Here is a 230686-nt window from a genome sequence, read left to right as displayed (position 1 = left end):
ACTGCTTTTTTCTCATTTGCATTATCCGTTACTGCGCGGTAACCGTAATTCGGTTGCAATAACAATATCTTTCTTCCAACCTTTGTAAATTTTACAATCTTCGTATCCCCAAGCAATCCCCTGTCAAGCCCGATATCATTGGAACCTAAACCTGCAGGCAATGATACCTGGTATAAAATTTCACTATCAAGCTTATTAACCTCAAGGAATATCTTTCCATTATTTTCATCCCAGTAAAAATTAAACAAGCCTTCATACTTTTTCATTCCTTTTGTTTTCTCTGCAATGGTGGATATATCCTGTGCAATTGTGACTGCAGGTAACAGCAGCAGTACAAAAAAAAATTTTTTCATAAACGATTGGTGTGTTTGCACAAATTACAATTTGATCGTTATAAACTAAATGTCTAAAAAAGATTTATTTACGTTGTTGCGTTTAATTCCGATTGTACAAGAGTGCGACGCAACAGACGATGCCATAAAAGATGTTGCCGGTATCACAAAAAAAAATTCGAAGCCATTTATAACATGTCCGTTTCTTGAATTTCTTAATTATTGTTACTAACTTAAGAGGGGATTTTTACTTGTTCATTTAAAACTTTTTTTATGTTAACACACCACATTGCACTGGTTAGTAAAACGCGCCATATTAAAACCAGTGATCTTTCGAAAGTTGCTGCTGCATTACAAAAACAGGCCACAAGAGATCTTGGGCCAATATGGGATATACAAGCCACCGTAGATGCATTTGAATTGTTGAAAGATGTTCCTGGTGGTTACTGGCCAATCATCATTAAAGACAATATTCATGAATCGGGGGCCGCGGGTTATCACACAGATAAATACAAGCAACCATTTGCGCTTGTGCAGTTTGATGAAGGCTGGGCGTTGACCAGCAGTCATGAGATGTGTGAAATGCTGGTTGATCCGTTTGGCAGCAGGATGGTTTCATCGGGCTCCATAAAACAGGGACAAGGGCGTGTAAATTATCTTGTGGAGGTTGCGGACCCATGCGAAGATGATAAGTTTGCCTACTCTGTTAATGGCATTATGCTTAGTGATTTTTATACGCCTAACTATTTTGATCCTGTAAGTTCCCCTGCTGTTCGTTACAGTTATACCGGAGCTGTAACAGCACCCAAACAGATTCTGAGAAATGGCTACCTAAGCTGGCTTGACCCTGCTACGGGTAAGTGGTGGCAGGCAACTTATTTTGGTACAAAGCAGGTAATCAACGATATTTCAGACAAGATGGAAATGTTGCAGGGCAGCTTACGTGCACGTATTGACAGAATTACGCCAACTCCAAGGCTCACAGAAGGCGTAAGTAAACAATTTGTCAAGATGAATAAGTCGCATGCAGATAACCAGGAAAAATCCGGCACGAGTACAACCAATCACTGGGAGCAGGAAATAAACCGGTTAATAAAACCGAGAAAGGTAATCTCTGCTAAATAGGTATCGTATAATTTAAAAAACAAAGCCGGTAATCTTGTACCCGGCTTTTTTATTTCGAACATTTTTTATTCAATTGCAAAGCCAACTACAATGTAAATAAGTACCCTGATAATTCTTTCTTTTATTTTTTGCTGATGTGATTGTTGTAGTACAAGTGTGCGACGCAACGGAAGCCTAATAACGGTCCTTCTGCACGGTTCAAAAAAACATTCTGAATTATTTATAAAACGGATGCTTTAATTTTAAACAAATACTGCTTTATGAACAGAAGGAATTTTTTGCGCAATAGCTCGCTTGCCGGTTTTACTATTTCAACATTGCCTGCACTTGCTTTTGATGGAAAAGAAAAAACAGCGCCTGAAGATTTTTTTGAAGATAATTTTCAACTGAGCGAAACAACCGTTGATGCATTGCAGCAGCAAATGCAAAGCGGAAAACTCACGGCCGTTGCAATTACACGCATGTACCTTCAACGCATTGAAGCGATTGATAAGAATGGACCAAAGTTAAATGCAGTAATTGAAATAAACCCTGACGCAATTGCAATAGCACAGCAAATGGACAATGAAAGAAAAGCAGGCAAGCTGCGTGGTCAGCTACATGGTATTCCTGTATTGATAAAAGATAACATCAACACCGGTGATAAGATGATGACAACTGCAGGTGTGCTTGCGTTAAAAGGAAACATTGCAAAAGAAGATGCGTTTATCGTGGCACGTTTAAGAGAGGCAGGCGCGGTATTACTGGGCAAAACAAATTTGAGTGAATGGGCTAATTTCAGGTCAACAAGATCAACGAGTGGCTGGAGCAGCAGAGGCGGACAAACAAAATGCCCTTATATACTCGACCGCAATCCATCTGGCTCGAGTGCAGGTTCAGGAAGTGCAGCAGCCGCAAACCTTTGCTGCATAAGCATTGGTACAGAAACAGACGGATCTGTTGTTTCGCCATCTTCTGTAAACGGATTGGTTGGCATAAAACCAACAGTAGGTTTATGGAGCCGTTCAGGTATTATTCCAATTTCTGCAACACAGGATACCGCAGGGCCAATGTGCAGAACAGTAAAAGATGCTGCGATATTATTGGGCGCATTAACGGGTATTGACAATAATGATGCAGTAACACAAAACAGCAATGGGAAATCTTATAAGGATTATACGCAGTTCTTACAAAAAGATGGATTGAAAGGGAAAAAGATCGGTATAGAAAAATCTCACCTGGAAGGCAATGAAAATATTGTTGCGTTATATAAGCAGGCAATTGAGCTGATGAAAAAAGCAGGGGCGGAAATTACAGAAGTAGAAATAATTAAACCACTTAATGATGCAACGGGTAATGCTGAATTTCTTGTATTGCTTTATGAATTTAAAGATGGCGTAAATAAATATCTTGCTGCAGCGAATGCACCCATGAAAAACCTGGACGATGTTATCAGTTTCAACAAGGCCAATGAGGCAGCTGCGATGCCTTTTTTTAAACAGGAAACATTAATATTTGCCAACAGTAAAGGTGATCTTAACAGCACAGAATATATTGAAGCACTTGCTAAAACATTAGCATCCAGGAAAATGCTTGGTGACCTGATGCAGCAAAATAATCTTGATGCATTATGTGGTGTAACAAATGGTTTGGCTTGTTGCATTGATCTTATTAACGGGGATTATGATACCGGATTCTCTTTATCAACACCAGCAGCTATTTCAGGGTTTCCGCATATTACAGTGCCAATGGGATTTGTACATGATTTACCAATCGGTATTTCATTTTTTGCTACTGCTTATACAGAGCCGAAATTGCTATCCATTGCTTATGCTTATGAGCAGCTATCTAAAGTACGCAAGGCGCCGATGTTTAAAAAAGATTTGTTGAAGTAATTCTTTAATATCTGCCTTTTATTTGAAGAAATATTTAGTATTTTTCTATCTCAAACTTAAAACATACCCAGATATGGAGACAATTACCTGGCCACAGAAAACACGTGAATTACATAATCATCATTTTGATTCAACTGTATGGAACGATTTTATTTTCCGCGACGATGATATCGTGATTGCCACTTACGCAAAATCAGGTACAACGTGGTTGCAGCAAATCGCTTCACAGCTTATTTTTAATGGTATAGAAGACATGGAAGTAGCAGAAATGTCTCCATGGATTGATCTAAGGGTTCCACCAAAAGAAATCAAACTTCCTGCTGTAGAGCAACAGCAGCACAGGCGATTTTTAAAAACACATCTTCCTGTGGATGCGCTTGTATTTTCGCCAAAAGCCAAATACATATATATTGGAAGAGATGGCCGTGATGTTGTCTGGAGCATGTACAACCATCACGCAAATGCCAATGAACATTGGTATCATGCACTAAATGATACACCTGGCCGTGTTGGTCCGCCAATAGAAAAACCACCAGCCGATATTGTTGAATATTACCGAGATTGGCTCGACAAAGATGGTCATCCTTTCTGGCCGTTCTGGGAAAATGTTCGTTCATGGTGGGCCATAAAAGATCTGCCAAATGTGCACCTGATACATTTTGCAAAACTGAAAGAAGACATGCCCGGCGAAATAAAAAAGGTTGCAGATTTTCTTAATATAGAAATTGATCCGGCTAAATGGGATGCCATTCTGGAACACTGTAGTTTTGATTACATGAAAAAACATTCTGTAAAAAGTGTTCCACTTGGTGGCGCTTTTTGGGATGGTGGTTCGGATACTTTTATAAACAAGGGCGTTAATGGAAGATGGAAAGATATACTTACAAAAGAAGACAGTGAACGCTATGAAAAAATGTGCATCGAAAATCTTGGTGAAGCATGCGCAAACTGGCTAAACACCGGTGAGCTTTAATCTTATTTTTTTATTTAAATATTTGCCGGGCTTATAAAAAATAATGAGCCCGGCTTTTTATTGTTATGGCATCACCTGTTGCGTCGCACTCTTGTGCTAAAGAATAGGCGTGAGCTTTTAGCTGCGAGCCCCGAGCTGTATGTTTTGCTCGTAGCTCATAGCTCGTGGCTCGTAGCTGAATAAAGTTTTGAATGTACAAGTGAGTGACACAACGAAGATGCCATAAAAACTGTAGCTCACTCAAAAAAATTATTCTGCAAACTGTACAGAATATACCATCGGTAAATAATTATTAATAACCTGCCAGTTCTCGCCCCTGTCATTTGAAATAAATAAATTTCCGGTTGTGGTGCCAAATACAACAGCATCGCCGGATGTAGCAAGTGCATGGCGATACACAATATCAAAACAATTTTCCTGCGGTAAACCATTACGTTGCTGTTTCCATGTTTTACCACCATCATCTGTACGGCAAATACATAACGAGCCTTTAATGGAAACCCTTATTGCATCACTATCTGCAGGGGCAACCCATGCCTGGTCAGGATTATCTTCGGCAACTGCCATGGCAAAACCAAAACGTGCAGGGCCTTCCTTTTCGCTCACTTCTTCCCAGTTCTTTGCACCATCAACCGTACGAAAAATACCGCAATGATTTTGTTGCCAGATTGCATCAGGGTTTGTTGGTGCTGCAACTAATATATGCGGATCATGCCCCATATCTGCAGCGGGGTCTGGTAAAAAATCTGCACGCAAACCTTTATTGCGTACTTCCCATGTTTTACCTGCATCATGTGTTTCGAAAACGCCTGCACAACTGATACCAATATGTATATGATCTTCATTGCGCGGATCAACAACGATGGAATGAATGCCCGGCAAATCGCGGCCGCCACCAAACCAACCAGTCTTACGACTGGGGTGCTGCCACAACGATTGCACCAATTGAAAACTATTCCCTTCATCTTCACTCATGAACAACCCGCCGGGATCTGTACCCAGCCACAATCTTGAAGTATGATTATTGCCGCCATGACTCATGGCCCATATATAACGTGTTGCGGCAGGAACACCATCTTTCACTTCTTCGCCTTCCGGATAAGCAGGCGCAGCAACTTCTTCCCAGGTTGCGCCACGATCATTTGATCGATGCAGTTTTACGCCCCAATGACCATGATCAAGGGCAGCCCACCATTTACCATTGCGTGGATCCGCATACGCAATGGAAACAGGCACACCTTCAAATGAAAGATTTTCGACTTTCCAGTTGCCATTAGTATAACGGTAAGCAATGAGCCCTTTTCTTGTGCCCAGCAAAAGTGTAGGTTTCATAAAAATATATTAGTTGGTTGTTGTGTATTTTATCCGCCCGATAACGCCTGTATAATATAGATCTCACTGCCTGTAGTAAACGTATCGTTTAGTTTATTGCGGTCGTTGATCATGTTACCATCAATAAAAATATTTACATGTTTGCGCAGTTGTCCATGCTCATCCAACAGGTAACTTTTTACACCGGGGTAATGCGTATCCATCTCACCAAGTACGTCAAGCAATGATTTTCCATTTGCAGGTGTATCCTGCAGGTTTGGAAAAAATCTTTTTAATGCTTTCGTAAATTTTACAACTGGCATGCAAACAATTTTAAAATAAGCAACTACTAAGTTATATCAATGTTGTAAAAAATTACCCTGGTTTTTTTACCCAGCTTCATAATTTCAATTTCACATCGTTGCGTCGCACTCTTCTGCTGCAGTGCTGATTTGTACATTTTATGCTGCTGGTTTATTTAATTCCAATATCCAGCTTTTACCAAATTTATCTACCAGTGTACCTATCAACCCAAAAAACATTGGGCTAAGTGGTTGTTTCACTTTGCCACCTGCCGAAAGCTTTGCAAACAATGAATTAATTTCTACATCACTTTTACAAATAAGGCAGAGGTGCATATCGTTGCCTTGCACCAAAGCTTCAGGTGTCATATCCGTTGCCATTATTTCAAAGTCGCCGACCTTAAGTACAGAGTGTAAAATAGCATCTTTCATATGCGGTGGCATTTGACTGGCAACAGGTGTTTCACCTACAGGCATTAATTCCAGCTCACCACCCAAACATTCTTTATAAAAATTCATTGCCTCCCTGCAGTTGCCGCTAAATGTCAAATACGGATTGAGACTTGCCATGTTATTATTTTTTATCGTTGTTGAATATAACATAAAAGTATTTGCATTTTGCATAACTGGTGGGGTGTGATAATGACATTAACTATGGCTGATTGCGACATTCTTTCTTATTATACTTCAGATTATCTTTAAATACAATTAGCTTTAAACATATGAAAAGGTTTTTCTTATTCTTTATAACTGTAATACTTACGGGCAATATAAAAGCAGAAAATGGTTATGAATTATGGCTGCGTTATTACAAGATAGATGATGCCGCAATATTGCAGCAATACAGGAATAATATTTCATCTATACAATTTACAAGCTCAACACCTACCCTACTTGCAGCCAAAGAAGAATTGTTGAATGGTTTGCAGGGTTTGCTTGACAAAAAAATTACAGAACAAAATTTAATCACAAACGGCTGCATACTAGTTGGCACTTCGTCTGATCCCGTTATTCATTCAATTATCTCAAGTAATTTTTTTAGCAAGGCAGGCAAAGAAGGATATGTAATACAAACAGTAACAACCAATCAAAAAAAAGTTATTGTTATTGCAGGCAATACAGAGGTTGGAGCACTCTACGGGTGTTTCGCCTTTCTTCGTTTATTACAAACACATCAAAATATTCAGAACCTCTCAATAGTAAGTGCACCGCGCATTCAATTGCGGATGCTCGATCACTGGGATAATGTAAACAGAACTATTGAACGCGGTTATGCAGGTATGTCCATCTGGAACTGGCACAAATTACCCGACTATATTGACAAACGTTATAAAGATTATGCAAGAGCAAACGCATCTATTGGCATCAACGCAGTTGCACTAAACAACGTAAATGCAAATGCAATAATGCTTACAAAAGATTATTTAATAAAAGTTGCAGCACTTGCAGAAGTGTTCAGACCTTATGGAATAAAAGTTTATTTATCTGCAAAATTCAGTGCACCTGTAGAGATCGGTGGTTTAAAAACTGCTGACCCCCTTGATGCACAAGTGCAAAACTGGTGGAAGCAAAAAGCAGATGAGATCTATACATACATACCAAACTTCGGCGGTTTTTTAGTAAAAGCAAATTCAGAAGAGCAACCCGGGCCTCAAACTTATAACAGAACACACGCTGATGGCGCCAATATGCTGGCCGATGCATTAGCACCACACGGCGGCATTGTAATATGGCGTGCATTTGTGTATAGTAATGAAAACACTGATGACCGTTTTAAACAAGCTTATAATGAGTTTAAACCGTTTGATGGAAAATTCAGGAACAATGTTTTGATACAGGTGAAGAACGGCCCGATAGATTTTCAGCCACGCGAACCTTTTCATCCTTTGTTTGGCGCCATGCCGCATACACCGCTGGTGATGGAGTTTCAGCTAACACAGGAATATCTTGGCTTTTCAACACATCTTGTTTATTTAGCACCACTCTTCAAAGAATGCCTTGATGCTGATACTTACGAGCAAGGCAAAAATTCAACAGTATCAAAAGTAATCGATGGTTCGTCAGAAGATCATAAACTTACCGGCATGGCTGCTGTTGCAAACATTGGCAGCGATATTGACTGGACCGGTCACCCGTTTGCACAAGCCAACTGGTACGCGTTCGGCAGGCTGGCCTGGGATCATGAGCTTAGCGCCGCGCAAATTGCTGATGAATGGATACGCCAAACTTTTACAAACATTCAACACGCTGTTGATACCATAAAAAATATAATGCTTGCATCAAGGGAAATTACTGTTGATTATATGACACCACTGGGCCTGCATCATATCATGGGTTACAGTCATCACTACGGCCCTGCTCCCTGGTATAATGCTGCGCAACGTGCAGATTGGAATCCTGTTTATTATCACAAGGCAGATTCGCTTGGCATAGGCTTCGACAGAACCGCAACAGGCAGCAATGCGCTGGCACAATATGCACCTGAGGCGCGCAAACAATTTCAAGACTTACATACATGCGATGAAAAATACCTGCTTTGGTTTCATCATGTTGAATGGAATTATAAAATGCATTCAGGAAGAAGTTTATGGGATGAGTTATGTTATAAATACTACGCTGGTGCAGATTCCGTAAAATGGATGCAGCAGCAGTGGAACAGCCTGAAAGGTTTTATAGATGATGAACGTTTTGAACAGGTGCAAATGTTGTTAACCATTCAACAAAAAGAAGCTGTGTGGTGGCGCAATGCATGCGTGCTATATTTTCAAACATTTTCCCGGATGCCATTGCCAAAAGGGTTTGAACAGCCTGCTAAAAATTTAGAATATTATGAAAGTCTTCAATTCCCTTATGCGCCAGGTATAAGTGGAAATCAATAGCAAGTCATTTAATATTTAGAAACTTTTGTTACCAGCTTATTTGCCATGTGGCATCGCCTTTATTTTTTGGATGATACCAACCGTGGATTTTTATGGCATCGATCCTTGCGTCGCAAGCACTTCATCAGCATATCTTTTTACCAGCTAAAAAGCCCAATTCATAATCAGAACGATGAAAGGATTGCGACGCAACGAAGATCATTCAGGGTACAAAAGCTGGTAGCATAATTATTGTTACACCTATCCAGGGCTATCGTTTAATACATGGGGGATCAGGATTGCATAAAACACACAAATACACGGCATCTGCAATTTATCCAATCTGTCAACTAATGGATTACAAGGACGCTGTATTTAAACCATTTCTTTCTGTTCAAAAAAGCGCCGTTTCCTCGAGGCGAAGACACGGCGGTGAAAAAAAAGCTTACAATTACCCAACAGATTTGAGTTGACCTGCAAAAGTCTGCTGTTGGATTTTATCATTTTTTATGATAAACGTATCTGTTGCAAAGGGAACGTCAAGGCTTGGTGTCTTCCCATGCCAGATAATATATACCAAATCACCATTTATTACTGTTTCATCTATTTCAAAGCTTGACTTTTGCTTTGGAAAATGAGGCATGAGTTTGGCAAAAAAACCTTTTATTTCTTCAGGGCCAGTATAGATGGTATCATGGGCAATTAAAACTGATTCGTTCGTGTAGTCAGTTATCAATGCTTTGAGATTATTATCCAGAAAATAGCCTAAGTGACGTTGTAAGAGTTCTTTGGACTTATCGTTGCGGGTAGTTTCTGTAATCTTACCCAGGCTTTGCATATTTTTCATGATTTTGTTTTTGTAATGTTTGTATATTTTTCACTTAATGATAGTTATAGGAATATCATTATGGCCGGCACTGTTGCCACTTTTCGGCCATAATGATAAATCCTTTTTTGTCAGGCTAACAATACATCATTTAATACGATCGACATTTCGTATTGTTCGACACGGAGCGTATCCGCTATTACCCCATACCTGGCCGGGATATTTTTAGCTAATTCCGAATTCCAGAATGTGGCTCTTGCGTTTTTGTTCTCAAAAATATAAAAGCCGCTGATAGCTCCTGTAGATTCTTCAGAGATATAGTATTTCTGAAGAAGTCCCGGCACGTTTTTGAAATCTTCCAGATCTTCCATACAGGTCTCTAATAGGTTATCCGGGCTAAGAGATGAATTGAATTTTACTGATAAAATCGCTTCTGCATTTTTCATTTTTAAATTATTTATGTTAATGAATATGCAGCAAAAGTAGATGGGATAAGAGCGAAGGAGTCGCCTAAAGAGCCAGATAAATCGACTTTGCGGGTTAAATTCCAATGTTACTCATTTTCGACTGCTTTAGCCTGAATTGAAGCGGAGTGAGATGATGTTTTTGCTTAAACACCCTGATAAAATGTGAGGTATCTTCAAACCCACATTCGAGTGAGATCCGGTTGATATTTAAATTTGTGTGGAGTACTTTGTGATATGCAAGCTCCAGTTTCTTTTGCTGAAGCCAGGCTGCCGGTGTGGTAAGGTAATATCGCTTGAATGATTTTTTGAAAGCAGACAGGCTCATATGACATAGCTGGGCGTAATCTTCAAGTTTAAGATTATAGGCAAAATTTTCTTCCATTATCCTGCTCATATGATATTCCTGATCCTGGCACAGCGAAATGAAATAATCAGATAAGGCCTTGTGATTCTTATTTGAGAAAATGCTTAAAAGCAGTTCTTCGAATTTTAGTAGCAAGAGCTGTTCATTCGGCTTTTGAGACAAGGATAAGTAGGATTGAATGGAATGATAATAAGTTTCCAATAATTCATCTTTTTCTATACGTAAAACAGCATCCTGGCCGGAAAGATCTTTTTGCGAAGTTTCAAGCAACGCACTATTTTTTTTCAGAAATGACTTAATGAAATCATCAGGGATGAAAACGAAGACAGCACAAAATTTATCTTCAAAAAATTGGTGGGTTAAATTGGCACCCTTTTTTACAAAGATGATATCACCATCGCTTACTTCATAGGAATGATAAATGGTTCTCCACATCTTCTTACCAGAAGATATAAATGCAAAATAATTATTGTTTGACCAGAGGCCCAATTTGGTTTCTTCCTGCATGCAGGTGTATTCAACAAATAAAAGTTCACTTACTTCTATTTTGGAAAATAAGTTGCTGTTTTTTACTGTGGAATAAAGATTTATCATTCCCTATTATCCCGTCTGGTTTACAAGTTATTGTCAAAAAGGGATCAAAGGTAGTAAGTTTAAAATAGAATAACATCTCACTAAAAGAATCTTATAAATACAAAATTCCTTTAAGCAGTTGTGATCATTATTAACAATGATAAAATGGGTAAACAAATATAATGTTTGATTTTACGTGTCTTTAAGTTGAGCTCAATGTCACTATATTGTTTGCAGGTAACAATAGAAATATGCAAAAGCTCTTTGCCTTTTTCGTTTTTGCCTTGTTGCCTTTCTTCTTTCGGTACAAGAGTGCGACGCAACAGGTGATGCCATCATTCGTGTTGCTGGTATCAAAAAACATATCGTTAAAGAATAAGCACTACATATCCTTTCATTTCAGTAGCCACGCCTGATCTTTTAAATTTACAATACCATATAAAATCAGATCCTGAAGATTGAAGCTTTCCATTAAAAGTACCATCCCAACCTTTCGACGCATCCTTTGTTTCAAAAACTTTCTGGCCCCAGCGGTTATATACTACAAGATCATATTCGTCAAAAGTATAGTGGGTTAACACTTTAAAATAATCATTCTTACCATCTTTATTAGGCGTGAACGCACTTGGGAAAACGATCTGGCAGGCTTTTGAAGAAACGGTTGTTGACTTTGTGGTGGTACCGCATGCATTGGCAACCGTAACACTATATAAGCCAGGCGTTTTAACTGTATAATAATTCTCAGTTGAGCCATCCTGCCACAGGTAAGAAAGAAAATTACCTGGCAAAAGAATAAGCGAATCTCCTTCACAGTAAGTTGCAGTCATTTCAATTTGAGGATCCGGCTTTGAAACAACTGACAAATGCAAAGTGCGTATACTATCACAACCATTTGCGGCAGCAAATGTATCTGTGTAGGTTCCTGCAACAGAATGACCAAGATAACTCTGCCCCTCGCATATTGATTGATCAACAGAAGAAATTGCTTTTGGTTTTAAAGAGAGATTCAAAACAATAGTTGAATCGCAGCCGCCGGATGTTTTTATTGTTCTGAAAGTATAGCCTTTTTGCGTGATGTTTTCATTACCCAACCTAAATGAATGTCCTTCGCAAATACTATCTGTTATATAATTAGAAACATTATCGGGGAGCACAGATGAGGCTTGTATAAGAATGCCTGTTTCCGGTGCACTTGATGCTACTGCAACTACAATAGAATTGTTACCCGCTTTCCAGTTATGGCATAATGAAACAGAAACTTTGCCCTTTATATCTTCACTCACTGCATGGTAAGGATCATTAACAGGAATGATTCCTCCAAGGTTGCCGCTTTGTGCAATACCATTTACATAAATTTCGTAAATAGAATTATCAGCTAACAGATCAAGGCTTAAACAAAAAGTACCTTCTTCATTATAACTTTTACCACAAGGTGTAAAACAGGGAAGATCAAAATTCATCTTATAAAAATAGAGATGATCATGGCTATGTGCTCCTGATTGATTAATAGAGATCCATGTACAATCATGCCATATGCTAATATAATAATCAGGCGGTAAGTTACCCATTACGATTGCTGGGGCGTACACGCCGTTTATTGAATCAGTTGTTACATGCCAGTTGTGATCTTCAGTGTTTGCAGCAAGCCTTCCCCCTAAACCATTAGAAGCAGTATTAAAAATCTGATTAGAAGGTGGCAGACCAGTTTGCACTGAACATTGAGTGTATGCATTGCAATACACAAACAGGTTTAAAAGGATTATCGAAAGGTGCTTTACAAAGCTATATGGCAAATGCATGAATAAATAAAGTTATGGCCATAACAAATACAAAGTGCTCATGCAGTTTATATTTTTCAGGAATACAGTATTTACCCATCATTGACGATTCATTTTTACAGGCAAAAATATTTAACAGCATTTTCGTTGCCTCGCTTTTCCAATAGAAGAAGGTTTTTGCTTGTGCAGTTCTCTTGTGGTTGCAGCAAGAATATTTTTTCCTACACCTAATTGTGTAGCAAAAAAGGCATTTTTCGCCAAATGAACTATTACAGGAATACTTATCCTTGTATCGTTATTTTAAAAAACATAACATGCAGTAATAAAAAATCAAATTATGCCGTCATTAAAAAAGAGCTTATTTATTTTTTGTACAATGCTTTTACAATGTTGCTTGGTTGATTACAGCTTTGCACAAATGCCTGGCAGTAATCATATTGCTCCAACAGGAACATTAGCTGATGCAGGCGGTCATAAACTTCATTTAAACATACAGGGCAACGGTTCTCCATGTGTAATATTTGAAAACGGCAGCGGCGATTTTTCTTTTATCTGGAGCCTTGTGCAACCGGCTATTGCGGAGATCACAAAAACAGTTTCTTATGACAGGGCAGGCTATGCATGGAGTGAGCCCGGACCAACACCAAGAACAAGCAAACAAATTTGTTTCGAACTGCATACAGCATTAATAAACGCAGGCATACATCCACCATATATTTTGGTAGGACAATCATTCGGAGGTTTCCTTGTTCGCAATTTTGCAAGATATTATCCCAAAGAAGTAGCGGGAATGGTTTTAGTAGAAGCCATCCAGGAAGATCAAAAAATTTTTATGGGTAGCGATAAGCCCATGCGTATTCGTGATTTTGCAAAAGGCAGAGTTGCTCCTGCAACGCAAACTTTTTTTACCGCTCCTCCTGATACATCAACTGCAACAGTAACGCTGAATACCGAAATCGATCCGCTGTTTAATAAATTTCCTGACAGTATTCAGAAGATGCAGGTATGGGCTCAATCGCAGCCGCATTTTATACCAACTGTACAGGCTGAAATGGATTGGTCGCCGGAAGATGTTGCAGATATGTACACGCACACAGGCCAGCCTGATTATATGCTTGGTAATATGCCATTGATCGTGCTTACACGCGGCAAAGGTGGATTTGATGGAAGAGCAGATTCTTTACAACTTGAAAAAGAAAGATTAGAATCGCAGGAAGCTTTAACGCATTTGTCTGCAAACAGTAAACATATAATTGATATGAACAGCGGACATAACATACATGTTGAAGATCCCGCCGCAGTTATTGCTGCTATCCAGGAAGTTTTTATGGCTGTTACAAAACATACAGCACTTAACTAATTTTCATCAGCACTCTCATCGCGGAAATTATCCTTGTAATTTTCTATAATAATAACTTTTGTTACCAGCTACACCAATCCGCAGCATCTTTCTTGCGTCGCACTCTTGTACAGTTTGTTGGTGTATCATCAAATTAAAGACTGTAAGGCAAGGAGGAACTGACCGGAATCAGTTATATTCTTGAATTTAAATAATAAATTGGAACCATTTGAAAATAGGTTAATGGATAATTTTTTCTAATGGCAAAGAACCCGGAAAATTCACAGATCAATTTTAACAGATACGGAATTTTGGTGGCAGACCATGTTTCCGCAATGTTGGCATACTGGGATAAAAACCTGGTTTGCCGGTTTGCCAACGCAGCTTATATGGATTGGTTTGGAAAAACCAGGGATGAAATGGTTGATAAAATGACCCTTAGCGAATTGCTTGGTCCACTTTACGAAAAGAATCTACCATACATTTTAGGGGCACTGGAAGGTAATATTCAAACATTCGAACGTGAAATACCGGTTCCAGCAGGGGGAACAAGGCATGCTATTGCAAATTATTTTCCTGATATACTGAATGGTGAAGTGAAGGGCTTTGTTGTGCATGTTGTAGATATTACTTCACTGAAATTGCTGGAAAAAGAGTTACTACAATCAAACAAAATAATAAGTGAACAAAATAAACGGCTTTTGAATTTTGCCAATATCGTTTCTCATAACCTTAGGTCTTACGCATATAATCTGGAATCAATATTATACCTGTTTACAAATGCCCAATCAATTGAGGAGAAAAATGAAGCATTTGATTATTTGAAGAATATTTCAAAAAGATTTAGCTCTACTATCGATCATTTAAATGAACTTGTAGATCTACGGCATTTGAGTGATCTGAAGTTAGAACGCATCAATTTACATGAGTATATAGAAAAGGCCATTGTAATACTCGCCATTCAAATCAAATCTACTAATGCAACTATCTTAAATAATGTAAGTGCCGATATAATGCTATCAGCAAATCCTGCTTACATCGAAAGTATTCTTTTAAATTTTTTAAGTAACGCAATAAAATACAGGTCTCCTTACAGAGACCCGGTCATTGAATTTTCCAGTGCAATCAAAGGAGATGAATTATTATTAAAGATAAAAGATAACGGGCTGGGTATTAATTTAGAAAAATACAGTAATGACCTCTTTTGTATTTATAAAACATTTCACGGAAATCCTGATGCAAAAGGTGTTGGGTTATTTATTACAAAATTCCAGGTAGAATCTATGGGTGGACGAATTGAAGTAGAAAGCAAAGAAACAAAGGGCACAACGTTTACTATCTATTTAAAGCTATAAGCCTTATATAATTAATATCTTCCAATAAATAAATTATATGGCAGCAGCATAGTATTCAAAATGTGCAAGAGTGCGACGCAACGAAAGCTTAATGGCAGCACATTCGCCGGGTCCATTTCCGCTTTCATTTGCTGATGATTTTCCCATCTTCCATTTCAATGATACGGTGGGTATGTGCAGCAAAATCCTGATCATGTGTTACAATAAATAATGTTTGATTGAACTCTTCTGCCAGTTGCTTAAAAATATTAAAAACGATCTCACCATTTTTTTTATCGAGGTTGCCGGTAGGTTCGTCTCCCATAATAATAAGTGGATCGTTGATAAGGGCACGTGCTATGGCAACACGCTGTTTTTCGCCGCCGGATAATTTGTTTGCATGTTTTAAGGCAAGATGCTCAATACCTAATATTTTCAGGTGCTGCATTGCTTTTTCCTCTACCTGCTGCTCAGAAAACCTATTTAAGTTTAATGCTGGTAACATTACGTTTTTGAGCACTGTAAATTCTTTCAGCAAATAATGAAACTGGAAAACAAATCCGATTTTTTCATTTCTGATACGGGCAAGCTGCGCTTCTTTTTTATTGGTCATAATTTCATTATCAATAAGCAGCTCTCCTTCGTAATCTGTGTCCATGGTAGAGAGAATATAAAGCAGCGTAGACTTACCACAACCAGATTTTCCTGTGACTGAAACAAATTCACCTTTATTAATAGAGAAAGTTATGTCGCTTAGCACCTTTATGGTTACTGGGTCATGAAAGTATTTATTGATATGCCTTGCTTCAAGTATTATTTCGCTCATATTATTTTCCTCTTATGATGATTACAGGATCTACTTTACTCGCTTTTCTTGCAGGGAAATAACCTGCGAGATAAGTAGTGATCAAAGAAAATGAAGTGGCAATAAGGTAATATACAGGGCTGTAATTAACGGGGAATGTTGTGATGATAGGTAGCGCAGGTGTTTCGAACGGAACCTGGTCAATAACGGATGACAAAAGAAAGCCGAAAACAAGGCCAGCAAGCCCGCCAAAAAAACCAATACTTAATGCAATAAAAATGAATATGCGGTTAACAGACCTGCCTGAAAAACCAGTTGCTTTTAATATAGCAATGGAATCCATTTTTTCATAGATCATCATGTTTAGAATATTGTAGATTCCGAAGCCTGCCACAATGAGTAATGTAATACCAACTGCATAAGAAATCATTGTTCTGACGGAGCTGCCTGTTTCAAATTGTGCATTGGCTGTTTGTATATCTTCTGCATCGCATTGAAACAATTGCTCATATTCTTTTGAAATGGAAGGCGCTTTTGTAATATCATTTAACCTGATCTGAATATCGGTAACGTAGGTGCCTGGCCTGCCAAGCAGTTTCTGTGTTGTACTTATAGAGGCATAACTCTGTACTTTATCAAAGTCACCAATACCTGACTGATAAAGACCCACCACTTTTAAAGAGAAACTTTCGCCGTTAGAAGTAGTAATCCGGATTACATCACCAATATTTGCCAGCAATTTATCAGCAAGCCCTTTGCCGAGGATAATACTGTTGGAAACATTTTTCAAATCAATGGAAGCACCTTCAATTATATAATCATTGAAAGAAAATAATTTAGTTTCAGCCTGCACATCAATACCATTAATAACACCGGTGATATCAATAGTTCCATCGTTGAAAAATACCTGTGCAGTTATTTTAGGTGCAAATCCCACTACCCTGCTATCTTTCTGTAATGTTTGCATTATGGAACCACTGTTATAGATCTCCTGCCTGCTGCTGCTTGATTTTATTGACTGAATAAAGTTGTAACTGTTTTTAAATTCTGCAGCCATGTTTACGGGCTGGTTTTTATTGGGCTTAATTTCATTGTATAACCTTACATGCGGTGTACGGTTTAAAATAAGGCCATCCAGCAGATCATTAAGACCGTTCATGAAACCTAACAATGTTACAAACATGGTAATGCTGAAAGTAACACCGATAGCAGCAACAAGAGTCTGTCTCCACCTTGCCAGCAGAAGAGATTTAGCAATGCTGATGATCAGTTTGTAATTCATTGGGCTGGCTTAAGAATATAATCGGTTGCAGAAAGGCCACTCAGTATTTCCACTTTTTGATAATCTTTAAGACCGGTAACAACTTTTCTTTTTTCATTGTTACCTGTTAGTACCAGCGAATCATCAATGAGGTAATTACGCGGAATAGTTAATGCTTTTTGTTTTGTTTGTATAACAATATTTGCTTCTGTTGTAAGAAAGGGATATAATACAGCAGGCTTTGTAACAAAAGTTGCTTCAACAGTAAAAGACCTTGAGCGCTCATTCATGATCGGGTTTATTTTTGAAATAGCTGCCTCAAAAATATGGCCTTTATAACTGTCGAAACTTAGCAATACTTTTTGGCCCATTCTTATTTTGGCAATATCGTATTCATCCACCTGGAGTTCTGTAATAAATTCATCAGCAGAACCTATTACCGCAACCGGGTTTTGTGCAGTAACCATTTCGCCATTCTCTTTTAAAACACTGTACACTTTACCATCGATATCACTTTTTATGATATAATCATCTTCAAGGCTTTTACTGATCTCCACGTTTTTCTGAGATTGTGAAGCGGCGAATTGTAGTTGCTTTTTCAAATCATTGTACCGGTAGGTGGCTGCTTCATATGCAGTCTTTGAATTTTTATAAGCCAGTTCTTTTTGCTCAAGGTCTATCCTTGTGCCGATCTGCTGAGACCAAAGGCTTTGCTGTCTTACCATCAATAGTGAATCGTTTGCCACTTTTGATTTTGCAAGATCCAGGTTTACTCTTAATTCATTGAGTTTATCCATATTGGCGTTTAGTGCTGAATAATCTGCTGCAAGCCTTGCGTTATCTGCATTAAGCCTGGTGGATTCATTAAGTATAATAACCAATGGGTTTCCCTTCTTTACAACATCACCTTCGGTAACCAATATTTTTTTTATGATGCCGTTTACTGATGCAAAAACCTGGTACTGGTTTTTACTCTTTACAATACCGGAAGCATATACAGACTCTGAAATATTTTCTACTGTCGGTTGTATTTTTTCTTTTTTGCTGTTACAGGACGTTATAAAAAAAATAACAAAAAATAATTGAAGTATTAGCCTATTGATGTTCATGCTGATCGTGCACTGTTTAATTAGTTACAAAATTATTCCCTGTGCTGAAATTACAGTATTTACTTCATCCATCTTTTTAGAGGTCTTAACAATATAGCCGAAAAAATAGCTGTTTAATAAATTTCAGAACGTACAAGTGAGTGACACAACAACCGACGCCATAATAAGTTGCTGCTGGTAACAAAATAAGTCGATGTTCGCAATTATCACTTTTCATCATTGCACCGATTTCTTTAAGAAGAAGGCGGTGGTTCATGGCAAGAAGTTGATTTTTTAAAGATAGTAATCTAAGGAAAATAGGGAGAAGGTTCTTTTCAACAGATTTTACCGCATAGCGATATACAGTACAAGTGTGCGACGCAACAAAAGCTTAATAGATATACCGAAGCTGGTTACATAAAATCTCCCGCTGTTAAACACCACATAAAAAATGCGTACTTATACGCTTGACAGTACCATCCTTTAAAAAGTAATTTTGTCTTACAAAAAAATCTTTATCCTATTGCTGATTTATTTTAAAACGCTAACAATTTCCGCTAAGATTTAGAATTATACTCACCAGGAACATATTTATAAGCTTTATTGATTACAACGGAGTACGCCGAAAATCCGCAATTAAAGAGTAGGCAACAAAATTTAAATAAAATGGCTGACCAAATGGAAACACAAACTAATGATTGCTGCCCAAGTCTCGACAAAAAACAATTGTGTGAAATCATGCACTTCAACTATCGCCTTAACTACAGGCCCGAATCAGTTGATTTCCTGGAAAGATTTGCAAACTTCCCCGTAGGCATTGAATTGAAATTCAGTTTTACCTATAAACGTTGCCCCGGAGATTTGGTGCAGGGAGACCTTGTTTACACAAACACTCTATTACCCGGGGAAAGTGTAAAACTATTTACATCAGACAGGCGCTCGAAATTTACCTATGATTCTTCAAGTGCTTCTGCAAACCGCAATGTGCAATCGAGTGAAGAAAGTATGCAGGCACAACAAATGAGCGATACCATGTTTGATTTTGGAAGCAAAGACAGTGGTAACTCAAGCTATCAAAATAGCGCCCATGTAGACGGTCATGGTGATGCAGGTGTTGATATCCTTGGTTTTGGTGGCGAGGCAAACATGAGCGGCAACTTTAATTCATCAGGCAGTTCACAATTTGCAAGAGAGCTTACGCAGCACGCAGAATCAAAGCACAATGAAAGTGCAATGAGCACCCGTAAGGCAAATAGTATTTCTATTGGTGAATCAATTTCAAGGTCACATGCAGAAGGATCTTCTGAAGACCAGTATGAATCATCCTCACGTGAATTTAAAAATCCTAACCAGTGCCACGCATTAACCTTCCTGTTTTACCAGATAGATAAGACTTACAATATAGATTTTGAATTGGATAGTATTAGTATTCGTGTGTACAACAGGCAATCCGATAACACACGTATCTCTGCAAACCCTTATACACGCAGCAATGGCGTTGGTGTTCTATCAACACAGGTGCTTGCAACAAAAACAGATGCTGCGGTTGCAAACAGTAACATAAGTACCGGGCTTTTTACAAATCGCCTTGGTTTTAATCCTTCATTCACTTCTGCTGAAACCACTTTACCAAAATCAGTCATCACCGCAATAACTGATCTTGTACAGAAGGAATTAGCTGAAGAGGGTCTGTTAAACCCGGATGGTACCGTTTCTGATACTGCAAAAAAAGAGTACGGATTCCATACCCATATGGCTTTGCCAACACCTGGTGTTATGGTTAAAGGCTGTATGGATGATTGTGATATTTGCGAACCTGAAGTAAGAAAAGCAAGAGAGCTTGATTTGCAATACAAACATCTTCAAAATGAATTACTGAAGAAACAAATAGCATTGCTGGAAAAATCCCAGGAGTACCGTTGCTGCCCGGCCGCTTCTGTTGACGAAAATTAATTTAAAAAAATACAAGCAGTTTGTTTAAACCGGCGCCCTTATTCAAGGGTGCTTTTTTTGTTACAAGCATAAGTTTTCCATGGCATCAGTTGTTGCGTCGCACTCTTCAACTGTTTGTACTTATATCAATAAAACAACAAATTTATTTCTTCATTTTTTTCTTTACCCAGTTATGTGTTTCTTTTACCAATATTGACATAACATCTTTCTTACCTGCTTTAAAAGAATGATCTGCTCCCTCGATCTTCACCAACGTTGCACGTTTAAGCGAATTACAAAGGGGTTCAATCAAATTCCAGGTTGCCAGTTCATCTTTTGTGCCTTGCAAAAAAAGCATCGGTTGTTTTACATATTTCAAATGCTCTGCACGATCTATAGAAGGCTTGCCGGCCGGATGCAATGGAAAGCCATAAAAAATAATTCCCTTCACATCAACGTCACTATGCTCAGCCAAATATTGAGAACTCATTCTTCCACCAAAAGATTTACCTGCTGCAAAAAGCGGCAATGTTGGAAACAATTCTTTCGCTTTGGTAATTGCAGCATCAATTGTTTTATGCGCAACAGGAGGTCTATCTGCCGGACCTTTTTTCTTTTCCATAAAAGGAAAATTAAAGCGCAATGTTGCAATGCCTGTTTCCGCCAGTGCGTTTGCCAGTTCCAACATAAAAGAATGATTCATGCCTGCGCCGGCACCATGTGCCAGTGTTATGATGCAAACAGCATTTTCCGGAAGAATATATTCAGCAGAGACATTTCCAATTTCAGGTGAAACCTGCAGTACTAATGATTGTGTATTCATACGGCCGTATTAGATTTTAAAAATACTGTCTTTATTCATATTGCTGGATTTTAAACAGATCATATGTTCAACAAATTTTAAAACGTACAAGTGTGCGACGCAACAACTGATGCCATAAAATACTTTCAGCCCGGCTCATAATAATTCTACTCTTCGTCATACATCTGACAAATGATTTTTTGCCTTTATCGTCTATTTGCACTTATCACTTAATACTTACAACTATTATATGAACAATCATTACGACATAATCTTCATTGGCACAGGCAGCGGTGGCAGCACCATGGCTTATAAACTTGCACCAAGTGGAAAAAGAATATTGATACTGGAGCGTGGCGGATTTATTCCGAAAGAAAAACAGAATTGGGATGCACACGAAGTGGTTACCGTGGGTCGCTATCGTCCGCATGAAGAATGGCTGGATGAAAATGATAAACCATTTAAACCTTTTATTCATTACAATGTAGGCGGCAACAGCAAAATGTATGGCGCTGCACTGTTCCGTTTTCGTGAAAGTGATTTTGAACAGGTGCAGCATTATGGTGGCACATCGCCGGAGTGGCCAATAAAGTATGATGCGTATGAACCATACTACAGTATTGCGGAACAGTTGTACAGCGCGCATGGCAAACGCGGTGTTGACCCAACTGAGCCTTGGGCAACAAGTGAGTACCCGTTGCCGCCTCTTTCTTATGAACCATTAATAAAGGAGTTGAATGAAAAGCTTGAGCTGCTTGGGTTGCAGCCATTCCCGTTGCCAATGGGAATAAAATTGCCGCAGGATTTTACACAAACAGAATCTCCGGTAATGTTAGAAAATTTTGATGGCTTTCCTGATCCGACGGATAGTAAAGCTGATGGTCACACGATGGCATTAAGACCTGCACTTCAACATAAAAATGTTACACTTATTACACATGCATACGTTGAAAAATTAGATACAGATGCAAGCGGTAAACGTGTAAATAAAGTACATGCAAATATTCATGGAGAGAAAATAATTTTTGATGCAGACATTGTTATTGTTGCATGTGGCGCTGTTAATTCTGCAGCATTAATGTTGCGCAGTGCAAACGAAAAACATCCGGATGGTTTGGCAAATTCAAGTGGACAGGTTGGAAGAAATTTAATGCTGCATCACAATGGTTGTTTGGTTGCATTTCTTAAAGACAAAATAAATGATTGTGTGTTCCAGAAAAGTTTAGGCATTGCAGATTTTTATCATGGTGCAGAAGATAGTGATTTTCCGTTGGGAGAAATTCAATTGATGGGAAGAAATGATGAAGACACGATACTGTGGCTAGCAGAAAAAATTTATCCGGCTAAATCTTATGACGAATTAAAACAAATGACATTGGATTTCTGGTTAACATCAGAAGATCTTCCAAGCCCTGAAAACCGCGTGCAGCTTACAAAAGAAGGGCAAATAAAAGTCTATTACAAAAGGAACAACTACACAGCATACGAAAGGTTGAAAGATAAATTGAAAGAAGTACTTGCAAAAGTTGGAAAGCTTGATGATCGTTTTGCAGACATTCGGTGGGCAGGATATGATTTGGATGTAAGTGGCATGAGTCATCAGAATGGAACAATGCGTTTTGGGACTGATCCGCAAACTTCAGTGCTTGATTTGAATTGTCGTGCGCATGATGTAGAAAATCTATATGTTGTTGATGCAAGCTTTTTTGTTAGCTGCGGCGCATTCAATCCTTCGCTTACTATTGCGGCAAATGCATTGCGTGTTGGAGATCATATTCTGAATGATGTATTGAAAATAAATATAGCTATGGAAATGGAAACAATAAATAGGTAAAAAAAATTCTCATAGGCATAGTTGGAACGGTGATTTGGAGATTGTCCCGTAAGGTTAACGGGACTTTCTTATAAAATAAAGTTCATGGAAGAAATTGCAAAAGAAATAACGATCAATGTAAGTCACGCTGTAGAAATTCTTGCAGCGGTAATTATTGGTATAGCTGTTATAAAAACATTACTCAATTATTTTTCGTTATTAAAATCTTCAAAGATCTCCAAAGAAGAAATTCGCGTGCAGTTTGGAAGCTCAGTGGCTGTATCTCTAGAATTGTTGCTTGGTGCAGACGTGCTTGCAACTGCGGTTGCGCCAAGCTGGGATGACATTGGCAAACTAGCTGCTATAGCGGTTTTGAGAACAGCATTAAATTATTTTTTAGAAAAGGAATTGAAACATATGCATGTAAAGATGTAGTCCATTTTGAACCAGACAATGATATTTCAATTAAACTTTTGTTGCGTCGCACACTTGTACTTTTTGTTCATTTTCATCAAAGAACAAAGCGTTGAAGTGTGCGACGCAAGGATGTTTAATAGCAGTACATAAGTTGAGTACATAAATATCTTCATTCAATAAATAAGAATGGTTATTTTTATTTCATGAAGCAAGCAATCATTCTGTTCTTAATACTCCCCTCTTTTGCACATGCGCAAACAAATGAAGCAGCATTAAATGAAAATGTAAAAGCTATTATGCCAAAAGTGGTGGAATGGCGCAGATATTTTCACCAGAATCCAGAACTCTCTAACCGTGAATATAAGACAGGTGCATTTGTTGCAGATTATTTAAAATCATTAGGGCTTGAAGTAAAATATCCTGTTGCAAAAACAGGTGTTGTAGCTATATTAAAAGGTGGCAAACCCGGACCGGTCATAGCTTTGCGGGCAGACATGGACGCATTGCCTGTTACAGAAAGAAATAATCTTCCTTTTAAATCCGTTGTTACAGATACGTTCAATAATCAAACAGTGGGCGTAATGCATGCATGTGGTCATGACTCTCACATGGCAATGTTAATGGGGACTGCAACGGTGTTGAGCAAGATGAAAAAAGATATACAAGGCACTGTAGTGTTTTTATTTCAACCTGCAGAAGAAGGCGCACCTGCAGGTGAAGAAGCAGGCGCACCATTGATGGTGAAGGAAGGAGTATTAGACAATCCGAAAGTTGAAGCAGTATTCGGTTTGCATATCATGACCTTTGTTGAAGCGGGAACGGTTGCGTATAAACAAGGTTCAATAATGGCATCCTCAGATTGGTTCACGATTACGGTAAATGGAAAAGGAAGTCATGGTTCGCAGCCATGGAAAGCAATTGACCCAATTGTAACTGCCTCGCAAATAATACAAGGTTTGCAAACTATTGTAAGCAGGCAGGAAGATATTACCAAAGCGCCGGTTGTAATTAGCGTGGGCAGCATTAACAGCGGCAACCGGCCAAATATTATTCCTGAAAAAGCTGTGCTGACAGGCACCATTCGTACACTTGATAATGAAACAAGAAAAGATGTTTTTGAAAGAATAAAAAGAACAGCGCAATCAATTGCTGCAAGCCAGGGAGCAACTGCAGATGTGAGCGTTGATGAAAAAACATTGGTAACGTTTAATGATTCATTGCTTGTAACCCGCACGCTGCCTGCATTACAGGCTGCTGCAGGAAAAGATAACGTTAAAGCAATAAACTGGATAACAGGTTCTGAAGATTTTTCTTATTTCAGCACAAAAGCGCCTGCCTTCTTTTTCTTCATTGGTGGTTCACCAAAAGGAACTGATCTTACAAAAGCACCTGCGCATCACACAGCAGATTTTTTTATAGATGAAAGTGGTTTCGATGTTGGCGTAAAAGCTTTCTGCGAAATTGTTTTTAATTATGCAAATAGTAAAAAGCAGTAAGGAAATTTTTATATACTAAACTGTAGAATATTATTAAGCTTTTGTTGTGTCACTCACTTGTACGCTTAGTTCATTACTCAGTTATTTAACACGAACATACTTTTCAATATTTATCCTGTTCACACCAATACTGTCGATCTTTTCAATGCCTTGCTGAACAAGTGTATCGTTGTTTATAGTAACAGTGAAATGAAAATCATTTCCCTCCCACTGCCTGTCGTTGCAGTATTCGAGATGTTCTGTGTAAGTGCTATCATTCAATTCATATTTTCCACCGCCTGATGAATAAAACGCTGCTGAATCTTTTCCTTTCGTAAGATCATGACCCATAAAAGCAAAGTGTGAATCATTAATCACTTTTATAAAAGATTTTCCAGCTGTATAATCGGTAACAGTAGAATCATTTTTTTCTATCGTGATTCCTGTAATTAATTTCCAGGTGCCCTGAATAGGAATATCTTTTTCAGGTATATTTTCTTTTTGTGTAGCAGTACTGCAAGAGACTATAGTTGCGCTTATTATTATAGCTGTGATTTTTGCTTTCATTTTTAATTTTTGGAAGTTGATATAAAAATTTTTATACAATATATGCATTGAGATTTATACTTTAACAACTATATATAAAGACATAAAAGAGTAGGTAGCTGGCATAATAATAAAGGGTTTCAGTTTATAAAACTAAAACCCTTTACTATACCATTTTCTATCCTTTTAGAATTGCGTAATTGAAAAATTATTCCACCATAAAGCTGCTACTGAAATTAACCGTTTCACCAATTACTTTTACAACATACACACCAGCTTTAATATTAGCCGGTAAAATCATATTTTGTGCTGCTGATCCGCCGTCATGCCGGATGAGTTTATCAGATACCTGTTGTCCCAGGTAATTATAAATAGCCAGCTGGTATTTTCCGGCAGGAACATTGTTGAGCTTAACATTTAGCTGGTGATTGCGCACAGGATTCGGGTAAATCATTACAAAAGTATTTCCACCGGCTACATTTACAGAAAGTACACCAGAATAAATTACTCTGCCGTCTTTATCAATTGCTTTTATGCGATAGAAGTTGTTACCCTTAACCGGGTTATTATCAATAACACTGTAATTATTAATAACCTTGCCATTATTAAGTGCATTAACAGACGTAATTTTTGTAAAACTGAATGCATCAACAGAACGTTCAATTTCATAACGATTAATATTAGTCTCATTCAATGCTGACCAATCAATTGAAATACCGCTCTCTTTTTGATATGCTTTTATATTGGTAAGGGAAACAGGCAGAATAATATTACCAAGATTTACCACCGAAAATCTTGAAAAAGTATCAATACCATTTGTTACTCCTTTAGGGTCTGCACTAACCCCTCTCGTATACAATCCAAAAATTTCGGATCCATCAGCAGTACCAGTATAGTCTGGTACATCTGAAGAAGGAGCAGTTGCTACATTAATGAAATCATTATTGTAGTCTTCCTGCACAAAACGGGGATCGGACCAAAGGAAGCCATCTTCTATTTCGTCATTTTGTGCAGACCCAAATGGATAAGCACCATAGTTCCTTTTAGTAAAATACAATTTCATGGTGGCTTCGGTGCCACCCTTGGTTCCTTCACGAACATACCAGATACGATTAACCCTTGGCCCTGTAGTATTGCCAATATCCCCTTTGCCAACAACTACAGTAAAATCATCTGTTGTGCTGTTGTTCATATTTAATGCCATCCTGTTAGCAGAATTAAAATCAGTACCAATGGGAAACATCATGTCTGTATTTCCACTAACATTATTTATACGGAACCCATTGCTACCTGTTGGTGTAATTTCCACTCCACTTGAGTTACAGGTACAGATATAACTATTACTATAGGATGCTGGATATGTAATCGTACTACCTGCACCTGTGTTTAACCATGTAACTAAATTATTATCGGATGCCATGACACCTCTTATCAGCACAAAACTTTTTGTATTTAATGCACTTGCCATTGTTAAGCTGCCACCTGTTCCGGAAGTGCCACGGTTTATAGTAAATGTATTAATGTAGTTGGCGCCGGTTGTTAATTTCAAAGCACCAGCACTTGTATTAGCAGTACCGCCAACTGAAACAAGTGTTGTTGAAGTTGAGCTTGCACCTGCCTGGAATGAACCTGTAGAAGCTGGATCAAGATACCCGTTTATATAAAGGTTGCCAGAAAAAATTTCTACAGGAACTGTTCCATTATGAAGTAAGGCACCATTGATTACCATATTAGAGCCTGGCGCGTTTGTACCAATTCTAATAAGCGGTGCACCGGAAATTGTAACAGATGCTCCAGTGGCTATTTCCAGGTCATTGGTTACAGAAGTTGCATCGTCAATATTGAAAGTAAAGTTTCCATCGATTGTTGCAGAAGAACCTGTAATTATAAAAGCTCCACAACCTGTGGTGTTGGTTATTTTACCGGAAAATCCGCTTGGGCTTCCCAACCCATCCCTGAAATATTTTGTTCCAAGATTTACAAAGCGAATATTAGTAGCATTACCCGTAGTTACTTCTACCTTTCCGTTAAAAGTTACGTTATTATTTCCACCGATATCACCAGGATTTGCAGTAATTCTAAAGATTGGTTTATCTGTTGCGGCGCTGCTTGGGAAATATGTTACAGCCCCTGCTGCACTTCCGCCTGCTTCAAAAGCACTTGCCCCCTTATTCCATTGAAATATGGCACCTGTTTTAAAAAGAACATTTGTTTGTCTTGCAAAGTCATCACTTTGACTGGGAGCGGCATTGTCATCTACTCTAACAATACCGCCATTATTTATTACAACTGATGCACTTGCATTTACTGCAGGCCTGGTTCCGTTAAGTACATATGTGCCATTAATTGTGAATGTGGCTGTAGCATTCGCTATTGTAAGAGACTTTCCATTTGTATGCGATAAAACAGCTCCCGATTCTATTACCAAAACTCTAGCTGTTATAGTACTATCTATTGTAACTGTAGTGCCAGTTTTAATTGTTATACCTTTTGTAGTACCATTAGTGGGGAAGAGTGTTGCTGTATGCCAGGTTGTATTATCGGTTGACGATTCCCAGGTAGAAGTTGTAGTCCAGTTACCATTTACTTTTGCACTTCTAAAATAATCACTAGCAAGACTATTGAATACTGTATTTACAATTGTTTGAGCATTGCCGCTGTACGGTGCCGCAGAAATAATCTGATTACTTAAACTTATGTTTGCATTGCTGCTTATAGAAAGTGTAATGAACCTACCAAAAGTAGGTATAGCCACTACATCTCCAACTAAAAGATATCTTGTAGCAGCAGTAATACCTGTTTCACCTGAGATGCTGAAGGTCATTGTAGCGCTGTATGGGACACTGCCTGAAACAACAACATCACCACCTGAATAATCACCACTGGCATCCACATCTTTTACAATTTTAAAATTGTACATATCAGCTCCTGTAACAGTGCCTGATGCATCAATTGTAACGCTCGTAAAGCCCGTTAGAGAAGTGCTGCCTGCAGGTGTTACTTCAAAACCGAAAAGGGCATTATCAGTAGTGCTTTGCCCTATATTGGAAGCTGCAGGTGTACCTGTATTTGAAAGAGAAACGCCTGCAATAATTGTTTGATCATTTGACGCACTAACAGGATCGGTACCTACTTTGACAGGCACAGTTGAAAAATAAATGTTTGAAAAAGCTGTGCTGGTTATATTGATCGTACTGCCTATGGTTGCTGAACCTGAAAGATCTGCAGTTACAATAATATATTTAGCTGAACCTGTTGCTATTGATGTATTTAAACTTGTAAAACTAACTACACCACCGCTGGCAACAGCTGCCTGTGCCGTTCCTATTTGTGTTGCGCCACTTAAAGAGTTTGAACTGTTGATATATAGTTTGAAAGGTGTTGTTGCCAGATCACCGGTAGTATAAGTGCCTCCTGTATTTACGGTAAGACTAGATAATGTTACAGCAGAAAACAAAGGCTGAACACTAAAACTCTGGAGTATATTATTTGTTGTTGCCGGATAAATATTTCCCGCCGCAGGACCCGCAGCTGCAATATTTACTTGTGGAATAACTGGTGTAAAAGTTACATCATCCCAACCTAAATTATCACTGTTTTTACCTCCTGCATGTATAAACCTAATGTATATATAATAGCCATTCGGTATATTAATTGATGATATAGTTTGGGAAAGGCTTGCCCCTGTTGGTGATGAAATATTTGCAGTAGCATCACTAAAAGTCAACGAGCCAAATTGAGTAAATCCAGTTGTACCAGCAACAGGAAAAGTTGCGGATGAGCTTATTTCATAATACACTTGCACATTTGGGGACGCAGATCCTGATTTAAACATTTTTGCAATAAATGCAAGTGTAAATGTCGTAATACTGTAATTGGTATTATTCTGTAATTTCCAAGTTGCATTTACATTAGTTACTCCATTAATTCCTAAAAAAGACAGGTTATCAGATCCATACCATCCACCCGTTGAACCTGTTGTTTGGTTTGTACCATTAAAAACCGTACTTCCTAATAAATCCCAATTGGAATTTGGACCCGGTGAAGTTCCCAAGTAGCCTGTAAAAGATTCTGTAACAGGAGCAGTGCTTGTTATACTTACTTGTGCGCTAATCTGCACATTATTAAAAAGCATTCCTACAAAAAACAGGGAGAAAACAATTTTTTGAATTCTTAGTTTAGGTACAATTTTTATCATGGTCGGGCCATTTTATTTTTTAAAAGGATACAGTTATGGCTCAACACAGAATTTTGGAATTGAAAAACTATTATAAGCGGGAAATGTTATAACGAAGGAGTGGCATTAGGGTACTTCAACACATTGTCAATTTAATGCTAACCTTTTGTTATTGACTTTCACTTGTAGTTTATGACCAAGGGTACAAACTTTTACCGCGTAAAGTTATATTTTTTTACTATACGTGACTACTCTTTTGGCATCTTAAGCTTAATTTATTTTCATTAGCTTTTTGATGTTTAACTGATTGCTTTTAATAGTAGCACACGCATAAAAAGAGTTTATGTAGAATAAAGTTATAGTGTAAAAGTGTGCGACGCAACCGGGCTAAATAGTATTGGCACAGCCGGGTACATAAAAATCAAAAAATAGCACCTGCATCAACGTTCCTGAGAGGGTTAATAAAACTATTTTTTCAAAAAACGCATCACCCCAAGGTATAGCAGGAAAAGGGCTCCGGCATAAGTAACCATGACCAGAATATTCCCATACCTAAATGTTATAGCAAACTTATATAACGCAAGAAGAGAGTCTGATAAAATAAAAAGAACCGCGCCAGGAATAAAAAAATACCTGGAAAGTTTTTGAATGCTTTTATTATTTATAGTATGAACAGCCGCGATAAGCATAAGGCCAAGAATAAACGCATATACTACTACCGGTATCTGAAGATTCTGAAGGGTTACATCCTTCCAGATAAGAAATAAAAGCACCCCAACATAACTAAATACCAGTGCGCTGATACCAGAAAGGAAAAGCCTGTATTTATTTGAAATTTTTTTCAGTCGCAAAAAGAAAACAATAAAAAACAAATGCGCCAGGAGAAATGAACTTAACCCTAATATAAAATAACTCTTATCATCGTCGCTCAGCAGGAAGAAATCTCCGAGAAAACAAAAGAAAAATGCAAGTGTAGTAATGACTTTTGATTTACGGTGCTTTGTTTCCTGTGACGTAGTATATATACCAATAAGCAATATAGGAACGAGTAAGGTTTTTGTATAAATCCTGTATTCATGCAGCCCTTCAGTCATCAGTATGCAATCTGCAACAAGGAAAGTCCAGAATAATATGGCTAATATAAGTTCCGAATTTTTCATGCATTATTTTTATGACCGGCATTTATTAAAGAGGCCTTATTCTTATTTTTCTGCTTAATAATTTCTGGAGAGAATCCTTCATTATTGCAGTATCTGCAGCACTGAGCCTGTATTTGAAATAAAGCGTATATACTGTTACAGAGTCCCTTTTTATGCTATCAACTGCGGAAGGATGTCCAAATGATCTTAAGGTATTCACACGATCATATGCTCTTGCAGAAGATGTTGTTGTTTCGTAAATAAATTTATAAGATGCAGAGTCATTTACTGCAACTGCAATGCTGTCTTTTGTTTGCAGGCTGTCTGTTTTTATTGCAGTGCTGTCTTGTAAAGGCTTTAGTGGAGGAGCAGTCTGCGTTGCAGTGTCTGCAATAGTTTGTGTTTGTGCGGATGTGTTATTTTTGTTCACAAATAATTTATAAGTTCCCCAACCTATTACACCCAGTACACCCAATATAATTATAAGTGCAAAAAACATTAATAAGTTTTTATTGGAAGAATTCTTTACGGCAAGCGGCGAATCAATTCCTGACTTTTGTTTTTTACTGCTTTTTGTTTCTTCTCTTTTGTACGTATATGTCTCATCAAAAGCAGCAAACTCATATTCGCCTGATTTACCCAATTTAAAAATACCAACACCCTCCATTTCGTAGGGCTTCCCAATATTTATAAACTGCCGCATCAACTCCACGAATGATTCAAGGTCTGAATTGATCAATACTTTGCTTTTACCGGTTTTACCAGCTATAAAAGTTGCAAGCTCTGGTGTGGTAACGGCTCTTTTACTAACTGTAAAGTGTATAGAAGTTTTTGAAATCGGTTGGTCGGGAGATACAGTACTGTCAAGAACAAGTTCGCCTATCTTTTCAAAAGATACAGACTTGTATTCGTAGAGATAATCCCTTATAAGCGCGTCGTAATGGTTCACTTTTTTGACCTGAAAATACAGCTTTTAAAATCACAAATCATAAATTTCAAAGAAATGAATTTTTATACCTGTGTAAACTTAATTTTGTGGCATGTTATCCACGCAGGATGAAGCCTTTATTCAATACTGGGAAAAGAACCGCGACAGAGAAAAAAAATTGTTACGCCAGCTTTTTATTGGCCTGCCACTTGGCCTTTTGATATCAGGCGGTATTTTGCTTTCCCTTGATCTTGGCTGGTATACACGGGCCAATATGGTAGCAAACAGCCAAATGAATCCTTATGTATTAATAATTGCAGTTGCAGCCATAGCTATATTTACCGCAATCTTTTACAAAAAATACAAGTGGGATATGAATGAACAGCATTACCGCGAATTACTTTATAAAAAGCAGCAACAGCAAAAAGCAGAATCTGCAGATGCAGCCAAACAACCTTAAAGACTGTCTTTTACAAAAACAAACAACATGAAGAAATTGCCTGTGATCGTTCTGCTTATGATTTTATTTTATAGTTGTGGAAAATCTAATACCAACAGCATGTGTACCAATGTTGCCCCCTCTTCGGAAGCATCTACTATGGCCGCATTTTGTGTAAGCAATTCTATAACCTACCAGACAGATGATAATGGGATCTTTTACCAGATAATTGAACCCGGAACAGGCGCACCACCGGATCTTAATGATACTGTGTATGTGCTATATACCGGAACTTATCTTAATGGAACAGTGCTTGATGAGCAACAGACAACTCCTTATGCAAGTATATTAAATGGTTTTATTGACGGCTGGAAATTAGGTCTGCAAAAAATAGCGAAAGGCGGAGAGATAAAAATGGTTATCCCCTCTTCATTGTGTTATGCATGTACAGGTATTCCCGGTGCTGTACCACCCAATACCATTTTATATTTTGATGTAAAACTTACCGATATAAAACCTGCACCATAATTTTTTTTGAGCCCGGCTGTATATCTTTTACTGATCGTTCCTTGCGTCGCACACTTGTACTTTGTACTGCTGTGCATCATATACGAACAATGTATTTACCTGTTGATTAACGATAAAAGCGCCGCAGTGTGCGACGCAAGTAAAGCTAAATAGCAAAAAAAAGACGAGCCCAAAAAACATTCTTTTATCTGAATATTTTTTCAATAAAAAGATTGATAACTTCCACAAAGATCAGGATGATAATGATCCATTCCAGCACAATGCTATTGCGGTATTGAAGCAGGTCTTTAAACAGTTCGAGGTTCTCTTTTACAATACCAAGCCCCTCTTGTATGGTACGGAAACGCGATTGCAGATCGAATGTTTTTTTGAGGCCGATATCAAGCCTGTTAAGGTTTTCATCTTCCCATGTTTCTTCGGGTGAATCAAAAATATAAAGGTTCTCAGCTATCCTGTTTTTGAGGTTGAGTGTGCGGCCAATATATTTTTTTAAGTTAATACCACTCAGGTCGAGCTTGCCTTTCTTCTCCAGTATCTGTGTATGATAATTTGTTTCTTCGAGTAGGATATTTGTTTGCTGGCTGTAATGGTCCAGTGCAACAGACTGCGATACATTAAGCATGATGAGCCGGAAAGATTCTACATCTGCGCTTTCCAGTTCAATTTTATTGTAACCGAGTTTATACCTGTTTGCATTGGTTTCTATATCAAATTCATCATTCAATCTTTCTTCCTGCATGTTTCTGCAATATGGTGTTATAACCTGTATAAAAGCTGTAGACTCTACTTCGTTGTAACCAAGAAAACATACAATACCATACTTAAAAACGTAAATAAATTTTTGTGTGGCCATACGATAAAACAATTCATCAGAATCTTCATGATAAATTTCTGCCGTAAATGCAGTTTTAAATTGTTTTATATCTATACTATCTGCTATCTGGAAGGATACTACTTTTAACATGCAGGTTAGTTATGTGTCTAAGTTAAGGCTTTATAATAAAGAGAAGAATTCTGTTATAAGTAAAGTGTTACAGACACTTTATTTCACATTTTAGTTATTGCTTTTTTTGACCTTTTTCTTCGATTGCTTTGCAACAGGATTATAATCGAGTGCCAGTTTTACCCAATATTCTAATTGTTTTTTTGATTGTAATTCAGCGGAGCTGACGAAAACAAAGCCTCTCATTACTTTACCGTTGTGCACCATTGGCTCGCAACCATTTTTCGAAATTACATCATCATTTTTTTCCGGATCTATTCGAACCATTATTCTTTCCGGCTTAACAGCCACACACATTTTATCATTAACCATAAAACATATTCCACCGAATGCTTTCTTCTCTCCCACATTATCATGCGTTACTTCAATGATCTCTCTTACGCGGTTCAGTAAAGTCTCCTCTGCTAACATGTATAAGAATTTATGCAAACTCAAATTACAAAAAAGGAATAAAAAAAGAGAACGATGGTTCTCTTTAAAATTAAACTGTTGCAAACTGATCAGAACGCTGAAGTGCTTGCGACGCAACAGGCGATGCCATTTATTCTATAGCATAGTATTATAAAATCACTTCTCCTTCCAAATCATAATCATACGCTTTAGTGATCTTTACATTTACAAACTCACCAACAGGCAATTTTTTTGTGGAGTGAATTACCACTTCATTATCTACTTCAACACTATCGAACTCAGTGCGGCCAAGATAGCGGCCAGCTTCCTTTTTGTCGATAATTACTTTAAATACCTTACCTACCTTTTCTACATTCTTTTCATAACTTATTTCCTGCTGCAGTTCCATGATCTCCTGTGCACGTGCCTGCTTTTCTTCCGCAGGCACATCATCAATTAAAGCATAACCACTCGTTCCTTCTTCATGACTGTAAGTGAAAATGCCGACACGATCAAAACGCATACGTGTAAGAAAATCTTTGAGCTCTTCCACATCTTCTCTTGTCTCGCCAGGGAAACCTGCTATTAAAGTTGTGCGCAAACAAATGCCCGGATTCTTTTCACGAATAGCTGCAATCAATTCTTCCATTTCCTGTCTTGTGCTTTGGCGCTTCATTGCTTTCAGCATGTTATTGCTTGCATGCTGCAAAGGCATATCAAGATAGTTACAGATATTGCTGCGCTCACGCATAACATCCAACACTTCAAGCGGAAACTTATTGGGGTAAGCATAATGTAAACGAATCCATTCAATTCCTTTTACATCAGCCAGTTTATTCAATAATTCTGCAAGCATTCTTTTCTTGTAAAGATCGAGACCATAATAAGTAAGTTCCTGCGCAATAAGCATGATCTCTTTAACGCCACGCCGGACAAGGCTCTCGGCTTCTTTAACCAAATCTTCCATCGACCTGCTGACATGCGCACCACGCATTAAAGGAATTGCACAGAATGCACAGGTTCTGTTACAACCTTCACTGATCTTTAAATAAGCATAATGTTTTGGTGTGCCAAGCATGCGTTCACCAAGCAACTCACTTTTATAATCAGCATCAAATTGTTTTAAAATGAGTGGTAATTCAAGAGTGCCAAACCACGCATCAACTTCTGGAATTTCCGCTTCAAGATCGCTACGGTAACGTTCACTTAAACAACCGGTAACATAAACTTTGTCAAGTTTACCTTTCTTTTTTAATTCAACCTGGTCGAGAATAGTATTTACGCTTTCTTCTTTTGCCTTGTCAATAAAACCGCAAGTATTTACCACAACTATGTTATGATCAAGTTTACTGTTCTCATGCACCACATCAATTTCATTTGCTTTCAGCTGGCCACTCAGCACTTCACTATCCACCAGGTTTTTACTGCAACCAAGTGTTATAATGTTCACCTTATCTTTTTGTAATGTTCTTGATTTCATAATAAGGTTGCAAAGTTATGTTTTTACAGGAAGAGTTTATTGGCACCTATGCCTTTAATTGGCGCAGTTATTGAATTCTTTTGAATGAAACAGATCTTTTAAACTTAAAAGTATTCATATGAAACAGTTAATTAAAGGTTCAGGCTTTAAAGCTCTTTTTACGAGCATTATGATATTAATATATCAGTTCACACAGGCACAGGAATCACCAAAAGTAGAAGTAAACAATACAGATGTGGGCACCTGGATTGGCCAGAACTGGATTTGGGTTGTTGGAATCATTGCTTTACTGATTATTATACTTATAGCAAGTGGGGGAAAGCGCAGCTCTAAAACCACGACCATCCGCAGAGATGATGGAAAAACAACAACAATCACTACGGAAAAAGTAGATTAAATAAATCACAAGGCATGTGGAAAATGGGTAAATCATACCACATAATAAAAGGACGCCAAAAGCGTCCTTTATATTTTATTGTAATAATTATTTAGTAAAGTATCCTCACCTTAATCGTTTCTTTCACATCTCTCAATAATTCTAAAGCCTGTTTGGAAAGTTTCTTATCTACATCTAAAACCACGTACCCAATTTCATTATTTGTTTGTAAATACTGACCAACAATATTGATGTGATGACTTGCCAGTTCTGTATTAATTGCACTCAATACACCCGGTACATTTTTGTGAATATGTAATATTCTATGTGCACCTTCTACCGGTGGCAGGCTGATTGCAGGCACAGTATGCGAGCCATAAGTGATTCCTTTCTCGAGATAATTGAAAAGTTTTGCACTTACATCATCACCAATATTTTGCTGTGCTTCTTCAGTTGATCCACCAATATGTGGGGTAAGAATCACATTGCTTAATCCTTGTAATGGTGTTTCAAATTTATCTCCATTTTTTTCAGGTTCCCATGGAAATACATCTATTGCTGCACCTCCAAGTTCGCCTTCCTTCAATGCTTTTGCCAATATAGCAAGATCAACAACTTCTCCCCTGGCATAATTAATAAGAATTGCGCCTTTCTTAAAATGTTTGATATTGCCCTTATTAATAAGATTCTTTGTTTGTGCTGTTTCAGGTACATGCAGTGAAACAATATCCGCAGCATTTAAAAGCTCTTTCAGGCTCCTGCAGGAAGCTGCATTACCCAAAGGCAGTTTGGTTTCCACATCATAAAATAAAACTTTCATACCAAGCGCTTCTGCAAGTACACTTACCTGGCTGCCAATATTTCCGTAACCTACCAAACCTAACGTTTTACCGCGCAATTCAAAACTGCCTTTTGCTTCTTTATTCCAAAGACCTTCATGCGCAGCTTTGTTCTTATCCGGTATGCGGCGTATCAACATTATAGAGAGCCCAATCACCAGTTCTGCAACACTTCTGGTATTACTATAAGGAGCATTAAAAACTACAATTCCTTTTTTGGTTGCTGCTTTTAAATTCACCTGGTTTACACCAATACAGAAACAGCCTATTGCCTGCAGTTTGGTTGCTGCTTCCAAAACTTTCTCTGTTATCTGTGTTTTGGAACGAATACCCAGCAAATGCACATCTTTCACTTCCTTTATCAATTCTTCTTCGCTTAGTGCACCGCCGATCTTTTTTACATTGGTATAACCGTTTTGCTTAAAGTGCTGCACAGCTTTGTCGCTGATATTCTCCAAAAACAGGATCTTAATTTTTTCTTTGGGGTAACTTGTAAGTTGGCTCATCGTTGTTGTTGCTTGCTAAAGGATTATATAAAGCAAAATCCCCCCGTTTTTTACTGCGGAGGGATTTTAATATCAGAAGGTTATTTTTTCTTTTCGTAACGCTTCTTGAATTTGTCGATACGTCCCGCAGTATCTACCAGTACATTCTTACCGGTATAAAATGGATGCGATGTATTCGAAATTTCCAGCTTTATCAGCGGGTATTCATTACCATCTTCCCATTTAATTTTTTCTTTGGAACCGCCTGTAGAACGACCAAGAAATGCATGACCGTTGCTCATGTCTTTGAAAACAACAAATTTGTAACTTTCCGGATGGAGACCTTTTTTCATTTTTATGATTTTAGGCTGCACGGATTTTGCCGTACAATTTAAAAATTGGAGCGCAAAGATAAGTTCGGGAAGGTTTTAAACCAAATTGAATTTAAAGTAAAGCAATTATGCGCCCAACATCCTGTTTCCTATGGCATCTTTGGTTGCGTCGCACACTTCAGGTTTTTGGAACTTATGGCAACAATTGCCCCCGTTTATTTACGATTTCATATTGGTAAACTGAAGCGGGAAGGCAAGGTTAGCTCCTCTCAGCATGGCAATAACTTCCTGCAGATCATCTATTTTTTTGGCAGTTACGCGTACTATCTCATCCATTATTTGTGCCTGCACTTTTAGACCTGAATCTTTTATAAGCTTTACGATCTTCTTTGCATCATCCTGTTTTAAACCATTGGTTACGGATACTTCTTTCTTTACCACTTTACCACTGGGGTAAGCATCTTTTTCAAAGTTGAAGGCATTACCATCGATGCCCTGTTTTATAGCACGGCTGATAATAACATCAATGACCTGTTTCATTTTCATATCGCTTTCTACTTCTATGTTTACGATATAGTCTTTTTTATTGAGCTCTATGGAAACATGCGAGTCTTTAAAATCGAAACGATTACTGATCTCTTTCTTTACAGTGTTGATTGCGTTATCTAAAGTTTGAAGATCAACTTTACTGGCAATATCAAATGATGGCATGGCAAAAAGTTTATAATTGATAATTGATAGCCGGCAAAAATACAAATGTGCATTGACTGATGTAACAGTAAGACGCTAAATTGTTGAATAGAATTACTGAATGTACAAGTGAGTGACACAACAAAACCTTAATAGCAGCACCGCAGCTAAGTGCATAAAATAAAAAGCCCCGGTAGAAACCGGGGCCGGAATTATAATGCACATGAGAAAAATTTTACTGCTGACCACCAGTATTTACGCGGCTCTTTTCGTCATCGGCACCTGTATTATGACGACGTGGAGCCGGATTATTTACTTTGCCAAAACGATACGTAAACGAGATGATAGCCCTGCGGTTATCCCAATAACTATGTATTTGTGTGTAACCTTTGTTAAGATCGGTGCTTCCCCTGAAACTCATAAGATAAAAGGGATCGCGGAGATTGAGACGGATGGAACCTTTGTCTTTCAAAATTTTTTTGCCGCCGCCTACTGAAAACATTCCCATCGGTAATGAAAGAATGGCGCTGCTTTCTAAATTTTTGCCACGGTAAAAACCACTAGCCTCTGCAGACCATCCTTTATTAAACGTAAACTGACTGCTCATATTGGCTGTGTAAGAAGTAAGGCCAAGATCAATCTGCTCACCGTCAATAGTTCCTTTGTAATGGTTATTGAATACATTAGCGAAAACGTTTATTGACCACCACTTCGCCAGTTTTGTATTATAACTAACGGCTAAACCAATGTTTTTATTGGACGCTATATTTTGCTTGGTTTGATAAGTAGTGTAGTTAGAATCGCCGGGTTCACGTTTTGTTATCAATACATCATTAATGATATCTGAAACAGTTGTATAGTTTGCTGATATATTTAAGGCGCCTTTATAATTATAACTTAGTTCAAAGTTATGACTGAATTGTGGCTGAAGATCCGGGTTTCCCTGGCGATACGTATATCGATCAAGCTGGTACTGGAACGGGTTCAGATCCTGGTAGCCCGGCCTTTCTATTCTTCTGCCATATGACAAACCAAAAGTGTTGTTATCATTCAGATTATAACTGAAATATGTGGTAGGAAAGAGTTTGGTATAATTCTTTTTAAAAGCAATCTCTTTTGAAACCTGATTGCCTTCTGCTATGGTTTGTTCTGCACGTAAACCGAGCTGTATACCAAATTTCTTTATTTGTTTTTGTAAATTGATATAAGCTGCATTGATGTTTTCTTTATAAATAAAATGATTGCTTCTTGTTTCATCATTTTCCCATTTACCGGTACCAGCGTCATAAATGGTGTATTGTGCATCATTATCAGTTTTTACATAACTGAATTTTACGCCAGCTTCGAGTGTTGCATTTTTCTTTAAAGGTTGCTTATAATCTGCTTTGAAGCTGTAGATATCGATGTTTGCAGGGAGGTAACCATTTAATAAAAAGGGGTCTTCTGATAAGTCTCCGTCAGAGTTGTACAAATAGTTATTGGAATATTGTTTGCCTTTTGTTCTGTATAAAATATAATCTGCATCTACTGATAATTCTTTTCCAGAGGTATCTAATTTCTGCTGCAGGTTAACATTAAACCCAACATTCGTCCATGGATCGTGTGTTTCTGAGTTTGCATCATTGTATTGTACAAAACGATGCAGGCTATCATAAATATTCGCAGTGCCTGTAGAAGTAAAACGATCATTATCAAGATAACTCGTCATTGCCACGCCAACAGTTGTATTCTTGCCGGCAAAATAATCTGCACCAAGTTTAAAGTTATGGGGCAAGCCTTTATACTTTCCATAAGTATGCTGCTCACTATATCTGTTAAATGCAGAATCCCTGCCTTCTCTTAAACTCCTGTTTATATAAATATCATTAAACCCCAACCAGTACGAATTTCCATACATACCATAAATATTAGTCTTCCCTTTGCGCCAGTTGAAATTGATATTATTAGTATTCTTAAAATATTTTGCAATAATAGCGCTGGTAGAAAAGCTGCCATTTAATCCATTGTTTACATTCTTTTTTGTCTTGATATTAATGATGCCTGTGTTACCTGCTGCATCATATTTTGCAGAAGGCTGCGTCATTATTTCTATCTGGTCAAGCTGATTGGAAGAAAGATTTTTCAGATAATTTGTCAGATCCTGCCCGGATAGATAAGATGGTTTACCATCAATAAATATTTTCACGCCCTGCTTTCCTTTCAAGCTTATCTCACCATCATTATTAACTGTAATGCCCGGAGATTTTTCTAAAACCTCTAATGCGGATAAACCAGTATTGGTTGGCGATGCTTCGACATTTACAATCGTTTTATCAATTTTATTTTCAATCAATGGCCTTGTTGATTTTACACTCACACCTGCTAAAGAAGCTGATGCATTGCTCATTACAAAATCTGCGTTTACTAATTTTTTGTCATCACTTACAACTATTGATGTGTAAGACTTTTGATACCCCACTGCATCAGCGCTCAATAAATAGTTACCATTGTTTACGTGTTCAAATTCAAATAACCCATTCTTATCTGTAACCTCCATTTTTATTAAAGAAGAGTCTTTTGCTTTCAGCAATGATATAGTCGCGGCCTCGATTACTTTCTTATCAGAAGAGATAATACTACCGGAAATTTTTCCAATAGTTTGCGCAAATGAAGTTGTAGCAATAAAAGCAGGGACAATGAACAGGTATATTTTTTTCATAACAGTATTTGGTGATTAATTCTACGTCCGATTTCGTAGAGCTAAGATGAACATTAGCACTTAAGCTAAAAATGCAAAATTGGACAAACGGAAGTTTTAAAATATTATCGGAAACCGTTCATCAAGCATCTATGATAAACGGAAAATAGATAGTGATGAATGAACGGTTTAAATAAATAATTCCTGATACTTTTATTACTAAATTTTTTTTGAACCGGACTAATAAATAAGCTTAACCTTTTGTTGCGTCGCACACTTATACGTCCTGTTCTTTATTCAACAAACAAAAACACTCTTACTCATGAGATCAAAATTTACTTTCACAACTATTATACTTTTTTGTTGCAACATTCTTTTAAAGGCACAACAGGTAACATATCCAGGCAAAGAATTGCCCGCAGATACAGCTAAGATTTTTGCAAAAGGAATTTTATCTGATGGTTTAAGCAACCGCGATTTCACCATCTCCCCTTCCGGTGATGAAATATTTTTCACTTTACAGGGGCAAAAATTTTCGAGCAGTACCATATTGTATATGCACAAAGAAAATGGCAAATGGTCTGCACCCGAAGTTGCTCCATTCTCTGGAATGTATCGTGATCTTGAAGCAACCTTTACAACAGATGGAAAAACAATTTTCTTTTCTTCAGACAGGCCAACAAGTGAGCAGGATTCTACAAACGATTTTGATATCTGGAAAGTAATTAAAACAAATAATAGTTGGGATGCTCCTGAACATTTGGGTTCTATAGTTAATTCTGATAAAGATGAATTCTATCCTTCATTAACAAAAAACGGCGATCTCTATTTTACTGTAGAAGCTGAATACGGAAAAGGCAAAGAAGACATTGTAATGTGTACATACAAAAATAGTATGTATGAAAAGCCTGTTAGCTTACCTGAAGCAATCAATAGTGCGGGTTATGAATTCAATGCATTTGTAGATCCGGATGGAAAATATATTTTATTTACAGGTTATGGCAGAAAAGATGATATGGGCAGAGGCGATCTGTACATTTCAAGAAAAGATTCAAATGGAAACTGGTTACCTGCGGAACATCTACCAAAAGGAATAAATTCCGCAGATCTGGATTATTGTCCTTTTATAAGCTGGGATAAAAAAATATTATTTTTTACTTCGAACAGGTCAGCTAAAGAATTATCTCTTCATGGTAAACAGGATTATGCAACATTGAAAACTTTATTAGGCTCCACAGGTAATGGTTTGGATGATATTTATTGGATAAAATTGGATCTTAATAAATAAGCGAAAAATCAGCACCACTTTATTTCAACTATCTACTATTTTGCTATTTGAGGAAAATAGATATAAATCTAATTTAATGAACGCGACTATAGTAAAAACAGATGATGAACTAAAACAGATCGTGGAGCTTTCACACGAAAATCATAGAATGAATGTTCCCGAAATTGAAAAGCGAAAAGAAGGTTTTATTTCCTGGGAATATTCTTATGAATTACTTAAGCAAATGCACAAACTGCATCCCAGCATTATAGCTAAAGATGACGATAAACTTGCGGGGTATGCCCTTGTGGCATTAAAAGAAGCAAAGGCTTTTCATAAAGATCTTGCAACGATGATCAATAACCTGGAGGCCATAATATATAATAATAAAAAACTGTCTGATTACCGCTATTACGTAATGGGACAGGTTTGTGTAGATAAAGATTACCGAGGAAAAGGTGTTTTTGATATGCTCTATCAACACCACAAAACTGTTTTTAAAAACATGTTTGATTTTGTGGTTACAGAAATTTCTGTCAGTAACTACCGATCTATAAGGGCGCACGAAAAAGTTGGTTTTAAAACCATTTATTCTTACAAAGACGCAATGGACGAATGGAATGTAGTATTGTGGGACTGGCAATGAGCATTTATTTCTCCATCCACCTGGGCTTTTGCTTAGCAGCTTTTCTATAAACAGGGCAGGTTTCAACATGTGCGCCTGGCAGATACCCCGTACTCATTAGGAATTCATTTACAATTTCGCCGCCTGTAAATTTGAAATGCTTTTTAAAAAGTTTTACCCAATCTTCTTTTATCAACGGATGATGATGTTCTATCCATTTTTTGAAGGAACCAAACTCTTTTTGCAGTTGCAATATCCTTTTGGCATTTTCAATAGCAGCATGCACTTTTAAGCGATTGCGTATAATACCTGCATCATTTAAAAGTCTTTCTATATGTTTATCACTGTATTTGGCAACTTTCTTTATTTCAAAATTATCGTAGGCTTTAAAAAAGTTTTCTTTCTTTTTCAAAATTGTATCCCAGCTTAAGCCCGCCTGGTTTATTTCCAATACCAGCCTTGCAAAAAGTTCATCATCGCTTTGCAGTGGGAAACCATATTCATTATCGTGGTAAAGTTTATGAACATTATCGCTACCGAGTGTTTTTACGTAGTCGCAATAAGTCTTTATAACAGGTATATCCATACAATAATTTGATCAAACTTAATAAAGGAAATTGTTACTGAAAAAGTAATTGTATAAAATGTTGAATACCGGATGGAAGTAAAAAGAGTGCGACGCAACAGGTGATGCCAGTAGTACTAATGCCCGGCTCATAATTGTGCTATTGATTCTACCACACATTTCTAGGGCACCAATCACCATATTTATTGCCGAGTAAAAAGCCTACCACAATTTCGTGTGTGCCTTTACTTACTGTATTAAGCAAAGATGTTGTATAATCGTATGAGTAGCCAACGTTAATACTGCTATTGATATTTACACCAAACATTGCAGCAAACCCATCATCAGGCCGGGCAGACACCCCCACCCACATAAGGTCGCGGTATTGAAGTTTTAAATTAATATCAAAGCTTAAAGGCACAGGATTTACATATTTCGCAGTTATTGAAGGAAGCAAACTTAGATCCTCACCCAATAACAACCTGTAACCTGCTTGTAAAAACATATGTGGCACAAGCTTGCCATTTATGATTGTTACACTATCGCCACCAAGTTTGCCATCATTGAAACCAATCTTTGAAGCAATGATCTGGTGAACACCAAGCCCTGCAAACCATTCTGCGCTGTAGGCCATAATTCCAATACTGATATCTGGCTTTACATTATTAATATATGCACTGCCTGCCACAACCGGGTCTACAGGGTAAGCGGTGCCAAAATCAAGTTCATCTGTTTTAAGGCTAACATTTTGAATGCCGAGCGAAGCACCCGCACTCATACTTACACGGTCATTTAATGGCAAATGGTAAGCATAACTTCCGTAAAGAGAAAAACGATTGATAGGACCCGTTTTGTCGTTTAAGACTGTAAATCCTAAACCATGATGCGGATCGGTAGATTTATATTCTTCCATAAAAATATGGCCACGCGGATTTTCTCCGGGAGGGTGAAAAGTTGTTGGGTTTGCCCTTCCCGACGAATTTTTGGTCAACGGCCCCTGGATGGTAAAGTAGGTAGTTACAGGTGCACCGTTTAGACCAACCCATTGGTGGCGGTGACTTGCTTTTACATCCCAGTAATTTTCTATGCCTGCTACAGCTGGGTTAATAATATAATTATTAAGTATGTATTGAGTATAATATGGCCGTTGCTGTGCGCAAAGGATAACATAATAAAAAATAAGCAACACAGTTAGAATGGTTCGAATTTTCATGCGCAATAAAATTACAGTTTTAGTGCTTTGAAATAATTGAAAAGCATTTTTGGTTTGAAAATCAATTTTTTAAAATTCGAGAATTAAGCTTTTTGAGCCCGGCAAAAAATAGTTTTTGGGCATTGGTTGCGTCGCACTCTTCAACGCTTTGACCTTTACTGAGGCAAAAACATCAATACTTTAAAAGATCCATAGCAGATGGCCCCATATTAAAAAGCATATCCAAGATACTCAGGTTTGGCTGAAAACCAATTCTGTCTTGAAAAACCTGGGGGTATTGAATAAAAATATCTTCCTGCTGAAAATTATTAGGTCGCCATTTATCTGAGATATCATCTGCAACACTATTATAATCAGCAGCATTATCGAAGTCAACAACAATAATTTCCGCTGGAAAATGAAGCACTGTTTTTAGCCATTCTACTGCAGCCAGGTTTAGATCAAATAAGTAAATATGCTTCTCGTAAAGAAGCTTTTCTACCTCGTGGCTATAATAATCGAAAAACGGCGATTTACCATAACACGAAAAAATAGTGCGCCAGTGATTTGTCATCCACTTTTCCCTGTAAGAAATCCGGACGTCCTTAAAAGGGGCTTTTTGCCGCCTTCCTGACTCGATAGGAACAGACAATGAAATCAGTCCGTTGCTTCCGCAAACGACCATCCTGTTGCGAAAGCTCATTTTTTTATACGCCTCACATCCATCTAAAATGATATATTTTTCCTGAAACGAATATTTAAACCAATTAATAATTGGAAAATATTGATTTTCAATTATTAAACCATTTTTCATTAATTATTTAAATTAATTTTAAAAAATCGTTATTCAATATCAAAACAAGCATTTTTTCATATTATTTATATTTATTTAAATACTCAATAAAATATTTAAGTGTATGATTTTAAATATATTAAATATTTTATTTAAAAACTAAAATATGTAGTCTACAAATATTATCACTCAAAACTCAAAAACCTAAATTTAATAGCAGATAAAAGTACGTTAATAAGAAATACTTTTTCGGCTCAATTGATCTTTCTGATTATTTTGCATGCAAATAATTTCATGAAAATTCTTGCCCCCATCCTGCTCCTGTTATTGGTCTTTGATAGTTGCAAAAAGCCTGAAAGTTTTGAATATCGCGATTTGAGAAATTTTAAAGTAGACAGCCTGGGGTTCGAGCAGTCGGCTATAAGTATGGACCTTGTTTATTTTAATCCCAACAATTTTGGGGTAGACCTGAAGAATATTGACTGCGATGTTTATGTGGAACACAATTACCTTGGCAAGTACAAACTAGACACTACCATGCATATTGCCAAAAAATCGGAATTTGTTGTGCCCTCCAAAATGGATGTGAATATGAAGAACCTTTTTAAGAATACCCTCACTTCAATTTTTACCAAGGAACTGCTTTTGGAAGTAAAGGGTACCACTAGGGTTGGTAAGGCCGGTATTTACATCACGGTTCCTTTTAGTTATTCGGGAAGGCACGAATTCAGCATGTTTTAAAATTGCTTATCTATGTTCAAAAAATGATATATAAGCTGACGAGTGCGACGCAAGAAAAGTTCAATTTATTTTCTAAAGCCGGGGACAAAACAAAAATAATATCAGGAACAGAATTGATATTTTAACCAACCTGATCCAACATTCAAACAAACCAAATGAAGCGCCTGATATTTTTATGTTTGCTTTTTTGCGCGGTAAATGCTTTTTCTCAAAAGACTAAAACAGACTCTACAGATGAGGCTATACAGATAACTTTCAGTGACAATGAATTTCAGGAAAGAGAGTTAGCCGATTCATCTTCCAGCAGTTTTTTCCTCGTAAAAGTTCGAACAGAAACCAGTTCTACATTTAAAAAAAGGTTCAATAGGTCTATTAAAAGGCAAATATCAGGAGAGTGGTTTATTGTAAGCGGCAAAGAAAAACATAACCTTTATACCTCTGAATTAGTAGAAAAAGCATTTGCTGCAAACTCAAACTGGAAACTCTCTCCCGCCCTGTTGCAACAGCAAAACAAACTCGCAGATAAAGAATATATCTTTCTGGTAGAAACTACAGACACCACATCCTTTCGCAAGCTTATAACTCAATATGCTTTAAAAGCAACAATCATAAAAAGTCAGCCATTGTACCATCTTTTCAGGATTAGAACAAATATTGCTTTTGTAAAAGAGGTATTGTTGCCTTCAGAAATAGTAAATGCAGTTGATTTACGCTCAACCATAGCAAAAGAAGAAACAGTTATCAATGATTATGATAACAGTAGCAATAATATCAACTTATTCTTTGCTCAATATCCGAACATTGCTGGCAATGGATTAACCGCATCCATCAAAGAAAACATGTTTGATACGACAGACATAGATTTTAAAAACAGGTACAAAGAAACCAGTCTTGGCAGTTCAACAAATACTTCTCATGCCACTACAATGGCAACATTAGTTGCGGGAGGCGGCAATTCATTCTTTACGGGAAAAGGTGTCGCACCTGCTGCAACACTTGCTTCTTCGGATTTTATTACTTTATTACCTGATGGCAACAGTTATAGTCAATATAATATTTCATTACAAAATCATTCTTATGGTGTGGGTATAGAAAATTTTTACGGCAGTGATGCAGCCGCTTATGATGCAAGTATGATAGCTAATCCAACCCTGTTACATATTTTTTCTGCCGGTAATTCCGGAACTTCTGCTGACACAACTGCCGGAAGCCCATACAAAAACATTACAGGCTTTGCTAATATTACCGGCAGTTTTAAAATGGCTAAGAATATTCTTACAGTAGGTTCTGTTGATTCTTTTTTTGCAGTCCCGGCATTAAGTTCAAAAGGACCTGCTTATGATGGGCGTATAAAACCAGAATTGGTTGCATATGGGAATGACGGCAGTTCAGGAGCTGCAGCTATAACTTCAGGAACAGTATTAGCAGTACAGTCGGCTTATGCGCAAACGCATGCATCTGTATTACCAAAAAATGCTCTTACCAAAGCGATTATTATAAACAGTGCAGACGATATCAATAAACCCGGACCTGATTATTATTCAGGATATGGAAATGTAAATACTTACCAGGCAGTAAAAGATGTTTTGTCCGGCAACTACTTTTCCGGCTCTATAGCAGATGCTGAAACAAAAGATTTTACGATCAACGTTCCATCAAATGCAAAAAATCTGAAGGTAACATTGGTATGGACCGATCCTGCCGCTCAGTCTAATGCATTTACAGCTATAATTAATGATCTTGACCTGCAATTACAAAAACAAAGTACTACATGGTTACCATGGGTATTAAACAGTGCTGCAGATAAAGATTCTCTTAACCAAAATGCTAAAAGAAAAAGAGATAGCCTGAATGTTGTTGAGCAAATAACAATTGATAACCCGGCCAATGGCAATTATACCATCCACGTAAACGGTTATAATATTCTTTCAGGCAGCTCACAGGAATTTTATATTGCTTACAGGTGGGACGCTGCGGATACCTTTTATTTTATATCCCCAGCTGCAAAAGATCATTTTACTTCTGCTGGCAATAGTATCTTTCGCTGGAAAAATACCTACGCAAATAATACAACAGGCAAACTGGAATACAGTATTGATAAAGGTGCAAACTGGCAGTTGATAAATACTACAGTTGATCTTGATAAAAACTATTTGAAATGGATAACTCCTGATACATTTACTACAGCTATTGCCCGGATGACCATCGGAAGCAATGTATATACTTCAGATACCTTTAATTTTTCCAAACAATTATTTCCCCGGGTAGGATTCAAATGCGATGATTCTACGCTTATCTTTTGGAACAAAGCACCCGGTGTAACCAAATATCTTGTTTATACGCTCGGCGATAAATATTTACAACCCCTTACAACAACAACAGATACCAGCATCATTATCTCTAATAATGTTTCGCCATACTTAGCAGTCACTGCAATTTTACAAAATGGATACACTGGCGTAAACAGCTATACTTTTAATTACAATAACCAGGGCGCCGGTTGCTATATCAGTAATTTTTTGGCTGATATTACCGCAAACAAAACGGCACAATTACAATTAAGTCTCGGAACTATCTTCAATGTAAAAAATATACAGTTTCAACAACTCACTGCCAATGGATGGCAAACGATACAAACTATCGAACCGGTTACCAGTGAACAAAATAACTATGAAGCAAATACACTGCATGCAGGCATTAATACATTCAGGGTAGTAATTACACTTAACAATGGTACAACTATCAATAGCACGGAAGCTGAGGTATACTTTACAGCCTCTAATGATTATGTGCTGTTGCCCAACCCGGTTCCGCAAGGGCAAAACCTAACTATTCTGTCAAATAATTTTTCCACTAATGTTGTAAATATATATGATATCGCAGGTCACAAAATCTTGCAGCAAAGCCTTAACGGAACACGAACAGATATTAATGTAAGCTATTTTGCAAAAGGAATGTATTTTGTAGTCATCTACTCTGAGGGCATAAAAGTTTTTATGGGCAAAATATTAATACAATAATTTTTTTGTTTTCGAACAGTGGTATTTCATAGCACCTTCGTTGTGTCACTCACTTGTACGTTTGGAATTTTATGGAGCGAGTCAAAAGTAAAAGTTTAAAACGCAAATCGAAAATTAATTTCACTTCTCACTTTTGGCTTTTCACCGTTGACATATATTCATTAGCACAAGAGTGCGACGCAACTAAAGCTTCATCTATGTTATATAGCCTGATTCATAAAAATATTATGCTGTTATGCAATAGCGATCTTGTATGATCCAATGAGATTGCCGTTCTTATCTTTCGTAACATTCATTAATAGTGTATCGTGACGTTTAGTGTCTTTATCAACCCTTAATTCATAATCCTGTGCAAGTGTTGTGGGGTTAGGGCCTTTACTATAAATAGGGTCTTTGTACACTTCATTCTCAATTGCCTTTGTAAAAAAGAAATTGGTTATAAGTACATCCTGGTTGTTTATATGAACCTTTGCATGTACATGTGTAATCCTGTTGGTGTACCAGCCAGGGAAAACAGATTTGAACCTGCATTCACCATTTTTGTTTGTCACCTGGTAACCACGCAACCATGTTTGATTGATGGTATGCTCATTTTCAAAGTCGGAATAATGACCATCATTATCACACTGCCATATATCTATGATTGCACCTTCTATAGGCTTGCAATCTTTATCTTCCACTTTAAACAGGTAATCTATTGGTGTACCCTTTTTATCCTCGATAATATTAATGCGGTTTAGTTTTTCATCTTTATAATAAGGTCCTACAGGAACAGGTGGTGTAATGGGATCGTTACAAGCCGTTAGCAAATCGGCTACTTCCTTTTTTCTTGATGAAAAGAAGAGAGACCCTATAAAAGAAAGTCCTGTAAGTGAAAGAAATTTATTTCTGTTCATATTGATGTGGCTTTATAATTTTTAGATATGACATGTAATTATTAAATGTAATTATATTTCTGCAAACTATTTTATAAAGCCATGATCAAATAAAGATGGTTCGGAAACCAGATTTAACAGGCTGCCATTGTAATACAAAGAAAGAATTACTTCATTTGGTAATTAATAGCGTACTTTTGTGAAGTGAATAAAAGCAGTTTCAACATTCAGTCCTGATCGGTCTCAATTCTTACACATCTTCATTCGTAACAATTAAACTTCTCTCTACTTTTTGCTGCAATTCTTTATCACAGGTATTTCTATTGTTTTATTTTAAACTTTTTGTTTTATGAACATGTATGTTGCAAACCTGAGTTTTCATACACAGGATGAGGACTTAAAAAAATTATTCGCTGAATACGGAAGCGTTTCGTCTGCCAAGGTTATAACTGACAGGGAAACCAATAAGAGCCGTGGTTTTGGATTTGTAGAAATGGAATCTGATGCAGAAGCCAAAGAAGCTATCAAAGGCCTTAATAACAAGGAAATTGAAGGTAGGGCACTTTCTGTATCAATAGCAAAGGAAAGACCTGCAAGAACGAGCAATAAGAGATGGTAAATAAATTGAAAAGAGCCTGATTACAGGCTCTTTTTTTATTTATGAAGGTTATTGCACTTATATATCAAGAGTATGCAAAACACATATTGCGCTAACTCTTTTTGCAGGTAATTCTGCGTTAAAAAAACTTTTTAAAGCATGTCAACCATTTTACAATTAGCAAATGCAGACAGAAATCTAAGCACTTTAATCAAAGGCCTGAAAGCTTCTAACCTGGAAGAAACATTAAATGGCATTGGTCCGTTTACTATTCTTGCGCCGGTTAATCTTGCTTTTGGCAATCTTACTCTGCCAGATACTTTTGACAACATGATAAAGCAGAGTACTAACAACAGCAAACTTTCAGATATACTCACTTATCATGTAATAACCGGAAAAAAATTATTGAAAGATTTTAAAGACGGTCAGAAATTACAAACAGTGAACGGCAAAGAATTAGCTGTAACAGTAAAAGACGGCGTAGTACGAATAAATGGCGCTAAGATCTTATCCCGTGACAGGCAAGGTTCTAATGGAGTCGTTCATTCAATAGATGCGGTGAACTTACCTACACCATAGTATTCTGATACTGTATAATTAGTTTTCTTATTAACTATATGAGCATTCGTTCAAAATAGTACAGGCGTACAAGAGTGCGACGCAACCAAAGCTTAACTTATTTTCTCTTCTGCCCGGCTCAAAAAAATTCTTCTTTAGTTTTACACTTACACATTTGTATACTTGCTACTTATTATTCTGTTCGTAAACTTTTAACGGGGTTTGCAATAGCTGCTTTAATAGCACGATATCCTACAGTGATCCATGCAATAACAACAGAAGCAAGAATAGCCGATAAAAATATGCCAATACCCGGTGTAATTCTGTATGTATAATCCTGCAGCCATTGATGCATGAAATACCAAGCAAGCGGCGCTGCTACTGCAAATGCAATCAGGATCAATATGGTAAACTCTTTAGATAAAAGAAAAATAATATTACTTACAGATGCGCCAAGCACTTTGCGGATACCTACTTCTTTGGTACGTTGTACAACCATGAAAGAGATCAATCCATATAAACCAAGACAGGAAATAAATATGGCAATACCCGCAAAGAGTTGATACAATTCTGCCAACTGGTTTTCCTGTTTGTAAAATCCTGCAATCTTTTCGTCGAGGAATTGATAAGAGTACACATAACTGGGATAAATCTCATTCCATATTTTTTCAACTGCAGCAAGTGTTTCTTTTTCTTTACCGGGCTTTATTTTTATACTGGCCATTTGATACACATCTTTCCAGGTACTCAACACTACAGGTGCCATTGGTTCTTTTAAAGAATAAGCATTAAAATCTTTTACTACACCAACTATATTGGCAACATGCCCGCCATCCCAGAAATCTATTTGCTTACCAATAGCATCTTTGGGGTTTGTAATACCAAGCTTTCTTAAAAGGGTTTCATTTACCACAAATTCTCTTACTGTATCGCTTGGATAATAAGGCCTGCCCGCAACAAATTCAAGGCCATACAGCTTGAAATAATTTTCATCGGCCCATTTAAGGTTGGCGCTGAAATCCGTGCTCCTTGCAGCATGATCATACTTAAAATCGCTTTGCCAGTTACTATTATCTGAAGGGCTTGCAAAACTGAACGAAACAGATTCTACATTGCTATTTTTAGATAGCTGGTTGTTTAGGTAATCAATTTTTGAACGGCTCAAACTATCCCCGGGAATGTACACATTAATGATCGCAGCTTTATCAAAGCCCAATGAGGCGTTGCGGAAATAATCTGCCTGGCTTACTACTATCAATGTGCCTATGATCAAAACATGGGCAATAGTAAATTGTAATATCACTAATCCTCTCCTTAGAGAAATACCACCTGCCATCTTAGAAGTGATCTTGCTTTTCAAAGCCGTGATTGGATTAAAACCTGACAATATCATCGCAGGATATAAACCTGATAAAACAATGACAAGAATAGCCACAACGAACAAAAACAATAACAGCACAGGATCATCTGCAAAACTTAAAATCATTTTTGTTTCAAGCAACTTGTTTAGAAAAGGCAAAGTTGCCGCTGCAACTGCAATAGCAGCCAATAATGCAAAGATTGTGATAATAGCCGTCTCACTTAAGAACTGGAAAGCAAGTTGTTTGCGGCTGCTGCCCAACACTTTTCGTACACCTACTTCTTTAGACCGATTAACAGCCTGTGCAGTTGCAAGATTTATAAAGTTCACACAGGCAACTACGATCAGGAAAATACCAATAAGCAGTAAAGCAGTTATCAGTTCTTTGCTAAAAGTTTGCCCCCTGTAATTACCAAAACGATCATCAAAATGTATTTCTGTTAAGGGTTGTGCGATATAACCATCTTTTGAATATTCATCAGGCTTATGCTTCTTTGTAAACGCTGGTAATGCCGCATTTAATTTTGCTGCAGTAAATTCCTGAGGTAATTCTACAAAAGTTGAATGCTGGCCATAAGTACTTACCCAATCTGTAAGCCTTTCTTTATTTGCATTCGTATAAGTTATATAAGAGATCACAACTTCGAGTGGGAAGTCTGTATTAGCCGGTGCATTTTTTATAACGCCTGTTACTTTAAAAATATCTTTGTTCTGGTACTTAATTGTTTTACCCACCGCAGTCTTCCAGTCACCAAAATATTTTTCAGCTATAGCCTGAGATAACACAACAGTATTGGGTTCACTCAAAGATTTTGCACTGCCTGCAAGAAAAGGAAAATTAAACATGGAGAAAAAAGAGGGCTCTGCAAAATAAAGTTCAGGCTCGCTGAATTTCTTCAACGTTTTGCCTGTTGCATCTTCAATAGTAACCTGGTCGCCACCCGATTTCAAAATCGATGCTACTTGTTTTATCTGTGGAAAATCAACACGCAATGCAGCGCCTACAGGAAATGCAACGCCTGAGGAATAAGAAACACCATCCTGGTTATGAAACTCAGAGCCTATACGGTAAATATTTTCTTTGTTGTTATGAAAATTATCAAAACTTGTTTCATACTGTATCACTAAAAATACCAGCAGGCATGCACCAATACCAACTGTAAGCCCAAGTACATTCAGCAAAGCATAAGTCTTATTTCGCTTAAGATTACGCAAGGCTATTTTTAGATAATTCTGAAACATATTTTGTATTTAATACATTGTATAAAAATTATTTGTCGGCTATTATATCTCTCCTCATCGCCTGTTGTGTCACTCACTTGTACTTTCTGAACTAAATTTATCAGATGAAAAGCGAAAGGTAAAAAGTCAAAACATAATATTTACTCTTCACTTGTTGCTCAATGCAATCCAGTACAAGTGTGCGACGCAACAAAAGCTTAATGTATGTTCACAAGTCCGGCTCATAAAAATCTTCCTCATTTTCACATCCGCACATTTTTTATTCTGTCCTCAAGCTTTTAACCGGGTTCATAAGTGCTGCTCTTATTGCCTGGAAGCTTATTGTAATTAATGCAATCAATAACGCTGCGACCGTTGTTATCAAAAACACTGTCCAGCTAATGTTGGTGCGATAAGCAAAATCCTGCAGCCATTTATTCATAACAAACCATGCAATAGGCGACGCAATAACTATAGCTACTGCTACAAGCTTTAAAAAATCTTTTGAGAGTAATGTTACAATGCCTGCAGTGCTTGCTCCTAATACTTTTCGTACACCAATTTCTTTGATGCGTTGTTCTGCACTGAATGTGGCCAGGCCAAACAAACCAAGACATGAAATAAAAATAGCAATGCAGGTAAAGTAGGTAACAATACCAGAGAGCCTGTTTTCTGCAGAATAATTTTTTTGAAAATCATCATCAAGAAAACTATACTCAAATGGCTCTGACGGATTAAGTTTATGCCAGCTATTTTGAATAGAAGAAATTGCTTTACTTATATCTCCGGCCTTTGCGTGCACGATTATGTAATTATACCGTGATTCATTATTAAGCTGAAACCCATAAGGTGTTATCGGCAAATGCAGGTCTTCAAAATGAAAATCTTTTACCACACCAATTATTTCAAAACCATAGTTCCTGTCTTTATAATCAAAATATACTTTCTTACCAATAGATTGCTGTGGGGAAGCAAAACCAATTTCTTTGATGGCGCTTTCATTTAATATCATCCGGTAATTTGTATCAGCAGCAGCAAATTGTTCTGAGAATAATCTGCCTGCAACCGGTTTTACATTGAGTGTTTGAAGATATCCAACATCTACCCAGTTCATACGTGTGCGTTTTGCATCATTCATGGTTTGCCCTTCTCTGTATAAAAGATTATCTGCTGGATTAAATATGCCTGGATAATATTGCGATGCGCCTACTGATTGCACCTGTGGCTGCTTGTTTATTTCTGCCTTAAATGCAGTATAAATATTCTTTGCATTTTCACTGCGCAATGGAATAATGATCTGCCTGTCTTTATCAAAACCAAGATCAGCAGAACGCAGGTATTGCATCTGGCTGGCAATAACAACTGAAGCAATAATAAGCACTACAGAAATAATAAACTGAAATACAACAAGGCCCTTTCTTAATGAAACTGCCGCCAGTGAATTAGAAAATCTTCCTTTCAATACTTTAATAGGCTTGAAAGAAGATAAATAAAATGCAGGGTAACTACCAGCCAGCAAACCTGTGATCAATGACAAAGCAAAGAAGGCAAGTATTACAGTGAGATCAGCAGGCAAAGACAATGAAAGATGTTTATCTGCAATTGTATTAAATGCAGGCAACAATAATTCTGTAATACCAAAGGCAAACACAAAAGCAAGCACACTCATAAATACAGACTCACCAAGAAACTGACGTATCAATGAATTTTTCTCTGCACCTAAAACTTTTCTTATCCCAACTTCTGCTGATCGTTTTGAAGAACGTGCTGTAGAAAGATTCATAAAGTTGATACATGCAATGAGTAGTGTAAACAATGCAATGGAAGCAAGTATATATAAATAAGTAACGCTGCCTGATGCCGTTACATTCTGATCCATACCAGAATAAAGATGAATGTCTTTTAACCTTACAAGAAATTGTTTTTTATCAAAGCCCATTGCCTTCAGGTCTTTACCCGCATACTTATCAATAAAGGCCGGAAATTTTGCCGCTAATTTTTTTGCATCTGTGCCTGGTTTTAATTGCAGGTAAGTAAAGAACATGTTATTCGTTGCAAAACTGGTACCCGACTCTTTTATATATTGCTCAATAGATCCACCGGTCATCGACATAAAAAATCTGCCATCAATATGCGAAGGTCTATCTGAAGGTCTGTACACACCTGTGATCGCAAAATCATGGTCTCCGTTAGTGCTGCTGCTGATATGTATTACTTTATTTAATGCAGGTTGGTTGCCAAATAGTTTATGAGCGATCTCTTCAGATAACACAACTGTATTTGGTTTGCTCAATGCAGATGCCGGGCTGCCTTCAATAAAATTGTAACTGAACATCCTGAAGAAAGTAGAATCTGTAAGAAAGCCTTTTGTTTCATAAAATGATTTTGTATTTCCACCGGTTTCGTTATACTGCAGCAGGGTTTTATCTTCTGCAAAAAGTCCCATTAACCTTGTTGTCTGCTGCACTTCAGGAAATTCAAGCTGCATAGCCTGCGCCATTGGTGCAGGCGTGTTGGGCATTTTGTGTTCCTGGCCCTGCTGTACAAAAATGGTTGCCAGTTGATATATATTATCAGCGTTTGGCTGCTGCTTGTCATAGCTTGTTTCATTGATAATATAAAGTGTTATCATCATGCAACAAGCCAGCCCAACAGATAATCCAATGATGTTGATAAAAGAGAAAATCTTGTTGTTCTTAAAATTTCTCCAGGCGATTTTAAAATAACTGCTGATCATGAAAAGTGTTTTATGTAATGAGCATTTGTAATGCTGTTGGGCTATGTTGTGTCACTCACTTGTACGTTCTTATCATTATTCATCAACGAAGCACAACGCTCCTACCGTACACAAATTCCCAACGGCTGTGCCAATATGCAACTAATTGTTTTTCAGTACTGCGCATTACAAAAAACAAAAACAGGTGTACGATAACGAACACCTGTTGTACGCTGATGAACAAAGAAAAACAATACATGGCCAGGGTTAAAATAAGTATACCGCTATGCAAATAATATTTCCATAAGCCGATCTATTTCTTCCTCACCGGATTGTGGTAGAGGAAACTCAGTAAGGCTCTATACATATAAAAAAGTATAGGTAAGCCTGCAGAAAAGTGGACAAGATTTTATGCCGATGGATAAATAAAAATGGATACTGGAAAGCAATTTCATCACAGGGTAAAACACTAAACGAAAAGAATTGATAAGTATAAGTTTCGTTCACAGTAATTCTTCAAGGCTCAATATATTACAAAGCGTATAATTGTGCGACGCAACAGAAGTCTGATTAAAAAACAAATGTTGGGTTCATCTATTTTTTAAGAAAGAAAATATATAATAAAATTGCCCTGCTATAAAGCAGGGCAATTAAATATCTTAAAGGTATCCACATTGGCATCTCTTATGGCTTTCTGTTTAGGGAAGAACCATCTTTATGTGTACTATTTAAAATATTTTATAAGTCCTATGTTTATGCCAGTGCTTGTTACAGGTAAATTACTTCTTCCAATTCCATTCAACGGTATGCGATAATAGGGCTCTATACGTATGGTACCTATAGCACCAATTTTTTTCTCATAGCCTGCACTCAACTGTATATTTGAAAAAAGATTTTCTACAGATTTGTTATACTTTTTAAATCCATCTCTTTCTTCACCGTTTTTTTTATATTCATAGTTGTATCGTTCTCTATGCACAATGTTAGAAACAGTGCCCGCAGATGCAAAAAATTTGGAATTGCCATTATCATTGAACGTATAATGAACAGTAACCGGTATTTCTGTTACACTACAAAACACGTTAATGCCGGTGATCTGAGATTCATCGTGCCTTATACTATTTGGCTCTGCATACTTGCCATCGGTGTGATAATATTTGCGGGCCTTTATAACGGCAACTTCAGCCTGCAGTCTGCTACTAAAATTATACCCCATAAGAAATCCAAAATTTAGACCAGGCTTTTCAAATGCTTGTTGTTTTACATTTGATAATTCTGGCGATACCATAAAACCTGCATACAAATTTTTGGGCTTTGAAAGTGTAATATTGAACATTCTTTTTTTGTTGCTGCTTTCAATAACCGCCTGTTTTTTGGTATTGATCATTTCATCAGACGTGTTTATAATATCCATAGTGCTTTTTGCATTTAACTCCATCTGTGGCATTATCGTTGAAGTTATGTTTACCGGACTATTTATAAAAACCAGAGACAAGTCTTTTTGTGTATTGGCCTTTGTAATAATGTTCTGCCCGACACTGCCGGCCTGGTAAACAACATGCCTGCCATTGAATATATTCTTTACAGAAAACCGTTGTTCATCTTGCTGCAGGTTGTTTACAACACGTTCAGATGACGTCGCAGATAATAAAGCTTCCTTTCCATGGTTTGAATCATGCTCACTATTATTGTTAATAATGATTTCGTTTTGTTTAAAACTATAATTGGCAATGACAAATGGAACAAGCAAAAATAAAATTACTGCTACAGATTGCTGAAGTAACTGTAAACGAAAACTGTTACCGGCTGCTGCATTTTTTGATGACAGCTTTTTGCGCATATCTTCCCAATCAGGTACGCCTGTTTTTAAAGGATAGTCTTCCGCTGCTTTACGGAACAGTTCGTCAATATTTTCATTTATTTGCGGCATAGGCTGCCTGGGCTGAATTTTTTTGTAAGATTTTTTGTAACTGCGCCCTTGCTTTTGAAAGGCTTGATTTTGAGGTGCCCGTAGATATACCCAAAACAGCAGCAATTTCCTGGTGACTTAATCCATCTATCACAAACATGTTAAATACGGCACGATATGAAGGAGGCAGTTTCTTAATTTCATTTACCAGTTCTTTATAAAGCAACAACTGGTCTGCTGCTGTACTTTTATCAGGTTCATCCCATATATGATCAGGCATCCCACCTATTTCCGGCATCATATTATTTCTTCTTAATTCATCTATTGCTGTATTCACCATTATACGCCTTATCCACCCAAACAATATCTTCTCAAAATCTTTGTCATTATTACATTCAAAAGTTCCTATGTTCTTAAATATTTTTACAAAACCATCATTCACTGTATCTATAGAACGGTCGTATCTGTAGATGTACCTAAAAACAACTTTTAAGGCAAACCCATAAAATTTTTCGTAAAAAGCTTTCTGGCTCCGCTGATCAAAACGCTTACAACCCCGGATGATCTGCTTCAATACTTCAGGTTCGTAATGTTCAATTTTTGTATTTATAGGTATAATACGCATGATGCCTGCGGCGGTTGCCTAAGCTATATATTTTACCGAAGTTAATATTTACCAAAATAAAATCAGTTTTTTATTCCCTTGTAATAGAAATACACGGAACTGGCCGGAAACATGTTTTCAGTCTTTAAATTTTTTATTAGCAGGCTGTAGTGCTGCTATCGTCTTTGCTTGTGTCACTCACTTGTACGCCTTTATCTTTATGCAGCTTTCAGGTTCCGAACCAGTTATTGACCGTTAAATTCCATAAATTTTTCTCAATATAATCTGTAAAGAACCCAAATCATGAAAATGGCATTACTTTGGATTTTATAATAAAAAAACTTTGAAACAACTTTACATTATAAGCCTCTTATTCATTACATCAGCAGTTCGCTCCCAACAGGTAGACAGTATTGCTTTTCACTTATATACAGACAGCCTGAAAAAAGGTACCTTCAATTATATTAACGTAGACGGCAAACTCAGCAACGGCCATTACATCCCGCTTACTGATAAGCAAATTAAATTCGAAAGTAATGCAGGTCACTGGGAAGGTAACAGCCTCATAATTGATTCCGGTTATACAAAAGATTCAGTCATAATCACTGCAACATTAAAAGAAAGACCCCAACTGTTTAAAATAATAACTGTTTACATTAAGAAAAGCAGTTACGAAGGAAAGGTTTATACAGAAAAAGAGCTCTCCGAAAAAGACAATAAAAAAAAGAAAAAAAATCAATGAAACGTAAACAAAAACAGCCCGGCAAAAATTTACCGGGCTGTTTTTTGCCTATTGCTGCAAAAATTATTTTTTCAAACTGGCAATATCAATTACAAAACGATACTTTACATCATTCTTTATCATTCTTTCGTAAGCTTCATTGATGTAATCGATGTTGATCATTTCAACATCAGCAACAATATTATGTTCCGCGCAATAGTCAAGCATTTCCTGTGTTTCTTTCATACCACCGATCATAGAACCAATAATGCTTCTGCGATTGTTCAACAATTTAAATGCAGAAAGTTTCGAAGCTTCAGGTGGCAGACCAACAACGATCAGCTTTCCGTTTAGTGCAAGCAGATCAAGATAAGTTTCATATTCATGATTAGCAGAAACAGTATCCAGAATTACATCAAAGTAATTAGCATATTGTTTCATTTGTTCGGGATCTTTTGTAAGAATAAAATTATGAGCACCCAATCTTTTTGCATCAGCTTCTTTAGATTTCGAGGTGCTAAGCAAACTAACTTCGGCACCAAAAGATGCCGCGAATTTTAAACCCATATGCCCTAAACCACCCAAACCAATAACACCTACTTTCATTCCTTTCGTAACGCCTGTATAACGAAGGGGCGAATACGTTGTAATACCTGCGCAAAGCAATGGCGCCACAGCCTTCAGGTCAAGTTTATCTGAAACATGCAATACATATCTCTCATCAACTACTATCTGGGTTGAGTACCCCCCCTGTGCAAGTGTTTTGCCATCACGTTCTTTACCATTGTAAGTCGGCGTCATACCTTCTACACAATAATTTTCCAGGTCCTGCATACAATGCTTACAAACACGGCATGAATCAACCAATACACCAACACCTGCTGTATCCCCTACTTTAAATTTCTTTACATGATTACCAACGGCTACAACTTTACCAACAATCTCGTGACCGGGAACCATCGGGTAGAGTGACCCTCCCCATTCATCTTTTACCTGGTGTATATCTGAATGACAAACGCCACAGTATAATATTTCCACCTGTACATCATGAGGACCAACATCTCTTCTATCGAAATTAAATGGTGCAAGGGGTGTTGTTGAACTTTGCGCTGCATAAGCATTTACAGGAATCATAAACTTTAATTTTTTAGAAGAACAAATTTATGAAAGCATAGTTCAATGAAACAGCCATTTATTATCGTTATAAGAAATTTTTTTATGACGAACAAGGTTACTTTCTGCTGAATAGAATATAAAGAGTACAAGTGTGCGACGCAACGATGCTCAATTGCAGCGTAAATGCCGGGTTCAAAAAACTCATCCTATACTATTACCGGAAATAAAATAATCAGGCTCTTAATTTTTGCTTTCATATAATTTCGCAATCATTTTATGCTTGCATCTACCGTTCAACTATATAAAAATGCGTACACGGGTTTATCGCGTAAAACATGGTACCTCTCGGTTGTAATGCTCATCAACCGCAGCGGTACGATGGTAGTGCCGTTCATGACTATTTATGCCACGCAAAAATTACATTTTAGTATTACACAGGCTGGATTTGTAATGGGGCTTTTTGGTGTGGGTGCTATTGTTGGTGCATTCATCGGCGGAAGAATCACTGATAAGTTTGGGTTTTATCCCATGCAGATTTCATCGTTGTTACTTGGCGGAACAATGTTTATTGTTACGGGTTACATGCACACTTACACATCACTATGTATAAGCGCATTTGCATTAAGTGTGTGTAATGAATCTTTCAGGCCGGCAAATGCAACAGCCATTGCCTTTTACAGCAAAGAAGAAAACAGAACAAGATCATACTCGCTGAATCGTTTGGCAATAAACCTGGGATGGGCCGTGGGCGGGGCTTTGGGAGGATTTCTTGCATCAGTAAATTACGATCTGCTGTTTTGGGTTGATGGCTGTACCAACATTGCCGCAGCTATTTTGTTACTGAAATTATTGCCTTATGTAAAGAGTGGCAGCAAACATATAGAGCACAAAGAAACCACTATAACAAAACCAGCATACAGAGATACAATCTATGTTTTATTTTTGGTATTAACGATCATGTTTGCAACATGCTTCTTTCATTTGTTTACAATACTTCCTGTTTTTTACAAAACATCCTGGTTATTAAATGAACAATTTATCGGTATGCTTATGGCGCTTAATGGTCTTATCATTGTATTAATAGAAATGGTGCTCATCTTTAAATTAGAAGGTTCAAGACCGCTTACCGGTTTTATACAACGCGGTGTAATGCTTGTGGGCATTGGTTATGCGTTGATCAACATTTTACCTGTTGCTGCATGGTCTGCAATAATCTCCATGATCATCATCACCGTTGGAGAAATATTTTCTATGCCTTTCATGAATTCATTCTGGATAACAAGAACAACAGTTAACAACCGCGGTCAGTATGCAGCCATGTACACCATTGCATGGAGCATAGCACAAATAGCCGCACCAACATTGGGCAGCCAGGTTGCAGCCAACATAAATTACAATGCATTATGGTGGATCATTGCAGCCATTTGTTTAATTACCAGTATTGGGTTCATGTTGCTTGGCAGAAAAATAAAAAAACAAACTGAAGCATTGTAGTTTTTATTTTGTTCCAATCTTTTACTCTTTATTCAACGTTCCTTGCGTCGCACTCTTGTACTGCATAACTTTACGCTGCAATAATCATTTACTATATGGCATTACGAAAAAAACATAATCCTTTTTTGAAGAGCAATGACGATACGGGTTTCAGCAGTAATAGCGGTAACTACGGTGGCAGATTTGTAAATAAAGACGGCACATTTAATGTAAAAAAAGAAGGTATTCCTTTCTGGGAAAGATTCAGCATGTTTCATACCATGCTAACATTGCCAACATGGAAATTCATAAGCATCATCGTTATCTTTTTCATATTCATAAACCTCATATTTACCTTTATTTTCTGGATAGTAGGCGCATCAGAGTTCACCGGAATGATAACAAAAAGCACCTGGGATATCTTCCGCGAAATGTTTTTCTTTAGCACGGAGACATTCAGTACTGTTGGTTACGGAAGAGTAAATCCTGTTGGTGGCATGGCTAACTTTTTCGCTGCTGCAGATGCATTGACAGGTTCTTTATTCTTTGCATTAGTAACAGGTTTATTGTATGGACGTTTTTCAAAACCAAAGGCATATATACAATTTACAAAGCATGCGTTAATTAGTCCTTATAAAGATATAAGGGGTTTAATGTTCCGGTTTGTTTCGTTTAAAGACAATCATACGCTTACAGATGTTGAAGTAAAAGTGAGCCTTAGTATACTGGAAGAAGAAAACGGAAAAAGTGTTTACAAATTTTACAGCCTGCCACTTGAAAGAACAAGAGTGGATAGTCTGCCCATGAACTTTACTGTTGTGCATCCTATTAATGATGAAAGCCCCATACAGGGCTTAACCCTGGAAGATATGCGAAATGCAGATCTTGAGCTCTATGTTTTATTGAGAGGCTATGATGATGGTTACTCAAGCACTGTTCTTCAACGCACTTCTTATACTTACGATGAAATTATTTTCAATGCAAAATTTGCACAGATGTATAAGGAGAGCGGTGATGGCGATACTACGATAGTTAACCTGAATAAATTAAATACTTATGATTTACTGGATATATAAACAAATATGAGAAAGTACAAAGTTAATACTCATAAATTTTTAGATTTTTTTCAAAAGCAAACCGGGCAGTATTATTACTGCCCGGTTGCATGAGATATCTAATGTGAGTGATCTACAATAATTTTTTTCGATTGTATGCCACCTGTATCACTGACTATTACAAGTAAATAAACACCATTTGCAAAACCGGAAACGTCTATTTGTTGTTGGGCAAGTTTTGTGAAAGGTTTTACTTTTCCCTGTTTTAATACTCTTCCCTGTATATCCTGTAGTTGCAGGCTTACCTCGCCATTTGATACGCCAACCAATTGCACGGTTAGAAGATCACGAACCGGGTTTGGCCAGATCTTTACTGTATAATTTGGCTTCACCGGCTTATTATCCCCTGTTGTTATTTCGGGGCTTGTGGTTAATGAACTGAAATCATCGTTCAGTATAGTACCGGTTGCTGTACCGTCTGCAATAGCTGCATTCTTTGGATTGCTAAGCTCTACCGTAAATGTTTCATCGGGCTCAACCTGCCTGTCGCCGCTTATAATAATTTTGATTACTTTCTGCGTCAGGCCTTTTTTGAATGATACTGATCCCAATGTTAAAGCATAATCACTACCGGCAAGAGCGGTGCCATTCTGTGTTCTAAAATTAACCGTGACTTTTTGAGTTGCTGCTTTACTCAGGCTCACAATGAATTTCATAGCCTTCAGGCCATTATTACCTTCAACAATGGACGCATCGGCAATAGAAATTGTAACAGGCGTATTGCATCCTTCATCAATATGTCCATCACAATTATCGTCTATTCCATTACCACATATCTCTGCTGCGCCAGGATGAACAGTTCCGTCTGCATCATTGCAGTCTGTGTTATTATCTACACCACATGCAACTGATGAGCCTGCACCATAGCCATCGCCATCATTGTCTGCATACAAGAGTTTGCTGTCATCGCAATCTGTGTTATCTGTTACATAACCGGATGGCGGAGTTGATGAACATTCGCTGATGCTGTTGTTGGCATCTCCAAAACCATCACCGTCATTGTCTGCATAATAGGTTTGTGGTGAATGAACTGTTCCGTCTGCATCATTGCAGTCTGTGTTATTATCTACGCCACAGGCAACAGGTGAGCCTGCACCGTAGCCGTCTCCATCATTGTCTGCGTACAACAGTTTTGTATCGTCACAGTCTGTGTTGTCTGTTACATAGCCGGAAGGTGCTGTTGATGCGCATACGCTGATACTATTGTTGGCATCACCAAATCCATCACCATCATTATCTGCATAATAGGTTTGTGGTGCGTGGACAGTTATGTCGGCATCATTGCAATCTGTGTTATTATCTACACCGCATGCAACGGATGAACCTGCACCATAACCATCGCCATCATTGTCTGCATACAAGAGTTTGCTGTCATCGCAATCTGTGTTGTCTGTTACGTAGCCGGAAGGTGGTGTGGATGTGCATTCGCTGATGCTGTTGTTGACATCTCCAAAACCATCACCGTCATTGTCTGCATAGTATGTTTGTGGTGTGTGAACAGTTCCGTCTGCATCATTGCAGTCTGTGTTATTATCTACACCGCATGCAACGGATGAACCTGCACCATAACTATCGCCATCATTGTCTGCATACAAGAGTTTGCTGTCATCGCAATCTGTGTTGTCTGTTACGTAGCCGGAAGGTGGTGTGGATGAACATTCGCTGATGCTGTTGTTGACATCTCCAAAACCATCACCGTCATTGTCTGCATAGTATGTTTGTGGTGTGTGAACTGTTCCGTCTGCATCATTGCAGTCTGTGCTATTATCTACACCACAAGCGACTTGTGGGCCTGCACCATAACCATCACCATCATTGTCTGCATACAAGAGTTGTGTATCATCACAATCTGTATTATCCGCTACATAACCGGATGGTGCTGTTGATGAACATGCGATGGTACTGTTATTCGCATCGCCGAAACCATCACCATCATTATCTGCATAGTATGTTTGTGGTGTATGAACAGTTCCATCTGCATCGTTACAATCTGTGTTATTATCTACACCACAGGCAACAGGTGAACCTGAGCCATAACCATCACCATCACTGTCTGCATACAATAGTTGTGTATCATCGCAATCTGTGTTGTCTGTTACATAACCGGATGGTGCTGTTGAGGTACATTCATTGATGCTGTTGTTGGCATCGCCAAAACCATCACCATCATTGTCTGCATAATAGGTTTGTGGTGCGTGAACTGTTCCGTCTGCATCATTGCAGTCTGAATTATTATCTACACCACAGGCAACAGGTGAACCTGCGCCGTAGCCATCACCATCACTGTCTGCATACAACAACTTTGTATCATCGCAATCTGTGTTGTCTGTTACATAACCGGATGGTGCTGTTGATGTGCATTCGCTGATGCTGTTGTTGGCATCTCCAAATCCATCACCATCATTGTCTGCATAATATGTTTGTGGTGTGTGAACAGTTCCATCGTTGTCGTTGCAATCTGTTCCATTCGTTGTAAGCGAGTAGCCTTCAGGTAACGATGCACCATAGCATATCGTTTCAGAACCTGCATCATAACCATCGCCATCTATATCAATATAGGCGCTTGCTGATTGCCATTTGGTATTATCAAGTGGAGCGCAATCAAGCTCGTCATTTACACCATCATTATCATCATCCACATCACAGGCATCACCCACACCATCACCATCCGTATCTTTCTGATCAGGGTTTGACACTGTACTACAATTATCTGTTGTATTGCAGACACCGTCGAAATCAGGATCTACACAAGCATCACATGCATCGCCGACTCCATCAAAATCAAGGTCTGCCTGGTCCGGATTATAAGTATTTGGGCAATTATCACCAAGTATCACTGCATAACCGGCAGGTGCTGTGTTTGCATCTACTGCACAAAGAAATACATGGGAGCCTGTACCATGACCATCGCCATCTACATCGAGATAAAAAGGAAATGATCGATACACATTTGCATTGTTATCATCGCAATCGAAATTATTAATACTGTAACCAGAAGGCGGAGTATTTGAATCAACTGCGCAAAGCATTACCGGATTTCCTGATCCATAATTATCGCCATCTGCATCAAGGTAGAATGCGAATGATTGATGTACGCTAGAATTGTTATCATCGCAATCTGTATAGTTGCTTACATATCCTGAAGGCTGTGAACAATCCAGTATATAATTACTAATGTCACCATAGCCATCATTATCTGCATCTTTATAGTAAGTGGTTTTAGCATTTACAGTTATCGGAAGTTGATTACTGCTAACAGTCTGCGGGTTTGCGCATGCCGCACTACTTGTTAATTCAGTTGTATAGATATCTCCGTTTGAAGTATTAGCAAATGTAGTAGATGAACTTCCTCCTGTCTCAAATAAAATTCCATTTTTATACCATTTAAAATATGGGGCAGTGCCTCCGTTTGTAATGTCTGCATTAATCGTAATATCCTGCCCTGAACAAATGGTTGTTGAGGCAGCGCTTATACTAATCGTTGGCGTTACTGATTGATGTACGCTGCTATTATTGTCATCGCAATCTGTATTATTGGTTACATAACCGGAAGGAATTGTTCCTGTATAATTTGTAATTACCGTATTGATGTCGCCATAACCATCATTATCATTATCCTTATAGAAAGTGTACAATGTACAGCCTTCATCAATCTGACCATCACAGTTATCATCGATACCATTGCCACATATTTCTTGCGCTGGGTTTACAATAACATTAAAGGAACAGGATACTGGCAGACCATCTCCATCTGTTATTGTATAAGTAACGTTGGTTGTTCCTTTATTAAAAGTTAAACCACTTACAGAACCGCTTCCGTTACCTGTTGTGGCGCCGCTTAATGAATAAGAAAGCGTACCATTATAATCTGATGGTGAAATAACCGGATCAAGACCATTCACAAGTTTTGTACAAATACCCGGTTCACCGGTTACAGTTGTAGTGCCGGGACAAGTAATTGTAACTGGTTGCGCAGCGGTAATGAAATTATTATATAGACTAGTGATTTCAGACGCTGATAAAGCCCTGTTGTAAAAACGTACTTCATCCAGCTTTCCATTTAAAGGATTATAATACGGAGGAGAGTATGCATTATATCCCATTTGACCTAATACAGGCGCTAAAGTGGAGTAATTTGGCGTTGTAGTACCTTCTGCAGCAGAAGCTTTGAAGCTTCCGTCAATATAGATGGACAGCATTCCTGCACTTCTTTCTGCTGTTACATAGTGCCATGTATTTGCTGTAAAAGAAGTAGCAGCAGAACCCACAGAACTATTTTTAAAATTAAATTGAATATTCCAGGGCCCATAGGCATTCCATAGCCAAACACCATAACCACCGTAATTTAGATTATTATCAATAAGACCACCTTTAGAATTGCCATTAAAATAAAGCCCAAAGGATACAGAAAAATCACCGGTAAAATCCAGGTTACCATTATCTGTTATCACCACATTGGAGGCTGTTGAACCTGCAAATTGAATGGCACTATTGGCAACGTTCAAATTGTCTGTTGTGTAGGTTGTTGCGTTTGCTACCGCAGAAACATTGGCTGAACCGCTATTATTAAGGTTTCCATTCATCTTAAAATACGCAACCAACCCATTCGATAAATCCTGCGCATACAGAAAGTTGAAAGCAAATAGTGTGAAAATAATGAGCGTAATTAATCGTTTCATAAGGTTTGATTTTTGTTTTGGTAGTTGTTTATTTTTTTATTTATGTCGTCCGGATCAGTTTTCATATTCGTTGCCTCGCACTCTTCAACTGCATCACTTCATTGATCAATAAAGAACAGAACGTACAAGAGTGCGACGCAAGAAAAGTTTCATTCAATTGGTTAGCCTGGTTAATTATATTTATTTCGAAAAGATCAGAAGGCACGGATTGCTCTTACAGATGCAGGAATACTTTTATCTAATGCAAAAATGTATGGACCTACGGAAACACAATAGGCAGTATTTGCATCCACTTCTGTCGAAGTAAAATAACCGTTAGAACTTAAGGTAAGACCAGCTGCTCCGCCATTTTTTCGAAGTAACACAGTCTCTCTTTTGCTTGGCAAATACCAGTCTGTATAACCACCGCCATTATATGCCCTGCAATCTGCGGCGGCATAATCTCCGTTGCCCTGGAAATAAATAATTTTATCTGTATTTAATGAGCCTTTATACACGCCGATTGCAGTTGCATGTGTTACAATACCGGAACCGTTGCTCCATGTTTTATATACCGGGAAGGTGCCACCGATGTCCTGTGTAGCTGCTATTAAACCATGTTGACCTGTGCTATCAATAAAATAAATGATACCACCACCATAAGCCTGACCGATACTAAAAGCAGCTATTGCGCTTTCAGCATTTTCTTTTGCAGCAATTGGCTGGGTAATGTTTTCTTTGGTGCATGCAGTTACAAATACTGTTGCCATTAAGAGTAAGCAGATTAGATTTGTTTTCATATTTTTTGGTTTTTGTATAAACTTTTTATATGTCAGCTTCAGGTGATTATTAGTGCTGAATATGGGTGCATAGATTTTTGAACGGGCTGTATATTTTTTAATTAAGCTTCGTTGTGTCACTCACTTCAACTGCATCGCTTTATTGATCATTAAAGAACCGAACGTACAAGTGTGCGACACAAGAAAACATCAATGCTGTTTTGCTGCGGTGTTCATAATATTTCAGAATCATAGTGTAGCAACGGCTTAAAAAGGGTTTCGAGCTGTTGATTTTTTTAGTAACCCTTACATCGGAAAAAACAAGGCACGCCAAGGCTTTAGTTCTGCTTTACTTTATAATCTTATAAGTTGATTGACAACAATCTTAGTTTTACATTAATTTGTAAAATTACCTTGTGTGCAAGGGACACCAATAGCCATAAATGGCTATATTTGATGCACTTTGGTTCATTTTAAAAAATTGAGCCGTTTTGTTGAAATAACCCTTGAAGACTTATGGGAAAATTGAACAACAATAATACCTGGCTGGGATTTATGAAAAAAATGTCCTCAGAATATGTAAATCCCCAGCACATTCAGATTGAAGGCATAGAGAAAATTCTCTCACTTAATCAGCAATTCAACAATTTCTTTTATCACAGTATTCCTGCTATTTATTTGCTTGATTATACTACAGGCAAATATCTGATCATGTCTAATTCCTCCCAGATACATTTGGGATATAAACCAAATGTCTTTATGGAGAATGGAATTGGATTTACTATTGACTCGTACCACAAGGATGACCTGCAACTATATAATGAAAAAATGTTTCCTGACAGGCTGGAGACACTTAAAGCCATACCACCTGAAGAACAGCAGAATTATGTTTTCTCTTATAGTTTTCGGCTAAAAAATTCAAAGGGAGCATATGTAAACCTGCTGCAACGTAACTGTTTTGTAAAATCAGACAGTAATGGCATGCCATTGTTAAGTTTAGGAATGGTTATAAATGTGGAGCATTTCAAAAAAGAAAATCCTGTGGTGCAGTTGGTAGAAAAAATAAATCCTGAAGACAATTCCTGTGAACCTGTTTATAAGAAGACCTATTATTTAAAAGAAGAAGAACAGCTTATCTCTAAAAGAGAAAAAGAAATTTTGCTTTGGATGGCCGAAGGTTTGACCAGCAATGATATTGCCAATAAACTTTTTATAAGCGAGCACACAGTAATTAATCACCGCAAAAATATGCTGCTTAAATATGGGGTTAACAATGTTGCAGCATTAATAGCTTACGCACTTAGAAATAACATTATTTAAAAATATCTGTTGCAAATTCTTCCAATAATTTATTAAATGCTTCAGGCTGATCTATGTTTACCAAATGGCTGGCACCTTCAATTTTATATATCTTATCATTCCATCCAGGTAATACTGCGGTGTCTAAATAATCAGGGTCGATCACTATTTCATCTTTTCCAAAAATTATCAGCGAAGGAATGTTATGCTGCTGCAATAATGCTATCTCATCATTGTAAACAGCAGTTGTAATAGATTGTGCAAGTGAGGAACGAAAAGGATTTTTTACAGCCTTAAAATCTTCCATGAAAATATTTATATCATCTTCATCTTTTGATAAACAGGTTTCCCTTCCATAATTATGAACATCAACTTCGGCAGGCTCATCAGTAAAAACAACGCCCACATGTGTATTGGGTTTTACAAACTTTTCAATGGTAAAATCTTTGCCCACGATACATGGTCCTGCTAATACAAGGCCTTTTGGCGCTACATCATAGGCAAGCATTTCTGCAATAATATTGGTGCTTAATGAAATACCGGCAAGTATATAAGGTTTATTGTCTGATAATTGCTTCACTGCTTCACACATCAATTTAGCAAGACCGGGTAACGTATAGTTCTTAGTATCGAAGGCATCCGAATCACCATGTGCAGGTAAATCAATAGCCACCATGCGATAAGCCGATAAGATGTCGCTGTTGTACTGTTTACGCCAGCTTCGTTTGCTTACTGAATTACCATGAATAAAAAAAATGGTCTGTGCAGCTTCCTTATTATTTTCTATGTATGCAATCTTTGAATTTTCAAGGTTGAGGTATTGTATGTCCATGCCGAAATATTTATTCAATATATTGTATAAATTTCTTTGCACCAAACAGAAAATCATTTTTCAGCTTCTGTTGCGTCGCACACTTCAACTGCATCTCTTCACAGATCAATAAAGAACAGAATGTACAAGAGTGCGACGCAGGAAAAGCCGGACAGCATTACTGTTGCCGGGCTCATGAAAAAATGATCTTTATTGTTTAACGAGTTTTACAATGCTTGTTTCATTGCCATTTATAACTTTTATAAGGTAGATACCTGCTGCAAAATGCTGGATAGGTAAATCCAGTTGTGCTGTATTTACATTGTTTTGTTTCCATAATGTTTTGCCTACAAAATCTGTAATAGAAATACTGGCATCTTTGATGTTTCCATGCAGTCTAAGTATTGCACTGGTGGTTGCAGGATTAGGTTGTACCATTACCTGCAATGCAGTATTCGTTTTGATGTCATTGATATCTGCAAACGATAAGGTAGCTGCAGTTGTAAATTGCCTGGGCTTTGTAACCGCAGAAAAACTAAAAGTGCCATTGTTCCTGCATCTTGTGGCAAGACGCCATTGATAACTGGTGTTTGCAGTTAGTCCTGTAAGATTATAGGTTGGGGTATTGGTAGTTAATGTTGCAGCCGTAGTCCATGCCTTTGTTCCTTTTATACGGTACTGAACGCGATAGCCTGATGCACAACCAACCGCCGTCCAGTTAAGGGTTGCAGATGTGCCTGTAATATTTGTGACTGCAAAACCGGATGATGGTGCAGGGCAAACCAGCGATAATGCATAACCTGTATCTGCATAAGCATAATAATTATATCCGGTGTTCAATGTATCTGATGAGCGTATACGTACACGGAAGCCACTGCCATAAGTAAGGCTTGCAGGAATTGTTCCAGTAATACTGCCCGTACCGGTTGAAGTAGTGTTACCAATAGCCGTTGCATTGGTAAAGTCTCCGTTAGCATTACTAAGCTCGGCAGTAAAAGTATTGTTTGCAGAGAAGGTTAAACCTGTTGAAGTAAAAGGAACGGCAATAGTGCAACCCGGAATTAATGCTCTTGGTGTAACTGTGCCCACACGTATGTATTGATCTTTTAGTTTTCCAAAGAAGATACTGTAGGCAGTAGTGGGATAATGGCTGTTAAGATTACCAAGTGTTGTTATGTCATAGTTATAATGTCCGCAGGTATAAATATTATCCTGGTAAGTTTTTATACCCCAACCCCAAACGTTATCATTTCCACCAACTGAAGTTACCCATTGGAAATTGCCATTAATGTCTGCTTTTGCAACAAAAGACTGAAAATATCCATAAGGGTAAATAGAATAAAACTGTGCATATAAATCAGAAAATAAATATGATGAAATGTTAGAAGAACGTATGGAACCATTTATATACAAATTGTTATTGTAGCAGCAAATGCTGCTGCAATAAGGCTCTGTTGGTAAGCCAAAAAATTTATCCCACACAAGACTTCCGCTATTCGTCATTTTTACAAGAAAGTTTCCGCCATGTTCGACTGCATCCCCAAGAATAACAGTACCTCCTGCATTTACCAATGCATATACATTGTTACTACCGTCAACAGCAAGCAGATCAGGTGTACCTGTTACATAACCAATGTTGCCACGAAGAGTATTCGACGAGCCATTGTAAAGTTCCTTTACAAACTGCCATACGCCGGCAGAAGAAAGTTTGGCAATAAACGTGGAAGAGAGATAGTCACCGTCTTTAGGTAAACTTGTGCGGAATAATTGTGAGCCAAAATAAGTGCTGTCCATCGCGGTGCCATAAAAGAAGATATTGCCATTGTTATCCACTGCGCTGCTGTTACAATCCCTGACAAAGCCAGTGCCGCCGCCGCCGGTATTTAAGAAACCACCTGCATAAGTTGACCATTTCAAAGTGCCCGTTGCACTATATTTTACTACAACTAATTGACCGACTGTATAGCCCGATTGTATAGGAATACTATCTCCGCCGACAGATATAGAAGACAAATCATTGCTGCCCATAATAAAGTTGGCGGTAATGTTACCATTCTTGTCGCTTGTAATATTCGGTTTGCTGTCAAAGGAACCTGCGCCTGCTGAACCCGCACAAAGATTATATGCTCCCAGTTTATTCCATACCACCGTGCCATTGGTATTAAACCTGGTAAGAAAAAAGCCGAGTTCATTATAGCTGGAAGTGAAATTGAAATCTCCAATCTGGTAATGTAAATATGTTCCGCTGAAAATATGGGTATTACAATCAAAGTTGGTGTAACTGGTAGGAACATATCTTCCTGTTATAAATATCCCGCTTGCATTTACTACCATATCAGAGGCAAAAATATCCGGATATGTACCGGCAGTAGAAGGGTTAGCAGTAATTAATTTATACCAGAGCAAAGTGCCTGCAGAATTATATTTAGCGAGATAACTACCATAACCTTTTGCAATAAAGTTGCCGCCTAAATACAAAGAATCCCAATAGCTGCCCAATACATAAGCATTTCCTGAAGAATCTACTTCCACATCATGTGCATAGTTATATGAATTAGCATCAGTAGTAGATTCCGGATGTGTCCACTGCCAGGTTTGTGCGTTGGATTGTAAACAAACAAATAATAGCGAGGCAATCAATAAGTAAATAGTTTTCATAATGCTGGTTTTATATAAAAGTTTTGGTCTCAAACAGTAGTATTTTAATTAAGCTTCGTTGTGTCACTCACTTCAACTGCAGTGCTTTATTGATCATTAAAGAACCGAACGTACAAGAGTGCGACGCAACGATGTTTTAATTATTATTATAAAGCCTGGCAATAAAAATTATCCAGGCAAAAGTTTAGGATTGAAAAACCTATCTTATCTTAATCACACACTTATTTTGTTATATAAAAGTATTTCTGTGCGAAAGTTTAAACAATACCAAGTTGTTTGTATTTTTCAGGAAGGAACCAACAATTAATTTAGTACTCTTCATATACTGATAATTTTTTGCTAATGGCGAGACCCTGCTATAAACTACTTACAAGCTTTCTTGTTTTACTGTCATTTTCTTGCTCCATACCAGGAGCAAATGCACAGGCGATAAGGGACACTTTAAAAATCAATACAGGTGGTGAATATGCATTAAACAAACATTTATACTACTATAAAGACAAAGTATTAAGAACTCCTGATTATATCTTTGATTCTTTAACTGAAAAAAAATTTGAAGCACTTTTTCCGCGAAAAGCATTTACAGCAGGCGTTACAGATGATTACTACTGGTTTGTATTTACAGTAAAAAATAATTTGCCTAATGACATTAGTTTATTTTTTGAGTTGAATAACCCGGGTTTAAACGTTGCAAAGGTTTATAAACGATCTGCAAATGGATTTCAGTTAACGGGAGAAGCAGGTGATCATTTACCTTTCGAAACAAGACCGTTGAAATATTATGATCTTGTATTTCCGCTTCAATTAAATGCCGGAGAGACTTCAACAATCATCGCACTGCTGGATAATACAGGTGATAATTTAGATTGCCTTCCCCAGTTGTATGATGCAAACACTTTCAATGCAAAGGCAGAGCGGTATTATATTGTAATTGGTTCTATTACAGGTATTATGCTTACCGCGTTTGTACTGAATTTATTTTTGGGTATTTCTTTAAAAGACAAACTTCATTTGTTGTATGCCCTGTATATCATTTCCATGCTTTTTGAAATGTATCTTTTGCAGGGCATAGATGTACAATATATTTACCCGGGTTACCCGGTTCTTTCTGATATTTTCAAATACTTATCGCCGGCAATCGGGTTAACATTGATGGCGTATGTAATGCAATTGTTCCTGAATCAAACAAGACAAAACAGTCGCCTTAGAATTGTGGTTGATATTTTTAAATACTTTATTATTCTGCTTATTCCCACTTTTCTGATTATTTATTTTTATTTCCCCGAAGCAAGAACGGCAAGGGGATTTTATCAGCAGGTATTTGCACTTACACTGGCACTGCAACTACTTCTTTTCTTCTTCTCTGCTTTGGAAAAAGCCTTTCAAAAATATAAACCGGCATATTTCTATCTGGTGGCAATTGCTTATTTATGGTATGGTGCTATACAATATGTAATCACTATTTTAGGCGGTGGTACAAAAGAAATGATAGAAAAACAACCCAATGATCTGCAGATAGGTATTGTTGCAGAAACAATTATTGTATTTTTTGGTATTATTTACCGCTATAATCTATTTAAAAGAGAAAACCAGGCATTAACGCTTGCTTTAAAAAATGAAAAACTGCAGTTTACTGAGCAAATCATTTCTACCCAGGAAAATGAACGCAAACGCATAGCAGAAGATCTGCATGATGAGCTGGGAAGTAATCTTGCCGCCATAAAACTAAGTGTGCAAAAATTGCCTGTTGAAAAAAATATCTACGCTCCTATTATTTCTATGCTCGACGAAGCATCTGCCGATGTAAGAAATATTTCCCACAATCTTATGCCACCTGAATTTGGTAAAACAAAGCTGGAAGACATTCTTACCTATTACTATAAGCAATTGAGTAATGAAGGGGATATCAGATTCACGTTTCATTGTATAGGATATAATCAACAGTTCAGGAAAAATGACGAGTTAATGATCTACCGCATCATTATGGAACTTACCAATAACATTGTTAAGCATTCCAATGCGACAGAAAGCACTATTCAATTATTGCATAATGATACACATCTTGAAATAATTGCAGAAGATAATGGCAAAGGTTTTACAGAAAAAGAAACCAAAGGAATTGGCTTAAAAAATATTCGTTCAAGAATTGACTATCTCGGTGGAAATATAAATATAGATTCGGGTAATTCAGGTACCACTACCATCATTCATATACCCTACAAACAATGACGTATGAAGACGCCAATCACGATCCTCATTGCAGATGATCATCCTCTTTTTGCAGATGGCCTCACCAAATTACTCAATGATGAAAGCGATATGGAGGTTTGGAATATAGTCTCAAATGGCAGGGCACTTATTGATATGGTAAGAGATAACCAACCCAACCTTATCCTGCTCGATATTAATATGCCATTATTAAATGGTCTTGATGCAGTAAAAAATATAAAACACGATTATCCCAAAATAAAAATCCTGATGCTTTCAACTTACGGCGAGGAACATCTTATTGAGAAAGCAAAATCTTATGGTGCCAATGGATACCTTTTGAAGAACGCTAACAAAGAAGAGTTATTACAGACAATAAGATTGATAGCCGCCGGGCAATCATCATTTCCATACAGGATAAATACATCACAAAATAATTTTGATGAGGCTGATAATTTTCTAAAAAAATTCAATCTTACCAAAAGAGAGTTACAAATAATTGAGCTAATAAAGAAAGGGTTAACCAATACACAAATAGCTAGTACAATTCAACTAAGTATTTATACGGTGGAAACACACAGAAAAAATATTATGCATAAACTAAAGCTCAATTCACCTGCCGCACTCATAAAGTTTATTATTGAAAATAATTTATAGATTTTTTTTCCTGTCTTTGATGCTTCTATTAAGCTTTTGCCCTCCGGCAGCGGGCTATTGTACGTTCTGTTTATTGCTCACCAAAATTTTATTGTACAAGAGTGCGACGCAACAGGCGATGCTATAAAATACAAAAGCCGGGCTCAAAAAAATTATTGCATCGTATCCAATATCTCCTGCAATTCTGTTTCTGAATGAACCAATACATCTCTTGCCTTGCTGCCAAGATTTTTTCCTACGATACCTGCCTGTTCTAACTGATCCATTAAACGACCGGCACGATTATAACCAAGCTTCATGCGGCGTTGTATAAGCGAAGTGCTGCCCATTTGATTTTGCACAATGAGTCTTGCAGCATCTTCAAATAAAGGATCGCGATCACTGAGATCAAAATCTTTTCCTTCCATTTCTTTTTCATCAACATACTCCGGCAACATGAATGCCTGCGGATAACCACGTTGTTCACCTATAAAATCAACGACCCTGTCAACTTCAGGTGTGTCAACGAATGCACATTGCAAACGTGTTATCTCACCGTTATAACTTACCAGCATATCACCTTTACCAATAAGTTGTTCTGCGCCACCTGCATCAAGAATAGTACGGCTATCGATTTTTGAGGAAACCTTGAAAGCGATACGCGCCGGGAAGTTTGCTTTGATAGTACCCGTGATAATATTCACAGAAGGTCTTTGCGTAGCTATGATCAAATGAATACCAACAGCACGTGCAAGCTGCGCCAGGCGTGCAATAGGCATTTCCACTTCTTTTCCTGCAGTCATGATAAGATCTGCAAACTCATCAACAACCAAAACAATAAATGGCAAGTATTGATGACCCTTTTGTGGATTGAGTTTGCGTTTTACAAATTTTTCGTTGTACTCTTTTATGTTGCGGCAACCGGCTTCTTTCAAAAGATCATAACGGTTATCCATCTCAATGCAAAGTGCATTAAGCGTATGTACCACTTTCTTTGTATCAGTAATAATCGGTTCTTCTTCACCAGGAAGCATTGCCAGAAAATGTTTTTCAATTGCACGATAAATACTCAACTCAACTTTTTTAGGATCCACCAACACAAACTTCAATTGTGATGGATGCTTCTTATACAATAACGAAACAAGCAGCGCATTGATACCAACAGATTTTCCTTGCCCTGTTGCACCTGCCATTAACAAGTGCGGCATGCTGGCAAGGTCAACAATAAAATTTTCGTTATCTATTTTTTTACCAATAGCAATGGGCAGTGCGAAGTTGTTGTTCTGGAATTTATCTGAAGCAAGCAAGGTCTTCATGCTTACCACAGATTTGCGAACATTGGGCACTTCTATACCAATTGTTCCTCTTCCGGGTATTGGCGCAATAATGCGAATACCAAGTGCAGCAAGGCTTAGCGCAATATCGTCTTCAAGGTTTTTTATGCGGCTTATGCGCACACCTGGCGCAGGAACTATCTCATATAATGTAACTGTAGGGCCAACCGTTGCAGCAATACGCTGAATAGCTATATCATAATTCTTTAGCGTTGCAATGATCTGGTTCTTGTTGGCTTCCAGTTCTGTAGGATCATGTACGATTTTTTCACTGCCATGCGCTTCTAACAAATCAAGCGAAGGGAATTTATAATCTCTTAGCTCTTTTGTTGGCTCATAATCACCATCAGGAATTCTAAAGTTGGTAGAGGGATACACTTCATCTTCTTCATCATTTGTTTCATCACCGGTTTCCTCAATATCATCATGAACTGTCACATGATTTCCCTGTGCTTCTTCCGTATCATTAACCGTATCTTTTATTTCCAGTTCCATTTCTGCCGGTATTGTATTGTTTTTCTTAGAAGATTTTGCTTTCGCAGGCTCTTCACCAGAAACCTCGTTCATTAAACCTTCAGCATACAGGTCATTAATTTCTTTTGGCGGTATAGCAGTAATAGTGCCGGTATCTTCTGCAATCTCTTTTTCATTTATTTCAAATGCATGAATCGGATCATTCGAAGTCTCATCATGCTTTGGCATTATCACCGAAACATTTTTTCCATCATTTTTTAACCTGTTATTATTTTCAACTCCGGTTTCTTTATCCATTATCCCGGAGTCGCCTTTTACAAATGGATAATTGGTTACAACATTTTCAGTTTCGTCATTCTCAACAAAAGGTACTACTTCTTTAGGTTTGCGTTGCGGCATTTTAAAAACAGGGTTGAAACGCCAGATCACATAACTCAATACTGCAAGAGCAAGTATCAAAGTCGTTCCTACATTCCCAACCACTTTCACTAACCAATCACTCATCATTTCCCCTGTTGCTCCACCCCAGGAAAATTCACTGCCCTTTGTTGGAAAGGCAAGTGCTACGCTTATCACAAGCAAGCCAACAATTAAGTAACGAAGATTGCGTGCAAGACTGAATATTTTTTTACCAAACAAAAGATTTACCCCAAGCACAAAAAAGAAAGTGCAGAAAAGATAGCTGGCCAATCCAAAACCATTGGCAATAAAAGTATGCGAAACATAAGCACCAAGTGCGCCAAACAGATTATCAACCTTTAAATTATCAGCAGCAAAAATATGCACACCCATTCTTGCCTTATCCTGGTCTTCCTGCCAGGTAAAAAGGTAAGACGTAAAGGCAATAAAAAGAAATATTGCCAGCAGCAAACAAACTGCGCCAGCAATTTTGGTAGTCCGTTCATCCTTCACCACGTCTTTCACCGACACCTGCGCTTCCTTGTCCTCCTTCAGCTTGGCAGGGTCTGGTGGTGGCGGGGTTTTCTTTTTTAATTTATTGGCCATAATATATAACCTACAAACCTACATGAATCGGCCAAATACGCAAAACCACGTGTATAACTGGCGCGATTGATAAAAGAAATACACATTTGCAATAATTCATACGAAATTTTTTGAGCCCGGCTTGCATGACTGCTATTAGGCTTTCGTTGCGCCGCACACTTGTACTTCCAATGCGGAAGTCAGCAAGGCCAAAAGTCCGGAAGAAACCTGCATAAAGTTATAGTCTTTCTGACTCTGCTGACATGTATTCAACAGTACAAGTGAGTGACACAACCGGCGATGCCATGAGAACGAAAGCTGGTAAAACAATTCTTCACCAAGATCTTCAAAGGTCTTTGTATTCTGCGCTATTGCAAAAACGAACCACAACGATTATATTTATACAAACACGCTTTATGAACATATCCTCTCCCCTGCTGTTTGAACCAAAAGGTTTTTTGCAACAACTCTCCTACGTTCTTAAAACAATTTTCCTGTTGTTTCCTTCAGCGGTTTTTATTGTAATTACATGGCAGGTTTTCTGGGTGCTTACACAGGGAAAAGACATTTTAATAACTGCTCTTGAAAAAGATTGGGTAGCTGGATTCTTCTTACTGGCACTTTTATTTTACGTGCTTGTAACATGGTATTCCGGCAGAATTCTTATCTACCGGAAAACAGAGATCATTTACATACTTGCAAAAAATGTTTCGCAGAATAATAAACAAAAAGAATTTCCTGTTTACCTGCAACTGATATTCAATATGCCACGCTTTTTCGGCTATATTATTTTCGCGCTTATATGGATAGGTTTATTAAAACTGGTTTACTGGCCGGGTGCAGCATCGTCGCCAAATATAAGTGGCACCATATCTTACCTGTTGCTATTACTTGTTTCTGTACTCTATGTAGTTCAATACAGTATGACAAAAAAACTTCGTGAAAAACTTTTTGAAACAAATGATGAAAATAAGAAACCTCTAAGGATAAAACTTCTGGGCGCAGCAGGCATTGTTGTTTTAGCATTAATAATAATCAACTTTCTTATATGCAATGTGTGGCTGTTGATCATTTCTTTAATAGTTATCCAGGCTATTTTCCTTTTTGTAGTTATTATAAGGCGAAACATAAGAGATATGACAGAACTGCCAAGGCTTAATAACAATAATAAACAAGGAAATGCGGGCTTTGAACAATGGAAACAAAACTGCGGCATTACAACCGGCAATAACCTTCTCTTAAAGTTCATGTACTTTGCCAATATTCCTTACAAAGAAAAAGCGCTACTGATAACCTTTATGTTTATAGGTATTGCTGCACTAACTATCTACAGTTTTGCGATAGGCTCCCTGCAATGGTCTCTGCTTATTGGCAGCCTTACATTTGTAATGCTTGCTTTTGGTGTGCTGGTATTGGTTTTTTCCGGCGTATCAGTTTTATCTGTAGCCAAAAAAATAAATTTTCATTTTCTTTTTCTTGTTATTGCAATAATAGAAGGGATGTTTAATTTCCTGGAGCCGCATAAGGTTATGCTTACTGACAATGCAAAATCTCAGGAAGTTTTTACAAACCGGCCTGATATAAAAACATATTTCACACACTGGATGGCAAGCCATGCGAATGCCATAGATAGCAGCGCTGCGTATCCCGTTGTTTTTATACTGGCAGATGGAGGTGCTTCACGAAGCGGTTACTGGACGGCTTCTATACTTTCATCTCTTGATGAAAAAAGTAAGCTGAAATTTTCTCAACATCTTTTTTGTCTTTCCGTTGCATCGGGTGGCAGTGTTGGTAACGCCGCCTATTATGCATTACTAAAAAAACGCTACAATAACCAGGCACCACCTGCTGATAGTTTGTTACAAACAGTGCGTGATTACCTGAGTGCTGATTTTCTTACTTACACGCTTGCACGTATGCTGGGCCCTGATGTATTACGTTTTTTGTTGCCTGTGTTTGGAACGGATCGTGCCGATGCATTGCGTGTTGCCATGAATGAAGGTGGTATCGGAGAATTAAAGGGCGCTATGGCGGATGATCTTATTGATTATATAGGTGACACCGCACTAATATATGCATTACCCATTTTGTGCATCAACACTACACATATGCAGGATGCAACGCCTGCAGTTATCTCCACTGTTAAAATTAATGATTCGATTTACGGCAGAAAAATGGATGTGCTTTCACTCCTTCCATCCGGTAAGAGTATGCAGTTAAGTACGGCTACTATTCTTGGTGCAAGGTTTCCATATATAAGTCCTGCAGGACGTATTGCTGAAAACGATTCTATCTTTCATTATTTTGTTGATGGTGGCTATTTTGATAACTCAGGCGCTGGTTTTGTACACGAAACTATATTGTATTTACATGATTTAATAAGTGATACAGCTTTGCTTGATACAAAAACTAAAGAACGTTACAGTAAACTAAAATTTTATGTAATACATGCTATGAACTCGCCTGTTTCAACAGGCAAAACAAACAATGTTCCCCCATTACAAAACGATCTGATGGCACCCATTCTTACACTTATGGGATCTTATGAATCGCAGACATCTGTAAATAACATCCGCTTAAAGAATTACCTGAAAGAGATCAATAAGGATACGGTAAGTTATATTGATGTTGGGCTGTACGATTCATTAGATGTAAAAAATGAAGCAGACCGCATACCAATGAACTGGAGTATATCACAACATTTTGTGGGAAAAATAAATGAACAACTTAATAAGCAATTTTTGCCGGGAAGAATGTTGCCTGCCTTTCTTGAAAAAATTAAATAAGGCGCAACTCAAAAATGTTTAAAAAAATTATTTGATTTTAATATTTATTTCAGGAAAATTTCTTTTGTTGAAAGAAAAAGTTATAGCAAAATCTATATTTTTAACGCTTTCAGATATGCTTTTAAAACATAACTTTAATTTTCAACTTTAAATCTCTTTCATGAAAAAGCAGGTACTCGTTATATTTTCATTTTTACTCTGTTCCGTTTTACATGCCCAGTTTACTACCATTGCAGAAACCTCCGTATTTAAAGAAGCAGAAGATGGCTTAGCCAAATTAATGCAGTTAAAAAATGGCAATACATTTTTTATGCTCATTGATGATAAAAAAGAAATTGAGCTGCATATTTATGATGCTGCCCATAAAGAAAAGGTTTCAACAACAGTCAAACCAGATATAGGCAAAGCAAAAAGAGCCACAATCAATGATATTTTTGAAATGAATGGCGATGTGGTAATATTTATTATGAGCGTGGACGACAGAGAGCCTTCGCTGATACGCATCATCATGGATGGCAATACAGGAACCATTAAAAAACAGGAAGAACTGTTTAATATAGGCAGGGTTTCACTTGGGAAAGCTTATGGAATGGCACTGGCTAATCTTGAAGAGCCCGGTTTTGATGTAATTAAAGACCCGACATATGACGTTTACACCGTTGTAATATTTAATACTCTCGAATCTGACAGGAACAAGCGCATTCAGCTTGTAATGTATGGATCAGACCACAAAGAACTCAGCAGGGCCTATGTAAAATCTCCCGGTGAAAAATATAAATACATGACTTACGGTAGTGTGATGATGAGAGACGGGAAACTTATTATGCTGGCACGTGGTTATAATACAAAAGCAAGCGGAGACCCAAATGAAACTGCTGTGTTGCTTACTACTCTAAATAAGGGAGATACAACCGTAACACAAAAACAATTACAGTTTGCAAAAAATGTTAATCTTGGCAGAACCCTGATGAACTACAACCCGATAACGAAAGATATAATGGTAATTGGTGTTGAGCGGGAAAACAAATCAGGATACACAGCGTACCTGTATTTCTTAGACCCGGAAACAGGCAAGGTAAAAAAGTCACAGGACCTATTTCCGAAAGAAGTATATGCAACATCAGCTGAATTATTTGGTAACAAAAACGCATTCAGTGGAATGCCTGTTATGTTTTCGGCTTATGATGATGGCAGTTTTTCCGTTGTATTTGAAGAGCAGACAACAATCACAAGAAGTGGAAGTAATTACGTTTCCACCTCCTATCAATATGGCAATTTAGCTGTTTCTCTGTTTGATAAAGATGGTAAAGAAACCAGCAGCTATCTTATACCCAAAGATCATTACAATAATAATTTTTATGGCGGCAGCGAAGGCGGTGCTACCATTCTAAAAGCAGGTAACCAGTATAAAGAATTTTTATACATCACAATGAATGGTAAACCATACGTGTTTATGAATGATTTGCAGGAAAATGAAGAACGCATACAAAAAGGAAAAGTATCGAGGGTTATTGGTGTTGGTGAATGTGATGCTTACACTTTTGAACTACAGGGAAAAGATGTTGTATTGCACCGAAAATATTTTTTTGGAGAGCCTGAAAAAGGACACACCCTCTGTCTTTTCAGTGAATGTGACTATAATAAGGAAAAGAATATCCTTGCAACAATAAAACTTCAGCTTGGTGGAAAAAATAAAGGCATGAGCCTGGTTTGGATGCAGCCAAAATAATTTTTTTGTTCCCGACCCCAATACTGCTATTAAACATCGTTGCGTCGCACATTTATACTGTTTCATCTTTACTCAGCGGTATGAAGCCTCAGGTCTTATTTGATCTTTGTACCGCTGTTCTATTTACTTCTCTTGCCTTACCTTTGCGGAAATTTTTGAAAGAGCGAGATGGTTTACCTTACAAGATTAGAACATTTTAATGCAGCCCATAAGTTATACAACCCGGACTGGAGCAAGGAAAAGAACGAAGAAATGTTCGGGGCCTGTGCCAATGAAAACTGGCATGGACATAATTTTGATTTGTATGTAACTATTAAAGGCGACCCCAACCAGGAAACCGGATTTTTGATGGATGTAAAGAAACTGAAACTGATCATCAAAGAACATGTGATCGTAAAAGTGGATCACAAAAATCTAAACCTTGATGTTGAATTCCTGAAGGGTAAAATGTGCAGTACAGAAAATCTTGCTATCGGTATCTGGAATCAACTGACACCAAATCTTCCACAAAATGTGCAATTGCATTGCGTTAAACTTTACGAAACACCACGCATTTATGTAGAATATTTTGGCGATTAAAACATTTTACCAATATTACTGTTGTTATACTCCATATTTATGAAATAAGAAATTTCTGGTTTCGCTAACTCAGAACTTTCTTAATTTGAATCTTCTATGAGTAAGAAAGTAGCTGTATACAGGAAAGAACATTTCAATGCCGCACACCGCTTGCATAACCCGGATTGGACAGATGAAATGAACGATAAGGTTTTTGGCAAATGCAACAATCCAAATTATCATGGCCATAATTATGAACTGGAAGTAAAACTTGTTGGCGAACCTGATGAGCGCACCGGTTATGTTATGGACATGAAAGAACTCAGCAACATCATCAACGCAACTGTGCTGGAACGCTTTGATCATAAAAATTTAAACCTTGATACCGAAGAATTCAAATACCTCAACCCTACTGCAGAAAACATTGTTGTGGTAATCTATGAATTACTGCGTGCAAAGATTGATTCAAGGTTTGACCTGCAGGTTCGTTTATATGAAACACCAAGAAATTTTGTAGAGTACCCGGTCTGACTAATAAAAAATAAGCAGCCTCAATTGCCGAAATATTTACAGAACGTACAAGAGTGCGACGCAACGGAAGCTTAAATTATTTATGTAAAAGTCTGTTTCAAAAAAAATACTAAAATATAAAACGATGGCTTATAAAAAAACTGAACAATACGACGAAAAGACGACGGCACAATTAATAGACAATTATAAAAACGTTTTGGGATTGTTGGGAGAAGATTCCGAAAGAGAAGGCTTGCAAAAAACACCTGAGCGCATTGCAAAAGCCATGCAGTATTTAACGCAGGGCTACCAGATGAATGCGATTGATATCATTAATTCTGCAAAGTTTCATGAAACGGTAAGTGAGATGGTGATCGTAAAAGATATTGAGCTATACAGTATGTGCGAACATCACATGTTGCCTTTCATTGGAAAGGCACATATTGCCTACATTCCAAACGGATGGATAACCGGTCTTAGTAAAATTGCAAGAGTAGTAGATGTGTTTTCCCGCAGGCTGCAGGTGCAGGAACGTTTAACCGTACAAATCATGGATGCAATTCGCGAAAGTCTTAACCCGCTTGGCGTTGCGGTGGTAATTGAAGCCAAACATTTATGTATGATGATGCGCGGTGTACAAAAACAAAATTCTGTTACCACTACTTCTGCTTTTTATGGTGAGTTTGAAAAAGATACCACACGCAGCGAGTTTGTAAAATTGATTAGTGCAGATCTTAGTTAGTTTTTTTTGACAAGCTGCTTTATTGCTATAAAGCTTTGGTTGTGTCACTCACTTGTGCGTTTATAACTTTATTCAACATGCATAGCAGTTATAAAAAGGTTTGATTGTTTATACAGTCAAACCTTTTATTTTTGACGCTTCAAATATTTTTTATGAGTAAACATGCATATATATTTCCGGGCCAGGGCGCACAATTTAGTGGCATGGGAAAAAACCTCTACGGGTCAAATGAAACGGCAAAGCAATTATTTGAAAATGCAAACGATATACTGGGTTTCCGTATCAGCGATATTATGTTTGGCGGAACAGATGAAGCATTGAAACAGACAAACGTAACTCAGCCTGCGGTTTTTTTACATTCGGTAGTTGCTTATAAAACGCTGGATACTCCAACACCGGATATGGTAGCTGGCCACTCGCTTGGAGAATTCTCTGCATTGGTAGCTAACAACACCCTGGGTTTTGAGGACGCATTAAAACTGGTAAGCATTCGTGCTGGCGCTATGCAAAAAGCATGTGATGTAACTCCTTCTGCCATGGCTGCAGTACTTGCATTGGACGATGCTAAAGTAGAAGAAATATGTGCAGCCGTTCAGGCAGAAACGGGTGAAGTAGTTGTTGCAGCCAATTATAATTGTCCGGGACAACTGGTAATAAGTGGTTCTGTAAAAGGAATAGAAATAGCCTGCGAAAGAATGAAAGCTGCCGGTGCAAAACGAGCATTGGTATTGCCTGTTGGTGGCGCCTTTCATTCACCCTTAATGGCACCTGCAAGAGAAGAATTAGCTGCTGCTATTCAGCATACACATTTTAATGCACCTTCCTGCCCGGTTTACCAAAACGTAGTAGCGCAAGCTGTTACTGATCCTGGTATGATTAAGCAAAATCTTATAGACCAGTTAACAGGTGCGGTGCGGTGGACCCAAAGTGTACAGGCCATGATTGCAGATGGTGCTGGTGAATTTACAGAAGCAGGTCCCGGAAAAGTATTACAAGGCCTTGTTACCAAAATTGATAAAACAGTACAGACAAACGGCGTTAGCTGAGCGTAAAATATATCTTGCAATTATTCAAGGCCCTAATGGGTCTTTTTTATTTTTTAGCATTCTTTTCTTGCATGCTCATTGCTTTTTTAAACCAAGAAAAATATTTACTAAACAAACCCCTGATTTATTTGAATATTTCTATGAATTATTGAAATATTTTAAATTTCCTCCTAGCCCAAAACCTATAAATTGCGATACATACGTACCTAATTGCTTATGTTTTTCAGCTATTTTAAAAAACAAAAAAAATCAAATGAAAAAACTTTTACTCCTGTCATTGGTATGTGGAGGATTTATGATGTCCGTACATGCTCAGAATGATAAGGCTTTATGGAAACCAACCGCTGAATCCGCTCTAAGCCAAAAGGCTAAAGATGAGTTTGGCAAGCATTTTAAACCTGCCGCTTACAAATTTTTCAGCTTAAAAGAAGATGACTTAAGGAATGATCTGATTACTGCCCCTGCTGAAAAATCAATAGTAATCTCAAAGTCTGGTAAGTTTATAGCTGTTCCTGATGCAGAAGGCAACATGCAAAGATTTCGTATTGCAGAAGTACCTGTAATGGCTCCACAACTGGCAGCAAAATATCCCGGCGTCAAAACTTATATCGGCCAGGGTGTTGAGGATAAAACTGCAACTATTCATTTTGATGTTACACCTGCCGGTTTTCATGCAGTAGTTATGTCTGCTTCAAAACCTACCTATTACATCAATCCCGTTGACAACGCTAATAAAGTATATATTGTAAATGCAAGAAACCCCGGTGATAAATCTGCTGGTTTTAAATGCGATATAGACAAATCATTATTAATTACCAGCAATGGCAGTACAGACAAATCATCCACCGTAACCGGTAATGCAGATGATGGTAAACTTCGCACGTATGATCTTGCCCTTTGCGTAAACGGAGAATTCTCTCAAACCTTTCTTGATGGCTCAGAAACGAACGATGCACAAAGAATAGCTAAAGTAATGAATGTATTAATCACATGTATCGTAAGAGCAAATGCAGTGTATGAAAGAGATTTTGGTATCAGGTTGCAGTATGTAGCCAATGAAGACACGTTAATATTCCTTGATCCTGCAACGGATCCATGGCCCACCAAACCACCATTATTTGGTACTTCATGGAATTCTAAAACACAACAAACGATAGATGCACGCATTGGTTCAGCCAATTATGACGTTGGACACCTTCTTGGTAAAGTGCCAACCTTTGGTGATAACAATGGTAATGCAGGTTGCATTGGTTGTGTTTGTACAAGTGGTGCAAAAGGAAGTGGGTTTTCTGCTTATTATGACCCAACGCTTATAGATTACATGGTTATTGATTACTGGACACACGAAATGGGTCACCAGTTTGGCGCCAACCACACATTCGATTTTAGCAGCGAAGGCACACAGGCGCAAATAGAACCCGGCAGTGGATCTACTATTATGGGTTATGCTGGTATTACCGGCAGCACAGATATACAACCACATTCTGATGACCTGTTTAGTGTTGTAAGTATCGCACAGGTTGCAAACAATATCAAATCTGGTTCAAGCAGCACTTGCCCTGCAATAACCAATACAGGCAATACTGCACCATTGGCCAATGCAGGTGCTGATTACACTATTCCTAAATCAACTCCTTTTATTTTAACAGGTACCGGATCTGATATTGATGGAGCAGATGCACTTACTTATATCTGGGAGCAGGCAGATGTTTTTGAAAAGACCACTTCAAATACTTTCCCTTCTGCTACTTCAACAACAGGTCCTGTATTCCGCGTTTATAATGACAGTACACTGCCAGTGAGAGTATTTCCTGCGCTATCAACAATCCTGGCAGGTCAAACATCTTCTACGTGGGAAGCCTTGCCTTCGGTAGCACGTGACCTCAGTTTCCGTTTTACGGTAAGAGACAATCATGTTGGAGGCGGAAATAATATGACTGATGAAATGAAAGTAACGGTTGCATCAACAGCTGGGCCGTTTGTAGTTACACAACCCAATACAAATGTTTCCTGGGTTGGTGGGTCTCAGCAAACAATTACCTGGGATGTTGCTGCTACTAATAATGCACCTGTTAGCTGTGCTAATGTCAAGATCAGTCTTTCAACTGATGGTGGAAATACATTCAATACAGTTCTTGCAGCAAGCACACCAAACGATGGCAGCCAGGTAGTAACACTTCCTTCTGTAAACAGCACACAGTGCCGTATAAAAGTTGAAGCTGTTGGAAATATTTTCTTTGATATTTCAAACGCCAATTTTACCATCAGCGGTGGCGGCCCTGCCTGCCCGGGCCAGTATGATACCAACAATAATAACAAGCCTCAAACGGCTTCTGTTATTCCTTTGAATACTGATGTTTATGGAACCATTGGTGTTTCGGGTGATAAAGATTTCTACAGGTTTACCATCACAACGGATGGAACTATTAATATTACACTTACAAATGTTCCGGCAGATTATGACATTACACTTATCAATAGTTCTAACACAATTATAGGACAATCAAGAAAAAAAGGAACAACCGATGAAAGCATTAGTACTACTGTAATTGCAGGCGATTATGCAGTACGTGTAACAGCAAAGAATGGAGTTTTTGATGCTGCTAATTGCTACACGCTAAAAGTGGCAACAGGCACCGCTTCACTTGGCATTGCAGCTGCATCTGCAGATGCAGTTTCTTCTAAAGTGTTATTTAAGATTTATCCAAATCCTGTTACGTCTACATTATATATAAACCTGCCTTCATCTTCTTTACAACATGAAATAAAAGTTTATGATGTAAATGGAAAAGTAGTCGCCATGCAGAAAGCAACGCAACAACTGGTGCAGATTAATTTAAGCAGAATTGTTGCAGGTGTATACTATGTAAAAGTTATAAACAGTAATGGCAAAGAAGTGTATGCTTCCAGCTTTATAAAACAATAAAACACACATGAGAACCATAAAAAAGGCTATCCATTATTGGGTGGCCTTTTTGTTTTGAAAATATTTTTATTTTGAGCCAGGCTGTATAACTGCTATGAAGCTTTTGTTGCGTCGCACTCTTGTACTGCATTGCATTTACCAACAAGTGAAAAGACAAAATTGAAAAGTGAATATATGTGTTGACTTTTTACCTTTCACTTCTCACCTGATGAATTTAGTTCGGGACGTACAAGTGAGTGACACAAGAAGCGATGCCATTTGCACATCAGTTTGTTCCACAAAACAAACATTAATAATTCTGTCAGCTTCATTCCTGAAACAGATATTACCAAAACTGCAAGATATGTAAGCGGTTATATAGAAACGCTTGCACCTGAGGGTAAAGAAAAGCTAGCAGGAGTTGATGCATCGCATGCTTGATTCTCTATTTTTATTCCAAATACCGGCTGGATAGATTTTGATCCTACCAATAATATCATTCCGGCAGAGCAACATATTACAATTGGCTGGGGCAGAGATTATACAGATGTCACACCACTCAAAGGCGTAATACTTAGCAGCGGTCCTCATCAATTACAGGTCTCAGTTAATGTAAGAAGAGTGAGTTAATTTTTGGGGCCAGGCAATACAATATGCGTGATGCTTTACTTGCGTCGCACTCTTGTACACCTGTATCAATATTCCGCATGCAATATCTTCCTACAAAATACACAAAGCCCAGCAATAAAATATTACCGGGCTTTATATAAGATCAAGATAAAATATCTTTTTCTTTATTGATTATTGGTTAGCTGTTTTCTTTTCAACTGCTTTTTTGTCTTTTTGATTGTCTTTTTTTATTTCTTTTTTATCCTGGCTCACTGCTTTCTTATCTTTCACCACATTCTTTGTATCTTTTTTCATAGTCTTTGCTGAAGCGTTGGCTTTCTTATCTGTCTTAAGCTGAGACTTATCATTTTTAAGCTCTTTAGTGTCCTTATGTTTATCCTTGTGGTCTGCCACCTGTTCTTTTGTTTGTTTCTTTACTCCCTGTTTGTGAAGGGGGGATGCGAAAGTTGCAGAAGTGCCAAATAAGACAGCGCATGCTAAAATTAAGATTGACTTTTTCATTGTTTTAAATTTTATACATCTACTGATATATTTTAATCGTGCCGGTTTATTCAATAAAAAAAAGAAAACAGTCTTTAACTTTTTAATAGCATTACTATTCATTTAGTAAAAGCAATTATAAGTACTGTTATATTTATGCATTCAAATATTAGTTTCTGTTCAATGCCGCTTCGATCACCTGATAAATACGCACCAATGAATGAAAGAATAAAAATTAAAAAGACAGAAATACTTTCAGACAATTGGTACACATTACGAAAAATAACTTACGACTATTTTAAAAATAATGGTACCTGGCAAACACAAAGCCGGGAGGCCTATGATAGAGGAAACGGTGCTACAATACTTCTGTATAATAAAGAGCATAAAAAAGTTATTCTTACGAGACAATTCCGTTTACCAAGTTTTATAAATGGGAACGAAACAGGAATGCTGATTGAAGCCTGTGCAGGCCTGCTGGATAAAGACAATCCCGAAGATTGCATTCGCCGGGAGACTGAAGAAGAAACAGGTTATAAAATATCTCAGGTAAGAAAAATATTTGAAGCTTATATGTCGCCAGGTTCTGTTACAGAAATACTTTATTTTTTTGTTGCAGAATATGAAGATTCTATGAAAATGCATGGAGGTGGAGGCATAGACCATGAACAGGAAGATATAGAAGTATTGGAACTATCACTTGACAAGGCAATGCAAATGATAGAAGAAGGCGAAATAAAAGACGGCAAGACTATAATGTTATTACAATATGCAAAACTTAATAACCTGGTTTAAAGTTGATGCATATTCAGGAAGTACAAGAGTGCGACGCAACGATGCTTAATAGTATAACTACAGTTAGGAAAAAAATATTTACGATTTAATAAAGTGCTTCCATCCATGCTTTCATACCTCCTTCCAAAGAATATACTTCGGTTGAAGGATGAATTTTCCTAAACATTTTTACAGCTTCTGCACTTCGCTTACCAGATGCACAGTAAAAAATAATTGGCTTAGTTGTATCGAGTGAATGAAGTTGATTTTCCAAAGAAGTAACTGGAATATGTGTGCCGCCAATGTTGAAATTATTTCTTTCTTCAATTGTGCGTACATCTATCAATTCATAGATATTTTTTTCAAGCGTTTCTTTAAGATCATTGATCGAGATAATTGGAACAGTTACTGTTTTATTAATTTGCTGAATGTTTACTTTACTAACATTGCCAATTTTTATAACACGGCTTTGCATTGTTTGCGCATCAAACATTATAATTTTTCCCGCCAATATTTCACCAATACCTGTAATAAATTTGATTGCTTCATTCGCCTGCATACAGCCTATAATGCCCGCCAGCGTCGGAATTACCCCACCTTCTGCGCAATTTGGAATTTGTGCCGCATCAACTTCTGGAAACACATCACGGTAATGCGGTGTTCGTGTTCCGTCGTTATTTAATGCATTCCAAACTGCTACTTGTCCTTCATACTGATAGATAGCACCATACACTAATGGTTTATTCAACATCACGCATGCATCATTCAATAAATAACGTGTATCGAAATTATCAGTGCCGTCAAGAATTATATCAAAGTCGCGAAGTATATCGAATGCATTTTCTGAATTGATCCTTTTATCAAGTGCGGTGATCTTTATTTGTGGATTTTGCTGTTGTAATTTTTGTGTTGCAAGCACAGCTTTTTTTAAACCAACTTCCTGTGGTGTATATAAAATTTGTCTGTGAAGATTGCCGATTGAAACAACGTCATCATCTGCTATAGTAAGATTACCAATGCCGGCAGCAGCAAGGTATTGCGCAGACGGACAACCCAAACCACCGGCGCCTACAACCAACACTCTTGCATCTTTTAATTTTTGTTGAGCAGCTTCGTCAAAACCTGGCAGGTTTATTTGGCAACTATATCTTAAAAGTTCTGCGTTCATTATGCAAGTGCAGTTTTATTTCCCAATAAAGTCTTTGCTTCAACAAGTTCTGCTTCTGTGTTTACATTCATCAATTTCTCAGGATGTAAAGCTTTAATAATGTGCACATCATTATTACGCAACACTTTTCTTGGGCATGAATAACCTTGTGCTAAAAAAGAAAGTAAGATAGGATATGCTTTTGGTTCCCATATGGTAATCAGCGGTTCAGGAAAACCATCATGTGGACTTTCAAAAGTTGTTGCAACCTTTGAATTATCTCTGTGCTGAATTAAATAAACCAATGTTTCATTATCAATCAAAGGAAGATCGCTTGCTGCTACAAACCAGGCTGCATCAGGGTTTTCGCGGAATGCAGAAAGTATTGCACCGTAAGGTCCAAGGCCTGTAAATGTATCAGGAATGGTTTTGTAATTTTTTATTTCATCCCGCTGCTCGCTTCTGCAGGATATAAAAACATCGTCGCAAATTTCTTTCAATGTATCAGCCATATAACTGCGTTGATCTTTTCCATGCCATTCAATCACCGTTTTATCAAAACCCATTCTTACACTTTTGCCACCGGCTAATACCAAGCCATTTAAGACAGGAATACTTTTTCCTAATTGTTTTTCAAGAAACTCAACAATGTTATTTTCTTCACGTAATGCAAGAATTGGTAATTGTTGCCAGTTTGGAACAGCTTCTTTTATAAAATCAAAAATCCCATCTGCATTATCATGTAATAGAATCAGCTGTACATTGCTTAACTGCGAAGCTCTTTTTAATAACGAAGCTTCTTTTACTTTATCAATAACAATAATTTGTTTTGAAGCTTCATTGTGATTGCCATTCACAAGAATCAAATCAATTTCATTAAAAAATTGATGATACTGAAATTTATCTGCATCTTTTGTATAGCGAAATTCTTTGTAAGAAATTTTATCTGTGAATTCAATAAACGCTTCCTGTGTTTGCACAGTTGCATTTTTATCTTTATGATCCGCATCTATATAAGCACATTTATATTTTGAAGACAATGCCTTGATAACCGCTGCAGATAAGGCTTTCACATTATCGCATGTTGTTCCAACAATGGCAAACTCATTGCGACCAAAATTCCCCAATGATGGTCTTGCAATGTCGCTGTGTTTTTTATGATCTTTTGAAATCATTTTTACCTCCTGTTTTTTCCATCAACTTCGTTTCTTTTATCACAATCTCGTGACTCAATGCTTTACACATATCATACACCGTTAATGCTGCAACTGATGCACCCATTAGCGCTTCCATTTCAACGCCGGTCTTCGCAGTAATACTTGTTGTACAATCAATCACCAACTCATTTTCATCATTCAGTTGAATCGTTATATCACAATTTTCCAAACCCAACGGATGACATAACGGAATCAATTCTCCCGTTTTCTTCGCAGCCATGATACCTGCAATGATCGCTGTTTGAAACACCGAGCCTTTCTTTGTTTGAATATCACCATCGCTAATCTTCGCAAGTACAGCATCAGGCAAATGCACAATGCTTCTTGCTTTGGCAACGCGGTAAGAAATTTTCTTTTCGCTAACATCAACCATCTTCACTTTTCCCTGGTCATCTATATGCGTAAAATCGTTCATGATTATTTTGTACTTAGTTGTATTGCTACTATTAAGCTTTTGTTGCGTCACTCACTTGTGCGTTCAATTCTATATTCAGCAATTACCATTTACTTGCCAATGAAAATTGCCATATTCTATACACTTCTCCTTTTGTAAATTTATTCTGTTCTAACGGAAGTTCCATAAATGCATCTGTCCCCAGCAAATTTGCAAAATCTCCTGAGCCATTTCCTTCAACAGGTGTTGCAAGTAATGTTCCGTTATTGTTTATAGTTAACTGCACCTGCAAAAAATATTGAAGTGCGGGATTGAAAACAAAATCTTTATTCAATTGGGCATACATTGGCTCTTTTACAATATTCAAGGATTGTTCTAACCAAAGTAAAAAGTAACGATGCAGGCACATGAATGTAGAAACAGGATTTCCCGGAAATGCATAAACCAATACGCCATTATTATGTTTACCAAACCAAAAAGGCTTTCCTGGTCTTTGTTGCACTTTATGAAATAGTTTCTCAACGCCACATGTTTCCAACGCCTTTGGTATGTAATCAAACTTACCTTCTGAGACGCCGCCACTTAATATGATCACATCATATTGCTGTAAACATTTTTCTATTTCTTTTCTTGTTATCTCTGCATCATCAGGAATATGGATCATTTCTGCATTGATCCTGTATTGTTGCAATGCAGCTTTTATAGTATAGTTGTTTGATTTTCTTATTTGATACGGCGTTGGTGTTTCATTTACCTTAATCAACTCATCACCGGAAGAAATGATAACGACTTTTGGTAACTTTTTTACAAGCAATTTATCTTTACCAACAGCCGCTGTCATTTGAATAATTACAGGAGAAACAACCTGGTTTGCTTTTACAACAACTTCATTCTGCTTTTTATCTCTACCTCTAAAATGTATGCTTTGATTTTTTGTAACTGTATTTATGGTTACCGTTGCTATGCCATCTTTTATATTAAGGTCTTCATATCTGATTACGGTATCTGTCGTTGACGGCAAAGCAGCGCCAGTCATTATTTCAACGCATTCATCAAAGTTTGTTATTTCAATAGGTGTATCGCCAGCGGCTTGTGTTCCGATTATTTTAAATGAATAATTTCCTTTTTCAAATGATTCGAATTGTATAGCGATGCCATCCATAGTTACGCGATCATAAGGTGGCAGATCACGATCTGCTTTTACATCTTCTGCCAGCACACGACCTAATGCGTTCTCAAAATACATTTGCTCAGTTCCGTAGTCTTTAATTTGTGCCAGAACGATTTTTTCTGCCTGTTCAACTGTTACCATCTTCAAATATTATTAAGGTAAAGTTGATGATATTTTTTAATAGTTAGTATGAACAGAAGTATCATAAATAAAAACCACACTTGTATTCTGCGGTACAAGTGTGCGACGCAAGTAAAGCTTAATGCATATTCTGCAGCTAAGTACATAAATAAAAAAACCTCACCGTAAACGATGAGGCTTTTTATGATAAGTAGTGTGTAATTATTTTACTTCTACTTCAGCACCAGCTTCTTTCAGCTTAGCTTCAAGATCAGCAGCTTCTGCTTTAGAAACGCCTTCTTTAACTGGTTTTGGAGCACCATCAACTAAGTCTTTAGCTTCTTTCAAGCCTAAGCCAGTTAATTCTTTAACAATCTTAACAACGTTCAGTTTGTTAGGACCAGCAGCTTTCAATACTACGTCGAAAGCAGTTTTTTCTTCTGCAGCAGCAGGACCAGCAGCAGCAGGACCAGCAGCAACAGCTACAGCTGCAGCAGCAGGTTCAATACCGTATTCTTCTTTCAAAATTTTAGCTAACTCGTTAACTTCTTTAACAGTTAAGCCTACCAGTTGTTCAGCAAATGCTTTTAAGTCTGCCATTATTGTAAATTTTTTCCGCCTTCATTGTTTTAAGGACTCCGGCGGAGGTTTAAAAAAATTTTGTCTTAACAAAGCCTAAGACATGACTACCTGTTTGTGTCGCAGGCTGACAATGATATTGATTAAGCTTGCGCTCTTTCTTCCAATGCTTTTACTAAGCTTGCAAGTTTGCCACCAGCATTTAAGCCGCTGATAACATTCTTTGCAGGGGACTGTAATAAACCAATGATTTCGCCGATAAGATCGTTCTTGCTCTTAAGTGTTTTAAGCGATTCAAGTTCTTTATCGCCAACGAAAATTGAACTGTCTATATAAGCTGCTTTCAATACAGGTTTTTCGCCTTTTGATTCTGCACGGAAGCTGCTGATGATCAAAGCAGGCTCTTTCGCATTCTCGCTGAAAAGCAATGCAGTTACACCATTCAGGCTTTCGTAAACACCTGTGAATTTTGTGCTGTCAATTGATTCAAGTGCTTTTTTTATCAAAGTGTTTTTAGCCACTTTCATTTCTACATTTTTATCGAAACATATGCGGCGCAGTTTGGTAACCTGTGCAACTGTTAATGATTCAGTATTGGTAACGTAGAAGTTATTGTATTGATTGAATTTCTCTTTGAGCGCTTCAATCACTTCATTTTTTTGATCTTTATTCATAACGCTTTATTTGTGTAACCTATATGGTTCGTGTGATACGAACCACGCGGTTTAGTTATGGAATGCTTTTGTGTCAATAGTAATACCCGGGCTCATTGAGCTTGCCATGCTTACGCCTTTTACATAAATACCTTTAGCTGCAGAAGGTTTCAGTTTGATAATTGCATTGATGAACTCATTGCTGTTATCAGCGATCTTTTCAGGAGCAAATGATATACGGCCGATAGAAGCATGAACGATACCAGCTTTATCAACTTTGAAAGCGATCTTACCGCCTTTAACTTCATTAACAGCAGCAGCAACATCATTAGTTACTGTACCAGTCTTTGGGTTTGGCATTAAGTTACGTGGACCAAGTATTTTACCCAGTTTACCAATCTTAGGCATCACAGACGGTGTAGCAACGATTACGTCTACATCTGTCCAGCCACCTTCAATTTTAGTAATGAATTCATCAAGACCAACATAATCAGCGCCTGCATTTCTTGCATCAGCTTCTTTATCAGGTGTGCACAAAACCAATACACGTTTTGTTTTACCGGTACCATGCGGAAGTGTTACGGTACCACGTACCTGCTGGTCTGCTTTTTTAGGATCAACACCCAAACGGATATGCAGATCCACAGAAGCATCAAATTTTGCAGTTGTAATATCTTTTACAAGTGTAGAAGCTTCTTTTAAAGAGTACACTTTTGTTTTATCGATTTTCGCTTCCGCTACTTTTCTTTTTTTGGAAATCTTTGCCATTTGTAGAAAGTTTTAAGGAGTTAATTAATTTGCCCACGGAGCATTGCCTTCTACTGTTAAACCCATACTGCGTGCAGTACCGGCCACCATTTTCATGGCACTTTCAACAGTAAAACAGTTAAGGTCGCTCATTTTGTCTTTAGCGATAGCCTCAACCTGTGCCCAGTTTACTTTACCAACTTTAGCACGATTGCTTTCCTTAGAACCTTTCTGAATTTTTGCAGCTTCCATTAACTGAACAGCAGCAGGAGCAGTTTTAATGATGAAGTCGAAAGACTTATCAGCATAAACGGTGATGAGAACGGGAACAACTTTTCCCATTTTGTCCTGGGTTCTTGCATTGAATTGTTTGCAGAACTCCATGATATTTACGCCTTTAGAACCAAGCGCAGGACCCACCGGAGGTGCAGGGTTGGCTTGACCGCCTTTAACCTGCAGCTTTACGAAACCTGTGATTTCTTTAGCCATTTGTTTACATTTTATTGGTTCAAACGTTCCGCATCGAAAGCTATCGGGCAGAACTCCCAAGATCAATTATTCTTATACAAAAGAACTTTTTGGGGCGGCGAAGGTAGGGAATGATTTCGGAAAATTTGCTCTTTAAGGAGAGATTTTTTGGACCCGGGCAAAAAATAAGCATTGGGCTGTGGTTGCGTCGCACTCTTGTACAGCTTGATACGCTGTTCAACAAAAGGATATATTGTTGAATTAACTTAAAAAGTACAAGTGTGCGACGCAAGGGACGATGCCATAGGTACAAATGCCTGGCTCAAAAAAAATTACTGATTCTCTCCTTTTACCGTAGCACTCAACCCTGTAAACAGCGTTTTCCAGATAAGATTGAAAAACGATTTTTCCGGATCGCGTTTATAGCTAACCTTCTTCGGGTCTTTGTTTTTATCATCCCCGGTGTTTGATTGTGCAATTACAAAGTTGTTGGCAATAAAACTTATTAAACCTCGCTTCTTTAGTTTGTTATTCTCTTCTTCATCCTGCTTCAATACTGCCACTTCCAGATACTTATAAAAGAAACTTACTGTTCCATTTGATTTGTAATTATTGGCATCTATATGTGCTGATATTTTATTAATATCTGCATTTTTTATTTCAAATAAACCAAGTGTTTTTGTTGCGGTGTTTAAAAGTTTGCCATCCATGCTGCCTACCTCAAGATCAAGAGAGAAATTTCCTTTATCAACATTTGCCAGATCAAATTTGAATAAGGCATGCAACGCACCCGCACTCATTAATTTTGCATGTGCATCCAGGGTAAAAAAATTATTTTTTGCAATTACTTCTTTTCGGTTGGTTACATTAGTAAAAGTTCCGCTTATATCATCAAAGACAACACTGCCTTTCTTTTTTGTTTTATTGTTCAATTCTGTAAAAGTTACTTTGAAATCCTTTACTTTGATCGTATCGATCATTACAGGCAGGTTCAAACGCATCAATAACTGGTGCGGATAATTACCTACTTTATTTTTGTGCGGATCGGGCAATGTTCTATCCGCAAACACTTCAACATCCCCATTACTCAGCTTTACCTGGCTTGCTGTAAAGCCATCTTCTGAAACCAGTTGCCACCAATCAATATTTTTTACAGAAGCATTTGCAATGTTTATATCATAGAGGTCTTTGTAATAAGAAAGCTTTTGACTGAAATTTTCTTTTTTGCCGCGTGGTTTTAAAGACAATCCTGTTGCATCAAGAAAATGAGAGCTGGCATTCAGCGAAAAAGAATCTATATGAAAGTTATACAAACTATCACTGGTGATAACTTCATAATCTTTTAAAATAATGTTTGCATTTTTTGCATAAAGGAATCTTGTCGAATCGATTTGTGTAGTGGAATCTATAAGTATCTCATTTAAATTAACAGTAACATTTTTTAAATGCGTAAGCTTATTTTCTTTTGAAATATTATGGTATTTGAAATCTACATTTTGAACAAGCAGTTGCTTTACACTAAAATGGCCAATCTGGTTAGCTATTTTTTTATATAGCGTAGTTGTATCAGGAGGAACATAGTTGTAATCTCTTTTCTGGTGAAAAATTTCCACAACGGGGTCTTTAATGTAGAATGTATTGAGGTCAATATTTTTCTTTTTTAGCAGATCATCGGGGCCAATCCCTTCTATAACAAGATTTTTAAAAGCAATTTTATATATATCATTAGGTGCCTGTTGTTGTTTATCAAGCTGAATTAACCTGGCTGAATCTATATTTAAACTTGCGTTCAAAACAACGATCTGTTGATCCAGTACTTCAACGTTTATCCGCTCCACATCAAGTCTGTAGAGACCATTGGAGCCATCTTTTACCAGTTGCTGCAGCTTTGCCTTTATTAAAGGTTCAAAGTCTGTACTGCTTCTGAATTTTAAATAAAGTAATGCGCCGGAGATGACTATTATGACAGAAATGAGTATGATCCATTTTGGTTTCATATCACATTAGAGATAGAAAAGAATGCCAGGAAATTTTTTAAATAGAATTATCGGGAAAGATAATAATACAATATCGCCGCAACACCCACAACCGCCAGTACAATTGCACCTATCCACCACCTGTCTTTAACAACTTCTTTGTTGAGCATTTCATGCATTTCTACAGAAGTTTTTTCATCCTCTCCCACTCTTACAGAATGTTGCGCATTCTGACGAATAACTCTTTCTGCTGTTATGCCGGGAAAATACTGTTGGAGATTCTCTGGATTAAATGAGTAACCATTTTCATTATTGGTGAGTATACCAAGCCCGGGTATTTTCAAAGCAACCCCTGATTGTAGTTTTTCTTTTAAACCTGTAATAAACTGGCTAAACTTATTGATCGTTTCATAATGATTAAGCCCGGTTTCTTTTATGAGAAAGGAAATGAAGTTATTGTCAGCCACATTTTCGTCCTGCCAAAAATTAATAGTATGTACAGGAGCATGCAATGTTTTTTCTACAAACTCAAGTTGAGCAGGTTGAGTTGATGTATTGAAAAATCCAATACCCGGCAATACTAATTTTCTGTGCAATGCAAAATATTTAGCGAGGTATTGAGTCATAAACATAACTGATTTAGCTGTTGCGTAAAGATAACCAGTACAAGCGTGCGACGCAACGGAAGTCGAAAATAGTTATGAAGCCAGGTACATAAAATTATTTAGCCATTGCTGCTTTTATATCTCCGAAAGACCAGGTTACACCTGCCATAACATTAAAACCAAGCACAGGATATTGTTTCCAGCGCTCGTATTGATTATTGAGGAGATTGTTTACCTGCACCCATGCATTTAACTTTGGCATTACTTTAAACTCCACGCCTGCATTGATGTCCAGCGCAGGATCGAGTTTACCGCTGCTCATATCTTTAAACCGGTATTGCGGACCATCCCAAAAGAAAAGATCACTCTTCACTGTAAAATCTCTCATTACCTGCCAACGCAACGATGCATTTATTTCAATGGGCAATAAACCCCATGCTTTTATATTTTCCTTCAAGCCGCTGTACTGATTAAATGTTGCACCAGCAAGAAAAGAAAATTTTTCCTGCACTGTATAACCAAGTTCTCCGTGAATACGAATAGCTTTCATTTGTGGCTCATTAACCACTTCAAAAGAACGGCCGGTGACAGTATCATTTACAAACAACGGCTGGTTATTGAATTGCAGATAAGAAACTTTTGCATCGTATGTTACGTGCGAACCTGCAGAGCCTTTAAAGCCTGCATACAATTCTTTTATTCTTGTATTGAGTAAAAATGTTGGTTGCCGCAACCACGGATTAACAGATGCCAGGTATTGATAATTTGTTTTATTAAAATAGCCGATCCAGCCAGCCTGTAAAATAAATTTTTCCTCATTAACTTTTGCTTCTGCGGTAAAGTTGGGCAGCATCGCGAAAATATTATTGTCCCATGATGGAATAATTCCTGCTGTTAATTTTACATTAGGTGTTCTAAACACAACAGCTGGTGTAAGATAATACAGGTTGTTATCTATACTTGAAGTATCACTTTTGTAAGAAGTAATGTCTGCAGTTAATCCCACATTGAATGCGAAAATTTTTCCAAACTGTTTTGAGATAGGCGCCTTGATGATAAAGTTGCTTTCGTTTGCATTATGATTATCCCTGAAAAGATTTAATGATACATTTGGGTTATAACTTACACCTGCAGCATTTTCCGTTTTATTTCTTAATGCAACTACACCACCAACTGTTGTAAAACTTTGTCTCAGATCATCTTTTGAAAATTTCAAAGTGTCTGGCTGAAAACCGTATTGGTACTGAGTATTATTGTCGTAAAATACTCTGCCACTCCATTCATTTTTATTCGTTGGTGTATTAAAAATACCAATTGCTTCAAGACCTGTCTTACTGAATTTCTGGAATTCTCTTGTTGCACTTTTTGATGAAGTGTAATAACCGCGTAGGTTTACCACAGACTTTACGCCATCACCCAATGATACACCAGCTTGCAACAACGGTGATGTAAAATTTCCATAACCCGCTTTTAGAAAACCTGTATTCTCCCAATGAATTGCTGTATCTATATTTTGAGCCAACGGTTTTAGTGCCGGTGACTGATAAGAAAAGATCAGGTTTTGTGCAGGCACATTGTATTGCAACACGGGTTTTACAGTATCCGGCAAAGGAGATACTGCTATGAAATTTATTTTAGATGTTGTTTTCAAAGATGGCTGAAATGCAGACGTAACAATAACTGTACGCGATGGTAATGAGGTATCTGCTTTTGTTTTTGTTTCTGTTTTTGGCGGCATATTTTTTTTCTTACGTGCCTGCGCAAAAACATTTGTAGCCAAAAAAACAAGTAATATTATATAGATCGTTTTTTTCATTGTCTGCTTTTTCTATGAAACTTTATTTAATACAAGCTTTTGTATTTCTATTAAACGTCTGTTGTGTCACTCACTTGTGCGTTCCGAACTTTTATCGTCAAGAGTTACAGAATGTCTTATAAGACCTCACTTTTGACTTTTCACTTCTCACTTTTCTTATCCCTGCTCTACTTTACTCTTACTGTTCTTTTCAGCAACCACTGCATCTAATTTCTTTTGCGCCTCTTCCTGCAATTCAGGAATAGTTGAATTTTCCACTACACTTTTCAATGTTGCTTCTGCATTAAAATAGTCTTCTTCTTTAAAATAAACATCTCCTAATAATATATAGGATTTAGTGATCCAGTAATTATAAGAACCAGCTTTATTGATCGCATCAAAACCTGCTTTTTCAGCTTCGGGTAATTTGTTTTGAAGGAATAATATTTCTGCAACACGATAACGCGCTTCTGCGGCATATTCAGATTTGCCAAGATCTATCACAGCTTTGTACGCAGCAGACGCTTCAAACAACTGGTTATTGTTTTGGTAATTTTTTGCAACGATCATATTCGCCATCATTTTATCATCAGTAGCAGCACCCTTTTGTTGCAACAATTCCTGCGCATTTGGAACTGCTTCTGTGAATTGAGAAAGTTTATACTGACAGCGTAATAAACCACGCATGCTCTCCAGTTTATTTTCGTCAGTCACCGCAATGTCTTTCAACTGCTGAAAATATTGTTCTGCTTTTGCATAATCCTTCAGTTCAAAATAAGTAATACGTGCCGCCTGCAACACACTTATCTCTGCATATTTATTAGGCGCTTTTGCAGCAACGGCGTTATAATAATTCAAAGCATTTTTAAAATCTTTACGGTCATTATAAATACCAGCCACTTTGTAGTTGACGTCTATGGCATATTGTCCATCAGGAAACTGCCGCAGATAATTGGTAAAGCCACTTAAAGCATTATCATAGTTTTTGGTTTCATACACATTGTTGGCAGAAATGTAAGTAAGAGAATCCTGCTCCGTGTAACTTACATCTTTACCATTCTGTTTCATGAAAGCGACAAAATCTGCAGGCCGCTGGTTATCTACAAATATGTTTCTTACATAATCAACAGCATCATTACTTTCTTCTGAATTAGGATAACCTGAAATAAGTTTCTTGAAATTATTCAGTGCTTCATTGTTATTACCCTGGTTGAAATATGCAATACCCAGTTTTAAATATGCCTGTGGTTTTAATGGTTCCGCATTTCTATTTTTAAGAATATCATTCAGCGGCGGAATAGCTGCATCATATTTTTCAGTGGCAAGGTAAGTATTGGCAACCTCCATATTAGCATCAGGTGCTAATGTAGAAGAAGGGAAACGCATGGGTATGGATTGCAGCAAAGATACTTTTTGCGCATATTGACCGGAAGCGCCTGTAATTATGGCTTTCTGGTACAATGCATAATCAGATCCTTTCAAATTTTTGCTGAGAATATTATCAAACATCTGCATTGACTTGCCGTAGTTCTTCTTCATAAAATAGCAATCGGCGCTGCGTGCATAAGCATCCTGCTCTAATGGAGTAGAGGAAGCAGATAAAGTAGTAGTGATCTGCTCAAAATATTTCAATGCATTTGTATAATCTTCCTGCCTCATGGCGCTGTAACCAAGCGTGTACCGTGCGTTTGTTGGATTTACTTCGCCATTAGTTACAGGATTACTTATGTAATCAGTCAAATAATAAACAGCAGAATCGTATTGATTGGTGCGAAATGCGATTTCTCCTTTCCAGAAGTTGGCATAAGGTAGTTGAGCAGTGTTGTAATCCACAACATATATAGCATTGAGTAAATTATCTGCCTGCACAATCTGTTGGTCATTTACGAGTTCCACTGCACGGCCATATAATATTTTAGGATAAACTTTTTTAACAGTCTCTGTTTGTGTTTTCAGGCTGCTTACAAGATCAAGCGCTTCTTTATAATTGTTAGTATTCGCCAAAACATTTACCAGCAATTCTTTTGCTTCTGTGCTGTAATCTGATTTTGGATAAGCGGTAACAAATTCCTTCAGTTCATTTAAAGCAACATCTGTGTATCCCAATTCAAAAGAGAGTTTGCCGTAGTTAAATTTTGAAATTTCTTTTTGGGTAAGATTGCTGCTGTTCAAAGCACAAAAAAGAAAAGCGCTTCTTGCACTGGGCTTCTGTCCTATTTTTAAATAAGAATCTGCCAATAAATACATAGCGTTTTGTGCCAGAGAGTCCTGTTTGCCGCCAATTTCTTTAAAACCGGCAACCGCTTTTTTATATTGCTTTGCCTGGTAATAACAATAAGAAAGCTCATACAGATCTTCCCTGCTTACTTTCTGTGTTTTACTAACATACTGTTCAAGATAAGTAAGTGCTTTTGCAAAATTTTTCTTCTCAAAATAAATGTGACCTACAATCTGGCGCATCTGTAGGTCATAGTATTGTCCGCCCTGCTGTAAAGCTTTTTCACCATATTCCAAAGCTTTGTCTTTCTCACCTTTATAGTAATATATTTCCGTAATGTAGTAAGGAACAATGCCTTTGTAATTCTCCTTGCCTTCTGTTATTTTAAAAGAACCCAAAGCCTGGTCATAATGTTTTTTACTAAAAGCTATAAACCCATAATAATAGTTGGCATCCACATAATTTGGGTCATTAGGTATTTGTCTTATCGCATCAAATAAAGGCTCAGCATCATTAAAACGTTGCATCGTAAAATATGCATAGGCCTGGTGAAACTTCATGTTTGCTATCTCATCATTGCTGAGATTATCTGTAGAAGTCCTTTCATAATAGCGGGCAGCTTTATCAAAATTCTTTTCCCTGTAATAATACTCTGCAAGATGATAACTCATCATCTCGGCACGCGGCTCATTGTGATCAAGTTCAATAAAATCAATTGCTTTTGTTTCGGCAGTTTCATCTTTTAATTCCAATCCGCATACAATTGAGTAATATTTTGCCTCTGCCTGAACAGATACAGGTATGCTGCTGTTTATTTTATCTTCTGTGTAAAGTGTTTTGAATAAAGGATACGCTAAACTAAACTGGTTATTCTGATAAAGTTCTTTTGCTTGTTTAAAATCTGCATCAGGATCATTATTCACTTTTGTAAACTGCGCATTGGCAGATGCGGAGAGTGTAACTGCCAAAAGAAATATGCTGAGCTGCTTTGAATATAGATTCATACGATTGTGTGAACGGGATAATTTTATCAAATATTTTAATTCCTTTCTTAATAAAACGCAAAAACAGTTTAAAGGTAACAACTGACCTACCAAAGCAAACAGCGTTCCAGTATTTGTGGATAAAGTCTCTCAAACTTTTTTTTTTGCTAACATAGTGGGTATAGCTACGCTTCTTTAACAATGCAGATTTATATTGCCCGTTATATTTAATCACATATTATTCAATACATCCTTTTATGAAAAAACTACTTTCTACGCAATACAGCGCTGGTGCATTTAATTTCGCTATCTTATTAGCCAGGCTTTCTTTTGGCATTCTAATGATCATGAAACATGGTATTCCACATCTTATGGAATTCTCTTCTTTGCAGTATAAATTCTATAATTTTTTAGGCATAGGTTCACGCTTCTCTTTAGTGCTGGTACTTTTTGCAGAGTTGTTTTGCAGTATGTTCCTTATACTTGGTTTATTTACAAGATTTGCTGTAATTCCACTTGTCATCGTTATGATGGTAGTTATTTTTTCAGTAAATGCAGGCAAGCCATTTATCAATTCAGAATTAGCCGTTCTATATGCAACAGTGTTCATTGCAATTCTTTTTGTAGGCCCCGGAAGAATCAGTATCGATGGCATGATGAGAGGATAATTATTTTTGTTACAAGCCTCGGTATTTCATAGCATCGCCTGTTGTGTCACTCACTTATACGTTCGGAAAAATTAAAAACAAGCTTTGAGCCTTGAGCTATGAGCTCTGAGCAAAACATAAGAGCTCAAAGCTCGCAGCTATCAGCTCATAGCTGCTTCACTAGTACAAGAGTGCGACGCAACGAAAGCTCAATGCCTGATTAAAAAGTCCGGCTCATAAAAATAAATTAACCCGCTACAACTGATTTTGCCCGTTTATGGAACTTCTCAACATGCTGTCTGTAAAGATTTTTTAACTTTCCACTATAAAACAAACAACATGAGAAAATTATATTTCGCAATTCCATTAATAGCATTAACACTGGGTTCCTGTGATAACATGTTTAATAAAACCATTAATGGTAATGGCAACATGACAAGTGAAGACCGAAATGTTGGCAGCACCAACAAAATAAAATCTTACGGTAGTTTTGATATTGTGATTGTGCAGGGAAATTCAACTGCAGTAAAAGTTGAAGCCGATGAAAATCTGATGCAATACATTGTTACAGAAAACAGGGATGGTGCGCTTGTTATAAAGGCAAGAGATAATTACAATCTTCGTTCTGATGATCATATAAAAATAACTGTAACAACAAAGGAACTCGAAGAGCTTGAAGTGGCGGGAAGCGGTAATGTAAAAGGTGAAGGTAAATTTACCGGTCGCGATCATTTAAAAATTTCTGTTGCAGGTACTGGAAATGTTGATCTGAATGTAAACAGCCCGGAAATTGAATCGCATATTGCAGGCACCGGAAATATTACGCTGGCCGGAGAATCAAGAGATTCAAAAATTGAGATCGCCGGCATGGGAGATTACAACGCAGAAAACCTGATGAGTGAAAATGTAGAGATACATATTGCGGGCAGTGGCAATACGCATGTGTATGCAGAAAATAAATTAGAAGTGCATATTGCAGGCAGTGGAGATGTTTTTTATAAAGGCAATGCAAGTGTATCGCAGGACATAGCAGGCAGTGGCAAGATCAGCAAAATAGAATAAGATTTTTTGTAACAGGCAATTGAAATGCTATTGACCATCGTTGTGTCACTCACTTTTACGTTTATAACAATATTGAATAAATAAAAATATCCTGCAGTATTTTATTGCAGGATATTTCTTATAAGAATAATGATTGCTGTTTATTATTTATACGCTAATGTATCAAGCTTAGTTCCCATAGTACCCTGTAACCTTTCCCAAAAACTTTCACGCTTTGTAAGCGCAACAAAATCTTTGTTATATGCTTTCTGGTAATCAATTGGCGGATCTGTCATTTGTGGTTCCATTGCTTTTAATGTATCAAAAACGATGGGAAGAAATGCCACATCCGGACTCACTTTGGTAGCAGTGAATTGTGTAAGCATCTTTGTTTGAAAAGGATCAGATGCTAATGCAATTCTTTTAAATCCAAGCTTCCTTGCTTTCTGATACGAGTAATAAATATTCTCCGTGCTGTGCTCTGCTTTTGTTTCAGTGTAAATATGCTCTTTGGGAATACCAATAGCTTCAGCATACATCGCCATTATTTCTCCTTCGTAATAAGGTGTATAAACGGACGAGCCTGAATACATAACATTTTTAGTAATGCCTTTATCATAAAGGTATTTTGACCAGTAAACTCTTGCTTTCATTGTTCTGCTCCACTTACCTTCGGCCGTATCAAAAGGCACACCCGGAACAACGATAATATCATATTTCGCTTCCTGCGATTCCTGCAAAATTCTTTTTGTTGACTTTGAAGAATAAGCACAGGCACTTAAAATAATAAATAGAGAGAGTACCATTAATCGCGCTCTTGTAAATATTTTATTCCTTTTGGTTTGCATGACTGTATAATATTAAAGGCGTAAAACAAAAAAATTATAAAATTGTTTAGGGAAGTTAATGCATTTTGCATGCCATCTTTAAACTACAAATAAAGTTATGTACGAATCAATAACACAAATGCGTGTACGCTATGCGGAGACAGACCAGATGAATGTTGTCTACTATGGTAACTATGCACAATATTTTGAAGTAGGCAGGGTAGAAAGTATCCGCCAATTAGGTTATACTTATAAAGACATGGAGCACTCCGGTGTTATAATGCCCGTTGTTGAAATGCATGTGCGTTATTTGCGCCCTGCAACATATGATGATCTTTTGACTGTGAAAACAACATTAAGAGAAATACCAACAGATCATCGCATAGAATTCTTCCAGGAAGTATTTAATGAACAGGGGAAATTACTTTGTGCCGGCACTGTAAAACTTTATTTCTTAAATGCTTCAGACCGAAGTAAAACTAATATTCCTGAAGCATTGAAAGAAAAGTTATTGCCTTATTTTCAATGATCATTTTAATTCATCAAGCACTTTATACATTTTGGGAACTATATTGCCACCTGCCTCATCAAAGTTATTAATCATAATAGCAAATGTATACCCAACCCCACTTTTAGAAGTATGATAACCTGCATAAGCTTTTGCACCACCAATAGTACCACTCTTCATGTGCATGCCATTATACATAGGTAACGCATTATAAAAACTACTGTACCAATTCTTATCTTTTGCATATTGCAATGCAGTTACCAAAGCTTTGGTAGTAACACGGTTTTGAGGAGAGAGCCCACTGCCATCAACAATATTGAGAGCTGATTTTTCTATACCATTTTTGCTCCAGAAATCTTTAAGTAATTCAACTCCTTTATCAGTTGATGCAATACTATTATTTTGATACGCCATTGTTTTGATCAATGCTTCCCCGTATAGATTTATACTTTTTTGCAAGAACCAATAAGTAATAGAATCTAATGCAGGAGAATATAAAGTAGTTAATTGCTTAGCGTAAACAGTCATATTATTTATTGCAAAATCATGGGATGTCTTTACATGACTGGTTGTGTTTATTTTTTGAGTCGTAAGAAATGACAATAGCTCTTTGCCAAACTGCAAAGCAGGATATGATAATGCACCCGACAAAGTAAAACTCTTTTCGCCTGCAGGAACAGACCCTGATACAAAACCTTCGGTAGAGTAAGGTGCCATATAAATATATCCGTTATCACCACTTCCAGGCTTGCCACTTTTTAATAAATTACTCATACTTATATCTGCAAGCAAAGGTTGCGTTCCAATTATCGTTACATCATCACCTGCTTTATTACCTGGTTTTAACAAAAGATCATATTGATTTTCGTTCCAGTTAATTGCCCATGTTCCGGCACCATAATAATTACCAATATCATCCCATATCCAGCCACCGGGTAAAGGCTGGTAACTAAATTTTGAGTCATCCATTATAACGTCGCCATCAATTTTTTTTATGCCTGCTTTGTTTAATGCAATCAAAATTTTATTTAATACAGAATCTCTTTTCGTCTGCGCATAACGCCAGCTTCCTAATGTAGGATCGCCATAACCCGTAATATATAAATTTCCTTTTAGCGCTCCATTCTCTATTATGCTGTCATAACCCACTTCTGTTTTATACCTGAAATCCTTCCCAAGCAATTCAAATGCAGCAACACTTGTAAATAATTTTTGTGTGCTTGCAGGTGCAAGACCAACCTGCTCATTCAGTGCATACACAGGTTTTCCTGTTTTTGTTTCTACCACATACAAACTCATTATAGCATGTTTCATTTGCGTATCCTGCTGCAAAAGTTTCACTACCTTTTCAATTTTCTGTGTAATAGTTTGTGCATTACAACAAACCGAAAAAAAAACTAAAACTATTGAGATGCTGTATGTTTTCATGTTCATCATTTACCTTGCGCTAAAATAAGATTTGTTTAAAGGTTTTGTTACCGGCTGTTGAATAAGCATTGAACATCGTTGTGTCACTCACTTGTACGGTTTGATACTTTATTCAACAAAAGAAAACATAATGCATGTTAACAATAACTATTGAATGTAAGAAAGTACAAATGTTAGATTATGCAAAAAGTTACGGCTTCTATTATTACAATTGGCGATGAATTATTGATCGGACAAGTGGTTGATACCAACAGCGCATGGATGTCTCAACAGCTAAATAATATCGGTGTTTGGGTTCAGCATCGTGTTGCAGTTGGTGATGTAAGAGATGACATCTGGAATGCTTTGGATGAAGAATCAAAACGGTCAGATATTATTTTAATAACAGGCGGACTCGGACCAACTGCAGATGATATTACAAAGCCCTTACTCTGTGAATATTTTGGCGGCAAACTTATCATGCATCAACCAACCCTTGATCATGTAACTTATTTATTCGAGCATGTTTTTAAAAGACTAATGCCTTTACTTGACCGTAACCGCAAGCAAGCTGAAGTTCCTGATGTATGCACTGTTTTAAAAAATGAAAGAGGAACAGCACCAGGGATGCTTTTTGAAAAAGATGGTAAAATATTTATCAGTATGCCCGGTGTGCCACATGAGATGCAAGGCATTATGAAAGATCATGTTTTTGGTTTGATAAAACAGCGATATGAAATGCCACATATCGGGCACAGAACTTTACTAACTGCAGGGCAGGGAGAATCTATGCTGGCAGAAATGATTCAGAACTGGGAAGAAGCATTACCAGGTTTTATTAAACTGGCATACCTACCGAACTATGGAATGGTTCGTTTGCGTTTAACGGGTTCAGGCGAAATAGATTTGGTTGAGCATGAACTTGACAGGCAATTTGCTTTATTAAAAGAACAGGTAAAAGACTATCTCGTTGTTGATGAAGATATTCCTATGCATGAAGTAGTCGGCAGAATGTTGAAGGCCGCAGGCAAAACTGCAACAACTGCTGAAAGCTGTACCGGCGGTTATATTTCGCATCTTATCACTTCTGTTCCGGGTTCATCAAATTATTTTTATGGAAGTATTGTAAGCTATGATAATCGTATAAAAGAAAATATTCTGCATGTTAAAAAAGAAACATTGCAAACGTTTGGCGCAGTAAGCGAAGAAACGGTGATAGAAATGGCGCAAGGTGTCTTACAACTTATGCAAACAGATTATGCCATTGCTGTTTCAGGCATTATGGGACCAGATGGTGGCAGCGAAGAAAAACCCGTAGGAACAGTTTGGATAGCTGTTGGAAATAACCAAAGGATCGAAACAAAAAAACTGTGGTTTCGTTTTGACCGAAAGAGAAATATTGAATTAACATCAATAAATGCGTTGAACCTTTTGCGCATTTTCATTCTTAAAACCAGTTAAATCCGAATCATTACCTTTGACCCCGGATGAAATGATTGCGCTGCCTCTCAAATAAAATGTGCGTAAACTGTTCTTTATTACCTGGTTTGTTATATAATTTGTGTGTATTGTTGCAAATTGTTATACAGCACAAGAGTGCGACGCAAGGGACGATGAGTTGAGCAATGCAGCCGGGTTCATAAAAATCATTAACCTGAAATTTTTTAATTATTATGGCTACTGTTGATCTTATAATGCCAAAACTAGGTGAAAGCATAATGGAGGCTACTATTTTGAAGTGGCACAAAAAAACCGGTGATGCAGTAAAGATGGATGAAACCGTGCTTGAAATTGCTACGGATAAAGTTGACAGCGAAGTGCCTTCTACCGCTGCCGGAACTATTACTGAAATTTTATTTAATGTAAATGACGTGGTGCCTGTGGGCGTAGCTATTGCACGCGTTGAAACAGAAGTTGCAGCATCTTCGGCGGCAAATGTACCGGCTCCTTCACCAATTGAAAAGAAACCTGAGCCTGTGATGGCTGAGGCAGACGAAGTTCCTTATACACCTGCGCATACAGCATCTGCCAATGGTAATGGTGGCGCTAATCGTTTCTATTCTCCACTTGTTTTGAATATTGCAAGCAGTGAAGGAATTGGCCTTGGCGAGCTTGAAACCATTGCTGGTACAGGAAATGAAGGCCGCGTAACCAAAAAAGATATCCTGCAATATGTAGAAGACCGCAAGAGTGGTGTTGTAACTGCTCAGCCAAAAGTAATTCCATTTGCACCGCAGGTTGTGTATGAGAAAAAGGAAACGCCAAAAGTTGAAATACCTGCTATAAAAGAAACAGCAACAACTACTACAGATTACAGCGGCGCTAATGTAGAGGTAATAGAAATGGACCGTATGCGCAAACTGATCGCTAAACATATGGTGGACAGTAAGCATATCAGTCCGCATGTAACAAGTTTTGCAGAGGCTGATGTTACGAATATGGTTTTGTGGAGAGAGAAAGCAAAAAAGGAATTTGAAAAAAGAGAAAATACAAAACTCACTTTCACACCAATGTTTATTGATTGTATTGTACGTGTGATGAAAAAATATCCCATCATCAACAGTTCTGTTGATGGAGACAGGATAATTCTTAAAAAAGATTTCAATATTGGGATGGCCACAGCTTTGCCAAATGGTAATCTTATTGTACCTGTAATTCGTAATGCAGATTACCTGAATCTTGTAGGTCTTAGCAAACAGGTAAACACGCTAGCAGATAATGCCCGGAATAACAAACTCCGTCCCGATGATACGCAAGGTGGAACATTCACACTTACCAATGTTGGCACATTTGGAAGCCTAATGGGAACACCAATCATCAATCAACCGCAGGTTGCCGTTCTGGCAGTCGGAGCCATAAAAAAGCGCCCCGTTGTTATTGAAACAGAGCAGGGAGACACAATTGGAATAAGACATATGATGTATCTTTCTTTAAGTTATGATCATAGAATTGTTGATGGCAGTGCAGGTGCCTCTTTCTTAACGGCTGTGGCTAAAGAGTTTGAGGCCTGGGATATGGAAAGAACATGGTAAAAGAAAATTATTTCCATAAAAAAAATCCTGCTTTGTCTGCAGGATTTTTTATTTATGGACCAGCCAATGGAATAAGTATTAGGCCTTACTTGCGTCGCACACTTGTACTTTGGATAAGTTTCATCAAAAACACTTCCGAATAATAAGTGAACTGCATGAGATAGAAATATTAAATCTATTTCTTTTTTGGCTTTTGCTTTGAGTATTTTGTTTTAGCCACTTTCTTCTTCAAAGCCATAATATCATCTCCGTCTTCAGAGGTATTTGTTACCGGTTTTACTGAAGTAACAATAAGACTTGAGTTGCTTTCAGATTTTATATTCTGTTGTTGCGGAGGTATTGCTTTTTCTTTTATACATGCACAAAAGATTGCGATTGCCGATAGTGTAGTTAATATTTTTTTCATGGTTGTGGGTTTGTAGCAACGCAGTGATCTGTATCATCTGCTGGTTACTTATTAAAGTAATAAACGATATAATGGAACTAAAATTATCAGTTTGCCGGTTGTAGGTATTTAAAATGAATTAAAATGATAATTAGTTATTCGGAAACAAAGAAAATTTGTCAAAAAGTCTTCAAACAATTGTTTTGATAATAGCCCTGAGGTTTATTTATCCAAATATGGGAATGAATTTTCCGTATACAGGAAAATCGAAACCATCGAAGATAAAATACTTTTGAAAATCAGTGTATTATAAATTGAATATCTGTTGGCACATGGTTTGGCTCATATATAGCACGTCCGTTTTTAATCAACCCGTAACCCAGGAAAGAACTAAGTACCTTAAACCCAAAAAGACCCTAAACGTACCCTCCAAACCCTTTTACAAACAATGCGCCTCACAAATTATTAAAGCCTCCCAAAAGGGAGGCTTCTTTTTTATAATAATGGCAATCCTGAAGAAGGCTATTAATATTCCTGCTGAATATATAACAAACTGTACAAGAGTGCGACGCAAGTAATGCCAAATACTTTTCTTTAGCCTGGCTCATTACATAAATGCATACCTCACAAGAATGGGGGCGGAACAATTGGCTATGTTTTTGGTTATTACATTTCACTTTGTAAAATAATACACAGGAAAAAATGAAGCTTATAGAATTTACAGATAAAGGCCTTTATTGCGCAGCAGGTGATTTTTATATAGATCCATGGAAGCCAGTGAAAAAAGCCATCATTACACATGCACACAGCGATCATGCCAGGCCCGGCAACAAACATTATCTCTGTCATTATCTTACAAAACCGTTATTGCAAGCCAGGCTTGGAGATAATGATTATCAAAGTATAGAATGGAATGAATTTTTATTAATAAATGGAGTAAAAATTTCTTTACATCCCGCTGGCCATATTATTGGCTCCTCTCAAATACGTGTTGAGCATAATAATGAAATATGGGTTGTAAGTGGTGATTACAAAACTGAGAATGATGGTATCAGTGGCAGGTTTGAACCGGTGCCTTGTAATGTATTTATAACTGAGTCAACTTTTGGTTTGCCGATCTATAACTGGGCTGCACAGGAAAATATCTATACGCATATACGCAACTGGATTCTTAACAATAAAGAAAATGGTAAAACATCAGTTCTTATTGCTTATAGTTTGGGAAAAGCGCAACGGCTTTTAAAAGCGATCGGGCCATTGCAGGAAAAAATTTATGTACATGGTGCTATCTGGAATATGCACCAGGCATTGTCTTCTGCCGGAATACTTTTACCCGAGGTTGAAAGAATTACACCTGATACATCAAAAGAAACACTTAAAAAAAGTATTGTTATTGCGCCACCGGGGGCAGATGGCTCTTCATGGATGAAACGAATGGAACCTTATGCAACAGGTGTCTGCAGCGGTTGGATGCAGGTTCGCGGAAATGTGCGAAGGCGCAATGCAGATGCTGGTTTTGTATTAAGTGATCATGCTGACTGGAAAGGATTATTAAGTGCGGTAAAAGCAACAGGCGCCGAAAAAGTTTTTGTAACACATGGCTTTCAATCAACCTTCAGCAGGTATTTAAATGAAAATGGTATCGCAAGTGCTGAAGTTAAAACAGAATATGGTAACGATGATGAGGAACCAGCTAATGATGCAGGTTTTGTAGAGTCTGTACCTGATATTGATGAACAAAATACACAGGAAAAATTATGAAACAATTTTCAGCACTGGTACAAATATTAGGAACGTCTACAAAAACAAATGATAAACTAAATGCATTATCACAATATTTTCTTGAAGCAACCAATAGCGATAAAGTTTGGGTGATCGCTTTATTTAGTGGCCGCAGACCAAAGCGGATTATAAATGCTACCCGCCTTTCAGAATGGTGCTGTGAAATTACAGGATTGCCTTTTTGGCTATTTGAAGAAAGTTATCACACGGTAGGAGACCTTGCAGAGACAATCGCATTATTATTGCCTGAAACAGATAAGGAAAAGGTATTACAGGAAAATAGTCTTACTTATTATCTTCAGCAATTAGTAATACTTGAAAAAGCAGATGAGGAAATAAAGAAGCAATTTATTACGGAATGCTGGATGCAGATGACAATAGAAGAAAAATTTGTGTTCAATAAATTACTGACAGGGGGCTTTCGTATTGGTGTCTCACAAAAGACTATAGTAAATGCTTTGGCAAAAACGGTTAACGCTGACCCTGCAGTTATTGCACACCGAATTAGCGGAAAATGGAATCCTTCAACGACAGATTTGAATGAATTGCTAAGTGAAGAACAGGGAAGCCTTGACAATTCAAAACCGTACCCATTCTATCTTGCGTACGCACTTGAAACAGCACCGGATGCATTGGGAGAGCCGCATGAGTGGCAGGCTGAATGGAAATGGGACGGCATTCGGGGGCAGATCATTAAACGTAAAAATGAATTATTTGTGTGGAGCCGCGGTGAAGAGCTGATGACAGAAAAATTCCCGGAATATTTTATTTTAAAAGAAACGCTTCCCAACGGTATTGTATTAGATGGAGAAATAATGCCTTTTAGAAAAGAAGATGCACAGCAATCATTACTTCATTCGAATATAAGCATCTTGCCATTTGCTGTTTTGCAAACACGCATCGGCAGAAAAAATGTTACAAAAAAACAATTACAAGAGGCTCCGGTTGCATTCTTTGCTTATGATATACTGGAATATGAAGGCATTGATATTCGGTATAAAACAATGGCAGAAAGAAGGACTTTGCTTGAACAGATCGTTCTGCAAATCAATAATGCCACACTTCAATTATCACCTGTTATTGATTTTGAAAATTGGGATGCATTAACAAAGCAACGGGAGCAATCCAGGAGTATTAATGCAGAAGGCATAATGCTGAAAAGAAAATCTTCTGCCTACCAGGTGGGGCGCAAAGTTGGTGATTGGTGGAAATGGAAGATTGACGCACTTACGATTGATGCGGTAATGATCTATGCGCAGAAAGGTCACGGCCGCAGAAGCAATCTTTACACAGATTATACTTTTGCCGTAAAAGATGGCGATAAACTGGTAAGCTTTACCAAAGCTTACTCGGGTCTTACCGATAAAGAGTTTGCACAGGTAGATGCATTTGTAAAAAGAAATGCCATAGAAAAATTTGGTCCCGTAAGAACGGTAAAACCAGCGCTTGTCTTTGAAATTGCCTTTGAGGGCATTGCTGCAAGCAACCGTCATAAAAGTGGCGTAGCGCTAAGGTTTCCACGTATACACCGCTGGAGAAAAGATAAAAAGGCAGATGAAATTAATACGTTAGGTGATCTTAAAAAATTACTGGAATTATATGGTAAATAATTGCTCAGTATTCTTCAACTGTATAAGTGTGCGACGCAACGAAGTTCAACAAGCATTACTGCTGCCGGGCCCAAAATTCTTACAGGGATAATTTCCCCTGGTAGAAATCCAGGATCTTTGTGCGCAAAATATAATCATATTTGGCAGCGATGAGATTAATATTAGAATTGTCTGCTTTATTCTTGATCAACAAATAATCAACTGAAGTTAACACACCTGCGTTGAATTTTACCTCTGCTGCTTTAAAAGAAACTGTAAGATCTTCTACCTGCGAAGTAAGTGTTTGGTAACGTTCATAAGCTGAATTCATATCAATATAAGCTTGCTCAACTGCCTGCTGCAACTGTGTTTTAGCTGTTTTGGCATTAATATCAGAACGCTTCTCCTGTATAACAGCCTGTTTAACCTTACTTCTTGCCTGCAGTCCATTTAAAATAGGGATCTGGATACCAATGCTTACAGATGAATTAAAATTATTCTTCCATTGATCTCCATAAGATATCTTTTTAGAATCGTATATATTTTGTGGCGAATAGAGAAAATATTTTTCATCATTAACATTTACATAATTGTCAGTCTGTACATCGCTGGTACCTTTTAAAACTGCTACAGATGCAGCGTTTGAATAATTTGTACCAAGACCACCATTTAAAATAAGTGAAGGATATAACTGGCCTTTTGCAGCTTTTAAAGATTTGGCAGCGCTTTCTTTTCTAAGATCAACAGCTTTGATCATTGCAAGATTTTTAATTGCCTGGTCATATACCTGCTGCGAAGTGCCATCATAAATTGCAAGAGCAGAAGAAATATCTATTTTTTCCAGTGCCATATCTTTTGAATAATTCACATTCATCAGTTTCGCAAGATCAAGCTTTGAAGTTTCTACTGCATTCTTTAATGATACAATTGAAAGTTCATCGGAAGCAAGCTGGCCTTTTGTGTCGTAATAAGTAGAAGGTGCTATAGCGCCGTCTTTATCCAGTACGGCAAGCCTTTCTACCTGGCTGCGTGTTACAGAAGCCTGTTGTACTGCGGCATTCAACTGTTCCTGGTTATTTAAAACCTGCAGGTATGCAAGTATGACTTGTATGGTTACATTATCTTTTTGTTGTTGCCAGTCCATTTTACTCGCTTCAAAATTCAATGAGCTTGCACGAACATTATTATTGATGCTTCCGGCATTCCACAAATAAAGATTAGCGCCTAAATTATAATTAGCATAACTGAGATTCTGATTGATATATGAATTGGTAAAAGGGTCTATCGCACGGCCCTGGCTTAACCCATGATTGATAGTACCGCTAATATAAGGCAGCCTGTTTCCCTGCGCCTGCGTCAGATATACCTTGCTATCCTGCATATCCAGCTCGCTGCGGTTAATATCAATGTTATTTTTTAAAGCTATATCCACACATTGTTTCAGTGTAAGTGTGCCACTTATATTTGTTGTATCCTGTGCAAAATTCTTTTGCAGGATTACCAATAAAACAATTCCTAAAAAAATACTTTTCTTTTTCATAATCCTATATTATTCCAATTCAATTTTATTTTTCTTTTAGCCGTGCTGTTACAGCTTTGCGATACTTCTGTTGCGTCGCACTCTTGTGCTGCATCATTATATGCAGCAGCGCACAATAAATTTTTTACATAATACTAAGATGCGGTTCTTCTCTTTCTATTCTTCCATCCAGCAAATGAATAATGCGTGAACCGTAGCCTGCATTTTTTTCCGAGTGTGTAACCTGTATAATAGTTACACCATCCTCTTCATTTAATTTTTTAAATAATTCCATAATTTCTTCACCCTGTTTTGAATTAAGGTTACCGGTTGGTTCATCGGCAAGTATTAGTTTTGGTTTTGCTACCAATGCTCTTGCAATACCTACCAATTGTTGTTGCCCCCCTGATAATTGTGTGGGAAATAGATCTTTCTTGCCAACGATCTGGAACCTGTCAAGTATATCTGCTACAATAGCTTTGCGCTCACTGGATTTCATGTCCTGGTAAATCAATGGTGTTTCGATGTTTTCATACACCGTTAATTCATCGATTAAATGATACGCCTGAAAAACAAAACCTATGTATTGCTTGTACAATTGCGAGCGGTGTTTTTCTTTTAGTTTATGCACGGCCTCATCAAAGAAAAAATATTCACCTTCATCCTGGTTATCAAGCATACCAATAACATTTAATAAAGAAGATTTACCAGAGCCGGATGGCCCCATAATAGAAACAAATTCTCCTTCTGCAATGCTGAGGTTAACATCCTTTAAAATGAAATTTCTTACTCCCCCAACATTTACCCATTTTGATATGTGCTTTAATTCGATCATGGTGCATGTATTTTAGCGCTAAAGTTATAACCATCCCCTTTGTTTACAAATACATGCCAAGATAAATTTCTATTGAAAAACAATTAGTTGTAATTAGATGACAGATGGGAGTGTACGGTTATGATACACTTGTTGTTCTGTTTTGATGCAGCGAACAGTTACCTAATATTTGAAAGGAAAAGCTTGGACTAAAAGCTGCTGAATTATGCTGAATAAAATATCACCGGTACAAGAGTGCGACGCAACGAAAGCATCATTATTGCACCATTGCCAGGTACATAAAAATGGGTCAATTTAACTGCCAGATAGAAAAATTAAGCACGGTAGCAAAACTTACCCATAATAAATATGGATACAAAAGCCATGCTGCTATTTTTGATAATTGTGTAAACAAGTACATTGTAATAATGATCATAACCCAGAGAATAGAAATATCAACAAGTGCCCACCCAATCTGATGCTGGTTAAAAAATATAAGGCTCCATATACCATTAACTGCGAGTTGCAATACAAAAACAAACAATGCAATATTTCTTTGGGTTGTTTCCGGAAGTTTCCAAACGAAATAAAAAGCAACACCCATCAATATATAAAGGATGGTCCACACCGGCGCAAACAACCAGTTTGGTGGATTGAAAAATGGTTTATCCAGCGTGGAGTACCATGAATTAATAGAAGTGGCTGTAGCAAATCCTGCCCCAAAACCAACAAGTAATGTAAGTATTAATGATACAATTAATTTCACAGTAGGATTAACAGTTCTTGTATAAGATTGGTTCATAGGTTATAAATTTACAATTGAATTTTAACTGATGAAAGATAATTTCTCGAAGCAGTCGAAAGCATACGCACACTTCAGGCCTCATTATCCTGCAACCTTATACGATTTTTTTTACACCCACATAAATTCATTTGACAAGGCACTTGATATTGCAACAGGCAATGGACAGGTTGCTGCTGAACTTTCAAAGAAATTTAATCAGGTGCATGCTACAGATATAAGTGCAAAACAACTTGCAGAAGCACCTGCGTTGACAAATGTATTTTATAAAATAGAAGCAGCGGAAGAATCTTCTTTTCCCGATAAATATTTTGATCTTATTACGATTGCACAGGCAATTCATTGGTTTGATTTTGATAAATTTTATACCAACGCAAAAAGAATGTTGAAGCCGCATGGAGTTATTGCTGTAATTGGTTATGGACTTCTGTCTGTTAACAGTTTGGTTGATCCATGGCTCTTGCACTTTTATAAAAACATCACCGGTCCGTATTGGGATAAAGAAAGAAGATACATTGATGAATTGTATATAACTATTCCTTTTCCTTTTACAGAGATAACTCCGCCGGCACTAAAGATGGAATACGAATGGACTAAGGAACAATTTATTGGTTACTTAAACACATGGAGCGCGGTGCAACATTTTATAAAGGCAAATAACAGTCATCCATTATCTGCCGGATTGTTGCAACAGCTGGATCAATTGTGGCCTGATAATAGGTTGTGTAAAATTTCTTTTCCTTTATTACTTCGTGCAGGACATCAATAAATTTGCATTTTAAAAACAAACCTATGATCAGTTTCATAAAACAGGTAGAAGTAAGATGGAGCGATATGGATCCCAATTTTCACCTGCGTCATTCCGTTTATTATGATTGGGGCGCATACCTGCGTTTATCTTTTTTAAGCGAACATGCATTAACGCCAGCCGTAATGCAGCAATTACATTTTGGGCCTATTCTTTTCAGAGAAGAATGTGTATTCAAACGCGAAATTGTTTTTGGAGATATTGTTACTGTAGATGTTGCTGTAAGTAAAAGCCGCCGCGATATGAGCCGCTGGTCTATGGTGCACCAGGTATGGAAAAACAAGGATACACTGAGTGCTGTAATAACTGTTGACGGCGCTTGGCTTGACACCAGGATAAGAAAGCTTGCGGTGCCCCCTCCAAACATTCAATCCGTTTTTGAAATAATACCCAAAACAGAAAATTTTGAATGGACCGATTGACTGTAAAATTTTATTAAACCAACCGCAGTGCTGCTATAAAGCTTTGGTTGTGTCACTCACTTGTGCGTTCTTCTCTTTATGGAGCATTTGCCGGTCAACACTTTAAACACAACTTTACTATACACTTTTTTGGAACAATGTTTGTCTTTACCTAAAACAGATAATGTATGAAAAGTAAGATCAACTTAATAGCATCAACGCTTGCAGCATTTTTAATTATTAATGCATGCCAGACGCCCGAAGAAAGAGCAGCAGAAAATAATGCAGCAGCTACTACTGTGCAGGCAACAGATAGTTCAGCGGCAAGTATGTCAGCACCCGATACAGCAAGTAGCAAAACTATGACCGATACAACAACTTCCGCAAATAGTGTAAAAGCAAAAAGAGGAAGAGCAACTGTTGTAATGGTGGGCGCACATGATGTAAAAGCTAAAATGGAAGCAGACAAAGAAGGAGTTTATGCAAGGGCTGAAATAATGCCGTCATATCCCGGCGGGCAAACAGCGCTGCAAAAATTTGTAGAAGATAATCTACAATATCCAGAGCAGGCAATTGATAATGGTACTGAAGGAAGAGTGGTTGTAAGTTTTGATGTTGATGAAAAGGGAAAAATATACAATCCTGTGGTGGTATCACAAAAATTAGGTAGCGGGCTGGAGGAAGAAGCTATGAGGATCGTAAAAGCTATGCCACAGTGGAATCCGGGGAGAATGAAAGGTAAGAATGTAAAAACAAAATTTAGTTTACCAATCGTATATCAGCTAGAACAGTAATTAACACCCACTCTTTCTAAAGCCATTGCGCAACTTTTGTTGCGCAATTTTTTTTGTTTAAAAAGTCTGGAACAATGTTTGATTTATCATGCCTCAAAATAACGTTATGAAAAACAGAATTTTATTCACCATTGCTTTATGCTTTGGGTTGACAAGTTTTTTTGCTGCATGTGGCAGTGGAGAATCAAAAGACGATATGAATGATACAGTCATTCAGGAAAATGTTTCACCAGCGCCTATGGACACAACTAATTCAATGACCGATACATCTATGATTGATACCACAAAAAAAATGCCTTAGTAAATTAAACACCTATGGCCGTTGCTAATCAATTTTGATCCGTTTCTATATTAAACAATAATAAAACTGCCCTTATAAAGGCAGTTTTTATTTTATAATGATATTTACGCCCATCAAAGTTCTGAACGATAAAGTGCTTGCGACGCAACAGCCGACACTATGGAAAACTAAAGCTGGTATCACAAATAATTTCTTCTCATCTGCACATTCCTATATTTCCACATTCGCACATACCCATCCCCTATCTTTGTTAAACTAACTATTGCAAACATGGATATTGAATTTAACCGCAACGAAGACTGGATGAAGCTTTTACTGCGAGACACCGCTCAAAAATTTTATGTAATAAAGCAAGGCGGCGGAAAAAAAGTGGCAGCAAAACAGCACGAGAAAAAAAAGCTTACTGCACGGGAACGTGTAGAATATCTCTGCGATAAAAATAAATCCATCATCGAAATAGGCGCATTTGCGGGATATGATATGTATGGAGAACAAGGCGGCTGCCCTTCTGCAGGAACTGTTGCGGTTGTAGCATATATCAGCGGTAAACAATGCGTAGTGGTTGCCAATGACCAAACGGTAAAAGCAGGCGCATGGTTTCCTATTGCATGCAAGAAAAATTTACGCATGCAGGAGATAGCAATGGAGAATCACCTGCCCATCATTTATCTTGTAGATAGTGCCGGTGTTTTTCTTCCGATGCAGGATGAAATATTTCCGGACAAAGAACATTTTGGACGCATCTTTCGCAACAATGCACGCATGAGTGCAATGGGCATTACACAGATTGCAGCAGTGATGGGTGCATGCGTTGCAGGTGGGGCTTACCTTCCTATCATGAGTGATGAAACGTTAATGGTGCAAGGCAATGGAAGTATTTTTCTTGCGGGCCCGTTTCTCGTTAAAGCTGCCATTGGTGAAGACATAGATATTGAAACACTTGGCGGCGCTATAACACATACAGAGATCAGTGGTATTGCTGATTATAAATTTTCTACAGAACAGGAATGCCTTGATGAGATAAAAAAACTTATTGGTAAACTTGGAGATAAACCCAAAGCGGGCTTTAACCGCGCCAATCCTGCTCCACCGGCAAAAGATGCCAATGAAATTTATGGCATTATGAAAGTGAATAATGCAAAGCCATACGATATGGTTGAAATAATTGAACGCATTGTTGACGCTTCAGATTTTGATCAATTCAAAAAAGATTATGGCAAAACGATCTTGTGTGGTTATGCACGCATAGATGGTTGGGCTGTTGGTATTGTTGCCAATCAAAGACTCATTGTAAAAAACAGAAAGGGTGAAATGCAACTCGGCGGTGTTATCTATAACGACAGCGCTGATAAAGCCGCACGTTTCATTCTCAATTGCAACCAGAAAAAAATTCCCTTGGTTTTTTTGCAGGATGTAACAGGCTTTATGGTAGGCAGCCGCAGTGAACATGCAGGCATTATAAAAGATGGTGCCAAGTTGGTGAATGCTGTTGCAAATTCTGTTGTGCCAAAGATCACCATCATTATTGGTAATAGTTTTGGTGCAGGCAATTATGCTATGTGTGGTAAGGCTTATGATCCGCGTTTTATTTATGCGTGGCCCTCTGCAAAAATTGCGGTGATGGGTGGTGAGCAGGCTGCCAAAACATTAATGCAGATACAGCTTGCCGGCAAAACAGTTAGCGAAAGCGAGCAAACTACTTTACTCCACGATATAAAACTAAAATACGAAAAGCAAACTGCCGTAACCTACGCTGCCGCAAGGTTGTGGGTTGATGATATTATAGATCCGCTGGAAACACGGAGGCATATTTCAGAAGCAATTGCTGCTGCCAATCATAATCCTCATATAGAAGAATTTAAAACCGGTGTGTTCCAGGTGTAGTTTTTTTATGAACCAAACTGCACTGCGGCTATAATGCTTTTGTTGCGTCGCACTCTTGTACTGTTGAATATAATTCGACATAGGAATAAAAATTCAAACAAATGGGCTGCCGCGTTTTGACTTTTTATTTTTGAATTTTTACTTACACTATTTCACTCCTTTATCCTCATCCCACCAGCCTTTCATTTTTCTTATGTAAATGATCTGCCCGGTATGATAGGCGTTGTGCGTACCTATATGTGCAATAGTAGAATACCATTCTTTCAGTTTCGTTTCATCAGCAGCCTCTACAACTTTTTCCCATTCTGTTAGAACATCGTCTAATTTTTTTACAGTTGCATCCCAGGTATTTTTATCAACCGGAGAAAATGTTTCCTTATTGTCACCATTAAATGCGGCAGCCTTTTCTCCTTTAAATTTGGCGAGTGACTGTTGGTTCCAAAAAATAATATGTGTGACCAGTTGCGCAATTGAATGATTTCCGCTGCTATCTTTCCAGTTTGCCTGCTCTGCTGTAAGCCCTTCTACAGCAATGTTTGCAGGCACAAACCAATCTTTCACATTATGCGTGGTACGTAATTGTTCCAGTAAAATTGATTTTAATGTAGGCACAGTATTATTTGATTGTGTGTATCCCGCAGATATGGTCATTGACAGAAAGGCCATAAATAAATATTTCATAGTTCAGTTTTTAAATTGAAACAATAAGTTTTGAATTGGCGTGCATGTTCATTTTATAACAAGCCTGATCGATATGTAAAACCGCTATTAAATTAAAACTACTTTTGTTTAAAGTATAAAGTTTTACATGAACGTTAGAAAACCAATAAAACTGTTGCTCCCGGTTTTTTGTTTTATGGCCTGTACCGGCAAAAAGCCGACAACAGATACAGGCAATATTGATACAGTAAATACAATAGTTCCTGCAACTACTATTGTTCATGACACATTTGCCCCTGGAAAAGTTATAGCACAGGTATTTTGCAAAAATGATGCTGCGCAATCTTATTCATTATATATTCCCGTCAAAGGCAACAACGAAGCATTGCCTGTCATTTATTTTTTTGATCCACATGCAGATGGTGCACTGCCATTAAATAAATACAAAGCGTTAGCCGACAAGTATAACTTTATTTTGGTCGGTAGCAACAATTCAAAGAATGGTAATGATTGGCCGACCGCCGAAAATATATGGCGCAGTTTATTTGACGATACACAAAAACGTTTAGAGATCAATAGCAACAGGATCTACGCCTGTGGGTTTTCCGGTGGCGCAAAAGTTGCCGGGCATATTGCACTCAATTACTCTGAAGTAAAAGCCGTTATTGCAAATGGCGCTGGCCTTCCTGATGAAACACCACCCGGTAATTTCAATTTTACTTTCACAGCAATCGCAGGTGAAGGTGATATGAACATGACCGATCTTGTTGCCTTCAGTAGTGAGTTGGATAAAACAAAAACAAAACATCGTATTCTTCTTTTTGATGGCAAACATGAATGGGCTCCTGAAAGCACAATGAACATTGCTTTTGCAGGCTTACAGCTCGATGCGATGCGCGGAAAAATCATTCCTGCAGACAATATATTTATCAATGACTTTATTGCAAAAAGTAAACAGCAAATAAATGCATACACTGCAGCAAATAAATTGGTGAAAGCAGAACAGGAATGCAAATTATCATTAAGCATGCTTGATGGTTTAACCACTGAAAGGACCTGGTTCAAAGAAAAAGATGCTTCTGTTACTAACAACCCTGCCTATAAAAAGCAATGGCAGACAGAACGAAATTTATTTACTACCGAGCAAAATATAAAGGCTGGTTATATGCAGCAATTTCAGGGTGGTGGTATGAGCTACTGGAGCAAAACCATCAACGACCTGCAAACCAAAGCTAAGGGCACCAGTGCAGAAGCCGCCATGTACCAGCGTTTGCTTGCCTATTTATCGCTGGCGTTTTATTCTATCAGCAACAGGCTTATCGCATCCAATCAAAATAACGATGCACAACATTTTGTTGAACTGTATAAAATGGCCGATGCAACCAATAGTGAAGCATGGTACTTCTCCGCTATATTAAATGCACGCAGCAATAATGTAAAAGCAACGAAAGATGATTTGCTGAAAGCAGTTGATCTTGGTTTTAATGACAAAAACCGGATGATTCAACAACCGGAATTTATGAACCTTGCCGCACAAATAAATTTTGCGATGCTTGAAAGCAAAATGAAAAAATAAAAAATTGAGGATAGATTTTTTTTGAAATACTTCCTGCTGTACAAGTGTGCGACGCAAGAAAAGTTTCATAGCAGTACTTCAGCCGGGCAAATAGAAAAATACTTTAACTTTCCTCAAAGTTCATTATATGAATATCATTGCAGACACCGGCAGAAAAACTTTCGCAATAACACATCAACCTCCGGCTGCGGGTTCTGAAGAAGAAAGAAAAGCATTCAATGAAATTCAGCAAAGTTTTGCCAGGCAGTTTGAAGAAGTGTTTCCTGATAAACTTGCGCCACGCACTGTAGTTATTCTCCCGTCGCTTTCGCTTGACCAGGAAATACTTTCCAAAATAAAAGGCATTGTGCATTATGAAGAAAGAATGCTTTGCCTGCTGATGCTTTTGCGTATGCCACTTACAAAAATTATTTACTTAAGCAGTGTTCCACTGGCAGAAAGTATTATTGATTATTACCTGCATTTATTACCGGGCATCACCGGTTATCATGCAAGAAAGCGGCTTACCATGCTCAGTTGTTATGACTCGTCTGTAAAACCACTCACCCAAAAAATACTGGAACGGCCGAGACTTATTGAACGCATAAAACAATTGATCACAGATCCTGGTTCTACACATCTTACCTGTTACAATATTACCAGCCTTGAAAAAACGCTGGTTGTGCATTTAGGTATTCCATTGTTTGGCACTGATCCTGATAAATTTTATGAAGGTTCCAAATCCGGTGGCAGAAAGACTTTTAGAGAAAGTGGTGTAAATCTGCCGGATGGTTTTGAAGATCTTTCGACCAAAGAAGATATAGTAAAAGCACTTGCTGCGCTTAAAAAGAAATACCCCGGATTACGCAAGGCTGTGGTAAAAATGAATGATGGATTTAGTGGTGATGGTAACGCTATTTATACTTATCCATCTCTTACAAAAGATGATGCTTCGGAAAAAAATATTGAAGAAAGTTTATCACAGCATTTTAAACCTGTAGCGAAAGATGTGAGCGAAAAATTATTCTTTGATAAGTTCAAAGAGATGGGTGGCATTGTTGAAGTGTTTCTTGATGGCGATATAAAAATGTCTCCTTCTGTACAGTGTGTAATAAGCCCCGCAAAAGAAGTTGAAATTGTGAGCACACACGACCAGTTGCTTGGTGGTGATGATGGACAAATATTTATCGGCGCTATTTTTCCTGCAGATGAAATGTATAGTATTTCACTTGCTGCTGAAGGAAAAAAAATTGCAGAGACTCTTGCAAAAAAAGGTGCACTCGGCCGCTTTGCCATTGATTTTATTTCTGTAAAGCAGGATGATAATTCATGGAGGCATTACGCTATTGAAATTAATTTGCGCAAGGGTGGCACCACGCACCCATTCCTGATGTTGCAGTTTTTAACCGGTGGAAAATATAATGCTGATACGGGCGAATACCTAACCGCAAGTGGTAACAAAAGATTTTATTTTGCTTCAGACAATGTAAGCAGTGAAAAATATAAAGGACTTACTCCTGATGACCTGATCGATATATCTATGTATCATGAGTTGATGTATGATGGCGCAGCGCAGGAAGGTGTTATGTTTCATTTGGTAGGCGCATTATCTGAATATGGTAAACTCGGTTTGGTATGCGTAGGCAGTACACCTGGAAGAGCAAAAGAGTATTATGACAAAACGATCCGGATATTAGATCATGAATGCAGTTAACCAGGTTTGGTAAAACCCTGAGAATGCTTTTTTGGATTCCGTTGTAGCACCTATTTGTTTGGTATCTTTAAAAGTAAATTGATTACAGCGAAACCAAAACGAATCAAATATTGTTGTGTAACACTTTCTACATTCATTATGGCCCGTCAGCTCCTTTATATAATCTATACATTCTTTTTTTTGTCCGTTCAAGTGGCGGGCTTATCAGGCTGTGCAAAAGAATATAGTTACGAAGGAGGGCCTGTACAAGACACTACTAATGACTCAATACCTTCAGATACTATACCAAAACAAGTTATTACCTTCCCCGTTTGTTCACAATGCAAATATTGGGATAATACATTACCCTCTACATGGAGTTTCAACTATGATACTTCTCTTTTGTGCGGAAATATGACCAACGGAATAATTGCGCCGGACAGAAGCGGGTTTACTTTTTTTGGACCTTCTGCCTGTTCACCTGACACAGGAATTGTAATAACAGCTTACTTAAGTTCCGCTCTTTTAACTAGTGACAGGTCGAACATAACTACCAATCAGGTTATTTTTGAATATTACGACAATGTAACACTTACAGATATTTTTGCCACAGGTAAGTTAGGAACGTTTTCTTTAACTATTGATACATATGAGTATTCTACCGGAATGGCAAAGGGAAGATTCAGTGGCTATGTGCCGACAAAAACCGGCGACACTGTATTAATAAAGAACGGAAAGTTCCAGGTAAAGTTTAACTAATAAATATATCTTCTTCGAAAAAAAAGATTTGGTTACAGATTGTAGTTTTTTATGGCATCGCCTGTTGTGTCACTCACTTGTACGTTTAGTTATTATGGCAGCAAATTGCGTAACTACTATTAACCGTATTACTTGCAAATCCGCAACATCCCTGGCTCTGCACATAGCTATGGAGGAGATGTTGCGAAGAAAGAAGAGGGGGACAGCAATAAAATCCAATTAGTATCCTTAATCAAATTTGAACATCTTCTTGTTCAAATAACCCGGGCGCTAAATAATATTTTTTATAATCGACTCTGACTATCAATATATCTTTATTATAACTTCTTATTGTACCCATCTTTGGGCTAAATAAGGTGTTTATAAAATAGTCAGCTTTTTCCTTTTTTAAAGGAATGAATGATTTATCAAGCTTAAGAATTGATCCATTATAAATTTGTAATAAAACATTTTTTTCTTCAATAACTATCTCACATATTAATCTGTCTTTTATTTTTTTTGAAATCCAAAGTTTAATGATAGGCACCAGTATCCATATACCTAAAAATAAATTTTTCTCCCAATATTGATAAAAAGGGTCATCTAAATTATTCAATAAAGAAATAAAAATAAGGGCAATGGGAATTAACACAACAATCCAATCGTAAAGAAAATAGAGATGAATTTTTTTCATATATACTTCTGCAATCTTATTTTCAAAATTTGGCATTAAAATATTTCTTTATTTTATTTAAATATGTCATTATAATCCTTTGTCAGAGTGCGTGTTTTACGCACCACTATATGCTTTAATAAAAGCTGCATTTTATTCCGAACGATGAACGGATTGCTCACTTATTTGTTATTTTATTTTAGTGTTTGCGAATCTCCTTCGTCGATTTGCGACGCAACGATGATGCTATAAAAACCACTGCCGGTATTACAATCATTCATTTCTAAATAGCTTTTTATATACAGTTACTGCTGCCATTTTAAGATGCGGTTTGCGCCAGATAATAAAACGCCAGATAATTTCTCCTGTAAGTAAAATAGCCAATGCAAAAAGTACTGGCCATATGGTACTCCCTGATTCTGAGAAAGCACCCATCAATGCAATGGAATAAACGGCAACAGGAAATGCGATCATGATACAAAGACCAGTTATGTTTAGTGGGATTTTAAACGGCCTGTGTTCGTCAGGTGCTTTTATACGAAATATAATAAGTGTTACAAATTCCAGGAATAATGCAGCACCGTATAAAATAACATCGATGATAAGCAGGTCAGCAAAAGTCCACATAACCATTAAGCTTACTACAGTCGAGCAACTGATAATAGAAACATATGGTGTTTGAAATTTTGGATGCAGTGCATGCAGCTTTGCAGGTAACAATTCATCGTCTGACATTACTTTAGGAACTCGTGATACAGAAAGCAAAACAGCAGAATACAAACCAATACCGCTGGCCATACCGCCGCAGGCAATAAGTGTCCCGAGCCATTGACCACCTACCAATGTACCCAATGCAGGAAAACCTTCTTCACTTAATACCGTATAATCAATACCAGATTGCAGGGCAACCATTACAGCCATAAAATATACCACGAATATGAGTAAGAATGCTATAGCTACTGACTTAAGGTAACTACGTATAGGATGAGCTACTTCTTCTGCATAAGTGGTTACATTATCCCAGCCGAGAAAATTCCACATCACTGTATAAAGCCCAAGACCAAGCATTGGAAATTTTACACCTGACAGTGAAGGTGAAGGCAATGCAAAAGAACCTGTATGATGCGTAACAAAATATACAAAGAGTATCACGAAAGGGGCAAGCACTGCCGCACCAAGAAATACTGAAGCTTTACCAACAGGAACGATGCCTCTTATATTAAGCCATGCAGAGCCCCAGATGATAACAAGACAAACAGGTATCTTGTAGGCTTCCACACCGGGAACAAAAAAAGAAAGGTATTCTACAAACAGTACTGGATAGATAGCAAGATCAACAAAAGTATAAAGCCATGTCCACCAACCTTCATACCATGCAAAACGCAATCCCATAGCACGTTTTACCCATTGATAATAACCGCCGGTAACCGGCATCATACTATTAAGTTCAAGCACTGTAAAAATAGTAGGTATGTCCCACAAGATTGGTGTTATAAATAACAATACAAGTGTTCCGTGACTGCCTGCATAAGTAAGTAATGATTCAAGTCCGTAAGGACCTCCGGAGATGGTCAAAAAAATAATAGCGGCTAGTTGTAAAGGCCGCAATTTTTTTACGGTTGCAGAACGGTTTTCTTTCATCAGCTCATAAAAAAATAAATATAAAATATTCTGCGGTTTTTGAGCTTAAAGTTTTTGGGCAAGCTTATAAAGCAGTCTTTTATGCTGAGTAAAAAATCTATTGTACAAGTGTGCGACGCAACGAAAGCCAAATAAATTATCAGGAAGCCGGCTTCAAAAAATATTTTATTACTGATATAATATTTGAAAAAAGAAAATCACTTAAATCGTTAAATACATCAATCTAAACAAACGCATTTGCAATTCATACATATATGCACTTGCGCTGTTCATTTCGTCTCTAAAATTTGCACCACAATAAAATAAAAACTAATCATGAAAAAAATCACATTATTACTGTTATTGGCAACAGCAATTTTTACTTCGTGCAAAAAAGACAAAAACGAAAACAATCAAACGGGTGTTTTTAACAGTGAAGAAATTAATCTCTTTGCAGGTAAGGCAAAAACATGGGTTAAAGTATCAAATGGCGTTCCCGAACAACTTGCTATTTCAATCGATGATGCGGCAATGAACAGCCTGCCTGCAACAGATGAAGGTGGTGATGAAGAAGATCATATTATCATTCCTTTGCACGCACAGGCCGCTGCCACTGCCTTTGATCATGTGCTGCTTGACTGGAACCCGCATGGCCATGAACCTGATGGCATTTACAATGTTCCTCATTTTGATTTTCACTTTTATATGACATCTGTGGAGGAACAAATGAGTATTCCGCTTTATGAACAGGACAGTCTGAAATTTAAAAATTACCCGGCAGCATCTTACATGCCTGCCAACTATGTTCCTATTCCAGGCGGCGTTCCAATGATGGGTACACATTGGTTCGATGTAACTACGCCGGAAATGAACGGGCAACCTTTTACGCAAACTTTCCTGATGGGCTCTTATGATGGCAAGGTTACTTTTTATGAACCTATGATAACGCTTGACTTCTTAAAGAATACAACACAGTTTGAAAGGGCTATTCCTCAACCTGCAAGTTTTCAAAAAAATGCTTACTATCCTACTAAAATAAAAGTATCAAAACACGATGGCGTAACAGAAATTATCCTGGATGGATTTACTTACAAACAGGAAAATTAAAATATTAGTAACATTGTAAAAAGGGTTGACAATCTTCAACCCTTTTTTATTTTACAGCAAACTAAATATGTTATTAGCAGCATTTGCAATGCAAGAAAATTCAGGTATACATTACTGCTTTAATTTGTCAAAAACTGCTTATAATTTATATATACAAAAGAAGCTTACCATTCAGCAAATAACATCAACCGCCTGCATATATTATCTTTAAAGCGTATTGCTTTAGGTGTAATTTAAAATTGATCTTAATCTTATCACCTAAAATTTTTTCCATGTTAAAACTATCTGCAATAAGGATTGTGTTTGTCTTATGTACCGCATTAGCCTCAACAATTGTAACAGCGCAAACAATCACAACGCCCCGTATACCAAGCCCTGCTGCTGAAGTGCAACAAACGATTGGTATTTCAACTGTATCAGTAAAATATTCAAGGCCCTCTGTAAAAGGCCGCGAGGTATGGGGCAAGCTGGTGCCTTATGGATGGAACGTGCAGCAATTTGGTGCTGGCAACAGTGCACCATGGCGTGCCGGTGCAAATGAAAATACAGTGCTTACTTTATCGCATGATGCAACAATAGAAGGCCATAAAGTTCCTGCAGGTTCTTATGGGCTTTTCTTTGTTATCAATGAAAACAATACCGGAGAAGTAATTCTATCTAAAGACTACAGATCGTGGGGAAGTTTTTTTTACGACCCAAAACAAGATGAAATGCGGGCGAATATACAGTTGCGTGATATTGCAAACACAGAATTGCTTACTTATGATTTTATAAATACCACAAAAAATTCTGCTGAGCTTACGCTTAACTGGGAGAAAAAACAATTTCCTGTAAAGATCGAATTTGATGTTGATAACATTGTAATAGAAAATGCCGCAGCAGAATTGAAAGGCCCGATTGGTTTTAACTGGCAAGGTTTTTCGAGTGCTGCTAATTATGCATTACAAAATAAAACTAATTATGAACAAGGAATGAAATGGATTGACCAGGCTATTGCGCAGAACAGCAACTTTACCACCTTAAGTATTAAATCAGGATTACTTATTGCAAGCGGCAAAACAGCTGAAGGAGATAAAGTAATGAATGATGCAGTTGCTGCTGCCACAGAAAATGAACTCAATTTATACGGCTATCAATTGCTTAACCAAAACCAGCAGGATAAAGCCATACAGATGTTTATACTTAATACCCAGCGCCACCCCACAAGCGCAAATGTTTGGGATAGTTTGGGTGAAGGTTATGCTTTAAAAGGCGACAAAAAAAATGCAATTGCCAGTTTCAAAAAATCATTGAGCATGAATCCTGCACCGAATGTAAAAGCTAACTCAGAAAAATATTTGAAGCAATTAGGCGCATTATAAATTAAACTGCAGAATACTTTATTAAAAAAAGCGCGGACATTTAAGTCTGCGCTTTTTTATAAATAGTGGATTAATAAAAACTTTCTTTTTTGTACCCGACTACAGCACTTAACTCATCTGCTGTTGCGTCGCACTCTTGTGCTTTTATAATTTTAAGGAGCAACTTGTTTTCACTGCAGAATAATAAACTAAACGTACAAGAGTGCGACGCAACAAAAGCTGCATAGCAGCAATGCCAATTGGCTCAAAAATAAATTAATCCATTACCTCATAAACAACAACAGGCAATTGCTTATTTTTTAAATTCACTTCGCCTATCCTTCTGCAGTTGAAAGATTCTTTTACCAGTTCGTAAGATGATTCTGCAATAATTATCTGGCCTGCTTTTGCAACACCTTGCAAACGTTGCGCTGTATTTACAATATCCCCGATAACTGTATAATCTAACCTGCGCAAAGTTGCAGAGCCTATATTTCCTGATATCAATTCGCCACTATGTATTCCAATGGTTACATCCGCGCGGAATGAAATACTATCTGCTTCTTCAACAGGTAGTTTTTCTATACTTGCCCGTACTGCAAGACATGCATCGATTGCACGATCTAAATGATACTCTCCGCGAAATACAGCCATAATTGCATCACCGATAAATTTATCTATATGGCCACCTTGTGCAATGATCTCTTTAACCATTACATCAAAATATTTGTTCAGCAATCTTACCACTGTATCTGCAGACTCATTTTCTGTGATTGCTGTAAAACTGCAGATATCAATAAAAGCAACAGTTGCTTCAATGGTCTCATTAATCATAAGGGTAGACTCAAATTCCCGCTTGTTCATAAACTTAAGAACCGTTTCATCCACGTACATCCTAAGTATATCATTTTCTTTGATGGCCTGCATAGTAATGCGCAACTGAGCCACATGCGCAATGGTCTTGTTCATTGTCAGCTCAAGATCTTCAAAGTTCACCGGCTTGGTTACGAAATCAAAAGCACCGCGGTTCATAGCGGTACGAATATTATCCATATCTCCATAAGCAGATACAATAACTGATTTTATAAGCGGGCTTACTTCATTAAGTTTTCCAAGCAGGGTAAGGCCATCCATTTCAGGCATATTAATATCACTAAGCACGATATCAATGTCTGTATTCTTTGCAAGTTTTTCCAGTGCATCCACACCATTTATGGCAAATACAAATTCATAACGGTTCTCACGTATCTGCTTCCTGAATTTTTGTTTAATAAGCATTTCGAGGTCTGCTTCGTCATCTGCCACCAGTATTTTTGCCATCACTGAATTATTTTTAGTTTTTCCTTTAAAAGGTTAAAATCAAGCGGCTTTGTGAGAAAATCATCTGCTCCCAAACGCATGGCCTGGTTATAATTTTCCTCATCGCCATACGCTGTTACCATCATTACTTTAGGAGGAGGATTTTCGAATTTGTGTTTTATCTCCCGAAGTAATTCCAGGCCACTTTTACCCGGCATATTAATATCTGAAAGAATCAATACTGCCTCATGCACATGTATATTAAGGTAGCCAAGTGCTTCTTCGGCTGAGAATGCAAATACAAATTGTATCACATTATCGCGTATTTCCTTCCTGAATTTTTGCAGGAAAAGTGTTTGCATGTCTTGTTCATCATCTACTACTAATATTTTCATGGTACAGGTTTAAGAATGTAAAATTTTAGCCCTCACTTATAAAGGCAATATGATTATAAATGTTGCATATTCTCCTTCCTTTGTGTCTATTTTCATCTCGCCTCCATGCCCTTTTGTTATAATATCATAGCTTAATGAAAGCCCCAAACCTGTTCCTTCTCCTGTTGGTTTGGTAGTAAAGAAAGGCTGAAATATCTTATCAATTATTCTTTGCGGAACACCCATACCATTATCGCTTACTCTTATTTCTACTTTATCTTTTATCTTTTTAGTACTTACTGTCACAGTTGGGTTATAATCAGCATCTGCAAGCAGTCTCTTTTTTTCTGTAACCGCATAAAGCGCATTGGTTATTAAGTTCAATATTACCCTTCCAATATCCTGCTGCATAATGTTTATCCTACCTATACTTTTGTCAAAATCTGTTTGTAACGTAGCATTAAACGATTTGTCTTTTGCACGAATGCCATGGTAACTTAAACGCAGGTATTCATCTGCCAGCGCATTTATATCAGACATTTCTTTTGCACCGGTACTGCTGCGGCTGTGTTGCAGCATATTTTTTACGATCGCATCTGCACGCTTGCCGTGATGGGTAATTTTTTCAAGGTTTAGTTTAATATCGGTTGCCAGTGTTTTTATAGATGCCGCGTCACCTTTATCTATTTCTTCCCGCATTTCATCAATAAGTTCGGCACTTACTTCGGAAAAATTATTTACAAAGTTGAGTGGGTTTTGAATTTCATGTGCAATGCCGGCAGTAAGTTCTCCCAGCGAAGCCATTTTTTCTGCCTGTATCAGTTGAGCCTGTGTTGCTCTTAGTTTTGTCAATGCATCATTTAATTCAGTCTTTTGCCGATGCAACAGGGCATTTGCTCTTTGCTTGTTCCGGTATCCTATAAATGCAAGTATTGTAAGCAGCAATGCAAAGCCAAGACCTATCATTAAAGCAAGCTGTTTAGCACTGGCTAAAGCCTCTTTCTGTTTTTGCTCCGCAGTTGCAACCTGTTGCTTTTTGTCAAACTCATAATTCATAGTAAGCTCTGTGGCTTTACGAACATTTTCTTTACTGGCAATAGAATCTGCAATTTGCGTGGACATTTTATATGTAGACAAAGCCTTACTATAATTGCCTGTTTTCTCGTAACATTCAGACAGGTCCATATAAGACTTACCTACTTGTTCATCATAAATATCTGCACCTTTCAACACTTCGAAAGCTTTTTCAAGATAAGGGATCGCATCGGTGTATTTGCCCTCTGTTTTTAAAACAAAGCCCATAGCGCTGTATGCCTGATAAATATTTAGCGGCTGGTTTGAAGAATCAGCAAGTAGTACTGATTGCTTCCCCAGCTTTTCTGCATCTGTAAATTTTTGTTGCCTTGCCAATGCATATGCTGCTTTTGATAAGCCGGAAGACTGTATACCCTGGTCTCCCATCTCGCCACCAAGTAAAACAGATTTCATGGCATATTCATATTCCTTCTTATACTCTTCCTTTGCTTCATACAATGATGCAAGGTTTGAGTAAGCATACAATTCAACATTTTTTATGTGCTGCTTTCTTGCAAGCTCTGCAGATTTCAGAAGAGATTGTTCCGAACGTTCTATATCACCCATCGATTTATAAGTAAGACCAATATTGACCAATGTGCGTGCCTGCATCGCCTCGTCCTGCCTGTCTTCTGCAATCTTTAATGATTTCTGCTGGTATTGCAGTGCTCTGGTAAAATCAGACTGCATCTGGTAAGAAATAGCAAGGTTGTTATAAGACCGTGCAATTTCATTAAGGTTGCCATTACGCTCATCAATAGCTATAGACTGCTGATAGTACTGTATAGCAGTATCATATCTGCTTTGCATACCATACATCATACCATAGCCCGCATAAAGACGTCCTATGTATAGTGAGTCTTTTAGTTGTTTAAAGATCGCTTCTGCAATTTTCAGGTTTTCCGCTGCTGTTTTATAATCACCTTTAAAACAATAATTACCTGCCAGCTTCAGCCTTACAGCACCTTCACCTTTTTTATAATTTACCTTTATTGCTTCTTCCAGTGTTTTTTTACCGAGGTTTATAGAGCTGTCAATATTTATGTTACTAAGCAGCGATATTTTTTTATTAAGCAGGTTTATTCTTGCGGTATCAGAAGCAGCCTTATTTATAAGCTTATCCAAAGTATCCAGCGCATTGTTTTGCGCACAGCACACTGTATACAAAAAAAAGGAGGATATAAACGCAATAAGAATTTTCATTGAGTAGCTACAGTCTTAATAAACATCTGGCAATTTAATTAATTTATTGTGCCTTATTTAAAATTTTCTTTTTGTTACCGGCTATGGTACGTAAAGCACCTTCTGTTGTGTCACTCACTTATACGTTTTTATCAGTTCTCAGCATTCAGTAAAGCAACTGCATGTAAACTGTAACCTCATTGCTGATTGCTGAAATATATTATTCAGTACAAGGGTGCGACGCAACCAAAGCTGAATATGGATTCGGTAGCCCGGCTACAAAAAAATCATAATGCATCCTGCGTCGGCAACTGAATAATGAATGTTGTTCCTTCTCCCTCTGTCGTTTCCACTGTTATTTCACCGCCATGTGCTTTTACAATATCATAACTCAATGATAATCCCAATCCTGTTCCCTGTCCTGTTGGTTTTGTTGTAAAGAATGGCTGAAATATTTTATCAACTATTTTTTGAGGGATGCCCGAGCCATTATCACTAACGCGTATTTCAACTTTGTCACCAATTTTTTTTGTACTCACTTTCACAGATGGTTGATAATGTTCCCCTTTTTGGGAGTTAGGTGGCTTTACTGCATAAAATGCATTGTTATATAAATTCAATAACACTCTTCCAATATCCTGCGGGATGATATTGATATTGCCTATGCCTTCATCAAAATCTGTTTCGAGTTTTGCATTGAATGAATTGTCTTTTGCACGTAAACCATGATATGCTAATCGTAAATATTCATCTGCAAGTGCGTTAATATCTGAGGGTTCTTTTACACCAATGCTGCTACGACTATGTTGCAGCATCCCTTTTACAATTGCATCTGCACGCTTACCGTGATGATTTATTTTTTGTTCGTTAACAGCAATATCAGTTGCAATAATTTTTACTTCCCCGTAATTTCCATTTTCAATTTCTTCTTTCATTTCTGCTATAAGCTCTGCATTTACTTCTGAAAAATTATTTACGAAGTTTAACGGGTTTTGAATTTCATGTGCAATACCTGCCGTAAGCTCTCCGAGTGAAGCCATTTTTTCTGACTGGATGAGTTGTGATTGGGTAGCTTTCAGATCTTTTAAAGTTAGTTGCAATGTATTTTTCTGCTTTTCAATTTCTTCATTCTGCTGATGAAGTAATTGATTACTGTGCTTTTCTTTTTGCCTGCTTCGATAGATCAGCGAGGCTACAACCAATGCAGTAAATAAAGCTGCCAGTGCAGAAAAGATGATCCACCATTGCTGGGTACTCTTTCGCTGGAATTCCAGGTCTTTTTTTGCCTGGTCTGCTTTTAACTGGATCTCTTTTTTTGAATATTCATATTCTGCTGCAAGATTAGCCGCACGCTGTTCTGTTTGCAGGTTATTAATGCTATCAGCAAATTGTTTAAAGAGCTTATAGTGATAATAAGCCTGCATACCCAAACCCTTAGCTTCATAGATCCTGCTGAGTATTTCATTTCCATCTCTTAAAAGTTCCGTATAACTTATTCCCTCTGCAGTTTTTATACCTTCCTGTGCATAGACTAATGCACTGTCTGTTTTTTTTAGTGCCAGGTAAACTTCTGCCAACCCTATCTGGCTGCGGCTCAAATATTCTCTTGTACCTACTTCTATGGCTACCTCTTTTGCCTGCTGAAAGGTCACAATAGCGTCGTTGTACTTTCCCTCCTTATTGTAAATAGAAGCAAGCAACGTGAAAACAAATGCCTTTGCTTCTTTATTACCTGTTTCTTTTGTAACATCTAAAGCTTTAAGCAGGTAATGCTTTGCCTCTGTATAGTTACCCTGTCTGAAATTCAATTCGCCGATATTTGAATAGCCTGCTTCTTTGCCACTCAGAAAATTGATCTCTTCTGCAATTTTCAATGCCTTCAGGTAAAAGGTATCTGCCTCTTTATATTTCCCCTGCACAAAATAGATGGCGCCAATACCATTGGTGGATGAGGCAATGCCAGGCTTTTCCCCAAGTTCTTCTCTTATCTTAAGCGCCTCGAAATAATTATCAAGTGCTTCAGGGTATTTACCAAGGTTGCTGTAAACAATTCCAATATTGTGATAAATTTTTCCGGCGCCTGTTTTATATCCATGAGCAAGGGCTATTTTAAGTGCCGCTGAATAATAGGATAATGATTTGTTGTATTCGCTTTTTACATTAAACACAAGTCCTATATTCTTTAGTGCCTCTGCTTCTCCTGCGAAATAGTTGATTTGCTTGCATAGAGTCAACACCTTTTGACTCAACACGATCGTTGTATCGGGAGCCAGGTAAGCATATTTAAATCCTAATTCATTAAGTGTATTCAGGTAATTGGTGTCTCTTTCAAAATCTGGTTGGGAAGTATAGGTAGTGAGTATATTTCTAAGGCTATCAATTGTTTTATTTTGAGCAACTAAAAATACCGGGCAACATAAAAAACAAATTATAATCGCAGTGCAAAATAATTTTCTATTCATTGTACTATTATTAAAAATATTCAACTACAAAACAGGAATGAGGATCATGAACGCCGTTCCTGCATGCCTTTATTTTATAAAATGCTATGCCTTTATTCCATTTTTGATTAAATTATGATACCGGCTTTAGATCCTTTGTTCAGCATCGTTGTGTCACTCACTTGTACATACTGTTTACTAATGGGCTAAGCTTTGAAGTGTGCGACGCAACTGCAGCCTCATTCATATTCATAAGCTTAGTACAAAAATTAGTTTGCCGTTAACTGAATTGTAAATGTAGTTCCTTCACCTTCTTTACTTCCCACTTTTATTTCCCCGCCATGTGCTTTGATAATATCATAACTTAAACTTAAACCTAATCCTGTTCCCTGCCCTGTAGGTTTTGTTGTAAAGAATGGCTGAAAAATCTTATCAACTATTTTTTGAGGAATACCATTGCCATTATCGCTTACTTTTATTTCAACTTTATCACCAAGTTTTTTTGTACTTACTGAAACGATCGGCCCGAAATTATTACCAGCTTGTTTTTTCTTGTCATTCACGGCATAAAAAGCGTTGTTATACAGATTCAACAAAACTCTCCCAATATCCTGCGGAATAATATTGATGTCGCCGATCGTTTCATCAAAATCTGTTTTCATAGCGGCATTAAATAAATTGTCTTTTGCACGCAGGCCATGATAACTCAGGCGAAAATATTCATCTGCCAAAGCATTGATATTTGTTTGTTCTTTTGCACCACTACCGCTACGGCTGTGTTGCAGCATGCCTTTTACAATTGCATCTGCACGCTTGCCATGATGCGTGATCTTATTTTCATTTTCTGCAATATCATTTAACAGCTCATCTTCCAGTTGTTCATCCCTTTCACTTTTCTGTTTTGATCTTTCACTTTTTAAATCTTCAATCAACTCTGTATTTACCTCAGAGAAATTATTCACAAAGTTTAACGGATTCTGTATCTCATGTGCAATGCCTGCGGTAAGCTCTCCAAGTGAAGCCATCTTTTCAGCAATAATTAATTGCCTTTGTGTTTTACGCAGAGAAAGCAAGGTCTTTTTATTTAAATGATATTGCCTGTACACAAAGAATAATGACCCGCTTATGAGTATGATGGCGATCAATGAGCCCCACAACATTGCATTATTTTTTTTGATAACAGCAGCCTGTATGGCGCCTTGCTGCTTTAATACATTAAGGCTATCATTTTGTTGTAATTCCTTTTTTTCATTCTCGTATTGAGCAATTTTAAATGCGCTGTTTTCACTGTCTAAGGAATCTGTGAGATCATAAAACTTTTTTGTGTAGTTAAATGCAAGTGCTGGCTGGTTATGTAATCCATAAAATATAGACAATTCTTTCAGATACTTTAATTGCAACCTGTTAGATTTTTCTTCTACAGATTTTTTATATGCTTCCAAAAGGTAAGTAACAGCAACATCATATTTTTCTAGGGCTAAATAATATTGATAATACCCATAATCACTTTCCAGCGATCCGTATGCGGCGAATATTTTCAGGTGAAATGAATCAACCACCTTTTTTGCAAGATCAAGATAATGCAATGCTTCATCTAATCGATTCAGACCCGTTAATGCCCCGGCTTTTTCTACATACGCTTCTGCTGTATAACCTGTTATTTTATGTGAGTCATATAGCAATGCACTATCAGCAAAGACCAATGATTGCGCATAGTTGCTTTGCAGGCGATTCATGGAAGAAAGGTTAATATACATGAAAATAATACCGGTACTGTCGTTTGCTAATTTAGCCTTGGGAACAATTGTGTTGAAATATGTTGTAGCTTTTTCATAATTACCCCAGTCCTTATAAGTATTTGCCACTACATTTAATATATTTCTGGAGGCTCGTTCATTAAAGTCTTTATACATGTCTGAAGCCTTCAGGTAGTCAGAAATAGCAAGGTTGTAATCGGCTTTATACAGGTAATAACCAGCCAGGCTGTGGTAACATGCCGCAACATTTCCGGCAGGACCATTCACTAAATAATATTGTAGTTTATCAGTATAAAGTTTATACCGATCTTCCTGGTTGCCCAGTGCATTGTAAGTTAAACGCAAAACTGTAAGCAGCGAAACAATTTGCTTATGTGTTTTATCAAACAATTCAACCGATTTTATAAAAGCAGTCTGCGCATTTAAAAAATCTTTTTTTGTGTAGAAATGAAGCCCTTCCAGCAAGACCTTATATGAATCAATGTCTTTTATTTTTTGAGACTTGCTAAATTCTATAAGTGCTTCTATATATTGAAATACTGTAGAATCTGCTCCGGAACCAAAAGAATTCAGCTTGAGATCAGCCAGCAGTGTGATTAACTCAATTTTTTTGTCAATTGTTTTTGCAGTTTTTAGTGCAACTTCCAGCGAATCTAATTTACAGTTGTAGCAACTGTCCTGCGCAAGGCAATGGATGGTTACGAAAAACAGGAAACAAAAGAACAAGAATACTTTTTTGTAGGTAGTAATCATGAAAATGATTTGAAAGGATTAAAGCGTTAAAATAGTAAAAACAAACAGGTTTTGCCTTTATGTTTTTTTTGTTACAAACTAAAGCTCTTTACTCATCATCGTTGTGTCACTCACTTGTACGTTCTGTTCAATAATGAGCTAATCGTTGAAGAGTGCGACGCAACGAAAGCTTCATAATTATTCTTAAGCCGGCAACACAATTATAAATTCAGTTCCTTCTCTTTCTTTACACTCCACCTTTATTTCTCCTCCATGTGCTTTTATAATATCATAGCTCAAACTCAATCCCAGACCGGTTCCTTGTCCTGTTGGTTTAGTAGTAAAAAATGGCTGAAAGATTTTGTCGACTATATTTTGTGGAATGCCATTGCCGTTATCTTCAACTATTATTTCGATCCTGTGATTCAGGTTTCGTGTTTTTACTTTGATTATCGGCTGATAGTTATTAGTTAACAACTTTCTCTTTTCATTCACTGCATAAAATGCATTGTTGATCAAATTAAAAATAACTCTTCCAATATCCTGCGGAATGATATTTGTCTTACCAATACTTTCATCAAAATCGGTTTTAAAATCGGCGTTGAAATTTTTATCTTTTGCACGAAGTCCATGATAACTCAATCTTAAATATTCATCGCACAATGCATTAATTTCTGTCAATTCTTTTTGTCCGCTGCTTGTGCGTGAATGTTGCAACATGCCTTTTACAATAGCATCTGCACGCTTGCCATGATGATTTATTTTTTCAAGATTTTGTTTGATGTCTTCCGCAATTGCTTTTGCTTCGTCAATATCTCCTTTATCTAATTCATCATTCATTTCATCAACCAATTCATTACTTACTTCAGAAAAATTATTCACGAAGTTTAACGGGTTTTGTATCTCATGCGCAATACCTGCAGTAAGTTCTCCAAGCGAAGCCATTTTTTCTGATTGCACCAGTTGCGCCTGTGTTTGTTTAAGATCAACCAATGTTTTTTCAATTTGTTGTTTGGCTGATTCTAATTTATTAAAGTCTTCATACCGTGCATATGCCGTGGAGAATGCGTCAGCAACAGATTGAATTAATTTTATTTCTTGTTCACCTAATTGAGTTGTATTGCCGACATATAGCATGCCTTGCAAAAATGGAAGGAAGTGCAAATAAAAACCATCACCTGGCAATGTATTAAGATATTGCTCCTTTGTTGCGATAGCACCTTGCTTTACTAATATCTCGGCTATACTTATAAATTCAGCCTCACTCCAATGGTCGACATAGATTTGTTTATTGTGCCATCGGGTTATCACTTCAGTAAAATTGCCCGGCGTGTCATATGGCAGATGAAATGCAGCGATCGCTTTTCCATCTGGTGTTGAAAGAAATGTATGAATGAGTTGTTGAACATCATCCATGATAAAAACACCACAGCGTATGAAAGGAATATTGAGTATGGTAAGCTCATTCCAAATTAACGGAGTAATTCGATCCAGGTCACTCACAGTGCGCATAGATGCAATATCTGCACGTATGCGATCAAGTGCTGCTTGTTTTATCGCTTCTTTTGCGTTTGCTTCTGATTTCTGTAATTCAATGTAACGCCTGAATGTAAGATCAATAATGGAAGCAAAACGTTTTAGTATTTTTATTTCTGTTTCATTATACGGAGTGCCTGACCATGCATATAAACAACCAACGGAGAAAGGAAGAAAATGACCGTATTGTTTTTGATTATCAGAAGTGTCGGGAACAGCCACATTCAATCCGGTCAACAACAACTGGTAATATCGTCTTAATCCTTCGCCCTGCAATTCTGGAAAGTAATCATATTGCTGAAGCCATGAATCATATATCTTTTCTAATACGGGATGTTTTTCTAATTGTACCCAGCCGACCAGTGAAAGGTGATCTCCATCTGCAGAAGAAGTTGCAGAATACAGTTGTGCCTTATAAGATTCCTTATGCAGTAAACCAACACCACAGCGAATCGGATTGATATCTAATTTTCTTAATTCTGTAAACACCATGCTTGCAGCAACTGAGAGATCATTACTGTTATGCATGGCCATTGCTTTACCGCGAACTTTCTCGAGTGCAGCTTCAATAGTGGCTTCTCTTGCCTGTGCTTCTGCTTTTTTTAAATCCTGGTACCTGCGAAATGTGAGTGAGAAACCCGTTGCAAATCGTTTCATGATATCTTTTTCCGGGTCACTATGCTCTAACAATGAATAAGTCCATACAGCCCCTTCCTCAAAATAATAAGCTTGAAAAAAATTGTCAGGGAAATTAACGATCTGTTGAGGCAAATAATCAGGATGATTATTGATATTATTGAAGTATTCTTCTTTCTCTTGCCCGGCTATGTAAGCAATGAAAACTTCTTCTTTGTTTTTCCAGCTTTCAAACCAGCGTTGCCAAATGGGATGTTCATTCATACCAAACAAACCGAATCCACTCATTTTGTTGCCGCCAGCCAAATTTGTTACTCCAAATACATCAAAAGTCTTGTTATGATAAATATTGGCTATACCACATCGAAGATTATCGATCCCAAGTTTTTTAAGTTCGTCAAACATGGTTTCCGTTGCCGAGGTCACATCCTCGCTGTTATGCATAGCCATGGTTTTGCTTCGGACTCTTTCCAATGCAGCTTCAATCTTTGCTTCCCTTGCCTGTGCTTCAGCTTGTTTTAAATCATTGAAACGTGTATAGGTGAGATCAAACACTTTTGCAAAGCGGAGTAAGATATTAAAGTGTTCATCAGAGAGTGATTCAAGGCTTGCAAGTGTTAAATTACCAAAACTATTAAACGATGCGTTTAAATATACACGGTCAGGTGCTTTCATTCCTTCAATCACAAAATCTGGCAGCAACGATAATTCTGTTTCATCAAATAAAAAATCATCCCATTCCTTTTTATTTGTTCCCTCCAGTGTGTATTGCCATTTTAAATTTCTTTCTTTCCATGCGTTGATATATGCCAGGTAAGGAGTATGCTCATGATATTTTACAAACAAACCGATGGGATCAGATGGTGCTTCAGAATTAGCCATCCACCATGTTGAACCATTTGTTGTAATATCATAGATCATAATGAGGCAACGGGTGAGTACTAAATCGAGTTTTGTCAATTCAATGAATACAGTTCCTATTAATTCCTTTAACTCATCAGATTTTTGCATAGCCATTGCTCTGGCTCTTACTCTTTCCAATGCCAACTGTATTTCTGCTTCTCTTGACTGTGCTTCTGCTCTTTGCAGATCGAGGAAACGGGTGTGTGCTTGTTCAAAAACTCTTGCAAATCTTTTGATGATGTCTGTTTCATTTTCAGATAAAAGCTTTCCTTCAAAATCATTTATTACAATCATTGAATTATTAACCGTAGCCATCGAAATAGAATATTTCGGGCTTTGAAAAATCATCTCCTTTATATCATTTGGTAAATCCTTTAAAGAAGAAAATTCTAACACGTACTCATAAAAACTATTCTTTTCATCTTTAGAATAATTGCCAACAAAAAAATCGAGGTGCTTTTCCCTGGCAGTATGAAAGTCATTGCAGATTGGATGATTAAAGTAAGGAAGCCGATAGTTACTTATAACTAAACCATCATCATTCTGACCGCAAACGTAAATGTTCATGTCTTTTGAACCTTCAAGAAATATGGTGATGCCTGCTGACGTAACAGGGATTTGCAATTCTTTTAATTTTTCAAATAGAACAGTGACCACTTCTTTCAACTCATCACTTTTATGTATGGCGAGAGAACGGCTACGCACTTTTTCCAATGCTGCTTCTATTTCCAGTTCTTTGTTTTGCGCTTCAACCGCTTTTCTTTTTTGCTCGAGTTCTTCAATCGTTTCTTCCAGTAAAATGGCAGTAGTATGTTTTACTTTTTCTGTGCGTTCGAGTTTGAATGCAGTTATCTCTAATTCTTTATCAGCAGCTTTTGCATCTTTCAATAAAGCATTTTTTTCTTCGTCACTCAAATGCTCTGCATGCTGAATAAAATCTATTATGGTTTGAAGATGCGGGTTCATTTATTTGTTATGGGTATTATATAAAAAATTTTATTAACTGTTTCTTTAAATATTTTTTTGAGCCTGGCTGAATTACTGGTATGATACTTTTCTTGCGTCGCACTCTTGTACATTTTGTTCTTTATTGGTCATTGCGAAACTCCTGCATAGCTTGTGTGTGGCCAGGCTGTTCAATCTTTTATTTATTACCATTATTCAGCAGATTGCCACAGTACACTCAGCGTACAATGTCTTTGCTTTGTTCTTCACAATGATGCTACGATTGAAAAAGTACAAGTGTGCGACGCAACGATGCTGAATAATATTACTACAGCCCGGCCCATAAAAATTATTTTTCTTTCAATACAACTGCGCAGGCAGTTAACCCATGCATCTCTAAATTTCCGTTGGTGGCTCTTGCCAGTTCTGCATTGCTGAACATGCCTGCCATAGGTACATCCCACACTTTTCTTACACCTTCTATTTCTTCGCTGATCAAAGGCCCCAAAGAAAGAAGCCTGCCTGCACAGCTAAACAAGAGCAGGGCATCTGCTTCCGGCATTTCAGTTGCTTTCAGATCTTCGCACCCACTGATCACTTTTTCTATCACATCAAAATCAGGGGGTATCGAGAACCGGACTTTAGAACCTTGTGGCATCGCGCCACTGCAGTAATATGAACGGTCATTCCAATCTACTACCAGACCAGCTCTTATCACAGGGTCTCCGCTTTCCCGCTGCAATTGTAATGGCAATGCGATAGAATGTTCTATTGCAAAGTTTTCAGGTGTTACATTTTTAAGGCCTCCATATTTTATTACAAGGTCTAATACCGGGGTATCATCAATCGTATAAACATGATTGCCGGTACTTTTTGTGACGGTTTTTTCTGTGCCCACTGCATTCCAGCCATGCGTAGCCTTTCCTTTTATACTTATTTTGTCTTCATCAAGGGCAATTGCTACCATGCCATTGTTACTGGATTTGTCATTGGTGAAAACAAATTGCTCTTTAAACATCATATCATCTCCCGCCATGCCGCCATATACATTTACCTGTTTTCCAAAAATGTCTTCAAAGCCATGCAGCAATTCTTCTGCATCGGTGTTGAGGTTACTGCCAGCAATAAGGAAACACGGATGCGCAAATGTTTCCAATGCTTTCCTGGCAATGTACTGCGTGGTTTGCCTGTAATTTTTTTCAGAAAATTCTTCAAAGAAAATGCTGAAGTGTGTGGGGTTAATATCAAGCAACATAATAGCTATCTCGCCTGCGGTTATCCCTTCTCCGGTAAACTCTCCATTGGACGTTACGCCATAAATGGCAATGCCTGCATCATCTAAAGTTTTACACAGTTCTTCACGATCTTGTTTTACAGAAAGAAATGTAATAGCTAAGGTTGGTTTAAAACCATCGGTCATGCTTTGCGCCAAAGCTGTCCTAATTTCTTCTGCTGAATTTCCCCGGATTGATTTTGTTTTCATAATGATATTATATAGAACCTGTTGAAATAAATATTTAAAAATCACCTAACTTATTTGCATTTGCAAATGCTGCAATAATGGTTTTATACCAGCCGCAGCATGCTATGGCATCGCCTTTTGCGTCGCAAGCACTTTATCAGCATATCATCGGTCAGCAACTATAATTTTCCGAAGAACAACCAAAGCAATCGTTTACAGGATGAACTACAGGTCAAAATTTGTTTAGGTATTTTCACGGTTCGGTGGCAAAAGATAAGAAAGATTTTATTGAGGGCAGATACTATTTACACACCATCGGTCAAAGAGTTAAAAAAAAGTTGAAGTGTGCAACGCAACAAACAATGCTATAAGATTCTACAACAGGGTTTATAAAATGAGTTTCATCTTTTTATTGCTATCATTTGCCGTTTCTTTTTGGCCGCACTAAATATTTTTACTTACATTGCTTTCTGACTGTTTATGAAAAATATACTTATGACATTACCTACACAAATTACAAGAAAATTTGCCTGTGTTTTTTTGTTTGTATTGATCTGCTCTGCACAACTCTTTGCCCAGCAAACAGACCTGTTAAAAGCAACTGATGTAATTAAACAAAATGCGGCCAGCATCGGCCTCAGCGATAACGATCTTAATAATTACAGGATAGCTGATGCCTATACAGATAAGCTAAGTGGTGCAACTATTTATTACCTGCAACAAACTTATAAGGGTATTGATGTATTGAACGCCATACAAATTGTAGCCATACAAAACAGCCAGGTGGTGAGTGTTGCCGGCAAACGCATTGACGGAATGGAATTGAAAGCAAATGTAAAAAATGCTATTGCTGCGGTAACCCCTGAGAACGCTGTGCGGGCTATGGCAAAACATTTAAATCTTACGGTACCTGCTTTTATTGTTGCCTTGAAAACGATGAATGATAAAAAGGTTGTGGCGTTCGGCGATCTTGGTATTTCTTCTGTTCCGGTGAGATCAAAATTAATATGGGTTACGGGCAACAAATCCAACAATGCTATATTAAGCTGGCAGGTAGAAGTGCAGCCCAAAGGGGTTGCCGACCACTGGCTGGTACAGGTAGATGCCTCTAAAGGAAACGTGCTTGGTAAGATGAACCTGAATATAAACTGCACATGGGGCAATGGGGAAAATAAAACTTTAGCTGCTGATGATGATATAGTAAATAATGCATCATCAGTATCAACAGAAACATTTGGCTTAAATGCTATTAATTCTGCTGAATACCGGGTTATTCCATTTCCTGCCGAAAGCCCTATTCATACAGGTGGTACGGCTGCGTTGGTTTCTAATCCATGGGAATTAGCAGGCACGGGTAACAATGCAACCAGCCTAAAGTGGAATGATGATGGCACTACCACTTATGATTATACGCGGGGCAATAATGTGCTTGCACAGGAAGATAGTAATGCCAATAATGGCAATGGTAAAAGAGCCATTTCTACTACGGCTATTCCTGATCTTACTTTTGATTACCCGCCGGATTATACACAACAACCCACTATTACAGTCAATCGCAATTTTGCTATCACCAATCTTTTTTACTGGAATAATATTATGCATGATATTTCATACCAGTATGGCTTTGATGAATTATCTGGCAACTTCCAGGCAAATAACCTGGGCCGGGGTGGTACAGATGGAGATTATGTGCTGGCAGACGCACAGGATGGAAGGGCGCTTAATAATGCAGATTTCAGTACGCCCGATGATGGTTCTAATCCAAGGATGCAAATGTATTTGTGGAGCGGTTCACCTAAAATTGACGGAGATCTTGACAACGGTGTTGTTGCACATGAATACACACATGGCATTTCTACCAGGTTAACTGGTGGCCCTTCTAATTCTACCTGTCTGCAAAATGTGGAACAGATGGGTGAAGGATGGAGTGATTATCTGGCATTAATGGTAACCACAGATTGGCATACTGCTACCGTAAACGATGGGCCTAATAAAAGACCGATAGGTAATTATGTAATAGGTTCTTCAACAACAGGTGGTGGTATACGCACGTACCCCTATTCAACTGATATGAATATTGATCCATGGACCTATGCTGATATGGCTGCCACCGGCAGCGAAGTGCATGTCATTGGCGAAATATGGTGTACTGTTTTGTGGGATATGACATGGAACATTATACAAATGGACGGCATCAATAAAAATATTTACGATGCCAATGCAACAGGTGGTAATTCAGCTGCATTAAAACTGGTGATGGAAGGGATGAAACTGCAATCCTGCAGTCCCGGTTTTATTGATGGCAGAGATGCTATTCTAAAAGCTGATACACTTTTGTATGGTGGCAAATACAGTTGTGCTATATGGAGCGCATTCAGGAAAAGAGGTATGGGTTATTATGCATTACAACGCAGCAATGATATTGCAGGAGATGAAAAAGCTGATTTCGATTCTGTTATCCTGGTTAAAACTGCAAACAAAGATTCTTTTGTGCAGCAGGAAACGATCACTTATACATTTAAAGTAAATACGGTTCCATGTATCTCATTAAGCAATTATAAAATAGTAGATACATTGCCTTCTAATGTAACTTATGTGAGCAGCAGTTCCGGCGTTTATAATGCAGGTAACAGAACGGTTACATTCAGTAATATTAATCTTGCAGCAAACAGCAGTGTAACCTATACCATAAAAGTTACTGTCAATAACGGGTCGTATACAGCACCTGTTCAACATATTAATGAAACCTTCGCCGGCAATACCATTCCTTCCGGATGGACGGTTTATAATTTTAAAAGTAACCCATGGACAGTTTCTACTGCAGAAAGTCACAGCGCACCATACGCTTTGTTTGCTGCAGATATTTCTTCTACCTCTCTTACAAGATTTTCAACATCTACAGCATTTCCTTTAACCAATAACTCCACACTAACTTTCTGGCATTATTACAATACAGAATCTGGTTGGGATGGTGGTAGAGTAGAAATCAGTACAAACAATGGCGTTACTTATAGCGATCTAAGCAAATACATGATACAAAATGGTTATCAGAATTCCATTTATGACAGTATTATTAAAACTTTTCGGCCCGCCTTCTCAGGCAACAGCAATGGATTTATAAGAACTGTTATTAACCTTACCTCGTTTGCGGGCAAAAGTGCAAAATTCCGTTTTGTATTTACTTCAGACGAAGCAGTTGGTGTGGAAGGCTGGTATATTGATGATATAACGCTGACCAGTGAATCCGGTATACAAAACCTTGGACAGTTTTTCAACAGCAACAACCTGCTTGCCACAAGTTCCACTGCTTATTCTACCATTAAAGAAGGTACGTTACCATTAACATGGGGTGAATTTACCGCAGTGAAAAATGGTAATACCTCTTTGCTAAAATGGCAAACATTACAGGAATATAATACTGCAAACTTTATAATAGAAAGAAGTACAGATGGTGTCAATTTCCATCAGCTGGCAACTGTTGCGGCGGCGGGTAGTTCAAGTATTGCAAGAACATATCAGCTAACGGATCAGTTACCTCTAAACGGCAAAGATTTTTACCGGATAAAACAGGTTGATAAAGATGGTAAATTCACTTACTCCCCTGTGCGTTCGCTTGAATTTCTGCTTAACCAGATAATAAATATTACGCCAAATCCTGCACACGATAAAATAGCCGTAACTATAAGTGGCAATGATAAAGCATTGAAGGTTTCTATCATTGATGCAACCGGTAAGCAGGTAAAAAGTTTTAATATGCAGGGCCAATATCTGCAGCTCAGCCTGCCTGGTATAGCGCCGGGCATTTATTACATAAGAATTGCGGGGGATGGTATTAACAGCACACATAAACTTATTGTGCAATAACAAAAAGAACCTGGTTTAAAAACCGGGTTCTTTTTTTAATTAAAAGCCTTTCAATAAGGCGCTATTTTATATACCAATTATTTTATGTTGTTATAAAAAGATTTACATTTATAGTTCAACTGCATGTACCCTTTTTATAAAATATTTTTGGGTGCCGGGCATTGAAAACACTATTTTGCTTTCGTTGCGTCGCACACTTGTGCTGAAACAGGTAACGCTGCAATCGAAAAGTAAAATTTAAAACCAAAAATTGCTTAAACGCTTTCGCTTTGTTCATCAATGTTCCGAACGTATAAGTGAGTGACACAACGAAGATGCCATTAGTAATACAGCTAAGTACCATAAAAAATAAAAAACAATAGCCGTACTATTCTTTATAAAAAACAATAACAATGAAAAAAACATCTACACTTTTAAAAGGTATTACCGGCCTTTTATGCGCACTCATTATTTATGCGCCATCCATTGGTCAACAGGTAGATTCAAGATCTGCCAGTAATCTTGTAAAACAAAATGCAACAGCTATCGGGCTTTCGTTAACTGACCTGCAGAATTTCAGGATCTCCAGTGCCTATGTTGACAAAACATCAGGCGCAACAATGGTATATGCACAGCAAACCTATAAAGGTATTGATGTGCTGAATGCCATACAAACACTCGCTTTCAGGAATGGAAAATTAATTGCTGTTTCAGGAAATCGTATCAGCAAAATGGAAGAGATCGTAAATACAAAAGATGGTAAAGCATCTTATACATCTGCTAATGCGGTAAAGGCTGCAGCGCTCCATTTAAAGCTTGCCATGCCTGCTGATTTGAATCCTGTAAAGCAGATAAACGAAAGCAAAGAAATTGAATACAGCAAAATGGGTATTTCCTCTGAGAATGTCAAATCTAAACTTATTTGGGTGCTTGACGAAAATGCAGGCATGATGCCCGGCCAAAAGCCAAAAGCATATTTAAGCTGGCAGGTGGCATTGCAGCCAATTGGTGTTGCAGACTACTGGCTGGTAAATGTTGATGCATTGAGTGGTCATGTTATCAGCAAAATCAACCTGAATATTGTATGCGACTGGACAAACGCAAAACATCCTTATGAAATGAATGCTGCGCTTGTAAAAATCGCTGACCTTGATGGTAACGAAGCATCACTGGTAAGTTCATCAAAATACGGAGTAGTACCTTTCCCCGCTGAAAGTCCGGCCCATCCCGGCGGTACACCTGCATTAAGGCAAAATCCATGGTTGCTTGCAGGCGCTGGCAACGACGCGACTACACTGCAATGGCACGATAACGGAACAACAACATTCGATAGTACCAGAGGTAATAACGTACTTGCACAGGAAGACAGAAATGGCAACAATGGTTTTGGAAAAGGCGCTGTTTCAACTACAGCACTTCCCAACTTAACAATTACTGCAAAACCAAACTTTGCCAAACCACCTACAAAGGCTGCCAATCAAAAATTTGCCATTACTAACCTTTTTTACTGGAACAATATTATGCATGATATTTCTTACCAGTATGGTTTCAATGAAGTATCGGGCAATTTCCAGGCAAGTAATCTTAGCAGGGGCGGTGCAGGCAATGATTATGTTTTAGCCGATGCACAGGATGGTTCGGGAACCAACAATGCAAATTTTTCAACTCCTTCAGATGGCAGCAGTCCACGAATGCAAATGTTCATCTTTGATGCAGTGCCATCTTTTACTGTTAATCAACCGGCTTCTTTTGCGGGTAAAAAGACTGCAACAGAAAGTGGCTTCAGCACCAATAATAAACTGGCCGCAAAAGGTCCTATCACCAATTATATTGTTTTGTATAATGATGATGCTTCAGGCACAACACATGGTGCCTGCACTGCAGCAGCCAATGCAGGTGCTTTAGCAGGAAGAATTGCTCTTATAGATCGCGGTACCTGCGACTTTGTGACCAAAGTAAAAAATGCACAAACAGCAGGCGCCATTGCAGCTATTGTCGCAGATAATATTGCCGGCGAATATCCATTTGTTATGGGCGGCACAGATAATACTATTACCATACCTGCAATAATGGTAAGCTTTGAGACGGGAGACAGCATCAAACAATTTTTAGCAGCCAGCACCCCCGTAAATGTTACCATGACTGGTGGGGTAGCTTTGGATGGCGATCTTGATAATGGTGTTATATCTCATGAATATACACATGGTATCTCCAACAGGTTAACAGGCGGACCTAATAATGTTTCCTGCCTGGGCAATAAAGAACAAATGGGAGAAGGCTGGAGCGATTATATGGGATTAATGGTTACCACCAACTGGAGTGCTGCCACTGTAAATGATGGTCCTAAAGCAAGACCTATCGGTACTTATGTACTTGGCCAGGCCAATAACGGACCGGGCATACGCTACTACCCGTACAGCACAAACTTCAGTGTTAATCCATGGACCTATGATAGCATGGCATTAAGCTCAAGATTTTCCAATAGCTTCCTATCATATGATCCGCATGTGGTAGGCGAAGTTTGGTGTAATATGCTTTGGGAAATGACCTGGGAAATTACCAAACAGGTAGGCAGCATCAACACAAATATTTACAATGCCGCAGGTACAGGCGGAAATTCCATAGCGCTTCAACTGGTAATTCAGGGTATGAAACTGCAGCCATGCAGCCCTGGATTTGTTGATGGAAGAAATGCAATATTAAAAGCAGATACCATCTTGTATGGCGCCAGCCATGCGGCCGCTATATGGAGAGCATTTGCCAGAAGAGGTCTTGGATATAATGCTTCGGAAGTAAGCAGTAATAATATAAAGGACGGCATTGCAGATTATTCACTGCCTCCTTCCGCTCCTATCGTAAATGCTGCAGTTCAAACCATGCTGCAAACAAAAGATGCAAAGGTTAGTATTACCCCAAATCCTGCAAAAGACAGGATAGCACTAAGCATTAACGGCAATACCAAACCATTGAAAGTTTATATCATGGATGCAACAGGTAAACAAGTTGTAAGAACAAATATGAACGGCGCTTATTTACAGATCACCTTGCCTAAGATAACGCCGGGCGTTTATTATGTAAATATTTTAGGAGATGGAATTAATCATACGCAAAAACTGATAGTACAATAAAATTAAGAACATAAAACAAAGCCCCGTTTTATATAAACCGGGGCTTTGTTTTTTATAAGCCTGTTGCTATTGCCTGATAGTAATTATATTGGCCAAACTTCTGCAAAACTTATCAGGCTTCTGTTGCGTCGCACTCTTCTGCGTCAGATCATTACTGAACAGGAAGTACAAGTGTGCGACGCAACAATGCTTAATTGAAATGCAAATGCATGGTACAAAAATCATTCTTCTTCCATCTTATTCTTTAGTTTGCCCAGCAAAGCATAAGCGCCTTTGATGACTACTTTTGTTTGCAGCAGATCAATGTTTTCTTTTTGTTTTATTTCAACCATGCCATTTTCCATCACGCCTGTTTCTATTTCAGTTAAGATAAATTTATTTTCATTCTTTGCAATGAACACATATTGTTTGCCCATGTATCTCACCACTGCATCCTCGGGAACAACGGTTGCTGCTTTGCCATCCATTTCAAAAACACCCGTAAGAAACATACCCGGCAAAAGTTCATGCTTAGGATTTTCGAAGTGACAATGCACAAGTCCGGCGCGGCTTTCATCGATATTCTTTGTTACAAGAATAACTTCCACATCAAAGAATTCATCAGGCTTATCAGTAAGTGCAACTTTCCCCTTCATTCCTTTTTTAAATGATGTAAGATCTTTTTCAAACACTGTAATGGCTGCATGTATATCATCAGGATTTACGAGTTCAAACATAATATCAGCAGGGTTTACATACTTGCCGATATTTACATTCACCTGCGTAACGTAGCCGTTGATCGGTGAATACACTGACACCATTCTGGAAATATTATTTACCGTAAGCGTTTGAGGATTGATGTTAATGATACGCAGTTTTTCTTCCAAAGATCTTATAATTGCCTGTTGTGTTTTATAATCGCTCAATACCAACTGATAATTTTTTTTGCTTGTTGCGTCTGCATCACTTAATTCTTTTTGTCTTTCAACATCTGCAGACAAATATTCCATCCTTGCTTTTGCAGTAAGATAATCCTGTTGTAATTGCACATAAGACTGGTCTTCCATTGTTGCAATTACCTGCCCTTTATGCACAGGATAACCAGGCAACAAAGCTGTACTTTTTAGATAGCCACCCAGCGGAAAGCTAACAGAGACAAGGCTTTGCGGCGGAACGTCCACCGTGCCATTTACCTTTATAGTGCTGTGTACATTTTGTACCTGTGGTACTTCGCTTACAACACCGGCATTCATTAATTGCTGGCTATCCAGTATAACCGTGTTTTCATTTGCAGAATCATTTGTTACTTTTTTTACTTCCGGGGCACTGTTACATGCTGTAAAAAATACAAGCATAGCTAAATATATTGATAACCTGTTCATTGTTATTCTTCGTTTGGTTGTAATAAATATTCGAGTTCTATTCTTCCATTATTCAAAGCTTTTAATGCATCAAGGTACTGGCTTTGCAAGCCGATAGCATTGCCGATGAGTGTGCCCCATTCTATATAATTGATCTCTCCATTTTTGTAACTGAGATTGGCAGTTTTTATGATAATCTCAGATTGCGTAAGCGCACTGGTCTTAAAGTATTGTACAGCCTGTTGATACTTTATATACTCATTCCATTGTTGCTGCAGGTTGAGATCAAGCTGTTGTTTTGCCAGTTCTGTTGATGCATGGGTAATTATTTCCTTTTGCGCTGCCGCTTTTATCCTTGACTTTTGCGCTTTATTGAAAATAGGTATACCTATTCCAATCTGTACTGCAGAGAAACGTTTCCCGCCATCATAATAAGTTTCTGTTCTATCCTTACTCATTTGATAGCCGATGACAGATTGATTGTAGTACCCGAGTAATAAGTCTGGCTGCAGCTTTGCCTTTTCAAACAGTGTTTGTGCAGCAGCAATTTTTTGTTGTTGTTCATAATAATACAGGAAAGGATGTCTGCTTAAAGTGCTGCTGTCAAACAATACAGACGCATCATTTAACACATCAGTTGCTTGTATATCTGCTGTTGTATCCAATAAAACCGCTAATTCTGCCTGTGCCATTCTTTTATCAGATTGTAACATCTGCAATTGCATGCGCACCTGTTGCGATTGGTTATCCAAAGAAATTTTTTCTAATAAATTACTTTCGCCTTTCTCAAATCTAAGTTTCGCCACCTGCTGGTAACGGGCGAAGATGCTGTCTGTTCTTTGCAGTAATTTTTCTTTGGCATCAATAAACTGCAATTGCAGGTAAGCATATTTTACCAGTTTGATTATCTGTGTTTGCTGTAAAGATGTCTGCGCTTTTGTATTTTGAAATTCCTGTTCCAGCACGCTGCGTTGCCGGTTATACACCGCAGGCATAGCAAAACTTTGCTGAATGGCAAAACGATTGTCAAAGCTGGTACTGTTGATCTGCCCAAGTTCAGCCGAGAACTGTGTTTTAGGAACATCCACTCCTGCTGTTTTTAAAGCTGCATAATATTGCTCATTAAGCTTACTTAATTGCAATTGTTTGTTTTGTTGCTTTGCAATGCCGATAGCTTGTTCCAAACTTAAACTTTGCATCTGTTGGGCATCAGCAAAAGATGGAATCAAGCTTACAAATAACAATACTGTTGTAACAATAACAGGCGTTTTTGGTTTAAGCCCTTTCTCAAACAACATATACAAAGCAGGTAATACAAAAAGTGTAAGCAATGTAGCTGTGATCAAACCACCGATCACAACAGTGGCTAATGGACGCTGTACTTCTGCACCCGCACCATTACTTAATGCCATCGGCAAAAAGCCCAGTGAAGCAACAGCAGCCGTCATTAACACAGGCCTTAATCTTGTTTTTGTTGCATGCATAATTATTTCATTTATATCATTATAACCTTCTGCTTTTAGCCGGTTCATTTCACTAATAAGTACAATACCATTTAATACCGCTACGCCAAACAAAGCAATAAACCCAATACCTGCAGAAATACTAAAAGGCATGTCCCTTAACCATAAAGCAAATACACCACCTATTGCTGATAATGGGATAGCTGAGAAAATAAGCAAGCAGTATTTTAATTTCTTAAAGGCAAAAAACAACATCAATAGTATAAGCAGTAAGGCCACAGGTAAAGCAATACTTAACCTTCTCGTAGCATGTTGCAGGTTTTCGTATTGTCCACCGTAAGTAATATAATAACCAGCAGGAAAATTAATTTGCTTTGATACTTTTTCCTGCAGTTCAGTAACGATGCTCTGCACATCTCTTCCCCGCACATTGAATCCTGCACTTATCCTTCTTCTTGCATCTTCGCGTTGAATCTGGCATGGACCGTCTTTCATTTCAACATTGGCAAGAATATATAAAGGCACCTGTGTTCCATTTGGCAGACCGATTAAAAGATTACCAATTTCATCTGCGTTTTTCTTTTGCTTCTCATTCATCCTTATAACAAGATCATATCTTCTGTCTGCTTCAAACACAAGCCCCGCAACAGCTCCGGCATACGCTGATTGAATGGTATTATTAATGTCAGTTATGCTTGCACCATATCTTGCAATTGCTTCCCTGTTATACGTGATCACCAATTGAGGAATACCTGTTACTGTTTCCTTATAGAGGTCCTTAGCGCCTTCAACAGAATTTATAACTTTTGCCAATTCATCTGAGTAATGTGCCAATGTATCAAGATCATCACCAAATATTTTACAAACCACATCCTGCCGGGCGCCTGTCATTAACTCATTAAAGCGCATCTGAACAGGGAACTGAAAGCCTGTTGCGATACCCGGCACTTCCTGCAATGCATCACTCATTTTATTAGCGAGTTCTGGAAAGCTTTCAGCGCTTGTCCATTCCTTCTTGTCTTTCAGTATCACCATCATATCTGCCGCTTCAAGCGGCATCGGATCTGTTGGTATTTCTCCTGAACCAATTTTTGAAACTACTTTTTCCACTTCCGGAAATTTATCCAATAACACCCTTGCTGCTTTTTCTGTTGTATTGATGGTATTGCTTAATGAAGAACCGGTAAGTAATCTTGTATCAACAGCAAAATCACCTTCTTCTAATTGCGGTATAAACTCACCACCTAATGTTGTAAGTACAAATACTGCTATTGCAAATAGGCTGAATGCAGTAATTACAATTGCCGCAGGAATACGCATCGCTCTTTTCAGCACCGGCTGATACCAGCTTTGCAGTTTAGCGATCATCTTATCAGCAAACGTATTCTTATGATTCAGTTTTTTACTGATGAATAAAGCGCTGATCATGGGAACATAAGTAAGCGAAAGAATAAATGCACCAATGATAGCAAATGAAACAGTTTCTGCCATCGGTTTGAACATCTTGCCTTCAATGCCCTGTAAAGAAAGAATAGGTAAGTAAACAATAAGGATGATGATCTGTCCAAACACAGCACTGTTCATCATCGTACCTGCAGAATGTCGCACTTCTTCATCCATCCTGTCCTGTGATATTTTTACTGAGTGCGCATACATTTTACTATGGCTTAATTTGTGCATCACCGCTTCCACAATTATCACCGCTCCATCTACCAGCAAGCCAAAGTCAATAGCACCAAGACTCATCAGATTACCACTTACACCAAACAGGTTCATCATGATGATCGCAAACAACATCGATAGCGGAATAACAGACGCTACGATCAATCCTGCACGAAGGTTTCCGAGGAACAACACCAATACAAAGATGACGATCAACGCACCTTCCATCAGGTTCTTCTCCACTGTTGAGATGGCATTGTTCACCATTTTTGTTCTATCAAGAAATGGCTCTATCATCACACCTTCCGGCAATGTTTTTTCAATCTCGGTGATCTTAGCTTTTATACTCTTTATTACTTCATTACTATTGGCGCCTTTCAGCATCATAACAACAGCGCCGGCTACTTCACCTTCATCATTAAATACAGTAGCACCATAACGTATAGCGCTACCCATCTTTACTTCTGCCACATCTCTTACTAAAACAGGTACACTGCTATGTACTTGTTTTACTACAATGCTGCCAATATCATCAAGGCTTTCTACTAAACCCTCACTGCGTATATATAAAACACCGGGACCTTTCTCTATATATGCACCGCCGGTATTCTGGTTATTATCCTGTAGTGCTTTATATACATCTGCAATAGTGAGTTGAAAATTTTTCAGCTTATCAGGATTAATCGCCACTTCATATTGCTTAACCAAGCCACCAAAGCTGCTTACATCTGCAACACCCGGTGTTCCCAACAATTGCCTTCTTACGATCCAATCCTGTATATCTCTTAACGCAGCAAGGTCATACTTGCCTTCATAACCCGGCTTAGCTTTTACAACATATTGAAATATTTCCCCAAGCCCTGTTGTTACAGGTCCAAGCTCCGGTTCTCCCATACCCGCTGGTATTTGTTGCCGCACCTGTGTAAGTCTTTCACTTACCTGTTGCCTTGCCCAATACACATCGGTCTTATCATCAAACACAATGGTGACAAGGCTTAGCCCAAAACGCGAAAAACTCCTTTGCTCAATAATACCCGGAACATTGCGTGTAGCCTGCTCAACAGGCACGGTAATAAAACGCTCAACATCAGGTGCACCAAGGCTTGGCGCCGCTGTAATTACCAGCACCTGGTTATTAGTAATATCAGGCACTGCATCTATGGGTAATTGTGTAACAGAATAAGCACCCCAACTTATAAGCCCTAAAACAAAGAGGCCAATAATGAGTTTATTCTTTATCGAAAAATGAATAATAGCATGAAGCATGCAATTAGAATTAATTAGCTACAAATAATTTTTTGAGAAGATGAAGAAGAATTTTATGTACCCAACACTTGTAGTTATGGCATCACCTGTTGCGTCGCACTCTTGTACTGATGAAAAGCCATGAGCTTATAGCTGCGAGCCTGTGAATCATTATGCTTTGCCCGAAGCTCTTCAGTACAAGTGAGTGACACAACGAAGCATCATAGTACTGCAAAAGCCGGTACCATAAAATTCAAAATGTAATTAATTAAACTCTTGGAGGCTGGAAAATAGATGCAGCGGAAAGCAACAACGGCACATCGTCATTTGAAAGAATGTGCACCGCTTGCGGTTGCTCGGGTGTTTGTAATTTTATTTCAATGGGCGTGGGTACCACTGTAGCCACAGACATAGCTACACAACAATCTGTATTGGTAGTTTTGAAAGGGAGCTTCATGTCCTGCTGAAAATCTGCGTCTATAACGATCTTGCCCTGGTAGTGAAGATGTATGAAAGATATAAAATTCATAGAAGGGTCTTCACCCCTATGTTCAATGTAATGATTTATAAGTGCAGGCAGCTTCAATAATTGATACGCATCGGTTGCACCAAAAAGGTATAGCGATACTAAAAATATGGCTGCCATTTTTTTCATTAATGCAAAGATAAGGCGATGGATAAAACGTTTTTTATGATTTTGAGCAACCTTTTATAAGTTTGGAAGAAAAATATGATCACCTGGGAAGACTTTGAAAAGATAGATATACGCACAGGAACTATTATTGAAGTGACTGATTTTCCAAAAGCAAGAAAGCCTGCATATCAACTCAGTATTGACTTTGGACCTCTTGGTATAAAAAGATCGTCTGCACAAATAACACATCATTACAGCAAAGAAGCATTATTGAATAAACAGATTGTTGCGGTGGTAAATTTTCCACCAAAACAAATTGCAACTTTCTTTAGTGAGTGTTTGGTGCTTGGTGTGTATGATGAAAATAATAATGTTGTGTTGCTGCAACCCAATAAAGAAGTTGGTAATGGACAAAAGATTGGGTAAAATAAAAGCCACCTTAAAAGTGGCCTTCTTATTTTATAGAATTCCTTTCGTACTCGGCAAATAATTAGAAAGCGGATCTCTCTTTACAGCCATCTTAATTGCTTTTGCAAATGCTTTAAAAATTGCTTCAATCTTATGATGTTCATTCTCTCCTTTGCATTCAATGTTCAGATTGCATTTTGCTGCATCGCTGAATGATTTAAAGAAGTGGAAGAACATTTCTGTTGGCATCTCTCCTATTTTTTCCCTTTTAAATTCAGCATTCCAAACGATCCAGTTTCTGCCACCAAAGTCAATTAAAACTTTTGCTTCTGCCTCATCCATGGGTAATGCAAAACCGTAGCGCTCCATGCCCCGTTTATCAATCAATGTCTTTGCAAATGCTTCGCCCAATGCAATACCTGTATCTTCTATGGTATGGTGCTCATCAATTTCAAGATCGCCTTTTGTAATAACAGTAAGATCCATTTTACCATGACGTGCAATTTGATCAAGCATATGATCGAAGAAGCCAAGGCCTGTGCTGATATTGGCTTTTCCGCTGCCATCAAGATTTAATTCGATATGAATTTTGGTTTCGTTTGTATTACGTTCATGAACGACTTGTCTTAAGCCAAGTTTTAAAAATTTATAAATCTCTTCCCAAACCGTACTTTCCAATGCAATCGTAGATTCAAGTTCTTTAACTGAATCACTGATCTCTGCGCCTCCAAGATGTGGATCATTATTTAACCAGATGGCTTTACAACCAAGATTTTTTGCAAGTTGAACATCGGTAATTCTATCACCAATTACAAAAGAGTTCTGAATATCATAAGAAGGATTATTTAAATAGCCAACCAGCATTCCAGTATTTGGCTTGCGTGTTGGTGCATTGTCGTGTGCAAAGGTTTTATCAAAATAAAAATCAGCAAAATGCACTCCTTCATTTTCAAAACTTTTGGTGATAAAATTTTGAATAGCATAAAATGTTTCCTCAGGAAAACTTTCTGTACCAAGACCATCCTGGTTACTGACCATTACGAGTTCATAATCTAACTCTGCCGCAATTCTGCTCATGTATTTAAAAACATCAGGATAGAATTCAAGCTTTTCCCAACTGTCTATCTGATAAGTTGGTGGCGCTTCATTGATAAGAGTTCCATCACGATCTATAAATAAAACTCTTTTGCCCCCGGCCCCTAAAGGGGCGTTAGAAGACTCGTTCATTTGTAAGGTTGTTTTAAAAAAATCCTAATCACTAAGATGAAAAAAAATCTAAACGTACAAGTGTGCGACGCAACAGAAGTTTCATTTTTATATTTCAGTTGGGCTCATAAATTTTTCTTATTTAATTGTTGCTCTTACGGCCTTTACTTCAGCTGCGGTTACTGCTGTTGATTTATTTCCAAAACTGCTTCTGACATACGTAAGCACATCTGCAATTTCCTGATCTTTTAAGTAATCCTGAGGTGGCATGTTGTTATCGTAAGTCTTGCCATCAATTTCCACTTTATCTGTTGTACCGCTAAGCACCCATTTCACCAGTCTTTTCTTATCTCCGGTAACCCAGGTTGTTTTGATCAACGGTGGATTTAAATGAGGCACACCACTTCCATCGTCCTGGTGACAAGTGAGGCAATATGTTTCGTACAATGCTTTGCCACGGGTCTTTGAATCCTGCTGTGGCAAAGGCTTTGCGAAGATGAATAAAGTGATTGCTGCTGATAAACAAATTGTAGTTGCTGCTTTCTTCATGTTGCTATTTCTTATAAGTGATTTTATAAATTACGCCACCCTGGTCATCCGAAACGTACAAAGCGCCATCCGGGCCTTGTGCCAAACCGCATGGGCGATGTTTTGCTTTACCCGGAGAAACAAATTCAGGGCCGCCTGCAAAATTATCTGCGAATATTTCCCAATCACCACTTGGCTTTCCATCTTTAAAAGGAACGAATGCTACGAAGTAACCTTTTTGTGGTTCGGGTGCACGATTCCATGAACCGTGAAATGCCACGAAGGCGCCATTCTTATATTTTTCAGGAAACATATTGCCTGTATAAAACAACAAACCATTCGGCGCCATGTGACCGGGAAATGCAACTGTTGGATCTATGATACCAGCTGGCCCGTCTTTCTTTCCATCTCCACCATATTCAGGCGCTAAAATTTTCCTGTGCTGTATTTGATCGTAATAAATATAAGGCCAGCCTGCATTATCTCCTTTATTTATTTGGTACATGCATTCTGCAGGAAGTTCTGCACTCTGTTTTGTATCATACATATCAGGAAAGAGATCATGCAAACCATCACGACCATGTTGCATAACGAATAAAGAATTTGTAGCATTGTTCCAGTCAAGCCCAACAACATTGCGCAAACCGGTTGCATAACGAACTCCATCACCATATGTTTGATTTGCTTTGTCTGCCTTGAATTGCCAGATGCCACCTGCGGAATCAAGAATAGGACAAGGTTGTCTGCCCATTGATCCTTTTGATCTGTCCTTTTCCTGGCAGGAGTTTGAATATGCGCCAATGTTTACATAAATGTTTCCTTCATTATCGAGTGTAATTGATTTTGAATTATGCTGGTTGCGATCGATCAAACCTGTTATAATTTTTTCTGGCTGCGCATTTACATTGCCTGTTGCGGCTGCGTCTAATTTATACCTGTATACTTCCGTGTTTGATGATGCATATAAATAATCATCTTTTATTGTAATGCCTGTTCCCGCATAATTTCCAAAACTGTTTTTCTTTTCAAGTTTTCCGTTATTGTTTTGATAGAGCACAATTCCTTTACCATCCATAAGTGTTCCAAGCTTCACAAACAAATCTCCTTTGGAATCAACAGCAATATGCCGTGGTTCTTTTAAGCCTGTTGCAACTTCTGTTATGGAAAACCCTGCAGGTAATTTAATGACGGCTTCGTCAGCAGGACTTTTGCTGGTACTGTCTTTATTATAATTAGCACATGATGGTAAAGTAATACCTATTCCTGACGCAACTAATAAAGAAAATAATAAGGTCTTTTTCATTTGACAAATTTTTGAAGATTTCAAATTTACTGATATACTCATATTCACATAACAAATTCATGTTAAGATAGCCATTCCTGAATTGCATCCACCAAAGCCGTATTCTCTTCTTCTGTTCCAATAGTAATGCGTAAACAATCGTCACATAATTTCACATTACTTCTGTCTCTTACTACAATTCCTTTTGTAAGCAGGAACACGTACAGCTTTCTTGCATCTTTTATTTTTACTAAAATAAAGTTTGCATCCGAAGGATAAACCTTTTCAACTGTTGGTATTTGTTCAAATACTTCAGACAATGCATCTCTCATATCAACAAGATGATGAATCATATCATTCACCTGTGCTACTTCTTCCATGGCTTTCAACGCAAGTTCCTGTGTAGCCTGGTTAATATTGTACGGTGGTTTAACCTTATTTAAAATATTGATTATTTCAGTTGATGCAAAAGCCATGCCCAGCCTCAATGCAGCCAGTCCCCATGCTTTACTAAAGGTCTGCATCACCACAAGGTTCGGATATTCTGTTAATTCCTGCACAAAAGATCGCTGCTTCGAGAAATTAATATATGCTTCATCAATTACAACAAGACCATCAAAATTGTTCGACAACATTTCAATGTCGTTCCTGTTCAATGAATTGCCCGTAGGATTGTTGGGAGAACAGATCCAAGCAATTTTTGTATTTGCATCAATCAAATTTTCAAGATGAATAAGGTCAAGCTGAAAATCATCTGTGAGTAAAGCTTTCCGCACTTCCACATCATTGATATTTGCACTAACTTCATACATACCGTAAGTAGGCGGGCAAATTACCACATTGTCTTTACCCGGATTGCAAAACGAGCGAAACAAAAGATCAATACATTCATCACTGCCATTGCCTAAGAAAATATGTTCGGCGGGAACGCCTTTTATTTTCGAGATCGCTTCTTTTACTTTTTGCTGATGCGGATCAGGGTAACGGTTGTACCATTTTGGCAACGGCGAACCAAGACTGTTTTCGTTTGCATCAAGAAACACTTTTGCATCGCCGCTAAATTCATCACGTGCTGATGAATATGGAACCAGCTTCTTAATATTTTCTCTTACCAGGTTGTTTAAGTCGAACATATCTTTTATGGTATCTGCTTTTGAATTACTATAATACTTTTGTTGTGTCACTCACTTGTACGTTGAGAACATTAGTGAACAATAAACAGTGAATAATGAACAATCAAATCAAAGACTATTTGCCTATTGCCTCTTTGCCTTGTTGCCTTTCTTCCTGCAGTACAAGAGTGCGACGCAACGATGCTTAATTTTTATACTTAAGCCCGGTTCAAAAAATCACTTCTCCATTCTTACTTTTACAGCATTTGCATGTGCATCCAAACCTTCTGCCTCTGCCATTGCCACAACTGTTGAAGCAATGTTCTGCAAACCTTGCTGCGTAAGCTTTTGAAAGGTTATCTTTTTTACAAAACTATCAACACTTACGCCGCTGTACGCTTTTGCAAAACCATTGGTTGGTAAAGTATGATTGGTGCCGCTTGCATAATCACCAACACTTTCAGGTGAATAATTTCCGAGGAAAACAGAGCCTGTGTTGATTATTCTTTCAGCTAGTTGTCCGTCATCTTTGCAGGAAATAATAAGATGCTCCGGCGCATATGCATTGATCAATTCAATTGCATCTTCAGTATTTTCCAACACAATGATCTTACTATTTTCCAAAGCTTTGATGGCAAAATTCTGTCGCGGCAATTTTTTCAATTGCTCTTCAATTGCAGTAATAACACTTTTTGCTATTGTTTCTTTATTACACACAAGCAACACCTGACTATCTGCACCATGCTCAGCCTGCGATAAAAGATCAGCAGCAATAAAATCTGTATCTGCAGTTTCATCTGCCCACACACAAACTTCACTCGGACCAGCGGGCATATCAATTGCAATACCTTCCTGTTGGATCATTTGTTTGGCGCATGTTACATATTGATTACCGGGACCAAAAATTTTATACACCTGCGGCACAGTTTCAGTTCCATAAGCCATTGCAGCAATTGCCTGCACGCCACCGATCTTAAATATCTTTGTAACACCAGTAATCCTTGCTGCATAAAGTATTGCAGGATTTAGCTTTCCATCTTTTGACGGTGGTGAGCAAAGAATAATTTCTTTGCAACCTGCTATCTGCGCAGGAATTGCCAACATTAATATCGTTGAAAATAACGGTGCCGTACCCCCGGGAATGTACAGACCAACTTTTTCTATACCTACATTTTTACGCCAGCATTGAATGCCCGGCATTGTTTCAATGATCTCTGGTGGCGATAGTTGTTTTATATGAAACGCTTCGATGTTCGTTGCGGCTTGTTTAATGGCAGATTTTAAAGCATCAGAAAGCATTGCTTCTGCTTCTTCGATCTCATCTGATGTAACAGCAAAATGATTCAGCGTTACTTTATCAAAGTCGTTCGTATATTTTTTTACGGCGCGATTACCATTTAGTTTCACATCATCCAGCACTGCTTTTACTTTTTCCTGCAATGATGAGTTATCAATGGCCGGTCTCTTTAAAATGCTGCTCCAGTTTTCCTGGTGTGGATTTATAATTACCTGCATAAAACGTAAGTGTTAAATGATCATTTTTTCAATAGGTACAACCAATATGCCTTGTGCACCTGCAGCTTTTAGTTTTTCGATGATATCCCAGAATTCATTTTCACTGATCACACTGTGCACGCTGCTCCAGCCTTCTTCTGCCAAGGGCAATACAGTCGGGCTTTTCATACCCGGCAATAAAGAAATGATCTGCTTTAAATTATCATTCGGTGCATTCAATAAAACATATTTATTGTTCTTTGCTTTTTTTACAGACTGTATACGAAACAATAATTTATTAAGTAAGTTTTGTTTTTCCCCGTCAAGATTTTTATTCTTAATAAGAACAGCCTGTGAATTAAGAATGGTTTCTGTCTCTTTCAAACCATTCATGAATAAAGTAGAACCGCTACTCACAAGATCACAAATAGCATCTGCCAAGCCTATGCCTGGTGCTATTTCCACGCTGCCGCTGATCTCATGAATCTCTGCAGTAATGTTGTTTTCATCAAGAAATTTCTTTACTAACACAGGATAACTTGTTGCGATTTTTTTCCCTTGCAACGAACTTATTTTATCATACTCCTCTCCCCTTCTAACAGCAATAGATAATCTGCATTTTCCAAAACCAAGCTTCTCTACTACTTCAACCTGCTTCTCTTTTTCATACACTACATTCTCGCCAACAAAACCAAGATCGGCAACTGCATCTTCCACATATTGCGGAATATCATCGTCACGGAGAAAATAAACTTCCAGCGGAAAATTGCTTGCTTCGCTTTTAAGTTTGTTTACACCATTACTGATATCAATACCACATTCTTTCAGCAGTTTGATAGAATCATCATGCAATCTTCCTGATTTCTGTATAGCGATTTTTAGTTTGCCCCCATCCCCTGAAGGGGTGTTATTATTTTTGTTCATAAAAAACTAAAACTGTTAAAAGTAATTCCCGAAGTTTTTTTACCCCCTTCAGGGTTGGGGCAAATAAAAATGGGCTTACTATTCAGTAAGCCCATCAATGTTTTATGATTTGTAAACACAAACAACACCGGCTTACCTTGCAGGCAAGAAATGATGATGATGTATGTGCAGATGTAAATTCATTTTTTAAATTGCTGCGCAAAAATAAGGCAGTATTTCAATTGAACAAATTTTATTACAACTAAAATAAAATTTAAGAATCTTCAACACTTCTCACGTTTCATTCGAACATCTCTACAAAATAACCGGCATAGCTACCTTGAGATATTCCAGGAACTTATTCATTCCCTTAAGTTTTTGCTCATTCAATTCATAACTAATGTTAGTTGTATAGTATGTTTTGAGGTCATAAACAGGATAAGGATTTTCAGCAATCACTTCATCAAGATGCATTAATCCAAGCCCGTTTGCTTTGTTAAATAAAGCAATAAATGCCGGCGGCAATTCCTTGTTAGCGATCCATGTTGCAAACACAAAAGGCAGGCCAGTCATAGCTTTCCATGATCCTGCAAGATCATAAATATATGGAGAAACTTTGCGTTGATTCAAAGCCCTGTCGCCAATAACAACGCCGGCAGTCGCACCTTTTATTTCGCTGATGTAATTTTCTTTTGCTTCCTCAATCACGGGGTTGATCTTCCAATAATGCTTTAACAGCACTTTACACAAATTCACGGAAGTTCTGCTTTGATAATCGAGTAATACTTTTTCGATCTTATCAACCGGCACTTCGCTGAAGAGGCAAACACTTGCCACATCAGCATTTGCGCCAATGCAATAATCGCTTACAATATGCCATTCATCCAATCTGGGAATCACAGCAACAGGCGCCAGTCCCACATCAATCGTTCCATCAACCAGCATACCAGCAATCTTTGCGGGGTAATCTTCCACCAGTTCAATCATTTCCATCAGTTCGGCACTTCGCCTGATCCCGTACAATAAAGGCTTTGTATTCAAATAACTTACCGCACCTACTTTAATCTTCTTCAATTAATCTATTTTTGCGGCAAAATTAAAGGGATTTTTATGAACCCGGCTGAAGTGTTAATGGCATCGCCCCTTGCCTCGCACTCTTGTACTGCAGGAAGAAAGGCAACAAGGCAAAGAGGCAATAGGCAAATAGTCTTTGATTTGATTGTTCATTATTCATTGTTTATTGTTCACTAATGTTCTCAACGTACAAGTGAGTGACACAACAGAAGTATCATAGCAGCACTGTAGCTAAGTACATAAATAAATCATATAAACCCCGCAACATATAAATAACAATTGATGGAGCTTACTAATCTTACTGCTATCTCGCCTGTTGACGGACGCTACCGCAAACAGGTTGCGCATCTTGATGAATATTTTTCTGAATATGCTTTGATGAAATATCGTGTGATCGTGGAGATTGAATATTTTCTTTTTCTTGCTGATAAGAAATTTTTCAAACTCAATGCAAAGGCACGTTTGCAATTGCGCAAGGTTGCGGAAGATTTTTCTTTGGATGATGCGCAGCAAATAAAAGATATTGAACGCATCACGAATCATGATGTAAAAGCGGTTGAATATTTTTTAAAACAACAATTGGATAAAGCCGGTGCAGCAGATGCAAAAGAGTGGATTCATTTTGGGTTAACATCTCAGGATATTAATAATACATCAATTCCGTTGAGTTGGAAAAATTGCATGGAGCATGATTATTTGCCAATGCTTATCAATTTGCAAAACAATTTATTTCAGCTTGCATCAAAGTGGAAAGATATTTCAATGTTAGCCAGAACGCACGGTCAGCCTGCTTCTCCAACTAAACTTGGTAAAGAGGTAATGGTATATGTAGAGCGTTTGGAAAACCAGGTGCAGTTGTTTTCATACATTCCTTATGCAGCAAAATTTGGTGGAGCAACAGGAAATTTCAACGCACATAAAATTGCATTTCCAAAAAAAGACTGGATAACATTAGGCAATGAATTTGTTGAAAATGTATTGGGCTTGCAACGCATGCAATTCACCACACAAATAGAGCATTATGATAATCTTGCTGCGCATTTTGATACGATCAAACGAATTAATAATATACTGATCGATCTGTGCAGGGATATCTGGACGTACATCAGCATGGATTACTTCAAACAAAAAGTAAAAAAAGGCGAAGTTGGTTCAAGTGCTATGCCGCATAAAGTAAATCCAATCGATTTTGAAAATGCGGAAGGCAACTTTGGTGTTGCAAACGCCATGCTGGAGCATATTTCAGGCAAATTGCCCGTTTCAAGACTGCAAAGAGATCTTACGGATTCAACAGTGTTAAGAAATCTTGGTGTGCCTGTTGCGCATACATTGATCGCTATTAAATCCTTGGAAAAGGGTTTGGAAAAATTAGTATTAAATGAAGCGAAACTGAAAGAAGATCTTGAAAATAACTGGGCGGTTGTTGCTGAAGCTATTCAAACAATTTTGAGAAGAGAAAATTATCCGAATCCATATGAAGCATTGAAAGATTTAACAAGAGGCAAAACTTCAATTACAAAAGCAGATATACATAATTTTATTGCATCATTAAAAGTTAACGCTGAGATAAAGAAGGAATTGAAAAGTATTACGCCGCATAATTATACAGGTATAAATCCTGCATATTAAAATTAAAACTGTACTTAGTCTTCGTAAGTATTGTGAAAAGTTGTTTGTATGCTTACTCCACTTCAAATAGAAGCCATAGAAATAGAAGCATGGGAAAACATGTTTGATGCTGCATCTGCCGAATTTAAAGAGCAGATGAATATGTATTATGTAAAAGTTGGTGGTGGTATTTGCCTGGTCTTTGGTAAACATCCTGTTGTACATTTTAATATGATCATGGGTTTGGGGTTAAGTGAACCTATTACGAAAGAAATATTGCAACAGGTAGAAGCTGTTTATAAGAAAGCTAACCAGTCAACTTACATGATCCATTATTTTGAACAAATGCAACCGGCTAATGCACCTTCTATTTTTGAAGAAATGGGATATGTTGTAAAGGGTGGCTGGGAAAGGATCATTTGGGAAAAACAACCTGTAAAACCATTACATACAGAAAGAAATATTACCGTTCGGTTAGTTGATGAAAGTACTGCCTCAACATGGGAAAAATTTGTATTGGATATCTACAAATATCCTGCCCATGATTGGCTAAGAAGTTTGTGGAATGTAAAAGGGTGGACGCATTTTCTGGCATATGAAAATGATGCAATCGTTGCGTGTAGATCTATGTATATTGGAAAGAACAATCTTGCATGGACAGGCATTGATACGCCAGTTCCCATTGTTATGACAAATGATCTTGTGCCGGACAGAATATTATTCGAACACCTGCAGAAATATTGCATTGATAATGGAGTTGAATATTTAATGGCTGATATTGAAAAGCCTTCTGCAGAAAGAGATACTGTTATTTACAAGCAATTTGAAGAACTTGGATTCAAGGTTGAATACCTGAGGAAATTATACAGGAAATAATATTACCTGTTTCGCATTCTTATAAATCTTTGAAGTAACTCCTCCCCTTCCTGTTTTGTGCCATTTTCGGAAAAGCCGCATTTGAGTAACACTTTTTGCGAAGGAACATTCGCAATGGTTGTTATGCCATGCAATTCATCAAACATATGATTATCAAAAAAATAATCTCTGCCAATTGCAGTTAATTCAGTTGCATAACCTTTACCCCATTCTGCAGGTAATAAAGAATAACCCAACTGTAGTTTATCTTTCTCATCTTCAAATGGCAGGGGAATTAACGCAAATGAACCAACAAATTTTTTAGTTGCCTTTTCCTCCACCGCCCAGCGGCCAAGTTTAGGATTGGCAATATAAAACTCAATATTCTGTTGCAGGAATTTATCAGAATCTTCTTTATTCATCGTCTTCCTTATATGACGCATTACTTCTTCATCTCCATTTAATGAGAAGAAATTATCTGCATCATCAATGGTGTATTGACGAACAATTAACCTGGGGGTTTCGAAAATAAGCATATGGAAATTTATAAAATCTTCTTCATAATATACATGCCACGCACTTCTTCTTTCATAACAGGAAAATCAAGCTGCAAACTTCCACAAATTTCAAAGCCATGTTTTTTGTAAAAGCTTATCGGCCCTGTGCTGCTATCCATAACTTTTAACCAAACGATTGTTTTGTTTTTTGAAATAGCTAGATCGAATACAAACTTCATTACAAATTCACCAATTCCTTTTTGTGATGCATTTTTTCTTAGGTAAATTCTTTCTAATTCCAACGCTTTTTTAGATGTATAGTTCTCAAAAGCCGCATCGATATTTAATTTCAGAAAACCCACAGGTTCTTCATTGGAATAAATAATATAAAAGAGAGCGTTTATATCTGCCAGCTCTTTTTCAAGGTTGCCAACTGAAAAACTTTCCTTAATGTACCATTCTGCATTGTCATGCCATAAGTGAAGATAATGGTCTGAATAAGCCTTTATTGCTATCTCACTTAAGAATGCAGCATCGGTAACAGCAATTTTTTGCAATCGTATATTCATGTTCAATAGGGTACTAAACGTACAAGAGTGCGACGCAACGAAAGCCAAATATTTATTCAAAAGCAAGGCTCATAACACACTAAAAAATTACTTATGTATCTCACTTGTAAAATGAAACTGTATATCAGGATTGTTTTGAATCTCTGTATTTAAAAACCATTCGCTTTGCGCAAGATAAACCGGGTGACCATCTTTATCTTCTCCGGAGTTACTTTGTTTAAAACGCAAAAAATCTTCAAGCTTTTTCTCATCATTGCTTGTAAGCCAGCAAGCTTTGTAAAAAGGCAACGTTCTGAATTCGCATGCGGCACTGTATTCGTGCAACAAGCGATATTGAATAACTTCGAACTGAAGTTCACCTACACAACCAATAATCTTTTTCGTGCCGCCAAATTGTGTGAACAACTGTGCAACGCCTTCATCTGTTAACTGCCGGATACCTTTCTCCAATTGCTTTGTTTTCATTGGATCTTTATTAACCAGCTCTTTAAATATTTCAGGCGAGAAAGATGGAATACCTGTAAAATAAAAATCTTCACCTTCTGTGAGTGTATCACCAATTTTAAAGTTGCCCGTATCAAACAAACCTACAACATCACCGGGAAATGCATCTTCAATTACATCTTTTGTGCGTGCCAAAAATGTATAAGGATTGCTGAAACGAAAATCTTTATCGAGACGAACATGATGATAATATTTGTTTCGCTCAAACTTTCCGCTGCACACACGCAGGAACGCAATCCTGTCGCGGTGTTTAGGATCTAAGTTGGCATGTATCTTAAAAACGAAACCGCTGAATTTGTCTTCACCCGCTGCAATTTCTCTTCTACTTGTTTCACGATCTCTGGGTGTTGGTGCAATGCGAATAAAAGTGTCGAGCATTTCTTTTACGCCAAAATTATTTACAGCGCTACCAAAGAAAACCGGTGCTATTTTTCCGCTTAAATAATCATCAACAGTTAATTCGCCATAAACACCATCGATTAGCTCCACATCTTCACGCAATTGCTCTGCATCGCGATCGCCAACTTTTGCATCAAGTAATTTATCGGAAAGATTGCTGATAGAAATTACATTTTCATCATCGGCTTTGGTGCTTGCCGTAAACAAACGCAAGCTTTTATCATGCAAATTATACACACCTTTAAATTCTTTACCACTGTTGATGGGCCAAGTCATCGGGTGCAAAGAAATTTTCAATTCTTTTTCTATCTCTTCTAATAGGTCGAAGCGATTCTTACCATCACGATCCATTTTGTTTATGAAAACAATTACAGGCGTATTACGCATCCGACAAACTTCCATTAACCGGCGTGTTTGCGGTTCCACACCATTTACACTGTCAATAACAAGCACCACACTATCAACAGCAGTCAATGTTCTGTAAGTATCTTCCGCAAAATCTTTGTGGCCTGGCGTATCCAAAAGGTTGATCAAAAAATCTTTGTATTCAAACGTCATCACACTCGTAGCAACAGAAATTCCACGCTGCCTTTCAATATCCATAAAATCGCTCGTTGCATGCTTCTTTATCTTGTTGCTTTTCACTGCACCAGCTGTTTGAATGGCGCCACCAAACAACAGAAATTTCTCAGTAAGCGTGGTCTTACCGGCATCCGGGTGGGAAATGATAGCAAATGTCTTGCGGCGACTGATCTCTTTTTCGTATTTCATAACAGGGCGCAAAAGTAAGGATTTGGATTTTTATGCAGCCAGCAACAGTTTTTTATGGCATCGCCTGTTGTGTCACTCACTTCAACTGTTAGAAATAAATGAGCTCTAAGAAAAAGTTTTTACGCACGAAATAGTAACAAGAATAGTAGATTTCAATGAAATAATTTAATACCAGGTTATGGTGCTTTGCCCATCTGTATTAAAATCTTCAGACATCAGTAATTTGGAATTTGCACTGTTATACAATTTTATATAATCTATAAACCCGGAACCCTGGAATATAATGCCGATCTCTTTCAACCTTCCAATAAGAGGCTCATTATAATAAGCCAGTCCTTTTACATATGTATCATTTCGATAAGCCACCAAACCATGATTGAAAGTCTGCAAAATAAAAGTGTTATAATCTTCGTAGTTGTACTGAAGTTCAGCTACATTATTTATTAAAGTTCTCCCTACACGCATTAATGCATATTCCTGCGAGCCTGGGCTTACATCGCTGGTGGATGTATTTGCAATAAATGCATCATTAGTTTCTCCCTTAATATAAACATCAATTTCACGACCAACAGTTGCAGCAAACGGGGAGCCGTTAATTGGGTTTTTTAAACCAATTTCAAAATTCAGGCTATCGCCCTTTATTCTTATAGATAATGGTATAACAAGCCTGAATTGTGTATGATAAAGATTAAATGGGCTTATTTTTATGGAACTATCGTAAATACGTGCATAACCGTTCTTTATAAAAAATTTATCTTTTATAACACGGGACATAGGATTGCCATTATAGGAAAGAAATGCACCTTGCCATTTTGAGTCCGAAGCGACTGTGGCTAATTCATTTGAATTTGTAGCAGATTGCTGACTTGAGTTGATCGCTTCTTTTTTACAGGAAAATAATGCAACAAGAAAAAACAATATGAGGGAGACCTGGAAATTTTTCATTTGACAGCATTTAGGTTTAGATTAAAGAAATACAAAATACGGAATAGCATTTGAATATCTATTTGTTAATAGATATTTTTTATGATGTGGTTTGCCGAAAAGACTTTCCGAAAGTACAAGTGAGTGACACAACAGACGGTGATAGTAGCAATTCAGTTCAGTAACAAAAACTAAAATAACACTCCTATCCCGCACAATTGAAAACTATCAGTATCATAAAAATGATTTATTTTATGGCCTATTCGGGTATCAATGAATAAAAATTTAAACATTTATTTAGCCTTCATTCTACTATTATTATCACCTTTTATTGTCGCATCTTTTTACAATATTCCATATGGGGACGATTTTTGGTATGCCAATATGGTGAAGGATCATGGAAAAATTGGAGCTGTAGCAGAATGGTACAGAACATTGTCGGGGAGATACGTAACAAATTTTATTATGAGTTATGCTGACCCGCTTGTGTATAAAAATTTTGAAGGTTTTATTATTGCCCCGTTGTTTTGCATAAGCACATTATGGTTAACATTAAGTGCACTGCTCATTACAACTATGAGCATCAATAAGAAGAGTGCTGTTTTATTAAGCGGTGCAATTACCGCATCATATTTTTTATTGATGCCTGATATTCGCGAAGGGCTTTTTTGGATGTCTGGCATGATGAATTATCATACAGGAATAATTTTGTTTTTATTATTGCTAAGAGTACTGTTTATTTTTTTCAAAGAACCCCAGGGAAATATCCTTTCAAAAAAAATCATTATTGCATATAGTATACTATCCTTCCTGCTGATGGGCATTAATGAATGCATCGCATTAGGATGGATAGGATTTTTATTTTTTATAAATGCTTATCAAATTATTGTAAAGAAAAAGACTCATCTTTTTTTATTATCACTTTTTGGAGCTGCATTTTTGGGAGCGCTTTTAATTATTTTCTGCCCGGGCAACCAACACAAGGCTGTAGAATATGCCGATGAAAACAGGAATTTTTTCGCTGCACTCTTAAATACGTGTCTTGGTATTGGCTATTATCTTTTAAAGACACTAAAAAGCCCCTTTGCATGGGGGGCTATGCTGTTATCAATTACAGTTGCGGCATCTTACACTGACATTATAAAAAAACAGTTATCCTTTATGCCGGGGCTTAAAAGCTGGCTAACATTAGCTTTTATATTTTTGGTGATGATGTATTTTCCTGCAGTTTATTTTGGAAAAGATCATATTCCGCCATTACGTGTCTCAGATACACTGATCATTTTTTTTATACTGTTCTTTATGATGAGTCTAAAATATTTGCCTGAAAAATTTTTGCGATGGGCAAATAACAGAAGAGATTTGTTATTGCGCATCGGTGTTGTTCTTTTTATCGCAGGGTTATATTTCAGTAATTTTTCCCTTATTACAAAAGAATTGGCCAGCAAAGAAATTCAACGCTACCAAGCGGAAGTAATGAACAGATTTTCAATAATTGAATCATGCGAAAGTGATACATGTACTATTCCTTCTTTCAAATATCATCCACTTACATTAGCCCCTTCAGATCCTGATCCCAAAAATGATCTTGCGCATCTGGATAAATATTTTAACCGGAAAATAATTGTTATCACTCCATAATTATTTTCTGTAAACATGCAGCAATAAAGAGCCGGGCAAAAGATCATTACTTTCCAGTCGATGCAAAACATCCGTAAATTTTTTGCCCATAAAACTTAACCATGGCGCAAATAAAAGCAACTTCTCGCTGAATATTTTTGTAAATCCACTACTAACAACGAGTGCTCTTAACTCTTTTGATGAATAGATATGCTCATGTTGCCCTTCGCCAAGATCGGGTACCAGTTTAAATCTATCCAATATAAATTCTGTAAGAGGCCAAAAGCTAAATTTATTTGGTGTGGTAATAATTAACGTGCCACCTGGTTTTAAGATTCTATAGAAGATGTTCATCAGGTTTTCCGCCTGTGCTTTTGTTATGTGCTCAATAGTTTCCAGGAAGAAAATTTTATCGATTGTATTATCATGAAAGTGGGTAGCTATATCTTCAAATATCATGTATTTGAAAGAAAGGTTCTCTAAGTGATATTGTTCCTTACAAAATTTTATTGCTTCTACATTACCATCAATGCCTGTTACAGTTGCGCCATATTGCTCTGCCAGCATATTACTTAACACACCAGAGCCACAACCAACATCTAATATCACATCGCCATTTAGAGGTTTGGCAACTTTCAACGCCTCTTTATATTTAAGCCTGTGCCATGAACGTTGCACAAAATTTCCTTCATACAATGCGTCATGCTGGTAGCTGCCTGGTATCTGGATCTTATCCCCCTTTCGCAAGATCAATTTTTTGTGGTTAGTATTACTTTGAAAATCTCTGCCAACATTTTTATTCCATTGTTTAAGATACGCACGGTGCTTTTATCCTGGTTCCTTTTGATCACCGGCACTCTTTCAATTTCAAGATTTTTCTTTTTGGCCAGGTATAAAATTTCGAAATCTATTGCAAAACCATTTGACGTGCTTTGCAGCATTGTTTGCGTAGCCGCTTCTTTTGAAAATCCTTTTAAACCACACTGCGTGTCTTTTATTTCCTTTTCAATAAAACAATAAGAAAGCATCGAAATAATATTACTCCCTAATTTCCTTAGAACAGGTAGTTTCTCATTGTAAAAAGAATTGTTGAGGCTACGGTCACCAATAGCAATATCCTTTCCTGATCTCAACGAATTAATTATTCTTTCTATGCATTCATTTGTAAACGGAATATCTGCATCTGTAAAAACCTGGTAATCGTATTGTGCATAACTGAATCCTTTTCTTAAGGCTGCGCCTTTTCCATAGTTTCTTTCAAGATCATATATTGCACAGTTGTATAATTTTTTGATTTTGCTTAAGGCAGCACTATCATTACCACCATCATTTACAATTATGAGTTCAAATAATTGAAAGCGCGTAGCCAGGTAATTATACAGATATGGCAGGTTCTTAGCAAGTGAAGCAGCGCCATTATAAGAAGGTATGATTATGCTTAATGAATAATTATCCAAAGAATAGTTTTTCGGTCATTTCTGTATTACGTAAAAATAGCATTATTCGAATACTTTTTTTCTTCAGCTTATTATAGTTAAGAATATCTTGCCAAAATTTAAAAACCAGTAAGAGTATGCCTTGTCATTTACGGTGCATATTTTAATTTATCCAAATAACGCAATGCATAAAATATCGTGGTCATATGCATTGATTGTACAATTCTTCTTTCTTCAAGCAATTGTAGTAATTCATCCATGGTAACTTCAAATACTTCGATCTCTTCATTATGATCAAGCACCTGCTCCTGTATCTTTCTTCCACCAAGTGCAATAAACATATGCATCAAGTTTGAATTGGTAGAAGGATTTGCAGAAGTACGGCCGAGATAATGTACCGTTTCAAAAGCATAACCCGTTTCTTCCAGTAATTCACGTCTTATACCATCCTCTGGTGTAGCATCTGTATCATCTACGCAACCACCGGGAATCTCAATACACACTTCGCCAAGCGCCTGACGGTATTGCTTTACAAGGATTATTTTTCCATCTTCTGTTACAGGAAATCCTGTAGCCCATTCAGGAAATTCAAATACATAATATGAATCAATAATTTTTCCATCTGGCTTTTCACATTTATCTTTTCTAACCGTAAACCAGTTCTCTTTAAATAAATATTCTGATGATAATGTTTTCCACGTTAGATCACTCATGAAGTTTAGCCCCCATCCCCTAAAGGGGAGTTTAAAAGTTATTATTATTTTTTTTGAATACCTTCTTGTTTTCTTGTTTCCTGTATTTTTTTTCTTTGTCTACCACCCTTTTCTTTCTCTCAATCCTATTATATGTTTTACATGATGTTTTCCATGCCACGCATACATACCAAGCAAATGCCAGAGACTCATTTGCTTCTTGTGTTCAGGATGCACAACGGTACGCTCCCATTGATCTTCACTCAAATCTTTTATCGTTGCATACCAGCGTTGATGCAGTGCATGCAGCAATGTTAATGAAACATTGATCGGCAAAGTCTTTACATCATTTAGTTTTGCCCATTCCTTTTCTTCATACGGGCGAATCGTTGGGTTCTCTTCTGTTAATCCCAACCTGAAACGTATGTATGCATTCATATGACTGTCCGCTACATGATGCACCAGTTGATGCACCGTCCATCCCCCTTCTCTGTATGGCGTTTCCAGTTGATGCGCATCAAGGTTTTGCACAGCCACTTCTAATTCCTCGGGTAAAAATTTTATATCAAGCAACCATGCTTCTTTTTGTTTGTGCGAAAATGATTGCGGCACATAACTCCCAATCGGGTAACGAATATCTTCTGTCATGGTAAAATTTATTTTTGTTTACAAGCCTTTGTTCTTTGTGGCATCGCCTGTTGCGTCACTCACTTGTACGTTCGGAACAATTATAAAAAAGTGAAAGGTGAAATGTGAAACATTTATGCAACTTCACTTTTCACTTTTGCCTTTTCACATTTTGAGTCTTGCAGTTCAGTACAAGAGTGCGACGCAACAGAAGCTGAATGCTTAATCAACAGTTCATAAAAGCATTCATTGTTCAGTATCATGATTCATCCCTCCACTCTTTTCCCGTCAAATGAATGAACACATCTTCAAGATTTGCTTTCTTTACTTCTTTTGGTCTTTCGAAACCAGTGGCAACAAGATCATCGATCAATTTATCAGGCGATGCAAGTGAAATAATTTTTCCCGTATCAATGATGGCAACACGATCGCAAAGAATTTCTGCTTCATCCATATAATGCGTGGTAATAATTACTGTAGCACCACGATCGCGAATGCCGCGGATTAGATCCCATAAATTTCTTCTTGCCTGCGGATCTAAGCCTGTTGTAGGTTCATCAAGAAAAATAATTTTCGGTTGATTGATGAGCGTTGTAGCAATGGAAAACCGTTGTTTTTGTCCGCCACTTAATTCTTTGAATTTACTTTTTGCCTTATCGCGAAGATTAACGGTATCTAACAATTCCATCGCATTTACAGAGCGGTTATATAAGCCTGCAAATAAACTGATCAGTTCAACCAGTTTTAAGCCGGGATAATAACCGGCAGTTTGCAACTGCACACCAATGATCTTTTTGATATCATTAGGATTTATATCAAGATTGAGACCGTCAACAGTAATTTCTCCACTTGTTTTTTCGCGTAGCGTTTCGATGATCTCCAGCGTGGTTGATTTTCCTGCACCATTAGGGCCAAGCAAACCAAATATTTCTCCTTCCTGCACATCGAAACTAATGCCGTTCACCGCCGTAAAATCGCCATATTTTTTTACAAGATTCTTAACCGAAATAATAGTCTTTGACATACACGTATAATAAGCTATAAAGGTAATTCCATTTTTATATCTGCCGTAAGGAAAGGTGCATCTGTTACATCCACATGTTTGAATCCATATTTTTTGTAGAGGGAAATTGCTGTTTGCAGCTGGCTGTTGGAGAAAAGGATTAATTTTTTTGCGTTCTTCGCTTTAGCTGCTTCCAAACATTTTTCCAATAACAGTTTGCTGATTCCCTTTCCCTGGAATGCAGTTGCAACAGTCATTTTAGCAAGCTCAAAAACTCCATACCCTTCGTTTATAATTGCTGCACTGCCTACAATTTCATCGCCCGATTTTGCAAGAAAAATGGCGCCCCCATTATCAATGATCGTTCCTTTGGGATCGTTGAGTATAAGAAGATCGTGAGATTCTGTAAGATTGTATTTGTCGAGCCACTCAAGATTCAATACTTTAAATACGGCCGCATATTCATCGGAGTATGGTATAATTTCTATCATTGCTTTCAATTTATCGCAACGTCTCTTCCAGGAGACGATTGCGGAAAAGCAAAGTAAAAGATATTAGAAGAATTGAAGGTGAAATTTATTTAAGCAGGAAGATTTGTGTAAAGTATAAATAACCACTTCTGCTTTTGGCAATACCAATACCTATCATAGAGAAATTACCTTCAATATTTTTTTTATGTCCGGGACTATTCAGCCACATATCCATTACCTGTGCTGCATTTAATTTTCCATAGGCAACATTTTCACCAGTGGCATGTAGTGTTCCTAATTTTTGAGTAAGATGTTGCATTCTTTCATCATATCCATCGTGACCAAAACTCATTCTACCTTTTGCCATATCCGCGCTGTGTTTGGTGGCCTCTGCTGTTGCAGCATCATTCATTTGCAATACATTTAACCCCATCGCAGTGCGATGCTTATTTACCAGTTTTAAAATATCGTTCTGAAGAGAAGTAAAATCTGCAGAAATATCATAAGAAACAGAAGAAGAACTTGTGTTTCGTTGCGCACAGGATGGTAAGGCTGACAAAAGTAAAAAGGTAAATAAAGTATATAAAGCAAAACGATTTGTCATTGAAAAATTTCTTTTATTGATCATTCAGCAAGTAAAGCATTTGTAGTACCAGAATTTCACAATGAATTTGTAAAAAAATCCTTACATAAAATATATAAGATTTAGAATGATGATTGTGCACTTGCCGAACAAAATTCAGGATGTACAAGAGTGCGACGCAACAACCGATGCCATAAAGTATTTCAGCCGGGTTCATAAAAAAAGTCCACAACTAAAAAAGCCGCGGACTAAAAAATAAACCCCCAATTTAATATTATATAAAACTTTCCAGTTCTTCTACCATGGCTTTACTGCCAATAAAAACAGGTGTGCGCTGGTGCAACTCTGTTGGGTGAAGATCAAGAATTCTTTCTTTGCCATTTGTTGCTTTACCACCCGCCACTTCAACAATAAAAGCGAAAGGATTACACTCGTATTGCATGCGCAGTTTACCGTTGCGGTTATCGGCGGTTGTAGGATACATAAAGATGCCACCCTTGATAAGATTGCGGTGCAGGTCAGCAACCATGCTTCCAAAATAACGCTGCGAATAAGGCCCACCGTTTGCCTTTGTTTTTTCCTGGCAGGCAGTGATATATTTCTTTACAAAATCTTCATACTGGAAGAAATTGCCATGGTTAACAGAATAGATCTTTCCATGTTCAGGGCATTTAATATCAGGATGGCTTAAACAAAATTCGCCGATAGAAGGATCGAGTGTAAAACCGTTTACACCGCGGCGTGTAGCATATACGAGCATCGTAGAAGAACCATACACCACATAACCTGCCGCTACCTGATTAATGCCGGATTGCAGAAAATCTTCTTTAGTGCATGGCCCACCGATCTTACTCTTTCTTTTGTACACACCAAAGATGGTACCGATAGAAATATTCACATCAATATTGTTGCTGCCATCAACAGGGTCGAACATTACCACATATTTGCTGTTGTTGCTGATCTCATCATCGAAGATCACAATATCATCCATCTCTTCGCTGGCACAACCTGCACAACTAATACCATGTTTCAATACATTCATAAATTGATTGTTCGCAAAAACATCCAGCTTCATTACATCTTCGCCCTGTATATTAGTTGTACCATCATAGCCAAGAATATCAGCGAGGCCTGCTTTGTTCACCTGAACATTCACACGCTTTGCTGCCAAACCAATATCTCTTAATAAGCTACTTAATTCGCCTGTAGCATTAGGTATAGTGCGGTATTGCTGAATGGTAAACTCGTCGAGCGTTAATATTTTTCTGCTGATGGCCATAGGTAGAATCGTTTAGTGCAAAAGTAGCCTTCCAAAAAAAATGTATTTTTCATTCCCCCTATCTTTGTTCAACAGGTTAGAACAATTATTAACAGGTTTCAAAAGAATCGTATGAAAGTTTTCAAATTTGGTGGTGCAAGTGTTAATAGCATAGAAAGAATTCAAAATGTGGCAGCAATTATAAAGGAGTACAGTTCAGATGAGCTGATGATCATTATTTCGGCCATGGGCAAAACCACTAATGCGCTTGAGAAAGTAGTAGAAGCATTCTTTGCAGGCGATAAAGAAAATGCATTGCAACTTTTCGATGGTATCAAAAAACAACATACAACTACTGCAAAATATCTATTGGTTACACACTTTAATGCGTGCATTGAACAACTGAATTCATTTTTTACTGAAGTGGAATGGTTGCTGCATGATAAACCTGTACGGGAATTTGATTATTACTACGATCAGGTGGTTTGTGTGGGTGAATTATTGAGCACCTGCATCGTTAGTTATTACCTGAATGAAATGAAAGTTGCCAACAAGTGGATCGATGTGCGTGACATCATCAGGACCGATGATAACTTTCGTGATGCTACGATTGACTGGACTTATACTGCACAACGTGTAAATGAATCTATCGTTCCATTATTTGCAGCAAACAAGATCATCATTACGCAAGGTTTTATCGGTGCAACAGATGAAAATGAAAGTACCACACTTGGCCGCGAAGGGAGCGATTTTACTGCCGCTATTTTTGCCAACCTTTTGAATGCCGAAAGTCAAACGATCTGGAAAGATGTAGAAGCGGTGATGAGTGCCGATCCTAAACAATTTCCTGATGCTGAAATAATTCACGAACTAAGTTTTGACGAAGTAATTGAGATGGCTTATTATGGCGCACAGATCATACATCCCAAGACCATCAAGCCTTTGCAGAATAAAGGAATACCGCTGCATGTAAAAAGTTTTATTGATCCTTCTTTGCCCGGAACGGTTATTTATAAAAAACAACCGAAACATTTGCCACCAATTATTATTATAAAACAAAACCAGGCGCTCCTGCATTTGCATAGCCAGGATTTTTCTTTTGTTGGCGAAAAACCCATGAGCCGTTTGTACGAGTTTTTTGCACATAATAAAATTCGCCCTAATCTTATTCAAACAGGTGCTATTAGTTTGCAGGTTTGTTTGGATGATAAAAGCGATAAAATAGATCATCTTGCTGCTGAAGCCAGTAATATATTTGATGTGCAGGTGGAGAAAGGTTTAAGTCTTTTAACGATTCGTCATTACACTGAAACATTGCTTGATGAAATGACTACAGGTAAAGAAATTGTATTGAAGCAACAGGATAGGCAAACAGTACAGGTGTTGTATAAGAATTAGATTTTGTTTGCAGACTTTAGTGCTTCGTGGCATCTGTGTTGTGTCACTCACTTGTACTAAATAATTTCATGGCAACATTATAACTACATTTTCATTTTATTCAGCGAGGGTCTTATCTGCAAATACACTTGACCTGCTAATGGAATATTTCTATATAAACTCTGCAAAGATGGCGGTGGAAGATTTACAGATAACTGCGCACCAAGTAAAAAGTCAACCGGACCTGCCGCAAATAATTTTCTGTTCGTACCAATAGTAAGTTTATGAATGTTGAAAATTTTATCATGATCAAATGCCTCTTCTAAAGCAAGTTCTTCTGAAGATTTTTGTACAAACTCATACCTGCCGTACACAGCTTGCTTTGTAAACTGTTGCGTTCCTTCCAATAACAAAGAATGTTCACGATCATTCTTACCGATATCATTCATACCCCATACAAATGCGGAAGTAAAATATTTTCCTTTTGCATCAACTGGTGATGCATACAACGCAGATGCAGTATAGCGCCAGATATTTTCCTCAGGATGCAATAATTCCGGGCTGTGCAAATAAGCTTGAGAAAACTGCAAAGCCCATGATTTGTTTGGATTATAAGACAGCCGGTAACTGTAACTATCAAAACGCATTGGGTCAAAATTATAGCGATGCTCATCAGGTTCCCGACCGGTAAAATCTGAAACTTCTAATTTGAATTTATCAACACGTACACCAATTGTTGCGACACCAAATGTAATATGTGTCGCATCCTGCCAGTGATGGCTTAATGGTGCGTCAGGATCATTCATTGCACTGATACGATGCATAAATGTAGGCGCACTTATAGCAGGCTCACCGGGATAACCGAAATAACCAAACACATCAACCTTCTTACTCAAACGTTGCGTGTACCCAACACTCAGTGCAGCAAAGAGATCATGCGGGTGCTGACGATCAACCAATGTCTTTCCTTCAAACGATTCGCCTGATTGAAACAATAAAGGATAGCCACTTTTGCCAACCGTTAATGCATCAAAGCTAAACATGCCCGTTACATTCAATAAACCATTTTTACCAACCTGCCTGTTATACATTACCATGAACCAGTTGGGCGCATCAAACTGCGCATCGCTGCGGAGTGCTTTCTTCAAAAGCTCCTGGTTATTATAACGCAGCCATATACTTCCATGAAACATCCACATATCTTTCTTTCCATGTTTCATCATCATATACATTGGCGTGTTATCAGGGCTCCATGATGTACCTGAACCATTGCGGCTCATCGGCAGCGATAAAGAATATGCATGATTCATTCCCGGCATCTGCATATCGCGATCCATATCTCCCATATCCATATTCATGTCCATCATAGAATCTTTTGCAGGCACTGTATCAGTCATATTCATGTTGTGCTGATGTTGTGCAGTAACCTGCAATGTTGCCAGCATAAATACTATTCCAATAAAATTTTTCATAGATTAGTTTGTTATAATTATTGTCCCGGCTGAAGTACTACTATTTTACTTTACTTGCGTCGCACTTTGCAACGCCTTGTACATTACTGAGCATCATTCAACCTTGCTGAGTCGTGAACCAAACGTACAAGAGTGCGACGCAACGAGCGCTTAATGCTTATTCAATTGTATGGTACAAAATTCATTCAATTACTGCAACAGTATGTTATACAATTATTGTTACTGCTTATAAAATTTTAGTGATCATAAACTGATGAGCCTTCCGAAGATATTCTTATCATTTTGCCAGATGCAAATGACTTCTTTTTCATTAACTGATTTGAGTAAAGGAAAACTTCCTTCACCTGCATTTATTTTTTTTCCATTTGGCAGTAAACAAACTATGTTGTTATTTTCAATCCATGCATACACATAATCGTTACCAACTGATGTTATAACACAGTTACGACCCTTACCAATTGGCTCTTCTTTTTGCCTGGGTTTACAACTGAATATTGTATCAGCCCTTCGCCATACTGTTTGTTGATTACCATTGCCATCATCAACAATACCGCCTCCATCCATCGGACACGCATTTAATTTCCAGTTACCTTGCCCAAGTTTTTTCGGCTTATCAAAATCACTTCCATCGGCGGAGTGCATAACATAAAGATCACGGTTGCCATCAATATTATTTCTGAACATAACATGTATACCAGATCGTGTAAACGAAAGAGAAGGTTTGCAACATTCACAAACCGTACCTGACGGCGATTGATAAATGATCTTATTTTTTTGCCAATGCCTGCCACCATCAACTGATAAAGCTCCTGCAATTTTATTCTTTTCATTATTGCGCAGATCAAGCCATACAGCATAAACACTATCACCATTTGCTGACAAGGAAACAAACCCTTCCTTAGCAACAGCATCCATATCATTAACCTTTCCTTGTTTTTGCCACTTATCATTTATATCGCTGTAATAGCAATGAATATCGCCATTCTTATCTGGTGCCAATACGCATAATCCACTTGTCGTGTTTACAATTTGTGGCCCACGGCCTGCCACCCCAAAAACATTTTTGATACTGTCGATGATAACTGGTTTTGAAAAGTTATTTCCCTTATCCGAAGATGAAATGCATTCTAGTTTCTCACCACTAATAAACACGATGTGCAGCATGTCTTTTGAATCAGTTGCAACAGATGGCATGCTGCCATTAATGACGACTGCTTCTGTATTCTTTACCGGTGCTTGTTGCGCATTACAAAGATTTACCAGTATCATAGAGAAAAAAAATATTATCATTCTTTTCATACATACCGTTTACAGGTGATAGTTCTTTTACATTCCTATTACGAAATGTCATTTTATTTTTTGAACGCATTAAAGATCAAATACTCAAACCGTAACAAAAATCCATTAGGCGCTGTTCTGTACATAGAACTCATAAGTTGTTGCCGGTAACCAATATCAATTCTTGCCTGGCTTTTGAATATGAATTGAACAGATGAAGCAATATCTAAATAAGAACCGTTATTACTGCCCAATGTTTGCCCAAGTAATTCTACCATCAGGTTAAGATTGGTTTGATTGTAATCAACATACTCTTTTGGTAACATTAATTTTCCAAAAGAAAGTGAATAGTTAACTGCACTATTTGATTGCACATCAGGAAATTTATTCGCATTTCCATTGTCCATTGCCTGCAAGTAAGAAAGATTTGCAGACAATGCCACTTTGTGTAACAACTGTGTGGCAACCACGCCCGTTTGCCAGCCACTGTTGTGACCATAGAGATCTATTTCCTGCTGATGAATTTCGCTGTTGTTGAAACTATACCTGCCATATGCAGCCATACGAAAATGATTGTGCACCTGGTCTGTACTTAAGAACCTGTACTTACCATAAAAACTTCCACCTTCTGCAGCAAAATTTTTATTTGCATTACTTAGAAATGCATCTGCATGCAGCATCAGCCTTTTGTTTACGCCCCACATTAATTCAGGCACAAGATGATATTCGTAATTGCTGCTCTTCTTTTCATCCATAAGCATATTGGCCATACGTATGCCTAATGAACCCAGTGGCATATTACTCGCAGGCTCTGTATAAACAAACAATTCCTGTGCATGTGCTTTAAAAGACACAAGCAAAAAAAGTATCCATATTTTTTTCATTTGACCACTGCTTTATTTAAGCAGTTCCTGTAAGTGCTTTTGCAGTTCTTCTTCTGTAGGATTTATCGCAACGATCTTTCCCGTTTTGTCTAAAAGAAAAGTATTGGGTATGTAATTCACGTTCCATACACCGGCAGTCTCTCCGGTAGCGTCAAGCACCTGCAGCCATGTGATTCCATTTTTCTTCACTGCGTCTTTCCAGCTATACGATTCATTATCCACCGAAATACCATAGATCTCAAAGCCTTTTGGCTGATATTCTGTATATAATTTTTTCAATAACGGGATTGTTTTCCTGCAAGGCACACACCAGCTTGCCCAAAAGTCGATCAGTACCACTTTTCCTTTTAAAGAACTAAGACTTATTTTCTTACCTTTTAGATCAGGAAGATTTATTTCTGCTGCCTGGCTTCCCGTCGAAATATCTTGTGAAAATGCCACCATTGCAAACAAAAGAAAAGAAAATACAGAAACTGCTTTTTTCATTTTTATAAAATTGAAATTTATTAGTGAGTGCTTAATAGTAACCTAACCACGCCGCATTCACTAAATTGTTACATGATAAATACGTTCGCCTGCTTTACCACTATCACTGCAGCAACTTTCCATAACACCTGTTGCAAAGCATTTCATAGTAGTATATCCCGCATATTTTTTAAAGTCCTTTGCTGATTCAAAATTCTTATCAAGAACGGTCAATACTTTTTCACCATTCAATGTTTGTGGTTGCACGTTAAGGAAGTGCAGGTTTATGCCGCCTACTTTTACATGCCCGTCATTCTTTATTTCCACGTTATCGAAACTAACAGTAACCTGCAGTTTGGCAACGGAAAAACCTGCATCTTCAACAGCTTTTTTTACATCATCAGGAGAAACAGTTACATCTTTTTTGAACACAATATTGTAACTCGATTCTTTGATGTTTGCCTTTACATTTTCTATAGTATTTACCTTCTGCAATGCTTCATAAATTGCTTTAGAACACATAGAACAGGTTAAACCGCTTGCTACCAGTTTTGCTTTTGTTATTTGTGCATTGGTTATTAAAGAAGCTATCAATAATACGAATGCTGTCACTAGCTTTTTCATATTTCATCATTATTTGAAATTCCGGGGTACTGTCAACCCCGGAATTATATTTTAAATTCATCTACATTGTCTTGCATTTACCGTCTTTGCAGCAATCAGCTTCCGCATCTTTTTTACAGCAACTCATATCGCTTTTGCAACAACCATCTTTACTACAATTTTCCATATCCTTGCAGCAACTTGCTTTCATATTCATTGTTGCATTAGGTCTTTCGTACTGGCAGCATTTATCTAATTTATTGTAAGATTTATCAGACGCTTTTACATCCTGTGTATCGTAGCCTGCGGCGGCAACTTTTTTCTGAATATCCATGTTGCTTGTTTTAGCAGCATCGTATTCAACTACAAGTATCTTGCTTTCCTTATCCCAAACCGCAGATGTAGCGCCTGCATCTTTAGCTGCCTTTTCTATATGGCCTTTGCACATCCCGCAATTGCCGGCAACTTTAATGGTATCTGTATTTGATTTTGCAAATGAAACAAATGAAAAGCCTGCAAACAAAAGAGCAAGCATGAAATATTTTGCTTTCATAAAATGAAATTGAAATTATGTTTAAGAATTTTTGGTACTTAACTTTTGAATAACTATTTAGCTTCGTTGTGTCACTCACTTGTACATTTGGACCAGTTATCAGCTATCGTGTATCAGTATTCAGTAAAAACTAAACATATTTTGCTGAAGCCTGACTACTGATTGCTGAAAACTATTCAGCAGTACAAGAGTGCGACGCAAGGAAAGTCTAATGGATGAACTGTAGCTGGGTTCATAAAGAACTAACTACATTAAGTAAGATCAGATTCTGAAAACGCAGTTCTGAATATAAATATCAGGAGGAGATAATAAAGGTGGCGCATGTGCAACATTTACTTCACGCTGTATTTGCGAAAGTGTAAGCCGCGCCATAAGATTATCGAAAGTATGAAGATTGATCTCTGGTGCTTTGATGGAAATGTCTGCAACTGCCTGCTGGTGTGCATCATTTACTTTTAGCAATTCATACTGATGATTGCAACAAGGCATTGGCGTTTTGCTTTCACACTTGCAGGATTTTTCCTGGTAATTGTCTAATTGTACTTCAGCAATCTTGCCCATACAATAGTGTATGTTTACCGCGAGCCCGGAAGTAAGGCCGAGGTACATAAACGCTAATATCAAGGCAACTGTCTTTTTCATGTACAATACAAAACTACATTACTAACGTAATAAACTTCATGACCTTGCGCATTTTTTTGTTAAAAGCTGATTAAGTTAGTTTACAAAGTTCCACCAGATGCCGAGCCTGAACCAGAATGGGCGTTGTGGATAATGCGGTGCAGAAAAATTATTCCTCGTGAATTTAAATTTATCGCTCGTATTAAGTGAATTGATGTTTTCTGCTCTTATGAAACCTTTAAAACTTTTGATCCTGAAATTAAAGTATGCATTTATATCGGGCCTGTTTGCAATAGTGCTGAAATCGTTCTGGTAAATAAACTGGCCCGTAAATGGAGAATAATTATCAGCATCGTAAGGAGTATTGTATCTTACTTCAAAGCCGGTTGACAAGAATAAATTTTTAAAGAAGTTACCTTCAAATGCAAAGCGCTGCCTGGTAAGTAAAACAGGGAGATTAACAGGCGGGTTACCGGCAGTTTGCTGAAAATGAGCTTCTATGTACCAATACCAGTTTTTCTTTAATTTGATTTTCTTTTGCGCACCAACATGCAGCACATTAAACAATGCAGATTCCTGCTGTGCATGAAAAAAGTCATCCATATAAACATAGTTGCTTACTATGTAATAATCACCTACAAGGCTGAGACCAAGTTTAGAAAAATTAACAGCAGCGAATGCCTTGGCTATATTTTCTTTATTAAAATTTTCACCATTTGTAATTACAGGAAAAGCGGTAACGTTGTTTGAAAAAATTGCAGACTGTGATCTGTTTACATCCTGAAAACCAAGCTGCAGATTTCCTTTATTATTTTCAAGTAGTCTTTCAAGGCTTGCATAGGCTTCATAATCTCCGGCGTAACTACCTGCACTGTAAAGACGCCCACTTATCACAACATCCCATTTTTTATTACGTGTACGGTTACGGTATTCGCCAGTGAAATAAACATTATTATATTTGGTTTTGTAAGGATAATAACCGCCAGCGATCATTTCATATCCGGCCCCAAGTTTAAGAAATTGGTTCTGGTTATTTTTCTCAGGAAAAGAAACCACTGCAAATTCGTTGGTAAGTTTACTCCATTGATCCCTGAAAGAAACGGTATCGCTGCTAAGGTTAAAATTATAATACTTCAAATACAAAGAATCTATAGGTACAAGATCCTGGAACAGATAATTCTCTCTCGTAAATTCAATACTATGCTGAAATCTTATGCGTGGATAAAATAAATGATAAGTAACAGAATCTGTAACCAATGAATCTTTCTGACCAAGATCATATTGCTGGCGAAACAAAAGAATATTTTGTTTGTATTCTGTGCCCGTAGTGATCTTTGTGGAGAATGGGTTCCTTGTAAATTGCGATTCAGTTCCCAGTCTTGTGGGTATTCTGAACGGATCACTAAAGCTCTCATTATTCGCAAGTGCTTTATCATCCTGTACGCCCCCATTATCCGATGACTGCATTTTATTATTAATAAAAATAAAGGTATTGTTGTAGCGTTTGTTCTTACTGGTATAGGCAACTGCAATACGTATATTATTATGATTCGTATTTTGGTTCTTAAAAGTTCCCGGCGCATTGATGAGCCTGAAACCAAAAGAGAAATTAAGGTTACTGTTGCGGTTTTGAGTATGCAGCATATCTATGAATTGTTCAGACTTACTGCCAAGTAAATAGGCCAGTTCGGTATAAGGCCTTGTGGTAGTGAATATTTTTGTATCCTCCACCTTGTATTTGTATACATCGTATGCATGAAAACCTGCATCAAAACCAGGTTTCATATATGGCGAGAAGATAATGGATCTGGCGGCATTTCCAAAATTGCCCAGGTCTGTGTAATTATAAGAAACAGGATAACGTGAATAAAAATCACTTACAGAAGAATCGAGCTTATATGTTTTTGTAGAATCAAAGTAATGGTAGCTGATAGTAATAGAATCTGCATACGCATCGCGATGCTGTAGTTTGTCACTCGCAGAATCTTTTCTGGAAGGGTTAATGGGCCTGCCCAGATTGTCAACCCTCCTTGTAGGAAGATCATCATTTTGAGCATGTACAGAAATGCATGCAGCCATCGCAACAAAAAAACAAATAATATAATTAGATCGCCTTTTAAGCATGTATGGTAAACAATTGCGCAAAATAAGCGTAAAGCTGTGAATGAAAAGATAATTCAGGCTACAGGTTTTAGTAATAACGCACTTATTGCTGCATATTCAGCAGGAACCTGAAGTGTGCGACGCAACAAAAGTTTAATAGCACTGCAACAGCCGGGCTCATAAAAAATACGCTTAACAACTACAAAATCCCCGTTAGCTCTTTAAATAAAGCGGTAAGTTTTGGCTCAGCCTCTTTCGCAGCCGCCAATACTTCTTCGTGTGTGATAATGTTTTCATCTTCTCTTATGCCAATGTCTGTTACCACACTTACTGCAAAAACCTTCATTCCTGCATGCGTTGCAGCAATGGCTTCCTGTACAGTGCTCATACCCACTACATCGCCGCCAACCATTTTTATAAGCATGTATTCTGCGCGGGTTTCAAAAGTGGGACCGGTAACACCGGTATAAATTCCTTCATGCAAATTATAACCGAGCTTCTTTCCTATTTCATGTGCTTTTGCGATTAACGTTTTGCTATAAGGCTCACTCATGTCAGGAAAACGTGTGCCCAGTGCTTCTTCATTTTTGCCAAGCAACGGGTTTACCGTAAAGAAGCTGATATGATCTTTTATGATCATCAGGTCGCCAACATTATATGCAGGGTTTACACTGCCTGCGGCATTAGACAACAGCAGTGTCTGTACGCCCAGCATTTTCATAACCCTCACAGGATACACCACTTGCTGTGGCATATAACCTTCATAAAAATGAAACCGGCCGGCCATCACCATTACTTTTTTACCACTAAGTGTACCAAACAACATTTTACCGCTGTGACCAATTACGGTGCTTAACGGGAAATGTGGAATTTGTTCATAGCCGATCTCCTGTTCTACCTGCATTTCTTTTACCAGATTGCCAAGTCCGCTTCCTAAAATAATTCCAACCTCTGGCGTAGCGGCGTAAATATTTTTTATGAACGAAGTGGTTTCTGTTAATTGCTGCATTAATTCAGATGCCATAATGCCTGTTTTAATATGGTGGCAAATATAGGCGATGCGGCAGCAATAATAAATTGGTGGTAATTATAAAGTGTAGTCGATTTATTTGTTGACAGGCTATAGAGCTTTGGTCATCACCTGTTGTGTCACTCACTTGTGCGTTCTTCTTTTATGGGGCAGGCGGGAAAACAAATAGGTTTAAAGCTAGTTGTATATTTGAGATCATTTGCAAATAATAAATTATAGTTTTAAAATGAAACGCATCACCTTCTTTTCCTTTTCACTTATACTACTTGCCTGTAACACACAGCCAAGCAATCAACTTTTACAAAACCGTATAGATAGTTTGCAAACCAAACTTGCCAACACATACAAGCCCGGCTTTGGAGAGTTTATGAGCGGCATTCAGATTCATCATGCAAAACTTTGGTTTGCGGGGCAAAATCAAAACTGGCAGCTTGCAGATTTTGAGGTTCATGAAATACAGGAATCGCTGGATGATATAAAAGAATATTGCACCGATAGAAAAGAAACAAATGAAATCGGTATGATAGATGCACCAATTGATAGTTTAAACAATGCCATTGCACAAAAAGATCTTGCCCGGTTTAAGAATAGTTATATTTTGCTGACAAACACCTGTAACCAATGCCATAAAGCAACAGATCATGGGTTTAATGTTATAAAAATGCCTGCAAGCCCGCCTTTCAGCAACCAGGAGTTTAGTGGCTCAGTAAAGAATCCGTCTGTACAAGTGAGTGACACAACCAAAGCCAAATAGCAGCACTATAGCTTGTACCAAAAAATAATTAACCGTATTTCAACCACTCAAATAAAACGCAAGCCTTATTTTTATCGAAATAAGCAACCATTGACGATCCGTAATTGCCTTATAATTTTTGTATTCATTATTGCTGTTAAACCAACAAAAGCACAACTATGCCAAGGCAGCCTGGGAGATCCTGTGGTGAATATTACTTTTGGCTCGGGCCCAAACCCGGGGCCTTCTCCAAAATTTCCTACTAATTATGGTTTTGTAACCAATGATTGTCCCAATGACGGATATTATACTATAAGAAACAGCACCACCAGTTGTTTTGGAGATTCATGGCATTCACTTACAAAAGATCATACCGGTGATGCGAATGGCTATTTTATGCTGGTGAACGCTTCTGTATTCCCCGGCACTTTTTATGTAGATACGATCCGCGGATTATGCCCAAGTACCACTTTTGAATTTGCATCGTGGGTGGTTAACGTGCTCAAGACTACTGCCTGTAATAGTGCAGGTATAACGCCTGATCTTACTTTTACAATTGAGACCACGGATGGACTTACTAAACTTCAAACCTTTAATACCGGGCCAATTCAGGCCGATGCTTCGCCTCAATGGAAACAATATGGCTTCTTTTTTAAAACACCGGTCGGCATAAGTGATATAGTGATACGCATTGTTAATAATGCGCCTGGTGGTTGTGGTAATGATCTGGCACTGGATGATATTACTTTTCGTCCATGCGGACCATTGGTCAACGCATCTATTGTAAACAACAATGCAACTACTTCTGTAAATTCTTGCGTTGGCGATACTACTGCATTTAAATTTTCTGCAACTGTTTCTGCAGGTTATACTGCACCCTCTTATCAATGGCAGTTAAGTACAGATAATGGTATTACCTGGAAAGATATACCTGGTGCTGTAAACAGCAGTTATACGAGGCAGCCAACAGGTGCAGGTAATTATCAATACCGGTTAGCAGTTTCGGAGGCAGGTAATATTAATATCAGCACTTGCCGTGTAGCATCCAATGCACTTACAGTTGTTGTAAATGCTAACCCTGTAACCAGTGCTGTAAACGATGGCCCTAAATGCAGCGGGGCCGCTATTGCCCTGACTGCAACAGGCGGCACAAATTATACATGGACAGGTCCTAATAATTTTACGGCAACCGGGCAAACAGTTAGCATTAACAATACCGTAGCATCAGGAAAATATTATGTGCTTGTAACCAATAGTAACAGTTGTAAAAATATTGATTCAACTGTAGTTGCTTTATACGATAATCCTGTTACGAAGTTTAGCTCATCTGTTCCTGCTTGTGAAAATGGCCCGGTACAGTTTACTGACCAATCAACCACCGCAACTGGGCAAACAATTACAAAATACAACTGGGATTTTGGTGATGGAAGTGTTGATGTTACTGTCAATCCTGCGCATATTTTTTCACCGGCAAAAACTTATGCTGTTACTTTAATTACTTCAACAGATAAAGCATGCAGCGACACATTGGTGCAGCAGGTATTGATTCATGACCTGCCTGTACCTGATTTTATTTTGCCCGAAGTTTGCCTAAGTGATCCTTTTGCCGCTTTTACAAATGCTTCCGCTATTGCAGATAACAGCGAAGCACAGTTTAATTACCTCTGGAACTTTGGTGATGCGAATGCTACATCAGGCAATCCAAATATATCTACCCAAAAAAATCCTCAACATAGCTATACTTCCATTGGCGTTTATAATGTTCAGCTCACTGTAACTTCAAAAGATGGCTGTGTAAATAACATAACCAAACCATTCACTGTAAATGGTGCATTGCCGCTGGCAAACTTTACAGTTGACAATACCGCCAATCTTTGCAGCAACCAGGATATTACTATTACAGATCATTCATCTGTTAATTTCGGCAGCATTACCAAAGTAGAGATCTATTGGGATTATCAAAATGATCCGGCTAATAAGGTTACTGATGAGTTTCCTGCAAATGGAAAAAAGTATAGTTATCGTTATGCAGATTTTGGTAACCCTGCCACTAAAGATTTTGTAATAAAGTATATTGCTTATTCAGGTATTAACTGTGTAAATGAAACACAGCAAACGATTACGCTTAAAGCAAGCCCACTGGCACAATTTAGTGCTATGAATGCTGTATGCGAAGGCATCACTCCATTTACCATTACACAAGCACGTGAAATAAATGGTATTAGCGGTACAGGAATCTTTAGTGGCAGCGGTGTTAGTGCTAATGGTCTGTTCAATCCGCAGGCTGCAGGCAATGGTGTACACAGCATCGTTTATACTTATACTGCAGATAACGGATGCAAAGACGCCACTGCTCAATCCATTCTTGTATATCCGCAACCAACAGTAAATGCTGGTCCTGACAGAACTTTATTGGAAGGAGGTTTTATTACCATTGATGCTACTGCAACCGGCAATAATATTACATATTTGTGGACACCCAATACCGCCATTGAAAACAACCTGGTTATAACCCCCAAGGTAAATCCTGTAGATGATATCACTTATACATTAACAGTAAAATCAGCAGACAACTGTATCAGTAAAGATGATGTGTTTATAAAAGTCTTAAAGACACCACTCATACCCAATGCATTTTCCCCCAATGGTGATGGCATCAACGATACGTGGATTATAAACTACCTCGATTCCTACCCGGGTGTAACAGTACAGGTATACAACAGGTATGGGCAGGTTGTATACCGCAGCGTGGGCTACAGTAAGGCCTGGGACGGAACATTTAACGGAACACCGCTACCTGTTGGTACTTATTATTACATAATTGACCGCAAAGTTGCAGCACCTAAACTAAGTGGATGGGTGGCTATATTAAGATAAAATTGTTATAGCGCTTCATCCAACAGACTTATAAGTTTTTTAATTCCTCCTCAATAAGTTCATTTAGTTTTATTTCATTATCCATTATCCAGGAAGGGAGTCCGTCGTTGGTAATATGCCAAATGTTTCCTTCTTTTTCCATCTGAAACATAATCCGGTTACCACGGTCATCGCTCACATCCACACTAAATAACTCTGCTTCACCATTTCTCATTTTACGAAAATTAAATTCCTTCACATTGCGTCCATTAATCTTCACCAGCTTTGTAAAATGCACATTTTTTATAAATTGAATTCGCATAGATTAGTTTTACATTTTAAATATTGCAGCAATTACTGTGCTGCAATTGTTGTAAAAATGCATAATTACAAATTTTATTTTGTTATCAACATTTCACTATATGGCATCGCTTGTTGTGTCACTCACTTCAGGGTTCGGAAATATATTGAGCTTCAGTTTGAAATGCAAAACACCATACGTTTGTAAGCACCTAAACTTTTTAAACTTTAGCTTTTACCATACATTTGAAAAAAATGATTTACACATGAATGTTCCCGCTATGGCAGAAATGATGATGAACGGAGAAGCACCTGACATTTTATTTTGGGTAGGTTGTGCAGGTAGTTTTGATCAGCGGGCTCAAAAGATCACCAAAGCATTTGCAACTATACTAAATAAAGTAGGTATAAAGTATGCCATACTTGGAAAAGAAGAAGCTTGCACCGGCGATCCTGCCAGAAGAGCCGGCAATGAATTTCTTTTTCAAATGATGGCTTATAATAATATACAGGTGCTTAACAATTACGGAATTAAAAAAATTGTTACTGCCTGTCCTCATTGCTTCAACACATTGAAAAATGAGTACCCTGAACTGGGCGGCAATTATGAAGTAATACACCATACCACATTTCTGCAGCAGCTTATCAACGAAGGAAAAATAAAATTAAAAGAAGGCGGTAGTTTTAAAGGCAAGCGCATCACTTATCATGACAGTTGCTATCTTGGTCGTGCAAACAATATTTATGAAGCACCAAGAAAAGTTTTGGAAATATTAGACGCGGAACTGGTAGAAATGAAACGCTGCCGAACAAATGGTCTTTGCTGCGGCGCTGGTGGCGCTCAGATGTTTAAAGAAGATGAACCCGGTGATAAACGTATAAACATCGAACGCACAGATGAAGCACTGAAGCTAAAACCAAATGTTATTGCTGCAGCGTGCCCTTTTTGCAATACAATGATAACAGACGGCGTAAAGAACCGTGAAAAAGAACAGGATGTACAGGTACTCGATATAGCAGAGATCATTGCAGCAAGTATTTAAAACTACTATGAGAAATTTCATCAGAAAGATCATCAGAAAATTTACCTGGAAAGATTTCCTGCTCACCTTTGGTCTGATCACATTACTTTTCTTTCTCTTTGATTTTTTTATTTACAGCGATAAAAACTACGAATTATCACATATTTCATTCTGGGTGTTTTTATTATCACGGTCTTTAATAAGTGCCATACTTATGATTTTATTGACGCCGGCAAAAAAGACAGAATAATATTTGCAGCTTATCTTTGCATCATGAATTTTGATTACAGAGAAACTATTCCAGCAGACTTTCACGATACATCCCGTGTATGGATCTATCAAAGCAGCCGTTTATTTACTATACCTGAAGCATTTCAAATAGAAGATATGCTTAAAGCATTTGTTCAGAAATGGCAAAGCCATGGTACACCTGTAAAAGGTTACGCCAATTTGTTGTACGGACAATTTATTATATTAATCGCAGATGAAACTGCTACCGGGGTTAGTGGCTGCAGCACGGATAGTTCTGTGCGTGTTATCAAACAAATAGAAGAACAGTTTGGTGTAAATATGTTCGATAGGCAAATGCTTGCTTTCCTTATAAAAGATAAAGTGCAGTTATTACCAATGGCACAGGTTAATTATGCCATTGAAAATAATTATATCAATACAGATACTTTATACTTTAATAACCTTGTATCTACCAAAAATGAGTTGCTGGATAAATGGATCATTCCTGTTAAAGAAAGCTGGCTTGCATCAAGAATAAATACCCTGCAAAAAGCTTAATTCACCACAGGGCTCATGGGCATCAGGAAACCAATACCGATAAGGCTTTTCAGCTGCAGGCCAGGGCTGTTATTATTTTTCCCGAATAGCCTTACATCATCATCATAGATCATATCAAGACTATATGTTGCCGATAAAAATTTATTGATCTTGAAAGCAAAAAGGTTGGTAAAATACATATCCACATTTTTGGGGTTATTGGTGTAATCAGAAAACAAATCAAGCTTACCTTTGTATTTTACATTCTTAAATATTTCCTTATTATAATTTATGGAAGCAAATGCGCCAATCTGCGCAATGTAACTTCTGCCTGCAGGAACTCCATATACCCCTTTTGAATTAAGCTTTTCATTGGCAACAAGAGTTATCCTCTCTGTTAATGGAGAAAGAAACAATGAAAATACGGGCGAAGGCTTATAATCAAACCCAAGTGATAAAAGGAAATAAGCCGGCGACATAAATGAAGAAGACAAATAACCGCTGTCCCCTATATAAGTTAACCCATCAAAAAGTTGTGAACGAAAATTATACAGCATCGAAGCAAATACTTTTCCCGTTGTGTCTACTTTTAAACCGTACTTGGATATTACCTCTACTCTATCATCATTTTTACGTGTGCCCAGGCTGGAGGTTTTTATTAACCCAAAATTAAAATCCAGGTTATTATCCCAGTTATGCTTGCCTCCCTGGTGATAAATATAATAATTGACATAAGCTCCTGTAGCCAGTGAAAAATCATCTCCACCCGCAGCCCAGTTACTCAATGTGCCTTGGGAAAAATTTACATTTATCAGGCCGCCTCTTTTCCATTTCCAAACGGTAAAAGTATCAGTAGCTTTTCTCGTTACACTTTTGAAAATTTCTGTAGGCAGTGTTTTCACAGGAATATCCTGGGCAAAAGCCGCAAACTGTAAACAAACCAGGAAAAAAAACAGGAATCGCTTTCTCATGCTTTCAATAAACGTGTTTGAATACTTCCTATCAGATTTTTTTGGTACCCGTCAAAGGGTAATACTATTTAGCTTCTGTTGCGTCGCACACTGCATCTGCAACAATTCTATTAAACAACTCAATTCTCAATAATGTATGTTGCAAGCTGCAAAGTACAATGCGAATGGGTTAAATACCTGACTGTTTATTACCAAAAAATAAACTGTTGCCGCACTGTTGTAATGGAAGCAAATTTAACTTCCCGGTACTTAAAAAATGTTAAGAAACTGCCAAACAGTCAGTAACGATCTTTTAGTTATTTTTGCAGGCTTATTAATAACTGGTCAAATAAATTACCGGGCAATCAAAGTAAAATTACGTGTACATCGTCTGCTTAATTGATAACAATGCGTTCAAGTGTGCGACGCAACATGCGATGACAAAAGTGATACAGTCCGGTACCAAAAACTAAAAAATAAAATTATTCCTATAATGGAAATGCTTGAAATTGCTGAGAAAGTACACGATGAAACCCGCCAGGGAGAAGCGTTTGCGCCATTCAAAGAAGAGGTTAATGTGTACAGGAAAAAATTTTATATAGAAAGTTATGGCTGTGCCATGAATTTCAGTGATAGTGAAATAATAGCTTCTATTTTGAATAAAGAAGGTTTTGGTGCTACCCGCAATTTTGAAGATGCCGATCTAATATTTCTCAACACATGTTCTATTCGGGAAAAAGCAGAACAAACAGTACGCAAACGTTTGACTGAATTTAGAAAAGTAAAAGAAGCAAGACCAGGTTTATTGATCGGCGTATTGGGTTGTATGGCAGAACGCTTAAAATCTAAATTACTCGAAGAAGAAAAACTCGTTGATATTGTTGTTGGACCGGACGCTTATCGCAGTCTCCCCGGTTTAATTGAAGAAGCTGAAACAGGCCAGAAAGCAGTAAACGTTTTATTGAGCCGCGATGAAACTTATGCAGATATTTCTCCTGTTCGTTTAGACAGTAATGGCATTACAGCATTTATTTCCATTATGCGTGGCTGCAATAATATGTGCAGCTTCTGTGTTGTGCCTTTTACACGTGGCCGCGAACGCAGCAGGGATGCTGTTTCCATAGTAAATGAAGCAAGAGATTTATTCAGCAGAGGCTTTAAAGAGGTAACACTTCTGGGGCAGAATGTTGATAGTTATTATTGGGTAAATGAAACTACCAATGAAACCATAACTTTTGCCAGGCTTATGGAAATGGTTGCTTTGATCGATCCTTCTTTACGCGTTCGTTTCAGTACATCTCATCCAAAAGACATTACCGGGGAAGTATTGCATACAATGGCTAAGTATGAAAACATCTGCAACTACATTCATTTGCCGGTTCAAAGTGGCAGTACAAGGATATTACAACTGATGAACAGAACCTATACCCGTGAATGGTATATGGCCAAAGTAAAACAGATAAAAGAAATTGTTCCTGACTGCGGTATCAGTGCAGATATTATCGCTGGCTTCTGTACAGAAACAGAGGAAGACCACCGTGATACATTGAGCATTATGGAATATAGTCAATACGATATGAGTTATATGTTCTTTTATAGTGAGAGGCCGGGAACACTTGCTGCACGCCGTTATACTGATGATATTCCTGAAGATGTGAAGAAAAGAAGGCTGCAGGAAATTGTAGAATTACAAAACAGGCTATCACTGGAAAGCAATAAAAAAGATATTGGCAAAACATTCAAAGTATTGATAGAAGGTAACAGCAAAAAGAATACTACAGAATGGAAAGGCAGAAGCTCACAAAACAAAGTAATTGTATTTCCAAAATTGAATAATGATCTAAAGCCCGGAGATTATGCCTGGGTAAAAGTGAATGATTGCACACAGGCAACATTGTTGGGAGAGATAATTTAAACCGTCCTGAAAAGGATGATACAAAATGGATAAACAAAGTATAAAAAACAGGTTTGGAATAATAGGTAATTCACCCGCATTGAATCATGCGCTTAATGTTGCCATACAGGTAGCAGTAACAGATCTTAGTGTACTGATCGTTGGTGAAAGTGGTGTGGGTAAAGAAAGTTTTTCACAGATCATACATGCCTTATCTGCAAGAAAACATAACCCATTTATTGCAGTAAACTGCGGCGCTATTCCCGAAGGCACCATAGATTCAGAATTATTTGGTCATGAAAAAGGTTCATTCACCGGTGCGGTCGATAGCCGCAAAGGTTATTTTGAAACAGTGAGTGGTGGTACGATTTTCTTAGATGAAATTGGTGAAATGCCCATTGGTACCCAGGCAAGATTATTACGTGTTTTGGAAACAGGCGAATTCATCCGTGTGGGTTCTTCCAAAGTGCAAAAAACCGATGTGCGTGTTATTGCCGCCACTAACCGCGATCTGCTTGAGTTTACACAATCAGGAAAGTTCAGGGAAGATCTTTATTACCGTTTAAGTACCGTACCTATTCGTGTTCCTTCATTGAGAGATCGGAAAGAAGATATACCGTTGCTCTTCAGAAAATTTGTGGTTGATTTTGCAGAGCGTTATAAAACAATGCCGGTACAGTTGGATGAGGAAGCAAAAAGCCTGTTAATTAATTATACCTGGCCCGGCAATGTGCGTGAATTAAAGAATATTGCAGAGCAGATATCTGTATTGAGCGGGCAACAACTTGTTACGGGTGCTGAACTTAGAAAATTTTTACCAGAGAAAAGTTTTAGCAGGCTGCCGGTTCTTGCCGCCAACGCACAACATAACGGAGAGTTCGCAAATGAAAGAGAAATATTGTACAAGCTTTTCTTCGATATGAAGAAAGATGTAACAGAACTCAAAAAAATGTTTCTCGAAATATTACAAAATCCATCACTGGCAGGGCATGCAGCAAATTACACACAGGAATCTTTGTTGAATGATTACAATAGCATTAATGGAGAAATGCATAAACAAGTCAGTGCACCTTCTGTTCATCCGCAACTGGTACCTGCTTCAAATGCACAGCCAGTATTACTTACGCATGACGATGAGATTCATCATCATGAAGAGGTTGAAGAGTCGCTCAATATCATGGACAAAGAAAAAGAGCTTATTATAAAAGCATTGAAGAAGCACAAAGGCAAACGAAAAGATGCTGCATCAGATCTTGGCATAAGCGAAAGAACATTATATCGTAAGCTAAAAGAATATGATATTGATGAGTAGTTTTTTGGGGCCATAATGTAAAATAAAAATAAAACATCGTTGCGTCGCACTTTTGTGCGTTAACAATAACTTCAACACATGATATATATGCCTTACAGATCACAGCGCTTCAAAAGAAATATTATAACGGCAGCTTTATTTATGGCCACTGTTCTTTTATTTTCTGCCTGCGGTCCTTATACATTTAAAGATGTTTCAATACCACCAGAAGTAAAAACGATCAAAGTAAATTTTATAGAGAACAGGGCACCGTATAAAAATCCACAACTAAGCCCAAGACTTACCGATCAGTTACAGCAAAAGATCTCTAACCTTACCAGGCGCACTTTAGTAACGACAGATAATGCAGATTATATCATCAGCGGCTATATAAGCAGCTACAATGTTAGTACTGCAGCCATTAGTAGTCAGCAGGCATCCGCAAACAGGTTAACTGTTGGTGTGCACATGTCATTATTCAGCGCACTTGATAATAAAACAACCGAATACGATGTAAGCCGCGATTTTGATTTCTCTGCCGGTCTTACCCTTTCACAGGCTGAAGCGCAATTATTTGATGACATTGTGAAAAATGTAACCGACGAAATTTTTAACCGTCTTTTTTCTAACTGGTAGTAGAATTGTATTTTCACCAAATGAACGAAGCAGGTAAAAATATCATTCAGCAATTGTTTGGCCAAACCGATCTCTCAAACATTACAAGAAGAGATATAGAAGCCATTGCTTCAAAGTATCCCTATTTTGGGCCTGCTCAATTCCTGCTGGCAAAAAAACTAAAAGACAGTAATGGTAACGGCGTGGAAGAGCAATTGCAAAAAGCCTCCCTTTATTTTAATAATCCGTATTGGCTTAATTATTTGCTTATTGAAGAAACCTTACAGGAAAATACAACAGATGCAGATACAGAAACATTTATTACTGAGGAATATGAACCTGTACAGGAACAGGAACCTGATGCATTAATAGAAGAAACAACAGCAGCGCATGTTGAAATGGAAAATGAATTACCTGAAACCATAGAAGACACTTCTTCAGAAACAATTAATGAGCCGGCAACAATAAATGAACATATTGAGGAAACAAAAGAAGTATTTCAATCAACAGAAGAAAATATTTCTGTTGCACCTTCTGATGTGCCTTCAGAAATAACTGAAATCTCTACCCAATCTGTTGAACATAACATTGAAATAGAAGAAACAAATCAACCGGAAGTAAACGAAGATGATCTTCCTATTGATGATTATGAAAATGAAATTGCGGACGATACGCAAAAATTGAAATTGTCAAGCCTTATTGAGCAGCATCTTTCAGAGTTCAAAAAACCTGTAACTGAAAACGATCAGCTACCCATTAAATCGAGTCCATATCATACGATAGATTATTTCGCATCGCAGGGAATTCGTGCAGATGGGCAGGATAAACTTTCATCACGGGTTAGAAAATTTACTGACTGGTTAAAGCAAATGAAAGGCGCAAATGTACAACCCACAGATCTTGGCACCGACGCGGAAACAGAACAAATGATCGAAACCATTGCACAAACTTCTAACGAAACCAAAGATATTGTTACAGAAGCCATGGCTGAAGTACTTACAAAACAGGGCAAAACAGAAAAAGCCATCCAGTTATATAAAAAATTAAGTTTTTTGAATCCGGCCAAATCCACTTACTTTGCGGCCAAAATAGAAGATCTAAACAGTAAATAAAATGACTATTCTCTTTTTTATTCTGATGATATTGGCCAGTGCGCTTTTAGGTATTATTGTATTGATCCAAAATCCAAAAGGTGGCGGTTTATCAGGTACCTTTGGTGGTTTTGGTAACCAGATAATGGGTGTAAAACAAACCAATGATGTACTTGAAAAAGGTACCTGGCTTTTTGCAGGTATCGTTGGTATTTTATGCATTACCTCTACTTTATTTTTTTCAGGCAGCAGTAGCACACCAGGTTCTGATGTTATCAAAAACCTGAAAACATCCGGCAGCACTACAGCACCTGCAACAACACCTGGTGCTACACAGCAGAACGCGGTTCCCTTCGATTCCACAAAAAAATAAGACTTACTATTCCTGACTAATATTTAATCCCTGCTTGTAAAAGCGGGGTTTTTATTTACAAGCTGCAGTTTTTCATAGCATCGCCGCTTGTGTCACTCACTTGTACGTTCGGAGCTTTTATCGTCAATCGTGAGAAGTGAATCGTGAATGAATAAGCGGTTATATTGACGATTCACGATTGCCGATTCACGCACAACAGTACAAGAGTGCGACGCAACAAAAGCATCATAAAAGTTTTACAGACGGGTACATAATTTTTTTTCACTTATCTGAATTTTATATTAATTACGCCAGTAAACAATTCTTGAAATTGTGCATGGCAGACAATCCTAAGCCTTACCTTTGGCGTTTACAACAAACTAAATAATAGTATAAAAAGCATCTGATGAAACTTGAGTTACAACGCCCTATTGCTTTTATTGATCTTGAAACAACAGGTATAAATATTGGTACAGATAAGATCGTTGAAATTGCGATCGTAAAAATACTTCCCGATGGCAGCAGGCTTGTAAAAAGGAAGCTGATTAACCCACAGATGCCAATACCACAGGCATCAAGCGATGTGCATGGCATTACAGATGAAATGGTAAAAGATGCACCAACATTTAAACAAGTGGCCAATGAAGTAAAACAATTTATTGAAAACTGTGACATGGGTGGTTACAACAGTAATCGTTTTGATATACCAATGTTAATAGAAGAATTTTCACGTGCAGGTCTTGATTTTTCTACAGATGGCAGAAAGATGGTGGATGTGCAAAAGATATTTCACCAGATGGAACAGCGCACGTTAAGTGCTGCTTATAAATTTTATTGTAATAAAGCTTTGGATGGGGCACACAGTGCAGAAGTAGATGCACAAGCCACGTGGGAAATATTGCTGGCACAGGTTGAACGTTATCCTAATATTGGCACAACAGTAGAAAGTATAGTGAAATTTACAGGTGAAGATGATATAGTAGATTTTGCACGCCGCTTTATAAAAGTAAACGGCATTGAAATATTCAATTTTGGTAAACATAAAGGTAAAGCGGTTACTGAAGTTTTAAAAGCAGAACCCCAGTATTACGATTGGATGATGAAAGGTGATTTTGCCATGAACACAAAACAAAAACTTACCGAGATACTAAACAGAACCCTGTTAAAAAAAGCATAAGTAAAAGCTTATTTGATTCAGATTATATCGTCGGTCAATACTTAACCTGATAATATTGTATTTTCGGCATCCGGAAACAAACAAACATCCCCATTGGAGAAATTAGTTATTATACCTACTTACAATGAAAAAGAAAACATTGCTGGCATACTGCACGCTGTATTTTCATTGAACCAGGGTTATCATGTGCTGGTGATCGATGATAATTCACCTGATGGTACTGCTGCGATAGTAAAGGAGCTTTTTACAACTTATCCCTCCCAATTATTTTTAGAAGAACGAAAAGGTAAACAAGGTTTGGGCACAGCTTATATTCATGGTTTCAGATGGGCTGTTGAAAAAGGTTATGCATATATTTTTGAAATGGATGCAGATTTTTCACATAACCCTGCAGATCTTGAAAGATTATATGAAGCATGTAAATATGATGGCGCAGATCTATCGATCGGGAGCCGTTATGTACCCGGAGGTAAAATTGAGAACTGGCCTTTCGATCGTCATCTTTACTCAAGAGGAGGTTCGCTGTATACAAGACTAATAACCTGGATGCCTGTGAAAGACCCTACAGCAGGCTTCATGTGTTACACCAAAAGAGTACTTGAAACCATTAACCTTGATGCTATAAGATTTGTTGGCTATGCTTTCCAGATAGAAATGAAATTTGCCGCATGGAAACTTGGCTTTAAAATAAAAGAAGTGCCTATTGTTTTTGTTGACCGCCGGGTTGGTGTTAGCAAAATGAGCAAAGGCATTTTGAAAGAAGGTGTGCTAGGTGTGTTGAAAATTCAATGGAACAGTATGTTCAAGAACTACCGTAAAAAAGTTGATGCCACTAATGGCAAAACAAAATCTCTACATACAGATGATATTGCTGCACAAAGCAAATAAATCGCTTGCATCTATACTTTTCATGATCTTTATGCACAGACCATGAAACTTGCTATAATACGTTTACATATTGCAGTTTTTCTGTGGGGCTTTACCGGAATATTGGGAAGACTCATTTCACTAAATGAAGGTTGGCTTGTATGGTGGCGCATGCTCATTACCGCAATTGCTTTGTGGCTATATTTTTTTTTCAGCAAACAAATTCAAAGAATAAGTTTACGCGATTTTTTGAAGATTGGTTCTATCGGCACCATACTTTCGATTCACTGGCTGCTCTTTTATGGAAGTATTAAATACAGTAATGTATCCATTGCGCTTACTTGTCTTGCAACTACTGGATTGTTATCTGCTATAATTGAACCTCTTTTTTTCCGAAGACGTATAAACATTACAGAGATTTTATTAGGCAGCTTTGCATTGGCCGGTATTATTATTATTTACTTTTCTAACCTGCAATTTTCTATAGGCATTTATATCGGGCTGTTGTCATCACTTGCAACTGTTGTTGTTTCCGTTTTGAATAAAAAAATTGTATCCGGTTACACGCCGCAATCAATTACTTTATACCAGTTAACAGGTGGCTTTGTTGGCTTGACGATCCTTATGCCATTTTATGATTTGCTGTTTCATTCAGATATTCAATACCCCCAAAAGTTAGACTGGCTGTGGCTTTTGATACTTGGTATTTTCTGCACAGTACTCACGTTTCTTCTATATATAAAAGCATTGAGGCATCTAAGCGCATTCACCATCAATCTTACATTAACGCTTGAACCTATTTATGGAATCATACTTGCGTTCGCAGTGTTCAGCGAGAACAAATACCTCAGTAATTATTTCTATATTGGTTTCGCCCTCATTCTTATTGCTGTATTATTGCAGATGAGAAGATTAGTAAAAGAAAAAAGGGCAATAATGCCCTTTGAATAGAAGATTTATTTTTTGAGCCAAACACATTACTACTATGAGGCTTTTGTTGCGTCGCACTCTTCAAGGTTCTGTTGTTTGCTGTACAATATGTAAACAGGTTAACTGATCAACATTATTGCTGCATTTTATATCTATGCAGCATTTTCAGTTAAGTACCTTACCAAACTTCGTTTTGCAATTGGTAATAATGTTTCTTCCACAGGGTAAACCAATTCAGATTCTATTGCATATACAGCAGGATTTGAAAGCATATTCCTGTTGCGAATAAGATCACTCTTTATATGCTCATAAGTATTTGCAATGGTTCTATGCCAGTTATTAATAAATTCTGTTTTTATGCTCCTGTATTTTTCATCATGTTTCTCAAATATGCTAAGCCTGTAATAATAAACGCTTGTGTCTCTCGTATCAGCTTTGCTTAAAAAGAAGTAACCTTCATTTTGTTCAAGTGGTACAATGCCTACCGGATTTATTGTTATTTTATCTTCTACAAATTCATATATCTCTGCACCATTGCTAATGGTAACATGCATTTGCGCAACAGCATATTGAATAATATCTTCCAATTCAGACATTAATTCATCATCTTCTATCATCTGTTCATACAATAATTGCAGCTTCTGTAATTGAACGCCTGTAAATTTTTTGGGGAAATGTTCCTGCAGGTATTTTTTATTCTCCCTGAATGATACAAGATTGTTATAATGAAAAATTATATCTGCAAGTTGCGGATATAATTTATTCTCATTAAAGTATCTATTTACTTCCTGCAGGTAAGCAAGCAAAGTATATTTCTTCAGCTCAAAATCTATATAGCCGTCTGCAAACCAGGTTTCTGATAAGGATTTCATAATGATCTCAGATTTGATACAAATGGAATTTACAAAAAAGAACTATATGATTAAAACGATTTAGAAGCTTTTAATATTTTCTTACATCTCTGAAAGAGATGTTTAAAAGATTTTTAACCAATAATATTGACTGGAATATAAATAACAACTGTGTTAAAGTTGATCAGTATATAGAACGCTGAAGTGTGCGACGCAACAGAGATAAATACATGTACTAAAAGTCCGGCTCAAAAAAATACAGTGCCGATTAATTTACAGAAGTGATCTTACCCAGTGATCTTGTAATAAAATATAGTTTCTTGTTTTCAATATAATCCGGCACCTGTGCATTATCAACAAGTTTTACAGGCTGCAGCATAAAACTATTGGCAATCTTAAATTTTGTGTCAGATAAATTATTAAGCATGTCGTTATTGTATTTCAGCAATAACCTGCTGAAGTAATACATGCTTTCAAAACCTTTAAAAGCCATATCGCTTGGGCGTGCATTTAATTTTTGTTTATACTGGCTTCTGAGATTTGAAATAACATTATCTGTTCCTGTATAGTTGAAAGGTGTAGAATAAACAATGGAAATATTTTCATTTTCCGTTCTTAGCACAGCTCTTAAACCATCCCATGTTGGTGATCCGGCAAGTGTTACCGGGAAAGTAACAGATTGATCAAGTGTTCTTATTAGGTTGGTGCTGAAGTTCTCATCAAGGCTGCCGCAAATAACAACATTTTGTTGGTTACTGTCAAGTAATGGAAGCAACTGGTCTTCTGTAAAATCATCGGGCAATTCAACTGTTTTGTATTTAATTGGGTAGGTTTTCTTTCCCGCATCTGCATACATACTCATTATCTTTTCTTCCATACTTCCTTTGCGTGTTACATATAAAAACTTTCCAACCGGGTAAGTACGTTGCAGGTATTTATACAAACCTTCCACATGCGTTTTCAACGTTGAATTAAGCATGATGAAAAAAGGGTTACCCGTTACGTAAGCATCATTTGGATATGTTGCAGAAACCAATGGAATATTATTAGTGAAAGAAAATTCTGAAAATCTTTTTTGTTCTGTGAGATTAGAAAAATCCGCAATAATAAGTGAAAAATGAAGTGGGGCTATTTCATTAGCCAATGCATCTGTAGTGCGGTCTTTCTTTTTAGTATCATAGATCCAAACATCTAATTCCTGTCCTTCTTTTTTCAAAGAATCAATTGCCAACATTACGCCGTTATAAAAATCAAGACCCTGCAAAATATATTTCGGCATGTTGGTATTACTAAGCTTGTAAACATTATTATCGAATGCAGAGTCAATATACAAAGGTGCCAATATTGCTATACGAAGCGGCGTGTCAGAAGATTGTGCTTCCACATTTTTAATGGTACAGGCAAATACACAAACAAATAAAAGTATCTGTAAGAGAAATAATCTTAATTTATTCATCGTAGCAATCCGGGTATTTTTTAGTACTACTAACAGGCAATAATATTGCCAGATTTCTGAGCCTTATTCCCACTCAATGGTTGCAGGTGGTTTGCTGCTGATATCATACACCACACGGTTTATACCACGCACATTATTAATGATCTCGTTTGAAACATGCGCCAGGAATTCATAAGGTAAATGTGCCCAGTCTGCCGTCATACCATCTACAGAAGTTACAGCACGCAATGCAACAGTGTATTCGTATGTTCTTTCATCGCCCATTACACCAACACTTTTTACAGGCAGTAATATTGCACCTGCCTGCCAAACTTTATTATAAAGATCATGACTTTTAAGTGCTTTAACGTAAACATCATCTGCGTCCTGTAGTAATTTAGCTTTTTCTTCGGTTACTTCTCCCAAAATTCGGATAGCAAGCCCCGGGCCAGGGAAAGGATGGCGATTGATCATATCGGAAGGAATGCCTAATTCAAGACCAACTTTTCTTACTTCATCTTTAAAAAGAAAACGCAAAGGTTCAATCAAACTCAAATGCATTGTATCCGGTAATCCACCAACATTATGATGAGATTTGATAGTAACTGAAGGGCCATGCACACTTATACTTTCTATAACGTCAGGATAGATGGTACCTTGGCCTAAAAATCTAATATAGTTTAGTTTTTGAGATTCTTCCTGGAAAACATCTATAAATAATTTACCAATTACTTTACGTTTTGCTTCCGGATCTGTTTTACCTGCCAGTGCATCATAAAATGTTTTTGATGCATCAACGCCTTTTACATTCAGGTCGAGTTGCTTATAAGTTTCTAATACTTTCTCGAATTCATTTTTTCTAAGTACACCGTTGTTTACAAAAATGCCATGCAACCGGCTGCCAATTGCTTTGCTGATCAATGTTGCAGCAACAGTACTATCCACACCACCACTTAAAGCCATGATCACATGTGCATCACCGATCTGTTGTTTAAGTTGTGCAACTGTTTCCTGAACAAAAGAAGCCGGCGTCCAGTTTTGCGAACAGCCACAGATATTAACGAGGAAATTATGAAGGATCTTTTTACCTTCTGTGGAATGATAAACTTCAGGATGGAATTGTATACCATATAAAGCTTTAGCGCTGCCATTCTGATGTTTTCTGAATGCAGCAATAGGAATGCTGTCAGTCGTTGCCAGCAGTTCAAACCCTTCTGGCAATTGCGTTATGGAATCGCTGTGGCTCATCCATACCTGCGAATGGTCAACCACGTTTTGCAATAAAATATCTTCCTTGCTTTTTACCAGTTTAGCCCTGCCGAATTCACGTTTGTTTGACTTATCAACCCTGCCACCAAAAGCTTTGGCAGTAAGCTGTGCGCCATAACAAATACCTAATACAGGCAATTTATTTATAAATTCAGCCACATCAACAGATGGTGCATTTTCTTCATTGACACTAAACGGAGAGCCACTCAAAATGATACCTTTTAGAGAACTGTCTGCTTCAAATTTTTTGTGGTAAGGAATGATCTCGCAATACACATTGGCTTCTCTTACAGCACGGGCAATTAACTGGGTATATTGGCTTCCGAAATCGAGAATGAGTATTTTTTCAGTCATAATTTGTGAGCGTATTGAAACAAAGCTGTGCTGTGCACCTGATTTTAAAAATTGCTGCGAAGGTAAATGAATTTTAAAAAGTGGGCGTAAAATGGAATGCACATCTGTGCAGACTTGTTATTTTCATGTCTACAAATGAACAAAGCCCTGAAGTGTGCGACGCAACAATGCTTAATAGTATTAATACAGACGGGCTCATAAAAAAATTACAAACTATAAACTCTCCTTATCTTCGCCGCTTATGAAAAAAGAGACCGTTTTAAGTGGGATAAGGCCCACGGGTTTTGTGCACCTGGGCAATTATTTTGGCGCCATGCGTGATTGGGTGCGTATGCAGGAAGAATACGATTGTTATATCTGCGTAGTAGACTGGCATAGCCTTACCACACATCCCGACACGAAAGAATTACAAAGCAATGTTTACCGCCTGATGGGCGAATTGCTTGCAGTAGGTCTTGACCCCGAAAAATGTGTGTTGTATGTGCAAAGCGATGTGCCCGAAATTGCTGAACTATACCTTTACCTGAACATGATGGCCTATAAAGGCGAGCTTGAAAAAACAGCTACGTTTAAAGATAAAGTAAGGCAACATCCCAATAATGTAAATGCCGGATTGCTTACCTATCCTGTGTTACAGGCCGCAGATATTTTAATTCACCGTGCCTTGAAAGTGCCGGTGGGCAAAGACCAGGAGCAGCATATTGAAATGACGAGGAATTTTGCAGAACGCTTCAATCACAGGTATGGTGAAATTTTTCCGTTGCCACAAGCATTTAGTTATGGCGGTGGCCTTATTAAGATCATGAGTTTGGATGGAACAGGAAAGATGAGTAAGAGCGCTAACCAGATGGCTACATTATATCTTGCTGATGATGATGAACTGATCCGTAAGAAGATCATGAAAGCAAAAACAGACAGCGGTCCAACAGAACTGCATTCAGTTAAACCAGATTATATTGAAAATGTTTTCGGTCTTATGAAACTGGTGAGCAGTGAAGACACCGTGGCAAAATTCGAAGCTGATTTTAATAACTGTGTGATTCGTTACGGTGATATGAAAAAGCAACTTGCTGAAGATATGGTACGGTTTATGGGGCCGATACGTGAAAGAGCCAAAGCCATTGAAAACAACAAAGAAGAGATCACAAGAGTAATATTGCGTGGAAAAGAAAAGGCAAGGGCCAGTGCAGATGCAACGCTGCAATTAGTAAGAAAGGCAATGGGTGTTAATTACACTGGTTAATAGCGGACAATTTAATGGCATGAGCCCGGCCTTGTTACTACTATTAAACATCGTTGCGTCGCACACTTGTGCATTTTGTTCATTATGCAGCATAAAACATTAAATTGAAAATAAATTTCGCAGAATATGCCTGATATGTGCAGCGAAACTTTATCTTCAAAATTCTAACAAGGCCGTTATACAAATCATATATCTTTCATGGCAAAGCTGAAAAAACCAAAGCATGTAGCAGTGGCCGGCAATATAGGCGCCGGCAAAACGACCCTTACAGAATTATTGAGCAAACACTATAAATGGATTCCCCAGTTTGAAGATGTTGATCATAATCCATACCTGATGGATTTTTATGAAGACATGCCCCGCTGGAGTTTTAACTTACAGATCTATTTTTTGAACAGCCGTTTGAACCAGCTTTTGGATATACAACGAGGCACAGAAACCATTATACAGGACAGAACTATTTATGAAGACGCCAACATTTTTGCACCCAACCTGCATGAAATGGGTTTGATGAGCAAAAGAGATTTTGAAAATTATTTTCAATTCTTCCAGACTTTGAAAACCATGGTGCAGCCGCCGGATCTATTGATATATCTCAAAGCATCTGTACCCACCTTAGTTGGTCAAATCCAAAAACGTGGCAGAGAATATGAAGAAAATATCCGTCTTGATTATTTAAAGAAACTAAATGAACTCTATAACAAATGGATCGACAGTTATAAAGAAGGTCAGCTTTTGATCATTGATGTTGACAAAAATAATTTTGCTGATAAAGAAGAAGACTTTGGAGAGATCATTACTAAGATAGATGGAATGCTGTTTGGATTATTTTAATAAGATTAAGCCTAATAGCTCATCTCATCTAACTTCACTTTACCTTTAAAAGTTTTATATACAAAGCCTGTATAAATTCCTACCAACGGCACACCAATAGCTGCAACGATCAGCATGATTTTTAAACTTTTTGTAGAAGATGCGGCATTAAGCACGGTAAGGTTATATTTTTCATCAAGGCTGGACAAAACAAGATTGGGATATAATTCTACGGCTATTAATATCAGTAACAAACTTATTACAACAGCAGATGAAAGAAATGCCTGCCGGTATCGTTGTTGTGTAATTCTCCTGGCAATATTAGCAACCGCCAACACCATTGTCACAGGAATAAAAAATAACCAGGGATTTTCTTTTATCCTTAATGACAAATGAGGTACATACAACAATGTATAAAAACTCAGCAGCAAAACACTGATCACAAAAAAGATAGTGGAATTCTTTACAATGATGGTGAGTTTGGTATATAAACGTTTTTCCGTTTTCATTACTAAGTAAATAGCACCATGCATCATGAATAAGGCAAGCGTTGTTACGCCAACCATCAATGCGTATGGATTAAGAAAATCAAATGTGCTGCCCATATAGTTTCCTGCTTTATCAATGGGCAAACCTATGAGCACATTACCTAATACAACACCCAATGATAACGTTACAACAATACTCGATATACAATAACTAACATCCCACATTTTCCGCCACCACAACATGGGTTCTTTACTTCTGAACTCTATAGAAATGGCGCGGAATATTAACGCCATTAAAAACAACATGAACGGAATATAAAAGGCTGAGAACACTGCGGCATATACTTTGGGAAATCCTGCAAATAAAGTTCCTCCACCAATTACAAGCCATACTTCATTACCATCCCATACAGGGCCTATTGCATTAAGTGCAATTCTTCTGCTTTCTTCTTTGTTGAAGAATAAATGGATAGCTCCTGCACCAAGATCAAAGCCATCCAGAATCGCATACCCCGTAAAAGTTGCGCCAACAACCAGAAACCACCAGGTGCTGTAATCTATACCGAGAAAAGTTTCCATCGAGATGATTTATAATTTATGATGCTTGATTTTAATTGCCGAATAAAGAACAAGGCGTATAAGTGAGTGACACAACAAAAGCCAAATAATAGTAATACAGCCCGTTACCAAAAAAATATTAACTGCCTTTTAGGGGATGGTACCACCAAAACTTCCTGCCATTTCTTCAAGCCTCGGACTGTGCGTTTCACTTTCATCATCATTTTCATAACCAGGGCCGTGTTGTATTTTCCTGTTTAATAAAAAGATAAACAATGCAAACAACAAAGCATAAACGAGTGTGAACAAAATAAGCGAAAATACAACCTGGTTAGCCGTTACAGCTTGTGATAATGCATCGCTGGTGCGCAATAAACCATAAACTACCCAGGGCTGGCGGCCTGTTTCTGCTGTGTACCACCCAACCTGGTTAGCGATCTGCGGCAAGAACACGCTCCAGGCAAACACAAGCATGAGCCAGCGTTTATTGAACAACTTGTTTTTCTTCAGTAATATGAAACCAAATGTTGTAAGTGCAATCAGCAACATGCCAATGGCGATCATAATGTGATAAGATTGAAAAACAATATTGAGTGCTGGTGGCCTGTCTTGCGGTTTAAATGCATTCAATCCTGCAACCGGCGCATTGAAATCATAATGCGTAAGAAAACTCAAACCGCCAGGTATGGCAACGCCATGTGTAGTTTTATTTTTTGTATCAATGTAACCAAACAAATACATGTCGGCACTTGCACTGCTGTCGAAGTGACCTTCTATAGTCGCAAGCTTTACGGGTTGATATTTTGCAACAATCTCTGCTGATGCTTTGCCTGCAAAGAATTGTGCGTAAGAAGATAACAACGCAACTGTTAATCCAATACCAAAAGCTTTCTTAGCAAATTCAACATACCGGTTCTTTAGAATGTAATAAGAGGCGATGCTTATAACAAGAAATGAACCTGCAAGAAAAGCACCGATCCAAACATGCAGCACCCTGTCAACTGATGAAGGATTGAATACCATTGCCCAGAAATCAGTGATCTCTGCTCTTGCTTCAAGCCCATGCCCTACTATATGATAGCCTGCAGGTGTTTGCTGCCAGCTGTTTGCCACCACGATCCATATTGCAGAGAACATGGAACCGAGCGTAACCATGATCGTTGCAAAAAAATGCATGCCCTTGCTTACACGGTTCCATCCAAATAATAATACGCCCAGAAAACCACTCTCCAATGCAAATGCAAAAATGCCTTCTGCTGCAAGAGCACTGCCAAATACATCGCCCACATATTTTGAATAGGTGGCCCAGTTGGTACCAAATTCAAATTCCATTACAATACCAGTTGCCACACCAATGCCAAAAATAAGTGCAAATATTTTGGTGAAGAATTTTGTCATTTCTTCATACATCGCGTTACCCGTGCGCAGGTACAGGCCTTCCATCAAAACCATGCATAAGCCAAGCCCAATGCTTAATGGCGGGTAGATGTAATGAAAAGAAATAGTGAACGCAAACTGTATTCTTGAAAGAATTTCTACATCCATAACATCAGGTTTAGCAAATAAAAAAAGCGGGTATATAGCCCGCTTTTCTAATGATGTATAATTAAATATCTGAAATTAAATTTCATGCTGCAAAGGTAGGGAGTGAATGAATTGCATATATATTTTTTATGAGCCAGGCTTAAGAATGTATTGGGCTTTTGTTGCGTCGCACACTTGTGCAGAAAATATGTGTTGCATCAAATCCTTTATCTTTATACCAACCACTGCATTATGAAATACATCTTAATATTTATATTACTCATCTCTTTTTCAGTTAATGCACAGCATTCAGACAGCCTCGCAAAAGATAGCACGCATCTAAATGAAATGTTACTGCGTCAACAACAACAGCAAGGCGAGATTGATTCTCTTTTGCGTTTAAAAATACAACAGGAGATCAATGCTGCAGTGGGAGATGCTCAACGTACAAAAGAACTGGAGCAAAAACTAAAGCAGATAGAATTAAACGATTCTGCAAGACATGCAGACCAGTTGCACAAACTGGAAGTGTTAAAACAAACTGCCAAACCTCATCCTGTAGCGCCATTTAGAGATACACTGTTCAACGTGTATCTTGGTGGCAGTTCTTTCAGTGCTGAGGAAAGAGCCGCTACTATTACCAAACGTATTCAGCAATTATATGAAGACGATTTTTTTAAAGCAGATTCCTTATTGCTTACAAAGAATGAAAACAATTACGAAATCACCTACCGTAATGAATTACCTGTAATGGCAATAACAGAGCTCGATGCTTTGTGGCAAAATATACCTGCCGATAAAATGGCTGACGATTATTTCAATAAAATAAAGCAGTCAATTATACAAGAGAAAGAAACCAACAGCGTAGCCAACTGGCTTAAACGTATAAGCATGATCGTGCTGGTTTTTGTAGGTCTTGCTTTTATTATTTATCTCATTAATAAACTTTTTAATCTTGTTGCCAACTATTTCAGGAGTAACACAGACAAGTTTTTAAATGGCCTCACATTTCGTAAAATAAAATTACTCAATGCCGCACAGTATGAAAAGCTGGTGATAAGGTTTACCAATTTTGTTCGCATCGCAATTATCATTCTTGCACTTTATCTGGCACTACCATTGTTGTTTTATATCTTTCCCGGTACAGAAGATATTACAAATACATTACTCAACTGGATACTTACACCAGCTAAAAATATCCTCAGCAGTATACTTGCATTTCTGCCTGATCTTTTTACTATTATTGTTGTTTATCTTTTTACACATTATCTGGTAAGGGCGTTAAGATATTTTACAACAGAGATTGAAGCAGGTAACATAAGCATGCCAGGGTTTCATAAAGAATTTGCAAGGCCATCGTTTGGTATCATCCGCTTCTTATTGTATGCATTCATGCTCGTTATTATTTTCCCTTATTTACCCGGGTCCGAATCTCCTGCATTCCAGGGTGTATCTGTTTTTTTGGGTGTGTTATTATCATTGGGATCTTCCTCTGCTGTCAATAATATTATCGCAGGGCTTGTTATCACTTACATGCGGCCTTTTAAAATTGGTGACCGCGTTAAGATCGGAGATGTGGTTGGAGACGTTATAGAAAAAACAACGCTTGTCATTCGCATACGCACTATCAAAAATGAAGATATTACTGTTCCCAATTCTACGGTACTTTCAAGCAATACAATCAACTATTCTGCAAATGCATTGGATAAGGGTTTGATCTTGCACACTACGGTAACCATTGGTTACGATGCACCGTGGAAAGATGTACAGCAGGCACTCATCAACGCTGCATTGCGTACAGCACTTATTCAAAAAGAGCCTGCACCTTTTGTTTTGCAAACAAGCCTTGATGATTTTTATGTGTCTTACCAACTCAACGCTTACACTAAAGATGCCAACGCCCAAGCTGTTATCTATTCTGAGCTTCACAAGAACATACAGGATTGTTTTAATGAAGCAGGTATAGAAATTATGTCGCCGCATTATGGTTCGCTGCGTGATGGTAATCAAACAACCATTCCTTCAGATTATTTATCCAAAGATTATAAAGCACCAGCTTTCAATATTAAGAAAGAGAAAGAATAATTTTTTGAGCCCGGCTTTCGTAATGTTGTTCAACATCGTTGCGTCGCACACTTGTACTGAAACAGGTAAGGCAGCAAGTGAAATGTAAAATGTGAAAAGTGAAGATTACATACACGCTTTTGACTTCTCATTGCTCACCAATGTTCCGAACGCATAAGTGTGCGACGCAACAAAAGCATTAAAGCAGCATTGCAGTTGGCTACACAAAATTCATTTTCCTTATAAACAAAAATGTTGAACGCGTTACGCATTCAACATTATAATTATTAGTTACAACATTTTTACATAGCATGAATGTATGCAGCGCTGTCCTTGAATTTATCAGGATCCATTTCTACAAAGAAATTTTTTACACCACCAATTTTTGCAGCTGCAAAAAACTCTTTCCAGTCAATAACACCTTGCCCAACAGGTGCTTCTTTTTTATCAGCAGTCCAGTCTGACAAATGCGAGGAGATAAATCTTCCGGGATATTTTTTAAAATAATCAGCGGCTTTATAACCCAGGTTAATCACTTCTGTCTGGAACTGCATCTTCACGAGGTTTGAATCAAATGTTTTCATCAGCGCATCATAAATAAGCTGACCATCAAGTTTTGCAAATTCAAATTCGTGATTGTGAAATCCAGCCTGCATGCCCGCCGCTTTTATTTTTTCTGCTGCTTTATTTAATTTTTCTGCAGCAGCCTTATAATCATCTAATGTGGCTGTTTTCAGCAACCAGAAAGTCGAGCAGATCATTTGTGTAAGTCCCATATCTTGCGCAAACTGAATACTGTCATCAATCTTATCGTCGGCAAATTCCGCAGACCCAAAATGACAGCTTGGGCAGGTAAGCCCTGCATCATTTATTGTTTTCTTGATATCAGCAGTTTTCATAAGTGTAAAAGCGCCAAAGCCAATTTGTGCATAGCCTTTAGGCGAACACATTTCTATCATCTTATAACCCATGTCTGCCATCATTTTCAATGTTCCGGGAAAATCTGCACTTAGCTTATCTTTTACTGTCCATGATTGAAAACCTATAGGCAAATTATTTTCTGCGGCACCTGCCAATAATTGTTTGGGTAATTGTGATAATACTATAGCTGCGCCTGCAGCTTTTGTTGTTTGTGTAAGAAATGATCTGCGGTTTATCTGTTTCATTGTAAGGTATTTTGTAATATTTTTTACTTTTAAAAATCCTGTCTTGTTATTGACTTTCTTTTGTTTTGATATAAAAAAAAGTAACAAAGAAAAAATCAAGGCTACAGAAAAAGGGCTGAAATTTACTGCATTACCCACAGCGAAGAAGCCAACCATTAAGCAATATATCTTTCATGAACGAATGCTTGTGAATTACTATATAACCACATTATACATTTTCGCTGTTTAACGCCTCATTTCGTAAACTTTCTAACGCCCTTTTTCTGATGCCGCTTACATTGATGCCACGACCAATGCAGATGAAGTGATTGCGACGCAACGATGATGCTATGAAATACTAAAGCTGGTATCTAAAAAAATCTTCCCTCTTTTGGAGTCGGGGCTACTAAATATTTTCAGGCTCCCACCCTTTTCTATAATCCCTGCTTATATATTTATTGGCATCAGCAACATTCGTGATCCTGACATTTGCAGCATCGTATTTTAATAGCTTATTAGTTCTTAATGCAAGCGCATACAAATTAACAGCCTCTGTTAAATATTCTGCTTCTGAAAAATTACCGGGATATTGCTTGCCGGTTTTACATGCGTTAACAAACAACGGCAATGCTGCAGAAGTTTGGGCCACCTGGTCGCGCTGGTCTGTATTTGTTTTAGGTGCATCCATTTGTTTTCCTGAAATAATTTTTGGGTCCTGTACATTAAACCCTGTTAATATTTTTCCATTGTCGCCAACAAACATCATTCCCTCTTCGGGCAGCTCTTTATTGTTATCAAACAATTCTGAAGGTATCGGCGGACGCATGCCACCGTCATACCAGCAAAGATCTACAGGGCCCCTGTTCCCATTTGCAGGATATTTGAAACGGACCATACTTGCCATAGGAAAAGAGAAATCATTATTCACACGGAAAGGAACAGCACCATTGAAATCACATACATGGCTTCTGTTTGGTATAACAACTGTTGGTGATGTTAACTTCAATGCATTAAAAACAGTCCACAAACTATAGTGTCCCATATCAGCCATGGAGCCTCCTCCGAAATCATACCAGCCCCTGAACACCATGTTTGTATAATCAGGACTGTAAGCCCTGTCTGCTTCAGGGCCTAACCAAAGATTCCAGTTGAAACCATCAGGTACGGGTGGTTTATCTTTGGGCAGTTCGGGATATTGCGGCCACACAGGTCTGTTCGTCCAGTTATGTACTTCTTTCAATGTTCCTATTGCACCAGCGTTTATCCAACTCATTACTGTCTCCATCGAACCATTGGAATCCCATGGGATGAGGTGTGTAATAACCTTTGGATTATTACGTGCCATTTCAATTACTTTCTTTCCTTCTGCCAGGCGATTGGAAATTGGTTTATGTACCAATACATGCTTTCCTCTTTTTATGGCTGCCATACAAAGAATGCCATGCAGGTGGTCGGGTGTCATTATCTTAACTGCATCAAGATCTTTTTCTTTGTCCAATAATTCACGCACATCTTCATAAGCCGTGCATCCTTTATAGTTTTGTTGCTTTTGTACGTTTGTATAATAGGTGTCAACAATAGATTTTCCATTGTCTCTTCCACCGGGGATCAATCCATCGCCGCCGCAATCCCAATCAGGCTTTTGTATGGTTTTGCGAATCTCACCACGCAAATAATTTATTCCCCAATCTCTGTAACCCCTGGCTTCTTTATTGGGATCGCATACAGCAACCACCTGTATCTCGGGCACAGCAAGCATTGGCAATAGTTCTCTTATGCCTTGTGTGCCTACACCTATGTATGCAAGTGTTATCTTATCACTTGGCGCTACATAATTTTTCCCGCCAAGTACATGTCTTGGCACAATCGTAAAAGCTAAAGCAGCAGAAGAAGCAAGCTCAACAAATTTTCTCCTGTTCATTGCATTATTTTTTTCAGGAACATCTGTTGCAACATTTTGAAGAATGTCTTTTTTCATATTGTTGAATTTATCGTTAGTGAAGAGTAATAAAATTAAGGCATATGAAGACAAGTGCAGTAGATAGTTTGATGAATAAAATAATATTATTAGTGAATTTAAACCCGTCATTTAAAACATAAGGCGTTTTTTGCATCCTTTACAGAACCCTGTGGGTAATTTTGCATACTAACTCTTTGCAGCTTGTTTCTCTTTTCTACTCCTTTGTTTACAATCATCCATACCTGTGATTTTTGTCACTCAGCATGCGGCTTCATAAAAATAGTTTTGCATTCAAATCATGCAAACGATGAACATGCGACACAGATATTTATGGAAAGGAATTTCGCTTATGATTATTTTATTTTTTGCAAGGGTTGTAACGAGTGCACAGAACAACAATGCAACACTTACCCTAAAAGAGGCTATCGACTCAGCCATCAGCAACAACGACCATGTGCAGCTTGCAAAAATGGATGAAGATATTGCCACTTCTAATTACAAACAAACACAGGCGGTTTACCTGCCGCAGCTTGGGTTTTCTTACACGGCCATGACCACCAATAATCCATTGAATGCATTCGGCTTTAAGCTGCAGCAGCAAAGCATTACACAGGAAGATTTTAACCCGGTTCTGCTGAATAATCCTCCCGGCACAACAGACTTTATGACGAAGCTTCAACTGCAACAGCCATTGGTAAATATGGACATGCTGTATATGCGCAAAGGCGCCGAAAAACAGGTGGAAGTATACCAATACAAAACGCAGCGCACCAAACAATATATCGCTTTCCAGGTGCAGCAGGCATACCTGCAGCTGCAGTTGGCATACAATGCCAAAGCCGTGTTGGAAGAAGCTTTGAATACAGCAAAAGGCATCGCTAAATCTACGGGCGATTATTTCGAACAGGGGCTTGTACAAAAATCAGATTTGTTAAATGCACAGCTACAGGTAACAAAAACAACAACAAATATTGCCGAAGTAAATTCCAATATTCAAAATGCGTCAGATGCGCTGAGCCAATTAATGGGTAAAGCAAAAGGCGTTACTTATTCCATCCCGGCATCATTCAGCTTCGCCGGATCTGCAACAGTAGCAGAGTCCTTACCCGAAGCACGAGCGGATTTCAAAGCAATGGAATCAGCTATTGGCGCATATGATCTCCAGATCAAATCAAACAAGATGAGTTACCTGCCAAAGCTTAATGCATTTGCCTCTTACCAGTTGAATGATAATACGGCGTTTGGTTTTGGATCGAATGCTTATCTGGCAGGTCTGCAATTGTCATGGGATATCTTCAAAGGCAATGCCACCAAAAATAAAATTGCCACACAAACACTCGAACGCAATAAACTGGCTGAAGAACTGAATACGCAGAAATCAGAAAGCGAACTTGAACTCAATAAAGCAAAGAGACAATTAGCTGATGCACAATATACCATTGCTCAGCAGAAAGCTGCAGTGGCACAGGCGCAGGAAGCATTGCGCATTCTGCAGGACAGGTATGAACAGGGCCTTGTAAAAACAACCGATGTACTCATGGCACAAACACAGTTGTCGCAGCAAAAGCTGGCCGAAGCACAGGCGGTTTTTAACGCAAATCTTGCAGCGGCTTATATACAATTCTTAACATCAACCAATCAGTAAACAAAGAAAAAAATACAGATTATGATAGCAGCAAGGTTCTTATCATTTGTTACGGTAGGAAGTTTATTATTATCACTCGCAGCATGTTCAGGCGATGAAAAACCGGGGACATTGCAATCAACAGACACAGCTGTTGCAGTTACCGTTACTACGCCATCCGGCAACACAACTGCTAATTCCATTACCGCAAGCGGGCAGGTGGAAGCAGTGCAGACTGCCAATATCAGCACAAGAGTGATGGGTTATATCACCAGCATTCCGGTAAAAGTAGGCGATGCGGTAAAAGCAGGCCAATTGCTGGTGAGCATCAACAGCACAGACATACAGGCGAAGCGTGCACAAACAGATGCGATGATCGCGCAGGCACAGGCCGCGGTTGAAAGCGCAAAAAAAGATTATGACCGCTTTACCGTTTTATATGCAAAACAAAGTGCAACAGCAAAGGAACTCGATAATGTTACACTGCAATACAATGCAGCCAAAGCAAACCTCGAAGCCGCAAAGCAAATGCGCAACGAAGCCAATGCACAGCTTTCCTATACCAATATCACCGCGCCATTCAGCGGTATCGTTACGCAGAAATTGATGGATGCAGGCAGCATGGCAACACCGGGTATGCCGATCCTCACGATTGAACAGAACGGAAGTTTCCAGGTAAGCGCTTCAGTACCCGAATCACAAATAGCATTGCTGAAGCAGGGCAGCATCGCAGACCTGCAGATCAAATCAACGGGTACTACATTAAAAGGAACTGTTGCCCAGATCAGCCAGTCTTCTCAAAACACAGGCGGGCAATACATCATCAAGATACACATCGCCGATAAAGACAAAACAGGTTTATACGCAGGCATGTATGTAAACGTAAGCATACCCGTTGAAAAGGCTGTTACCACGACCGTTAACACAAACGCAGTGCTGGTGCCGCTTTCAGCCATCGTTAACAAAGACCAGTTGAGCGGCGTATACACAGTGAGCAGCAATAATACAGCCATGTTGCGCTGGGTGCGCCTTGGCAATACCTATGGAGAAAATGTAGAAGTACTATCAGGTCTTGCTGCCAATGAAAAATTTATCAGCAGCGCCGACGGCAAATTATACAACGGAGTTCCGGTGAAAATAAAGTGATGAGTAATGATTTTTTGTGTGACGAGCATTTGTTTTTCATGGCATCGCCTGTTGTGTCACTCACTTGTACTTCCGTTCGTAAATCATCAATCGCGAATTGAGAATAAGAACTCCTTGCCTCGTTGCCTCTTTGCCTGCTGCACAAGAGTGCGACGCAAGCAAAGCTTCATAGCATTACTGCAGCCGGGTTCAGAAAAAAATAACAAACGAATTAAAACGATAAAATGGAAAAAGGATTTTCAGGAAATATTGCGAAAGCGTTTATTCAGTCAAAGCTGACCATACTGCTGATGATCGCCTTCTTATTGATTGGCGGTTACAGCACCATGCTGATACCAAGGGAAGAAGAACCGCAGATACAGGTTCCCATGGCCGATGTATTTGTAGGTTTCCCTGGCGCAGAGCCAAAAGAAGTAGAAACAAAGCTGGTGCAGCCAATGGAGAAAATGATCTCCAACATCAAAGGCGTGGAGTATGTGTACTCCACTTCTATGAAAGGGCAGGCCATGCTGATCGTACAGTTCTATGTGGGCGAGGATGTGGAGCGTTCTTTGGTAAAACTCTACAACGAGCTGATGAAGAACATGGATAAAATGCCACAGGGGGTTACCATGCCGATGGTAAAATCAAGAGCGATCGATGATGTGCCTGTGCTGGGCATAACCCTGTGGAGCGAACATTATGATGACTACCAGTTAAAGCAGATAGGCGAAGCGGTTACAAATGAAATAAAAAAGATACCAGATGTTGCTGCAACCAATATTATCGGTGGCAGAAGCCGTGAAGTGAAAGTGGTGCTTGATAAAGATAGGATGGCGCAGAACCATGTTGATGTTCTCAGCATCAGCAAACTGATACAGGGTTCCAATGCACAGATGCAATCAGGCGAACTGATCAAACATGACTCAGCATTTTCTGTGGAGACTGGCAATTTTATTTCGAGTGTGGATGATGTGAAGAACCTTGTGGTTGGTGTAAACCAGCAGCAACCTGTTTACCTGAAACAAATCGCCAATGTGGAAGATGGTGCCGAAACACCCAACCAGTATGTATTCTTTGGTTATGGCAAAGCCGATACTAGCGCAACCGGTGCGTTCAAATCAAATTATCCTGCCGTTACATTATCTATTGCAAAGAAATCAGGTGCCGATGCGATGCATTTATCTGAGCTGATAACAGATAAGGTAGAGCACCTGAAAAAAGAGCTGATACCAGCCGATATACAGGTAACTGTTACACGTAATTATGGCGAAACCGCATCTCATAAAGTTTCAGAATTGCTGTTCCACTTATTCATTTCTATTGTGGTGGTTACACTTTTCGTAATGCTTGCTATGGGATGGCGTGGAGGGCTCGTAGTATTCCTATCCGTACCGGTAACATTTGCGCTTACCTTGTTCAGTTACTACTTCATGGATTATACGCTGAACAGGATCACATTATTTGCACTGGTGTTCATTACAGGTATCGTGGTGGATGATTCTATCATTATTGCAGAGAACATGCACCGCCACTTTAAAATGAAAAGACTGCCCCCCTTACAGGCTGCGCTCTTTGCCATCAATGAAGTGGGTAATCCAACCATTCTCGCGACATTCACTGTTATTGGCGCAGTATTACCAATGGCGTTTGTATCCGGACTAATGGGTCCGTATATGAGCCCAATGCCGATAGGGGCTTCCATTGCGATGATGCTTTCATTGATCGTGGCGCTTACATTAACCCCTTATCTTGGTTATATCCTGCTTCGTGAAAAAGAAAAGCACGGCAGCAAGGAAAAAGCACCTTTACAATTGGAAGCAACCGGCATTTATAAGATATACAAATCTTTTATCAACCCGATGCTGAATACCCGCTGGAAACGCTGGACATTCATGATAAGCATTGTGGTGATATTGTTGGGGTCGCTGAGTTTGTTCTACACAAAAGCTGTTGCTTTAAAAATGCTGCCATTCGATAACAAGAATGAATTCCAGGTGGTGATCGATATGCCGGAGGGCTCAACGTTGGAAAAGACCAATGCAGTGGCACAGGATATCGCGGCTTACATTTCTACGCAGAAACTGGTAAGAAATTACCAGGGTTATATCGGTACAGCAGGCCCAATCAGTTTTAATGGTTTAGTGCGTCACTACGATCTGAGAAGAGGCAATAATGTTGCCGACATACAGGTAAATCTTGTTGATAAAAGTGAACGCGACCTGCAAAGCCACGACATCGCAAAAGCCATGCGTGAGCCTATACAGGCCATTGCTAAAAAATACAGTGCCAATGTAAAACTGGTGGAAGTGCCGCCGGGTCCCCCGGTGCTGTCAACACTGGTTGCAGAAATATATGGTCCTGATTATACAAAGCAAATGGCAGTTGCCAAACAGGTGAAGAGCCTGTTCGATTCAACAGCCGATGTGGTGGACGTGGACTGGATGGTGGAAGACAATCAGCCCGAATATAACCTGGCTGTAGACAAAGAAAAAGCGATGAAGTTAGGTGTTGCGCCTGCACAGGTTGTTGCGACAGTGAATGCGGCCTTGTCAGGCATGCCTGCAGGTAACTTACACAAACCAACTGCCGATGCGCAGGTGAACATCAAACTCCAATTGAGGGATGCAGACAAAACGGACATCAAAGATGTACTCAATTTAAAAGTCATCAGTCAGCAGGGCAATGCAGTACCGGTTGGTGACCTCGTGCAGGTTACAGAGCAGACCAAACAAAAAGCCATCTATCGCAAGAACCAGAAAGAAGTAGTTTTTGTAATGGCAGATATGGCCGGTAAACTCGAAAGTCCATCCTATGCGATAGCCAATATCTCCGACAGCCTGAAGAATATCAAACTGCCTGCAGGTTTTACCCTAAATGAAGAATACACACATCAGCCTGAACTCGAAGACAATTTCACGTTGAAGTGGGACGGCGAATGGCAGATCACTTACGAAGTGTTCTGCGATCTTGGTATAGCATTCGTGGTGGTACTCACTATCATCTACATGCTGATCGTTGGATGGTTTCAGAACTTCCTCGTGCCGTTGGTGATGCTTGCAGCCATACCATTATCATTGATCGGTATTGTACTTGGTCACTGGATAATGGGCGCTTATTTTACTGCAACATCTATGATCGGTTTTATTGCGCTCGCCGGCGTAATGGTGCGAAACTCGGTATTGCTGATCGACTTCATCAATATTCGTTTAAAAGAAGGCATACCATTAAAGCAATCGATCATTGAAGCGGGTGCGGTAAGAACAACGCCGATCCTTTTAACAGCAGGTGCAGTTGCACTCGGCGCCGTCATCATTTTATTCGACCCGATCTTCCAGGGTCTTGCGATCTCCTTAATGGGTGGAACGATCACGTCGACATTCTTAACATTGATCGTGGTGCCATTGCTCTATTACAAAATGATGCGCAAAAAATACGGCGATAAATAATTTTACGGGCCCGACTGTTGAATATGCATGAAGCTTCTGTTGCGTCGCACACTTGTGCTTTCAGTCGACTGTCAACGATCAGCCGATGTTACCGGCCTTGAAGTGTGTCACAACGAAAGCATGATAGAATTACAAAAGCTGATAAACAAAAAAATATGAAACTACTTATTATAACCTGTCTTAAAGAATACCAGCCCGATGTTGCGGATATGCTGGGCAAAGCAAAGATCAAAGTATTTAGTGTGAGTGAAACAACAGGGTTTAAAGACGATCACACGACCGATTTAATGGACAGTTGGTTTGCTGCAAGAAAAGAAAGCTATGACTCGCTTTTCATCTTCAGTTTTACTAATGAAGAAAATGCACAACAGGCTATGCAACTGATAAAGGCTTATAATGAAACCAATGCTACCGCATATCCGGTAAGAGCATTTGTTGTAGCGGTTGAACAATCAAGTTATTAATTCATAAAATAAGAATAAAACAATGAGAGAAAGAATTATTCGGGCGGTTGCTGGTACGTTTGTGCTGACAAGTATTGTACTTGCTTTTTTTGTAAACATACACTGGCTGTGGCTTACGGCATTTGTAGGTGTTAACCTGCTGCAATCATCTTTTACTAAATTTTGCCCGCTTGAAAAAATACTCGATGCATTCGGCGTGGAGGGTACATCATGTAAAAAATAAAAATGCTTATTTATAATAAGCATTTTTATAAAGAGGTCTAAAAAAAATAAAAAAGTGATGATTAATTATCTGTTGCCGGATAACCGATCTCAAGAAGTTTTTTTATTATAACATTTTGCTTGAGATCGGTTCCCGTAACAGTTACTGTTTGATTTTCCTTTGAGGCGTCTGCAGTAACTACGCCGCCCACACCTTGCAGATTATTTTTAATAGTTTGTACGCAACCATCGCATTTAATATTCTTAACATGAATAGTAAGTTCGTTCATAACCTAAAGATTTTAAGTTTACAAAATCATTTTATTTTTTCAACCCCTTTTGGGAATCTATTTTTCAATCTTTTCCCTGGTAAGTAACCTTGTCTCTATGATCTCTTTAAACACTTTTTTTGGAAAGGCACCTGGCTGCATCATTGGTAACTCATCTACGGGTATAAACAAAAAAGTTGGGATACTTTGAATACCAAAAACAGCGGACAATTCAATCTCCTTCTCTGTATTTACTTTATAAACATTCAGTTTGCCGTTGTATTCCTTTGCCAGTTCTTCTAATACAGGCGCCACCATTTTGCAGGGTCCGCACCAGTCTGCATAAAAATCAATAATGGCAGGTATGTCGCCTTTGTATTTCCATTCCTGCTCCGTCTCATAGTTGAATATCTTCTCTTTAAAATCCTGGGTAGTTAATTGTATAGTGTGCATGTTATTTATTTTGATGCAAGTTATAGCACTCTCTAAAAAGCGTACGTGACTATAGTTACAGGAGCTGCGTGGCTGACTCTTTATGCATCAAACAGGAATAATTTTTCACAAACCGGTTATACGAACAAGTGTTCCTGTAAAAAATTCAGATATTTGATCAAACGATTTTTTTATACCAAAACCATTCAGCCACACGCAGCACATTCAACATGAGAAATATTAATACCATTAAAGTTAATTTTAAAGGGGGGATTATTGCACCCGGTCAGCTTTACAACATTCTGCTTGCCGCAGCAAAATCCGGGTTACTCTATGTTCGGTTTGGTCTTCGACAACAACTGCTTTTCGATGTGGAAATAGAAGAACTGGATAATCTTACCGCGGAACTGCAAGCGCTTGGTTTTACTTACGAATTAAACCAGGAAAGCTTTCCCAACATTATGAGTTCCTGTCCTGCAGAAGAAGTGTTTATTCTTAATACATGGCTCAAAGAGCATGTATATAAAGAAGTGCTGGATGCTTTTACCTATACGCCACGTTTAAAGATCAATATCAGCGACAGCAACCAAAGTTTTACACCTTTACTTACCGGCAACATTAATTGGGTAGCCTCTCCTACAGAACCGCAGTTCTGGCACCTGTTTATTCGTTTTCCCAAAACCAATATTGTATATGAGTGGAAAGATATTGTTCATACCAAAGATATCGCCGGCATGTCATTGCTTATAGAAGAAACAATTCTGCAGGATACGCAAAAGTTTTATGATAACAAAGAAGCAAGCGGAGATGAACTATATGAAAAAATAAAGCCCGGCAGCTTTCATACCAGGCCGGCTGCTGCGCCACTTTCATTACCTGCTTTCAACCTGCCATATTATGAAGGATTGAACCGCTACAGCGATAAATATTGGTTAGGCATTTACAGACGTGATGAATTATACGATATAAAATTCATGAAAGATATATGCCTGCTTTGTTTACAAACAGGTATTGAACAATTATATTCTACACCCTGGAAAACTATTATTATAAAAGGCATTAATGGTGCAAGCCGAAAAGACTGGAATGACATTTTAGATAAACACCAGATCAATGTGCGCCATGCAGCTAATGAACTAAATTTCCAGGTAGAAGATTA

At 37.8% G+C, this 230686-nt stretch carries 187 protein-coding genes and 1 pseudogene (2 of these 188 cut by a window edge); 80 read left to right on the top strand and 108 right to left on the bottom strand.

Annotation, left to right across the window (positions count from 1 at the left end; translation table 11 throughout):
• Positions 1 to 353 carry the 5' end (the start) of a zinc-dependent metalloprotease gene (locus FRZ67_RS23110; RefSeq protein WP_147192926.1) on the bottom strand. It extends 2062 nt beyond the left edge of the window, so the window shows 353 of its 2415 coding nt (coding positions 1-353); the start codon lies at positions 351 to 353; its stop codon lies beyond the left edge, outside the window.
• 252 nt (positions 354 to 605) lie between these two features.
• Between FRZ67_RS23110 and FRZ67_RS23105 the strand changes: the two genes are divergently transcribed.
• The 3 genes from FRZ67_RS23105 to FRZ67_RS23095 all read left to right on the top strand — a co-directional run bounded on the left by FRZ67_RS23105 (position 606) and on the right by FRZ67_RS23095 (position 4304).
• Positions 606 to 1457, top strand: a complete 852-nt coding sequence (locus tag FRZ67_RS23105) for a hypothetical protein (protein WP_147192925.1) — start codon at positions 606 to 608, stop codon at positions 1455 to 1457.
• Between the two features lie 260 nt (positions 1458 to 1717).
• Positions 1718 to 3331 carry an amidase gene (locus tag FRZ67_RS23100; RefSeq protein WP_147192924.1) on the top strand — a complete coding sequence of 538 codons (1614 nt, stop codon included), beginning with the start codon at positions 1718 to 1720 and terminating at the stop codon, positions 3329 to 3331.
• 73 nt (positions 3332 to 3404) lie between these two features.
• Positions 3405 to 4304, top strand: a complete 900-nt coding sequence (locus tag FRZ67_RS23095; protein WP_147192923.1) for a sulfotransferase domain-containing protein — start codon at positions 3405 to 3407, stop codon at positions 4302 to 4304.
• 249 nt (positions 4305 to 4553) lie between these two features.
• On the opposite strand, the gene FRZ67_RS23090 is transcribed toward FRZ67_RS23095, so the two are convergent.
• The 3 genes from FRZ67_RS23090 to FRZ67_RS23080 all read right to left on the bottom strand — a co-directional run bounded on the left by FRZ67_RS23090 (position 4554) and on the right by FRZ67_RS23080 (position 6487).
• Positions 4554 to 5636 (bottom strand): WD40/YVTN/BNR-like repeat-containing protein, encoded by a 1083-nt coding sequence (locus FRZ67_RS23090; RefSeq protein ID WP_147192922.1) that lies wholly within the window; start codon positions 5634 to 5636, stop codon positions 4554 to 4556.
• A gap of 29 nt (positions 5637 to 5665) precedes the next feature.
• Positions 5666 to 5938: a MoaD/ThiS family protein gene (locus tag FRZ67_RS23085; RefSeq protein ID WP_147192921.1), complete on the bottom strand. Its 273-nt coding sequence runs from the start codon at positions 5936 to 5938 to the stop codon at positions 5666 to 5668.
• Positions 5939 to 6076: 138 nt separating this feature from the next.
• Positions 6077 to 6487, bottom strand: coding sequence for a VOC family protein (locus tag FRZ67_RS23080; protein ID WP_147192920.1), 411 nt, complete (start codon positions 6485 to 6487; stop codon positions 6077 to 6079).
• A 152-nt stretch (positions 6488 to 6639) separates the two neighbouring features.
• On the opposite strand from FRZ67_RS23080, the gene FRZ67_RS23075 reads away from it, so the two are divergent.
• Complete coding sequence (locus FRZ67_RS23075; protein ID WP_147192919.1) at positions 6640 to 8796, top strand: alpha-glucuronidase family glycosyl hydrolase; 2157 nt, start codon at positions 6640 to 6642, stop codon at positions 8794 to 8796.
• 430 nt (positions 8797 to 9226) lie between these two features.
• On the opposite strand, the gene FRZ67_RS23070 is transcribed toward FRZ67_RS23075, so the two are convergent.
• From FRZ67_RS23070 to FRZ67_RS23055, 4 genes are all read right to left on the bottom strand, one after another.
• Positions 9227 to 9622, bottom strand: coding sequence for a nuclear transport factor 2 family protein (locus FRZ67_RS23070; RefSeq protein WP_147192918.1), 396 nt, complete (start codon positions 9620 to 9622; stop codon positions 9227 to 9229).
• 110 nt (positions 9623 to 9732) lie between these two features.
• A complete protein-coding gene (locus tag FRZ67_RS23065; RefSeq protein ID WP_147192917.1) occupies positions 9733 to 10047 on the bottom strand; it encodes a YdhR family protein in 315 nt (104 codons plus the stop codon).
• 94 nt (positions 10048 to 10141) lie between these two features.
• Positions 10142 to 10939 carry a helix-turn-helix transcriptional regulator gene (locus tag FRZ67_RS23060; protein ID WP_158638442.1) on the bottom strand — a complete coding sequence of 266 codons (798 nt, stop codon included), beginning with the start codon at positions 10937 to 10939 and terminating at the stop codon, positions 10142 to 10144.
• A 434-nt stretch (positions 10940 to 11373) separates the two neighbouring features.
• Positions 11374 to 12717, bottom strand: coding sequence for a T9SS type B sorting domain-containing protein (locus FRZ67_RS23055; RefSeq protein ID WP_158638441.1), 1344 nt, complete (start codon positions 12715 to 12717; stop codon positions 11374 to 11376).
• Between the two features lie 484 nt (positions 12718 to 13201).
• Here FRZ67_RS23055 and FRZ67_RS23050 point away from each other — a divergent pair, with 484 nt between their 5' ends.
• Together FRZ67_RS23050 and FRZ67_RS23045 are read left to right on the top strand one after the other, a co-directional pair.
• The gene (locus FRZ67_RS23050) at positions 13202 to 14143 is read left to right on the top strand and encodes an alpha/beta hydrolase (RefSeq protein WP_158638440.1); all 942 of its coding nucleotides are present in this window, start codon (positions 13202 to 13204) and stop codon (positions 14141 to 14143) included.
• A gap of 239 nt (positions 14144 to 14382) precedes the next feature.
• Entirely contained in the window at positions 14383 to 15477 is a 1095-nt protein-coding gene (locus FRZ67_RS23045) for a PAS domain-containing sensor histidine kinase (protein WP_147192913.1), read from the top strand.
• 124 nt (positions 15478 to 15601) lie between these two features.
• Here the strand turns inward: FRZ67_RS23045 and FRZ67_RS23040 are convergent, their stop codons facing one another.
• The 3 genes from FRZ67_RS23040 to FRZ67_RS23030 are packed head-to-tail and all read right to left on the bottom strand — an operon-like array spanning position 15602 to position 18631.
• On the bottom strand, positions 15602 to 16282 hold the full coding sequence (locus FRZ67_RS23040; protein WP_147192912.1) for an ABC transporter ATP-binding protein: 681 nt from the start codon (positions 16280 to 16282) through the stop codon (positions 15602 to 15604).
• Position 16283: 1 nt separating this feature from the next.
• Entirely contained in the window at positions 16284 to 17543 is a 1260-nt protein-coding gene (locus FRZ67_RS23035; RefSeq protein ID WP_147192911.1) for an ABC transporter permease, read from the bottom strand.
• Positions 17540 to 18631: an efflux RND transporter periplasmic adaptor subunit gene (locus FRZ67_RS23030; protein WP_147192910.1), complete on the bottom strand. Its 1092-nt coding sequence runs from the start codon at positions 18629 to 18631 to the stop codon at positions 17540 to 17542. The genes FRZ67_RS23035 and FRZ67_RS23030 overlap by 4 nt, the downstream gene beginning before the upstream one ends.
• 645 nt (positions 18632 to 19276) lie before the next feature.
• On the opposite strand from FRZ67_RS23030, the gene FRZ67_RS23025 reads away from it, so the two are divergent.
• Positions 19277 to 20563 (top strand): hypothetical protein, encoded by a 1287-nt coding sequence (locus tag FRZ67_RS23025; RefSeq protein ID WP_147192909.1) that lies wholly within the window; start codon positions 19277 to 19279, stop codon positions 20561 to 20563.
• Positions 20564 to 20705: 142 nt separating this feature from the next.
• On the opposite strand, the gene FRZ67_RS23020 is transcribed toward FRZ67_RS23025, so the two are convergent.
• Positions 20706 to 21365: an alpha/beta hydrolase family protein gene (locus tag FRZ67_RS23020; RefSeq protein ID WP_147192908.1), complete on the bottom strand. Its 660-nt coding sequence runs from the start codon at positions 21363 to 21365 to the stop codon at positions 20706 to 20708.
• A 229-nt stretch (positions 21366 to 21594) separates the two neighbouring features.
• Here FRZ67_RS23020 and FRZ67_RS23015 point away from each other — a divergent pair, with 229 nt between their 5' ends.
• The 3 genes from FRZ67_RS23015 to FRZ67_RS23005 all read left to right on the top strand — a co-directional run bounded on the left by FRZ67_RS23015 (position 21595) and on the right by FRZ67_RS23005 (position 25070).
• On the top strand, positions 21595 to 23178 hold the full coding sequence (locus FRZ67_RS23015; protein ID WP_147192907.1) for a GMC oxidoreductase: 1584 nt from the start codon (positions 21595 to 21597) through the stop codon (positions 23176 to 23178).
• An 84-nt stretch (positions 23179 to 23262) separates the two neighbouring features.
• Complete coding sequence (locus FRZ67_RS23010; RefSeq protein WP_147192906.1) at positions 23263 to 23592, top strand: DUF1622 domain-containing protein; 330 nt, start codon at positions 23263 to 23265, stop codon at positions 23590 to 23592.
• Positions 23593 to 23777: 185 nt separating this feature from the next.
• Positions 23778 to 25070 (top strand): amidohydrolase, encoded by a 1293-nt coding sequence (locus FRZ67_RS23005; protein ID WP_147192905.1) that lies wholly within the window; start codon positions 23778 to 23780, stop codon positions 25068 to 25070.
• 81 nt (positions 25071 to 25151) lie between these two features.
• On the opposite strand, the gene FRZ67_RS23000 is transcribed toward FRZ67_RS23005, so the two are convergent.
• The 4 genes from FRZ67_RS23000 to FRZ67_RS22985 all read right to left on the bottom strand — a co-directional run bounded on the left by FRZ67_RS23000 (position 25152) and on the right by FRZ67_RS22985 (position 31860).
• On the bottom strand, positions 25152 to 25616 hold the full coding sequence (locus tag FRZ67_RS23000; RefSeq protein ID WP_147192904.1) for a lipocalin-like domain-containing protein: 465 nt from the start codon (positions 25614 to 25616) through the stop codon (positions 25152 to 25154).
• Positions 25617 to 25803: 187 nt separating this feature from the next.
• Positions 25804 to 29793: a T9SS type A sorting domain-containing protein gene (locus tag FRZ67_RS22995; protein WP_147192903.1), complete on the bottom strand. Its 3990-nt coding sequence runs from the start codon at positions 29791 to 29793 to the stop codon at positions 25804 to 25806.
• Between the two features lie 446 nt (positions 29794 to 30239).
• Positions 30240 to 30932, bottom strand: coding sequence for a lysoplasmalogenase (locus tag FRZ67_RS22990; protein WP_147192902.1), 693 nt, complete (start codon positions 30930 to 30932; stop codon positions 30240 to 30242).
• 25 nt (positions 30933 to 30957) lie between these two features.
• Positions 30958 to 31860: a hypothetical protein gene (locus FRZ67_RS22985; protein WP_147192901.1), complete on the bottom strand. Its 903-nt coding sequence runs from the start codon at positions 31858 to 31860 to the stop codon at positions 30958 to 30960.
• A gap of 91 nt (positions 31861 to 31951) precedes the next feature.
• Here FRZ67_RS22985 and FRZ67_RS22980 point away from each other — a divergent pair, with 91 nt between their 5' ends.
• On the top strand, positions 31952 to 32299 hold the full coding sequence (locus FRZ67_RS22980) for a hypothetical protein (protein WP_147192900.1): 348 nt from the start codon (positions 31952 to 31954) through the stop codon (positions 32297 to 32299).
• 27 nt (positions 32300 to 32326) lie between these two features.
• On the top strand, positions 32327 to 32806 hold the full coding sequence (locus tag FRZ67_RS22975) for an FKBP-type peptidyl-prolyl cis-trans isomerase (protein ID WP_147192899.1): 480 nt from the start codon (positions 32327 to 32329) through the stop codon (positions 32804 to 32806).
• Positions 32807 to 32990: 184 nt separating this feature from the next.
• Here FRZ67_RS22975 and FRZ67_RS22970 read toward each other — a convergent pair whose 3' ends face one another.
• The 3 genes from FRZ67_RS22970 to rimO all read right to left on the bottom strand — a co-directional run bounded on the left by FRZ67_RS22970 (position 32991) and on the right by rimO (position 35679).
• Positions 32991 to 33770, bottom strand: a complete 780-nt coding sequence (locus tag FRZ67_RS22970) for an RMD1 family protein (protein WP_147192898.1) — start codon at positions 33768 to 33770, stop codon at positions 32991 to 32993.
• 90 nt (positions 33771 to 33860) lie between these two features.
• Positions 33861 to 34220, bottom strand: a complete 360-nt coding sequence (locus FRZ67_RS22965; RefSeq protein WP_147192897.1) for a TfoX/Sxy family protein — start codon at positions 34218 to 34220, stop codon at positions 33861 to 33863.
• 148 nt (positions 34221 to 34368) lie between these two features.
• A complete protein-coding gene (rimO, locus tag FRZ67_RS22960) occupies positions 34369 to 35679 on the bottom strand; it encodes a 30S ribosomal protein S12 methylthiotransferase RimO (RefSeq protein ID WP_147192896.1) in 1311 nt (436 codons plus the stop codon).
• Positions 35680 to 35797: 118 nt separating this feature from the next.
• On the opposite strand from rimO, the gene FRZ67_RS22955 reads away from it, so the two are divergent.
• A complete protein-coding gene (locus FRZ67_RS22955; RefSeq protein ID WP_147192895.1) occupies positions 35798 to 36076 on the top strand; it encodes a hypothetical protein in 279 nt (92 codons plus the stop codon).
• Between the two features lie 91 nt (positions 36077 to 36167).
• On the opposite strand, the gene serA is transcribed toward FRZ67_RS22955, so the two are convergent.
• The 4 genes from serA to FRZ67_RS22935 form a co-directional block, all read right to left on the bottom strand.
• Entirely contained in the window at positions 36168 to 37400 is a 1233-nt protein-coding gene (gene serA, locus FRZ67_RS22950; RefSeq protein WP_147192894.1) for a phosphoglycerate dehydrogenase, read from the bottom strand.
• 80 nt (positions 37401 to 37480) lie between these two features.
• The gene (locus tag FRZ67_RS22945) at positions 37481 to 37732 is read right to left on the bottom strand and encodes a type B 50S ribosomal protein L31 (RefSeq protein ID WP_147192893.1); all 252 of its coding nucleotides are present in this window, start codon (positions 37730 to 37732) and stop codon (positions 37481 to 37483) included.
• A gap of 198 nt (positions 37733 to 37930) precedes the next feature.
• Complete coding sequence (locus tag FRZ67_RS22940; protein WP_147192892.1) at positions 37931 to 38422, bottom strand: YajQ family cyclic di-GMP-binding protein; 492 nt, start codon at positions 38420 to 38422, stop codon at positions 37931 to 37933.
• Positions 38423 to 38636: 214 nt separating this feature from the next.
• Entirely contained in the window at positions 38637 to 41099 is a 2463-nt protein-coding gene (locus FRZ67_RS22935; RefSeq protein ID WP_147192891.1) for a TonB-dependent receptor domain-containing protein, read from the bottom strand.
• A gap of 301 nt (positions 41100 to 41400) precedes the next feature.
• On the opposite strand from FRZ67_RS22935, the gene FRZ67_RS22930 reads away from it, so the two are divergent.
• Positions 41401 to 42366 (top strand): TolB family protein, encoded by a 966-nt coding sequence (locus tag FRZ67_RS22930; RefSeq protein WP_147192890.1) that lies wholly within the window; start codon positions 41401 to 41403, stop codon positions 42364 to 42366.
• 76 nt (positions 42367 to 42442) lie between these two features.
• A complete protein-coding gene (locus tag FRZ67_RS22925) occupies positions 42443 to 42991 on the top strand; it encodes a GNAT family N-acetyltransferase (protein WP_147192889.1) in 549 nt (182 codons plus the stop codon).
• 4 nt (positions 42992 to 42995) lie between these two features.
• Here FRZ67_RS22925 and FRZ67_RS22920 read toward each other — a convergent pair whose 3' ends face one another.
• From FRZ67_RS22920 to FRZ67_RS22910, 3 genes are all read right to left on the bottom strand, one after another.
• Positions 42996 to 43556, bottom strand: coding sequence for a DNA-3-methyladenine glycosylase I (locus tag FRZ67_RS22920; RefSeq protein WP_147192888.1), 561 nt, complete (start codon positions 43554 to 43556; stop codon positions 42996 to 42998).
• Positions 43557 to 43704: 148 nt separating this feature from the next.
• On the bottom strand, positions 43705 to 44748 hold the full coding sequence (locus tag FRZ67_RS22915; RefSeq protein ID WP_147192887.1) for a PorP/SprF family type IX secretion system membrane protein: 1044 nt from the start codon (positions 44746 to 44748) through the stop codon (positions 43705 to 43707).
• Positions 44749 to 44920: 172 nt separating this feature from the next.
• Positions 44921 to 45541 carry a WbqC family protein gene (locus tag FRZ67_RS22910; RefSeq protein WP_147192886.1) on the bottom strand — a complete coding sequence of 207 codons (621 nt, stop codon included), beginning with the start codon at positions 45539 to 45541 and terminating at the stop codon, positions 44921 to 44923.
• Positions 45542 to 45814: 273 nt separating this feature from the next.
• On the opposite strand from FRZ67_RS22910, the gene FRZ67_RS22905 reads away from it, so the two are divergent.
• Positions 45815 to 46261, top strand: coding sequence for an LEA/WHy family protein (locus FRZ67_RS22905; protein ID WP_147192885.1), 447 nt, complete (start codon positions 45815 to 45817; stop codon positions 46259 to 46261).
• Positions 46262 to 46416: 155 nt separating this feature from the next.
• Entirely contained in the window at positions 46417 to 49281 is a 2865-nt protein-coding gene (locus tag FRZ67_RS22900; protein ID WP_147192884.1) for a S8 family peptidase, read from the top strand.
• A 233-nt stretch (positions 49282 to 49514) separates the two neighbouring features.
• On the opposite strand, the gene FRZ67_RS22895 is transcribed toward FRZ67_RS22900, so the two are convergent.
• Positions 49515 to 50177: a dioxygenase family protein gene (locus FRZ67_RS22895; RefSeq protein WP_147192883.1), complete on the bottom strand. Its 663-nt coding sequence runs from the start codon at positions 50175 to 50177 to the stop codon at positions 49515 to 49517.
• Between the two features lie 328 nt (positions 50178 to 50505).
• Here FRZ67_RS22895 and rbp point away from each other — a divergent pair, with 328 nt between their 5' ends.
• Positions 50506 to 50775, top strand: a complete 270-nt coding sequence (rbp, locus tag FRZ67_RS22890) for an RNA-binding regulator (protein WP_147192882.1) — start codon at positions 50506 to 50508, stop codon at positions 50773 to 50775.
• A 138-nt stretch (positions 50776 to 50913) separates the two neighbouring features.
• A complete protein-coding gene (locus tag FRZ67_RS22885; RefSeq protein WP_147192881.1) occupies positions 50914 to 51333 on the top strand; it encodes a fasciclin domain-containing protein in 420 nt (139 codons plus the stop codon).
• 172 nt (positions 51334 to 51505) lie between these two features.
• On the opposite strand, the gene FRZ67_RS22880 is transcribed toward FRZ67_RS22885, so the two are convergent.
• The 4 genes from FRZ67_RS22880 to FRZ67_RS22865 form a co-directional block, all read right to left on the bottom strand.
• Positions 51506 to 53914 (bottom strand): ABC transporter permease, encoded by a 2409-nt coding sequence (locus FRZ67_RS22880; RefSeq protein ID WP_147192880.1) that lies wholly within the window; start codon positions 53912 to 53914, stop codon positions 51506 to 51508.
• Between the two features lie 259 nt (positions 53915 to 54173).
• Entirely contained in the window at positions 54174 to 56630 is a 2457-nt protein-coding gene (locus FRZ67_RS22875) for an ABC transporter permease (RefSeq protein ID WP_147192879.1), read from the bottom strand.
• A gap of 703 nt (positions 56631 to 57333) precedes the next feature.
• A complete protein-coding gene (locus FRZ67_RS22870; RefSeq protein WP_147192878.1) occupies positions 57334 to 58539 on the bottom strand; it encodes a porin family protein in 1206 nt (401 codons plus the stop codon).
• A complete protein-coding gene (locus FRZ67_RS22865) occupies positions 58523 to 59143 on the bottom strand; it encodes an RNA polymerase sigma factor (protein ID WP_147192877.1) in 621 nt (206 codons plus the stop codon). Before FRZ67_RS22865 ends, FRZ67_RS22870 begins: the two co-directional genes overlap by 17 nt.
• A gap of 322 nt (positions 59144 to 59465) precedes the next feature.
• Between FRZ67_RS22865 and FRZ67_RS22860 the strand changes: the two genes are divergently transcribed.
• Entirely contained in the window at positions 59466 to 59864 is a 399-nt protein-coding gene (locus tag FRZ67_RS22860) for a hypothetical protein (RefSeq protein ID WP_147192876.1), read from the top strand.
• A gap of 63 nt (positions 59865 to 59927) precedes the next feature.
• Here the strand turns inward: FRZ67_RS22860 and FRZ67_RS22855 are convergent, their stop codons facing one another.
• On the bottom strand, positions 59928 to 60977 hold the full coding sequence (locus FRZ67_RS22855; protein WP_147192875.1) for an NAD(P)-dependent alcohol dehydrogenase: 1050 nt from the start codon (positions 60975 to 60977) through the stop codon (positions 59928 to 59930).
• 258 nt (positions 60978 to 61235) lie between these two features.
• Here FRZ67_RS22855 and FRZ67_RS22850 point away from each other — a divergent pair, with 258 nt between their 5' ends.
• Together FRZ67_RS22850 and FRZ67_RS22845 are read left to right on the top strand one after the other, a co-directional pair.
• Positions 61236 to 62453, top strand: a complete 1218-nt coding sequence (locus FRZ67_RS22850; protein ID WP_147192874.1) for an MDR family MFS transporter — start codon at positions 61236 to 61238, stop codon at positions 62451 to 62453.
• Between the two features lie 95 nt (positions 62454 to 62548).
• A complete protein-coding gene (locus FRZ67_RS22845) occupies positions 62549 to 63508 on the top strand; it encodes an ion channel (protein WP_147192873.1) in 960 nt (319 codons plus the stop codon).
• Positions 63509 to 63606: 98 nt separating this feature from the next.
• Here FRZ67_RS22845 and FRZ67_RS23990 read toward each other — a convergent pair whose 3' ends face one another.
• Both FRZ67_RS23990 and FRZ67_RS22835 read right to left on the bottom strand, forming a co-directional pair.
• Positions 63607 to 68226 (bottom strand): LamG-like jellyroll fold domain-containing protein, encoded by a 4620-nt coding sequence (locus FRZ67_RS23990; protein WP_147192872.1) that lies wholly within the window; start codon positions 68224 to 68226, stop codon positions 63607 to 63609.
• A 194-nt stretch (positions 68227 to 68420) separates the two neighbouring features.
• On the bottom strand, positions 68421 to 69005 hold the full coding sequence (locus FRZ67_RS22835) for an Lcl C-terminal domain-containing protein (protein WP_147192871.1): 585 nt from the start codon (positions 69003 to 69005) through the stop codon (positions 68421 to 68423).
• A 495-nt stretch (positions 69006 to 69500) separates the two neighbouring features.
• Between FRZ67_RS22835 and FRZ67_RS22830 the strand changes: the two genes are divergently transcribed.
• The gene (locus FRZ67_RS22830) at positions 69501 to 70304 is read left to right on the top strand and encodes a response regulator transcription factor (RefSeq protein WP_147192870.1); all 804 of its coding nucleotides are present in this window, start codon (positions 69501 to 69503) and stop codon (positions 70302 to 70304) included.
• On the opposite strand, the gene FRZ67_RS22825 is transcribed toward FRZ67_RS22830, so the two are convergent.
• Positions 70297 to 71115 carry an alpha/beta fold hydrolase gene (locus FRZ67_RS22825; RefSeq protein ID WP_158638439.1) on the bottom strand — a complete coding sequence of 273 codons (819 nt, stop codon included), beginning with the start codon at positions 71113 to 71115 and terminating at the stop codon, positions 70297 to 70299. The two genes, FRZ67_RS22830 and FRZ67_RS22825, sit on opposite strands and share 8 nt — an antisense overlap.
• Positions 71116 to 71304: 189 nt before the next feature.
• Positions 71305 to 73752 carry a T9SS type A sorting domain-containing protein gene (locus tag FRZ67_RS22820; protein ID WP_147192868.1) on the bottom strand — a complete coding sequence of 816 codons (2448 nt, stop codon included), beginning with the start codon at positions 73750 to 73752 and terminating at the stop codon, positions 71305 to 71307.
• A 342-nt stretch (positions 73753 to 74094) separates the two neighbouring features.
• Between FRZ67_RS22820 and FRZ67_RS22815 the strand changes: the two genes are divergently transcribed.
• Both FRZ67_RS22815 and FRZ67_RS22810 read left to right on the top strand, forming a co-directional pair.
• On the top strand, positions 74095 to 75981 hold the full coding sequence (locus tag FRZ67_RS22815) for a sensor histidine kinase (RefSeq protein ID WP_147192867.1): 1887 nt from the start codon (positions 74095 to 74097) through the stop codon (positions 75979 to 75981).
• 3 nt (positions 75982 to 75984) lie between these two features.
• Positions 75985 to 76617 (top strand): response regulator transcription factor, encoded by a 633-nt coding sequence (locus tag FRZ67_RS22810; RefSeq protein WP_147192866.1) that lies wholly within the window; start codon positions 75985 to 75987, stop codon positions 76615 to 76617.
• A gap of 152 nt (positions 76618 to 76769) precedes the next feature.
• Here the strand turns inward: FRZ67_RS22810 and FRZ67_RS22805 are convergent, their stop codons facing one another.
• Entirely contained in the window at positions 76770 to 79409 is a 2640-nt protein-coding gene (locus tag FRZ67_RS22805; RefSeq protein WP_147192865.1) for a DNA translocase FtsK, read from the bottom strand.
• A gap of 395 nt (positions 79410 to 79804) precedes the next feature.
• Here FRZ67_RS22805 and FRZ67_RS22800 point away from each other — a divergent pair, with 395 nt between their 5' ends.
• From FRZ67_RS22800 to FRZ67_RS23465, 8 genes are all read left to right on the top strand, one after another.
• Positions 79805 to 82174 carry a hypothetical protein gene (locus FRZ67_RS22800; protein ID WP_147192864.1) on the top strand — a complete coding sequence of 790 codons (2370 nt, stop codon included), beginning with the start codon at positions 79805 to 79807 and terminating at the stop codon, positions 82172 to 82174.
• Between the two features lie 160 nt (positions 82175 to 82334).
• Positions 82335 to 83903 (top strand): hypothetical protein, encoded by a 1569-nt coding sequence (locus FRZ67_RS22795; RefSeq protein ID WP_147192863.1) that lies wholly within the window; start codon positions 82335 to 82337, stop codon positions 83901 to 83903.
• Between the two features lie 168 nt (positions 83904 to 84071).
• The gene (locus FRZ67_RS22790) at positions 84072 to 84482 is read left to right on the top strand and encodes a 6-pyruvoyl trahydropterin synthase family protein (RefSeq protein ID WP_147192862.1); all 411 of its coding nucleotides are present in this window, start codon (positions 84072 to 84074) and stop codon (positions 84480 to 84482) included.
• Positions 84483 to 84578: 96 nt separating this feature from the next.
• A complete protein-coding gene (locus FRZ67_RS22785) occupies positions 84579 to 84992 on the top strand; it encodes a 6-pyruvoyl trahydropterin synthase family protein (RefSeq protein WP_147192861.1) in 414 nt (137 codons plus the stop codon).
• Positions 84993 to 85116: 124 nt separating this feature from the next.
• The gene (gene folE, locus FRZ67_RS22780) at positions 85117 to 85713 is read left to right on the top strand and encodes a GTP cyclohydrolase I FolE (protein WP_147192860.1); all 597 of its coding nucleotides are present in this window, start codon (positions 85117 to 85119) and stop codon (positions 85711 to 85713) included.
• 152 nt (positions 85714 to 85865) lie between these two features.
• On the top strand, positions 85866 to 86759 hold the full coding sequence (gene fabD / locus FRZ67_RS22775; RefSeq protein WP_147192859.1) for an ACP S-malonyltransferase: 894 nt from the start codon (positions 85866 to 85868) through the stop codon (positions 86757 to 86759).
• A gap of 253 nt (positions 86760 to 87012) precedes the next feature.
• Positions 87013 to 89685 (top strand): reprolysin-like metallopeptidase, encoded by a 2673-nt coding sequence (locus tag FRZ67_RS22770; protein WP_158638438.1) that lies wholly within the window; start codon positions 87013 to 87015, stop codon positions 89683 to 89685.
• A gap of 270 nt (positions 89686 to 89955) precedes the next feature.
• Positions 89956 to 90105, top strand: a complete 150-nt coding sequence (locus FRZ67_RS23465) for a hypothetical protein (protein WP_158638437.1) — start codon at positions 89956 to 89958, stop codon at positions 90103 to 90105.
• A gap of 360 nt (positions 90106 to 90465) precedes the next feature.
• Here FRZ67_RS23465 and FRZ67_RS23290 read toward each other — a convergent pair whose 3' ends face one another.
• Positions 90466 to 90897, bottom strand: coding sequence for a hypothetical protein (locus FRZ67_RS23290; protein ID WP_151204365.1), 432 nt, complete (start codon positions 90895 to 90897; stop codon positions 90466 to 90468).
• Positions 90898 to 90990: 93 nt separating this feature from the next.
• On the opposite strand from FRZ67_RS23290, the gene nudK reads away from it, so the two are divergent.
• Positions 90991 to 91569 (top strand): GDP-mannose pyrophosphatase NudK, encoded by a 579-nt coding sequence (gene nudK / locus FRZ67_RS22765; RefSeq protein ID WP_147192857.1) that lies wholly within the window; start codon positions 90991 to 90993, stop codon positions 91567 to 91569.
• A gap of 85 nt (positions 91570 to 91654) precedes the next feature.
• On the opposite strand, the gene moeB is transcribed toward nudK, so the two are convergent.
• The 12 genes from moeB to FRZ67_RS22705 form a co-directional block, all read right to left on the bottom strand.
• The gene (gene moeB / locus FRZ67_RS22760) at positions 91655 to 92716 is read right to left on the bottom strand and encodes a HesA/MoeB/ThiF family protein (RefSeq protein ID WP_147192856.1); all 1062 of its coding nucleotides are present in this window, start codon (positions 92714 to 92716) and stop codon (positions 91655 to 91657) included.
• Entirely contained in the window at positions 92716 to 93870 is a 1155-nt protein-coding gene (locus FRZ67_RS22755; RefSeq protein WP_147192855.1) for an NTP transferase domain-containing protein, read from the bottom strand. Before FRZ67_RS22755 ends, moeB begins: the two co-directional genes overlap by 1 nt.
• A complete protein-coding gene (gene moaC / locus FRZ67_RS22750; protein ID WP_147192854.1) occupies positions 93851 to 94327 on the bottom strand; it encodes a cyclic pyranopterin monophosphate synthase MoaC in 477 nt (158 codons plus the stop codon). Before moaC ends, FRZ67_RS22755 begins: the two co-directional genes overlap by 20 nt.
• An 82-nt stretch (positions 94328 to 94409) precedes the next feature.
• On the bottom strand, positions 94410 to 95618 hold the full coding sequence (locus FRZ67_RS22745) for a molybdopterin molybdotransferase MoeA (RefSeq protein ID WP_225975448.1): 1209 nt from the start codon (positions 95616 to 95618) through the stop codon (positions 94410 to 94412).
• 201 nt (positions 95619 to 95819) lie between these two features.
• A complete protein-coding gene (gene rplL, locus FRZ67_RS22740) occupies positions 95820 to 96197 on the bottom strand; it encodes a 50S ribosomal protein L7/L12 (RefSeq protein ID WP_147192852.1) in 378 nt (125 codons plus the stop codon).
• Between the two features lie 122 nt (positions 96198 to 96319).
• Positions 96320 to 96850, bottom strand: a complete 531-nt coding sequence (rplJ, locus tag FRZ67_RS22735; RefSeq protein ID WP_147192851.1) for a 50S ribosomal protein L10 — start codon at positions 96848 to 96850, stop codon at positions 96320 to 96322.
• Positions 96851 to 96901: 51 nt separating this feature from the next.
• On the bottom strand, positions 96902 to 97597 hold the full coding sequence (gene rplA / locus FRZ67_RS22730; RefSeq protein ID WP_147192850.1) for a 50S ribosomal protein L1: 696 nt from the start codon (positions 97595 to 97597) through the stop codon (positions 96902 to 96904).
• Between the two features lie 24 nt (positions 97598 to 97621).
• On the bottom strand, positions 97622 to 98065 hold the full coding sequence (rplK, locus tag FRZ67_RS22725) for a 50S ribosomal protein L11 (protein WP_147192849.1): 444 nt from the start codon (positions 98063 to 98065) through the stop codon (positions 97622 to 97624).
• A 311-nt stretch (positions 98066 to 98376) separates the two neighbouring features.
• Positions 98377 to 100041 (bottom strand): hypothetical protein, encoded by a 1665-nt coding sequence (locus FRZ67_RS22720; protein ID WP_147192848.1) that lies wholly within the window; start codon positions 100039 to 100041, stop codon positions 98377 to 98379.
• A gap of 47 nt (positions 100042 to 100088) precedes the next feature.
• Complete coding sequence (locus tag FRZ67_RS22715) at positions 100089 to 100646, bottom strand: hypothetical protein (protein ID WP_147192847.1); 558 nt, start codon at positions 100644 to 100646, stop codon at positions 100089 to 100091.
• Between the two features lie 94 nt (positions 100647 to 100740).
• On the bottom strand, positions 100741 to 102441 hold the full coding sequence (locus FRZ67_RS22710; protein WP_147192846.1) for a TonB-dependent receptor: 1701 nt from the start codon (positions 102439 to 102441) through the stop codon (positions 100741 to 100743).
• A 156-nt stretch (positions 102442 to 102597) separates the two neighbouring features.
• Positions 102598 to 105642: a tetratricopeptide repeat protein gene (locus FRZ67_RS22705; protein WP_147192845.1), complete on the bottom strand. Its 3045-nt coding sequence runs from the start codon at positions 105640 to 105642 to the stop codon at positions 102598 to 102600.
• Positions 105643 to 105878: 236 nt separating this feature from the next.
• On the opposite strand from FRZ67_RS22705, the gene FRZ67_RS22700 reads away from it, so the two are divergent.
• Positions 105879 to 106289 (top strand): DoxX family protein, encoded by a 411-nt coding sequence (locus tag FRZ67_RS22700; RefSeq protein WP_147192844.1) that lies wholly within the window; start codon positions 105879 to 105881, stop codon positions 106287 to 106289.
• 318 nt (positions 106290 to 106607) lie between these two features.
• Complete coding sequence (locus tag FRZ67_RS22695) at positions 106608 to 107330, top strand: head GIN domain-containing protein (protein WP_147192843.1); 723 nt, start codon at positions 106608 to 106610, stop codon at positions 107328 to 107330.
• Between the two features lie 143 nt (positions 107331 to 107473).
• Here FRZ67_RS22695 and FRZ67_RS22690 read toward each other — a convergent pair whose 3' ends face one another.
• Positions 107474 to 108157: a YdcF family protein gene (locus tag FRZ67_RS22690; RefSeq protein WP_147192842.1), complete on the bottom strand. Its 684-nt coding sequence runs from the start codon at positions 108155 to 108157 to the stop codon at positions 107474 to 107476.
• A 97-nt stretch (positions 108158 to 108254) separates the two neighbouring features.
• Between FRZ67_RS22690 and FRZ67_RS22685 the strand changes: the two genes are divergently transcribed.
• Positions 108255 to 108665 (top strand): acyl-CoA thioesterase, encoded by a 411-nt coding sequence (locus tag FRZ67_RS22685; RefSeq protein WP_147192841.1) that lies wholly within the window; start codon positions 108255 to 108257, stop codon positions 108663 to 108665.
• Here FRZ67_RS22685 and dacB read toward each other — a convergent pair whose 3' ends face one another.
• The gene (dacB, locus tag FRZ67_RS22680) at positions 108666 to 110072 is read right to left on the bottom strand and encodes a D-alanyl-D-alanine carboxypeptidase/D-alanyl-D-alanine endopeptidase (protein WP_158638436.1); all 1407 of its coding nucleotides are present in this window, start codon (positions 110070 to 110072) and stop codon (positions 108666 to 108668) included.
• A 180-nt stretch (positions 110073 to 110252) separates the two neighbouring features.
• Here dacB and FRZ67_RS22675 point away from each other — a divergent pair, with 180 nt between their 5' ends.
• Positions 110253 to 111512, top strand: a complete 1260-nt coding sequence (locus tag FRZ67_RS22675) for a CinA family nicotinamide mononucleotide deamidase-related protein (protein ID WP_147192839.1) — start codon at positions 110253 to 110255, stop codon at positions 111510 to 111512.
• 212 nt (positions 111513 to 111724) lie between these two features.
• Positions 111725 to 113083 (top strand): dihydrolipoamide acetyltransferase family protein, encoded by a 1359-nt coding sequence (locus FRZ67_RS22670; protein WP_147192838.1) that lies wholly within the window; start codon positions 111725 to 111727, stop codon positions 113081 to 113083.
• A gap of 175 nt (positions 113084 to 113258) precedes the next feature.
• Here FRZ67_RS22670 and FRZ67_RS22665 read toward each other — a convergent pair whose 3' ends face one another.
• On the bottom strand, positions 113259 to 113489 hold the full coding sequence (locus tag FRZ67_RS22665) for a hypothetical protein (RefSeq protein WP_147192837.1): 231 nt from the start codon (positions 113487 to 113489) through the stop codon (positions 113259 to 113261).
• A gap of 681 nt (positions 113490 to 114170) precedes the next feature.
• Here FRZ67_RS22665 and FRZ67_RS22660 point away from each other — a divergent pair.
• Entirely contained in the window at positions 114171 to 115229 is a 1059-nt protein-coding gene (locus FRZ67_RS22660; protein WP_147192836.1) for a ligase-associated DNA damage response exonuclease, read from the top strand.
• The gene (locus tag FRZ67_RS22655) at positions 115226 to 116860 is read left to right on the top strand and encodes an ATP-dependent DNA ligase (protein WP_147192835.1); all 1635 of its coding nucleotides are present in this window, start codon (positions 115226 to 115228) and stop codon (positions 116858 to 116860) included. The genes FRZ67_RS22660 and FRZ67_RS22655 overlap by 4 nt, the downstream gene beginning before the upstream one ends.
• 79 nt (positions 116861 to 116939) lie before the next feature.
• Here the strand turns inward: FRZ67_RS22655 and FRZ67_RS22650 are convergent, their stop codons facing one another.
• From FRZ67_RS22650 to FRZ67_RS22640, 3 genes are all read right to left on the bottom strand, one after another.
• Positions 116940 to 118379, bottom strand: a complete 1440-nt coding sequence (locus FRZ67_RS22650; RefSeq protein WP_147192834.1) for a TolC family protein — start codon at positions 118377 to 118379, stop codon at positions 116940 to 116942.
• 124 nt (positions 118380 to 118503) lie between these two features.
• The gene (locus tag FRZ67_RS22645; RefSeq protein ID WP_147192833.1) at positions 118504 to 119193 is read right to left on the bottom strand and encodes an ABC transporter ATP-binding protein; all 690 of its coding nucleotides are present in this window, start codon (positions 119191 to 119193) and stop codon (positions 118504 to 118506) included.
• Between the two features lie 289 nt (positions 119194 to 119482).
• A complete protein-coding gene (locus FRZ67_RS22640; protein WP_147192832.1) occupies positions 119483 to 119974 on the bottom strand; it encodes a TspO/MBR family protein in 492 nt (163 codons plus the stop codon).
• Between the two features lie 31 nt (positions 119975 to 120005).
• Between FRZ67_RS22640 and FRZ67_RS22635 the strand changes: the two genes are divergently transcribed.
• From FRZ67_RS22635 to FRZ67_RS22615, 5 genes are all read left to right on the top strand, one after another.
• Positions 120006 to 120743: a class I SAM-dependent methyltransferase gene (locus FRZ67_RS22635; protein WP_147192831.1), complete on the top strand. Its 738-nt coding sequence runs from the start codon at positions 120006 to 120008 to the stop codon at positions 120741 to 120743.
• A 23-nt stretch (positions 120744 to 120766) separates the two neighbouring features.
• Positions 120767 to 121204: an acyl-CoA thioesterase gene (locus FRZ67_RS22630; protein ID WP_147192830.1), complete on the top strand. Its 438-nt coding sequence runs from the start codon at positions 120767 to 120769 to the stop codon at positions 121202 to 121204.
• Between the two features lie 167 nt (positions 121205 to 121371).
• A complete protein-coding gene (locus FRZ67_RS22625) occupies positions 121372 to 121977 on the top strand; it encodes an energy transducer TonB (protein WP_147192829.1) in 606 nt (201 codons plus the stop codon).
• 106 nt (positions 121978 to 122083) lie between these two features.
• On the top strand, positions 122084 to 122278 hold the full coding sequence (locus FRZ67_RS22620; RefSeq protein WP_147192828.1) for a hypothetical protein: 195 nt from the start codon (positions 122084 to 122086) through the stop codon (positions 122276 to 122278).
• 270 nt (positions 122279 to 122548) lie between these two features.
• Entirely contained in the window at positions 122549 to 124162 is a 1614-nt protein-coding gene (locus tag FRZ67_RS22615; RefSeq protein ID WP_147192827.1) for an acyl-CoA carboxylase subunit beta, read from the top strand.
• 147 nt (positions 124163 to 124309) lie between these two features.
• On the opposite strand, the gene FRZ67_RS22610 is transcribed toward FRZ67_RS22615, so the two are convergent.
• Positions 124310 to 124843 (bottom strand): DinB family protein, encoded by a 534-nt coding sequence (locus FRZ67_RS22610; RefSeq protein WP_225975447.1) that lies wholly within the window; start codon positions 124841 to 124843, stop codon positions 124310 to 124312.
• A gap of 127 nt (positions 124844 to 124970) precedes the next feature.
• Here FRZ67_RS22610 and FRZ67_RS22605 point away from each other — a divergent pair, with 127 nt between their 5' ends.
• From FRZ67_RS22605 to FRZ67_RS22595, 3 genes are all read left to right on the top strand, one after another.
• Positions 124971 to 126398 (top strand): hypothetical protein, encoded by a 1428-nt coding sequence (locus FRZ67_RS22605; RefSeq protein ID WP_147192826.1) that lies wholly within the window; start codon positions 124971 to 124973, stop codon positions 126396 to 126398.
• 127 nt (positions 126399 to 126525) lie between these two features.
• Positions 126526 to 128091, top strand: coding sequence for a peptide ligase PGM1-related protein (locus tag FRZ67_RS22600; RefSeq protein WP_158638435.1), 1566 nt, complete (start codon positions 126526 to 126528; stop codon positions 128089 to 128091).
• 180 nt (positions 128092 to 128271) lie between these two features.
• On the top strand, positions 128272 to 128829 hold the full coding sequence (locus FRZ67_RS22595; protein ID WP_147192825.1) for a hypothetical protein: 558 nt from the start codon (positions 128272 to 128274) through the stop codon (positions 128827 to 128829).
• A gap of 232 nt (positions 128830 to 129061) precedes the next feature.
• On the opposite strand, the gene FRZ67_RS22590 is transcribed toward FRZ67_RS22595, so the two are convergent.
• Both FRZ67_RS22590 and FRZ67_RS22585 read right to left on the bottom strand, forming a co-directional pair.
• On the bottom strand, positions 129062 to 129538 hold the full coding sequence (locus FRZ67_RS22590) for a hypothetical protein (protein WP_147192824.1): 477 nt from the start codon (positions 129536 to 129538) through the stop codon (positions 129062 to 129064).
• Positions 129539 to 129754: 216 nt separating this feature from the next.
• Entirely contained in the window at positions 129755 to 131122 is a 1368-nt protein-coding gene (locus tag FRZ67_RS22585; RefSeq protein ID WP_147192823.1) for an APC family permease, read from the bottom strand.
• A gap of 315 nt (positions 131123 to 131437) precedes the next feature.
• Between FRZ67_RS22585 and FRZ67_RS22580 the strand changes: the two genes are divergently transcribed.
• Positions 131438 to 132208, top strand: coding sequence for a DUF5602 domain-containing protein (locus FRZ67_RS22580; RefSeq protein ID WP_147192822.1), 771 nt, complete (start codon positions 131438 to 131440; stop codon positions 132206 to 132208).
• Between the two features lie 272 nt (positions 132209 to 132480).
• The gene (locus tag FRZ67_RS22575) at positions 132481 to 133569 is read left to right on the top strand and encodes a DUF2911 domain-containing protein (RefSeq protein WP_147192821.1); all 1089 of its coding nucleotides are present in this window, start codon (positions 132481 to 132483) and stop codon (positions 133567 to 133569) included.
• Between the two features lie 255 nt (positions 133570 to 133824).
• Here the strand turns inward: FRZ67_RS22575 and FRZ67_RS22570 are convergent, their stop codons facing one another.
• The 7 genes and pseudogenes from FRZ67_RS22570 to FRZ67_RS22540 form a co-directional block, all read right to left on the bottom strand.
• Positions 133825 to 134868 carry an adenylate/guanylate cyclase domain-containing protein gene (locus tag FRZ67_RS22570; protein WP_225975446.1) on the bottom strand — a complete coding sequence of 348 codons (1044 nt, stop codon included), beginning with the start codon at positions 134866 to 134868 and terminating at the stop codon, positions 133825 to 133827.
• Entirely contained in the window at positions 134868 to 135242 is a 375-nt protein-coding gene (locus FRZ67_RS22565; RefSeq protein WP_147192819.1) for a response regulator, read from the bottom strand. Before FRZ67_RS22565 ends, FRZ67_RS22570 begins: the two co-directional genes overlap by 1 nt.
• A gap of 36 nt (positions 135243 to 135278) precedes the next feature.
• On the bottom strand, positions 135279 to 137420 hold the full coding sequence (locus tag FRZ67_RS22560) for a tetratricopeptide repeat protein (protein WP_158638434.1): 2142 nt from the start codon (positions 137418 to 137420) through the stop codon (positions 135279 to 135281).
• Between the two features lie 344 nt (positions 137421 to 137764).
• On the bottom strand, positions 137765 to 139939 hold the full coding sequence (locus FRZ67_RS22555; RefSeq protein WP_147192817.1) for a tetratricopeptide repeat-containing sensor histidine kinase: 2175 nt from the start codon (positions 139937 to 139939) through the stop codon (positions 137765 to 137767).
• 248 nt (positions 139940 to 140187) lie between these two features.
• Entirely contained in the window at positions 140188 to 142428 is a 2241-nt protein-coding gene (locus FRZ67_RS23715) for a tetratricopeptide repeat-containing sensor histidine kinase (protein WP_225975445.1), read from the bottom strand.
• A gap of 183 nt (positions 142429 to 142611) precedes the next feature.
• Positions 142612 to 143412 (bottom strand): annotated as a pseudogene (locus FRZ67_RS23985) (sensor histidine kinase); the annotation flags it as partial.
• Between the two features lie 3364 nt (positions 143413 to 146776).
• The gene (locus FRZ67_RS22540) at positions 146777 to 147910 is read right to left on the bottom strand and encodes an FIST signal transduction protein (protein WP_147192816.1); all 1134 of its coding nucleotides are present in this window, start codon (positions 147908 to 147910) and stop codon (positions 146777 to 146779) included.
• Between the two features lie 474 nt (positions 147911 to 148384).
• Here FRZ67_RS22540 and FRZ67_RS22535 point away from each other — a divergent pair, with 474 nt between their 5' ends.
• Both FRZ67_RS22535 and FRZ67_RS22530 read left to right on the top strand, forming a co-directional pair.
• Complete coding sequence (locus FRZ67_RS22535) at positions 148385 to 151753, top strand: M36 family metallopeptidase (protein ID WP_158638433.1); 3369 nt, start codon at positions 148385 to 148387, stop codon at positions 151751 to 151753.
• A gap of 392 nt (positions 151754 to 152145) precedes the next feature.
• Positions 152146 to 154860: a M36 family metallopeptidase gene (locus FRZ67_RS22530; protein WP_147192814.1), complete on the top strand. Its 2715-nt coding sequence runs from the start codon at positions 152146 to 152148 to the stop codon at positions 154858 to 154860.
• Between the two features lie 221 nt (positions 154861 to 155081).
• Here the strand turns inward: FRZ67_RS22530 and FRZ67_RS22525 are convergent, their stop codons facing one another.
• The 3 genes from FRZ67_RS22525 to FRZ67_RS22515 form a co-directional block, all read right to left on the bottom strand.
• Positions 155082 to 156221 carry an efflux RND transporter periplasmic adaptor subunit gene (locus tag FRZ67_RS22525; protein WP_147192813.1) on the bottom strand — a complete coding sequence of 380 codons (1140 nt, stop codon included), beginning with the start codon at positions 156219 to 156221 and terminating at the stop codon, positions 155082 to 155084.
• Positions 156222 to 156223: 2 nt separating this feature from the next.
• Positions 156224 to 160591 carry a CusA/CzcA family heavy metal efflux RND transporter gene (locus tag FRZ67_RS22520; protein ID WP_147192812.1) on the bottom strand — a complete coding sequence of 1456 codons (4368 nt, stop codon included), beginning with the start codon at positions 160589 to 160591 and terminating at the stop codon, positions 156224 to 156226.
• A 247-nt stretch (positions 160592 to 160838) separates the two neighbouring features.
• Positions 160839 to 161216, bottom strand: coding sequence for a hypothetical protein (locus tag FRZ67_RS22515; RefSeq protein WP_147192811.1), 378 nt, complete (start codon positions 161214 to 161216; stop codon positions 160839 to 160841).
• An 84-nt stretch (positions 161217 to 161300) separates the two neighbouring features.
• Between FRZ67_RS22515 and FRZ67_RS22510 the strand changes: the two genes are divergently transcribed.
• Positions 161301 to 161630 carry a tRNA-binding protein gene (locus FRZ67_RS22510; protein WP_147192810.1) on the top strand — a complete coding sequence of 110 codons (330 nt, stop codon included), beginning with the start codon at positions 161301 to 161303 and terminating at the stop codon, positions 161628 to 161630.
• Between the two features lie 33 nt (positions 161631 to 161663).
• Here the strand turns inward: FRZ67_RS22510 and hisB are convergent, their stop codons facing one another.
• The 7 genes from hisB to FRZ67_RS22475 all read right to left on the bottom strand — a co-directional run bounded on the left by hisB (position 161664) and on the right by FRZ67_RS22475 (position 169211).
• Positions 161664 to 162839 (bottom strand): bifunctional histidinol-phosphatase/imidazoleglycerol-phosphate dehydratase HisB, encoded by a 1176-nt coding sequence (gene hisB / locus FRZ67_RS22505; protein WP_147192809.1) that lies wholly within the window; start codon positions 162837 to 162839, stop codon positions 161664 to 161666.
• A gap of 117 nt (positions 162840 to 162956) precedes the next feature.
• A complete protein-coding gene (locus FRZ67_RS22500; protein ID WP_147192808.1) occupies positions 162957 to 163367 on the bottom strand; it encodes a c-type cytochrome in 411 nt (136 codons plus the stop codon).
• Positions 163368 to 163371: 4 nt separating this feature from the next.
• Entirely contained in the window at positions 163372 to 164649 is a 1278-nt protein-coding gene (locus FRZ67_RS22495; RefSeq protein ID WP_147192807.1) for a PQQ-dependent sugar dehydrogenase, read from the bottom strand.
• Positions 164650 to 164711: 62 nt separating this feature from the next.
• On the bottom strand, positions 164712 to 165761 hold the full coding sequence (gene hisC, locus FRZ67_RS22490) for a histidinol-phosphate transaminase (protein WP_192903890.1): 1050 nt from the start codon (positions 165759 to 165761) through the stop codon (positions 164712 to 164714).
• Between the two features lie 216 nt (positions 165762 to 165977).
• Positions 165978 to 167255 (bottom strand): histidinol dehydrogenase, encoded by a 1278-nt coding sequence (gene hisD, locus FRZ67_RS22485; protein ID WP_147192806.1) that lies wholly within the window; start codon positions 167253 to 167255, stop codon positions 165978 to 165980.
• A 12-nt stretch (positions 167256 to 167267) separates the two neighbouring features.
• Positions 167268 to 168158 carry an ATP phosphoribosyltransferase gene (gene hisG / locus FRZ67_RS22480; protein ID WP_147192805.1) on the bottom strand — a complete coding sequence of 297 codons (891 nt, stop codon included), beginning with the start codon at positions 168156 to 168158 and terminating at the stop codon, positions 167268 to 167270.
• A gap of 294 nt (positions 168159 to 168452) precedes the next feature.
• A complete protein-coding gene (locus FRZ67_RS22475; protein WP_147192804.1) occupies positions 168453 to 169211 on the bottom strand; it encodes a menaquinone biosynthetic enzyme MqnA/MqnD family protein in 759 nt (252 codons plus the stop codon).
• 282 nt (positions 169212 to 169493) lie between these two features.
• Here FRZ67_RS22475 and purB point away from each other — a divergent pair, with 282 nt between their 5' ends.
• Together purB and FRZ67_RS22465 are read left to right on the top strand one after the other, a co-directional pair.
• Positions 169494 to 170840, top strand: a complete 1347-nt coding sequence (gene purB / locus FRZ67_RS22470) for an adenylosuccinate lyase (protein ID WP_147192803.1) — start codon at positions 169494 to 169496, stop codon at positions 170838 to 170840.
• A 48-nt stretch (positions 170841 to 170888) separates the two neighbouring features.
• Entirely contained in the window at positions 170889 to 171695 is an 807-nt protein-coding gene (locus FRZ67_RS22465) for a hypothetical protein (RefSeq protein ID WP_147192802.1), read from the top strand.
• Positions 171696 to 171697: 2 nt separating this feature from the next.
• Here FRZ67_RS22465 and FRZ67_RS22460 read toward each other — a convergent pair whose 3' ends face one another.
• The 4 genes from FRZ67_RS22460 to FRZ67_RS22445 form a co-directional block, all read right to left on the bottom strand.
• Positions 171698 to 172210, bottom strand: coding sequence for a GNAT family N-acetyltransferase (locus FRZ67_RS22460; RefSeq protein ID WP_147192801.1), 513 nt, complete (start codon positions 172208 to 172210; stop codon positions 171698 to 171700).
• Positions 172211 to 172218: 8 nt separating this feature from the next.
• Positions 172219 to 172740: a GNAT family N-acetyltransferase gene (locus FRZ67_RS22455; RefSeq protein ID WP_147192800.1), complete on the bottom strand. Its 522-nt coding sequence runs from the start codon at positions 172738 to 172740 to the stop codon at positions 172219 to 172221.
• Positions 172741 to 172827: 87 nt separating this feature from the next.
• On the bottom strand, positions 172828 to 174414 hold the full coding sequence (locus FRZ67_RS22450) for a peptide chain release factor 3 (RefSeq protein ID WP_147192799.1): 1587 nt from the start codon (positions 174412 to 174414) through the stop codon (positions 172828 to 172830).
• Between the two features lie 165 nt (positions 174415 to 174579).
• Positions 174580 to 175359 (bottom strand): hypothetical protein, encoded by a 780-nt coding sequence (locus FRZ67_RS22445; protein ID WP_147192798.1) that lies wholly within the window; start codon positions 175357 to 175359, stop codon positions 174580 to 174582.
• A 252-nt stretch (positions 175360 to 175611) separates the two neighbouring features.
• Between FRZ67_RS22445 and FRZ67_RS22440 the strand changes: the two genes are divergently transcribed.
• On the top strand, positions 175612 to 176979 hold the full coding sequence (locus tag FRZ67_RS22440) for a DUF6056 family protein (RefSeq protein WP_147192797.1): 1368 nt from the start codon (positions 175612 to 175614) through the stop codon (positions 176977 to 176979).
• Here the strand turns inward: FRZ67_RS22440 and FRZ67_RS22435 are convergent, their stop codons facing one another.
• From FRZ67_RS22435 to fbp, 8 genes are all read right to left on the bottom strand, one after another.
• Complete coding sequence (locus FRZ67_RS22435; RefSeq protein WP_158638432.1) at positions 176980 to 177705, bottom strand: class I SAM-dependent methyltransferase; 726 nt, start codon at positions 177703 to 177705, stop codon at positions 176980 to 176982.
• Positions 177706 to 177707: 2 nt separating this feature from the next.
• Complete coding sequence (locus FRZ67_RS22430) at positions 177708 to 178415, bottom strand: glycosyltransferase (RefSeq protein WP_147192795.1); 708 nt, start codon at positions 178413 to 178415, stop codon at positions 177708 to 177710.
• A gap of 128 nt (positions 178416 to 178543) precedes the next feature.
• Positions 178544 to 179107, bottom strand: a complete 564-nt coding sequence (locus tag FRZ67_RS22425; RefSeq protein ID WP_147192794.1) for an NUDIX hydrolase — start codon at positions 179105 to 179107, stop codon at positions 178544 to 178546.
• A 99-nt stretch (positions 179108 to 179206) separates the two neighbouring features.
• Positions 179207 to 179734, bottom strand: coding sequence for a YfiT family bacillithiol transferase (locus FRZ67_RS22420; protein ID WP_147192793.1), 528 nt, complete (start codon positions 179732 to 179734; stop codon positions 179207 to 179209).
• A gap of 238 nt (positions 179735 to 179972) precedes the next feature.
• Complete coding sequence (locus tag FRZ67_RS22415; RefSeq protein WP_147192792.1) at positions 179973 to 180737, bottom strand: ABC transporter ATP-binding protein; 765 nt, start codon at positions 180735 to 180737, stop codon at positions 179973 to 179975.
• Between the two features lie 14 nt (positions 180738 to 180751).
• Complete coding sequence (locus FRZ67_RS22410) at positions 180752 to 181207, bottom strand: GNAT family N-acetyltransferase (protein WP_147192791.1); 456 nt, start codon at positions 181205 to 181207, stop codon at positions 180752 to 180754.
• An 85-nt stretch (positions 181208 to 181292) separates the two neighbouring features.
• On the bottom strand, positions 181293 to 181790 hold the full coding sequence (locus FRZ67_RS22405; RefSeq protein WP_158638431.1) for a CAP domain-containing protein: 498 nt from the start codon (positions 181788 to 181790) through the stop codon (positions 181293 to 181295).
• A 253-nt stretch (positions 181791 to 182043) separates the two neighbouring features.
• Positions 182044 to 183048 (bottom strand): class 1 fructose-bisphosphatase, encoded by a 1005-nt coding sequence (fbp, locus tag FRZ67_RS22400; RefSeq protein WP_147192789.1) that lies wholly within the window; start codon positions 183046 to 183048, stop codon positions 182044 to 182046.
• Positions 183049 to 183159: 111 nt separating this feature from the next.
• On the opposite strand from fbp, the gene FRZ67_RS22395 reads away from it, so the two are divergent.
• Entirely contained in the window at positions 183160 to 184425 is a 1266-nt protein-coding gene (locus FRZ67_RS22395; protein WP_147192788.1) for an aspartate kinase, read from the top strand.
• An 83-nt stretch (positions 184426 to 184508) separates the two neighbouring features.
• Here FRZ67_RS22395 and FRZ67_RS22390 read toward each other — a convergent pair whose 3' ends face one another.
• The 9 genes from FRZ67_RS22390 to FRZ67_RS22350 all read right to left on the bottom strand — a co-directional run bounded on the left by FRZ67_RS22390 (position 184509) and on the right by FRZ67_RS22350 (position 193407).
• Positions 184509 to 185876, bottom strand: a complete 1368-nt coding sequence (locus tag FRZ67_RS22390; RefSeq protein WP_147192787.1) for a hypothetical protein — start codon at positions 185874 to 185876, stop codon at positions 184509 to 184511.
• 243 nt (positions 185877 to 186119) lie between these two features.
• Positions 186120 to 187175, bottom strand: a complete 1056-nt coding sequence (locus FRZ67_RS22385) for a sialidase/neuraminidase family protein (protein WP_147192786.1) — start codon at positions 187173 to 187175, stop codon at positions 186120 to 186122.
• 53 nt (positions 187176 to 187228) lie between these two features.
• Positions 187229 to 188038 (bottom strand): hypothetical protein, encoded by an 810-nt coding sequence (locus FRZ67_RS22380; RefSeq protein WP_147192785.1) that lies wholly within the window; start codon positions 188036 to 188038, stop codon positions 187229 to 187231.
• A 12-nt stretch (positions 188039 to 188050) separates the two neighbouring features.
• The gene (locus tag FRZ67_RS22375; protein WP_147192784.1) at positions 188051 to 188524 is read right to left on the bottom strand and encodes a TlpA family protein disulfide reductase; all 474 of its coding nucleotides are present in this window, start codon (positions 188522 to 188524) and stop codon (positions 188051 to 188053) included.
• 60 nt (positions 188525 to 188584) lie between these two features.
• A complete protein-coding gene (locus FRZ67_RS22370; RefSeq protein WP_147192783.1) occupies positions 188585 to 189127 on the bottom strand; it encodes a heavy-metal-associated domain-containing protein in 543 nt (180 codons plus the stop codon).
• Positions 189128 to 189188: 61 nt separating this feature from the next.
• The gene (locus FRZ67_RS22365) at positions 189189 to 189659 is read right to left on the bottom strand and encodes a heavy-metal-associated domain-containing protein (RefSeq protein WP_147192782.1); all 471 of its coding nucleotides are present in this window, start codon (positions 189657 to 189659) and stop codon (positions 189189 to 189191) included.
• A 261-nt stretch (positions 189660 to 189920) separates the two neighbouring features.
• The gene (locus FRZ67_RS22360) at positions 189921 to 190301 is read right to left on the bottom strand and encodes an HYC_CC_PP family protein (RefSeq protein WP_445375999.1); all 381 of its coding nucleotides are present in this window, start codon (positions 190299 to 190301) and stop codon (positions 189921 to 189923) included.
• Between the two features lie 75 nt (positions 190302 to 190376).
• Positions 190377 to 192404 carry a putative porin gene (locus FRZ67_RS22355; RefSeq protein ID WP_147192780.1) on the bottom strand — a complete coding sequence of 676 codons (2028 nt, stop codon included), beginning with the start codon at positions 192402 to 192404 and terminating at the stop codon, positions 190377 to 190379.
• A gap of 178 nt (positions 192405 to 192582) precedes the next feature.
• Positions 192583 to 193407, bottom strand: coding sequence for a purine-nucleoside phosphorylase (locus FRZ67_RS22350; protein ID WP_147192779.1), 825 nt, complete (start codon positions 193405 to 193407; stop codon positions 192583 to 192585).
• A gap of 232 nt (positions 193408 to 193639) precedes the next feature.
• On the opposite strand from FRZ67_RS22350, the gene FRZ67_RS22345 reads away from it, so the two are divergent.
• Together FRZ67_RS22345 and FRZ67_RS22340 are read left to right on the top strand one after the other, a co-directional pair.
• On the top strand, positions 193640 to 194167 hold the full coding sequence (locus tag FRZ67_RS22345; protein ID WP_147192778.1) for a hypothetical protein: 528 nt from the start codon (positions 193640 to 193642) through the stop codon (positions 194165 to 194167).
• A gap of 90 nt (positions 194168 to 194257) precedes the next feature.
• The gene (locus FRZ67_RS22340; RefSeq protein ID WP_147192777.1) at positions 194258 to 197023 is read left to right on the top strand and encodes a PKD domain-containing protein; all 2766 of its coding nucleotides are present in this window, start codon (positions 194258 to 194260) and stop codon (positions 197021 to 197023) included.
• Positions 197024 to 197051: 28 nt separating this feature from the next.
• Here FRZ67_RS22340 and FRZ67_RS22335 read toward each other — a convergent pair whose 3' ends face one another.
• Complete coding sequence (locus FRZ67_RS22335; protein ID WP_147192776.1) at positions 197052 to 197324, bottom strand: ACT domain-containing protein; 273 nt, start codon at positions 197322 to 197324, stop codon at positions 197052 to 197054.
• A 244-nt stretch (positions 197325 to 197568) separates the two neighbouring features.
• Here FRZ67_RS22335 and FRZ67_RS22330 point away from each other — a divergent pair, with 244 nt between their 5' ends.
• From FRZ67_RS22330 to FRZ67_RS22320, 3 genes are read left to right on the top strand one after another with little or no spacing between them, the layout of a single operon-like run.
• Positions 197569 to 198345 carry a (Fe-S)-binding protein gene (locus FRZ67_RS22330; protein WP_147192775.1) on the top strand — a complete coding sequence of 259 codons (777 nt, stop codon included), beginning with the start codon at positions 197569 to 197571 and terminating at the stop codon, positions 198343 to 198345.
• A gap of 7 nt (positions 198346 to 198352) precedes the next feature.
• Complete coding sequence (locus FRZ67_RS22325) at positions 198353 to 198574, top strand: hypothetical protein (protein WP_147192774.1); 222 nt, start codon at positions 198353 to 198355, stop codon at positions 198572 to 198574.
• Between the two features lie 23 nt (positions 198575 to 198597).
• Positions 198598 to 199113, top strand: a complete 516-nt coding sequence (locus FRZ67_RS22320; RefSeq protein WP_147192773.1) for a hypothetical protein — start codon at positions 198598 to 198600, stop codon at positions 199111 to 199113.
• On the opposite strand, the gene FRZ67_RS22315 is transcribed toward FRZ67_RS22320, so the two are convergent.
• Positions 199110 to 200063 (bottom strand): DUF3078 domain-containing protein, encoded by a 954-nt coding sequence (locus tag FRZ67_RS22315; protein WP_147192772.1) that lies wholly within the window; start codon positions 200061 to 200063, stop codon positions 199110 to 199112. The two genes, FRZ67_RS22320 and FRZ67_RS22315, sit on opposite strands and share 4 nt — an antisense overlap.
• A gap of 472 nt (positions 200064 to 200535) precedes the next feature.
• Here FRZ67_RS22315 and miaB point away from each other — a divergent pair, with 472 nt between their 5' ends.
• The 8 genes from miaB (at position 200536) to FRZ67_RS22275 (ending at position 208280) form a co-directional block, all read left to right on the top strand.
• Positions 200536 to 201957: a tRNA (N6-isopentenyl adenosine(37)-C2)-methylthiotransferase MiaB gene (gene miaB / locus FRZ67_RS22310; RefSeq protein WP_262713653.1), complete on the top strand. Its 1422-nt coding sequence runs from the start codon at positions 200536 to 200538 to the stop codon at positions 201955 to 201957.
• 25 nt (positions 201958 to 201982) lie between these two features.
• Positions 201983 to 203248 (top strand): sigma-54 interaction domain-containing protein, encoded by a 1266-nt coding sequence (locus FRZ67_RS22305; RefSeq protein ID WP_147192771.1) that lies wholly within the window; start codon positions 201983 to 201985, stop codon positions 203246 to 203248.
• An 87-nt stretch (positions 203249 to 203335) separates the two neighbouring features.
• The gene (gene lptE, locus FRZ67_RS22300; RefSeq protein WP_225975443.1) at positions 203336 to 203863 is read left to right on the top strand and encodes an LPS assembly lipoprotein LptE; all 528 of its coding nucleotides are present in this window, start codon (positions 203336 to 203338) and stop codon (positions 203861 to 203863) included.
• A gap of 20 nt (positions 203864 to 203883) precedes the next feature.
• Positions 203884 to 204954, top strand: coding sequence for a DUF8458 domain-containing protein (locus FRZ67_RS22295; protein ID WP_147192770.1), 1071 nt, complete (start codon positions 203884 to 203886; stop codon positions 204952 to 204954).
• A gap of 1 nt (position 204955) precedes the next feature.
• Complete coding sequence (gene secG, locus FRZ67_RS22290) at positions 204956 to 205306, top strand: preprotein translocase subunit SecG (RefSeq protein WP_147192769.1); 351 nt, start codon at positions 204956 to 204958, stop codon at positions 205304 to 205306.
• 385 nt (positions 205307 to 205691) lie between these two features.
• Positions 205692 to 206462 carry a 3'-5' exonuclease gene (locus FRZ67_RS22285; RefSeq protein ID WP_147192768.1) on the top strand — a complete coding sequence of 257 codons (771 nt, stop codon included), beginning with the start codon at positions 205692 to 205694 and terminating at the stop codon, positions 206460 to 206462.
• A 93-nt stretch (positions 206463 to 206555) separates the two neighbouring features.
• Positions 206556 to 207350: a polyprenol monophosphomannose synthase gene (locus FRZ67_RS22280; RefSeq protein WP_147192767.1), complete on the top strand. Its 795-nt coding sequence runs from the start codon at positions 206556 to 206558 to the stop codon at positions 207348 to 207350.
• A gap of 42 nt (positions 207351 to 207392) precedes the next feature.
• Entirely contained in the window at positions 207393 to 208280 is an 888-nt protein-coding gene (locus FRZ67_RS22275; RefSeq protein WP_147192766.1) for a DMT family transporter, read from the top strand.
• A 131-nt stretch (positions 208281 to 208411) separates the two neighbouring features.
• Here the strand turns inward: FRZ67_RS22275 and FRZ67_RS22270 are convergent, their stop codons facing one another.
• The 3 genes from FRZ67_RS22270 to guaA form a co-directional block, all read right to left on the bottom strand.
• Positions 208412 to 209131: a hypothetical protein gene (locus FRZ67_RS22270; protein WP_147192765.1), complete on the bottom strand. Its 720-nt coding sequence runs from the start codon at positions 209129 to 209131 to the stop codon at positions 208412 to 208414.
• 247 nt (positions 209132 to 209378) lie between these two features.
• Positions 209379 to 210566, bottom strand: a complete 1188-nt coding sequence (locus FRZ67_RS22265) for a hypothetical protein (RefSeq protein ID WP_147192764.1) — start codon at positions 210564 to 210566, stop codon at positions 209379 to 209381.
• 63 nt (positions 210567 to 210629) lie between these two features.
• Positions 210630 to 212168 carry a glutamine-hydrolyzing GMP synthase gene (guaA, locus tag FRZ67_RS22260; protein WP_147192763.1) on the bottom strand — a complete coding sequence of 513 codons (1539 nt, stop codon included), beginning with the start codon at positions 212166 to 212168 and terminating at the stop codon, positions 210630 to 210632.
• Positions 212169 to 212409: 241 nt separating this feature from the next.
• Here guaA and trpS point away from each other — a divergent pair, with 241 nt between their 5' ends.
• Together trpS and FRZ67_RS22250 are read left to right on the top strand one after the other, a co-directional pair.
• Positions 212410 to 213411, top strand: a complete 1002-nt coding sequence (gene trpS / locus FRZ67_RS22255) for a tryptophan--tRNA ligase (RefSeq protein ID WP_147192762.1) — start codon at positions 212410 to 212412, stop codon at positions 213409 to 213411.
• Between the two features lie 198 nt (positions 213412 to 213609).
• A complete protein-coding gene (locus FRZ67_RS22250) occupies positions 213610 to 214245 on the top strand; it encodes a deoxynucleoside kinase (protein WP_147192761.1) in 636 nt (211 codons plus the stop codon).
• Positions 214246 to 214256: 11 nt separating this feature from the next.
• Here FRZ67_RS22250 and cydB read toward each other — a convergent pair whose 3' ends face one another.
• Both cydB and FRZ67_RS22240 read right to left on the bottom strand, forming a co-directional pair.
• Positions 214257 to 215291, bottom strand: coding sequence for a cytochrome d ubiquinol oxidase subunit II (cydB, locus tag FRZ67_RS22245; RefSeq protein WP_147192760.1), 1035 nt, complete (start codon positions 215289 to 215291; stop codon positions 214257 to 214259).
• A 129-nt stretch (positions 215292 to 215420) separates the two neighbouring features.
• Positions 215421 to 216815 (bottom strand): cytochrome ubiquinol oxidase subunit I, encoded by a 1395-nt coding sequence (locus FRZ67_RS22240; protein WP_147192759.1) that lies wholly within the window; start codon positions 216813 to 216815, stop codon positions 215421 to 215423.
• Positions 216816 to 217046: 231 nt separating this feature from the next.
• Here FRZ67_RS22240 and FRZ67_RS22235 point away from each other — a divergent pair, with 231 nt between their 5' ends.
• The gene (locus FRZ67_RS22235; protein ID WP_147192758.1) at positions 217047 to 218879 is read left to right on the top strand and encodes a mechanosensitive ion channel family protein; all 1833 of its coding nucleotides are present in this window, start codon (positions 217047 to 217049) and stop codon (positions 218877 to 218879) included.
• Between the two features lie 281 nt (positions 218880 to 219160).
• Here FRZ67_RS22235 and FRZ67_RS22230 read toward each other — a convergent pair whose 3' ends face one another.
• Complete coding sequence (locus tag FRZ67_RS22230; protein ID WP_147192757.1) at positions 219161 to 220024, bottom strand: sugar phosphate isomerase/epimerase family protein; 864 nt, start codon at positions 220022 to 220024, stop codon at positions 219161 to 219163.
• Positions 220025 to 220409: 385 nt separating this feature from the next.
• Entirely contained in the window at positions 220410 to 221981 is a 1572-nt protein-coding gene (locus FRZ67_RS22225; protein WP_147192756.1) for a Gfo/Idh/MocA family protein, read from the bottom strand.
• A 295-nt stretch (positions 221982 to 222276) separates the two neighbouring features.
• Between FRZ67_RS22225 and FRZ67_RS22220 the strand changes: the two genes are divergently transcribed.
• From FRZ67_RS22220 to FRZ67_RS22200, 5 genes are all read left to right on the top strand, one after another.
• A complete protein-coding gene (locus FRZ67_RS22220) occupies positions 222277 to 223608 on the top strand; it encodes a TolC family protein (RefSeq protein WP_225975442.1) in 1332 nt (443 codons plus the stop codon).
• A gap of 21 nt (positions 223609 to 223629) precedes the next feature.
• On the top strand, positions 223630 to 224733 hold the full coding sequence (locus FRZ67_RS22215) for an efflux RND transporter periplasmic adaptor subunit (protein WP_147192755.1): 1104 nt from the start codon (positions 223630 to 223632) through the stop codon (positions 224731 to 224733).
• Between the two features lie 224 nt (positions 224734 to 224957).
• Entirely contained in the window at positions 224958 to 228161 is a 3204-nt protein-coding gene (locus FRZ67_RS22210) for an efflux RND transporter permease subunit (RefSeq protein WP_147192754.1), read from the top strand.
• 155 nt (positions 228162 to 228316) lie between these two features.
• Positions 228317 to 228625, top strand: a complete 309-nt coding sequence (locus tag FRZ67_RS22205; RefSeq protein WP_147192753.1) for a hypothetical protein — start codon at positions 228317 to 228319, stop codon at positions 228623 to 228625.
• Between the two features lie 22 nt (positions 228626 to 228647).
• Complete coding sequence (locus FRZ67_RS22200) at positions 228648 to 228848, top strand: YgaP family membrane protein (RefSeq protein WP_147192752.1); 201 nt, start codon at positions 228648 to 228650, stop codon at positions 228846 to 228848.
• 61 nt (positions 228849 to 228909) lie between these two features.
• Here the strand turns inward: FRZ67_RS22200 and FRZ67_RS22195 are convergent, their stop codons facing one another.
• Entirely contained in the window at positions 228910 to 229116 is a 207-nt protein-coding gene (locus FRZ67_RS22195; RefSeq protein WP_147192751.1) for a heavy-metal-associated domain-containing protein, read from the bottom strand.
• Positions 229117 to 229173: 57 nt separating this feature from the next.
• Positions 229174 to 229548 (bottom strand): thioredoxin, encoded by a 375-nt coding sequence (trxA, locus tag FRZ67_RS22190; RefSeq protein ID WP_147192750.1) that lies wholly within the window; start codon positions 229546 to 229548, stop codon positions 229174 to 229176.
• A 209-nt stretch (positions 229549 to 229757) separates the two neighbouring features.
• Here trxA and FRZ67_RS22185 point away from each other — a divergent pair, with 209 nt between their 5' ends.
• Positions 229758 to 230686 carry the 5' portion of a rubredoxin gene (locus FRZ67_RS22185; RefSeq protein ID WP_147192749.1) on the top strand. The gene runs 346 nt beyond the window's last position, so only the first 929 of its 1275 coding nucleotides appear in the window; the start codon lies at positions 229758 to 229760; the stop codon falls past the right edge of the window.

This window comes from Panacibacter ginsenosidivorans (genome assembly GCF_007971225.1).
Taxonomy (GTDB): domain Bacteria; phylum Bacteroidota; class Bacteroidia; order Chitinophagales; family Chitinophagaceae; genus Panacibacter; species Panacibacter ginsenosidivorans.
Note: the sequence above shows the minus strand (reverse complement) of the source record. Positions and strands in the feature narration are given on the sequence as shown.

Coding starts and splice junctions, on each gene's coding strand:
- FRZ67_RS23105 (WP_147192925.1), top strand. CDS start 606: ATGTTAACACACCACATTGCACTGGTTAGTAAAACGCGCCATATTAAA.
- FRZ67_RS23100 (WP_147192924.1), top strand. CDS start 1,718: ATGAACAGAAGGAATTTTTTGCGCAATAGCTCGCTTGCCGGTTTTACT.
- FRZ67_RS23095 (WP_147192923.1), top strand. CDS start 3,405: ATGGAGACAATTACCTGGCCACAGAAAACACGTGAATTACATAATCAT.
- FRZ67_RS23090 (WP_147192922.1), bottom strand. CDS start 5,636: ATGAAACCTACACTTTTGCTGGGCACAAGAAAAGGGCTCATTGCTTAC.
- FRZ67_RS23085 (WP_147192921.1), bottom strand. CDS start 5,938: ATGCCAGTTGTAAAATTTACGAAAGCATTAAAAAGATTTTTTCCAAAC.
- FRZ67_RS23080 (WP_147192920.1), bottom strand. CDS start 6,487: ATGGCAAGTCTCAATCCGTATTTGACATTTAGCGGCAACTGCAGGGAG.
- FRZ67_RS23075 (WP_147192919.1), top strand. CDS start 6,640: ATGAAAAGGTTTTTCTTATTCTTTATAACTGTAATACTTACGGGCAAT.
- FRZ67_RS23070 (WP_147192918.1), bottom strand. CDS start 9,622: ATGAAAAATATGCAAAGCCTGGGTAAGATTACAGAAACTACCCGCAAC.
- FRZ67_RS23065 (WP_147192917.1), bottom strand. CDS start 10,047: ATGAAAAATGCAGAAGCGATTTTATCAGTAAAATTCAATTCATCTCTT.
- FRZ67_RS23060 (WP_158638442.1), bottom strand. CDS start 10,939: ATGCAGGAAGAAACCAAATTGGGCCTCTGGTCAAACAATAATTATTTT.
- FRZ67_RS23050 (WP_158638440.1), top strand. CDS start 13,202: ATGCCTGGCAGTAATCATATTGCTCCAACAGGAACATTAGCTGATGCA.
- FRZ67_RS23045 (WP_147192913.1), top strand. CDS start 14,383: ATGGCAAAGAACCCGGAAAATTCACAGATCAATTTTAACAGATACGGA.
- FRZ67_RS23040 (WP_147192912.1), bottom strand. CDS start 16,282: ATGAGCGAAATAATACTTGAAGCAAGGCATATCAATAAATACTTTCAT.
- FRZ67_RS23035 (WP_147192911.1), bottom strand. CDS start 17,543: ATGAATTACAAACTGATCATCAGCATTGCTAAATCTCTTCTGCTGGCA.
- FRZ67_RS23030 (WP_147192910.1), bottom strand. CDS start 18,631: ATGAACATCAATAGGCTAATACTTCAATTATTTTTTGTTATTTTTTTT.
- FRZ67_RS23025 (WP_147192909.1), top strand. CDS start 19,277: ATGGCTGACCAAATGGAAACACAAACTAATGATTGCTGCCCAAGTCTC.
- FRZ67_RS23020 (WP_147192908.1), bottom strand. CDS start 21,365: ATGAATACACAATCATTAGTACTGCAGGTTTCACCTGAAATTGGAAAT.
- FRZ67_RS23015 (WP_147192907.1), top strand. CDS start 21,595: ATGAACAATCATTACGACATAATCTTCATTGGCACAGGCAGCGGTGGC.
- FRZ67_RS23010 (WP_147192906.1), top strand. CDS start 23,263: ATGGAAGAAATTGCAAAAGAAATAACGATCAATGTAAGTCACGCTGTA.
- FRZ67_RS23005 (WP_147192905.1), top strand. CDS start 23,778: ATGAAGCAAGCAATCATTCTGTTCTTAATACTCCCCTCTTTTGCACAT.
- FRZ67_RS23000 (WP_147192904.1), bottom strand. CDS start 25,616: ATGAAAGCAAAAATCACAGCTATAATAATAAGCGCAACTATAGTCTCT.
- FRZ67_RS22995 (WP_147192903.1), bottom strand. CDS start 29,793: ATGATAAAAATTGTACCTAAACTAAGAATTCAAAAAATTGTTTTCTCC.
- FRZ67_RS22990 (WP_147192902.1), bottom strand. CDS start 30,932: ATGAAAAATTCGGAACTTATATTAGCCATATTATTCTGGACTTTCCTT.
- FRZ67_RS22980 (WP_147192900.1), top strand. CDS start 31,952: ATGTTATCCACGCAGGATGAAGCCTTTATTCAATACTGGGAAAAGAAC.
- FRZ67_RS22975 (WP_147192899.1), top strand. CDS start 32,327: ATGAAGAAATTGCCTGTGATCGTTCTGCTTATGATTTTATTTTATAGT.
- FRZ67_RS22970 (WP_147192898.1), bottom strand. CDS start 33,770: ATGTTAAAAGTAGTATCCTTCCAGATAGCAGATAGTATAGATATAAAA.
- FRZ67_RS22965 (WP_147192897.1), bottom strand. CDS start 34,220: ATGTTAGCAGAGGAGACTTTACTGAACCGCGTAAGAGAGATCATTGAA.
- rimO (WP_147192896.1), bottom strand. CDS start 35,679: ATGAAATCAAGAACATTACAAAAAGATAAGGTGAACATTATAACACTT.
- FRZ67_RS22955 (WP_147192895.1), top strand. CDS start 35,798: ATGAAACAGTTAATTAAAGGTTCAGGCTTTAAAGCTCTTTTTACGAGC.
- serA (WP_147192894.1), bottom strand. CDS start 37,400: ATGAGCCAACTTACAAGTTACCCCAAAGAAAAAATTAAGATCCTGTTT.
- FRZ67_RS22945 (WP_147192893.1), bottom strand. CDS start 37,732: ATGAAAAAAGGTCTCCATCCGGAAAGTTACAAATTTGTTGTTTTCAAA.
- FRZ67_RS22940 (WP_147192892.1), bottom strand. CDS start 38,422: ATGCCATCATTTGATATTGCCAGTAAAGTTGATCTTCAAACTTTAGAT.
- FRZ67_RS22935 (WP_147192891.1), bottom strand. CDS start 41,099: ATGAAAAAAATATACCTGTTCATTGTCCCTGCTTTTATTGCTACAACT.
- FRZ67_RS22930 (WP_147192890.1), top strand. CDS start 41,401: ATGAGATCAAAATTTACTTTCACAACTATTATACTTTTTTGTTGCAAC.
- FRZ67_RS22925 (WP_147192889.1), top strand. CDS start 42,443: ATGAACGCGACTATAGTAAAAACAGATGATGAACTAAAACAGATCGTG.
- FRZ67_RS22920 (WP_147192888.1), bottom strand. CDS start 43,556: ATGGATATACCTGTTATAAAGACTTATTGCGACTACGTAAAAACACTC.
- FRZ67_RS22915 (WP_147192887.1), bottom strand. CDS start 44,748: ATGAAAATTCGAACCATTCTAACTGTGTTGCTTATTTTTTATTATGTT.
- FRZ67_RS22910 (WP_147192886.1), bottom strand. CDS start 45,541: ATGAAAAATGGTTTAATAATTGAAAATCAATATTTTCCAATTATTAAT.
- FRZ67_RS22905 (WP_147192885.1), top strand. CDS start 45,815: ATGAAAATTCTTGCCCCCATCCTGCTCCTGTTATTGGTCTTTGATAGT.
- FRZ67_RS22900 (WP_147192884.1), top strand. CDS start 46,417: ATGAAGCGCCTGATATTTTTATGTTTGCTTTTTTGCGCGGTAAATGCT.
- FRZ67_RS22895 (WP_147192883.1), bottom strand. CDS start 50,177: ATGAACAGAAATAAATTTCTTTCACTTACAGGACTTTCTTTTATAGGG.
- rbp (WP_147192882.1), top strand. CDS start 50,506: ATGAACATGTATGTTGCAAACCTGAGTTTTCATACACAGGATGAGGAC.
- FRZ67_RS22885 (WP_147192881.1), top strand. CDS start 50,914: ATGTCAACCATTTTACAATTAGCAAATGCAGACAGAAATCTAAGCACT.
- FRZ67_RS22880 (WP_147192880.1), bottom strand. CDS start 53,914: ATGTTTCAGAATTATCTAAAAATAGCCTTGCGTAATCTTAAGCGAAAT.
- FRZ67_RS22875 (WP_147192879.1), bottom strand. CDS start 56,630: ATGATCAGCAGTTATTTTAAAATCGCCTGGAGAAATTTTAAGAACAAC.
- FRZ67_RS22870 (WP_147192878.1), bottom strand. CDS start 58,539: ATGCCGCAAATAAATGAAAATATTGACGAACTGTTCCGTAAAGCAGCG.
- FRZ67_RS22865 (WP_147192877.1), bottom strand. CDS start 59,143: ATGCGTATTATACCTATAAATACAAAAATTGAACATTACGAACCTGAA.
- FRZ67_RS22855 (WP_147192875.1), bottom strand. CDS start 60,977: ATGATTCCTGTAAATGCTTATGCAGCGCAAAGTTCAACAACACCCCTT.
- FRZ67_RS22850 (WP_147192874.1), top strand. CDS start 61,236: ATGCTTGCATCTACCGTTCAACTATATAAAAATGCGTACACGGGTTTA.
- FRZ67_RS22845 (WP_147192873.1), top strand. CDS start 62,549: ATGGCATTACGAAAAAAACATAATCCTTTTTTGAAGAGCAATGACGAT.
- FRZ67_RS23990 (WP_147192872.1), bottom strand. CDS start 68,226: ATGAAACGATTAATTACGCTCATTATTTTCACACTATTTGCTTTCAAC.
- FRZ67_RS22835 (WP_147192871.1), bottom strand. CDS start 69,005: ATGAAAACAAATCTAATCTGCTTACTCTTAATGGCAACAGTATTTGTA.
- FRZ67_RS22830 (WP_147192870.1), top strand. CDS start 69,501: ATGGGAAAATTGAACAACAATAATACCTGGCTGGGATTTATGAAAAAA.
- FRZ67_RS22825 (WP_158638439.1), bottom strand. CDS start 71,115: ATGGACATACAATACCTCAACCTTGAAAATTCAAAGATTGCATACATA.
- FRZ67_RS22820 (WP_147192868.1), bottom strand. CDS start 73,752: ATGAAAACTATTTACTTATTGATTGCCTCGCTATTATTTGTTTGTTTA.
- FRZ67_RS22815 (WP_147192867.1), top strand. CDS start 74,095: ATGGCGAGACCCTGCTATAAACTACTTACAAGCTTTCTTGTTTTACTG.
- FRZ67_RS22810 (WP_147192866.1), top strand. CDS start 75,985: ATGAAGACGCCAATCACGATCCTCATTGCAGATGATCATCCTCTTTTT.
- FRZ67_RS22805 (WP_147192865.1), bottom strand. CDS start 79,409: ATGGCCAATAAATTAAAAAAGAAAACCCCGCCACCACCAGACCCTGCC.
- FRZ67_RS22800 (WP_147192864.1), top strand. CDS start 79,805: ATGAACATATCCTCTCCCCTGCTGTTTGAACCAAAAGGTTTTTTGCAA.
- FRZ67_RS22795 (WP_147192863.1), top strand. CDS start 82,335: ATGAAAAAGCAGGTACTCGTTATATTTTCATTTTTACTCTGTTCCGTT.
- FRZ67_RS22790 (WP_147192862.1), top strand. CDS start 84,072: ATGGTTTACCTTACAAGATTAGAACATTTTAATGCAGCCCATAAGTTA.
- FRZ67_RS22785 (WP_147192861.1), top strand. CDS start 84,579: ATGAGTAAGAAAGTAGCTGTATACAGGAAAGAACATTTCAATGCCGCA.
- folE (WP_147192860.1), top strand. CDS start 85,117: ATGGCTTATAAAAAAACTGAACAATACGACGAAAAGACGACGGCACAA.
- fabD (WP_147192859.1), top strand. CDS start 85,866: ATGAGTAAACATGCATATATATTTCCGGGCCAGGGCGCACAATTTAGT.
- FRZ67_RS22770 (WP_158638438.1), top strand. CDS start 87,013: ATGAAAAAACTTTTACTCCTGTCATTGGTATGTGGAGGATTTATGATG.
- FRZ67_RS23290 (WP_151204365.1), bottom strand. CDS start 90,897: ATGAATAGTAATGCTATTAAAAAGTTAAAGACTGTTTTCTTTTTTTTA.
- nudK (WP_147192857.1), top strand. CDS start 90,991: ATGAATGAAAGAATAAAAATTAAAAAGACAGAAATACTTTCAGACAAT.
- moeB (WP_147192856.1), bottom strand. CDS start 92,716: ATGAACGCAGAACTTTTAAGATATAGTTGCCAAATAAACCTGCCAGGT.
- FRZ67_RS22755 (WP_147192855.1), bottom strand. CDS start 93,870: ATGATTTCAAAAGATCATAAAAAACACAGCGACATTGCAAGACCATCA.
- moaC (WP_147192854.1), bottom strand. CDS start 94,327: ATGAACGATTTTACGCATATAGATGACCAGGGAAAAGTGAAGATGGTT.
- FRZ67_RS22745 (WP_225975448.1), bottom strand. CDS start 95,618: ATGGTAACAGTTGAACAGGCAGAAAAAATCGTTCTGGCACAAATTAAA.
- rplL (WP_147192852.1), bottom strand. CDS start 96,197: ATGGCAGACTTAAAAGCATTTGCTGAACAACTGGTAGGCTTAACTGTT.
- rplJ (WP_147192851.1), bottom strand. CDS start 96,850: ATGAATAAAGATCAAAAAAATGAAGTGATTGAAGCGCTCAAAGAGAAA.
- rplA (WP_147192850.1), bottom strand. CDS start 97,597: ATGGCAAAGATTTCCAAAAAAAGAAAAGTAGCGGAAGCGAAAATCGAT.
- rplK (WP_147192849.1), bottom strand. CDS start 98,065: ATGGCTAAAGAAATCACAGGTTTCGTAAAGCTGCAGGTTAAAGGCGGT.
- FRZ67_RS22720 (WP_147192848.1), bottom strand. CDS start 100,041: ATGAAACCAAAATGGATCATACTCATTTCTGTCATAATAGTCATCTCC.
- FRZ67_RS22715 (WP_147192847.1), bottom strand. CDS start 100,646: ATGACTCAATACCTCGCTAAATATTTTGCATTGCACAGAAAATTAGTA.
- FRZ67_RS22710 (WP_147192846.1), bottom strand. CDS start 102,441: ATGAAAAAAACGATCTATATAATATTACTTGTTTTTTTGGCTACAAAT.
- FRZ67_RS22705 (WP_147192845.1), bottom strand. CDS start 105,642: ATGAATCTATATTCAAAGCAGCTCAGCATATTTCTTTTGGCAGTTACA.
- FRZ67_RS22700 (WP_147192844.1), top strand. CDS start 105,879: ATGAAAAAACTACTTTCTACGCAATACAGCGCTGGTGCATTTAATTTC.
- FRZ67_RS22695 (WP_147192843.1), top strand. CDS start 106,608: ATGAGAAAATTATATTTCGCAATTCCATTAATAGCATTAACACTGGGT.
- FRZ67_RS22690 (WP_147192842.1), bottom strand. CDS start 108,157: ATGCAAACCAAAAGGAATAAAATATTTACAAGAGCGCGATTAATGGTA.
- FRZ67_RS22685 (WP_147192841.1), top strand. CDS start 108,255: ATGTACGAATCAATAACACAAATGCGTGTACGCTATGCGGAGACAGAC.
- dacB (WP_158638436.1), bottom strand. CDS start 110,072: ATGAAAACATACAGCATCTCAATAGTTTTAGTTTTTTTTTCGGTTTGT.
- FRZ67_RS22675 (WP_147192839.1), top strand. CDS start 110,253: ATGCAAAAAGTTACGGCTTCTATTATTACAATTGGCGATGAATTATTG.
- FRZ67_RS22670 (WP_147192838.1), top strand. CDS start 111,725: ATGGCTACTGTTGATCTTATAATGCCAAAACTAGGTGAAAGCATAATG.
- FRZ67_RS22665 (WP_147192837.1), bottom strand. CDS start 113,489: ATGAAAAAAATATTAACTACACTATCGGCAATCGCAATCTTTTGTGCA.
- FRZ67_RS22660 (WP_147192836.1), top strand. CDS start 114,171: ATGAAGCTTATAGAATTTACAGATAAAGGCCTTTATTGCGCAGCAGGT.
- FRZ67_RS22655 (WP_147192835.1), top strand. CDS start 115,226: ATGAAACAATTTTCAGCACTGGTACAAATATTAGGAACGTCTACAAAA.
- FRZ67_RS22650 (WP_147192834.1), bottom strand. CDS start 118,379: ATGAAAAAGAAAAGTATTTTTTTAGGAATTGTTTTATTGGTAATCCTG.
- FRZ67_RS22645 (WP_147192833.1), bottom strand. CDS start 119,193: ATGATCGAATTAAAGCACATATCAAAATGGGTAAATGTTGGGGGAGTA.
- FRZ67_RS22640 (WP_147192832.1), bottom strand. CDS start 119,974: ATGAACCAATCTTATACAAGAACTGTTAATCCTACTGTGAAATTAATT.
- FRZ67_RS22635 (WP_147192831.1), top strand. CDS start 120,006: ATGAAAGATAATTTCTCGAAGCAGTCGAAAGCATACGCACACTTCAGG.
- FRZ67_RS22630 (WP_147192830.1), top strand. CDS start 120,767: ATGATCAGTTTCATAAAACAGGTAGAAGTAAGATGGAGCGATATGGAT.
- FRZ67_RS22625 (WP_147192829.1), top strand. CDS start 121,372: ATGAAAAGTAAGATCAACTTAATAGCATCAACGCTTGCAGCATTTTTA.
- FRZ67_RS22620 (WP_147192828.1), top strand. CDS start 122,084: ATGAAAAACAGAATTTTATTCACCATTGCTTTATGCTTTGGGTTGACA.
- FRZ67_RS22615 (WP_147192827.1), top strand. CDS start 122,549: ATGGATATTGAATTTAACCGCAACGAAGACTGGATGAAGCTTTTACTG.
- FRZ67_RS22610 (WP_225975447.1), bottom strand. CDS start 124,843: ATGAAATATTTATTTATGGCCTTTCTGTCAATGACCATATCTGCGGGA.
- FRZ67_RS22605 (WP_147192826.1), top strand. CDS start 124,971: ATGAACGTTAGAAAACCAATAAAACTGTTGCTCCCGGTTTTTTGTTTT.
- FRZ67_RS22600 (WP_158638435.1), top strand. CDS start 126,526: ATGAATATCATTGCAGACACCGGCAGAAAAACTTTCGCAATAACACAT.
- FRZ67_RS22590 (WP_147192824.1), bottom strand. CDS start 129,538: ATGCCAAATTTTGAAAATAAGATTGCAGAAGTATATATGAAAAAAATT.
- FRZ67_RS22585 (WP_147192823.1), bottom strand. CDS start 131,122: ATGAAAGAAAACCGTTCTGCAACCGTAAAAAAATTGCGGCCTTTACAA.
- FRZ67_RS22580 (WP_147192822.1), top strand. CDS start 131,438: ATGAAAAAAATCACATTATTACTGTTATTGGCAACAGCAATTTTTACT.
- FRZ67_RS22575 (WP_147192821.1), top strand. CDS start 132,481: ATGTTAAAACTATCTGCAATAAGGATTGTGTTTGTCTTATGTACCGCA.
- FRZ67_RS22570 (WP_225975446.1), bottom strand. CDS start 134,868: ATGGCAAAAATACTGGTGGCAGATGACGAAGCAGACCTCGAAATGCTT.
- FRZ67_RS22565 (WP_147192819.1), bottom strand. CDS start 135,242: ATGAAAATATTAGTAGTAGATGATGAACAAGACATGCAAACACTTTTC.
- FRZ67_RS22555 (WP_147192817.1), bottom strand. CDS start 139,939: ATGAATAGAAAATTATTTTGCACTGCGATTATAATTTGTTTTTTATGT.
- FRZ67_RS23715 (WP_225975445.1), bottom strand. CDS start 142,428: ATGATTACTACCTACAAAAAAGTATTCTTGTTCTTTTGTTTCCTGTTT.
- FRZ67_RS22540 (WP_147192816.1), bottom strand. CDS start 147,910: ATGAAAACAAAATCAATCCGGGGAAATTCAGCAGAAGAAATTAGGACA.
- FRZ67_RS22535 (WP_158638433.1), top strand. CDS start 148,385: ATGACATTACCTACACAAATTACAAGAAAATTTGCCTGTGTTTTTTTG.
- FRZ67_RS22530 (WP_147192814.1), top strand. CDS start 152,146: ATGAAAAAAACATCTACACTTTTAAAAGGTATTACCGGCCTTTTATGC.
- FRZ67_RS22525 (WP_147192813.1), bottom strand. CDS start 156,221: ATGAACAGGTTATCAATATATTTAGCTATGCTTGTATTTTTTACAGCA.
- FRZ67_RS22520 (WP_147192812.1), bottom strand. CDS start 160,591: ATGCTTCATGCTATTATTCATTTTTCGATAAAGAATAAACTCATTATT.
- FRZ67_RS22515 (WP_147192811.1), bottom strand. CDS start 161,216: ATGGCAGCCATATTTTTAGTATCGCTATACCTTTTTGGTGCAACCGAT.
- FRZ67_RS22510 (WP_147192810.1), top strand. CDS start 161,301: ATGATCACCTGGGAAGACTTTGAAAAGATAGATATACGCACAGGAACT.
- hisB (WP_147192809.1), bottom strand. CDS start 162,839: ATGAACGAGTCTTCTAACGCCCCTTTAGGGGCCGGGGGCAAAAGAGTT.
- FRZ67_RS22500 (WP_147192808.1), bottom strand. CDS start 163,367: ATGAAGAAAGCAGCAACTACAATTTGTTTATCAGCAGCAATCACTTTA.
- FRZ67_RS22495 (WP_147192807.1), bottom strand. CDS start 164,649: ATGAAAAAGACCTTATTATTTTCTTTATTAGTTGCGTCAGGAATAGGT.
- hisC (WP_192903890.1), bottom strand. CDS start 165,761: ATGTTCGACTTAAACAACCTGGTAAGAGAAAATATTAAGAAGCTGGTT.
- hisD (WP_147192806.1), bottom strand. CDS start 167,255: ATGCAGGTAATTATAAATCCACACCAGGAAAACTGGAGCAGCATTTTA.
- hisG (WP_147192805.1), bottom strand. CDS start 168,158: ATGAACAAAAATAATAACACCCCTTCAGGGGATGGGGGCAAACTAAAA.
- purB (WP_147192803.1), top strand. CDS start 169,494: ATGGAGCTTACTAATCTTACTGCTATCTCGCCTGTTGACGGACGCTAC.
- FRZ67_RS22465 (WP_147192802.1), top strand. CDS start 170,889: ATGCTTACTCCACTTCAAATAGAAGCCATAGAAATAGAAGCATGGGAA.
- FRZ67_RS22460 (WP_147192801.1), bottom strand. CDS start 172,210: ATGCTTATTTTCGAAACCCCCAGGTTAATTGTTCGTCAATACACCATT.
- FRZ67_RS22455 (WP_147192800.1), bottom strand. CDS start 172,740: ATGAATATACGATTGCAAAAAATTGCTGTTACCGATGCTGCATTCTTA.
- FRZ67_RS22450 (WP_147192799.1), bottom strand. CDS start 174,414: ATGAAATACGAAAAAGAGATCAGTCGCCGCAAGACATTTGCTATCATT.
- FRZ67_RS22445 (WP_147192798.1), bottom strand. CDS start 175,359: ATGAAAAATTTCCAGGTCTCCCTCATATTGTTTTTTCTTGTTGCATTA.
- FRZ67_RS22440 (WP_147192797.1), top strand. CDS start 175,612: ATGAATAAAAATTTAAACATTTATTTAGCCTTCATTCTACTATTATTA.
- FRZ67_RS22425 (WP_147192794.1), bottom strand. CDS start 179,107: ATGAGTGATCTAACGTGGAAAACATTATCATCAGAATATTTATTTAAA.
- FRZ67_RS22420 (WP_147192793.1), bottom strand. CDS start 179,734: ATGACAGAAGATATTCGTTACCCGATTGGGAGTTATGTGCCGCAATCA.
- FRZ67_RS22415 (WP_147192792.1), bottom strand. CDS start 180,737: ATGTCAAAGACTATTATTTCGGTTAAGAATCTTGTAAAAAAATATGGC.
- FRZ67_RS22410 (WP_147192791.1), bottom strand. CDS start 181,207: ATGATAGAAATTATACCATACTCCGATGAATATGCGGCCGTATTTAAA.
- FRZ67_RS22405 (WP_158638431.1), bottom strand. CDS start 181,790: ATGACAAATCGTTTTGCTTTATATACTTTATTTACCTTTTTACTTTTG.
- fbp (WP_147192789.1), bottom strand. CDS start 183,048: ATGGCCATCAGCAGAAAAATATTAACGCTCGACGAGTTTACCATTCAG.
- FRZ67_RS22395 (WP_147192788.1), top strand. CDS start 183,160: ATGAAAGTTTTCAAATTTGGTGGTGCAAGTGTTAATAGCATAGAAAGA.
- FRZ67_RS22390 (WP_147192787.1), bottom strand. CDS start 185,876: ATGAAAAATTTTATTGGAATAGTATTTATGCTGGCAACATTGCAGGTT.
- FRZ67_RS22385 (WP_147192786.1), bottom strand. CDS start 187,175: ATGAAAAGAATGATAATATTTTTTTTCTCTATGATACTGGTAAATCTT.
- FRZ67_RS22380 (WP_147192785.1), bottom strand. CDS start 188,038: ATGAAAAAAATATGGATACTTTTTTTGCTTGTGTCTTTTAAAGCACAT.
- FRZ67_RS22375 (WP_147192784.1), bottom strand. CDS start 188,524: ATGAAAAAAGCAGTTTCTGTATTTTCTTTTCTTTTGTTTGCAATGGTG.
- FRZ67_RS22370 (WP_147192783.1), bottom strand. CDS start 189,127: ATGAAAAAGCTAGTGACAGCATTCGTATTATTGATAGCTTCTTTAATA.
- FRZ67_RS22365 (WP_147192782.1), bottom strand. CDS start 189,659: ATGAAAGCAAAATATTTCATGCTTGCTCTTTTGTTTGCAGGCTTTTCA.
- FRZ67_RS22360 (WP_445375999.1), bottom strand. CDS start 190,301: ATGAAAAAGACAGTTGCCTTGATATTAGCGTTTATGTACCTCGGCCTT.
- FRZ67_RS22355 (WP_147192780.1), bottom strand. CDS start 192,404: ATGCTTAAAAGGCGATCTAATTATATTATTTGTTTTTTTGTTGCGATG.
- FRZ67_RS22350 (WP_147192779.1), bottom strand. CDS start 193,407: ATGGCATCTGAATTAATGCAGCAATTAACAGAAACCACTTCGTTCATA.
- FRZ67_RS22345 (WP_147192778.1), top strand. CDS start 193,640: ATGAAACGCATCACCTTCTTTTCCTTTTCACTTATACTACTTGCCTGT.
- FRZ67_RS22335 (WP_147192776.1), bottom strand. CDS start 197,324: ATGCGAATTCAATTTATAAAAAATGTGCATTTTACAAAGCTGGTGAAG.
- FRZ67_RS22330 (WP_147192775.1), top strand. CDS start 197,569: ATGAATGTTCCCGCTATGGCAGAAATGATGATGAACGGAGAAGCACCT.
- FRZ67_RS22325 (WP_147192774.1), top strand. CDS start 198,353: ATGAGAAATTTCATCAGAAAGATCATCAGAAAATTTACCTGGAAAGAT.
- FRZ67_RS22320 (WP_147192773.1), top strand. CDS start 198,598: ATGAATTTTGATTACAGAGAAACTATTCCAGCAGACTTTCACGATACA.
- FRZ67_RS22315 (WP_147192772.1), bottom strand. CDS start 200,063: ATGAGAAAGCGATTCCTGTTTTTTTTCCTGGTTTGTTTACAGTTTGCG.
- miaB (WP_262713653.1), top strand. CDS start 200,536: ATGGAAATGCTTGAAATTGCTGAGAAAGTACACGATGAAACCCGCCAG.
- FRZ67_RS22305 (WP_147192771.1), top strand. CDS start 201,983: ATGGATAAACAAAGTATAAAAAACAGGTTTGGAATAATAGGTAATTCA.
- lptE (WP_225975443.1), top strand. CDS start 203,336: ATGCCTTACAGATCACAGCGCTTCAAAAGAAATATTATAACGGCAGCT.
- FRZ67_RS22295 (WP_147192770.1), top strand. CDS start 203,884: ATGAACGAAGCAGGTAAAAATATCATTCAGCAATTGTTTGGCCAAACC.
- secG (WP_147192769.1), top strand. CDS start 204,956: ATGACTATTCTCTTTTTTATTCTGATGATATTGGCCAGTGCGCTTTTA.
- FRZ67_RS22285 (WP_147192768.1), top strand. CDS start 205,692: ATGAAACTTGAGTTACAACGCCCTATTGCTTTTATTGATCTTGAAACA.
- FRZ67_RS22275 (WP_147192766.1), top strand. CDS start 207,393: ATGAAACTTGCTATAATACGTTTACATATTGCAGTTTTTCTGTGGGGC.
- FRZ67_RS22270 (WP_147192765.1), bottom strand. CDS start 209,131: ATGAAATCCTTATCAGAAACCTGGTTTGCAGACGGCTATATAGATTTT.
- FRZ67_RS22265 (WP_147192764.1), bottom strand. CDS start 210,566: ATGAATAAATTAAGATTATTTCTCTTACAGATACTTTTATTTGTTTGT.
- guaA (WP_147192763.1), bottom strand. CDS start 212,168: ATGACTGAAAAAATACTCATTCTCGATTTCGGAAGCCAATATACCCAG.
- trpS (WP_147192762.1), top strand. CDS start 212,410: ATGAAAAAAGAGACCGTTTTAAGTGGGATAAGGCCCACGGGTTTTGTG.
- FRZ67_RS22250 (WP_147192761.1), top strand. CDS start 213,610: ATGGCAAAGCTGAAAAAACCAAAGCATGTAGCAGTGGCCGGCAATATA.
- cydB (WP_147192760.1), bottom strand. CDS start 215,291: ATGGAAACTTTTCTCGGTATAGATTACAGCACCTGGTGGTTTCTGGTT.
- FRZ67_RS22240 (WP_147192759.1), bottom strand. CDS start 216,815: ATGGATGTAGAAATTCTTTCAAGAATACAGTTTGCGTTCACTATTTCT.
- FRZ67_RS22235 (WP_147192758.1), top strand. CDS start 217,047: ATGAAATACATCTTAATATTTATATTACTCATCTCTTTTTCAGTTAAT.
- FRZ67_RS22230 (WP_147192757.1), bottom strand. CDS start 220,024: ATGAAACAGATAAACCGCAGATCATTTCTTACACAAACAACAAAAGCT.
- FRZ67_RS22225 (WP_147192756.1), bottom strand. CDS start 221,981: ATGAAAAAAGACATTCTTCAAAATGTTGCAACAGATGTTCCTGAAAAA.
- FRZ67_RS22220 (WP_225975442.1), top strand. CDS start 222,277: ATGCGACACAGATATTTATGGAAAGGAATTTCGCTTATGATTATTTTA.
- FRZ67_RS22215 (WP_147192755.1), top strand. CDS start 223,630: ATGATAGCAGCAAGGTTCTTATCATTTGTTACGGTAGGAAGTTTATTA.
- FRZ67_RS22210 (WP_147192754.1), top strand. CDS start 224,958: ATGGAAAAAGGATTTTCAGGAAATATTGCGAAAGCGTTTATTCAGTCA.
- FRZ67_RS22205 (WP_147192753.1), top strand. CDS start 228,317: ATGAAACTACTTATTATAACCTGTCTTAAAGAATACCAGCCCGATGTT.
- FRZ67_RS22200 (WP_147192752.1), top strand. CDS start 228,648: ATGAGAGAAAGAATTATTCGGGCGGTTGCTGGTACGTTTGTGCTGACA.
- FRZ67_RS22195 (WP_147192751.1), bottom strand. CDS start 229,116: ATGAACGAACTTACTATTCATGTTAAGAATATTAAATGCGATGGTTGC.
- trxA (WP_147192750.1), bottom strand. CDS start 229,548: ATGCACACTATACAATTAACTACCCAGGATTTTAAAGAGAAGATATTC.